The 223,549-nt window shown below is 67.1% G+C and carries 206 protein-coding genes and 6 pseudogenes; 81 read left to right on the forward strand and 131 right to left on the reverse strand.

Going from position 1 to position 223,549, the window contains the following annotated elements; translation table 11 throughout:
- Positions 1–639: 639 nt before the first annotated feature.
- The 4 genes and pseudogenes from AC5WS7_RS33570 to fdhD all read right to left on the reverse strand — a co-directional run bounded on the left by AC5WS7_RS33570 (position 640) and on the right by fdhD (position 3,833).
- Entirely contained in the window at positions 640–1,050 is a 411-nt protein-coding gene (locus tag AC5WS7_RS33570) for an SCP2 sterol-binding domain-containing protein (protein WP_495958648.1), read from the reverse strand.
- Positions 1,051–1,137: 87 nt separating this feature from the next.
- A complete protein-coding gene (locus AC5WS7_RS33575; RefSeq protein ID WP_495958649.1) occupies positions 1,138–1,332 on the reverse strand; it encodes a ferredoxin in 195 nt (64 codons plus the stop codon).
- Positions 1,333–1,420: 88 nt separating this feature from the next.
- Complete coding sequence (locus AC5WS7_RS33580) at positions 1,421–2,455, reverse strand: porin PorA family protein (RefSeq protein ID WP_495958650.1); 1,035 nt, start codon at positions 2,453–2,455, stop codon at positions 1,421–1,423.
- A 533-nt stretch (positions 2,456–2,988) separates the two neighbouring features.
- A pseudogene (gene fdhD / locus AC5WS7_RS33585) lies at positions 2,989–3,833 on the reverse strand (formate dehydrogenase accessory sulfurtransferase FdhD).
- 294 nt (positions 3,834–4,127) lie between these two features.
- Between fdhD and AC5WS7_RS33590 the strand changes: the two are divergent.
- Entirely contained in the window at positions 4,128–4,340 is a 213-nt protein-coding gene (locus tag AC5WS7_RS33590) for a hypothetical protein (protein WP_495958651.1), read from the forward strand.
- A 196-nt stretch (positions 4,341–4,536) separates the two neighbouring features.
- On the opposite strand, the gene AC5WS7_RS33595 is transcribed toward AC5WS7_RS33590, so the two are convergent.
- From AC5WS7_RS33595 to AC5WS7_RS33615, 5 genes are all read right to left on the reverse strand, one after another.
- A complete protein-coding gene (locus tag AC5WS7_RS33595) occupies positions 4,537–4,923 on the reverse strand; it encodes a roadblock/LC7 domain-containing protein (RefSeq protein ID WP_495958652.1) in 387 nt (128 codons plus the stop codon).
- Positions 4,923–7,031: a sensor histidine kinase gene (locus AC5WS7_RS33600; RefSeq protein WP_495958653.1), complete on the reverse strand. Its 2,109-nt coding sequence runs from the start codon at positions 7,029–7,031 to the stop codon at positions 4,923–4,925. Before AC5WS7_RS33600 ends, AC5WS7_RS33595 begins: the two co-directional genes overlap by 1 nt.
- A 747-nt stretch (positions 7,032–7,778) precedes the next feature.
- Positions 7,779–10,070 (reverse strand): FdhF/YdeP family oxidoreductase, encoded by a 2,292-nt coding sequence (locus AC5WS7_RS33605; RefSeq protein WP_495958654.1) that lies wholly within the window; start codon positions 10,068–10,070, stop codon positions 7,779–7,781.
- Between the two features lie 401 nt (positions 10,071–10,471).
- Positions 10,472–11,341 carry a dihydropteroate synthase gene (gene folP / locus AC5WS7_RS33610; protein WP_495958655.1) on the reverse strand — a complete coding sequence of 290 codons (870 nt, stop codon included), beginning with the start codon at positions 11,339–11,341 and terminating at the stop codon, positions 10,472–10,474.
- The gene (locus tag AC5WS7_RS33615; protein WP_495958656.1) at positions 11,338–12,201 is read right to left on the reverse strand and encodes a bifunctional methylenetetrahydrofolate dehydrogenase/methenyltetrahydrofolate cyclohydrolase; all 864 of its coding nucleotides are present in this window, start codon (positions 12,199–12,201) and stop codon (positions 11,338–11,340) included. The genes folP and AC5WS7_RS33615 overlap by 4 nt, the downstream gene beginning before the upstream one ends.
- 248 nt (positions 12,202–12,449) lie before the next feature.
- Between AC5WS7_RS33615 and AC5WS7_RS33620 the strand changes: the two genes are divergently transcribed.
- Together AC5WS7_RS33620 and AC5WS7_RS33625 are read left to right on the forward strand one after the other, a co-directional pair.
- Positions 12,450–13,949: a GAF domain-containing sensor histidine kinase gene (locus AC5WS7_RS33620; RefSeq protein ID WP_495958657.1), complete on the forward strand. Its 1,500-nt coding sequence runs from the start codon at positions 12,450–12,452 to the stop codon at positions 13,947–13,949.
- Positions 13,950–13,957: 8 nt separating this feature from the next.
- Positions 13,958–14,620, forward strand: a complete 663-nt coding sequence (locus AC5WS7_RS33625) for a response regulator (protein ID WP_495958658.1) — start codon at positions 13,958–13,960, stop codon at positions 14,618–14,620.
- Between the two features lie 34 nt (positions 14,621–14,654).
- Here the strand turns inward: AC5WS7_RS33625 and purU are convergent, their stop codons facing one another.
- From purU to AC5WS7_RS33645, 4 genes and pseudogenes are all read right to left on the reverse strand, one after another.
- On the reverse strand, positions 14,655–15,515 hold the full coding sequence (purU, locus tag AC5WS7_RS33630) for a formyltetrahydrofolate deformylase (protein ID WP_495958659.1): 861 nt from the start codon (positions 15,513–15,515) through the stop codon (positions 14,655–14,657).
- Between the two features lie 29 nt (positions 15,516–15,544).
- On the reverse strand, positions 15,545–16,807 hold the full coding sequence (locus AC5WS7_RS33635; RefSeq protein ID WP_495958660.1) for a hypothetical protein: 1,263 nt from the start codon (positions 16,805–16,807) through the stop codon (positions 15,545–15,547).
- Positions 16,808–17,155: 348 nt separating this feature from the next.
- Positions 17,156–18,027 (reverse strand): annotated as a pseudogene (locus AC5WS7_RS33640) (FAD-binding oxidoreductase).
- A 43-nt stretch (positions 18,028–18,070) separates the two neighbouring features.
- Positions 18,071–18,616, reverse strand: a pseudogene (locus AC5WS7_RS33645) (FAD-binding oxidoreductase); the annotation flags it as partial.
- A gap of 710 nt (positions 18,617–19,326) precedes the next feature.
- Here AC5WS7_RS33645 and AC5WS7_RS33650 point away from each other — a divergent pair.
- Positions 19,327–19,740, forward strand: coding sequence for a nuclear transport factor 2 family protein (locus AC5WS7_RS33650; RefSeq protein ID WP_495958661.1), 414 nt, complete (start codon positions 19,327–19,329; stop codon positions 19,738–19,740).
- Positions 19,741–19,803: 63 nt separating this feature from the next.
- On the opposite strand, the gene AC5WS7_RS33655 is transcribed toward AC5WS7_RS33650, so the two are convergent.
- Positions 19,804–20,922 carry a hypothetical protein gene (locus AC5WS7_RS33655; RefSeq protein WP_495958662.1) on the reverse strand — a complete coding sequence of 373 codons (1,119 nt, stop codon included), beginning with the start codon at positions 20,920–20,922 and terminating at the stop codon, positions 19,804–19,806.
- 97 nt (positions 20,923–21,019) lie between these two features.
- On the opposite strand from AC5WS7_RS33655, the gene AC5WS7_RS33660 reads away from it, so the two are divergent.
- The gene (locus tag AC5WS7_RS33660; protein ID WP_495958663.1) at positions 21,020–21,178 is read left to right on the forward strand and encodes a hypothetical protein; all 159 of its coding nucleotides are present in this window, start codon (positions 21,020–21,022) and stop codon (positions 21,176–21,178) included.
- A 176-nt stretch (positions 21,179–21,354) separates the two neighbouring features.
- Here AC5WS7_RS33660 and AC5WS7_RS33665 read toward each other — a convergent pair.
- From AC5WS7_RS33665 to AC5WS7_RS33675, 3 genes and pseudogenes are all read right to left on the reverse strand, one after another.
- Positions 21,355–21,459: pseudogene (locus AC5WS7_RS33665) on the reverse strand (IS5/IS1182 family transposase); the annotation flags it as partial.
- A 57-nt stretch (positions 21,460–21,516) separates the two neighbouring features.
- Positions 21,517–21,900 (reverse strand): hypothetical protein, encoded by a 384-nt coding sequence (locus tag AC5WS7_RS33670; RefSeq protein WP_495958664.1) that lies wholly within the window; start codon positions 21,898–21,900, stop codon positions 21,517–21,519.
- Positions 21,897–22,871, reverse strand: coding sequence for an oxidoreductase (locus AC5WS7_RS33675; protein ID WP_495958665.1), 975 nt, complete (start codon positions 22,869–22,871; stop codon positions 21,897–21,899). Before AC5WS7_RS33675 ends, AC5WS7_RS33670 begins: the two co-directional genes overlap by 4 nt.
- A gap of 89 nt (positions 22,872–22,960) precedes the next feature.
- Here AC5WS7_RS33675 and AC5WS7_RS33680 point away from each other — a divergent pair, with 89 nt between their 5' ends.
- The gene (locus AC5WS7_RS33680; RefSeq protein ID WP_495958666.1) at positions 22,961–23,557 is read left to right on the forward strand and encodes a TetR/AcrR family transcriptional regulator; all 597 of its coding nucleotides are present in this window, start codon (positions 22,961–22,963) and stop codon (positions 23,555–23,557) included.
- A gap of 96 nt (positions 23,558–23,653) precedes the next feature.
- Here AC5WS7_RS33680 and AC5WS7_RS33685 read toward each other — a convergent pair whose 3' ends face one another.
- The 3 genes from AC5WS7_RS33685 to AC5WS7_RS33695 all read right to left on the reverse strand — a co-directional run bounded on the left by AC5WS7_RS33685 (position 23,654) and on the right by AC5WS7_RS33695 (position 26,250).
- On the reverse strand, positions 23,654–23,821 hold the full coding sequence (locus AC5WS7_RS33685; protein ID WP_495958667.1) for a hypothetical protein: 168 nt from the start codon (positions 23,819–23,821) through the stop codon (positions 23,654–23,656).
- Positions 23,822–24,313: 492 nt separating this feature from the next.
- Positions 24,314–24,436, reverse strand: a complete 123-nt coding sequence (locus AC5WS7_RS33690; protein ID WP_495958668.1) for a hypothetical protein — start codon at positions 24,434–24,436, stop codon at positions 24,314–24,316.
- Between the two features lie 1,220 nt (positions 24,437–25,656).
- On the reverse strand, positions 25,657–26,250 hold the full coding sequence (locus AC5WS7_RS33695; protein ID WP_495958669.1) for a TetR/AcrR family transcriptional regulator: 594 nt from the start codon (positions 26,248–26,250) through the stop codon (positions 25,657–25,659).
- A gap of 106 nt (positions 26,251–26,356) precedes the next feature.
- Between AC5WS7_RS33695 and AC5WS7_RS33700 the strand changes: the two genes are divergently transcribed.
- Complete coding sequence (locus tag AC5WS7_RS33700; RefSeq protein ID WP_495958670.1) at positions 26,357–26,848, forward strand: nuclear transport factor 2 family protein; 492 nt, start codon at positions 26,357–26,359, stop codon at positions 26,846–26,848.
- 70 nt (positions 26,849–26,918) lie between these two features.
- Entirely contained in the window at positions 26,919–27,869 is a 951-nt protein-coding gene (locus AC5WS7_RS33705) for an NADP-dependent oxidoreductase (protein WP_495958671.1), read from the forward strand.
- 221 nt (positions 27,870–28,090) lie between these two features.
- On the opposite strand, the gene AC5WS7_RS33710 is transcribed toward AC5WS7_RS33705, so the two are convergent.
- Positions 28,091–28,798 carry a PDR/VanB family oxidoreductase gene (locus AC5WS7_RS33710; protein WP_495958847.1) on the reverse strand — a complete coding sequence of 236 codons (708 nt, stop codon included), beginning with the start codon at positions 28,796–28,798 and terminating at the stop codon, positions 28,091–28,093.
- Between the two features lie 51 nt (positions 28,799–28,849).
- On the opposite strand from AC5WS7_RS33710, the gene AC5WS7_RS33715 reads away from it, so the two are divergent.
- A complete protein-coding gene (locus AC5WS7_RS33715; protein WP_495958853.1) occupies positions 28,850–29,086 on the forward strand; it encodes a hypothetical protein in 237 nt (78 codons plus the stop codon).
- Here AC5WS7_RS33715 and AC5WS7_RS33720 read toward each other — a convergent pair.
- Genes AC5WS7_RS33720 through AC5WS7_RS33750 form a run of 7 tightly spaced genes read right to left on the reverse strand, consistent with a single transcriptional unit; the run spans position 29,038 to position 35,813 of the window.
- Positions 29,038–30,225, reverse strand: a complete 1,188-nt coding sequence (locus AC5WS7_RS33720) for a cytochrome P450 (protein WP_495958672.1) — start codon at positions 30,223–30,225, stop codon at positions 29,038–29,040. The genes AC5WS7_RS33715 and AC5WS7_RS33720 overlap by 49 nt on opposite strands.
- Before the next feature lie 53 nt (positions 30,226–30,278).
- A complete protein-coding gene (locus tag AC5WS7_RS33725) occupies positions 30,279–31,940 on the reverse strand; it encodes an AMP-binding protein (protein ID WP_495958673.1) in 1,662 nt (553 codons plus the stop codon).
- A gap of 29 nt (positions 31,941–31,969) precedes the next feature.
- Positions 31,970–33,082: an FAD-dependent monooxygenase gene (locus AC5WS7_RS33730; RefSeq protein WP_495958674.1), complete on the reverse strand. Its 1,113-nt coding sequence runs from the start codon at positions 33,080–33,082 to the stop codon at positions 31,970–31,972.
- A gap of 26 nt (positions 33,083–33,108) precedes the next feature.
- Positions 33,109–33,684, reverse strand: coding sequence for a flavodoxin family protein (locus tag AC5WS7_RS33735; RefSeq protein WP_495958675.1), 576 nt, complete (start codon positions 33,682–33,684; stop codon positions 33,109–33,111).
- A 4-nt stretch (positions 33,685–33,688) separates the two neighbouring features.
- Complete coding sequence (locus AC5WS7_RS33740) at positions 33,689–34,951, reverse strand: alpha/beta hydrolase (RefSeq protein WP_495958676.1); 1,263 nt, start codon at positions 34,949–34,951, stop codon at positions 33,689–33,691.
- On the reverse strand, positions 34,948–35,205 hold the full coding sequence (locus AC5WS7_RS33745; protein WP_495958677.1) for a hypothetical protein: 258 nt from the start codon (positions 35,203–35,205) through the stop codon (positions 34,948–34,950). The genes AC5WS7_RS33740 and AC5WS7_RS33745 overlap by 4 nt, the downstream gene beginning before the upstream one ends.
- Complete coding sequence (locus AC5WS7_RS33750) at positions 35,202–35,813, reverse strand: VOC family protein (RefSeq protein ID WP_495958678.1); 612 nt, start codon at positions 35,811–35,813, stop codon at positions 35,202–35,204. The genes AC5WS7_RS33745 and AC5WS7_RS33750 overlap by 4 nt, the downstream gene beginning before the upstream one ends.
- A gap of 173 nt (positions 35,814–35,986) precedes the next feature.
- Here AC5WS7_RS33750 and AC5WS7_RS33755 point away from each other — a divergent pair, with 173 nt between their 5' ends.
- The 3 genes and pseudogenes from AC5WS7_RS33755 to AC5WS7_RS33765 all read left to right on the forward strand — a co-directional run.
- A complete protein-coding gene (locus AC5WS7_RS33755; protein ID WP_495958679.1) occupies positions 35,987–36,862 on the forward strand; it encodes an alpha/beta hydrolase in 876 nt (291 codons plus the stop codon).
- Positions 36,863–37,010: 148 nt separating this feature from the next.
- Positions 37,011–37,715, forward strand: coding sequence for a TetR/AcrR family transcriptional regulator (locus AC5WS7_RS33760; protein WP_495958848.1), 705 nt, complete (start codon positions 37,011–37,013; stop codon positions 37,713–37,715).
- A 180-nt stretch (positions 37,716–37,895) separates the two neighbouring features.
- A pseudogene (locus AC5WS7_RS33765) lies at positions 37,896–38,117 on the forward strand (Tn3 family transposase); the annotation flags it as partial.
- Between the two features lie 160 nt (positions 38,118–38,277).
- Here AC5WS7_RS33765 and AC5WS7_RS33770 read toward each other — a convergent pair.
- Positions 38,278–39,024: an SDR family NAD(P)-dependent oxidoreductase gene (locus tag AC5WS7_RS33770; RefSeq protein ID WP_495958680.1), complete on the reverse strand. Its 747-nt coding sequence runs from the start codon at positions 39,022–39,024 to the stop codon at positions 38,278–38,280.
- 69 nt (positions 39,025–39,093) lie between these two features.
- On the opposite strand from AC5WS7_RS33770, the gene AC5WS7_RS33775 reads away from it, so the two are divergent.
- The 6 genes and pseudogenes from AC5WS7_RS33775 (at position 39,094) to AC5WS7_RS33800 (ending at position 43,744) form a co-directional block, all read left to right on the forward strand.
- Positions 39,094–40,032, forward strand: coding sequence for a LysR family transcriptional regulator (locus AC5WS7_RS33775; protein WP_495958681.1), 939 nt, complete (start codon positions 39,094–39,096; stop codon positions 40,030–40,032).
- 312 nt (positions 40,033–40,344) lie between these two features.
- Entirely contained in the window at positions 40,345–41,100 is a 756-nt protein-coding gene (locus AC5WS7_RS33780) for an SDR family oxidoreductase (protein WP_495958682.1), read from the forward strand.
- Complete coding sequence (locus tag AC5WS7_RS33785; RefSeq protein WP_495958683.1) at positions 41,072–41,911, forward strand: SDR family NAD(P)-dependent oxidoreductase; 840 nt, start codon at positions 41,072–41,074, stop codon at positions 41,909–41,911. The genes AC5WS7_RS33780 and AC5WS7_RS33785 overlap by 29 nt, the downstream gene beginning before the upstream one ends.
- A gap of 69 nt (positions 41,912–41,980) precedes the next feature.
- Positions 41,981–42,688 (forward strand): hypothetical protein, encoded by a 708-nt coding sequence (locus AC5WS7_RS33790; RefSeq protein ID WP_495958684.1) that lies wholly within the window; start codon positions 41,981–41,983, stop codon positions 42,686–42,688.
- A gap of 68 nt (positions 42,689–42,756) precedes the next feature.
- A pseudogene (locus AC5WS7_RS33795) lies at positions 42,757–43,105 on the forward strand (DUF899 family protein); the annotation flags it as partial.
- A complete protein-coding gene (locus AC5WS7_RS33800; protein WP_495958849.1) occupies positions 43,106–43,744 on the forward strand; it encodes an NAD(P)-dependent oxidoreductase in 639 nt (212 codons plus the stop codon).
- On the opposite strand, the gene AC5WS7_RS33805 is transcribed toward AC5WS7_RS33800, so the two are convergent.
- From AC5WS7_RS33805 to AC5WS7_RS33830, 6 genes are read right to left on the reverse strand one after another with little or no spacing between them, the layout of a single operon-like run.
- Positions 43,738–44,172 (reverse strand): hypothetical protein, encoded by a 435-nt coding sequence (locus tag AC5WS7_RS33805; RefSeq protein ID WP_495958685.1) that lies wholly within the window; start codon positions 44,170–44,172, stop codon positions 43,738–43,740. The two genes, AC5WS7_RS33800 and AC5WS7_RS33805, sit on opposite strands and share 7 nt — an antisense overlap.
- Positions 44,173–44,212: 40 nt before the next feature.
- Entirely contained in the window at positions 44,213–45,028 is an 816-nt protein-coding gene (locus AC5WS7_RS33810; RefSeq protein WP_495958686.1) for an SDR family oxidoreductase, read from the reverse strand.
- 41 nt (positions 45,029–45,069) lie between these two features.
- Positions 45,070–45,831, reverse strand: coding sequence for an SDR family NAD(P)-dependent oxidoreductase (locus AC5WS7_RS33815; RefSeq protein WP_495958687.1), 762 nt, complete (start codon positions 45,829–45,831; stop codon positions 45,070–45,072).
- Complete coding sequence (locus tag AC5WS7_RS33820) at positions 45,828–46,628, reverse strand: SDR family NAD(P)-dependent oxidoreductase (RefSeq protein WP_495958688.1); 801 nt, start codon at positions 46,626–46,628, stop codon at positions 45,828–45,830. Before AC5WS7_RS33820 ends, AC5WS7_RS33815 begins: the two co-directional genes overlap by 4 nt.
- 43 nt (positions 46,629–46,671) lie before the next feature.
- A complete protein-coding gene (locus AC5WS7_RS33825; RefSeq protein ID WP_495958689.1) occupies positions 46,672–46,896 on the reverse strand; it encodes a hypothetical protein in 225 nt (74 codons plus the stop codon).
- Positions 46,897–46,956: 60 nt separating this feature from the next.
- Entirely contained in the window at positions 46,957–48,357 is a 1,401-nt protein-coding gene (locus AC5WS7_RS33830) for a purine-cytosine permease family protein (RefSeq protein ID WP_495958690.1), read from the reverse strand.
- Between the two features lie 788 nt (positions 48,358–49,145).
- Here AC5WS7_RS33830 and AC5WS7_RS33835 point away from each other — a divergent pair.
- Positions 49,146–49,976 (forward strand): GntR family transcriptional regulator, encoded by an 831-nt coding sequence (locus AC5WS7_RS33835; RefSeq protein WP_495958691.1) that lies wholly within the window; start codon positions 49,146–49,148, stop codon positions 49,974–49,976.
- Between the two features lie 22 nt (positions 49,977–49,998).
- Here the strand turns inward: AC5WS7_RS33835 and AC5WS7_RS33840 are convergent, their stop codons facing one another.
- The 19 genes from AC5WS7_RS33840 to AC5WS7_RS33930 all read right to left on the reverse strand — a co-directional run bounded on the left by AC5WS7_RS33840 (position 49,999) and on the right by AC5WS7_RS33930 (position 67,400).
- Complete coding sequence (locus tag AC5WS7_RS33840; RefSeq protein WP_495958692.1) at positions 49,999–51,933, reverse strand: oxidoreductase; 1,935 nt, start codon at positions 51,931–51,933, stop codon at positions 49,999–50,001.
- Positions 51,934–51,997: 64 nt separating this feature from the next.
- On the reverse strand, positions 51,998–52,747 hold the full coding sequence (locus AC5WS7_RS33845; RefSeq protein ID WP_495958693.1) for a maleate cis-trans isomerase family protein: 750 nt from the start codon (positions 52,745–52,747) through the stop codon (positions 51,998–52,000).
- A 35-nt stretch (positions 52,748–52,782) separates the two neighbouring features.
- Entirely contained in the window at positions 52,783–53,037 is a 255-nt protein-coding gene (locus AC5WS7_RS33850; RefSeq protein ID WP_495958694.1) for a hypothetical protein, read from the reverse strand.
- On the reverse strand, positions 53,034–53,918 hold the full coding sequence (locus AC5WS7_RS33855; RefSeq protein WP_495958695.1) for a nitrilase-related carbon-nitrogen hydrolase: 885 nt from the start codon (positions 53,916–53,918) through the stop codon (positions 53,034–53,036). Before AC5WS7_RS33855 ends, AC5WS7_RS33850 begins: the two co-directional genes overlap by 4 nt.
- Complete coding sequence (locus tag AC5WS7_RS33860) at positions 53,915–55,057, reverse strand: DODA-type extradiol aromatic ring-opening family dioxygenase (RefSeq protein ID WP_495958696.1); 1,143 nt, start codon at positions 55,055–55,057, stop codon at positions 53,915–53,917. The genes AC5WS7_RS33855 and AC5WS7_RS33860 overlap by 4 nt, the downstream gene beginning before the upstream one ends.
- A gap of 5 nt (positions 55,058–55,062) precedes the next feature.
- Positions 55,063–56,079: a 2,5-dihydroxypyridine 5,6-dioxygenase NicX family protein gene (locus AC5WS7_RS33865; RefSeq protein ID WP_495958697.1), complete on the reverse strand. Its 1,017-nt coding sequence runs from the start codon at positions 56,077–56,079 to the stop codon at positions 55,063–55,065.
- A 62-nt stretch (positions 56,080–56,141) separates the two neighbouring features.
- The gene (locus tag AC5WS7_RS33870) at positions 56,142–56,915 is read right to left on the reverse strand and encodes an SDR family oxidoreductase (RefSeq protein ID WP_495958698.1); all 774 of its coding nucleotides are present in this window, start codon (positions 56,913–56,915) and stop codon (positions 56,142–56,144) included.
- Positions 56,916–56,975: 60 nt separating this feature from the next.
- Positions 56,976–57,167, reverse strand: coding sequence for a ferredoxin (locus AC5WS7_RS33875; protein WP_495958699.1), 192 nt, complete (start codon positions 57,165–57,167; stop codon positions 56,976–56,978).
- Between the two features lie 2 nt (positions 57,168–57,169).
- Entirely contained in the window at positions 57,170–58,423 is a 1,254-nt protein-coding gene (locus tag AC5WS7_RS33880; RefSeq protein ID WP_495958700.1) for an NADH-ubiquinone oxidoreductase-F iron-sulfur binding region domain-containing protein, read from the reverse strand.
- Positions 58,420–59,064: an isochorismatase family protein gene (locus tag AC5WS7_RS33885; RefSeq protein WP_495958701.1), complete on the reverse strand. Its 645-nt coding sequence runs from the start codon at positions 59,062–59,064 to the stop codon at positions 58,420–58,422. The genes AC5WS7_RS33880 and AC5WS7_RS33885 overlap by 4 nt, the downstream gene beginning before the upstream one ends.
- The gene (locus AC5WS7_RS33890) at positions 59,061–60,443 is read right to left on the reverse strand and encodes an aromatic ring-hydroxylating oxygenase subunit alpha (protein ID WP_495958702.1); all 1,383 of its coding nucleotides are present in this window, start codon (positions 60,441–60,443) and stop codon (positions 59,061–59,063) included. The genes AC5WS7_RS33885 and AC5WS7_RS33890 overlap by 4 nt, the downstream gene beginning before the upstream one ends.
- A gap of 54 nt (positions 60,444–60,497) precedes the next feature.
- On the reverse strand, positions 60,498–61,046 hold the full coding sequence (locus tag AC5WS7_RS33895; protein WP_495958703.1) for an aromatic-ring-hydroxylating dioxygenase subunit beta: 549 nt from the start codon (positions 61,044–61,046) through the stop codon (positions 60,498–60,500).
- Positions 61,047–61,122: 76 nt separating this feature from the next.
- A complete protein-coding gene (locus AC5WS7_RS33900) occupies positions 61,123–61,455 on the reverse strand; it encodes a helix-turn-helix domain-containing protein (protein WP_495958704.1) in 333 nt (110 codons plus the stop codon).
- Between the two features lie 13 nt (positions 61,456–61,468).
- Positions 61,469–61,642, reverse strand: a complete 174-nt coding sequence (locus tag AC5WS7_RS33905) for a hypothetical protein (protein ID WP_495958705.1) — start codon at positions 61,640–61,642, stop codon at positions 61,469–61,471.
- A 451-nt stretch (positions 61,643–62,093) separates the two neighbouring features.
- Positions 62,094–63,002 (reverse strand): ABC transporter permease, encoded by a 909-nt coding sequence (locus AC5WS7_RS33910; RefSeq protein ID WP_495958706.1) that lies wholly within the window; start codon positions 63,000–63,002, stop codon positions 62,094–62,096.
- A gap of 12 nt (positions 63,003–63,014) precedes the next feature.
- The gene (locus AC5WS7_RS33915) at positions 63,015–63,797 is read right to left on the reverse strand and encodes an ABC transporter ATP-binding protein (RefSeq protein WP_495958707.1); all 783 of its coding nucleotides are present in this window, start codon (positions 63,795–63,797) and stop codon (positions 63,015–63,017) included.
- Positions 63,794–64,867, reverse strand: a complete 1,074-nt coding sequence (locus tag AC5WS7_RS33920) for an ABC transporter substrate-binding protein (protein WP_495958708.1) — start codon at positions 64,865–64,867, stop codon at positions 63,794–63,796. Before AC5WS7_RS33920 ends, AC5WS7_RS33915 begins: the two co-directional genes overlap by 4 nt.
- 165 nt (positions 64,868–65,032) lie before the next feature.
- The gene (locus tag AC5WS7_RS33925; RefSeq protein WP_495958709.1) at positions 65,033–66,100 is read right to left on the reverse strand and encodes a phosphotriesterase family protein; all 1,068 of its coding nucleotides are present in this window, start codon (positions 66,098–66,100) and stop codon (positions 65,033–65,035) included.
- Positions 66,101–66,236: 136 nt separating this feature from the next.
- Complete coding sequence (locus AC5WS7_RS33930; protein WP_495958710.1) at positions 66,237–67,400, reverse strand: methylenetetrahydrofolate reductase C-terminal domain-containing protein; 1,164 nt, start codon at positions 67,398–67,400, stop codon at positions 66,237–66,239.
- Between the two features lie 37 nt (positions 67,401–67,437).
- Between AC5WS7_RS33930 and AC5WS7_RS33935 the strand changes: the two genes are divergently transcribed.
- From AC5WS7_RS33935 to AC5WS7_RS33955, 5 genes are all read left to right on the forward strand, one after another.
- Positions 67,438–68,244: a BMP family ABC transporter substrate-binding protein gene (locus AC5WS7_RS33935; protein ID WP_495958711.1), complete on the forward strand. Its 807-nt coding sequence runs from the start codon at positions 67,438–67,440 to the stop codon at positions 68,242–68,244.
- Between the two features lie 249 nt (positions 68,245–68,493).
- Positions 68,494–69,147, forward strand: a complete 654-nt coding sequence (locus AC5WS7_RS33940; RefSeq protein ID WP_495958712.1) for a GntR family transcriptional regulator — start codon at positions 68,494–68,496, stop codon at positions 69,145–69,147.
- A gap of 119 nt (positions 69,148–69,266) precedes the next feature.
- Entirely contained in the window at positions 69,267–69,722 is a 456-nt protein-coding gene (locus AC5WS7_RS33945; RefSeq protein ID WP_495958713.1) for a cupin domain-containing protein, read from the forward strand.
- Positions 69,719–70,468 carry a cysteine hydrolase family protein gene (locus AC5WS7_RS33950; RefSeq protein ID WP_495958714.1) on the forward strand — a complete coding sequence of 250 codons (750 nt, stop codon included), beginning with the start codon at positions 69,719–69,721 and terminating at the stop codon, positions 70,466–70,468. Before AC5WS7_RS33945 ends, AC5WS7_RS33950 begins: the two co-directional genes overlap by 4 nt.
- Positions 70,461–71,855, forward strand: a complete 1,395-nt coding sequence (locus AC5WS7_RS33955) for an amidohydrolase family protein (RefSeq protein WP_495958715.1) — start codon at positions 70,461–70,463, stop codon at positions 71,853–71,855. The genes AC5WS7_RS33950 and AC5WS7_RS33955 overlap by 8 nt, the downstream gene beginning before the upstream one ends.
- 38 nt (positions 71,856–71,893) lie before the next feature.
- On the opposite strand, the gene AC5WS7_RS33960 is transcribed toward AC5WS7_RS33955, so the two are convergent.
- Positions 71,894–72,736, reverse strand: coding sequence for an MBL fold metallo-hydrolase (locus AC5WS7_RS33960; RefSeq protein ID WP_495958716.1), 843 nt, complete (start codon positions 72,734–72,736; stop codon positions 71,894–71,896).
- 271 nt (positions 72,737–73,007) lie between these two features.
- Between AC5WS7_RS33960 and AC5WS7_RS33965 the strand changes: the two genes are divergently transcribed.
- Positions 73,008–74,591, forward strand: coding sequence for an AtzH-like domain-containing protein (locus tag AC5WS7_RS33965; RefSeq protein ID WP_495958717.1), 1,584 nt, complete (start codon positions 73,008–73,010; stop codon positions 74,589–74,591).
- A gap of 52 nt (positions 74,592–74,643) precedes the next feature.
- On the opposite strand, the gene AC5WS7_RS33970 is transcribed toward AC5WS7_RS33965, so the two are convergent.
- Together AC5WS7_RS33970 and AC5WS7_RS33975 are read right to left on the reverse strand one after the other, a co-directional pair.
- Positions 74,644–75,609, reverse strand: coding sequence for a PDR/VanB family oxidoreductase (locus AC5WS7_RS33970; RefSeq protein WP_495958718.1), 966 nt, complete (start codon positions 75,607–75,609; stop codon positions 74,644–74,646).
- Between the two features lie 32 nt (positions 75,610–75,641).
- Positions 75,642–76,289 (reverse strand): helix-turn-helix domain-containing protein, encoded by a 648-nt coding sequence (locus tag AC5WS7_RS33975; RefSeq protein WP_495958719.1) that lies wholly within the window; start codon positions 76,287–76,289, stop codon positions 75,642–75,644.
- Between the two features lie 213 nt (positions 76,290–76,502).
- Between AC5WS7_RS33975 and AC5WS7_RS33980 the strand changes: the two genes are divergently transcribed.
- From AC5WS7_RS33980 to AC5WS7_RS34005, 6 genes are read left to right on the forward strand one after another with little or no spacing between them, the layout of a single operon-like run.
- Positions 76,503–77,759, forward strand: a complete 1,257-nt coding sequence (locus AC5WS7_RS33980; protein ID WP_495958720.1) for an amidohydrolase family protein — start codon at positions 76,503–76,505, stop codon at positions 77,757–77,759.
- 26 nt (positions 77,760–77,785) lie between these two features.
- Entirely contained in the window at positions 77,786–78,544 is a 759-nt protein-coding gene (locus AC5WS7_RS33985) for an ABC transporter ATP-binding protein (protein ID WP_495958850.1), read from the forward strand.
- Complete coding sequence (locus AC5WS7_RS33990) at positions 78,541–79,539, forward strand: ABC transporter permease (RefSeq protein WP_495958721.1); 999 nt, start codon at positions 78,541–78,543, stop codon at positions 79,537–79,539. Before AC5WS7_RS33985 ends, AC5WS7_RS33990 begins: the two co-directional genes overlap by 4 nt.
- A gap of 31 nt (positions 79,540–79,570) precedes the next feature.
- Positions 79,571–80,746, forward strand: a complete 1,176-nt coding sequence (locus AC5WS7_RS33995) for an ABC transporter substrate-binding protein (RefSeq protein ID WP_495958722.1) — start codon at positions 79,571–79,573, stop codon at positions 80,744–80,746.
- Positions 80,743–82,059, forward strand: coding sequence for an FAD-binding oxidoreductase (locus AC5WS7_RS34000; protein WP_495958723.1), 1,317 nt, complete (start codon positions 80,743–80,745; stop codon positions 82,057–82,059). Before AC5WS7_RS33995 ends, AC5WS7_RS34000 begins: the two co-directional genes overlap by 4 nt.
- Positions 82,056–82,829 (forward strand): creatininase family protein, encoded by a 774-nt coding sequence (locus AC5WS7_RS34005; protein ID WP_495958724.1) that lies wholly within the window; start codon positions 82,056–82,058, stop codon positions 82,827–82,829. Before AC5WS7_RS34000 ends, AC5WS7_RS34005 begins: the two co-directional genes overlap by 4 nt.
- Positions 82,830–82,961: 132 nt before the next feature.
- Here the strand turns inward: AC5WS7_RS34005 and AC5WS7_RS34010 are convergent, their stop codons facing one another.
- Entirely contained in the window at positions 82,962–84,005 is a 1,044-nt protein-coding gene (locus AC5WS7_RS34010) for an NAD(P)-dependent alcohol dehydrogenase (protein ID WP_495958725.1), read from the reverse strand.
- Between the two features lie 96 nt (positions 84,006–84,101).
- On the opposite strand from AC5WS7_RS34010, the gene AC5WS7_RS34015 reads away from it, so the two are divergent.
- Entirely contained in the window at positions 84,102–84,689 is a 588-nt protein-coding gene (locus AC5WS7_RS34015) for a TetR/AcrR family transcriptional regulator (protein ID WP_495958726.1), read from the forward strand.
- 302 nt (positions 84,690–84,991) lie between these two features.
- On the opposite strand, the gene AC5WS7_RS34020 is transcribed toward AC5WS7_RS34015, so the two are convergent.
- From AC5WS7_RS34020 to AC5WS7_RS34050, 7 genes are all read right to left on the reverse strand, one after another.
- Positions 84,992–85,954 (reverse strand): DUF5996 family protein, encoded by a 963-nt coding sequence (locus AC5WS7_RS34020; protein ID WP_495958727.1) that lies wholly within the window; start codon positions 85,952–85,954, stop codon positions 84,992–84,994.
- 588 nt (positions 85,955–86,542) lie between these two features.
- Entirely contained in the window at positions 86,543–87,331 is a 789-nt protein-coding gene (locus AC5WS7_RS34025) for a histidine phosphatase family protein (protein WP_495958728.1), read from the reverse strand.
- A 5-nt stretch (positions 87,332–87,336) separates the two neighbouring features.
- Positions 87,337–88,266 carry a hypothetical protein gene (locus tag AC5WS7_RS34030; RefSeq protein ID WP_495958729.1) on the reverse strand — a complete coding sequence of 310 codons (930 nt, stop codon included), beginning with the start codon at positions 88,264–88,266 and terminating at the stop codon, positions 87,337–87,339.
- Between the two features lie 405 nt (positions 88,267–88,671).
- The gene (locus tag AC5WS7_RS34035) at positions 88,672–89,655 is read right to left on the reverse strand and encodes a nucleoside hydrolase (protein ID WP_495958730.1); all 984 of its coding nucleotides are present in this window, start codon (positions 89,653–89,655) and stop codon (positions 88,672–88,674) included.
- The gene (locus AC5WS7_RS34040; RefSeq protein ID WP_495958731.1) at positions 89,648–91,309 is read right to left on the reverse strand and encodes a hypothetical protein; all 1,662 of its coding nucleotides are present in this window, start codon (positions 91,307–91,309) and stop codon (positions 89,648–89,650) included. Before AC5WS7_RS34040 ends, AC5WS7_RS34035 begins: the two co-directional genes overlap by 8 nt.
- A 236-nt stretch (positions 91,310–91,545) precedes the next feature.
- A complete protein-coding gene (locus AC5WS7_RS34045) occupies positions 91,546–93,930 on the reverse strand; it encodes an ATP-binding protein (protein ID WP_495958732.1) in 2,385 nt (794 codons plus the stop codon).
- A 446-nt stretch (positions 93,931–94,376) separates the two neighbouring features.
- A complete protein-coding gene (locus AC5WS7_RS34050) occupies positions 94,377–96,173 on the reverse strand; it encodes a hypothetical protein (RefSeq protein WP_495958733.1) in 1,797 nt (598 codons plus the stop codon).
- Between the two features lie 1,046 nt (positions 96,174–97,219).
- Here AC5WS7_RS34050 and AC5WS7_RS34055 point away from each other — a divergent pair.
- Complete coding sequence (locus AC5WS7_RS34055; protein ID WP_495958734.1) at positions 97,220–98,641, forward strand: cellulase family glycosylhydrolase; 1,422 nt, start codon at positions 97,220–97,222, stop codon at positions 98,639–98,641.
- Between the two features lie 9 nt (positions 98,642–98,650).
- Here AC5WS7_RS34055 and AC5WS7_RS34060 read toward each other — a convergent pair whose 3' ends face one another.
- From AC5WS7_RS34060 to AC5WS7_RS34075, 4 genes are all read right to left on the reverse strand, one after another.
- Positions 98,651–99,856, reverse strand: a complete 1,206-nt coding sequence (locus tag AC5WS7_RS34060) for an alcohol dehydrogenase catalytic domain-containing protein (RefSeq protein ID WP_495958735.1) — start codon at positions 99,854–99,856, stop codon at positions 98,651–98,653.
- A gap of 205 nt (positions 99,857–100,061) precedes the next feature.
- Positions 100,062–101,297: a PP2C family protein-serine/threonine phosphatase gene (locus tag AC5WS7_RS34065; protein WP_495958736.1), complete on the reverse strand. Its 1,236-nt coding sequence runs from the start codon at positions 101,295–101,297 to the stop codon at positions 100,062–100,064.
- Positions 101,294–102,112 (reverse strand): alpha/beta fold hydrolase, encoded by an 819-nt coding sequence (locus tag AC5WS7_RS34070; protein WP_495958737.1) that lies wholly within the window; start codon positions 102,110–102,112, stop codon positions 101,294–101,296. Before AC5WS7_RS34070 ends, AC5WS7_RS34065 begins: the two co-directional genes overlap by 4 nt.
- 108 nt (positions 102,113–102,220) lie before the next feature.
- The gene (locus tag AC5WS7_RS34075) at positions 102,221–102,619 is read right to left on the reverse strand and encodes an STAS domain-containing protein (protein ID WP_495958738.1); all 399 of its coding nucleotides are present in this window, start codon (positions 102,617–102,619) and stop codon (positions 102,221–102,223) included.
- A gap of 282 nt (positions 102,620–102,901) precedes the next feature.
- On the opposite strand from AC5WS7_RS34075, the gene AC5WS7_RS34080 reads away from it, so the two are divergent.
- The 3 genes from AC5WS7_RS34080 to AC5WS7_RS34090 are packed head-to-tail and all read left to right on the forward strand — an operon-like array spanning position 102,902 to position 106,142.
- On the forward strand, positions 102,902–104,110 hold the full coding sequence (locus AC5WS7_RS34080; protein ID WP_495958739.1) for a PP2C family protein-serine/threonine phosphatase: 1,209 nt from the start codon (positions 102,902–102,904) through the stop codon (positions 104,108–104,110).
- Entirely contained in the window at positions 104,107–105,705 is a 1,599-nt protein-coding gene (locus AC5WS7_RS34085) for a sensor histidine kinase (protein ID WP_495958740.1), read from the forward strand. The genes AC5WS7_RS34080 and AC5WS7_RS34085 overlap by 4 nt, the downstream gene beginning before the upstream one ends.
- Complete coding sequence (locus AC5WS7_RS34090; protein WP_495958741.1) at positions 105,702–106,142, forward strand: response regulator; 441 nt, start codon at positions 105,702–105,704, stop codon at positions 106,140–106,142. The genes AC5WS7_RS34085 and AC5WS7_RS34090 overlap by 4 nt, the downstream gene beginning before the upstream one ends.
- A gap of 10 nt (positions 106,143–106,152) precedes the next feature.
- Here the strand turns inward: AC5WS7_RS34090 and AC5WS7_RS34095 are convergent, their stop codons facing one another.
- A complete protein-coding gene (locus AC5WS7_RS34095; RefSeq protein ID WP_495958742.1) occupies positions 106,153–106,512 on the reverse strand; it encodes an STAS domain-containing protein in 360 nt (119 codons plus the stop codon).
- 196 nt (positions 106,513–106,708) lie between these two features.
- Here AC5WS7_RS34095 and AC5WS7_RS34100 point away from each other — a divergent pair, with 196 nt between their 5' ends.
- The 3 genes from AC5WS7_RS34100 (at position 106,709) to AC5WS7_RS34110 (ending at position 108,701) form a co-directional block, all read left to right on the forward strand.
- Positions 106,709–107,137 (forward strand): ATP-binding protein, encoded by a 429-nt coding sequence (locus AC5WS7_RS34100; RefSeq protein ID WP_495958743.1) that lies wholly within the window; start codon positions 106,709–106,711, stop codon positions 107,135–107,137.
- Entirely contained in the window at positions 107,134–107,928 is a 795-nt protein-coding gene (locus AC5WS7_RS34105; protein WP_495958744.1) for an RNA polymerase sigma factor SigF, read from the forward strand. The genes AC5WS7_RS34100 and AC5WS7_RS34105 overlap by 4 nt, the downstream gene beginning before the upstream one ends.
- Positions 107,929–108,002: 74 nt before the next feature.
- Positions 108,003–108,701: a PAS and ANTAR domain-containing protein gene (locus AC5WS7_RS34110; RefSeq protein WP_495958745.1), complete on the forward strand. Its 699-nt coding sequence runs from the start codon at positions 108,003–108,005 to the stop codon at positions 108,699–108,701.
- A gap of 3 nt (positions 108,702–108,704) precedes the next feature.
- Here AC5WS7_RS34110 and AC5WS7_RS34115 read toward each other — a convergent pair whose 3' ends face one another.
- Together AC5WS7_RS34115 and AC5WS7_RS34120 are read right to left on the reverse strand one after the other, a co-directional pair.
- A complete protein-coding gene (locus AC5WS7_RS34115; protein ID WP_495958746.1) occupies positions 108,705–109,148 on the reverse strand; it encodes an ATP-binding protein in 444 nt (147 codons plus the stop codon).
- Positions 109,145–109,327: a hypothetical protein gene (locus AC5WS7_RS34120; RefSeq protein WP_495958747.1), complete on the reverse strand. Its 183-nt coding sequence runs from the start codon at positions 109,325–109,327 to the stop codon at positions 109,145–109,147. The genes AC5WS7_RS34115 and AC5WS7_RS34120 overlap by 4 nt, the downstream gene beginning before the upstream one ends.
- A 288-nt stretch (positions 109,328–109,615) precedes the next feature.
- Here AC5WS7_RS34120 and AC5WS7_RS34125 point away from each other — a divergent pair, with 288 nt between their 5' ends.
- Positions 109,616–109,843, forward strand: a complete 228-nt coding sequence (locus AC5WS7_RS34125; RefSeq protein WP_495958748.1) for a deoxyribodipyrimidine photolyase — start codon at positions 109,616–109,618, stop codon at positions 109,841–109,843.
- 320 nt (positions 109,844–110,163) lie between these two features.
- Positions 110,164–110,997: an enoyl-CoA hydratase/isomerase family protein gene (locus AC5WS7_RS34130; protein ID WP_495958749.1), complete on the forward strand. Its 834-nt coding sequence runs from the start codon at positions 110,164–110,166 to the stop codon at positions 110,995–110,997.
- Between the two features lie 21 nt (positions 110,998–111,018).
- Here the strand turns inward: AC5WS7_RS34130 and AC5WS7_RS34135 are convergent, their stop codons facing one another.
- Positions 111,019–111,633: a TetR/AcrR family transcriptional regulator gene (locus AC5WS7_RS34135; protein ID WP_495958750.1), complete on the reverse strand. Its 615-nt coding sequence runs from the start codon at positions 111,631–111,633 to the stop codon at positions 111,019–111,021.
- Positions 111,634–111,818: 185 nt separating this feature from the next.
- On the opposite strand from AC5WS7_RS34135, the gene AC5WS7_RS34140 reads away from it, so the two are divergent.
- From AC5WS7_RS34140 to AC5WS7_RS34190, 11 genes are all read left to right on the forward strand, one after another.
- Positions 111,819–112,088 carry a hypothetical protein gene (locus tag AC5WS7_RS34140; RefSeq protein ID WP_495958751.1) on the forward strand — a complete coding sequence of 90 codons (270 nt, stop codon included), beginning with the start codon at positions 111,819–111,821 and terminating at the stop codon, positions 112,086–112,088.
- 218 nt (positions 112,089–112,306) lie between these two features.
- Complete coding sequence (locus tag AC5WS7_RS34145) at positions 112,307–113,518, forward strand: CaiB/BaiF CoA transferase family protein (RefSeq protein ID WP_495958752.1); 1,212 nt, start codon at positions 112,307–112,309, stop codon at positions 113,516–113,518.
- Positions 113,515–113,943, forward strand: coding sequence for a Zn-ribbon domain-containing OB-fold protein (locus tag AC5WS7_RS34150; RefSeq protein WP_495958753.1), 429 nt, complete (start codon positions 113,515–113,517; stop codon positions 113,941–113,943). The genes AC5WS7_RS34145 and AC5WS7_RS34150 overlap by 4 nt, the downstream gene beginning before the upstream one ends.
- Positions 113,940–115,136 carry a thiolase family protein gene (locus tag AC5WS7_RS34155; RefSeq protein WP_495958754.1) on the forward strand — a complete coding sequence of 399 codons (1,197 nt, stop codon included), beginning with the start codon at positions 113,940–113,942 and terminating at the stop codon, positions 115,134–115,136. The genes AC5WS7_RS34150 and AC5WS7_RS34155 overlap by 4 nt, the downstream gene beginning before the upstream one ends.
- A 31-nt stretch (positions 115,137–115,167) precedes the next feature.
- Entirely contained in the window at positions 115,168–116,637 is a 1,470-nt protein-coding gene (locus AC5WS7_RS34160; RefSeq protein WP_495958755.1) for an aldehyde dehydrogenase family protein, read from the forward strand.
- Positions 116,638–116,663: 26 nt separating this feature from the next.
- Positions 116,664–117,869 (forward strand): amidohydrolase family protein, encoded by a 1,206-nt coding sequence (locus AC5WS7_RS34165; RefSeq protein ID WP_495958756.1) that lies wholly within the window; start codon positions 116,664–116,666, stop codon positions 117,867–117,869.
- A gap of 1 nt (position 117,870) precedes the next feature.
- Complete coding sequence (locus tag AC5WS7_RS34170; protein WP_495958757.1) at positions 117,871–118,098, forward strand: ferredoxin; 228 nt, start codon at positions 117,871–117,873, stop codon at positions 118,096–118,098.
- Positions 118,095–118,874, forward strand: a complete 780-nt coding sequence (locus AC5WS7_RS34175) for an SDR family NAD(P)-dependent oxidoreductase (RefSeq protein ID WP_495958758.1) — start codon at positions 118,095–118,097, stop codon at positions 118,872–118,874. The genes AC5WS7_RS34170 and AC5WS7_RS34175 overlap by 4 nt, the downstream gene beginning before the upstream one ends.
- A 4-nt stretch (positions 118,875–118,878) precedes the next feature.
- A complete protein-coding gene (locus AC5WS7_RS34180; protein WP_495958759.1) occupies positions 118,879–120,126 on the forward strand; it encodes a cytochrome P450 in 1,248 nt (415 codons plus the stop codon).
- A gap of 37 nt (positions 120,127–120,163) precedes the next feature.
- Positions 120,164–120,598, forward strand: a complete 435-nt coding sequence (locus AC5WS7_RS34185; protein WP_495958760.1) for a nitroreductase family deazaflavin-dependent oxidoreductase — start codon at positions 120,164–120,166, stop codon at positions 120,596–120,598.
- An 89-nt stretch (positions 120,599–120,687) separates the two neighbouring features.
- Positions 120,688–121,293 carry a TetR/AcrR family transcriptional regulator gene (locus AC5WS7_RS34190; RefSeq protein WP_495958761.1) on the forward strand — a complete coding sequence of 202 codons (606 nt, stop codon included), beginning with the start codon at positions 120,688–120,690 and terminating at the stop codon, positions 121,291–121,293.
- On the opposite strand, the gene AC5WS7_RS34195 is transcribed toward AC5WS7_RS34190, so the two are convergent.
- Positions 121,294–121,935 carry a hypothetical protein gene (locus AC5WS7_RS34195; protein ID WP_495958762.1) on the reverse strand — a complete coding sequence of 214 codons (642 nt, stop codon included), beginning with the start codon at positions 121,933–121,935 and terminating at the stop codon, positions 121,294–121,296.
- Between the two features lie 310 nt (positions 121,936–122,245).
- Here AC5WS7_RS34195 and AC5WS7_RS34200 point away from each other — a divergent pair, with 310 nt between their 5' ends.
- Positions 122,246–122,899 carry a TetR/AcrR family transcriptional regulator gene (locus AC5WS7_RS34200; protein WP_495958763.1) on the forward strand — a complete coding sequence of 218 codons (654 nt, stop codon included), beginning with the start codon at positions 122,246–122,248 and terminating at the stop codon, positions 122,897–122,899.
- Positions 122,900–122,935: 36 nt separating this feature from the next.
- On the opposite strand, the gene AC5WS7_RS34205 is transcribed toward AC5WS7_RS34200, so the two are convergent.
- Positions 122,936–123,682 carry a MerR family transcriptional regulator gene (locus AC5WS7_RS34205; protein WP_495958764.1) on the reverse strand — a complete coding sequence of 249 codons (747 nt, stop codon included), beginning with the start codon at positions 123,680–123,682 and terminating at the stop codon, positions 122,936–122,938.
- A 208-nt stretch (positions 123,683–123,890) separates the two neighbouring features.
- Here AC5WS7_RS34205 and AC5WS7_RS34210 point away from each other — a divergent pair, with 208 nt between their 5' ends.
- Both AC5WS7_RS34210 and AC5WS7_RS34215 read left to right on the forward strand, forming a co-directional pair.
- Positions 123,891–124,583 (forward strand): DUF3159 domain-containing protein, encoded by a 693-nt coding sequence (locus AC5WS7_RS34210; RefSeq protein WP_495958765.1) that lies wholly within the window; start codon positions 123,891–123,893, stop codon positions 124,581–124,583.
- 88 nt (positions 124,584–124,671) lie between these two features.
- The gene (locus AC5WS7_RS34215) at positions 124,672–125,862 is read left to right on the forward strand and encodes a cytochrome P450 (RefSeq protein ID WP_495958766.1); all 1,191 of its coding nucleotides are present in this window, start codon (positions 124,672–124,674) and stop codon (positions 125,860–125,862) included.
- 135 nt (positions 125,863–125,997) lie between these two features.
- On the opposite strand, the gene AC5WS7_RS34220 is transcribed toward AC5WS7_RS34215, so the two are convergent.
- Positions 125,998–127,125: an NDMA-dependent alcohol dehydrogenase gene (locus AC5WS7_RS34220; RefSeq protein ID WP_495958767.1), complete on the reverse strand. Its 1,128-nt coding sequence runs from the start codon at positions 127,123–127,125 to the stop codon at positions 125,998–126,000.
- Positions 127,126–127,382: 257 nt separating this feature from the next.
- A complete protein-coding gene (locus AC5WS7_RS34225) occupies positions 127,383–128,078 on the reverse strand; it encodes an LmeA family phospholipid-binding protein (RefSeq protein WP_495958768.1) in 696 nt (231 codons plus the stop codon).
- Between the two features lie 204 nt (positions 128,079–128,282).
- Between AC5WS7_RS34225 and AC5WS7_RS34230 the strand changes: the two genes are divergently transcribed.
- From AC5WS7_RS34230 to AC5WS7_RS34245, 4 genes are all read left to right on the forward strand, one after another.
- On the forward strand, positions 128,283–128,849 hold the full coding sequence (locus AC5WS7_RS34230; RefSeq protein ID WP_495958769.1) for a YbhB/YbcL family Raf kinase inhibitor-like protein: 567 nt from the start codon (positions 128,283–128,285) through the stop codon (positions 128,847–128,849).
- Between the two features lie 219 nt (positions 128,850–129,068).
- Positions 129,069–129,746, forward strand: coding sequence for a DUF1345 domain-containing protein (locus AC5WS7_RS34235; RefSeq protein ID WP_495958770.1), 678 nt, complete (start codon positions 129,069–129,071; stop codon positions 129,744–129,746).
- A gap of 225 nt (positions 129,747–129,971) precedes the next feature.
- Positions 129,972–130,988, forward strand: coding sequence for an ATP-binding protein (locus AC5WS7_RS34240; RefSeq protein ID WP_495958771.1), 1,017 nt, complete (start codon positions 129,972–129,974; stop codon positions 130,986–130,988).
- A 152-nt stretch (positions 130,989–131,140) separates the two neighbouring features.
- On the forward strand, positions 131,141–131,611 hold the full coding sequence (locus AC5WS7_RS34245; RefSeq protein ID WP_495958772.1) for a DUF8821 family protein: 471 nt from the start codon (positions 131,141–131,143) through the stop codon (positions 131,609–131,611).
- Here AC5WS7_RS34245 and AC5WS7_RS34250 read toward each other — a convergent pair.
- Positions 131,596–131,931 (reverse strand): cupin domain-containing protein, encoded by a 336-nt coding sequence (locus tag AC5WS7_RS34250; RefSeq protein ID WP_495958773.1) that lies wholly within the window; start codon positions 131,929–131,931, stop codon positions 131,596–131,598. The genes AC5WS7_RS34245 and AC5WS7_RS34250 overlap by 16 nt on opposite strands.
- Positions 131,932–132,168: 237 nt before the next feature.
- Here AC5WS7_RS34250 and AC5WS7_RS34255 point away from each other — a divergent pair, with 237 nt between their 5' ends.
- Positions 132,169–132,351: a hypothetical protein gene (locus tag AC5WS7_RS34255; RefSeq protein WP_495958774.1), complete on the forward strand. Its 183-nt coding sequence runs from the start codon at positions 132,169–132,171 to the stop codon at positions 132,349–132,351.
- A gap of 21 nt (positions 132,352–132,372) precedes the next feature.
- Here AC5WS7_RS34255 and AC5WS7_RS34260 read toward each other — a convergent pair whose 3' ends face one another.
- The 4 genes from AC5WS7_RS34260 to AC5WS7_RS34275 all read right to left on the reverse strand — a co-directional run bounded on the left by AC5WS7_RS34260 (position 132,373) and on the right by AC5WS7_RS34275 (position 136,231).
- The gene (locus tag AC5WS7_RS34260) at positions 132,373–132,708 is read right to left on the reverse strand and encodes a hypothetical protein (RefSeq protein ID WP_495958775.1); all 336 of its coding nucleotides are present in this window, start codon (positions 132,706–132,708) and stop codon (positions 132,373–132,375) included.
- 508 nt (positions 132,709–133,216) lie between these two features.
- Positions 133,217–133,846 carry a TetR/AcrR family transcriptional regulator gene (locus AC5WS7_RS34265; RefSeq protein WP_495958776.1) on the reverse strand — a complete coding sequence of 210 codons (630 nt, stop codon included), beginning with the start codon at positions 133,844–133,846 and terminating at the stop codon, positions 133,217–133,219.
- Between the two features lie 63 nt (positions 133,847–133,909).
- Positions 133,910–135,298, reverse strand: coding sequence for a lipase family protein (locus AC5WS7_RS34270; RefSeq protein ID WP_495958777.1), 1,389 nt, complete (start codon positions 135,296–135,298; stop codon positions 133,910–133,912).
- 216 nt (positions 135,299–135,514) lie between these two features.
- Positions 135,515–136,231, reverse strand: coding sequence for a GNAT family N-acetyltransferase (locus AC5WS7_RS34275; RefSeq protein ID WP_495958778.1), 717 nt, complete (start codon positions 136,229–136,231; stop codon positions 135,515–135,517).
- 133 nt (positions 136,232–136,364) lie between these two features.
- Between AC5WS7_RS34275 and AC5WS7_RS34280 the strand changes: the two genes are divergently transcribed.
- Positions 136,365–137,570 carry an LLM class flavin-dependent oxidoreductase gene (locus tag AC5WS7_RS34280; RefSeq protein WP_495958779.1) on the forward strand — a complete coding sequence of 402 codons (1,206 nt, stop codon included), beginning with the start codon at positions 136,365–136,367 and terminating at the stop codon, positions 137,568–137,570.
- Positions 137,571–137,586: 16 nt separating this feature from the next.
- Entirely contained in the window at positions 137,587–138,954 is a 1,368-nt protein-coding gene (locus AC5WS7_RS34285) for an NtaA/DmoA family FMN-dependent monooxygenase (protein ID WP_495958780.1), read from the forward strand.
- 135 nt (positions 138,955–139,089) lie between these two features.
- Here AC5WS7_RS34285 and AC5WS7_RS34290 read toward each other — a convergent pair whose 3' ends face one another.
- The 3 genes from AC5WS7_RS34290 to AC5WS7_RS34300 form a co-directional block, all read right to left on the reverse strand.
- On the reverse strand, positions 139,090–140,118 hold the full coding sequence (locus AC5WS7_RS34290; protein ID WP_495958781.1) for a hypothetical protein: 1,029 nt from the start codon (positions 140,116–140,118) through the stop codon (positions 139,090–139,092).
- A 517-nt stretch (positions 140,119–140,635) separates the two neighbouring features.
- Complete coding sequence (locus AC5WS7_RS34295) at positions 140,636–141,298, reverse strand: hypothetical protein (RefSeq protein WP_495958782.1); 663 nt, start codon at positions 141,296–141,298, stop codon at positions 140,636–140,638.
- A 68-nt stretch (positions 141,299–141,366) separates the two neighbouring features.
- Positions 141,367–142,539, reverse strand: coding sequence for an ROK family transcriptional regulator (locus AC5WS7_RS34300; RefSeq protein WP_495958783.1), 1,173 nt, complete (start codon positions 142,537–142,539; stop codon positions 141,367–141,369).
- Positions 142,540–142,696: 157 nt separating this feature from the next.
- Here AC5WS7_RS34300 and edd point away from each other — a divergent pair, with 157 nt between their 5' ends.
- From edd to AC5WS7_RS34320, 4 genes are all read left to right on the forward strand, one after another.
- Complete coding sequence (gene edd, locus AC5WS7_RS34305; protein WP_495958784.1) at positions 142,697–144,535, forward strand: phosphogluconate dehydratase; 1,839 nt, start codon at positions 142,697–142,699, stop codon at positions 144,533–144,535.
- A 14-nt stretch (positions 144,536–144,549) separates the two neighbouring features.
- On the forward strand, positions 144,550–145,635 hold the full coding sequence (glk, locus tag AC5WS7_RS34310; RefSeq protein WP_495958785.1) for a glucokinase: 1,086 nt from the start codon (positions 144,550–144,552) through the stop codon (positions 145,633–145,635).
- On the forward strand, positions 145,632–146,246 hold the full coding sequence (gene eda, locus AC5WS7_RS34315) for a bifunctional 4-hydroxy-2-oxoglutarate aldolase/2-dehydro-3-deoxy-phosphogluconate aldolase (protein WP_495958786.1): 615 nt from the start codon (positions 145,632–145,634) through the stop codon (positions 146,244–146,246). The genes glk and eda overlap by 4 nt, the downstream gene beginning before the upstream one ends.
- Before the next feature lie 313 nt (positions 146,247–146,559).
- Complete coding sequence (locus AC5WS7_RS34320) at positions 146,560–148,461, forward strand: ATP-binding protein (protein WP_495958787.1); 1,902 nt, start codon at positions 146,560–146,562, stop codon at positions 148,459–148,461.
- Here AC5WS7_RS34320 and AC5WS7_RS34325 read toward each other — a convergent pair.
- Together AC5WS7_RS34325 and AC5WS7_RS34330 are read right to left on the reverse strand one after the other, a co-directional pair.
- Entirely contained in the window at positions 148,458–149,417 is a 960-nt protein-coding gene (locus AC5WS7_RS34325) for an acyl-ACP desaturase (protein ID WP_495958788.1), read from the reverse strand. The two genes, AC5WS7_RS34320 and AC5WS7_RS34325, sit on opposite strands and share 4 nt — an antisense overlap.
- Positions 149,418–149,610: 193 nt before the next feature.
- Entirely contained in the window at positions 149,611–150,153 is a 543-nt protein-coding gene (locus AC5WS7_RS34330; protein WP_495958789.1) for a hypothetical protein, read from the reverse strand.
- A gap of 254 nt (positions 150,154–150,407) precedes the next feature.
- On the opposite strand from AC5WS7_RS34330, the gene AC5WS7_RS34335 reads away from it, so the two are divergent.
- Positions 150,408–153,299, forward strand: a complete 2,892-nt coding sequence (locus AC5WS7_RS34335) for an ATP-binding protein (protein WP_495958790.1) — start codon at positions 150,408–150,410, stop codon at positions 153,297–153,299.
- Here AC5WS7_RS34335 and AC5WS7_RS34340 read toward each other — a convergent pair.
- From AC5WS7_RS34340 to AC5WS7_RS34380, 9 genes are all read right to left on the reverse strand, one after another.
- Positions 153,263–153,628, reverse strand: a complete 366-nt coding sequence (locus AC5WS7_RS34340) for a WhiB family transcriptional regulator (protein WP_495958791.1) — start codon at positions 153,626–153,628, stop codon at positions 153,263–153,265. The genes AC5WS7_RS34335 and AC5WS7_RS34340 overlap by 37 nt on opposite strands.
- A 50-nt stretch (positions 153,629–153,678) precedes the next feature.
- Positions 153,679–154,206: a winged helix DNA-binding protein gene (locus tag AC5WS7_RS34345; protein ID WP_495958792.1), complete on the reverse strand. Its 528-nt coding sequence runs from the start codon at positions 154,204–154,206 to the stop codon at positions 153,679–153,681.
- A gap of 73 nt (positions 154,207–154,279) precedes the next feature.
- Complete coding sequence (locus AC5WS7_RS34350; protein ID WP_495958793.1) at positions 154,280–155,407, reverse strand: GAF domain-containing protein; 1,128 nt, start codon at positions 155,405–155,407, stop codon at positions 154,280–154,282.
- 300 nt (positions 155,408–155,707) lie between these two features.
- Positions 155,708–156,322, reverse strand: coding sequence for a hypothetical protein (locus AC5WS7_RS34355; RefSeq protein WP_495958794.1), 615 nt, complete (start codon positions 156,320–156,322; stop codon positions 155,708–155,710).
- Positions 156,323–156,538: 216 nt separating this feature from the next.
- Positions 156,539–157,270, reverse strand: a complete 732-nt coding sequence (locus tag AC5WS7_RS34360) for a MerR family transcriptional regulator (RefSeq protein ID WP_495958795.1) — start codon at positions 157,268–157,270, stop codon at positions 156,539–156,541.
- A gap of 66 nt (positions 157,271–157,336) precedes the next feature.
- A complete protein-coding gene (locus AC5WS7_RS34365; RefSeq protein ID WP_495958796.1) occupies positions 157,337–159,763 on the reverse strand; it encodes a serine/threonine-protein kinase in 2,427 nt (808 codons plus the stop codon).
- Between the two features lie 125 nt (positions 159,764–159,888).
- Positions 159,889–161,427 (reverse strand): amino acid permease, encoded by a 1,539-nt coding sequence (locus tag AC5WS7_RS34370; protein ID WP_495958797.1) that lies wholly within the window; start codon positions 161,425–161,427, stop codon positions 159,889–159,891.
- A 140-nt stretch (positions 161,428–161,567) separates the two neighbouring features.
- Entirely contained in the window at positions 161,568–163,013 is a 1,446-nt protein-coding gene (locus tag AC5WS7_RS34375) for an MFS transporter (protein WP_495958798.1), read from the reverse strand.
- Between the two features lie 139 nt (positions 163,014–163,152).
- Entirely contained in the window at positions 163,153–163,620 is a 468-nt protein-coding gene (locus AC5WS7_RS34380) for a hypothetical protein (protein ID WP_495958799.1), read from the reverse strand.
- A 260-nt stretch (positions 163,621–163,880) separates the two neighbouring features.
- Here AC5WS7_RS34380 and AC5WS7_RS34385 point away from each other — a divergent pair, with 260 nt between their 5' ends.
- Positions 163,881–164,546, forward strand: a complete 666-nt coding sequence (locus tag AC5WS7_RS34385) for a MerR family transcriptional regulator (protein WP_495958800.1) — start codon at positions 163,881–163,883, stop codon at positions 164,544–164,546.
- Positions 164,547–164,553: 7 nt separating this feature from the next.
- On the opposite strand, the gene AC5WS7_RS34390 is transcribed toward AC5WS7_RS34385, so the two are convergent.
- On the reverse strand, positions 164,554–166,266 hold the full coding sequence (locus tag AC5WS7_RS34390) for a helix-turn-helix transcriptional regulator (RefSeq protein ID WP_495958801.1): 1,713 nt from the start codon (positions 166,264–166,266) through the stop codon (positions 164,554–164,556).
- Between the two features lie 505 nt (positions 166,267–166,771).
- Between AC5WS7_RS34390 and AC5WS7_RS34395 the strand changes: the two genes are divergently transcribed.
- The 4 genes from AC5WS7_RS34395 to AC5WS7_RS34410 all read left to right on the forward strand — a co-directional run bounded on the left by AC5WS7_RS34395 (position 166,772) and on the right by AC5WS7_RS34410 (position 171,280).
- Positions 166,772–167,317, forward strand: a complete 546-nt coding sequence (locus tag AC5WS7_RS34395; RefSeq protein ID WP_495958802.1) for a TerD family protein — start codon at positions 166,772–166,774, stop codon at positions 167,315–167,317.
- A 242-nt stretch (positions 167,318–167,559) separates the two neighbouring features.
- A complete protein-coding gene (locus AC5WS7_RS34400; protein WP_495958803.1) occupies positions 167,560–168,078 on the forward strand; it encodes an aggregation-promoting factor C-terminal-like domain-containing protein in 519 nt (172 codons plus the stop codon).
- A gap of 74 nt (positions 168,079–168,152) precedes the next feature.
- Positions 168,153–169,766, forward strand: a complete 1,614-nt coding sequence (locus tag AC5WS7_RS34405; RefSeq protein WP_495958804.1) for a DUF885 domain-containing protein — start codon at positions 168,153–168,155, stop codon at positions 169,764–169,766.
- A gap of 251 nt (positions 169,767–170,017) precedes the next feature.
- Positions 170,018–171,280 carry a DUF475 domain-containing protein gene (locus AC5WS7_RS34410; protein ID WP_495958805.1) on the forward strand — a complete coding sequence of 421 codons (1,263 nt, stop codon included), beginning with the start codon at positions 170,018–170,020 and terminating at the stop codon, positions 171,278–171,280.
- Here AC5WS7_RS34410 and AC5WS7_RS34415 read toward each other — a convergent pair.
- Complete coding sequence (locus tag AC5WS7_RS34415; protein WP_495958806.1) at positions 171,261–171,773, reverse strand: mycothiol transferase; 513 nt, start codon at positions 171,771–171,773, stop codon at positions 171,261–171,263. The genes AC5WS7_RS34410 and AC5WS7_RS34415 overlap by 20 nt on opposite strands.
- 169 nt (positions 171,774–171,942) lie before the next feature.
- Here AC5WS7_RS34415 and AC5WS7_RS34420 point away from each other — a divergent pair, with 169 nt between their 5' ends.
- From AC5WS7_RS34420 to AC5WS7_RS34445, 6 genes are all read left to right on the forward strand, one after another.
- Positions 171,943–172,191 carry a ribbon-helix-helix protein, CopG family gene (locus AC5WS7_RS34420; RefSeq protein WP_495958807.1) on the forward strand — a complete coding sequence of 83 codons (249 nt, stop codon included), beginning with the start codon at positions 171,943–171,945 and terminating at the stop codon, positions 172,189–172,191.
- A gap of 5 nt (positions 172,192–172,196) precedes the next feature.
- Positions 172,197–172,697, forward strand: coding sequence for a type II toxin-antitoxin system VapC family toxin (locus tag AC5WS7_RS34425; protein WP_495958808.1), 501 nt, complete (start codon positions 172,197–172,199; stop codon positions 172,695–172,697).
- Between the two features lie 283 nt (positions 172,698–172,980).
- Positions 172,981–173,331 (forward strand): DoxX family protein, encoded by a 351-nt coding sequence (locus tag AC5WS7_RS34430; RefSeq protein WP_495958809.1) that lies wholly within the window; start codon positions 172,981–172,983, stop codon positions 173,329–173,331.
- A 70-nt stretch (positions 173,332–173,401) separates the two neighbouring features.
- Positions 173,402–174,040, forward strand: a complete 639-nt coding sequence (gene lipB, locus AC5WS7_RS34435) for a lipoyl(octanoyl) transferase LipB (RefSeq protein WP_495958810.1) — start codon at positions 173,402–173,404, stop codon at positions 174,038–174,040.
- 90 nt (positions 174,041–174,130) lie between these two features.
- The gene (locus AC5WS7_RS34440) at positions 174,131–174,493 is read left to right on the forward strand and encodes a DUF1707 domain-containing protein (protein WP_495958851.1); all 363 of its coding nucleotides are present in this window, start codon (positions 174,131–174,133) and stop codon (positions 174,491–174,493) included.
- A 20-nt stretch (positions 174,494–174,513) separates the two neighbouring features.
- On the forward strand, positions 174,514–175,560 hold the full coding sequence (locus AC5WS7_RS34445) for an SPFH domain-containing protein (RefSeq protein WP_495958811.1): 1,047 nt from the start codon (positions 174,514–174,516) through the stop codon (positions 175,558–175,560).
- 415 nt (positions 175,561–175,975) lie between these two features.
- On the opposite strand, the gene AC5WS7_RS34450 is transcribed toward AC5WS7_RS34445, so the two are convergent.
- The 18 genes from AC5WS7_RS34450 to AC5WS7_RS34535 all read right to left on the reverse strand — a co-directional run bounded on the left by AC5WS7_RS34450 (position 175,976) and on the right by AC5WS7_RS34535 (position 204,593).
- Entirely contained in the window at positions 175,976–180,841 is a 4,866-nt protein-coding gene (locus AC5WS7_RS34450) for an NAD-glutamate dehydrogenase (protein ID WP_495958812.1), read from the reverse strand.
- A gap of 131 nt (positions 180,842–180,972) precedes the next feature.
- The gene (locus AC5WS7_RS34455) at positions 180,973–181,719 is read right to left on the reverse strand and encodes a hypothetical protein (RefSeq protein WP_495958813.1); all 747 of its coding nucleotides are present in this window, start codon (positions 181,717–181,719) and stop codon (positions 180,973–180,975) included.
- Complete coding sequence (locus AC5WS7_RS34460) at positions 181,716–182,801, reverse strand: discoidin domain-containing protein (protein WP_495958814.1); 1,086 nt, start codon at positions 182,799–182,801, stop codon at positions 181,716–181,718. Before AC5WS7_RS34460 ends, AC5WS7_RS34455 begins: the two co-directional genes overlap by 4 nt.
- 69 nt (positions 182,802–182,870) lie before the next feature.
- The gene (locus AC5WS7_RS34465) at positions 182,871–183,110 is read right to left on the reverse strand and encodes a helix-turn-helix domain-containing protein (protein ID WP_495958815.1); all 240 of its coding nucleotides are present in this window, start codon (positions 183,108–183,110) and stop codon (positions 182,871–182,873) included.
- Between the two features lie 113 nt (positions 183,111–183,223).
- Positions 183,224–184,969, reverse strand: coding sequence for a type VII secretion protein EccE (gene eccE / locus AC5WS7_RS34470; RefSeq protein ID WP_495958816.1), 1,746 nt, complete (start codon positions 184,967–184,969; stop codon positions 183,224–183,226).
- The gene (gene mycP, locus AC5WS7_RS34475; RefSeq protein WP_495958817.1) at positions 184,966–186,318 is read right to left on the reverse strand and encodes a type VII secretion-associated serine protease mycosin; all 1,353 of its coding nucleotides are present in this window, start codon (positions 186,316–186,318) and stop codon (positions 184,966–184,968) included. Before mycP ends, eccE begins: the two co-directional genes overlap by 4 nt.
- A complete protein-coding gene (gene eccD / locus AC5WS7_RS34480) occupies positions 186,318–187,847 on the reverse strand; it encodes a type VII secretion integral membrane protein EccD (RefSeq protein ID WP_495958818.1) in 1,530 nt (509 codons plus the stop codon). The genes mycP and eccD overlap by 1 nt, the downstream gene beginning before the upstream one ends.
- Entirely contained in the window at positions 187,844–189,433 is a 1,590-nt protein-coding gene (locus tag AC5WS7_RS34485) for a MinD/ParA family ATP-binding protein (protein WP_495958819.1), read from the reverse strand. The genes eccD and AC5WS7_RS34485 overlap by 4 nt, the downstream gene beginning before the upstream one ends.
- A gap of 31 nt (positions 189,434–189,464) precedes the next feature.
- Positions 189,465–190,370 carry an ESX secretion-associated protein EspG gene (locus AC5WS7_RS34490; protein WP_495958820.1) on the reverse strand — a complete coding sequence of 302 codons (906 nt, stop codon included), beginning with the start codon at positions 190,368–190,370 and terminating at the stop codon, positions 189,465–189,467.
- A 5-nt stretch (positions 190,371–190,375) separates the two neighbouring features.
- Positions 190,376–190,666, reverse strand: a complete 291-nt coding sequence (locus AC5WS7_RS34495; protein WP_495958821.1) for a WXG100 family type VII secretion target — start codon at positions 190,664–190,666, stop codon at positions 190,376–190,378.
- A 45-nt stretch (positions 190,667–190,711) separates the two neighbouring features.
- Positions 190,712–191,092, reverse strand: coding sequence for a WXG100 family type VII secretion target (locus tag AC5WS7_RS34500; protein WP_495958822.1), 381 nt, complete (start codon positions 191,090–191,092; stop codon positions 190,712–190,714).
- 174 nt (positions 191,093–191,266) lie between these two features.
- Positions 191,267–192,676 (reverse strand): PPE family protein, encoded by a 1,410-nt coding sequence (locus AC5WS7_RS34505; RefSeq protein ID WP_495958823.1) that lies wholly within the window; start codon positions 192,674–192,676, stop codon positions 191,267–191,269.
- Between the two features lie 18 nt (positions 192,677–192,694).
- Positions 192,695–193,009 (reverse strand): hypothetical protein, encoded by a 315-nt coding sequence (locus AC5WS7_RS34510; RefSeq protein ID WP_495958824.1) that lies wholly within the window; start codon positions 193,007–193,009, stop codon positions 192,695–192,697.
- A gap of 111 nt (positions 193,010–193,120) precedes the next feature.
- On the reverse strand, positions 193,121–197,116 hold the full coding sequence (eccCa, locus tag AC5WS7_RS34515) for a type VII secretion protein EccCa (protein WP_495958825.1): 3,996 nt from the start codon (positions 197,114–197,116) through the stop codon (positions 193,121–193,123).
- Positions 197,113–198,672, reverse strand: coding sequence for a type VII secretion protein EccB (gene eccB / locus AC5WS7_RS34520; RefSeq protein ID WP_495958826.1), 1,560 nt, complete (start codon positions 198,670–198,672; stop codon positions 197,113–197,115). Before eccB ends, eccCa begins: the two co-directional genes overlap by 4 nt.
- Before the next feature lie 4 nt (positions 198,673–198,676).
- Positions 198,677–200,437: a type VII secretion AAA-ATPase EccA gene (gene eccA, locus AC5WS7_RS34525; protein ID WP_495958827.1), complete on the reverse strand. Its 1,761-nt coding sequence runs from the start codon at positions 200,435–200,437 to the stop codon at positions 198,677–198,679.
- A 1,349-nt stretch (positions 200,438–201,786) separates the two neighbouring features.
- The gene (locus AC5WS7_RS34530) at positions 201,787–203,604 is read right to left on the reverse strand and encodes a WXG100-like domain-containing protein (RefSeq protein ID WP_495958828.1); all 1,818 of its coding nucleotides are present in this window, start codon (positions 203,602–203,604) and stop codon (positions 201,787–201,789) included.
- Between the two features lie 47 nt (positions 203,605–203,651).
- Complete coding sequence (locus AC5WS7_RS34535; RefSeq protein ID WP_495958829.1) at positions 203,652–204,593, reverse strand: C40 family peptidase; 942 nt, start codon at positions 204,591–204,593, stop codon at positions 203,652–203,654.
- A 189-nt stretch (positions 204,594–204,782) separates the two neighbouring features.
- Between AC5WS7_RS34535 and AC5WS7_RS34540 the strand changes: the two genes are divergently transcribed.
- From AC5WS7_RS34540 to AC5WS7_RS34550, 3 genes are read left to right on the forward strand one after another with little or no spacing between them, the layout of a single operon-like run.
- Positions 204,783–205,904 carry a hypothetical protein gene (locus tag AC5WS7_RS34540; RefSeq protein WP_495958830.1) on the forward strand — a complete coding sequence of 374 codons (1,122 nt, stop codon included), beginning with the start codon at positions 204,783–204,785 and terminating at the stop codon, positions 205,902–205,904.
- A 28-nt stretch (positions 205,905–205,932) separates the two neighbouring features.
- Positions 205,933–206,625 (forward strand): hypothetical protein, encoded by a 693-nt coding sequence (locus AC5WS7_RS34545; protein ID WP_495958831.1) that lies wholly within the window; start codon positions 205,933–205,935, stop codon positions 206,623–206,625.
- Positions 206,626–206,667: 42 nt separating this feature from the next.
- Positions 206,668–207,552, forward strand: a complete 885-nt coding sequence (locus AC5WS7_RS34550) for a hypothetical protein (protein WP_495958832.1) — start codon at positions 206,668–206,670, stop codon at positions 207,550–207,552.
- Positions 207,553–207,561: 9 nt separating this feature from the next.
- Here AC5WS7_RS34550 and AC5WS7_RS34555 read toward each other — a convergent pair whose 3' ends face one another.
- From AC5WS7_RS34555 to AC5WS7_RS34625, 15 genes are all read right to left on the reverse strand, one after another.
- Positions 207,562–208,380, reverse strand: a complete 819-nt coding sequence (locus tag AC5WS7_RS34555; protein WP_495958833.1) for a glycosyltransferase family protein — start codon at positions 208,378–208,380, stop codon at positions 207,562–207,564.
- Positions 208,381–208,396: 16 nt separating this feature from the next.
- Positions 208,397–210,052 (reverse strand): glycosyltransferase family 2 protein, encoded by a 1,656-nt coding sequence (locus AC5WS7_RS34560; protein ID WP_495958834.1) that lies wholly within the window; start codon positions 210,050–210,052, stop codon positions 208,397–208,399.
- Between the two features lie 11 nt (positions 210,053–210,063).
- Positions 210,064–212,202: a hypothetical protein gene (locus AC5WS7_RS34565; protein ID WP_495958835.1), complete on the reverse strand. Its 2,139-nt coding sequence runs from the start codon at positions 212,200–212,202 to the stop codon at positions 210,064–210,066.
- 49 nt (positions 212,203–212,251) lie between these two features.
- The gene (locus AC5WS7_RS34570; protein WP_495958836.1) at positions 212,252–212,569 is read right to left on the reverse strand and encodes a hypothetical protein; all 318 of its coding nucleotides are present in this window, start codon (positions 212,567–212,569) and stop codon (positions 212,252–212,254) included.
- Between the two features lie 68 nt (positions 212,570–212,637).
- The gene (locus AC5WS7_RS34575; RefSeq protein WP_495958837.1) at positions 212,638–212,985 is read right to left on the reverse strand and encodes a hypothetical protein; all 348 of its coding nucleotides are present in this window, start codon (positions 212,983–212,985) and stop codon (positions 212,638–212,640) included.
- A gap of 1 nt (position 212,986) precedes the next feature.
- Positions 212,987–213,319 (reverse strand): hypothetical protein, encoded by a 333-nt coding sequence (locus tag AC5WS7_RS34580; protein ID WP_495958838.1) that lies wholly within the window; start codon positions 213,317–213,319, stop codon positions 212,987–212,989.
- Between the two features lie 13 nt (positions 213,320–213,332).
- On the reverse strand, positions 213,333–215,237 hold the full coding sequence (locus AC5WS7_RS34585) for a type VII secretion target (protein WP_495958839.1): 1,905 nt from the start codon (positions 215,235–215,237) through the stop codon (positions 213,333–213,335).
- A gap of 89 nt (positions 215,238–215,326) precedes the next feature.
- Complete coding sequence (locus AC5WS7_RS34590) at positions 215,327–217,777, reverse strand: hypothetical protein (protein ID WP_495958840.1); 2,451 nt, start codon at positions 217,775–217,777, stop codon at positions 215,327–215,329.
- 8 nt (positions 217,778–217,785) lie between these two features.
- Positions 217,786–218,094, reverse strand: coding sequence for a hypothetical protein (locus tag AC5WS7_RS34595; protein WP_495958841.1), 309 nt, complete (start codon positions 218,092–218,094; stop codon positions 217,786–217,788).
- A 43-nt stretch (positions 218,095–218,137) separates the two neighbouring features.
- Positions 218,138–218,473, reverse strand: a complete 336-nt coding sequence (locus tag AC5WS7_RS34600; protein WP_495958852.1) for a hypothetical protein — start codon at positions 218,471–218,473, stop codon at positions 218,138–218,140.
- 17 nt (positions 218,474–218,490) lie between these two features.
- Positions 218,491–219,216: a hypothetical protein gene (locus AC5WS7_RS34605; protein WP_495958842.1), complete on the reverse strand. Its 726-nt coding sequence runs from the start codon at positions 219,214–219,216 to the stop codon at positions 218,491–218,493.
- Positions 219,213–219,587 (reverse strand): hypothetical protein, encoded by a 375-nt coding sequence (locus AC5WS7_RS34610; protein WP_495958843.1) that lies wholly within the window; start codon positions 219,585–219,587, stop codon positions 219,213–219,215. Before AC5WS7_RS34610 ends, AC5WS7_RS34605 begins: the two co-directional genes overlap by 4 nt.
- Positions 219,584–221,047, reverse strand: coding sequence for a PPE domain-containing protein (locus AC5WS7_RS34615; protein ID WP_495958844.1), 1,464 nt, complete (start codon positions 221,045–221,047; stop codon positions 219,584–219,586). The genes AC5WS7_RS34610 and AC5WS7_RS34615 overlap by 4 nt, the downstream gene beginning before the upstream one ends.
- 30 nt (positions 221,048–221,077) lie before the next feature.
- Positions 221,078–222,808, reverse strand: a complete 1,731-nt coding sequence (locus AC5WS7_RS34620) for a hypothetical protein (RefSeq protein ID WP_495958845.1) — start codon at positions 222,806–222,808, stop codon at positions 221,078–221,080.
- A gap of 11 nt (positions 222,809–222,819) precedes the next feature.
- Positions 222,820–223,272, reverse strand: a complete 453-nt coding sequence (locus tag AC5WS7_RS34625) for a hypothetical protein (RefSeq protein ID WP_495958846.1) — start codon at positions 223,270–223,272, stop codon at positions 222,820–222,822.
- Positions 223,273–223,549: the final 277 nt, after the last annotated feature.

Below are 223,549 nucleotides of genomic sequence, written 5' to 3' on the forward strand. Positions count from 1 at the left end.
CCTGCGCCATATGCAAATCGTCCGGTGTAGCTGTCGCTACACCGGACGATTTGTTTGTGTGCGTCCGCGGACCCCATCGGGGAATGTCGACCCTGGTGTGCTGTCCCGATTCGGCCGCACAGGGTCCGAAGGTGGACGATTCACTGGCATTCATTCATCGACGGAGCCATTCGGGTCGACAAGCCCAGCCGAGCACAGGTCATAGTTGTCGGTGGAGGTCACTGCCTGGTCGAGCCGATACGCGTGGAGGTAGCGGTCAAGCAATGCGCGTTAGTATTCCACGTTTGAAATCCATTGCGTAACTTCAGGGTTCGTCGATGACGAAGACCGGCCAGCCGAAAATCCTGAACTTACGCCGACCGAGGCAGATCGGCGGGGGCTAGTGCGGGGAGCACGGGAGGCGACATCGACGCAGGCGCATGCATTGCTGTGCCAGATCACGCTGGCATATGTTCGCATGTCGTTGATGTCATTCTTTTGGACATGGAGAGATCGTTCGACATAACGGCACATGACGATCGACTATGCATCGCCCAGACACGTTCCGGCCCCGGCCGGTGCGGGCATCACGATGGGGCCGGTACAGATACCGGCCCCATCACTGATCAGGCGTCGTTCGAGTGGCCCCGCTCCCGGCGTCTAATCGATCAGGTCCTCGCGTCCGGCATCCTTGAGGTCCTGGATGTAGATCGGGAACAGGAATTTGGTGCTCGGGACCAGCTTGAGCACCTTCATGATCTGCCCCTCGGCCTTGACGGTGCCCTTAGTCAGAGCCATTGTCATGTTGAGCTTGCCCTGCCAGAACTTGTTCGCGTTCTCCGAACTCATCTTCAGCGTGGCGTTCGGTATGACGCCACCCTCCTCGACACTCGAGTAGACCTTGTTGTTGGGCATGTCGAGTACGACCTCACAGGCGGGATCGTGGCACGAAACGAGCAGAACGGCGCCAGTGGCGGTGAGCTTGGGGCCGAGCTTTTCATCCAGGTAGGCTTTTTCGAAGATGCCTCCGACGAATTTCCGCAGATCGGCGGGATCGGTAAATGCGGGCATTGTTCTCTGCTTTCTCTCTGATCGGTGTTACTTGCCAGGTCGGTTCTGCTGGAGCAGATCACGACGTCGGATGGGAAATGATCCGGCTCAGTCAGCGATTCGCAGAGCCGCGACAGGACACAACTTGACCGCCGTTTCTACCTTCGGCAGCAAGGCATCTGCGGGTGAGTCGTCCAGGATGATCACCTCGTCGCCGTCGTCGTTGAGGTCGAAAACTTCGGGTGCGGCGATGACACACTCGCCGTGCCCTTCGCACCGGTCGTAGTCGACGATTATGTCCATCCCCGGTTCCCTTCATTTGCACAGGCGGCTCGGGGAGACACCGAGCAACTGTCGCGGCCTGAGTGTGTAGATGGGTGCATATCCGCAGCTAGCGGACCGACAAATTTTCCCGCTGTGCCGGAGGCTGGGTGATTCCGCGCGGGCGCCTCCGCAAAATGCCTACGAGCAGCGCCAGCACGCCGAGGACCAGGAGCACAATCGGTGCGACCACGCTGATCAGGTTCAACTGCATCGCCTGGGACTCAGCCGAGGCTGCCGCGTCGCTGATCGACTGCTTGTTGAGAGCGGTGTCGATGGACAGGACGGGCATGACGGGAACCAACTGGCCGCCGACGGTAACATTCGCGACGATCTGCTGATTCAGTTTCGCATCGATCGGCGATCCCAAGGTCTGGTCGGCGGCAAGGTTGATGTGGGTGTCCGCCGTGTATGTGAAGGGAACAGGATCGGGGAGCTGCCCGAGAGCACCGCCAAGGCTGTGCTGCACATCTACCGGAAGCAGGGGTGCAAGCGATCCGACCAGTGACTTGGGCAGTGTCGGCGGCAAGGTCCCCGCGATTGCGGGATCGCGCAGAATACCCTTCGCTTCGACGGAGTAGTTGAGGACGTCACGTCCGGAGACAGCGCCCGAGTTACGGTAGGTCATCGGTACCGTTGTTCTGGTTGTGGAGTCGTAGTAGTGGTAGCTCGCCGACGGGTTCGGGTGCAGTGGAAGAGCAATGGTCATGCCACTGTGGGGTTCGATCCCCTCGGCGGCGTTACCATTCGCCGCATCCATCGTCTTGCGGTCGATGGCGTAGGTGTGGTTCGACGGCACGGAAAGCCCGGCCGCTTCGAGGGTGATGTTGTCATGAGCGATCGCGGTGTCACCGTCGGTGCTCGACACGTAGATGTGCCGACCGACCCGCACGGGAGCGTTGGAAACAATCACATGGTCGATGTCGCCGGCCTGCAGGGCTTTAGCGTTGAGCAGAGTTCCGGTCCCCTCGTACACGGGATTCACATCGAGGTCGCCGGGTAGTTTCGACAGCGTGGGCACCAGCACGAACCGCACAAGAGCGGCAAGAGCGATGAACAACACGCCAATGGCCAGCAAAATCTTCGAAGAGCGTCTGACAAGCATCGACCGGTCCTTCATGTGTATTTGATCGGTGGACGAGGGCGCGCCCCGATGCCTTCGGAACGGACCGCCCATTGGGCGGCATCGATTCGTTCAACAGCGGCGGGGAAGACAGTCCGTCGTTTCGTCGGGTTGACCCTCAACCGTGGTCACGCGGAACACTGCCGAGAAACCACCACTGCGGTCCAGGGCTGTTCGTCTATACCGGTAAATCGCCGCAAAGCCGCGCCAGGATGCCGTGATGCCGGACACAGTGACCCCGACTTTGTGTCTGACGACACACCCAGGACGCGACTGGTGGAGGTTGTCCGAACACCTCGGCGTCGAGCAGCACACGCCGACCAGCAACGTGTCAGTGATCCACAATGGTGCCACTACCCGGGTGCTGGCCACCAAGGGGCTACGCGGGAGGAAGGACCTGGCTGGGCGCGCGCCCACCGCGAGCGATCCAGCTCGGACGGGAAGGTCTCCGTCTCGGCGTTGCCATCCTGAGCCTGCGGTAGCGAACTCATCTCGTCCGCCGTTACCGGAGGCAGTCAGGACGGCGCCACGGCCGAATTCCCGGTGACACGGTTGGGATGGGTGTAGATGTTCATCGTGGTGCCCCGCAGGAACCCGATGAGGGTGAGCCCTGCTTCGCGGGCGAGGTCGATCGCCAGCGATGACGGCGCGGAGACAGCGCCGAGGATGGGAATACCCGCCATGACCGCTTTCTGCGCCAGTTCGAACGACACCCTGCCGCTGACGAGCAGGACGGTTTCGCGTATGGGCAGGCCGTCCCCTTCGACGGCCCAACCGATGAGTTTGTCGACGGCGTTGTGTCGTCCGACGTCCTCCCGTACCGCCAGCAACTGGCCGTCGGCAGTGAACAGTCCGGCCCCGTGCAGCCCGCCGGTCGTATCGAACACCTTCTGCGCCGCGCGCAGAGCGTGCGGCAGTCCCGCGATCGTCACCGAATCGACCCGGACCGTGTCAGTCTCCGGTGAGTACTGGGTGCGCTGCCGGATCGCGTCGAGGGACGCCTTCCCGCACACCCCGCATGACGAGGTGGTGTAGAAGTTGCGTTCGATGCCGGTGTCGGGCAGGTCTGCCCCGGGGCGAGGTCGACATCGAGGACGTTGTAGGTATTGCGCCCATCCTCGCCGACGCTCTGGCAATACCGGATCGACGCGATATCCGCCCGGTCTCTGACTATGCCCTCCGTGAGCAGAAATCCCTGCGCCAGCTCCACATCCGACCCCGGCGTGCGCATCGTCACCGCCAACGGCACCGAGTTCACCCGGATCTCGAGGGGTTCTTCAACCACTACTGTGTCGGCGCGAATAAGCCACTGTCCACCGTTGACGCGGCTGATCGGTCGCCGCGTCGTTACACGGCCCACTGTGAATTCCTCACCGATAACTGTCTAGCCTGCCCCAGTGTCATTTGTGCTGGACTGTGCTGTGTCCCACGGAGGTGGCAGGTGTTCGCGGTCGCGTTCGAACAATAACCGGGAACGCGCGCTGCAGCAGAGATGGCAACGTTTCTCCCTTCACCACGCGGTACCGGTCGTCCGGTTGAGAGACGGACTGTTGCAGCGAGGGGAACTGTTCGCACGTCTTCGTTCATCCCTATCCAGAAGCTGGCTGAACAGGATGGCCCGGTCTCCAGGCGAGAGATGGCTCGCGGACTCGCTGTGCAGAATTCGGGCGACATGCTGATCGAACCGGAGTTCCATCATACCGAAATCGACAAGGATTTCCTCGGCCGGCGGCCCACCGTACGGCCAACGATGCGCGATCTCGAGGATCCTCGAATCAAGGCTGTCCACGCCCTCTCCCCTCTGAAGTCATCGCGCAAACGCACGTCGGAACCGGCGTTCGAAATGCCGATATTGCCGGACGCGTGATTCTCCTGGCATCGTTACCGGAATTGTCGGACACGTAATGGTGGAGACGAAGACGAATTCGGTTTGCCGGGACGGAACGCGAGATCGCCTTCCGAGGCTCGCATGGAGAACTCCCGACACGGTTACCCGGCACCAGCGCCCAACGTAGCGACCACCCGAGCTTTTCGACGACTCGAAAACCGCTCACCGCAAGGCACTACCGTCGTGACAACGCTTGGACCTCGGATCCCACGCGTTCGACGAGCAGCGTCATCTCGTACACCACCTGCCCGATGTCGCAGTCCTCCGAGACCAGTGCCATGAGCTGAGAGCCGTCACCGACGCCCATGAGGAGAAAGTAGCCGCGGCCCATCTCCACCGTCGACCGCAGCACACGACCCCCGTCGAACAATCCTGCCGCTCCCGCGGCCAGCGCGGCCATGGCCGCCGCGGCCGCCGCGAGTTGACCAAGTCGTTCGGGCGGCATCGGTGTGCTGACGGCCATCGGTAACCCGTCCGTCGAGATGAGCGCCGCGTGATCGACATGGGGAATCTCACGGGTGAAGTTTGCGACCAACCAGTCCAGAGCGCCACCTGCGGACATCAGCTCTCCTTCATCTTGTCGCCGTAGATCCCGGCGGCCGGTTGCACGTGCGACAGCGCTGCCGCGACAGCACGCTGCTGACGCATGAGACGCTCACGTATCTCTTCCGGTGAACGACGGATCGGACCTTGGCCACCCCTGCCGTCGAAGCCACGGACAATCGAGGCGCGGGCGGTCGGGCGCCGCGGAAGTTCGTGGCGCTTCGGATTCCGAATCGATACGCGATCGGCCGGGTTGGGTTTCCACTTCGACGGGGCTGTGTGGTCGGCATCAGTCGCTGTCAGTGCATGACCAGGTATTGATACCGTTGCAGTAATCCCCGCGTTTCGCGAAGCTTCCAGGGTGGAGCGGAGATTCACCGTCATACCGTGCCGGTGAGCAAGTTTGCCCACGACGAACAGGCCCATCCTGCGTGCGGTGTCGGCATCCGCCCGAGGCGTGTGTGCAAGCCGTGAATTCGTCTCACGGAGATCTTCGGCTCCAACGCCGATGCCCTGATCGACTATCTCGACGGTCGCACCGCCGTCGGCGGTACGGCCGAAATCCAGCTCGACGTTGGTGTCGGGCGATGAGAACCGCAAGGCGTTGTCGAGCAGCTCGACGAGAATGTGCACCAGGTCGGCCGCCGCCGTACCGGTCAATGCGATCGGCAACGGTCCGACGATCCGGACTCGCGGGTACTCCTCCACCTGTGAAATCGCCGCCTGGACCGCGTCCTGCAACCGCATCGGCGGCATGTGGCGTACGCGCCGTACCTTGTCGTCGGCGAGAATCAGCAGGTTCTCTCCGTATCTCCGCATCCGGGTCGCCACATGGTCCAGCCGGAACAGGTTCTCCAGACGTTTGGGATCGCGCTCTTCGAATTCGAGCTCCTCGATCATCTGCACTTGAAGATCGAGCAGTGATCTGCTGCGGCGAGCCAGTGATTCGAAAATGTCGTTCATCTGCCGACGCAGCTGTGCCTGTTCACCCGCGAGCAGCACCGCTTGACTGTGGATGTCGTCCACGGCACCGGCCAGCTGTCCGATCTCCTCGCGGGCACCGGCGTCGAGCGGACGGGCGATCACGTCCGCGACGGGTGTACCGCTCTTGATCCGCTCGACCGCCTCGGGCAGGTCCTGGTGAGCGACGCGCACAGCCTCGTTCCGGAGACGGCGCAGCGACACGAGCACCGACTGCGCTACCGCAACCGCGAGTGCGACTGCCGCCAGCAGCATTCCACTGACCAAACCGCCCTCTCGCCACGCGGCCGCACGCAGAGCGCCGGCCTGTGTCGCAATCGCGTCTTCCAACCCTGCCGAGGCTGCCGCAACGGCTTGCCCATAGTCGCGGATACTGGCGAACAGCGAGTATTTGAGCTCGTCGAGAGCTCGGGTCGTGGTGTCGGGCTGAGTGATCCGTTGTTGCATCACGGTCCGATCGGTCACCCCTTTGCACAATGTTGCGACGGTGGGATCATTCGATGGGTACCGAGCGGAAACCTGATCCAGCATCGCCGATTCGGTATGCAGTTGGGCGAGCAATTCGGCGGCCTCGGCGCCGAGGGAACCGGCTGATCTCCCTGCGAGCACATCCGATGCACCGACGACCGTCAACCCCTCAGCGGAGATGATCTTCTGCGCTGCCCAGAGCGCCTCGAGCCGCGCCGTCTCTCCGGCCAGCACGGGATCAGCCGACGAATCGGCAATGGCGGTAACCACTGCTGACAGCGACGTGCGGATATGCGCGAGCTGGGTAGTGAGTTCCGCTGTGGTGGCGGTGGGACCGAATCTGGCCCTGGTGCTCAGTCCGCTGGCTTCAGCGAGCGCGCGAGTCAGGTTGGTCGCCGCATCCGAGCCGAGTGCTGCCACCGATTTCGTTCGCTCCAACGCTGCGATCGAGGAATCCAGTCGGTCGAGGAACTCCGGGGTGAGGGTCCGCTGTGCGAGTGTTCCCATGACGATTGCGGCGTCCCCATCGAGCTCCACCAGCATCGGCAACAGTCGTATCCGTTCCGATGTCACGGTGAATTCCGATGCGGCATTGAGCCTTTCCTGCATTCGTAGCCCACCGAGGCTGATCGCCACAGAGATCGGAACGACAAGAACGACACCGATCTTCCAGCGCAACGGCCACTGTCCGATGCCCCAGCGTCGCCGTGGCCGGCGCATCTCAGCACACATGGCAGCCGATCACGCGATCACGACGGACGTTCCCGCATCCGCAACCCGAGCGGCGATGATAAACGGGAGGGATACCACCAGGGGATGGACAGCCACCGAACCCAGCGTCGATTTCACTCCAATGTGACATGACAACCTGTTGCTTCTTTCATGACGGCCTCGCAATTCGGTTGCGCTCGAACGTAACCGCCGCCACAGAACTCGCCAGCCGCCGCCGGAATACCCGGATTCCGGACGTGAATCCGGGAAACCCATCCGAGAAGCTTGGAGACGACCTACCACCAAAGTCGGCTTCCAGCGCTGGCAGCGAAGCTGGCACACCCCAGCACCGACCATTTCGCACCACTGTTCATATAGTTGGGAGCGGCGAAGCACGATCCCGTCGCTGCGCACGACCATCAATGGCTATGGTTGTTGTGCACGATGCCCATCCAGATCAACTGAGGCACAATGCTTTCCGTCCGTATGTTCGATGGCGCATGACCTCAGCATTGATCGACGCCCCAGATCAGGGCACCGCCGATGTTCAAACGGTTGGGCTGCCGGGCCCGACGCCATCAGCCCTGTCCACCGTTGCTGCAATTGATCGGTCGGCGCGCCGCTACCCGGACCATTGTCAATGCCTCATCAATAAGGGTCCACAAGCAGCACCGATAGCACCATCCTCTCGTCTCGCGAGCCCTTCGGTGGACTTCAGTCCCGCTTCTCGAGGCGAATGGTGACTGCCTTCGACACTGGGGTGTTCGACTTCGCCGCCACGTGGTCGAGCGGGATCAGCGGGTTCGTCTCCGGGTAGTACGCGGCCACGTTCCCCTGCGGAGTCGGGTACGGCACCAACCGGAAGTCCGCGGCCCGCCGCTCCTGCAGACTCCCGTCCGGCAGGGTCCATTCGGAGACCAGATCCACCCGGTCGCCCTCGGCGAATCCCAGTGCGGCGATGTCGAGTTCGTTGACGAACAACACCCGCCGCCCACCCTTCACCCCGCGGTAGCGGTCATCGAGTCCGTAGATGGTGGTGTTGTACTGGTCGTGGGACCGCATGGTCTGCAAAATCAGTCTCCCCGCGGGGACCGGTACCCACGACAGCCGATTGACGACGAAGTTCGCCTTCCCGGTGGAGGTCACGAACCGGCGTTCGTCGCGTGGCGGATGCGGCAGTGCGAACCCGTCAGGCAGACGGACTTTGGTATTGAAGTCTTCGAACGCCGGGATCACCCGAGCAATGGAGTCGCGAATCCGGTCGTAGTCTGTCGAGAACTCCCGCCAGGGTACGGGGTGGTCGGCTCCGAACAGCTCCTCTGCAAGCCCGCACACGATGGCGACCTCGCTGCGCAGCTCCGCACCGGCCGGCGGCAGGCTGCCGCGCGAAAGATGCACCATGGACATCGAATCCTCAACCGACACTTGCTGCTTGCGGCCGTTCTGCACATCCCTGTCTGTCCGGCCGAGCGAAGGCAGGATCAGCGCGATGCGCCCGGTCACCAGATGGGACCGGTTCAGTTTCGTCGACACCTGCACCGTCAGCGCACAGTTGCGCAGCGCCGCCTCGGTGACCTCGGTGTCGGGGGTAGCGGCCACGAAGTTGCCGCCCATCGCCATGAACACTGAGGCTGCGCCATCGCGCATCGCCCGGATGGAGTCGACTGCATCAAGGCCGTGCTTGCGAGGCGAGGTGATCGAGAATTCGGCTTCGAGGGCATCGAGGAAGGCGTCGGGCATCTTCTCCCAGATGCCCATCGTTCGATCCCCCTGGACATTGGAGTGCCCACGCACCGGGCACACCCCGGCTCCCGGTTTGCCGATCATTCCGCGCATCAGCAGCAATGAGACCGCGTCCTGAATCGTTGCGACCCCGTGGGTCTGTTGCGTCAATCCCATCGCCCAGCAGATGATCGTGCCCTTCGACTCGATCAAGGCTGCTGCCGTTCGCTCGATCTGGCCCAGGGTGAGCCCGGTGGCCGCCACGATGGTGTCCAGATCCACGCTGCGGCGGATGTGGTCGGCCCATTGTGCGAAGCCGGCGCAATGTCCGTTCAGGAACTCGTGGTCCAGAACCGTGCCCGGGGCGGCGTCTTCGGCGTCGAGGACCAGTTTCGCCAGCCCTTGGAACAGTGCCTGATCGCCGCCGATCCGGATCTGCAGGAACTCGTCGGCGATCTGCACGCCGTCGCCGACGACGCCGTGCACCTTCTGTGGGTCCTTGAACCGCAGCAGACCAGCCTCGGGCAGCGGGTTGATCGCAATCACCTTCGCCCCGTTGGCCTTCGACTTCTCCAGGGTCGACAGCATCCGGGGGTGGTTGGTGCCAGGATTCTGGCCGGCGATCAGGATCAGGTCGGCGTTCTCGATATCGGGGACCGACACCGATCCCTTGCCGATGCCGATCGTCTCGACAAGGGCGCTGCCCGAGGATTCGTGGCACATGTTCGAGCAGTCCGGCATGTTGTTGGTTCCGAACGCCCGGATCATCAGCTGATACACGAACGCCGCCTCGTTCGAGGTGCGCCCGGAGGTGTAGAACACTGCCTCGTCCGGCGAGGCCAACGCCCGCAACTCACCCGCGATCAGCCCGAACGCCGCGTCCCAGCCGATCGGCTCATAATGCGTCGCCTCAGGCAGCCGCACCATCGGATGCGTCAGCCGACCCTGTTGTCCCAACCAATAGTCGGTCCGGCCCAGCAGATCCGATACCGGGTGCGCGGCGAAGAACTCCGGGCCGACGGTGCGAGTGGTCGCCTCTTCCGCGACCGCCTTCGCCCCGTTCTCACAGAACTCCGCGTGTTTGCGATGGCCGGGAGTTTCCGGCCACGCGCAACCCGGGCAGTCGAAACCCTTGCGCTGGTTCAGCTTCCAGAACGTCCGGGCCATGCGCACCGGTCCCATCTGCTCGACCCCGCGGCGTAACGACACCAACACCGCAGGAACACCTGCCGCATAGGACTTCTCGTGGGTAACGACGACATCGGTCTCGTCGATGTCGGGCATGTGGCGTGGCATGTCAGCGCTTTCGTTGAGGCAGCTACGTGATGGAGAGTCGGGAGCGCTACCGGACGGGAGCGTTCGGGCGTCTTTCGGTTCACTCCGCTCTGGCAACTGCTCGTGCAGCACGGCCCTGTCGCCAGCTGCGAGATGACACGAGGACATATTGTCGAGAACTTTGACCAGTTGCTGGTCCCGTTCTCCCTCTGCGGTCATCCGCGACCAGCGCCGAGTGCCGTTCGATCCACCGATGCTGCCGCATCCCATCATTCGCTGGCGTCGTTGCCGGAACTGTCGAACACAAAGCCCGCGGATGCCGCGGCGAAGGCGGTTAGTAGGGACAGAACGCAACGTCGCTCGCCTGGGGCGACACGGAGATGGTTCGGTATGAGCACAATCGTGCTCGACTATCTCAGTTTGTCGGCGACGCGAAGCGCGTCCATCGTGCCTGTCACATCGTGCACCCGAACGCCCCACGCGCCAGCTCGCGCCGCGTGCGCGGAGATTACCGCGGTGGCGGTGTCACGCTCGGTGATGTCCCTGTCTCCAGCGCCTTCTTTCAATAGTGCGCCGAGGAACCGTTTGCGTGATGCCCCGATCAGGACTGGGTATCCGAGTGAACACAGCCGTGGGAGATCGGTCAAAAGGGCCCAGTTGTCGTTGGTGCTCTTGCCGAATCCCAATCCAGGGTCAATGATGATCGATTCGCGTGATACGCCTGCGGCGAGCGCGCGAGTTGCCGCGGTGTCGAGATCGGAGAGAACTCGGGCCACGATGTCGTCCACCGATCGGGTGATATGCGTGGTCCGGTCATGCCAGTGGGTGATGATCAGCCGAACCCCGGTTTCGGCAGCTACGGCGTACATTCTCGGGTCGGCCCAACCGCCGGAGACGTCATTGATATAGGTGGCTCCGGCCTGTGTTGCCGCGACCGCCGTGTCCGCGCGCATCGTGTCGATGCTGACTACGACACCGTGTGCCGCCAGTTCCTCGATGACGGGGATGACGCGTGACCGCTCGACCGGCCCGGACACCCGGTGCGCGCCCGGGCGCGTTGATTCTCCCCCGACGTCGACGATATGTGCGCCCGCGTGGTGGAGCCGAAGACCATGGGCCAGCGCCGAGGAGGCGGCAAGAAATCGGCCGCCATCGGAAAAGGAATCCGGGGTCACATTGAGGATGCCGAGAACGGTCGTGCTTGCCTGTTCAGCAAGGCCGGTCCCGGTCGTTGCGAAGGTTTTCGGGTCGGCGGCTTGCGCAGGGATCGTGGAAGTCACGCGGTCGGGGCCTTCCGTTCGGCGGCTTCGACGACGTTGGCCAGCAGCATGGCGCGAGTCATCGGACCGACGCCTCCCGGCATAGGTGTCAGGTACCCCGCGACTCCCCAAGCATCGGGCGCGATGTCGCCGACGATGCCCTCTTCGGTTCGCGTGATTCCTACGTCGAGAACCGCGGCGCCCGGCTTGATGTCGGAGCCCGTGATGAGCCCGGGGCTACCGGCTGCCCCTACAACGATGTCGGCGCCGCGCAGGTGGGTGCGGATATCGCGTGTCCCTCGGTGGCAGAGGGTGACGGTGGCGTTCTCGGTTTGCCTGGTGAGGAGTAGTCCGAGGGGCCGCCCGACGGTGATGCCGCATCCGACGACGACAACGTCCGCCCCGTCGAGGGGAATGTTGTAGCGGCGCAGGAGTTCGACGATGCCGCGGGGTGTGCAGGGCACCGGCCCGCCAGCACCGAGAACCAGTCGCCCGAGGTTCACCGGGTGTAGGCCGTCGGCGTCTTTGTTCGGGTCGACGTGCTCGAGGAGCACGCTCCGGTCGATATGTGCCGGTAGTGGGAGTTGAACGATATATCCGGTGCACGCCGCTTCGCTGGTGAGATCGTCGAGGGCGGCCAGCGCATCCGCCGTACTCGCGCTCGCCGGAAGATTGATCTTGAACGAGGACAGACCGATCTCGGCGCAATCGCGGTGCTTGCCGGCAACGTACGCTTGGCTGGCCGGGTCCTCGCCGATCAGTACCGTTCCGAGTCCGGCCGGCACCGAGCGGGCCGCCAGCGCCGATACCCGGCCGGCCAGCTCACCGCGGATGTCCTTGGCTGCCGCTTTGCCGTCGAGCACCACCGTGGGCTCGGTCATAGTGGGCGAGAGTGCGCTCACCGAACATCCCCTTTCCGAGAGTGACGCAGACCCGCACAGGTAAACGTGACCTCCGGAATGCGCGCGCGTTCGCGCCGCTCTACGTCGCCATCGACGCTAGGCGCGACGGCCGTCGGCCGACAGCGGCGTCCGACGTGAAGTGACGACCGGTCCAGGGGGGTGTGAACAGGTCATTTGACGTACCAGCCGCTGCTGTACCTGCCCCGGGGCGTCCTACCATGGATCGAGTGAACGGCAGGTCGATCGTGGACGCGATGGCAATCGGGGTTGCGGTTGTCGATGACGACGGCCGGTTCTCCGCTGTGAACTCCGCCGGTGCTCTGATACTCGGCGCCGCTGCACCGGCTGAACTGCGAGGCATGCAGAGCCCGTTTGCGATCACACCCGAGTCCCCAGGATCAGATACCGACGCCGAGCACGTGGGGTACTGGGACGGCGGTCTCGAGGACTACGCCATGCTGTCCTATCAACTCGGCTCCCGCACAGCCGATGGAACGGTCGTCACATTTCGCGATGTCACCGATCAACGGCGTCGGCAACGCCGCGTTGCTGCCTTGGCACGCACGGCGGCGAACATGGCGGCACAACGCTCGGTCACCACCTCGGTGCTCGATGCGATGGCATGGGAAGTTCACCAGTCCGAGGGCGTCGCCGCCGCCCAGTTCATCACCGTGGCACCGGCGAGCAGACGACTGCAAGTTATGGGAGCGGCCGGCTTCGCCGAGGTACAGACCTTTTTCGACCTTCTCATCGCCTCACATCGTCGCGGCGCGAAGCTGGCCACATACGAAGTCACGGACAACGGACAACAGATCGTGTACCCACACCGACGAGCCGAAATGCTGGCCGACCCCGATTGGCAGCCGATCCACGCCTACATCTCTCAGCTCGAGTGGGACGACTTCGTCTGCACACCCTTGCTGACCCAGGGCAAGGCAGTCGGCGTGCTCAACGTGTACATGGAACCCACCTATCACCCCGGACGCACCGCGCTGGACTTCTTCACGGCGATGGCCGACCAAGCCTCTCTGGCAATCGACTACGCCACGTTGTTGGAACGCGACCGGATCACGGTGCGCCGGGAAGAGCGCAAGCGACTGGCCCGTGATCTCCATGATTCTGTTGTCCAACAGGTTTTTTCGATCGGAATGCAAGCCCGTGCATTGCAGAGAATGGGCATCGGAGCCCCCGAAGCGCTGACCACCGACATCAGCCGGATCGCCGCCGAGATCGGTGAACTGAGCCGAGCAGTTCAGCACGATCTACGTGGAGTCGTACTCGCTCTACAACCCTCGATATCCGCCGAGGTGGGTCTTTCCGCCGCCTTGCAGCTTCTCGTCGAGAAGATCGCACGGCGCACCGACATCCGCATCGACTTGTCGGTCGATCCGGAGCTCGACGAGGAAAGTGCGGATTTCGTCGAAGATGTCTATCAGGTCGTCAGCGAGTCGTTGCACAACGCCGCCAAGCACGCGGATCCATCGACGGTTCTCGTGCACATCGAGGTATCCGACGGTCCCCGCCTCGTCCGTATCGAAGTCGTCGACGACGGTGTTGGGACAACGAACATGTCATCGACGACGGGCGGATACGGGTTGACATCCATGCGTGAGCGGGTCACCCGGTGGTCCGGGCAACTCGATGTCACGTCGAACGGCCCGGCACCAGGCACACGCGTCAGTGCGACTCTCTTACCGCCCCCACATCCCGACCGAGCGACGAGGTAGAGACCCAGATGGACGACTCGACCACCACCATTCGTGTCCTCGTGATCGACGATCACGCCGTCGTCCGGCGCGGAATCGCCAGCTTCCTCGCCTCGACGGACGATATCGTCGTCGACGCAGAAGCCGGAGACGGCATCGAGGCGCTGGAGAAGCTGGCCGCCATGTCGGCATACGAACAACTACCCGATGTCGCGCTCCTCGACCTCGTCATGCCGCGAATGGACGGAGTGGAGACGGCGAAACAGATCGCTTCTCGATATCCGAGCGTCCGGGTCGTGATTTTGACCAGCTTCGGGGAGACCGAGCGCGTGCATACCGCTCTCGCCAACGGCGCCTCGGGATACTTGCTCAAAGACGCCGACCCGTCCGAGGTCGAGTCGGCGATCCGCGCCTCGACTCGTGACGAGGTGTTCCTCGATGCTGCGGTCACGCGCCGACTGACCCATCAGATGATCACCCCGGTGGCCGGCCTCCGGTCGCTGAGCACGCGCGAACGAGACGTTCTCGTCCTTGTCGGGCGGGGTTTTTCCAACCGGGCCATTGCCGAGGAGCTGTCGATCAGCGAACGTACAGCGCGGACGCACGTGTGCAACGTACTGGCGAAGATGCAACTGAACTCGCGCACCCAGGCCGCTCTGGTCGCAGTGCGCGAAGGGCTCGTCCAGCTCTGATCGTCCCATTACCCAGCCGATGCGGCACCCTCTCTCAGTCGGCGAAGACCACCGTCGTGTGACCGTTGGTCAGGACCCGTCCGGTCACGTGATGGTGAACTGCCGCGGCAAGGACGCGGCGTTCGATATCGCGGCCCTTCCGCACCAGCAGATCCGGGGTGTCGCGGTGGCTAACAGGTTCGACATCCTGGCTGATGATGGGTCCCTCGTCCAAGTCGCCGGTCACATAGTGGGCGGTTGCCCCGATCAGCTTGACTCCGCGTGCGTGCGCCTGGTGGTACGGCTTCGCGCCCTTGAAGCCGGGCAGGAACGAATGGTGGATGTTGATGCATTTTCCGCTCAGCTTCGCGGACAAGTTATCGGACAGGATCTGCATGTAGCGAGCGAGGACCACCAGATCGACCCGGTACTCCTGGACGAGGACGAGGACCTTGGCTTCCTGCTCCTCTTTGGTGTCCTTGGTGACAGGAAGATGATGGAACGGCACCTCGCCGAGGTCGATATTCCGGTACACCTCGCGCGGGTGGTTCGAGACGATTCCCACGACGTCCATGGGGAGCTCTCCGGTACGCCAGCGGTACAGCAGGTCCGCCAGACAGTGATCGAGCTTCGATGCCATGATGAGCACACGCATCCGCTCCTCGGTACCGGTGACCGTCCACGTTGCGTTGAACGAAGTCAGGACCGGCGATAATCCGGCGCTGATCTCCGATTTCTCCAGCTCGGCGCGCACCAGGTCGAATTGGATACGGGAGAAGAACCGGCCGGTGAGCGAGTCATCGAAATGTTGCGCGTCGGTGATCGTGCAGCCGAGTTGCAGCAGCGCCGTCGAGACGGCACTGACGATGCCGGGCTCATCATCACAGGAGAAGGTCAGCACATAAGAGTGGGTCATCATGACAGGCTTTCGATTCTTCGGGCGAATTATGCGGTGCGAAGGTCACTACGGCGGCGGTCCGGCTTGTAGGGGGCGGGCGCCACGGTCGCGCGGATTGCTTTCTGCGGCCCATCCGGGCGTCCCCAGTGCACGGTCAACCCGGTCCCGGGGTCGCTGTGCGCCACGTCGATCGTGCTGAGCGAGAGCATCTGCCGGTAGTAGTAGCTATATCCCCGGGAGGTCGCGACACCCACTACATCGTCGCCCGCGGTCACCTTGTCCGCCCACATGAACCCCCGCTGATCACGCGGCATTTCCATATACGGGTAGTTCTCCCCCGGCCGGAACAGCGAGGCGAACACGTCCTGAACGTCATCGGCGTCCCACACCAAAGTGCGAATCACACGGCCGGGGTTGGTCTTCTCCTGCTCCAATGCGGCGCGGCCGAGGAAGTCGTGGTCGAAATTGATGTTGCGGGCCCACCCCAGCTCGACCGGGCTGCGGTAGTACTCACTTATCGCACGCCCGTCGTAGCTACCGGCGATGTACGCGGGTTGCGCGAACGACGGCATCGACGAGGTGAAGACGTCGAGGTACTCAGCCATGTCCTCGTCGAAGATCGCCGGAATGTAATCGGTCGCGATGGTCGGGAAGCACGCCTCGAGGTGGTTGATCATCGCGACCCGGCCACCGAGCTTGCGGATCCCGAACTCCTGCCCGGCCTCGACGATGAGGTCATAGATTTCCTGCCCGTGCTCCTTCGGGCCCTGCAACTCGAAGCCGATCTCACCGGACATGCCCTGCCGCAGCGCCCAGATCTTGTAGCCACCGATCATGATCGGGTGCAGACGCATGAACCCGGTATCGCGCAGACCGGACTCGCCGCTGACCTTCTCGAGTACTTTCACCGAGTTCGGGCCGGACACCTGGTAAATGAACCAGTCCTCCTGCTGAACCTTCACGTCATAGGCGATGCGGCCCAGTTGGTAGCTCGCCCAGAAGCCGCCGCGGCCGTGCAGCACAAAGTCCTCGTCCCCGAATTTGGTCAGGACACCCTCGTGGATGACTTTCCCGTCCTTGTTCGTGTGGATCACGTGCTTGGACTGGCCATCGTCGAACTTCGCGAAGCTGTTGACAGAGATATCAGAGAACAGACGCAGGACGTCAGGGCCGGTGAACCGGTGTTGCCACAGAAAAGACCAGTCGCCGATATAGCAGGTTTGCTTCCACGACATACTCTCGTCGAGCCAGTCCGTGTATTCGGGTTGGCCGAACCGGCTCCACGCGTATACCTCTGGCGCAGTTCGCATCCCGTCGACAGTGAACGTCATTGTTTACCCTTTCGCCTGTAGGCGCACACGAAAGAAAGATCGAACGCCTGATCCGTCTACTCACGCTAGGGCGCATGTACCTTCGATCGACATACGCGGATGACTCCGATCGCGACGATTCGTGACCTGCAGCGATCAGGTCATTTGACGCATCACAGGGTCGGTCTCATGAGGTATCGCTCATGGGGCAGCCGAGAAACAGACTGCAGCCGCACGTGGCGCTTCGCGAACGTAGGATAAGCGCGGCGCCGGGGCGTCCGGCGGTGGCCGCCGAAGTTTCGGCGCGGTCAGTGGTCTCCTCGGACGGGGATCGTGTGATTTCGGCGATCAGGCCACGACGACGGGCGCTGGAATCGACTTGCCGGGGTTCATGATCGAGAGTGGATCGAAGGTCGATTTGATCGATGCCATCAGCTGCAGGACTCGCGGTTCCAGCTCGTGGCGCAGGAACGGAAGCTTCAACAGGCCCACACCGTGCTCGCCGGAGATGGTGCCGCCGAGTTCCAGGGCCGTGGCCATGATCGCTTCGAACGCGTCGCGGGCGCGTTGCTGGGCGGCGGGGTCGCTGGGTCGATGACGACGATCGGGTGCAGGTTGCCGTCGCCAGCGTGGCCGAAGGTTCCCACGGTGACGTGGTGCCGGGTGGCGATCTGCTGGATCCGGTCGAGCAAGGTCGGCAGTTGCGCGACCGTGACCGCGACATCTTCGAGCAGTGGGACTCCGAGGCGTTCGAGGGCTTCGAAGGCGATACGGCGGGCGTGCAGCAGTAGCGCCGCTTCCGACGGGTCGGTGCTGCTGAATATCTCGGTGGCGCCGGCGTCTTTGCATGCGGTGGTGAGGGCACCAACTGCCGTGGGCCGGAGTTCGTCGTCGGGAACCTGGATGATCAGCAGTGCTGCGGCATCGGTGTCCAGCTGCATCGGCTGCAGGCGCTCGACTGCACGAAGGGTGACGGTGTCCATGATTTCGACCATGGTGGGCGGGATGGGCCGGTCCAGACATGCCTGGACGGCCTGTCCTGCGGCCGGGAGGTCGCCGAAATAGGCGACGATCGTGGCGTTTTGCTGTGGTGCGGTCGTGAGCTGGACCGTGGCGTCGGTGATTACGCCGAGTGTGCCTTCCGAACCGGTCAGCAGCCTGGTGAGGGTCGTAGCCGACGACGCCTTTGCGCGTCGTGTGCCCGACCTCGATGAGATCACCGCCGGGCAAGACGACTCGCATCTGTTTCACCCAGTCACCGGTCACGCCGTATCGGATGGAGCACAGGCCGCCAGCGTTGGTGGTTATATTGCCGCCGATGGTGCAGAACGCGGAGCTGGCAGGGTCGGGTGGGTAGTACAGACCATGGTCTGCCGCGAGTTGCTTCACCTCGGCATTGAGCAGACCGGCTGGCACCTGCGCCGAGCGTTCGGCGCTGTCCAGCACAGGTTCGTCCCGCAACCGCTGGGTGGAGAGCACGATGCAGCCGTCCATGGCATTCGCGCCGCCGGTCAGACCGGAGCCCGCGACGCGTGGGACGACCGCGACGCGATGATGCGCCGCGATCTCGAGAACCCGGCGGACGTCGTCGACATGGGTCGGGGCCACGACCGCAGCGGAGACACCAGCGTCGACCCACGGTGCGCGGTCGGCGCTGTAGGCGGCCATCACATCCGGATCAGTGATCAGCAACGCTTCGTCGGTGAGTCGCCCGCGTAGTTCGCGGATGAGTGGTGTGTAGGACATCGGTTGCCTCCCGTCGGTGGCACTCACTGTCCGATGACGGGCGTAAACCGGACCGAAACTCATCGCTGTGCGGAAACAACAATGGACAGACGCCTCGGCATTTCGGTCCCATTTCGCGGGCCCGCCATATGGTGTCGGTCACAGCAAGCAGCAGTTCAAGGAGGAATCATGCCACAGCCAGAAGTCATCTATCACGACAGACGATATGAAAGACACTCAGCCGCAGCCGATTACGGCGGAAACACGCCACCGCGAACATTGAAACCAGCACAGCAATTCCCTATATTAGATGTCATCGAACACATGGTTCAGGCAAATCTGCCGCACTGAGGGATTCAAGTCCCCTCTCGCGCACAGATTCCCGGCAGATTCGCCGGGTTTGCGTGCCGTGTGTTCGAGCGCACTCGAACACATGAAGGTGACCCGGAAAATGCGCACTCACCCGCGACAACTTCTGACAGATCCGCCAAGATCGGCGACCGGCGGCCCCAAGTGGACCGGACACCGCACGGGAACGGGGCCGCCCGTGATTCCCCCGCTCATCCCCCGCAGGCACCACTGGAACAGCTGATCCGGGGTTCAGTTCCCGGTCCGCCCGAACCCATCCCCGTACCCGATGACGACATCCTGTACGGCATTTCGACACTCGGAGAGGCCGGCAGAGTCCTCGACCGGCATGTGATGGCGGCGCTCGACTGGACACCCGGGACGCAGCTGCAGATCCAGGCTCTGGATGACGTCCTACTCGTCGGACCGCCCCCGGATGGCCCGGTGTGTGTCACCCCCGGTGGCTACTTTCGCATCCCCTTCCGCCAGCGACGCCGAATCGGTCGGATCTGCGGGGCGCGGAGCGGAGACTGCAGGCCGCGCAGCGTACTGGCGATGTCCAGGCGCTGGATGAGTTGCTCGATGACCGGTTGATCTTCACCACGGGCGCGGACATCTCCACCAAAGCCGATGATCTCGAACTGCACCGCACCAAAGCTCAGGTAGTGAGCAAGCTCAACGAAGAAGCGCTGAGGGTACTGGTGGACGGGGCCACCGGGGTGACCTGGTTTCTCGGCGTAGTCGAGGGAAGCGTTCACGGGTCACCATTCGCGGCCAGGATGCGCCGTACCCGCACCTGGGTACACGAGTCCCGGGGTTGGCGGGTCGTCGCCGCGCACGCTTCTGTGGTCGACCAGTAGTCAGTCGGCGATCAAGCCGTCGGTGTCATTGGCGATCGCCTTGAATTCCTGCCGTGTAACCGATCAGAGGGACCGTACCTGGTTCAGCAGTAAGCGGTGCCATTCCGGAGAGGCGCCCGCCACCAGACCGTGGCCACGGACAGTGGTGTGCGGACCGATCGCGGACGCATCGACCGAACTGAGCTGGGCGACACGGAGTGTCGCGTAGCCCGGAGATTCGTCGTCCGGCACGGCGGGGTGTGGTGGGCCGATCACCTCGTCGTCGTCGGGATCTTCCCCCGATAAGCGAAGGTGAATCAGGTTGCCGTGTTCGGCGATTGCCCATCCGGACCCGATGTCATCGAGGAAATGCCAATGGGCGGAACCGAACCGGCGGCTGAGCGCGACGAGACACTCGCGCACGGATTCCACCGACGGGCCATCGGGCAGGTCGTAGCCGAACACCAGTGTCCAGCCGTCCAACTGCGGGGTGACAAAAACACAGCCGGTCTGGATCGAGTACCGCATCCCGTCATGCATGGTCGTCGGCATAGCCTCGACCATTCCCAACTCGTCGACGAGGGCGACCTGGTCACCGGTCGGCACCGCCAGCCAATACCCGGTCCAATCTCCGATCAGGTCCCCGGGGCGGCGGCGACGCCATATCGCCATCGGCCCGCCGGCCCACATCGACTCCGGCGTTTCCCGGGCGACGCGATCGTCGACATTGAGCGTGAGCAGCGCCCGGTGTTCGGGCCCCAGCGACGGCCACCCACCCAGCGCGGCGACGGCGCGGAGCGCCAATCCCCGCACCGGGCCTGGCTTCTGACCGAGTGCCCGCAATATCGCCATCGCGTCCGGTCCGAAGGCATCCAGCGTTGCTAACGCTTGATCCGACACCACCGACTCCGGATCACCGACCAACGGCAACACCGCATCCAGGAACCGGCTCGCCGTTGCTCCCGATCGCGCCAGTGCCCGCAACCCCCACCAGCGCACCAACGGTTCTCGATCACCCAGCAGCGGAAGATATTTCACGTCCTCGGCCCGCACTTCACCGAATGCTCGGTGCAGCGCATACACTTCCGTCTTCAACGCCCACGGCGGCACTACATGCCACCTGTTGTTCTCGTCCGCGCGATCAGCCGCCCACGCCGCCGGGACCGCCGCCGCCAACGTACTCAACTCTGCATCTGCGCTCATCAATCCCAAGTGAACCAGCAAAGCCGCCGCTTCCCGCCGCTGGAAGTCCGCACCCTGGTGCGGCTTTCGAGAACGGCGCATTGTGGGTCGCGAATCGGTGCAGCAGTTGATCACGCTGCTCTGGTGCGGCATTGGGATAGGGTTCCGTTCGGTCGGGTCCGGACCAGGTGCGCAGATTGCCGAAGGGATCTTCGACCGCGACGGGCAAATCGGTGAGCTGGGCGCGGGCGTCGGCGATCCCTTGCTCGCGCGCTGACCTGCGCGTCCAGGCGGGGGTGTGCAGGTCGAGCCTATGGGGACCGGGTGAATTCGTCGTCCACCCGGAATCCCGAAAACCTCGCTGCACCGATATCTCACACCCAGACCGGGCTATGACACCGACGCCCGGGATCAGTCTTGGCCGCCCGGTACAGCGCACGCTGCAAAGCGGACTGCCGAAATACCCACGGCCAGAGGGATTCCCGCCCGATCGGACAACGCGTGCAGCTTGGCGCCCGGCTTGCCGCGGTCGACCGGGCTCGGCCCGGTCATGTCTCCAACCGACAACACATCAGCCATGTTCAAACATCAGCCAACACAACCGATCTCGTTACATCACCCGAAACACTCCGCAAAGCGCGTATCGCCACGCTGTGCGTGTAGTGCCCACGCGTAGGCCGTGACCAGTCCGACGTGTATCGCCACGCCTTGTCGGGCTCCGGCAGGTAGTGTGCCGTCGGCGACGGCGGCGGTGTCGACTGCCCCCAGTACGGCGTTCAGAACGAGGTTGGCGAGCAGAATGCCGCGGCCGGGCGGGGCTGACCAGTTCGTGATGGCCAGGGCGGTGAGCGCGGTGCCGACAGTTTGTGTGGTGAACCTGTCGAACGCCGTCGGGTCGGGCCGCAGGCCGGCCATTGCCGAGCGGGGGGTCAGCAAAGCCAGGCCGCCGACCGCGCCCAGGTACAGGGCTGAAACTCGCAGCAGCAGGCGGATTTTCATCGGGTCGGTCCTTCTGGAATATGCTGACGACGCCGATCGGCGTCGCCTCCGGTGCCGTCCGGGAGACTCGGGCCTGGATATTCGACACCGGTGAGTCGCTCCGACTCCTGCCAGAGGGCGCGCCGGAGTGCGGTATCGGTGTCCGGTGGGGTGATGCGGATGGGGTACCCGCGCGCACGCAGGGGTGGTCGCCCGTCGGGCGCGTAGTAGTCGCCCCCACTGGCGTGCGGGTCGGTGGCCGCTCGGAGCACTACTCGTGCACCCGAGGCCGCGTCGGGCTGTCCGAGCAGCTTGGTGATCGCGAGTGTGGCCAGCCGGGTCGCGCCACGCACATGGCGCACCAACTCGGTCGGGGTGACACCGGGCTCGAGTGCCACCGCGATGGTTTCGGCGTCGGCGGCGGCCAACCGCTCGTTCAGCTCCAGTGTGAACAGCAGGTTGGCGAGCTTGGACTGTGCGTAGGCCGGGATCGGCCGGTATTTGCGCTGGCGGAAGTGCAGGTCCGCCAGGTCGATCACACCCTGCCGGTTGGCCGAGCTGCTGACGACCACAACCCGCGAACCGGGCACGTCCAGCATGCGATCCAGCAGCAGGCCGGTGAAGGCGAAGTGTCCCAAATGATTCGTGCCGAGCTGCAGTTCGAATCCGTCGGCGGTAACAGCCGCCGGGGTCATCATGACCCCGGCGTTGTCGATAAGCAGGTCCACCCACGCGAATTCGTCGCGTATCCGTTGTGCAGCGACGCGGACCGAATCCAGTGATGCGAGATCGACCTGGCGGGCGAGCACCGATCCGCCGATCGCTGAGGCCACTCGCTCGGCCTTGCGCTCATCGCGACAGGCCAACACTACCGTCGCGCCACGACCGGCCAAGACCTTCGCCGTCTCCAGGCCGATGCCTGTGTTCGCGCCCGTGATCACCACCGTCCGACCACGTTGGTCTCCGACATCTGCTGTGGTCCATCGAGTCATCGCACCCTCCTGAGGCATAATCGGGATTGGCGTCCCGGTTGAACTATCCGGGATGGCCGTCCCGGTTGTCAAGAGATCGAGAGAGTGCCGTGACCGAATCCACCGACCGTCCGCGCCGGGCCGACGCGCAGCGCAACCGCAGGCGCGTGCTCGACACCGCGGCGACCATCTTCGCCGCCGAAGGTCTGTCGGTGCCGGTGCACGAGATCGCCCGCCGCGCCGGCGTGGGCACCGGCACGGTCAGCCGTCACTTCCCCACCAAGGAGTCGCTGTACGCGGCAGTACTGCTGGACCGCATGCGCGAGCTCGTCGACTACGCCGACACACTCGCCGCCGAGAACGACCCCGGCACCGCCTTCATGGCCCTGTTCACCCGGCTCGTTCGAGAAGGTGTCACCCATCGCGGGCTGGCCGAGTCGCTGGCAGGCTCCGGATTCGACATCGAGGCGGCAGCCACCGCCGCAGACTGCAACGTCAGCGACCGGCTCCACCGCCTGCTATCGCAAGCCCAACAGGTCGGCGGCATCCGCCCCGACCTCACCTTCGCCGACGTCAAAGCCCTGATGGCCGGCTGCCTCTCCCACGACGGCCCGGACCCGGACCGAATCATCGACGTCATCCGCACCGGAATGCGAACCAACACCACGCACCAGCCGCCACCGCACTCCGCGCCGGACCACCAGTGATTGCATACTCAGACCCACCGCCGATGCAACGCAACAAAAGCGAAGCCACGATGTGAGACGGTCTTGGTTCGCCGCATACAGGTTGACTCAGGAAACTCATTCGTCGCCCTCCTCCCTGGTGTTGTCGGGGTAGTGGATGCGCTGTCCCTTCCCGTCGTAGGCGGGGCGGCCGTGCGCGTCGTACCAGGTGTCAGTGGCCGGGTCGCGGGTCCAGCCTTCGAATTCGGTTCCGACCAGGGAATCGATGAAGTATTTCTGTCCCATCCCAGGCCGGGCGGGGTGGTGCGCGGCGGTAGGGTCGCCTCAGCGATGGTGAACTCTTCGAATGCCGCATCGGTGGCGGCGAGTTCTTCGGGGGTCATGGTCAGGCCCATTCGTTCGGCCTCTTCGTCGCTGTAGAACGTGAATCGTCCTATTCTTTTCGGCATAGCCTCTCTCCGCTATTGCTCGATTAGCTGAATGATCGTGCGGGCCGGGTTTCGCGGGTCGGGGAATTTGTTTTTCACAAGGAATTTTCGTGGCCGAGGTGAACGCAACCTCATTAGGTACGCCGCCGTATTCGGGCCCGACTTTGTGACCGTTTTTCGCCAAGATCTGAAAGGTGGTGTTCGTGGTGTTCTCCGTGGCCCCGCCGTTGACCCCGTTCAGATCGCTGGTCGAATTCATGAACCCGTTCCCTGTCCAGGGTTTGCCCGCCTGAATACCTTTCAGTTCGTCGGGGGTCAGTTCGATGTCCCGCCGTACGGGACCGGAGAATCAGGGTGCCTTCGATATGGCCGAGTCGATGAGGTCGAGTTTCTGTTTCTGCTCGGCAGTGAGGGGTTTTCCTTCGCGCAGCGCTTCGACCAGGTCTTGCCCGGGCCTTTCTTCAGTGCCCACTCTTCCTCATGGGTCATGTATTTGCCGTCGGCGGTCAGCCAGTTTTGCGCGCCCTTTTGCAGCCGCTGCTCTATTTCCTCCGCTTTTTTGATCGGCGGGGTGGACCTGTCGTGCGAGCCGCCGGGGCCGGATTGCGGGTGCGGACACCGCGTCTGGAACTACCGATCGCCCCACGGAAGACCGCGCGGATCGACCGCGCGGCAGCAGGGATTACGTGCATGTGCTGATTCGTACGTAATCCTGGGGGGACCAGGATCACCGGACACCGCCGGTGAGCAGCGCGGGAGACCCGCACGGGGTGGTCCGATTCGATCGGACCACGGAATTGACCCCGGAACTGACTACGGAGTTGACCACCGATTCGCAGGCCGGTCTGGGCGGGAGACGTTCAGATCCACCGGTAAGCGATTTCGTAGATGGCCTGCAGAACCAGTCGGGCGCCGTGGTTGCGCGGAGAGGGCGATCAATGAGGGCAAGGGCCGCCGACTACCGGAACGCTGGTCCCTGGCAGTCAGCGACCCCACTACGTGAGACCACCGTGCTGGCCGGATTCCACCGGTTTACCCAGTGGCAGGATATGGCCGGCACGGCCCGTGCTGTCGGGGATGGGTCACATCATCATCGGCATGTTCGGGCACATCCGGTTCCAGCAGTGGCGGACCATATCCATGAGTTGATTCATCGTCATTGCTGCGCATCTCCTTCCTCGACCCGACCCGTTCACGCCATACCCCGAATGGACGCGATCATTACTGTCCAGTTGAGGTACACCCCAGCGCCAACCGAGTCTGTGTCTCGAAACCCTGGATTCGAGACGCAGTGGCGGGTACCGCACCGGACCCGCCGACCTGCACATCGCCGGTCTCGGAATCTGGTCTCGTTCGCGAACACCGGGGTGACGAAGCGGTGCTCACATCGCCGACGCCCCCGCCGCCTCCCGCCAAGCTGCTCAACGACCAGGGCGTCGCCGACCGTGGCGGCGAGGACCAGCATCTGGTGCAAGCCGGTCAGCTGGCGCGTATGGAGAACATCGTGGAAACGCCCGAGCACGTCCTGTCGCAGGTGCCTGTGGGGTGCCGTCCCCGTCGCGATGTGGGCGGCGTCGGCATGGGCGCTGCCATCAAGCACAGATCCGGTAGGTCGTGGACGTCGACGGGCAGTCAAAGGGCGTGGTGTCCGGGTTGCGTCAGGCGAATTGAGGGTGCAAAAGGGAATCGGCGTCAAGGCCGCGAGGCGGACAGCCGCTGGGCGGCCTCCACCACGAACGCTCGTCGCCTTGCCCGCTCATCGGGGTCGTCGGCCTCGGCGCCGGTCATCATGGCGGCGAGCTGCGGGACGCTGAACCACCAGGCGGCAAGGCCGATGATCATGAACATGAGGTGGCCGGCGTCGATCCGGCCGTCGATGACGCCGTCGCGCTGGGCCTGCGCCGTCGCGTCGACCTTGCGGCTGTAGTGGGAGACGCGGGCGGCGGCGTTGACCGGTGGCGCCCCGCGTAGACCTTCCCATTGCAGCAGTCGGGCCAGTTCGGGGTGCTGGACGTAGTAGTCGAAGGTGCGCCCGGCGAACTCACCGAGGTTGTCGAAGCGCAGACCGTCCGGGGCCACGACGCGGGAGAGTTCCTCGAGTGCCTCGGTGAGCACCTCGTCGAAGAACGCGTCCTTGTCGCCGAAGTAGGCGTAGAGCCGCTCCTTGTTGACGCCGGCTCGGGCCGCGATTCGAGTCACGGTGGTGCCGTCGGGCCCGTGTTCGGCGAACTCGGCCGTCGCCGCCGCCCGCAACCGGTGGCGCGTCTCCTCAACGGTCCGCTTCATCAGCCCAAGGTAGCACCGTCGCCAACGTTGCCGTTGGTCACCGACGGTGATAACCTTCGATTACCAACGCCAACGTTGGCGTTGGTAATCGAGATGGAGCGTTCTGATGAATCTCACCGAGACAACGGCGTACACGGACCGCGACGGCATCGTGGACGCGGTCACCCGGATCGTCGAGGGAATCGACTTCGGCAACGAGGATCTGCTGCGGTCGGCCTTCACCGAGGACGCCGTGTTCGACCTCGGCGGCATCGACCACAGCATCCACACATTCGAGCCGTACGTCGGCCGTGAGCGGGTCGTGCAGACCCTGATGCGGACCGTGGGCACGGCAATGGACACCTTCCACGCGCTGTCCAACATCCGGGTGTGGGTGGACGGCGACACCGCCGAGCTGACCTGCTACCTGATCGGACAGCACCACCGAACCGGCGAGGGGCCGTCGGTCGAATTCCAGGACCACTTGTTGCTGGGCAACCGGTTCGAGACCGACCTGGTCCGCGATCACGACCACGTGTGGCTGGTTCGCCACAACCGGGTCAGCTCACGCTGGTCGGTCGGGAACCCCGCGGCCGCCACGATCCCCACCGCCGAATGAGGCCCGTGCCCGGCGCCGACGCGCGGACACCAAGCAATACGACAATGCCCCCACGAGTGGAGATGTGGATATGCGTGCGATCGGCCTGACCGAGTTCGGCGGCCCCGAGGTGCTGGGAGTTATCGACCTGCCCGATCCCGCGCCCGGCCCCGGCCAGGTGCGCATCCGCGTGCACGCCGCTGCCGTCAACCCCACCGACACCATGCTGCGCGCCGGGCTGGCACGGGCCTGGTTCGAGGGCCGGCCCGGTCCGTACGTGCCGGGCATGGACGCCGCCGGCATAGTGGACGCGATCGGCCCGGACACCGACACCCCGCTCCGACCCGGGGATCCGGTCGCCGCGATAGTGCAAGCCTACGGCCCACGCGGCGGCGCCTGCGCCGAACTCATCGTGGCGCCGGCGGAATCGGTGGTCCCGATCCCGGCCGGCGCGGACTTCCCGGCCGCGTCCACCCTGCTGATGAACGCCCTGACCGCTCGGCTTGCACTGGACCTGCTGGCCGTGCCGACCGGCGGCACCGTCGCGGTGACCGGAGCGGCCGGAGCGTTCGGCGGGTACACGGTGCAGCTGGCCAAGAGCGAGGGCTTGCGCGTGTTCGCCGATGCGTCGGCCGGTGACCGGCAACTGGTGGCCGAATTGGGCGCGGACGAGGTCGTGGCTCGGGGTGACGACGTCGCCGATCGGTTCCGCGCACTCGCGCCGGACGGGGTGGACGCCGTCGTCGACGGTGCGGCGCAGCACGCGCTGATCGTCGCGGCGGTCCGCGACGGCGGCGGCCTGGCCGTCGTTCGCGGCTGGGACGGCCCGGTCGACCGCGGCATCCACCTGCACAAGGTCTTGGTCACCGAGGTGGCCACCGACCATGCCCGCCTGCTTCGGTTGCGGGACCAGGCAAGCGCGGGCGTGTTGACGTTGCGTGTGGCCGACGTGCTCCCCGCCGGCCAGGCCGCCCAGGCGCATCGACGGCTGGCCGAGGGCGGCGTGCGCGGCCGCCTCGTGCTCGATCTCACCACCTTCTGAGGATTGCCGGAACCGCAGCGCCGCGGCCTTCACTGGCGCTCAGGAGCTGGAGGACCTTCACCAACAGGGCGGACAGTGGACAGGTAACAAACCCACAACATGAGTCGACGTTGAAGCCGATCGCATGGATGTGGGGTCGGTCGCCGAACTCGTTGGCGCGCCACATGTCTTGCGGTGCGCCCTTGGCCTTCGGGCGACCACGGTCGAGCCCTCTGAACTGGTCAGAGATCGAGAAGCAGCTGGGGCGTATACGAGCGCGAGACGCACGGCAGCATCCGGTCACTCGCCGCTTGCTCTTCTTCGGTCAGCACGGAGTCACGATGGTCCGGGCGGCCGGCGAGGACAGCGGTCTCGCAGGTGCCGCAGGTGCCTTCCTCACATGAGGTGAGGATGTCGACACCTGCCTCGATCAGCACGTCCACGATGGAACGTCCGACAGGCACCACCAGATCGGCGCCCGTCGAGGCGATCCGTACGGTGAACGGCGTGTCCGCGCGCGGGGTCTGGACGTGTTTCGGCGAAAAACGCTCCGTTCGCAGTGGCATCCCGCGGCGTGCGCACGCCGCTTCGGCCGCGCGTATCAGCGGCTCCGGGCCGCAGCAATAGACATGCGCCTGTGGACCGGCCTCATCGAGCGCGGAGTCGAGGTCGATCAGTCCGCACTCGTCGAAGGGGAGCAACCGAACCCGGCCACCGCCGAACTCCCGCAACTCGTCGCCGTAGGACATGGAAGCGCGAGTCCGGCCGCCGTAATGTAGCGACCAGTGTGCGCTCCCGACGGCAACCCGACGGATCATCGGCAACAAGGGCGTGATCCCGATTCCACCGGCCAGGAACAGATAGCGCGGTGCCGATCGCAACGGAAAGTGGTTGCGGGGACTGCTGATACCGATCCGGTCGCCCTCCCGGAGTCGCTCGTGTAACCACACCGATCCGCCGCGACCGCCCGTATCACGCAGGACAGCGATCCGGTAGCAGGTGTGATCCTCGGGGTCACCGCACAGCGAGTACTGGCGAACGATCCCGGCTCCGGTGATGACGTCGATGTGGGCGCCGGGTTCCCACAATGGCAGTTCCTCCCCGCCGGGCGGTCGCAGCTCGAACTCGACGACGTCGAGGGCAATCGTCTTTCGTCCCGCTACCACGACCTGGAGTTCTGCGGAATCGTTCATGCCGCGTCGCCCTCCGGCGTGAAGGCCACGGGCAAGGCGAAATGAGTCATCAGAGAACCACCGACCAACCCACTCTCGACGGGGTCGCCGTCGAGGCGCAGGTCCGGCAGCCGGTCGAGCAGGCGCCCGAGTGCGATCCGCAGCTCCGCTCGCGCGAGGTGCTGTCCTTGACAGACATGCGCCCCCGCACCGAAGCTGACGTGCCGATTCCGGGTCCGGTGGCGATCGAACTGCTCCGGCGCGTCGAACTCTCGCGGATCCCGGTTGGCCGCGGCGAGATCCAGCAGAACTCGATCCCCCTGGGCAAGTTCGCGGTCACCGACCTGGACAGGGCAGCGCAGCGTGCGCGCGAACAGCTGCAATGGGGTGGTCAACCGCAGGCTTTCCTCGATCACGCGCGGCAGCCCGCGGCGATCGGCCAGGAGTTCGTCACGCAGTCCGGGCACGGTCAGCACGTGGCGGATGAGGCCCGCGAGGGCCGAACCTGTCGAGTGATGGCCGCCGACGATGTAGGCCAGCATCAGTCCGGTGGCGCCCGCGTCGTCGATCGACTTGCCTTGCACGACACCACTGGCCATCTCGGTGAGCATGTCGGCACGAGGGTTCTCGCGGCGGTCGGCCAGCCAACGCCGGGTGTGGGCGGAGAACTCGGCGAACCGCGCGGGAAACTCCTCCGACCCCATGGCCGCGAACAGCGCCGCCGCGATACCTCGGGCACGCACCGCTTCGGTTTGGTCGAGGCCGATCATCCGTCCGATCACGACAGCGGGTAGTGGCTCCGCGATCCGGTCCGCCAGGTCGGCCTTGCCGGCGGTCGCGAAGTCGTCGATCAGCAGGTCGACGACCTCGGTGATGACCGGTTCGAACGCCCGCACCGCGCGTGGGGTGAGCGGGCCGTCGAGGACCGTGCGCCACTCGGAGTGTCCGGGCTCGTCGAACTCCAGCGCGGGCACCGGAGGCAACAACCCGCTCGCTGGGATGTGCACGCCATCGGCCGAGGAGAACGCGTCCGCGTCGGTCAGCGCGGCACGGACGTTCTCGTAGCGTGTCAGGAAGTCGAACCCGCCGTACCGGTCGCTGTGCACCACCGGGCACGCTTCGCGCATCTGCGCGTGCGCCCGGCGGACATCGGTTGCCGACAGTGCCCGGTCGAGGTGGTCGAGGGCGGGAATTTCGTTTGTCATCATGGCTCCTTCGTCTGCTCTGACGTGCGCCGATTCTGGTGGGGACGGGCCATTCAGAACTCGGCCGTGAGCGTTTCGGCGATCTCTCGCAGACGGCGACGGTCGACCTTGCCGACCTGGCTGACCCGCGGCATCTCCGGCAACACGACGATCCGCTCGGGCCACTTGTATTTCGCGACCTCGAGCCGCTCGAAGTGGCCGCGAACCGCGGCGAGGTCGATCTCCAGCCCGTTTCGGGTCACGACGAAAGCGCAGGCTCGCTCGCCCAGCCGCTCGTCCGGCATCGCCACCAGGGCAGCCTCTGCGATCGCGTCGTGGGAGCAGAGGAGGAGTTCGACCTCCTCGGTGTTGATCTTCTCGCCGCCGCGGCTGATCATGTTTTTGATCCGGCCCTCGACGGTGTAGCACCGGACCCCGCCGATCGTCTGCTCGGCCATGAGGTCACCGGTCCGGTAGAACCCATCAGCGGTGAACGCCGCCCGATTGTGCTCGGCGGCATCGTAGTAACCGTGCAGGGTGTACGGGCCGCGAGCACACAGCTCACCCACCTCGCCGGGCGCCACCTCCACCTCGGTCCCGGGCTCGTACAGCCGGATCTCGTCTCCGGGCGAAATCGGCACCCCGACGCTCGCCACGCGGGCATCGAGCGGGAAATCCAACGGCGTTGTCAGACATAGTCCTTCGCTCATGCCGAAGATCTGCCCGCCCCAGATCCCTTGTGCTTCCAGCGACTCCATATGCCGGCGCGGCACTTTCTTGCCGCTGAACAGAACGCGCCGCAAAGCCGTAGCGGCGGCCAGGCCCGGGTCCAGCGCCAGGTCGAAGACGAAGGGCCCCAGCAGGGCGTCGGTCGCTTCGTTGCGGACCACGAGGTCGAGCGCGGCCGCGGCGTCGGGAGCTCCGAGCACGAGGGTTGCCCCTACGCTGTGCGGGCCCTGCAGGCCGATGATGACGCCCGCGTTGTGCACGATCGGCATCATGAATGCGATGCGGTCGCCAGGGGCCCATCCCATCGCACGGGCGAGGCTCGAACCGTAGTGCCAATAGGGGGCATGCAGGCACGGGATCACTTTGGGCACACCGGTGGTGCCACCGGAGAGCTGGAACACCGCGAGTGACTGCCTGCCGAGTCCGGCTTGGATTCGTTCGACGACCGCCCGGGCCTCGGCACTGTCGATGTCGGATCCCAGTTCGTCCATTTCCACGACGCGGGGGTCGTCGGCTGGTCCGTCGGACACCAGAACCGTGCGCTCGCGCCCCTCGGCCTGGGCCAGAGCGAAGCCTACGAGGTCGAAGCGGGGATCGCGGGCCGCGACGAGGTGCGCGACCGGGTTGGTCTGCCGTGCGATCTCGCCGATCTCGTGTCCGCGGTGCAGCGGCAGCGTGCACACCGGGATCAAACCTGCCTTGAGAAGGGCATACCACGCGATCACGGTGTTGGCGGTGTTGTGCACCTGCAGCAGGACCGCACCACCCGGCCGCAGCCCGAGGCGATGGAGCCCCGCGGCGCGTTGATCGGTGACCCGGTCCAGGTCCGCGAAGGACAAACGAATATCACCGCAGATCAGGGCATCTCGGTCGGCGTGGTCCTGCGCGACGACGTGCAGGTGCTCGGCGATGGTGAGCGATTCCCACAGGCCCTCACGGACGTAGCGGGCTTCCTCCTCGTCCGAGTAGCGGGCGATCTTTCCGGCGGTGCCGGGAGTCGGCGTCATTGCGTGTCTCTCTTCTTCCGGCGCGGTCGTCACCGCAGATCCCGCTCATAGCCGAGGACGACGTCGCGGTTCTCCCGCCGGAACTCGCGGTAGGAGACTCGTCCCGTGCGCATCAGGTATTCGAGCGCGAACTTCGTCGGATGTGTGATGGTGCGCGACGGAAGCCCCTCGTACCAGGCGATACTGCGCCTGGCGGCAGCTTGGAACGCGTCCGCGACGGGCCTGCGCTCCCCCTCGAACGCTGCCAGTCCGACCTCGATGTCCCACCCCGCGTCGGTCAGCGCCCGCGTCAGGTAGACCGCGTCACGCATCGCGAACCGGGTACCGGAGCCGATGGAGGGGTGAACGGTGTGCAGGGCATCCCCGATCAGTACGAGGTTGCGGTGGGTCCACCGAGCGCAGCTGACGAACTTCGTCTGGAACCAGGGAGAGTGGTTGCTCCGCAATGGCATACCGTCCAGCGAGTCGGCAAACAACCGTTCGCACAGTGCACGGGACTCGTCCTCGGTCATACCGGCGAACCCGAGCCGGTCGAATGTCTCCTGGCCGACCTCGACGGTGAAGTTGCTCATCTCGGCAGAAAAGCGGGAGGCATGCACCATGAGCAGCCCGTGCTCGCTGTTCTGGAGGATGATCGACGGCGCATAGGATTTCGGGGTGCCGTACCAGGCCAGCCAGTTGGTCCCGAGTTCCACATTCGGTAGGAAGTGCTCGGCGAAACGCTCCCGCGTGCGGCTGTTGACGCCGTCGGCACCGACCACCAGATCCCAGTCGGCCAGCTCATCTTCCGTCACCACCGCGTCGCTATCGTGCTCAATGCGCACCCCGGCCTCGAGCGCGAATTTCTCGAGCGTGGCGAGAAGCGACCAGCGAGCGTTGAGATGGCTGCGGCCGACGTGGACCGGCACATCGGCGCCATCGAGGCTGAGAACCATCCGATCGTGTTGGGTACCCGCGGTAAGCGCGTCGATCACGTCGGGCGCGGCGGGACGCAGCGTGTTCGCGGCGCTTTCACTGAACGCCACGCCCCAGCCGTACGTCACGCCTTCCGGGTTCTGCTCCCTGACGTGAACCGTGGCGGTCGGAACCGCTCGTTTCGCGATGATCGAGAAGAAAAGGCCCGCGGGCCCACCGCCGATCACCAGGATCTTCAGAGACTTTCCCGACATCACTGTCCACCTCCCTGCCACGACACGACGTGGCGGGCGACGCGCTCACCCAGCGCTGACGCGGTCCGCAAGTCGCTGTCCCGCATGCCTTCGATGCCCTGGTCCGAATTGGACTGCGCCATGGCACCGGCGTAGGCGCCGAGCCGGTTGAGCGCGGAATCCGATCCTGTGCTTCGTCCGTTACCGTCCAGCAGCCCCAGTCCGACCCAGACCATTCCGTGCTGCATGGCGAAGAGCCAGAGCTGTGTGAGTGTGTTGAGTTTGTCCCCGGAGTGGCCGCTGGAGTTGGTGAAGCCCGCGGCGAGCTTGCCCTTCCACCCCTGGCTCAGCCAGATCTTCGCGCTGGCTTCCATGAACGTCTTGAAGACAGCTGAGCCGCTGCCCATGTAGGTCGGGGTGCCGAAGATCAGCGCGTCGCAGTCGTCGAGTTGTCGGGGATCGGCGGCGACCTCCTCGGCGAAATACAGCGCGACGTCGATACCCGGGAGCGACGCCGCGCCTTCTCCCACTGCTCTGGCCTGTGCGGCGGTGTGGCCGTAGCCACTGTCATACACGACTCCGATGGAGGAGCCCATTTCCTTACCTCGTTCTCTGTGGTGGCGCGATGGCGAAACGATCGACCATCCAGCTTTCGATGTGGACGTTCGCGGCGGCGTACCCGGTCGGCTCCCCGTCCGCGAGAGGCTGTCCGAAGTGCTGGCCCCGCACGACATGTCGGGTCTTGTCCGCTGCGGCCAAGGTGTCGAACATCCGGACACTGGCAAGCGGGAGCACGGCTTGGTCGCCACTGAACTCGAGATAGAGCGTCGGCAGCCGCACTCCAGCCGCGCACCGCATGAAGTCCGCGTTGGTGTGGTTCGCCGACCACGTCGACAACCATGCGTCGGGAGTGGTGAGCCTGCCGAAGCCCACCAGGCCGTAATTGATCAGATCCGGGCGGCGACCGAACAGCGAACCGTAGTGCCTGTCGTTCGGATCGATCGACAGGTCGACGTAGCACGGATCGGCGTCGGTGCGGTATGTGGTGATGATCCTCGGCGCGAGGCTGGCCCGGCGGGCGGCCGGGTCCTTGGTGCGGGCGTACCTCGCCCGGGCCCGCGAGGTCTCGGCGGCCAGTTCCACAGCGCGGGCGTCGATCCGGGCGATCCGCTCGTGCTGAGCCGCCCGGTACGCGCGGAGGAACTCCGCGCTGTAGCGACTCGGTTCCGGCGGCTCGGCGAACCCGTTGCTCGGTGAATACATGTTCAGCGCCGGATCCACCGACAGCGGGTCCGACTCGTCGGTGACCGACGGATCGATGCAGTGCAGCAGGACCTGCCCCTGGCCCGGGTGCGGTGCGAGGAAGATCGCGCCGTCCGGAAGCGGCATCCGCGCGCCGGCCAGTCCGATCGTCCGGCCTGCCGGAGTCACGTCCAGCCGCAACTCCGGTTCCAAGGACGCTTGCTCGATGTAGAACGCCGACAGCGTCCCACCCCCGGAATGACCGAAGGTCAACACCGCCTCGAACCCGTTGTCCCGCAGGAACACATGCCCGGCGGCCGCGTCCAGCAGCGCCTGCTCATGGACCAGCGCGATGTCGTTGTTCGGCGAGCGGGTGCCCTGGGTCCAGACCGAGACGCCGACGCGCAGGAGGAGCGGGATCATCGGATGGTGCGCGACCGACTGGCGCGGGTGCATGATCGTCACCACCGTCGTGGCGCCGTCGAGCGCGTGCAGCACTCCTTCGACCTTGGCGCCGTCGAAGGTGGTGAGCTGATGTACGGACGTCGTGACGCCGGGCGGCATCTGTGCCGTATGGATGTCCCGGCCCGCCCCCAGCCGATCCACCGCAAGCGGGCTCATCCTTGTGCACCGATCGGCTCGACCACCAGCTCCGACTTGTCCCACTGGCATATCCGGCCGTCCTGGACAGCAGCGACCGCGCTGTACCAGAGGGCGTTGCGACACCCCGTGGCATTGCGCTCGATGCGGATCGAACCGGCCGCGGCGATCTCGAGATAGGGCCCGCGCCGGCGGACGGTCACTTCGGGCTCCTTGACCGCGACCTCGGCCAGCGGACGGAAATCGTCGATGTCGAGGACGAAAAGGCTTGTCATGCGAACGTCACCAGCTCCGGCTCGCCCTCGTACCGCTCGGCGATCAGCTTCGCCTTGCGCGCGAAGAACTTCTCCAAGCTGGGCTCGGGTTCGTCGGTCACCTGCATGAGGGCATCGACGCTCAGGTTGGCGTCGATGTCGTCCTCGGTGGTGATCACGCGCAGTGGACGGGTGATCTCCATCAAATAGCCGTTGGGATCGGTGACGTAGATCGACTCCACCGTCTCGTGTCGCACCTGCAGTTCGCACGGCCAGTCGCTCTCGTCCAGCCGGCGCCGGTACTCCAGGAGATCCGTCTCGTCGTCCACGTGGATCGCGAGGTGGCGGGCGCGGTGAAGCAATTCCGGAAGCTCGGCGTCGCGGTAGGGCTCGAGGCCGAAGTAGTAGAAGAAGGCCAGCCGGTCGCCGTTGCCGATGTCGAAGAAGAAGTGGATGAAATCCGGGTGGTCGCCGGGGCCCCACCCCAGCGCGCACGTTGCGTGGACGACCGGGAAGCCGAGGACATCCCGGTAAAAGGTGATGGTCGCGCGTGGCTCGAAGGTGGGGAAGGCCGCATGGTCGACGCCCCGCACCGTGTGCGCTAGCGGCCTGTGCTCGGGGGAGGTCATCCGCGTATTCCTCTCGAAGACGAACTGTGTGCGGAAAGCGTAGAACGGCTCTGTCGTTAGTGTCAATATTCTGACGTGTACGTCAGACACCCGTCACAAGTCGGCGTAAAGTACTGATGCGTCAGAATTGTGACGTTGAGTTATCGACAGGCATCACGAAGGAGACGTGGGACATGACGAGGACACGGTTGGACTTCTCTGCCGGTGGGCGCAGGATCTGCGGAATCGCGACAGACGCCGGCGCCGCGGGGGCGCCGCTGGTCATCGCCCTGCACGGCGGTGGCTACAACAGCGGATACTTCGATGTGCCCGGCCACTCGCTGCTCGACGTCGGCAGCGCGGCGGGGTTTCCCATATTCGCGCTCGACCGTCCCGGCTACGGCAGCAGCGATCCGCTTCCCGAAGGTCAGCGGACCTTCGAAGACAGCGCCGCGGCCCTCTGTGCCGCGATCGGTGCGCTGTGGGCCACCCACGGCGAGAACCGCCCTGGCGTGGTCTTGCTCGCACACTCCATCGGCGCGGCAATCGCGGTGCACATCGCCGCACATCGCCCGGAGTGGCCATTGCGCGGCATCTCGATACACGGGGTGAGCGATCGGTCTCCCGACTACATAGTCGATACCTGGCAGAAACTCCCGAGCGGACCGGTCGAGCTTCCGCCCGAGCAACTCCGCAACCTCTTGTACGGACCGGAGAGGACCGTCGACGTTGACGTCGTGGAGCTGGCGAAGGCTTCGGTGGAGCCCGTTTCTCGTGAGGAGATGCTCGAAATCGTCGGGAACTGGCCGGAGGACGTGACGAGACTGGCCGCGTCGGTCGTCGTCCCCGTGCAGTACACACTCGCCGAACACGACGGCCTGTGGACCGTCGACAAGGGCCGAGTGGCGAATTTCGCCGCGTACTTCACTTCCGCTCCCTGGGTGGACGCCGAGCTCCAGGCGGACGCCGGTCACAACCTGGACCATCATCGACTCTCCCGTGCGCTGCACCTTCGGCAATTGGCCTTCGCCTGGGAGTGCGCAACGCGCGCAACCGCGGTCGACGACTAGCATGATCCGACAACCGCAGAGGATGGCCGCGCGCCGCGACCTAGGACAGAGGGTGGAGATGGCAACCGCAGAGGGTTCCGAGGCGCCGAGACAGACCGGTGGGCGCCCAGAGACCCGACGAGGCACGGCACCCCGGCGCAAACTGCTCATGAGCGAGATCATCGATCAGGCCATGCGACTGTTCGCCGAACGCGGCTACGACGGAACCACTCTGCAGGACATCGCCGATGCGGTCGGGTTGAGCCGCCCCAACCTCTACAACTATGTGAAGAGCAAAGAAGAGTTGCTCGTCGCCATGGTCGAGGCGACGACGCAGAGCGCGGCGAATTCCTTGCGGGAGGTCCGACAGCGCACCGATCTCGACTCGGCCGAGAAGCTGCGCGCGCTCGTCCGCACCCTGGTCCTGAGTCGCGCCGAACAGCCGGCACAGTTCCGAACACTCGACCGCAGCGACCAGGCCTTGCCTCCGGAGATCGCGAAGAAACACCTCGACGGCCGGCGAACCGTTCTCCGCGAGGTCACGACTGTCATCGAAGAGGGAATCACCGGCGGCCGCTTCCGTCCAGTCGACGTTCGCATCACGGCACTGTCGATCATCGGCATGTGCAACTGGGTGGCCTGGTGGTTCCACCCGTCTCCGACGCACCCCGCCGAGCCGGTGGCCGAACAGATCGCGGACAACGCGGTCGCGATGGTGGCCCAAGAGCCCGGACGCACCCCAGATGCGCCGACCCCCCTCGACGCCGTGGCACTGATCCAGCAGGACCTCGACTTCCTGACCCGCCTCCTCAACGCAGAAGGCAGCTGGGCGACCCCACTCCGCGACGGCACGGCGCCGACACAGTCGAGATGAGATCCGACCATCCGCGGCTGTGCCCGGTCCGCAGATCAAGGATCGCGCACACCTTCCGCCCTCGGATCGACTGATTCTCATTACTTTTCGAGTGCAGGATGAAACAACGCGGCGTCCACCGCGCGCGCCAGACTCTCGATCGCACGCGACGCCTGCATGAGGACGAACCCGCCTTGCACGACGAACGCCGTGATCGCCTGGACCACAGAGTATTACGGGCTCGCTGTCGAGCAGATGCGCGTGCCGGGCGCCGGGGCGATGAGGACGTGCTGGCTCATATCAGTCCGGCGCACAGCGCCAACATCAACTTCTTCGGCGCGATCGAGGTCGACATCGAGGCCGAACTCGCAGCGCTGGGGCCGACCGGATAGGCCGCTGCGGGTACGCCACACCCTGTTCTGATCATGGTGACTACGCAGGTGCTTGTCGGGCGTTCTGCCGAGGGCCTCGATACGAACGCACGTTGCAGGTCGAAACCTTCTCGTTCGCGGCGGACCACCTGGTCACTTGTGAGTTCGGAGATGCTGTACGCGTTGCGTACCGCAACCGGTCCCGGCGGTGTTCACCACGGCACCGAGCCGGTGTCGTTGAAGTATCCGCCGGTGGGCCCGTTCTCCTCGAGAGTGGCCAGGCGCACGACGATGCGAGCGCCATCCGCGGCGGTGCGGGTCACACCGGGGAGACCTTTGGTGAAGTCGGTCGCACAGGGGCCGGGATCGGCCGCGTTGACCAGGATGGCTTCGGGAGCGAGGTGTTTGGCGTATTGGACGGTGATGTGGTTGAGAGCGGACTTCGACGGCGCGTAGCCGAGATTGGCGGACAGACCGGTGAAGTAGTCCTGCGGGTCGGTCATACGGGTCATCGAGCCGAGACCGGATGTGACGTTGACGATACGAGCGCGGGGAGAACGGCGCAGTAGGGGCAGCATCGCCTCGGTGACGGCGACGGTGCCGAAGACATTGGTGGCGAACACCGCACGAAGGGAGTCGAGATCGACCGATCCAGGCAGCTGACCCTGGCGGGCTCCGGAAATACCGGCGTTGTTCACCAGCATGTCCAAGCGGCCGTACTGCGCGTCGATCCACGCGGCCGCCGCGGCTGGATCATCGCCGCTGGTGACATCCAGTCCGACAGCTTGCGCGTCGATGCCATCGCCACACAACCGGGCGGCAGCGTGTTTGCCTTGATCGAGGTCGCGAGCGCCCACCAGGACGGTCATGCCGAGGCGACCCAATCCACCGGCGATCTCGTATCCGATTCCGCGATTGGCACCGGTGATCAGTGCGATCGATGCACGTTCTGTGTCCATGTCCCCAGCTCAGCACCGGATGGCCGTCGACACCAGGACCGAGTTGTTCTCGGTCGATACCCTGACGGAATGGATCTGCTCGAGACTCGGGACCTGGTCTATTTCGTGGCCGTCGCCGAGGAGCTGCATTTCGGGAGGGCCGCCCAGAAAGTGGGAATCGCCCAGCCGGCGCTGTCCCGCGCGGTCGCGCGGTTGGAACGGCGCCTCGGGGTGACCCTGCTGTACCGCACCAGCCGCAACGTCGAACTCACCGCCGCCGGAAAAGTGCTGTGGCGGGAGGCAACTCGCGCGCTCGACGCTGTGGCCGGGGCTGCATGCCGTACGCGGCGCGCCGGCGTAGACGCACGCTTGGTGCTGGCCATGAAGGCCGGAACCGATGCTGGGTTGATCGACCGGATCCTGTGCTGCTTCCGCTCCGATCCGGCCGCGGTGCCCGTCGAGATCGTTCACAGTGTCGACCAGCGGATCGTCATGCTGCGCGACGGTCGCGCCGACCTGGCGCTGTTGCACCGCCCGAACAACGATCTCACCGGGCTGCAGACCCTCGACCTGATCACCGAAACCCAGATCGCGGTCCTCGCGCCCGACCACCCGCTGGCATCGCGGGCTGCCCTGTCCATGTCCGACCTGATCGGCGAACCGATCGCCCGCTGGCCGGAAACAGCTCCCGGACCGGGAACCGACAACAGACCCTTGATCCGCGACACAGGGCAGTTCACCCACCTCGCCGCCACCCGCCGCGCAGTAGCGCTGCTTCCCGCATCCGCTGCGAGTCAGGTCCCACGCGGCCTGCCCTGCCTGCCCGTCTCGGACGCCGAACCGACCACGTCGGTCCTTGCGTGGCTACCGGAAACCGAGTCGCCGGCCCTGGACGCCTTTCTGCACCACGCCAGCGACATCGCATCCACAGCCGATCGCGACCAGACATCCCAGCGCGCCGTCGATGTCGCCACCACGGAGATCCGTCGCACGCCGCCGATCCGACCCACACGATCAACAACCGCCTGACCGAAATGGGCGTAAACGGTCGTTTCTGACCCAAAACTCGGCGCAGCCCATCACGTTCGCGGAACCGCACCGCCTCCGGGCATCGCTGATTCGCGTCCAGCCCTGGGCACTATGGGATGTCTCGCGAGACATCACAACACCGACGCCCGGCTGAACTCGGCGTTCGTGGCCGGATCGGGCACCGATGATTTTCGCGGTGTGCGCGCCTCTGTAGATGTAGGAGGTGATCGGCATGACCGCAACGGTCGTGATTCAGCATCAGGCACGCAGCCGATTTGAGAGGTTCGGACGGCTTTCCGCGGGTGGGTCGAGGTGAGTCCGGCGGAGCAGCCGCGTACGGCGGTGGTCACCGGTGCCAGCCGCGGCTTCGGAGCCGGGATCGCCGCTGCACTGATCGGCCAAGGGCATCGGGTTGTCGGTGTCGCGCGCACTGCCGACGCGCTGGCGCAGGTACACCGGAAACTGGGTTCGGCGTTCATCCCGGTGGCCGCGGACGCGACCGCCGCGGAGACGGCCACGTCGGTGATCGAGGAATACCGGCCCACATTGCTGGTGCTCAACGCGGGCGCGATTCCAGGTATCGGCCCGGTACACGAGCAGACATGGGAATCGTTCAGCCGTAACTGGCAGGTCGACACCCAACACGCATTCCACTGGATCGGTGCGGCCCTGCGGCACCCGTTGCCGCCGGGAAGCTTGGTCGTGGCGATATCCAGCGGCGCAGCGCTGGGCGGCTCGCCACTCAGTGGCGGATATTCGGGTGCGAAGGCAATGATCCGATTCCTCGCCGGATACGCCGCCGAAGAATCCCGCCGCGCCGGGCTCGGCATCGGCTTTGCCACCGTGCTGCCGCAACTGACGCCCGCCACCGCACTCGGTGCCGCCGGGGTGGCCGCCTACGCCGGCCGCCAGGGAATCGACACCGCCACCTTCGCGGCGGGATTCCAACCACTGCTCACCCCGGACCTCGTCGGATCCGAGGTCGCGCGGCTGTGCCAGACGCCAGGCAGCCACGACGAGCATCGGGTGTATCAGCTCAATGGCAATGGTCTTCACGCGCTGGCGTGAACTACAGGAAGAGAAGGTTATGTTGCTGGAAAACAAAAACATCGTCGTCTACGGCGCAGGCGGCGCGATCGGTAGCGCGGTGGCCCGCGCATTCGCCCACGAGGGTGCCAGAGCATTTCTGACCGGCCGTAATCGCGACAGCATCGAAGCGGTAGCGAAAGAAATCACGGCCGCCGGCGGCACGGCCGAGACCGCTGTGGTGGATGCACACGACGAGAAAGCGGTAACCGACCATCTGGCCGCGGTCGTCGCCGACGCGGGCAGCATCGACGTGTCGTTCAATGCGATCGGAATCTCCCCACAAGGGTTGCAGGGAATCCCGTTCACCGACCTGCCGGTCGAGAACTTCCTGCGCCCGATCACAACCTATACCCGGGCTCATTTCGTCACCGCGAAATCCGCGGCACGACACATGATCACCCAACGATCAGGGGTGATCATGATGAACACCCCCGAACCGGCCCGATTGCCGATGCCTCTGGTGGGTGGGATGAGCGTTGGCTGGGCGGCCATGGAAGGTCTCAACCGGGCGCTGTCAGCGGAATGGGCACAGCACGGGATCCGTACGATCTGCCTGCGCACCACCGGCATGGCGGAGACACCGACCATCCACACCGTGTTCGGGTTGCACGCGGATGCGATCGGTATGGCGAAGGATCAATTGCTCGAGATGGAGGGTGCGATGACCCACCGCAAGCGATTGACCGCACTGGATGAACTCGCGCAAGCGGCGGTGTTGCTGGCCTCCGACCGGGCCTCGGCGATGACCGGCACCGTCGCCAATCTGACCGGCGGACTCATCGTCGACTAACCCCATCCCGCCCGACCGCCACGACGCCGGCGGTCGGGCAGACCCCTATCGGAACCAGAGGAGCAATCAGTGAACGATCTACTCGCGACCGCGGTCGCCGCGCACGGCGGTCTGGACCGGTGGAACCAGATCAAGACGATCCGCGTTGACGCGGCCATCAGCGGCGCCTTCTGGCAGATGAAGGGAAAGGCAGACGCGATGAGTGATGTTCGCTTCGAGGTGGACACCACACGGCAGCAACTGACCATGGACTACCGCACTCAGGACCGACGTTCGCTGTTCGAGCCCGACCGGGTGGTGCTTCAGCGGCCCGACGGCACGGTGATCGGCACGCGCGAGGATCCGGAGCGGTCATTCGCCGGCCACGATTTCCAGAGCCCGTGGGACGACTTGCATCTGGCGTATTTCACCGGGGAAGCCCTGTGGACGTATATGAATACGCCGTTCTTGTTGACCAGGCCGGGGTTCGTGTGCGACGAGGTCGCCCCGATCGAGGTCGAGGGTGAAACGTGGCGGCGATTGAGCGTGACCTTTCCCGACGACATCAAGACCCACACCCGTCAGCAGGTGTTCTGCTTCGGCCCCGACGGGCTGCTGCGCCGCCACGATTTCACCATCGACATCGTCGACCCGGCCACCGAATCACAGCTTTACGCCACCGACTACCGCGAAATTGACGGCATCATCATCCCAGCCACCCGCCGGGCTCACACAATGATGGGCGACGACCAGATCGTCCTGGTCGCCATCGACATGGCCGATATCACCCTCTCGTGATCCGCCCTCTCCCAAGTTGAGGACATCACGATGAACAACGACACGCACCGACCCCGGTCGTCACACCGATGGAATGGGAGGCCGCGCGCGTGCGGCTGTTGGCGAAGGAGACAGATCTGACTCGCGCACGCGATGCTCTGGCCGCCGACCGCAGACGAATGCGGTGGCTGACGATCGACCAGGAATACCTCTTCGATGGGCCGAACGGAACCGTCCACCTGCTCGACCTGTTCGATGGGCGCCACGTTGAGTTCCCTCGACTTCACCGCACTCGGACGCCAGGAAGACTGGGAAGACTCTCCCGACGGCTCCCCTCGGTTGCCGCGATTCTCGTGGCTGAAGCGACACGACGAATACGGCACGGCCCGGACGACCGCCAGGCCGGCAGCAAATCATCCCCATTCTTCAAGGAGCACAATGACGACGATCGCAGTATTCGGCGCCACCGGTTATACCGGTGGCAACATCGCGACCGAGGCGTCGGCTCGCGGATATCGGGTCGTTGCCATCGCACGCAATACGGACCCGCTGGCGAGCCGCAGCGATCTGGATGTCCGTCCGGGTACGCTGTTCGACGAGAATTTCGTGCGGGATGTCGCAACCGGCGCCGATGTGCTGGTGGTTGCCTTGCAGGCCCATGGCACGGGATTGGCCGAGTACATTCCGGCATTGGGCCGGATCGTATCCGAGAATGGTGCGCGCCTCGGCCTCGTCGGCGGTGCGGGAAATCTGCGCGTCACGCAAGACGGGCCGCGCGTGCTCGATACCGCACTCTTCCCGGAGGAATTCCGGGAAGACGGCAATGCTCACGCTGCGGTGATGGCACAGTTGCGCGCGCTCCCGGAGGACGTGGACTGGTTCAGCCTGTCCCCGCCGGCCGTGTACAACGCGGGCAACCGCGGCGAGCGCACCGGCACCTTCAGAGTCGGAGACGATGTGCTGCTGGTCGACGCCGAGGGAACCTCGTACATCAGCGGTGAGGATTACGCCATCGCCTTCGTGGACGAGATCGAGAAGCCGACCCGGCACAGGACAGTATTCACCGTCGCCTATTGACACGAAAGAGGCCTTGTCCTCCCAGGCCGTCTATGCGGCCCGGAGGGAATCGATACGGCAGCGATGGTCATCTCGCCGTCGTATGCCTGGCGGATGGCTGTGCCGGGTTCGCCGCCGTGGCGGTGCAGGTGTGCGTGGCCGGCGTGGATGTGGATGGCGAGCTGGCGATCACCGCCGAGTGTGGACAGGTCCAGAGCGCGCCGGAATTGCCGGTGGGCGCGGTCGTCGCGGCCGGCGTCGTGGGCCATCCATCCGGCCATCTCGACGATTCCGGCCGCGGCGACGAAAACCTTGGGCGTGGGGTCGTCGCCGCTGAACAGTCGTGGGGCAAGGCGGGTGTTCCAGTAGTCCAGCACGGCGGAATGTATAGGCCGATCGGTCTCGCCGAGCAGGCCGGTATGGAACTCGATGAACGCCGTCGCGTTCATGGTGCCCCTCATGCACCATGAACCGCAACGCCCGGCGCCTTCACTGCCTGCATTTGGTTTCGAGCATGGTCGAACCAGCCGGAGAGCCGATCCCGCGAACTCCGAATCCGCTGTCCGCCCAGAGACACTCGCCGGTTACCACGCGCGCTTCCGCGGAGGCCAGGTACGCGAAACCGGCTGCGTAGTCATTCGGTTCCGGAATGAAACCGAGCGGGATCACGTTTTCGGCGCCGGGGAGAACCGCATCGATCGGCTGCTGCCCGAGCGCGGCGAGGCCTTCCATCCGGGTCCGCGCGACCCCGATCGCCACCCCGTTGACCCGGACCTCGGGTGCGAATTCCCAGGCGAGCCCCCGCACGATCCCGAGGTCGGCATGTTTGGTCGAGACGTACAGCGCCCCGTCGTCCACCGCCCGGTAGCTGGCCAGCGAGCAGGAGAACACCATATTCCCGTTGGTGCGCAACAACTCCGGGACGGCCGCGCGTGCCCCGAGCAGGTAGCCCTTGACGTTGATCGCGTAGATCTCGTCGATCGCCGCCTCCAGTCGGTCCGCCGGGATCTCGCTGAGCAGGAGATTGCCGGCGCCCACACCGGCGTTGCCGACGAAAATATCGAGCTTGCCGAAGCTTTCGACGGCCTCGGCGACCGCGCGTCGATTGTCCGCGAAGTTCTCGACCGACCCGATCGTCACGTGCACATCGGCGCCGAGGTCGGCGGCAAGAGCCTTCGCGCGGTCGACATCACGATCGAGCACTGCGACCCGCGCGCCTTCGGCAAGGAATTTTTCGACGACCGCCCGGCCTATACCGTTTGCGCCGCCGGTGACCAGTGCGACTTTGTCGTTCAGGATTGCCATTTCGTTCTTCCTTTCGAGCTGTTCTCCCGCGGACGATGTGGTCAGGCGTGAATCGCGCCGCCATTGATGTCGAGGACCGCCCCGGTGATGAATGCCCCCGCGTCGGACACGAGATAGGGGATGACGCCGGCGATCTCGGCGGGGCGGCCGAGCCTGCCGACCGGAATGCGGCCGGCCAGCGACTGCTCGGTCATCTGGTCGGACACGGCCAGGTAGTCCCGCAGATGTTCGGTGCCGATCGTGCCCGGGTTGACGACGTTGGCGGTCACCCCGGTGTGCGCTACCTCGGCGGCGAGCTGCCTGGTGAACCCGGCCAGCCCCGCTTTCGCCGCCGCGTACCCGATGGCGTTGCCGAGCTGCGGAGCGGATGCCACGATCGACCCGATGTTGACGATGCGTCCCCAGCCTCGCTTGATCATCGCCGGCAGCACGGCCTGGCACAGCAGGAACGGCACAGTCAGGTTGACGGCGAGCTGGTCGTTCCATTCGTCGAGCGTCGCGCTGAGGGTGTCCATCACCCGGGTGAATCCCCCGGCATTGTTGACCAAGATGTCCACTGTGGCCGCGGTCTCGAGCAGGTGCTCACGCCCGGATGCGGTGGTCAGGTCGGCCGCGCACCCGCGCACCCGTCCCGGCGCTGTGGTGTCGAGCGTCCGAACCAGGTCTGCGACGCCGGCTTCACCCCGCCCGCACACGACGACGGTGGCACCGTGATCCAACAGCTCTCGCACGATCGCCGCGCCGATGCCCCGTCGTGAACCCGTGACGATGGCGGTCCTGCCGGTGAGATCCGGCCTGCTCATGCGCGACTCACCCGGCCGCCCGGCTTGGCGATGCCGCGGATCGACAGTCCGCTGTCGGCGGTGACGAGCGTGCCTGTCATGGCGGCCGATTCGGTGCGCGACGCGAGCATCGTGAACACTCCGTCGTAGGCGGAGACGGGCGCGATTTCCTGGGTGGGCAGCGCCCGCTCGGTGCCGTCGAGGACCGAATCGGTCGCGACCTGGCCGAGCGAGGCGGTGGCACGCAGCCGGGTCGGGGCGACGCCGGGCGCCACCCCGTTCACGCGGACGTCCGGCGCGAACTCGTACGCGAGCTGGCGGATCAGCCCGTGCACGGCATGTTTCGAAGCGGTGTAGAGGGAGCCGCCCCCGGCCGCGTTCGTACTCGCGAATGATCCGGTCAGGATCACGCTGCCGCGCGTTTCGATGAGCGATTCGAGGCAGGCGCGGACACCGAGCATCGGAGCGAGCACGTTGACCCCGAACAGCTCGCCGAACGCTGCGGGCAGGTCTGCACCCCGGATGTCCTCGAGCGGCTGGGCGTTGTCGGTGATTCCGGCATTGCCGACGAAGACGTCGATCCTGCCGAATCGGTCCAACGCCGCCTGAGCCGCGCCGCGATTGCCTTCCCACGTAGCCACATCGGCGACGACCGGAACGACGGCCGTGCCCAGCTCGCCGGCGAGGTCCTCGACCCTGTCGGAGATGTCGACGGCGACGACCCGTGCGCCCTCGGCGACATACCGCGTGACCACCGAGCGGCCGATGCCGGCGCCGGCGCCGGTGAACACTACGACCTGGCCATCCAGTGCACCCATGAGTTCTCCTTCTATCCTCGTGTTTTCGTGATCGTTGCCCGGTTCACCGGCTGCCCGCACACACTCGGCCCGGTGTCTTCGCCGACCCGGTCTCGTGAACCCGAAGACCGGTCGTCCGACGGTCGGTGACCAGGTAGTGGTTCACGGTGCGCGCGCTGACGGTGCCGTCGGCATTCGACGTCGCCGTGCCCTGCGGAGACTCGAGAATGCGGTTGGAAATCTCCAGGGGTCCGATACGACCGGGCGCGAACAGCGCTTCGAAATTCACCAGTAATCCTGTTCTGTCGGAAATGGTTCCGTGGGCGCGACGGCCGAGGCCGCTGATGATTCAGTGGACGGCCGAGGGCACTTCGGCGCCGTCGACCCGCGCGACAGTTGCCGCGTCATCGGCCCGGCGGGTCAGCAGATAGGTCACCGTGTAGAGCACTGCCGAGAGAACAAGGACGATCAACTGTGCCGACTGCCTGGCGGCCGCCGGCACCGATGGCACTTCCAGCAGCAGGATGCCGACGATCGAGGGCACGATCCACGCGATCAGGCCCCAGCCGACGCGCGGCATGCTCTCGTCGACCACCGGGCCGAACCGCCGGTCTCGCCTACTGAGCGCGAAATGCGTCAGAACCACACCGACCCATCCGATGACGAGCACGCCCTGCCAGTTCAGCGCGGTTTGCAGATAACTGAAGACATCGGTGAGCATCATGAGAAACACGACGACGGCGACGGCGATCACCCAGACGAAGCGAGGCAGACGGACCGAGGTGACCGTGCTGAGGATCCGCTCGAAATTCGTGCTCGACTGGTAGTAGTTCAGGGTGTTCACCCTTGTCTGCGAGATGACGATGAACAGCAGGCCGATCCATCCCAGGCTGGCCAGAACAGCCTGCACCACACCGGTTTCCGAGGCCGGCTCGGTGGGCAGCACCAGCTGCACCAGATAGATGCCGGCGAAGCCGTTGAGGATGAACAGCAGCAGGTAAAACACCCATCCGAAGGTGACGACCTCATGGAACCTCTCGTCCTCGCGCCGGGCGAATCGCGCGAAGTCGATCGTCGTCGGCATGGTGATGTAGATGCCCATGTAGAGCACGAAGCAGAGCATCCAGCCGGGAAACGAACGACCTTCGGCGGGAACGACTCCGGAGAAGCTGAGCCAGTGCGAGCCGTGGCCGAACTTCACGCCCGCCGCGATCAGGATGGAGACGAGACCGACGAGGTAGAACGGCAGCAGGACACCGTTGAGCTTGGCCATCCATGACTGGACGCTGCCCAGCATGAGCGGCAGCATCACGACGACGATCACGGCATACCACAGCCGGATGTCACCGTGCTCGACGTAGCTCCGGAAGGCGACCGCCAGGGTGCTCGACTCGAATATCGCGTAGTAGAGCACGGTGGCCGCAACGAGCAGGGCGGTGAGCAAAGATCCCCACCGTCCGAACAGGGATTTCGTCAATAGCGTCGAATTGACGCCGTGGCGAATTCCCAGTCGTGTCATCATGATGTTCGCCAGCGCGAACACCACGGTTGACAGCGCAATAGCAATCATCGCGTCGCGGGTTCCGTACAAACTCGCCGCGAGGGCGCCGTAGAACAGCCATACCATCGCCGAGAGCAGGGACCAGTACGACATGGTGACCTGCCAGCGGCCCAGTCGAGCGTTGGAAGGCACCGGGTGCGCGCCGTATTCTTTATCGGCAACGGAATGCTGCGCGGGCAGGGCCGGCATAACGCCTCCAGAATTTTCTAAAGTCCGGGTACGCATAGTTATACCCAAACTGTGTTCACAACTGTATACAATAAATAGTAGCGATTGAGATTTCGATACGGAGAGCTTCGGGCTATCGGTATATTCCTACCGGGGGTTGCAGGTTTCGCGAATGCATCAGCACGGCGGCCAGCCGTTCTTCATTGCACCGCAGCCGCGGCGTGGCGGCGCATTCCTCCGATGCGCGGAGGTGTCTGGCCGCATGCCGGTCACTTCGCCGCCCTGGCACTGCGGGGCCGTCGAACAATTTCATCAGCGACGAGACCCGCTGCGACGCCGGTCGCCATTTCGGCACGTCGGCACGAACCCGACGGGTGCACCGTCCACCTCGGATCCGCCGCCGAATGTCAACGTGAACCTCGGGTCCCGCGTGCCGGGAGTTCGGCATCGAGACTGAACCGGTCATCGGCGCACACCGCGTGGTCAAGTCGTCGCCTCCAAAATGAATACACTTTTGTGTACAGTGCAGCATGCCTGGCCGATCGGGAATCCGCAATAGGGGATACGAGGCTGTGATGATCGCCTTGTCGGCCCCGGCCGGACGCCGATCCGTCCGGTCGATCCGCTCTGGTACCACGCGCGGTGCGCCCCGAGCCGAAGACGACGACCTGACCATCCAGTGCGCCCATCACTTACTCCTTCCGATGTCCGGTGCGGTGCGGCACCGCATCGAACTGTTTGTACACATAATTGGATACACTTATCCTCGGCGCGATGCCGTCCACGCCGGTGACCTTAGGATGATGTTGATGACTACCTCTGCTCGACAGCCCCGCGCCGGTACCACCGTCGATGCGCTGTACCAGACATTGCGGAAACGCATAATCACCGGTGCGTACGCACCGGGATGGCGGATGTCCCAGGAGCAGTTGGCCACCGAACTCGAGGTGAGTCGCACCCCCCTGCGCGAGGCACTGCAACGACTGGAGGCCGACGGCCTCGTCGTGGCACACGCCAACCGCGGTATGCACGTGGCCCCGCTGGTGAATTCCGAGACCGAGCAGAGCTATGCGCTGCGGGTTCTGCTCGAGCCTCCCACCGTGGGCGCGATCGTCGAACTGCTGAGCGACGACGATATCGGGCAGATGCGAAAGCATTTGGAGGACATGCGCACACACCGCGCGCACAGCCGCCGCTTCCAGGACGCACATCAGCTGTTCCATGATGTGGCGCTGGACCGTTACCCGTCGAATTTCGCGGACCTGACCCGATCGCTGCACACCATGATCTACCGCCATCAGAGCGTCTACCTTTCGCATGCCCGCACACCGGACGATTTCATCGACAGTGACCAGTTCTTTCTCGATGCCATCAGCAATCGCAACGCTGCCTCGGCTCGGCGGATAATGGAATTCCATCTGATCGACGCGGCACTGGGGCTGGTCCTCGATGCGGACCCCGATCACTGTTTCGATTCCCTGCTCGTGGCGATGCGCGGCCGCGACATCGTGATCGAACACGACGAGCGGGGCCGCGTCGAACGTCCCGCGCGGATCTACTGGATCGATTCCGATCCGGTGTTGCCGGATTTCGCCACCTCCAACCTGATCCTGATGGCGCCGCCGGATCGGTCCGCCTGATGATCGGCCCCGCGCGAACCACTCAGATGACGCGCGCGGTGAAGAACGCGGTGTGGATCGCGTCGTACACCCGGCCCGGACGCAACGCCGAGCCGATCACGTGCACATCAATTCCGGCACTGCGCAATTCGTCGGCGAGCTCGTTCGACGCCGGAACCCGTCCCAGTGCCGTGACCACCGTGTCGGCGGGCAGTAGTTCGTCGCCGTCGGCGCTGCGGATCGCGACGCCGTCGGCGCTCACTTCGCTCACCCGTGCCCCGGTGCGAATCCGCACTCCGGCTCGTTGCAGGAACTGCGGCAGTTTCAGCACGTCGTAGATCACCTCGTCCCCGGTGAGCAGCGAATCCTGTTGCTCCACAACGGTGACCTCGGTATCGCTCATCTCCGCGACCCGCAGCGCGGTCTCGCACCCCTGCAGCCCACCGCCGATCACCACCACGCGCCCGTGCAGCGGCGTCTGCGCGCGCACGTGCGCCGCATGCACGTGCGGCACCTCCGCGGCGATCGGAAAGTCCGGTTCGCGCAGCGGTGCTCCGGTGGCGACGACCACCGCGTCCACGCCGCCGGCGACGAGTTCCGCGGCTGTGGCACGGGCCGGTACCACCGCGATGTCGCGGCGGCGTACCTCGTGCACGAGATGAGTCACCAAGGCCGCGATATCCTGTTTGACCGTGGACCCCAGCGCATGGGTGAGCAAGCCGCCGAGCTCACCGGGTTCGAACAGCCGCACCTCGTGCCCGCGGTCGCTCAGCACCGCCGCACTGCGCAGGCCGGCGGGTCCTCCGCCCACGACCGCGACCGATTTCCTGGTGCCGGACACGGTGATCGGGAAACGGCCCTCCTCGGTGACCGACGGGTTCACGGTGCAACCGACGGAACGCCCCTTGTCGACGCCCCGATGCAGACAACCGTCGTTGCAGCGGATACAGGGCACGATCTCGAGCGTCCGGCCCGCCTGCGCCTTGCGCGTCCAGTCCGGATCGGCGAGCATCGCGCGACCCAGTGACACGAAATCGGCGGAGCCGGAGGCGATGACGTCGTTGGCAATCTCCGGGGAGACCAGCGAACCCGAACCGATCACCGGAATCGACAGCTCGGGCCGGAATTTCTCCCAGCCCCAGCGGTGCGGTGCGCGGGTATTGAACCAGGGACTGACCTCCCACTCCATCGTGGCGTGGTGACCACCGGAGGCGTGGATGACATCGACGCCGTGCGCTTCCAGCAACCGGCACAGCTCCACGGTCTCCTCGATCGGAATACCGTCGGGCTCGTAGTCGGTCACCGAGACGCGCACGCTCAGGGGAAAGTCCCGCGGTACCGCGGCGCGGATGGCGTCGACGATCCGGACCAGGATCCGGGACCGGTTCGCGAAACTGCCGCCGTAGTCGTCAGTACGTGAATTCGTATGCGGCGAAAGGAAATTGGTGATCAAATACCCGTGACCGGCATGCACCTCGACCAGATCGAAACGGGCCTTCCAGGCTCGCAGTGCGGCCTGCGCGAACGCGGTGACGATATCGTCGATCTCGGCGACGGTCACCGGCTGCGGGATCACCCCGGCCACGGCTTCGACGTAATCCCAGGAACTGTCGGTGGCCGATTTGATCGGTGCCGTGCCGAGGAATTTCTGGCGGCCGCCGTGAGCCAATTGCAGGCCGATCTTGGCGCCGGTGGCGTGCACCTCGTCGACGAGCCAGCCCCATCCCGCGATGTGCTCGTGCCGGCTCATTCCGGGCTGGTTGTGGATCGCCTTGCTGGCGTCGTCGTCGACGTAGGTGTATTCGGTCATGATCAGGCCGACACCACCCTCACCGAGACGGCGATAGTGGTCGACGGTGCGCCGGCTGATCGTGCCGTCCATATTGGCGGTCGCGCTGCTGTTCGGTGATTTCACCACGCGATTGCGAAGTTCGACCGGGCCGATGCGGCCGGGCCGGAAAAGAGCATCGAAGCTCATGGGAATCTCGATTCGTAAGGGGGCCGAGGGAATTCGAGAAATAGAAACTCGGGGAATTCGGGATCTACGGGGCGAGCAGCGCCCCCGCGCGCGGGACGACCGGATCGAGGTCGAGGCTGCGCAGCAAGCGCCACGTGGTCGCCGCGGCCGCCGAAAGCACCGGGATGTCGAACTGCCGTTGCACCTCGTCGAGGATCGGCAGCGACGGCATCTGCACACAGGCGCTGATCACCAACGCCTCCGCGTCGGAGGTGTCGACAGTGCGGGCGTGTTCGAGCAGATTGCGCGGATCCAGGCGCCCGACGGCCAGATTGTCGGCGACCTCGAGGCTCAGCGAATCCACCACCTCGAAGCCCTCGTGCTCGATATAGTCACACACGGTCGCGGTCAGTGGCTTCAGGTACGGCGTGACGACGGCGATCTTGCGCACGTTCAAATGTGCCAGCGCCTCGGTCAGCGCGCCCGCGGAGGAAAGCACCGGAATCGCTTCGCCGGCTTCTTCTTTCGCGATCTGCGCCAGTTTGGATTCGGAGACCGTGTGATAGCCGCGGCTCTGCGCCATGATCGCCACCAGGCAGGCGTAAGCCATCACGTCGACGCGGGCGTCGGCGAGTTCGGCGGCGCAGCGCAGCGAATCGCTGTCCATCTGGGTCAGCTGCTCCGGCGTCACGTGCTGCATGCGCATCCGTGAGGAATGGAAGGTGAACTGTTCCTCGGGTCGCACCTCGGCGCGCGCCCGCAGCATGGCCGGAATCTCCGTTTCCATGGTGGTGTTGGAGCTGGGCACGATCATGCCCACGCGTTTCGTCGTCATCGACTGGCTACCTTCGTCATCGAGTGGTGAAAGGGTCATTCGTCGGCCGCACCCAGTCCTTCGGCGATCAACCGGGTGAAGAACTGGGGTGCCTGCCCCGCGACGACCTCGAGGGCCATGGCGTCGAGCAGGATGTGCGCGCCCGTGCGCGGCACGTGGATCTCGAGGCGTTCCCCGTTGCGGGTCCACACCTTGCGGAATCGGACACCGGTGAATTCGTTTCCGACTCCGGACCATTCGCCGGCCCGGATCACCCCGGTCGGCAGATCGCCGGCATCCGGCTCACTCATCGCGCCACCTCCGCAGCGCGGCCCGACAGACGCAGTACGCGCGGATCGGCGTCGTACTCGCCCGCGCCGCGGCGACCGGCGAGAACGGGCAGGCCGGCGCGCGCCCGGGTGACGGCTTCGAGATCGAGTTCGACCACTCGCACCGCCTCCGGATCCTCTCCCAGATCCGCGAGGACATCGCCCCACGGCGACACCACGAGCGCATGCCCGTAGGTGGCGAACGCGTCCGCGAACTCGGGGTCCGGCGAATGCACGGTCGCCGGCGCGACCACATAGGCCAGATTCTCGATCGCCCGCGCGCGCAGCAGGGTGTGCCAGTGCGCGGCACCGGTCGACTGCACGAACGCCGCCGGCACCAGCAGCACCTGCGCACCGGCTACCGCCAGTGCGCGAGACAGTTCGGGGAAGCGCACGTCGTAGCAGATGGTCAGGCCGATGCGGATGCCGTCGAGATCCAGCAGAACCGGCCCGGCGCCGGGCCGCTCGACCGTCGATGCCTCGAAGGACCGGCCGCCGATCCGGGCATCGAACAGGTGCATCTTGTCGTAGCGTCCGACCAGTTCGCCGGCGGCGTCGATCACCAGCGCCGAGTTGTAGGTCGCCTCGGCGGTGCGGTTCTTCATCCCGCCCAGCACCACCGCCACCCCGTGGGTGGCGGCAGCCCGGCGCAACTGCCGGATCTCGGTGGCGTCCTCGTGCAGGGCTGCCTCGCGCATCTGCACGTTGGTTCCCAGCATCAGGCCGTTCTCCGGCAGCGTCACCAGTTGTGCCCCGGCGGCCGCGGCCCGTTCGATCAATCGGAGGGCGGTGGCCAGGTTGGCGGCGACATCGGTGGTCGCGTGCCACTGGGTCAGGCCCACCTTCAGCGTCCGCGCGGTCATGACGCCTGCCCCGCCGCGACTGCCGCCGTGGCCTGGCTCCGCGCGCGGGCGAGATCCATGTTCACCACGGTCCAGCCGCCACCGGAGGCCTCCATCGGCTCGTAGGTGTACACGGTGCCGTGCACGCCGGGTCCGATCAGCCCGAGCATGATCATCCAATTCTGGATCTCGTACTGGCCGTGCTCGAGCAGCGGGTAGGGCTCGAGCGAGCACAGGTCCAGACCGCGCCCGGTCTCCAGCAGCTTCAGGATGTAGGTGTCGAATTCGACGTCCACGCCGCCGAAGTGCCCGGGATCCAGCCAGTGCGACAGGCCGCCGGTGGCCAGGAACGCCACCTTCAGGCCCGAGCGCGTCACCACACCCCGCAGCGCCTCACCGAAGCGGCGCGCGTTGAACGGGGAGAAGCTGCGGTGCGGCTGGGTGATGATCGGGATCACCGGCAGATCCGGGCGCGGCAGCACCAGCCGCAGCGGCACGATCAGCCCGTGGTCGAGGTCGACGCGCTCGGCCTCCTCGACCTCGAGGTCGGCCGCGCGCACGGCGGCGGCCAATTCGCCTGCGAAATCAGGCATTCCGGTGAGGTTCAGATCCAGATCGCCGCGCTTGAAGAACTCCATCGAGCCGGTGTGACCCGAGCCGGTGCCGATCACGTTGTGGCCGGTCTCGAAGCTCTGGAAGTGGCAATCAGCCGTCACCAGCACGACGTCGGGATCGGCTGCGATCAGATCGCGACGCAGACGTTCGTAGCCGTCCAGCAACCGCGCCACCGCATCGTCGGGATCGATCTCGGGGCGCGCCAGCAGATCCGGCACGTGAGAGCAGCCACCGGCGAAGACCACACCGCCGGGTACGTCCGGATCGGCCCGTGGCAGCGTGTCGTCGACGATGAATCCGCCGCGGCTGGCTGCGTCACCCAGATCGTCGTTGAACCAGCGGCTCACCAGAATGGTCAGGCCGTCGTTGAGTCCGATGGCGCGCAACCGATCTCGGTTACCGGACAGAATGGTCTCGGCCCATTCCTGATCGACGCCCAGTAGTTCCGGCGCGCGCGAGGGCTGCGCCTTCACCTGCTCGAGCAGTTCGGGGTCGCGGGCCATCGCCAGGACGGCCCGTTCGATCGCGTTCTTGTCCACGGGCACTGTCCTCACTCCTGTTCGACGAGGGCGCCGTCGCGGACCACTGCCACACCGTCGATCTCGACGGTGCAGCCGCGCATCGGCACATCCAGATGGGCGGGCGTCTCGCGGTCGGCGAACCGGTTGGAACCGGTCGACCACATGAAATTGCCTGCGGTGGAACGCAATTCCTGACCGTAGAGCGAGCGGGGGTCGTAGACGTCGAACGCCGACCACCGCGCGTGCGGCAGCACACCCCAGCCCATGTGGCTGGTGGCCCACACCTCGTCGTCGCCCCAGGCCCGGAAGTAGTCGTCGAGAACGTGCGCGTCGGTGCCGGTACCGGAGATCCTCGTGATGTAGCCCTTCTCGACCTCGATGGTGACCGTGTCCTGGACGTAACGCTGCCAGGGGATCAGCGCGTCGCCGGGCTGCAACACGATGCGGCCCTCGGCGGTGCGGTCGTTCGGGAAGCAGGCGACGAAACCCGAAGGCCAGTGGTCCCAGCGGCCAGGCTCGTCGACATAACCCCACTGGTGGGTGATGGGCAGGTCGGTCCCGGAGATGTCGGCAGTCAGATCGGTGCCGGCGGCACTGGTCACATGCAGCGTCGATCCGGCACGCAGCTTCCGGCCACCCGCCTCGACGGTCCTGCGTAAGTTCTCGTCGCCCATCAGGCGTTCCAGCACGTCGTTCGGCTCGGCCACGAACAACATCCGCTTGCCGTTCCCGGTGATCCGGGTGCGCACATCGGAATGGATCAGCCCGCCGACGGTGACGTCGACGACGAAATCGCACTCCCCCGCCGCGGCCAGCAGCGGCGCGACCTCGCGGCCGTCGGGCCGGTAGGGCGGCAGCATCGGATTGGACAGGCTGGACGCGTGCAGCACCAGCACACCGGCGCCCAGCTGCCGTGCCGCGGCCACGGCGGATTCGACGTACTCGGTCTTCTGTCCGAGTTCGGCGATCACCGCCACGGTCTCGTCGGCGTTCACCTTGCACAGCCGGAACTGTTCGACGAAGTTCTCGGTCAGGGTTTTCGGCATGATTACTTCCTTCTCGGTGACGAAACGTGTTCTCCGGCCGGGTTTTTCACCTGGCCGACGACTCAGTGCGCGGCCCGCACGGCGCCGCCGTCGACCGACAGCGAGGTGCCGGTGATGAACGACGCGCGCGCCGACGCGAGGAATGCGACCGCGTCGGCGATCTCACTCGCCTCCGCCCACCGGCCGGCCGGGATATCGGCGACGACACGCGCGATCTCCTCTTCCACGGTGGTGCCGTTGCGATCGGACTTCATCTCGACGATCCCCTGCATCCGGTCGGTTCCGGTGGCGCCGGGCATGATCTGGTTCACTCGCACGCCCGCCGGAGCCAGTTCGCTCGCAAGGTTCTTGACGAACGCCGAGGCGGCCGACCGGTACGCCGCGGACAGCACCCCACCCGAGGCGGGCTGGCGCACCCAGGTCGAGGACAGCAGAATGATCGCGCCGGCTCCCTTGTCGCGCATGACCCGACCGGCCGCGGTGGCGAGTTGCACCACCGGACGCAGCAGGGTGTCGTGGGCCGCGGCCCAGTCGTCCCATTCGGCGTCCAGCGCCGGCACGATCCGCGGCCCGGGGGTGTTGAGCACCACGACGTCCACCGCACCGTGGGCGGCCACCACCGTGTCGACGAGGGCCGCGGTGGCCTGGGCATCACCCAGATCGTGGGCGAACGGCACGATGGACCCGCTGCCGACGGTTTCGGGTTCGCCGGTCGCGCTGCGCGCGGCCGCGATCACCGTCATCCCTTCGGCGGCCAGCCGTTCGGCCGTTGCCCGGCCGATGCCTCGGGAGGCGGCCGTCACCAGCGCCACACCGTTTTCCAGACCCAGATACACAATTTCTCCTTCAGCTGATCGATCGTCGTGCCGCCGCGGCACCCGGCCGGTGTGCCGGATTCAGATCTCGCGTATCGCGTGCTCGGCGCACAGCGAGATCACCCGCCGCACCAGGGGCTCGTCGGGTTCCGCGACGCTGCCGTCGCCGACGGCCGCGGCATATCCCCAGTCGTCGGAGCGAAAGACACTGGGACACATGTCGAAACACGTCCCATACCCGTCGCATTTGGTGTTGTCCACGATCACCCGCATACTCACCACTCCTTCCGTGTGTCGCGACGCGCGAGTTCTTCCACGCCGCTGCGAGCCAGCGCCGCCGCGCCGTCGATGAGGCCGCACACGCCACGGCCGGGCAGGTCCGAACCCCAGCGGGTCAGGTCCGTCATATGCCGGGCGGCATCCTCACCACGCAGGATCTGCCGGTACGCCCGTGCGATCGCCTTCGTGCCGGTGAAGCACGAACCGCATTGCAGGGCACTCTCGTTCTGGAACCAGACGGCGAGCTCGGCTGCCAGCGCGACCAGATCGTCCTCGGGCCCCAGGACCGTGATCGCGCCGCAGCCGAGACCGGTGCCCGCCGCACGCATCGCGTCGTAGCAGCAGGACAGCGCACCCACGTCGCCGAGCGAGATTCCGTTGAACCAGCCGCCGAGCAGCGCGCCCGTCATCGGCACCGCCCCGCCACCGGCGACGGCAACCAGATCCGAAATCGTTGTGCCCAAGGGCATTTCGTAGACACCGGGTGCCGTGACGCGGCCGGTGACAGTGAACAGTGCTGTACCACGCGACGCCGCGGTACCCGCACGGGCGAATTCGGCGGCACCGTAACGGCGAATCCACGCCGCGTGCGCGAAGGTCTCCACATTGCTCACCAGAGTCGGCAGACCGCGCACACCCACCTCGAACGGGCGAGGCGGCTTGCTGACCGGTTTCGCCGGGCGGCCGTTGATGGACGCCACGACCGCCGACTCCTCGCCCGCCACATATCCCGGGGGCGCCTCGTGTACCCGCAGCACCACCCCCGGCGGAACCAGCCCTGCCGCAACGACTTCGGCGACAGCGGCACGGACCGATACCAGCACCGCGGGCTCGGAGGCGTACACGACGGCCTCGCCGGATCCGGTGACGACCGCGGCCGTCAGCAGCCCGTCGAGCACCAGATACGGCCGGCGGGTGAGCAGCCACGCGTCCTTACTCGACGCGGGTTCACCCTCGTGGCCGTTGGCGACGACCACACTGTCCGGACTCGCCGCCACGGCCGACCATTTGCGGTAGGCGGGGAATCCGGCGCCGCCGCGACCGCGAAGACCCGAGCGGGCCAGCTCCGCCAGGAATTCCGCGGATTCGACCGCGGGGCCGAAGAATCCGAGTTCCCGCTCGTCGGCGAGCCCCCAGCCGGGAGATTCGACGCCGGGCACGACCAGCCTGCCCGGCAGATCCCCGGCCACGCGGGCCGGTGTGTCGAGGCTCGGCGCGAGGTGCAGCGCCGATCGGAGAGCAGTGGTCATAGCAGCCCCTTGACGATCGCGTGTGCGGTGGCGAGTGGGATCACGTCGCCGTATTTGGCGTCGATGTCCAGCAGTGCGGCCCGGTGCGGTGCCTCCTCGCGGTCGCCCACACACTCCCGGACGACGAAGGCGGGCAGGTCGGCCGCGCAGGCGTCGACCACGGTGGCGCGGACACAGCCGGAGGTCGTCGCACCGGTGACGAGCACCGTGTCGACGCCGGCAGCGGCCAACCATCGGGCCAGATCGGTACCGGAGAACGCGGAGGCCGCTTGTTTGACCACCAGCGGGTCATCCTCGCGCCGGCCGAGCCGGTGATCGATCCGCACGCTGCGCTCACCGTTTCGCAGTCCCCGCATCGCGGGCATCTTGCGCAACCAGGTTCCGGCGGTACTGTCGCCGTCCACCGGGAAGGCGATGGTCGTGAAGTAGACCGGCACGTCGTGCTCGTGCGCCGCGTCCACCAGTTCCCGGGTCGCGGTGACAACCGCGTCCATCTCGAAGCCCGGACCGTACTGCGCCTCGGTGAATCCGTACTGCAGATCGACCACGACCAGCGCGGGATGTGTTCCGGGAGTGAGTGTTCCGAGCAGGCCGCCCTCCCGGTACCGGGCCCGGACCTGCTCGTCGTCCGCGCCGCTCAAAACTCGTGCTCCGGCCACTGGCCCGGTTCGGCGCGCATCAGATCCGCGTAGTAGGCGTACATATTGCGCTGGACGCCCTCTTCGTAGCGGGTCCAGTAGACCTTTCCGGGCCCGGGCCAGTCCTGCACCGGATGAGCCATGCCGACGCCCGGCATGCCCATCTCGTAGTTCAATTCGAAGTCCAGCAACTCCGCCGCGACCGAACGGCCGGTGCGCCCGACAGTGATCCACGGCTCGGTGTCGTCCATCTCGAAGGCGCCGCCGAGGGAGAAGGTGCCGAGTCCGGCACGGTAGGCGCGGTCCTTCTGCTCGAGCGTCATGTTCTTGTAGCCGAGGAACCAGTTCCACATCTCGACCTGACCGGGCCCCTTCGGCTGCCAGCACCGCACGGTCAGCACACCGGTCGGCGCATGGGTGGCGCCGTCCTCGGTCATCGGCAGCGCCAGGATGGAGAAGTTGGGGAAGACGTTTCCGACGAATACCCGCGAGCGGCGAGCCACCTCGAGCTGGTGGGCGGAAATGTTGGCGGTGTCGAAATTCTCCGCGAGGCTGTCGGGGAATCCGAAGTATCTCGGACCGGGTTCATCGGGGTCCTCGGCCATCGAGAACGACAGCGAATGTCCGGGCGAGGCCTGGATGTGGTACCCCATCATGTTCTCGCTGAACGGCACCGGGAAGGCACCGATCGCATAGACCGACTTGTGCAGTGTGCCGAGGTGGTAATCGTCGCCGGAGAAATTATCGGCGCCGGATTTCCAGTTGGCGTCGAGGACGAAACGCTGTGGCTTGCCCAGCACTTCCACACCGTCTTTGTCGAGGCCGAACAACAGGTCCATGTACCACGCCATACCGCCCAGATACTCCCGCAACGGCGGCGCGCCTGGGTCGAGCGTCGCGAAGATCAGGCCGTGGAAGGATTCCACCTGCGCCGCTTTGGCCAGCCCGTTGTCCGCCTTGCTCATAGCACCGAAGGCGTTCTTCCACAGCGGCGCACCGACCAGGCTGCCGTCCGAGGAGTAGGTCCAGCCGTGGTACGGGCAGCGGAAGTGTGAGGTGTTGCCGGAGTCGGCCCGGCAGATCTGGACGCCGCGGTGTTTGCAGGCGTCGAACAGGACGTGGATGGCACCGTTCTCGTCTCGGGTCACGACGAACGAATCCTCCCCGATCCGGCGCACGACATAATCGCCGTTCGCCTCGATCTCGGATTCGTGCGCCATGTAAACCCAGGCCCGTCCGAATATCTTGCGCAGCTCCGCCTGATGCACCTCGGCATTTCCGAAAATACCTGCGGGGATCCGCCCCTCGGGCAGTCCCGATTCGATCCGATCCATCAAGGTCCGGACCCGCGGCGACAGTGAGGGTTCCCGTATCGCGGTCATAGTTGTGTAACTCCTGGGCTGAAATCGAGCGAACTATCTGGCGAACGAGGTCGCTCAGAAGAAAAGAGACAGATTGTGGGTGCCGATCACCGTCAAGTCCAGATAGACCACCCGGTGCAGCAATCTGAGCCGCCCGTCTTCGCGGCGAAGCACATCGCGGCGCTCACCCGAAAGCATCTGGGGAACGGTCTGGTCCTGGCGCGTGCGGTAGATGAGGGTATTACTGCGCCCGATGATCAGGTCGGCATCGCCGCTCTCGTGCTCGAGCACGCGAATGTTGGAAACGAAGTGCCGCACCCGTGACGGCGGATCCTCGGCCCACGCGTACGCGGTCTCACCACGGGCAACTCGCGATTCGAGCGACCCCAGGTTCTCGTTCAGGTGATAGGAGACGTCCGAGAAGCCGAAACCGCGTGCCCGCTCGACGGTTTCACGAATCGGCACCTGGTACAGGATGTCGCGGCTGACCAGGTCGGTCAGCCACTGCCGCTCGTTCAGGTCGTCGAGCAGTTCCGCCTCGTAGAAGTAGAAGTCGACGACCTCCGCATAGCGCGGGTCGTTGGATGCGAGCCGGCGTTGCGCCACCGTCTGCTGCTGGGTCATGCGATCCCCTCAAAGTGTATACACTTCTGGATGCAGATCAGTGTGACGGAAGATTCACCCCCGCGCAAGGGTTGAACTACAACTGGTTACTTGCGCGCAACATTCGCGCCGGAGCGCCAGCGACTCTGGCGACGTACGCGCAGGTCGGATTTGTATGCGTCGAGTGCGCTGACGCGGTATCCGGTGCGGTTGTTGACCTGACCAGTAGCTCGTCGGCCGATGCAGCGCGAGCGAAGCGGCGTGCGGTGCCGCGGGCCAGGCCGAACTCGCGGCAGATAGCGCGAATGCTGGCACCCTGGTCCAGCAGGGCGTGGACCTCGGTCCATCGCCGGCGGGTGCGCACCGCGGTGCGATCGTTGCGCTGCGCTGGTTGCACAGCCCTCTGGAAGTATTTGCGCGGCAACATCATTGATGTCGGGCCGCTACGCCGGTTCGGGTTCGGCAACGGCGGCGAGCAGGCTCGCGCGAGGACGGGCCACGGTGCGTTCGATCGCCTCGCCGAGGTTGTGCAGGATGGCACTCAGGTGCCCGCCTGGAGCCGGTCGACCAGCTCCGTGCGGCGGAATGCCGGGGACCAGGACGCGGTCGGTGATCACCGCGTCCAGGTGCCGTCGGGGTGGGATGCCACCGAACCGTGCAGTTACGGACGATTCGAAGTCACCTGTGGGGCGGTCTCGTAATCTGGTCTCGCTCGGGAGCGGTGCGGACTACAGATGGCGAGTCCCCGCTGAACGTCGTTGCCTTGGATAGCAATTCGTGTATGAATGCATGTAGAGCAGGCAGTCGGGGGCCCTGTGGTTCGGCCGAAGAGGAACCCCGAGACCAGCAGGAATGCACTCGACAAGATCTCTGGCGCAGGGGTGTGTGTGAACCTCGCGAAGATCAGCGCTACGGCCGATACACCCAGTCAGCGACCACGCGGGCATCGAAACCGAGGCGCTTGTGAAATGCGATGAGCCCCGATTGTTCGGTGAGGTGATGGCCTCGGGGACGACCGCGCCCTGTCGCCGCACGTGCGATGCACCCCGCGTCGATCCTCCTGATGCCTCAGTCGTCCTGCGGGGTCGCTGATTCGTGCCAGCGGTGCAGCAACAGCCACTCGATCAGCGTGACGAGGCCGAAAAGGACGAGGGCGATCACGCTCGCGACGATGACTGCGGCGAACAGCTGCGGAGTCTGCAGTTGGTTCGCGTACCGGGTGATCGCGTAGCCGAGGCCACCGGCGCCGCCTCCGATGCCCGCGGCGAACTCGCCGACGATGGCGCCGATCGCGCCCGAACTGGCGCCTATCTTCAGTCCGGTCATGATCTGCGGCACGGCGTGCGGGATCCGCAGGGAGAACAGCTGAGTGCGCGGCGGCGCCCCGGCCATCCGGTACAGCTGTACCAGGTTCCGGTCGGTCGAGCGCAGTCCCTGGAGCGTGTTCGCCGCGACGGGGAACACCGCCAGCATGGCCGCGATGATGATGTTCGTCGCATTGCCCGCGCCGAACCAGACCACGAAGATCGGCGCGACCGCGATGATCGGCACGGTCTGCAGGATCACCAGGTAGGGGTAGACACCGAGCTCCGCGACACGCCACCGCGCCATGACGAGTGCCACGGCGAAACCACTGACTGCGGCGAGCAGGAATCCGAGATATGCCTCCTTGATCGTGACGATCGCCGGCTCGACGAGGTCGCTCGCGCCGGTTCGCAGCGCATCGAGGACGTCGAGGGGCCCGGGCACGAGATAGGCCGGTTGTCCGGTCGCCTTGACCGCGAGCTGCCACAGGGCGATCGCCACGACCGCGAACACAACCGGGATCCCGATGCGGACCAGCTGTTTGGCCCGGCTGCGCCGCGGCGGCCGCACCAGCTCCCGGTCGTCGGCGACGTCAGGGTGTTCCGCCGCCGGTTCCATCACGGTCACGGCGGCGGCCGGATTCTCTTGTGCTACATGGACAGAGCGTGTCATCGAACCATTCCTCTAATGCGTACCGGCGAGCATGCCGGCGATCTCACGTTCCATCTCGGCCAGCGCGTCACGGTCACGCGGCGCCGCGGGGTCGGCCGTTGGGGGGCTCGGGGACGTCAGGACCTGCTCGACCCGGCCCGGATGGGCGGCCATCACGACCACACGGTGAGCGATGTTCACCGCTTCGGTGATGGAGTGGGTGATGAACAGGGCCGAGAAGTCCTGCAACCGCCACAGATCGAGCAGCACGTCGGACATGTGCGCGCGGGTGAACTCGTCCAGGGCCGCGAACGGCTCGTCGAAGTACATGATCTTCGGTGCGCTCGTGATCGCCCTCGCCAGCGAGACCCGCATCTTCATCCCGCCGGACAGCTGCCGGGGCAGCGCACTCGCGAAGTCCGTCAGTCCGACCGTCTCGATCGCCTGCCGCGCGGCCGAACGGCGTTGCTGCTTCGGCATTTTCTTCAGCTTCGCGACGAGCTCGACGTTGCTCCGGACGTTGCGCCACGCCAGCAACGTCGGATCCTGGAACACGTACGCCTGCTCGGTGGCGTGCCGGGTGAGCGTGCCGCGGCTGACCTCGGTGAGCCCGGCGGCCATGCGCAGCACGGTCGTCTTGCCGCACCCGGAGGGGCCCACGATGGACACGATCTCGCCGGTGCTCACCGTGAGGTCCAGGGGCGTGATCGCGTGGTAACCGTTGCGGAAGACCTTCTCCACCCCGCGGAACTCGAGCATCGGGGCCCGTTCGCGCGTCCCGGAGGTCGTCGTCGTCTCGGTGGCGCTGGTCGTCATCGGTACGTGATGGGGTCGTAGGAACCGCTCGGGGCGGCCGGTTGCTCGGCGGCGGGGGCCAGGTTGCCGGTCACGTCGAAGTCCGCGACGTCGTCGACCGAAATCGACTTCTTCACGACACCGAGCGTTCGCATCTGGTCGATCAACGCCTGCCAACGTTCCCGGTTCATCGCGCCGATCCGCCGCGCGCCGTCGCCCGCCAGGATGTACTTGCGCTGCGCGTCCCATTCGAACCACACCAGCGCGGCGTCCAAGGTTTTGTCGACGTCCTTGGTCAGGTGGGCGTTGACGTCCGTGGCGACCTCGACGTCACCGACGTAGTCACGCCAGCCCTGGTTGCTCGCGGACACGAACTTCTTCACGATGTCCGGCTGAGTCTTCAGGAAGTTGTCCGTGACGTAGGTGACCGTGTTGTACGGGTTGAAGCCGATGTCGGAGAACGGGAGGAACTTCACCGCCGCACCCTGCTCATGGGCGACGTACGGCTCGTTCGAGGCGATGCCCTGCTGGACGAGCTTGTCGTCGTGCAGGAAGTTGGCCAGGCTGCCGGTGTACTGCTGCTGGGCGAAGGTGATGCCGAGCGTCTTCTTCGCCCACTCCGGGCCCAGCACACCCGGCGAGTTGAGCCACGTCATGCCCGCGGTGTCTTTCAGGCTGCCGATGCCGGTGTCCGCGTGCACCATCATGCCGGTGGCGCTGTCCTGCATGATCGCGTTGACGGCCTTCAGGGGGATCCCTTGTTCGCGGGCAGCGACGATCTCGTTGGATCCGGAGCCGGTGATGCCGAACTGCACTTTGCCACTCGCGACCAACTGCGTTCCCGAGACCTGCGGGCCGCCCGGTTCGATCGTGACGTCCAGGCCCGCGGTCTTGTAGTAGCCGAGTTGCTGTGCGGCGTAGAACCCGCCGCTCTCGGCGGTGGGCAACCAGCCCAGGACCACCGTCACCTTGGTCAGCCCGTCCGCGCTCTTGGCAACGGTGCCTGCCGTGCTCGAACAGCCCGTCAGGACGAGAGCCGCGGCGGCCGCGACAACGGCGACGCCACGCAATCTGGTGAGTATCTTCGACAAGGTGATCTCCTCGGTGGGTGATGAACTCGACGCCTGACCCGACTGCTGCGGGTTGCGGAGGTAGGTGAACTTCGTTCGGGCTCAAGGTAAGACGACGGTGTAACGCGATCGTTCGGCGATAATTGCGCCGACGTTTCACACCGACCGGTTCGGTTACTTCCTGAGTCAGCTCACGATCGCGAGCGCTGGATTGACGATGGTCAGCTCGTCGAACTGCTGCTCGCCCACGCCGCGAGCCAGCAGACGGGGACGGATGTTGCTGGACAGGTGGCTCAGCCCCCAACCGCCGTAGTGGGTGAACTGCGGTTTCATCGCGATATCGTGGCTCATCAGGAGCTGCCCGCCGAAACCGGCGTCCAGCAGCGACAGCAGCAGGTCGATGCGATGATGGTCGAACGATCGCAAGGGATACTCGTCACCCCGGCGCGCGGAGCTGGCCCACTGTTCCATCCCCCAGGTGTCGAGCTCGACCCAGCAGCCGCGCCGGGCGACCTCGAAGGCGAATTCCGGCTCCGGGCGCTCGTCGCAGTGGCTGATGATCAGTTTGGCCGGATCCACGCCCAGGGCCAGTACCTCGTCGATCACCGGCAGCGTTGCGAGTGGATCGGGGTAGATCGTGCGATGGATGTTCAGCGCCAGTCCGGATTCGAGCTGAGCCAGTGCCGCGCCGCGGACCACCTTGCGCTCGTCCGAGGTGGCCGGATTGCCGGTGCCGATCTCGCCGATGACACCCGGACGCACGCCGGTCGCACCGGCACCGTCGCTGATCTCCTCGAGCAGCACATCCCGGATCACCTCGGCCGAACAGTGCCGCACATACGGCGAATGTGAGTGTTCGACGTACTCCCCGCACCCCATCACGACCGTGACGCCGGTCAGTTCGGACAGCGCGCGCAACGCCTGCGGATCTCTGCCATAGCCGGAGATGCCCAGATCGACGACCGTGGTTCCGCCCACGGCCGCGAAACCGGCCAGTTCCTCGCGTGCGACCTCGAAGTCGAGCTGCTGCATCGCCGATCGGTAGGAGAACGGCTCCAGCTGGACCGCCCCGTGCAGCTCCGCCCGGTAGGGCCGGGTGTACTTCGTGAGCTGCTCCACGTCGGACGGGTAGATCCACTGTGTGCCCGCGTTCGCGATCAGATGCTCGTGCGGCAGTGTCACGCCCAAGGCGGTGGCCGCCACCGGACCGGTCACGCTCATCACGGACTTCCCGTTGAGCGCGCTCCCATTCACGACTCCACCTCGCCGACACTCGGCTCCGTCGAACACGGGACACGCTGTGCCCGTGGTTCGTTCGGCTGCGCTGCACTCACGACTCCACCTCGCCGGAGTTCGTCGTGCGCGGGGCCGCGCTGTGTTGATCGTTCGCTCATGCGACCGCTCCGGTCTGCGCGGAGGCATCGACCGGGATGCCCGCGCGACGCCGCACCTCGGCGATCAGCTCGGCTTGCTCGGCGGACGCGGTGAGCGCGTTCTGTCTGCCGGTGACCGGGGCGAGCAGGCATCCCGCCACGCCGTCGGTCTCGTGCAGCTCCCGCACGGTCTCAGCGGCGATGTCCAGGCCGGTGTCCTGTGGATCCTTGGCGTGGCGCAACCGTTCGAGGATCTGTTCGGGAATCGAGAATCCGCGCAGCCCGGCGTTCACCGCCCGCGCGATCGGCTCGCTCGGCATGATCGCGACACCGCCGAGCAGCGCGAAGGGACGCTCGTCGCCGCGCAGGTCGTTGACCCCGGCGATGAACTCCCGCCAGCGGGGCAGGTCGAAAATATGTTGCGTGACAATGAAATCCGCGCCCACACGCACCTTGCGCAGGGCCTGCCGCGGGCGGTCGCCCAGGGGTGGGGCGAACGGGTGGGCCACGCTGCCGAGGTGCAGATCGGGTTTGACCTCCACCGCTCGGCCGTTGTCGAATCGGCCTTCGGTGCGCAGCCGGTCCGCGATCGCCAGCAGGCGCGGGCTGTCCAGATCGAACACCGCTGTCGCCGAGGGTGAGTCACCGACCAGAACATGGTTGCCGGTGACCAGCAACGCATCCCGGACGCCCAGACTGGCCGCGCCCAGCAGATCACCTTGTAGGGCAATCCGATTGCGGTCGCGGCAGCCGAAGGTGGGCATCACCTCGAGTCCGGCCGCCTTCAGGTGCGCCACCGCCGCAATGTTTCCCATATGCACGTTGGCGCCGGAGTGATCGGTGACCGACACGATGTCCGCGACGTCCGACACCACGCGGGCCGCTTCGACGAACGTGCTCGCATCGGCGCTGTCCGCGCCGTTCACCTCGGCGATCACGGCGAAGCGTCCCGAGTCCAAGCGCTGTTTGAACCGGCTGCCCGCACCGGCGGGGCCCGGCGCGGAAAGATCCGCCAGGAACGCGGTTTCGTCCGCCGCACGCCGCGCCGCCAGGCCGGGATCGAGGAATACACACGTGCTTTCCGGCGCGGTCTCGCAGCCGCCGTCTGCGAAAACCCCGCCGCAGGGACCGATTTTCATGGATTTGGGACAGTTATAGTGAACGGGCAGCGCGGTCTGCATGGTCGTCCTCGATTCGGATTGTGGAGAGTTCAGCGGAATGGCTGCGTCGTCAGTGCGGGTTGGAGTGGCGGTCCCGGCAGCGGACCGGGATGAAGGATGGATCGGCGGCGCGTGGCACGCGGTCGACCGCCTCACCGCGACCGGGCTGGACGTCGAGGCCGCGATCGGCGACATACCTCGCGGATGGCTCGGCCCTACCGCACCCGATGTCGTTGTGCTGCACGGCATCCAGTACTGCGACGGGGCACTCGAACTGCTCGGTGCGACGGAGAGCGCCGTCCGGTCGGTGATCCTGAGCGACGTCCCGCTGGAGTACACCGACGGGGCAGCGGAGCCGCCGCCCGGCCTCACTCTCGTGGACTGGCGCTGGTGGGTGGGCGCGGAGCACGCGGGCCGGGCCGCGGCAACGGAGACGGCGGGGCCGATCGGTTTCGTCGCGGGGCCCGCGGTGCCGACACAGCGGCGAACGGCGGCCGCTTTCGTCCGAGGCGTGTCCGAGGTGGACGAGCGGCGGCAGGTCGTCCTGATGCACCTGCCCGATTTCCGTGACGTCGACCGGGGCGCGGCCACCGGCGAGAACCTGGTCCGGCATTTCGAGTGCGGCCTGGTCGCGCATTCGGCCGACGAGGCGGGCGCCGCGGCAACGGCTGCTGCCCGAGCGCTCGGCGCGGCGACCTATGGATTCCTCACCCCGGTCGGCGACGACGCGGCGAGCATCCGAAGCGCGATCGCGCCGGTGGTTGAAAACCTGGTCCGCACGGCTGTAGCCGGAACGAAACTGCCCGCGGTTCATACGTGCAGTTGGGAGGCCGGTGAGATCTGGCTCGAACGCGCACCTTCGTGACGACGCCGGGAGTACGGGGAGAAGCACACCCCGAAGGTAAGACAGCGTTGTAAAGGTCTCGGGTCGCAGCGGTTTCATTCCTGTTGCGTCACAGGATGATTCGGCGAGCACCGGCACATCGGCCGGGTTACCCTGCTTTCTCACCACCAGAGGTACCGCGGCAACCGAACGGGAGCATCGATGGCAGACAGGGCAGGATCCGATTCGCTCCACGAGCAATTGCAGCGCATTTGCCGTGAAGCGGCGGAGATGGGGACGCCCCTGCCGCCGGAGATCGAACTGGCCCGGCGACTGGGCGTGTCCCGGCCCATGGTGCGCGAGGCGCTGGTGGGTCTGGAAGCGCACGGGCTGGTCGCCCGCCGGGCTCACCAGGGCACGTTCCCCAACGTGAGCGCCTTCTCCGTGGCGTTGCGGATCGACCAGTCCTACGAGCTGTCGAACCTGCTCGAGGACGCCGGTTTCGCGGTCGAGGTGGATGTGATCAGCGTCGAATGGTCCGCCCTGAACGATGTCGAGGCCGCGGATCTCGCGGTGCCGACCGGATCGGAATGCCTGCGAGTGGTCAAGCGCTGGCTCGGCGACGGCACGCCCCGGATCGCCGCCGAGGACGTGATCCCCGCGCGGCGGCGCGACGACGTCGTCTTCGACACCGAATATTCCGTCTTCCAGACCGTCGAGGCGCTGCGGGGCGAGTCGGTGGAGTGGGAGTCCGCGAAGATCGGGGCGGTGGTCCCCGAGGGCGCGTGGCGTGAGGTGCTGGCACTCGACGACGCCCGCCCGGCCCTATCGATCACGCTGGTGGGAGCGTCGCTGCACGGCACGCGCCTGTACCGCGCACACGAGTTGCATCTGATGGACGGCGTGGAGTACGGGATGGTCCGCCGGGCCGTGCGTCGCGGGTAGCGCACGGTCGTTTCGTTTCACGGGCATAAACGTCGCGTAATTGCGCCGTCATGGCGCTGTCTGACCATGGATCGCACGCGAGAAGTCGCGAACGCACCCTTGCCCATCGAGGAGTTCCCTTGGCCGAAGCACCTGTGGTGAAACACGTCGACGACCTCGTCGCACGCCTCATCGCACCCACCGACCTCGTCAAACTCGTGCCGTTGACCGGTCCTGCCGACGGCTCGCCCGCGAGCGTGTTCTTCGAGATCTGGGAGCCCGGCGGAGCGCAACCGAAGAACTCCCACCCGGAATCGGTCGAGATCTTCCTGATCCTCAACGGTGCGGCCGAGGCCACGAGCGACGAGCACACGGTGCGACTCACCCGGGGTGACGTCCTGGTGCTACCCAAGGGATCGACGCACACGATCCGGAACACCTCGCCGACCGAACGCCTCTACGCGGTCACGATCATGGCGACCGACAACGAGGGTTCCCTCCCGGACGGATTCGAGCACCTGGTGACCACGGGCACCCCGACGACGTTCGACGACCAGGACAAGCAGGCGATCTTCGCCGGTCTCCGGCAGTCATGATCCGCCGGTCCTGGCTTCGTTCCGCAACACACGTCGACCTGCATCCCCCGGCCCCCGCGCCGCGCATCCGCGGCCTTCCCGCCCGGCCGCAGCAACTCGGCCTCGACCTGCACCGAGCCGCCGTGGTGGTGATCGATATGCAGAACGACTTCTGCCATCCCGAAGGATGGCTCGGCTCCCTCGGCGTGGACGTTTCCGGTCCTCGCGCGGCCATCGAGCCCTGCCGGGCGTTGACCGAATCGGCCCGTGCCGCCGGCATTCCCGTCGTGTGGCTCAACTGGGGCAACCGGCCGGATCGGGCGAACCTGCCCGCGAACGTGGTCCACGTGTACGACCCGGACGGCTCCGGCGGCGGTATCGGCGACGCGGTCGGGCGCAGCGACGCGGTCCTCACGGCCGGGAGCTGGGGCGCCGCCGTCGTCGACGAGCTGACCGTCGCCGACGAGGACATCCAGGTGGCGAAGTACCGGATGAGCGGCTTCTTCGACACCGAACTCGACAGCGTGCTGCGCCTGCGCGGAGTCGACACACTGCTGTTCGCCGGTGTCAACGCCGACCAATGTGTGCTGTCAACGCTGTCCGACGCCGCCTGCCTCGGCTACAACACCGTGCTCGTCGAGGGCGCGGCCACCACCTCCTCACCCGCCTTCTGTCTCGAGGCCACCGTCTACAACGTGCGCCAGTGCTTCGGTTTCACCGCGGCATGGCAGGACGTCGTCGCCATGCTGGAAGAACCCGATGTCTGAGCACACCCCGCGGCGAACCTCGTCGCTGCTGATCGCACACGCCCGGCTGATCACCGGCGCCCCGCCGGAGTCCGGCCTCCCCTACTACCTGGACGACGGGTGGGTACGGATCGAGCACGGGATCGTGACCGAACTCGGCGAAGGCACTCCGGTCCACGGCGATCTTCCCCTGCTCGACGCCGCGGGCAAGTTCGTGGCGCCCGGTTTCGTCTCCTCGCACAGCCACCTGTGGACCTCGGGCCTGCGCGGGCTCGCCGCCGATGACCAGCTCTACGACTGGGCGAACGTCGTGATGAGCGCCGCCCGCGAAGCCACCCTCGACCAGATCTACTGGGCGACGCTGCACGGCGCTTTCGACTTCCTCAACGCGGGCGTCACCACGGCGTTCGACTTCACCGACCCGCGCGAACCGTGGGCGGACATGATCGATGGCCACCGCACCGAACCCGGCCCTGGCCTGCGGCCGCTCGAGCACATCCTGCGTCAGATCGACGCCAAGTACGACGCCGGAATCCGGTTCGTCAACGCCACCCGCCCGGACTCCGACATCGGCACCTTCGCCGAGATCCGCGAACGGTTCCGCGCAACGGTGGAGTACGTGCTGGGACTGGACCGTCGCTACGCGCTGGCCGCCGCCGTCATGGGCGGGGTCCAGTGGGCCGAGAACCGCGACGCCGCGCGGCACGAGGTCGCGCTGATGCGGGAGTTCGGCGTCATCAACCAGGCACATTTTCTGGAGACGTCGGTGGCGCTCGAGCGGCAGCGGGCGAAGTTCGACTGGTACGACAGCGCGGGCGCGCTGGGGCCGGATTTCATCTTCGGTCATTTCGTGCACGCGACACCGGAGTTCATCGCACGGACCGCGGCGACCGGCGCACGAATGAGCTGGCAGGCTGCCGCCAACGGACGACTGGGCTCGGGTGTGGCGGACATCCCGGCCTTGGCACGGGCGGGCATCGAGATCGGCATGGGACTGGACGACCAGGCTTGCTCGGACCTCGCCGATCCCTGGCAGAACATGCGCATCGGCGCGTACAGCGTGCGGGCGAGCACGCAGGATCCGGCCGCGATCTCGATGCGGCGCGTCCTGGAGATGCACACGCTGGGTTCGGCCCGGATCCTGGGCATCGACGACCGCGTCGGCAGTCTGGAACCCGGCAAGTTCGCCGATTTCGTGCTCGTCGACCCCACCGCTCCCGACGTCGGCCCCTTGTGGCGACCGGTCGACGCGTACGTGCTGTCCTGCGGGCTGCGCAATCTCGTCGGCGTCTACCTGGGAGGCACGATGATCAGTGACGGGCGCCGGGCACTGTCCCCACTGGCAGCCGAGGCGAGCAGGCGGCTGCGCCTCGACGGGCTGGCGCCCGCGACCCGAGCGGCCGTGTGAATCCGGACGCGACGGATTCGACTGTGCGCAGACACGATTCAGGTACTCGGCGGGGTGAGCAGGGTGACCGGTCCACAGTCGTGGCGGGTCACCGGATGGCCGAGGATGTCGCGTCCGGCGGTGACAGTCGTCGTTCCGTCGAGCAGAGCCGCCGCGGCGCGGGCCACTTCACCGGCAGCACGGCCGGGCAGTTCGCAGATGATGTTGTGCGCGGCCAGGATTCGAGTAACAGGCAGTTGCGCCAAACGCCGCGTCGAGGCGGCGAAACCGACCGGGTCCGCACCCGGACCGTGCAGCCAATGCGCCGCGGAGAGCACAGTGTCGCCGGAAAGCAATGTGCCCGAAGATCTTTCGAACAAGCACAGCGCGTCCGGGGCATGTCCGGGCGTGTGCAGCACCTCGACGCTTCGCCCACCCAGATCGATGATCTCGCCGTCGGCCAGAGTCCGGGTGACCGGCGTGGCCCCGACCGTCCACCCGGTCAGGTCCGGCAGCGGGCGCGGATGACCGACCCGAGCAAGGGTGAAGAAATACCGGGCGTCCAACTCGGCGAAACGACCGAATTCGGCGATGACATGGGTCATCGCCCCCGCGTAGGCACGCAGGAATTCCGGATCCGCCGCGTCGTGCGCACACCCGGATCCGCGCTCGGCCGCGGCGGGATGGGCACAGAAATCCCGCACTTCCAGATGCGCCGCCAGATCGGCATTGCCGCCCCGATGATCGATGTGGTGATGCGAGGACACCACCAGCACAGGCAGACTCGTCAGCTCCCGCACGATCACGGAGATGGGCGCGATCCCCAATCCCGAGTCGAACAGCAGCGCCGCGCGGGTTCCGATGACCAGATAGCAGGCCGCATGGCCGGGCTCGTTGATCATGTGGATATCCCGACCGACCTCTCGCACGTCGAACCAGGAGTGCGCGTCGACGCACGACGCCGGAACCGATGGCCTCATCACACCTCACCGATGTTGATCACAGTTACATTTGCCACCGTAGCGGCGAGGTATTTCCTCGACGTAAAGCTGCTGCGCCGAATGATCCGGATCACCAGAAGCCCAGCCCGGCAGTCGATCCCGGCACGAAGGTTCACGGCACTGTTACACGCGAAATGTTCATCACATCAACATTATCGGTACAGTCCGACCGGTGACCTTCGACGATCTGGACGACGACCTGCGATTGGCCTTCGCCGAATACGAACGGGCCCTGATGGCCAACGACGTTCCCGCCCTGGACGCCGCGTTCGCCGACGGCCCCCGCACCCTGCGCGGCGACTCCGGCGACGTGCTGGTCGGCCACGACGCGATCGCCGCGTTCCGGGCCGGTCGTGGCGGCGCACCGGCACGCACCCTGCTGCAGGTGCACACCCGCTCGCTCGGTCCCGACGCGCGGGTGATCGTGGCGCGGACCCGGCGCGCGGATGGGTTGCGCGGCATCCAGACTCAGGTCTGGGAGCGCAGCGGCGGACGCTGGGCGATCACGGTGGCCCATGTCTCCGCCGCACCGACTCCCGCGGCCACCCCTACCTCACCCGATGACCCGATCTGGCGTGTCGCGCCGGGACCCGAACCGCTCGCACGCGGCGGTGCCGGCCCGTTGACGAATATCCGTGTCGCGGTGAAGGATCTGTTCGCCGTCGCCGGACAGGCGATCGGCGCCGGAAATCCAGTGTGGCTGTCCGAGGCTCCGATCGAGTCCCGGCACGCGGCCGCGGTCGAGGCCCTGCTGGCGGCCGGGGCCGACGTCACGGGCATCGCGCACACCGACGAGCTCGCCTTCTCCCTGTCGGGCTCGAACGCGCACTACGGTGACACCCCCAATCCGGTTGCGCCGCAGTGCATCAGCGGAGGATCGAGCAGCGGTCCGGCCGCCGCGGTCGCGGCCGGGCTGGCCGACGTCGGCCTGGGCACCGATACCGCCGGGTCGATCCGCGTCCCCGCCTCGTACTGCGGGCTCTACGGCCTGCGCACCACGCACGGTGTCATCGACCGCACCGGTCTGGTGGGATTGGCGCCGAGCTTCGACAGCGTCGGACTGCTCACCCGCGATGCCGGTCTGCTGGCGCGTGCGGGTGCGGCTCTGCTCCCGCCGCAATCGGTCGAGCCGATCACCCGCGTGATCGTGGCCGCCGAGCTGATGAACCTGCTCGATCCGGCGGCACGAGAATCGTTCCGAGCCGCGGTACAGGCATTGACATTGCGCGCAGCGGCCTCCGGGACCGTGCTGCCACCGCCGGTCCTCGGCGCACTCACCTACCCGGACCCGGGCGGACTGGACGCCGTCTTCACCGCGTTTCGCACGGTGCAGACGGCACAGGCATGGGATACCCACGGCGAATTGCTGACCGCGCATCCGGACGCACTCTCCCCGGAGATCGCCGCCCGCTTCCACGCCGGACGTGATATGGACAGCGCCACAAGGCAATCGGCCCAGCGACTGCTGGACGCGATGCGCGCGCAGCTGCTGCGATCACTTCCCCCGGGCACGGTCTTGGCATTGCCGTCCACTTCCTCGGCGGCGCCGCGGCGCGGCACCGACCCCGCACTCCTGGAGTCGGTGCGGCAGGCGACATTACGTCTGACCTGCCTGGCCTCCCTCGCCGGACTGCCGGCGCTGAGCATCCCCGCAATGCGGGCGGACACCCTGCCGATCGGCCTGTGCCTGGTGGCCGCTCCCGGACAGGATCACAGCCTCCTGGCCTTCGCCTCGGCACAGACCGACCCTCGCTAGCTCGACGAACCGCCGCCGGAGCTGGACGCGCCGCAGATATCCCGCTCGGACATCACAGCTCGAGCACCAAACGTTCTCCCGCACATCGGGATACGCAGATCATCATGGACTCGTTCTCGGCGCGCTCCTGCGGGGTCAGCACCGAATCGCGGTGGTCCACCTCCCCGCTCACCACACCCGTCTCACAGGTGCCGCAGGTTCCCTCGCGGCACGAGGACAGTGCCACCACACCGGAGGCTTCGGCCACCTCCAGGATCGATCGGCCGGCGGGCACGCTCAGCGTCAGACCCGATACCGCCAGGGACACCTCGAAGGCGCGCGAGTCGGCGGCGCGGAGGTCCGCGGCGGTGAACCGTTCGGCGAACACGTCCACCGCCTCGAGCCCGGCGCAGGCGGCCTCGGCCGCGGCGATCAGACTCATCGGACCACACGTGTACACGGCCGTTCCCGGCGACGATCCGGCCAGGCCGGCGGCCAGGTCGAACCGCCCGTCGCGGGTGGAATGGTGGAGGGTCACCGAATTCCCGTAGCGCTCAGCCAATTCCCGGGCGTACGGCATGCTCGCACCGTCCCGGCCGGTGTACACCATCCGCCAGGGCCGACCACTCCGCGCGGCAGCGGCCACCAGCGGCAGCATCGGCGTGATCCCGATCCCGCCGGCGACGAAAACGTAGCCGAGCGCACGGACCAGCGGAAAGTGGTTGCGCGGCGGTCGAATCGAGATATGCGCTCCGACCCCGAGCATCTCGTGCGCCCGAACCGAACCGCCACGCCCGTGCGGTTCGCGGAGCACCGCGATCCGGTAGGTGGACAGGTCGGCGGGATCCGAGCACAGCGAGTACTGCCGGACCAGCGCATCGGACAGCAGCAGGTCGATATGGGCGCCGGGCTCCCAGGCGGGCAGGGCGCCGGAGCCGGGACGCGCGAACGTGAATTCCTCGATATCGCGCGCCACACAGCGCCGTTCGCGCACGACGACATCGATGAGGGCCGCATCGGCGGAGGTCGAGGTGATCATCGGGTGCTCCCGGAAGTCGGGGCCCCGCCGGACTATCCATCCCAGCCACGGGAATCCGCCTCGCGCCCGGCCGCTTTCACGACGATCAGCCTGGCCTGCGGGGCGTCCACCACACGCCACCGGTGTGGTGTGCCGCCAGTGTAGTAGAGGCTGTCCCCCTCCGCGAGCCGCGCGTCGCCGTGATCGCCCAGATCGACCACGATCGCCCCGCTCACGACGTACACCCACTCGTCCTCGTCGTGCACGAAGTACGGTCCGAAATCGGCGCTCACGTCCACGAATTCCTGCGGATAGAACGCGGCCCGACCGTGCACCAGCAGCCGGGTCGACCCCTCCTCCCGGCCCGATCGGGCGATGCCGCGCGGCAATTGCACGCCCTCGTGCGACCGGATCACCTGGGACTGCGCCGTATCCGCGGATTCACCGCGACCCGCGGTGTCGGCGGCCAGCATGAGCTCCACCTGCGTGGTGCCCAACGCCTCGGCGATCCGGGCCAGGGTCAGCATGCTGGGCCGGGCCAGGCCGCGTTCGAGCTGGCTCAGGAACGGGTGCGAGATCTGTGCCTGTTCCGCGAGCCTGACCAGGGTGAGGCCGGACTCGCGCCGCCGCCGGCGGATCTCGGCGCCGAGCAGCACCCGGGGATCCGCGCCATCCGGCCCGGATCCGTTCTGCGCCTTCATATCCCGCACCTTCCCTCGTCATCGTCCGCTGATTTCGCCGACTTTCGCCGGGCAAGGGACGAATTAACAAGACCGTAGCCAGGTGGTTCATCTACCCGAAACACCCCGGCTGAATAGTACTGAATGTTGATCACATCAACATTACCTGTTCCGCTACGCCTCGCCGACCAGCCACGGCGCGAGCCACCACCACCCGCTCAGCGAAGGATCTCCATGGATCATCATCTACCGCACCGCATTTCGCGGATCTGTGGTGCGAGGACCCCGGACGGCGAGGTGGTCGACGTCGAGCTGGGCCAGGACGGACCGCACGCAACAGTCACCGCGGTGCGGCCGAACACGTCCCCGCCTCCGCACGAGGATCCCGAGACCGTGGATCTGACCGGTTTCGTCCTGCTCACCGCGCCCGCCGAACCGCACGCCCATCTCGACAAGGCCCTGTCCTGGGATGTGCTCGCACCACCGGACGCGGACCTGGCCACCGCGATCGAGGTGTGGCGGCACGGCAGCCCGGAGCTGGACGAGGAGTCGTTTCATCGGCGTGCCACCGCCGCCGCCCTGGCCCTGCTGCGCAACGGCACCACAGCGATCCGCACCCACGCCGACATCCTCGGCGGCCCGGACCCGTTGCGCGGCATCCGCGCGGTGGACCGAGTGCGCCGGGAGCTGCGCGGCTTGGTCGACATCGAGATCGTCGCCCTGGCTCCGCCCGGTTCCGATGCCGCCGTGCTCGACGCGGCCCTGACGGCCGGGGCCGATCTGCTCGGCGGCGCACCGCATCTCGCACCGGACCCCACCGCGGAACTCACCCGGCTGCTCGACTTCGCCGAAGCCCGCTGTGTCGGAATAGATCTCCACGTGGACGAATTCCTGCGGGGCGACCACCACACGCTCGCGCACTACGCCCGGCGGGTAGCCGCCTGGCCCGCGGACCGCATCCGCACAGCGGGGCACTGCTGCCGCCTGGGCACCCTGTCGGCCGAGGAACTCGCACCCGTCCTGGCGTTGCTGGCCGAGGCCGGCATGGGGATCGTGAGCCTGCCCCTGACCAACCTGTACCTGCAGGGCCGGGACGAGCCGATCGCCACCCCACGTGGACTCACCGCGCTCACCGCGCTGCTCGGGGCAGCGATCCCGGTGGCCGCGGGCGCGGACAACGTGCGCGACCCGTTCAACCCGCTCGGCCGCAGCGACGCCCTGGAGACCGCCGCTCTGCTGATCGCGGCCGGACATGTTCCGCCACGCACGGCCGTGCACCTGGTGACCGACGGGGCGCGCGCGGTACTGGGTCTGCCCCAGGCGGGCGCGAAACCCGGTGCGCGCGCGGAGTTTCTGGCCGTGCGCGGCACCAGCCTGCTCGACGTCGTCGCCACCGCGCCGGCCGACCGGATCGTCATCCGCGACGGCGCGATCATCTCGATCGGCCGCACCGAGCACCGCACGGCCGATGTCGTCCCATTGGAGGTCTGATGTCTACCGAACTCACCCACCCCGTCATGCACGAGGCGCCACCGCGCCCCGGCACGCAGGTCCTGGGTTTCTCCTCGACCCGGCTCACCTATCCGAACGGCACACTCGCCCTGGACGGCGTCGATCTGACCGTGCGCGCGGGCGAATTCGTCAGCGTGGTCGGGCCATCGGGGTGCGGAAAGTCGAGCCTGCTGCGGATCGCCTCCGGATTGGAGTCCGCCACCGGGGGCTACGCCCAGGTGGGCGCGAACCGGATCGGCTACGTCTTCCAGGATCCGACGCTGCTGCCGTGGCGCACGGTCCGCGACAACGTCGCCCTGCTGGCCGAACTGGACCGCGTGCCCAAGGCCGAACGCTACCGGCGCGCCCGGGAGGCCATCGAACTGGTCGGGCTCACCGGCTTCGAGGATCAACTGCCGCGCATGCTGTCCGGCGGTATGCGGATGCGCGCGTCGCTGGCCCGCTCGCTCAGCGTCGATCCCGAATTGTTCCTGTTCGACGAGCCTTTCGGCGCGTTGGACGAGATCACCCGCGAGCGACTGGGCGACGAGATCACCGAACTGTTCGCCACCCGCCGATTCGCCGGACTGTTCATCACCCACTCGGTCGCCGAGGCCGTCTACCTGTCCACCCGCGTCGCGGTGATGTCACCGCGTCCGGGCCGGATCGTCGCCGAATTCGAGGTCCCGTTCGAGTTTCCGCGCCGACCGGAAATCCGCTACACCCACGCCTTCACCGACCTGGCGAGCCGAGTCTCGCAGTCACTGCGAGGAATTCACGCATGAACACCGGAACACACACCTCCCCCGCACCTTCGGACACGCCCACCGGCCCCGACGCCGCAGGAGCGGCGAATAATGACGAAATACGCTCTGCCGCTGATATTTCCGCAACGGTGACCCGATCAGCCGAAGCGACCGCACGCAGCGATGAAGATCCAACCGCCGCAACCATTTCCGCGCAGTCGGCAGCGGACTCCTCCGATGCCGCACGCACGGCCCCCCGTCGGCTGCGCACGGTGATCGCCCCGCTCGCGGTGCTGGCCCTGGTGATCGGCGTCTGGTACGCCATCAGCTACGCGCTGCTCACCCCCGCGCGACGGTTCCTGATGCCCCCGCCCCAACAGGTGATCACCGACGGGCTGCTGGGCCCGCAAGCCCAGGAGATGTGGCAGGCACTGGGCCGCACCGCTACCGTCGCCGGGGTCGGGCTGGTGATCGCCGTCGTGTTGGGCATCGTGTGGGCGGTGCTGATGGCGCAGGCGCGCTGGGCCGAGACGGCGCTGTTCCCGTACGCGGTGGTCATGCAGTGCATCCCGATTCTGGCGCTGGTGCCGCTGATCGGGTTCTGGTTCGGATTCGGTTTCATCTCCAGGGTTTTCGTATGCGTGCTGATCGCGCTGTTCCCGATCGTCTCCAACACTCTGTTCGGCCTGAAATCGGTCGACAAGGGGTTGCGGGAGGTGTTCGCACTGCGCACCAGCAGCCGGTGGACCGTGCTGCGCAAGCTCGAATTCCCGGCCGCCATGCCCGCGATCTTCGCCGGTCTGCGGATCTCGGCGGGCCTGTCGGTCGTCGGCGCGATCGTCGGCGACTTCTTCTTCAAGCAGGGCGATCCGGGCATCGGCATCCTGCTGGACAACTACCGGTCCCGGCTGCAGGCGCCGCAGCTGTTCGCGGCCATCCTGCTGGCCTCGGCCCTCGGTGTGGTCGTGTTCGTGCTGTTCGGCCGGCTCGGCCGCAGGATCGTCGGCGCCTGGTACGACGACGCCCGCCACTGACCCGTTCCCCTCTCCAGGAAGCGACACCCCCATGCGAAAGATCCCCCTGCCGCGTGCTGTCGGCGCAAGTGCCGCCGCGGTTCTGCTGAGCCTGACCGCGCTGACCGGATGCGGCCAGAGCAGCAGCGCCACAGCGGGTTCCGGCTACACCGGACCGATCGGCCCGGTGAACCTGAAACAGGTCTGCCCGGCCAAGATCGTCGTGCAGACGGACTGGAACCCCGAAGCCGAACACGGCTTCACCTACGAAATGCTCGGTCCCGAGCCGAAGATCGACGCCGCGGCCAAGCGGATCGTCGGTCCGTTGTTCGCGCACGGGCAGTACACCGGCGTCGACCTCGAGATCCGGGCCGGCGGTCCGGCGATCGGCTTCCAGTCGGTCACCTCGCAGATGTACCAGGACACCTCGATCATGTTCGGGTACACCGATACCGACCACTCGGTGCAGACCGCGGCCACCACGCCGACCACCGGGGTGTTCGCGCCGCTGCGCATCAACCCGCAGATGATCATGTGGGATCCGGCGACCTACCCCGGCGTGCACACCATCGCCGGCCTGAAGGCTGCCAAGGCCACCGTGCTGTACTACCAGGGCACCCCGTTCATGGACTATTTCCTCGGCGCGGGCATTCTCGACAAGAGCCAGGTGGACGGCAGCTACGACGGCACACCCGCGAATTTCGTTGCCGCCCAAGGCAAGAAGGCTCAGCAGGGCTTCGTCAGCGCCGAGCCGTACCTGTACCGGCAGAAGATCGACCAATGGCGCAAACCGGTCGCCTATCAGCTGATCAACGACGCGGGATACCCGATCTACGCATCCGAACTGGCAATCCGTTCGGGTGATCTCGGCGCCGACGCCGCCTGCCTGCAACGGCTGGTTCCGGTGATGCAGCAGGCCGACGTCGACTACTTCGCCAACCCGGCCAAGGTCAACGCCCTGATCGTGGAGGCGGCCGCCAAGTACGACACCGGCTGGGTCTACGACTCCGGCGAGGCCGACTACGCGACCACCACGATGCGCGAACTCGGCATCGTCGGCAACGAGAACGGCGCCGCCGGCGCCTTCGATCCCGCACGCGTGCAGCACATCATCGACATCACCCGGCCGGTCTATGCCGCGGAGAAGGTCAGCGTCCCAGCGAACCTGACGCCCGACCAGATCGCCACCAACCGGTTCATCGATCCGAAGATCGGATTCGGTTCATGACCGCCACACTCGCCGCCCGTCCCCGGTTCGGCCCCGGCGACCTCGACGCCCTGATCGACGAGCTGCTGGCACTGCTGGGCCCGCGCGGGGTCAGCACCCTCGATCGCGCGCTGGACCGAGCCGCCCGCGACGGCTCGACGATGAGCCCGATCCTGTCCGCGCAACCGCTCGGCCGCCCCGACGTCGTGTGCTATCCCAAAGCGGCGCAACAGGTTCCGGCTATAGTGCGAGCCGCGATACGGTACGGCGTCCCGATCACCGCCCGCGGCAAGGGCACCGGCAATTACGGCCAGGTCGTACCCCGCTACGGCGGTCTGGTGATGGATATGACCTCACTGTCTGCCATCGGCGAACTCACCGAGACGACCGTGACCGCCGAGGCGGGTGCCCGGATGATCAACCTCGAGCAGGCCGCCTGGGACGCCGGACGGCAGTTGTGGATGTATCCGTCGACCGCACAGTCCACCCTCGGCGGATTCCTGGCCGGCGGGTCCGCGGGCACCGGGACCATCGTGCACGGCCGCAACCACATGGGTTTCGTCGAATCGGTCGACGTGGTCTACGGCCACGAGGACGCCGAACTGGTCCATCTCACCGGACCCGACGCGCAACCGATGGTGCACACCTACGGCGTGGCCGGCATCATCGTCGCGGCCACCGTGCGCATCGAACCGTTGCAGGACTGGAAGTGCCTGTACGCCAGCTTCGACTCGCACTACGACGCCTTCCCGGCCGCGCTGCGGGCCGCGGCGATCGAGCCGAAACCGCGGCTGCTGTCGGCCGATTGCGCCACGGTCGTCGAGGCGCTGCCCGCGGATCCCGCGTTCGTGCCGGGCCGGGCGAACGTCCGCGGCATCATCGATTCCGCCGCACTGGACGAGACGATCAGCGTGCTGGTCGCCGCGGGCGGGCGCATCGAGGCAGTGCGCACCGGGCTCGCCCATACGATGCGGTTGAGCACCCTGTCCTACAACCACCCCACCTGGTGGCTGCAGAAGGCGGTGCCGGACACCTACTTTCACATGGAGTGCCAGGGCGAGGCGCTGGTCACCCGGCTACGCGAGGTGGAGGCGGTCTACCCGGGCGGCATGCTGCACCTCGAGACCGGACACGGGACGATGTTCGGGATGCTCAACGGCATCTACCGCGATCCCGAGCAGGTCTACGCCGGGGTGCCCGCCCTGGCCGAACTCGGCGTGTCGGTACATTCGCCACATCAGTCCTACGTCGACCTGGACGCGGACCGCGTGCGGGAATTGGCCCGCACGACCGACCCCAAAGGGCTGCTCAATCCAGGAAGGTGGCACGAATGACCACGTCCACACGGAATTTCTTCGACCTCACCACCGCCGAAGTTCCTGTTGCGCTGCACCGCGATTCGATCCTCGTGCTGCCGACCGGAGCGATCGAGCCGCACGGGCCGCATCTGCCGCTGCGCACCGATCTGCTGGTGGCCGAGGCGATCACCAGCGCCGCGGTCGAACGCGCCGCCGCCGCGGGGCACGACGTGTGGTTGCTTCCGGCGCTCGGATACACCAAGTCCGACGAGCACGCCAACCTGCCGGGGGCGATGTGGCTGGAGGCGGAAACCCTACTGCACACGGTGATCGACCTCGGTCGCAGCATCGCGGCGACGCCCGCGCGGCGGCTGCTGTTCGTGAACTGCCACGGCGGCAATTCGGCCCTGCTCGAGGTGGCCCTGCGGGAACTGCGTCGCCGTTTCGACCTGCAGACCTTCCTGCACGGCTCGCCCGCCGAGCCGGGACCGACCGAGGAGGGGTTCGGAATCCACGCGGGATGGGCCGAAACCTCGCTCATGCTGCACCTGCGACCCGACCTGGTCGACATGAGCAAAGCGAAACCCGCTGTGCCGCAGGCAATCTCCGGAATGAAGCAGGTCGGATTCGGTAAGCCGGTCCGATTCGGCTGGCTCGCCGACGATTTCGCCGAATCCGGCGTTATCGGTGACCCGACGGGCGCCACCGCAGAACTCGGTGCCCAGATGTTCGCCACCAAGGTCGACGCACTGGTGGACGCGATTCCCGAGATCGCCGTCTTCGATCCGGGACGGGTGGTCCGCTGAACGACCACCGGCGGACGGCCGTACACGTCTGCAACGCCGGCCTTTCCGCAGCGCTGTGCATTCGGCGAATGCGCAGCACCGCCACGGGACCCCGAATGCCGTGACCTTCGTGACATTTGAGCGACCAGCCACCTAGGCCAGATCGGACATGTCGAGCACGAAGCGATAACGGACGTCGTTGCGGGCGAGCCGATGGAGTGCGTCGTTCACGCGCTGCGAGGGGAGGACCTCGACGTCGGCGGTGATGTGGTGGTCGGCGCAGAATTCCAGCAGCCCGGCGGTCGCAGGCCTGCCGCCGCTGCCTGCGGAGGTGAGGTTCTTGCGCCCCACGAGCAAGTCGGTGGTTTGCACGGTGATCGGTCCGAGGTGACCGAGGTGGCTGAGTGTTCCGTCCATGGCGACGAGCCGCAGGAAGGGGCCGAGGTCGTGGGGGGCGGAGATGGTGTCGATAAGGACGTCGAATCGGTCCCGGGCGGCGGTCAGCTGTTCGGCCTCGGTGGAGACGATGAGTTCATGGGCCCCGAGGCGGTGCGCGTCGGCGGCCTTGTCCTGGGACCGGCTCAGCACCGAGGTTTCGGCACCGAGTGCGACGGCGAGTTTGATCGCCAGATGTCCCAGCCCGCCCAGGCCGGCCACCGCGACCCGGGTGCCCGGCCCCACACCGGCACTGCGCAACGGCTCCCACACCGTGATTCCGGCGCAGAGCAGCGGCGCTGCGGCGGCTGGATCCAGGCCGGCGGGCAGGGGGTAGGCGAACCGGTCGCGCACGACGTACTCGCGGGAGTAGGCACCCAGTGTGGTCGATCCGTCGTGCCGGTCGGTGCCACCGTAGGTCAGGGTCGGGAACTCGTAGCAGAAGTTCTCCTGACCTGCCCGGCACATGGCACACACACCACACGAATCGACGATGTTGCCGACCGCGACGGGGTCGCCGGCGCCGAATCGAGTGACGTCGCTACCGACCTCGGTCACCACGCCGGTGAACTCGTGCCCCGGCACCAACGGCACGTCCTTCCTGCCGCGATGCTCGTGCACGGCGTGCAGGTCGGAATGACAGACACCGCAATAATCCACTCGCACCGCGACATCATCGGGCCGCAGAGCTCGCCGCTGCAGAGGTCCACGCTGCAGTCTCATCGTGGTCGCATCAGCATGCCACCCCACCGTGCTTCTCATAACACCTCCTGGATAAACAGACTGTTCTGTCTATCGCGATGGTAGTGGCGGTCGGCACCGAAGTAAACAGACTGTTCTGTTGATAGGCTGGCGATCATGACCGACAGGCCCCGCACCGCCCGTGGTGAAGCGACCCGCGAGCGCATTCTCGAGGTGGCGACGAGCGAATTCGCCGAGCACGGGATCGCCGGGGCTCGCATCGAACGGATCGTGGCGCGGGCGCGTACGAACAAGGCACAGCTCTACGGTTATTTCGGCAACAAGCAGGGCTTGTTCGACGCCATCTTCTTCGGCTCGCTGGAGCGGATCACGAATGTCGTCCCCATCGACGCTACCGATCTCGCGGACTGGGCTGTGCGCCTCTACGACGAGTACCTCCGCCGGCCCGACCTGATCCGGTTGGCCACCTGGGCGCGCATGGAACGACGCCCTGCCGGTCACCTGGTGGACGACGCCGACCGTCTCGACGACCACAAACTGCGCGCCATCGCCGAGGCGCAGGCCGCAGGGATCGTGCGCCCCGGCGATCCGTTCGACATCATGGCCCTGGTCATCGCCATGTCGATGGCATGGTCGCCGGTCAGCAACGTGTATGCCGCAACAGCCCAGGAACCATCCGACGTACACGAGCGCCGCCGCACCTTGCTCCGTGAGAGCGTCGAGCACGCCGTGACGCTCGGCTGAAGCTGCCGGCCCCGCGCAACGCACCAGCGGTGCAGCACACTGGTGGGCCGCACGGTCTCGTTCCCGGTGGCTCCGGAGCGAGGTACTCCGCAGGCTCTCCGAACTCGCTCAGCGGTATCCAGTGCGCGTGTGTGGTGGAGCCGAGGGCGACGGTAAGAGTTGACAGCGGTCGGACCCACCGGCGTGTGGCCGCCGACTTCGGATACCAGGCTCTGCAACGGTTCTTTTCCGATGGAGCGCAGTGTGTCGAGCGACCGGTTCAGCATACCGGCGGCGCATTCGCGAATCCTGTTCCCGTGGGGTCAGCGCAGCGACCAGGGCGCCGCAGCTCGCTTCTGGGCCCACCGCTGCGGATCGCATTCGAGCGAGTCTCGGTCCCAATGGCCGAGTTCGGCTGCTGCCGCATATGTTTCGCGCAGGAACGCGGTCACCAGCGCGTTCGGATCGTCCGCGGCACGCACCCTTTCATAGGGCAGGACGAACTCACCCAGATCGGCGTCGTACGCTGCGCCGGGGACACGCAGCCGACGTTCGCGGTAGCCCTCGGGTTCGGGATAGGAGTACGCGTAGAACGCGCCTTCCGCACCGCCGCCGGGCCAGAATCCGCAGCTGCTGAGCTCGTGGCTGTAGCCCTCCACCATCACCCAATCGGCACAGTGCGGCGCACCGCCGCCGTGCTCGGGCGCACTCCGTCCCGAGAAACGGGTACACGCCAGATCCATTGCACCCCAATAGAAATGCACCGGACTGGATTTACCGCTGAAGCCGGAACGGAATTCGTTGAGCAGGCGGTTGGCATGCACGAGCTGTCTCCAGAACGTCTGCGCGGACTGTGGATCGTAGGAGATGTGCTGGGTGTCCTCGGCGAACGGAATCGACGGGTCGACTTCATTGGGGCGTCCCTGGATCCGGGTCTCGAGCCCCAGTTCGTCCAGGGCTTGCATGGTTTCGGTGTAGAACTGCGCCACCGATTTCGGCGTGAGCGCCACGCACCGGGTATCGCCGTTGTCGGCCCGGATCACCAATTGCTGTGCGCAGAAATCGAATTCGATATCGAAGAGCCGATCGGCATAGGGGATCGCCGAGGTCGTGAGCCCACGCGGACTCACATAGAGGGTGACCTGCCACCAGTGATTCAACAAAGGAGCATGCGCGAGCCGGATCTTGCCAACCACCTGTGTCCACATGTGCAAGGTTTCGCGGGTATCGGTCCATTCCGCCACCCGCAGCTGTGGCCACTCGCTGGTGGAATTCGTCTTCGGCATATCGGTAATTCCCTTCGTCCTCGGTTTCGATTCAGGTCCGGACTCAATGGAACGTCAAGGCCTCACCGGGCGGAGGTTCGTCGCGTCCGATCACGAAACGAGGCAGGTCGACGGCATTTGTCACGGCACCCCAATCCGAACAGCGGGTCGGAAACACGACAGAGCCTACGACACCGCAAACCGGGATTGTCACGCTTGCCCGATCCATCGGCAGCCACTCCCCCACCGCCAATCGACCTCCGCTACGGAGTCACCGCGGTCGGAGAAGCGGGCGCGTCACGGACCAGTATCTGTTCGCCGCATTGGGCTGGGCACCGGGAACTCGCTTGTCTTCACCATCACAGAGCGGCGGCTTCTCGTGGCCGCCCCGGGCGGGCGGCCCGGTCGCGATGCACGACGGCTTCGTCCACGTCCCGTTCCGGCTGCGCCGACGGGAGGCGGCCTGGTGATCGGAGACCGGTGATGTTGCCGGTCCACCCGTCCGCCGGATGTCTGAACCAGACGGCGCGGCAGCGGGATCGCCAGCAGTACCCGCAGGGGCACCGGGTCAACCGGACTGGCAACGGAGCCAGCACAGGCATCGTGCCGTCACCGAGTGTCGGCCACTACCGAAAGCGAGGCAGAGCCGTTGAATTCACAGTCCCATACGGCGGGCAGGTGCCGACTGTCATTGTGGCGGACGAGTGTCCATCGCCAGTGCCGCGGGTCTTCGGAACGTGACTCGTATCTCCACTCGGTGATCCCTGTGTAGCCGACTTCGGCAGTGGCGTGGTAGAGAGTTGGAACGATACATTGAAAGTGTTGTGCTGCAGCGAGAATCGTTTCCCGGTGGCAGACGAGTACCACAGTCTCGCCGTGATGCCGGTGCGTCAAGAGGTCGAGCAGTTGCCCGACTCGGCGAGCCGAAGTCGCCCAGGAATCAGCACCGGGTGCGATCGGGCCGTCCACCGACCATCGCTGTGTTTCTGCGGCGCCGGAAAGTATTTCGGCTCTGCGGCTACCTTCTGCAGCACCGAGCTGGTGATACGGGAACTCGGACCGGAGGGGTACACCGAATGCTTCCGCAATCGGCTCCGCAGTCTCTACGGCTCGCCGGACGCCGGTCGAGTAGACGACGCGCACATCCAACCGATCTCGTTGTACTGAAAGGTATTCCGCGACGGCGCTAGCTTGTTGACGGCCACGATCGGTGAGGCCGCGGCAGTCGCGCTCGCCGGCGAACACACCCTCGACATTGCTCCAGCTCTCTCCGTGGCGAACAAGTAGCAGCCGCAATCCGCGGGATGGTTTTGCCGAATGCGGGCATTGCGGGTCTGGGGTGCGCATGCTTGTAGCGGTCTCTTTCTCGAAATCATGTTGTAACGGTGGAAATTCCATGAAGTTCAGGCGGGCTGATCGAGCAGGAGACGCGTGGCGACGCGCCCCGCCGCACGGACCGACACTTCCGGAGCAGGATTCGCGAGGTCGTGGTAGTCGGCCACGATGGCCGGAGGAACTCTTCCCGATGAATAATCGAAATAGCGTCCAGCCGCTCCCCCGGTCGCGGCAATCGGCACCACTGGCCTGCCGAGCTGGTCGGCGAGCTGCGTCTCGTACTCGGTACCGTCGTCTCCACCGATGACGATCACCATGTCCGATCGCTCGAGAATGGTCACCCGAGCCTCGTTCAGGCTTCCCGGCAGGCATTCGGTCCTCCCGAGATACCGGGTGATGGGCTGGGGTCTGCGAGATTCGGTACGCCGGTACAAGGTATAGCGTTCAAGGGAAGCGGGACCGCCGAAATCAGCCTGTTCCGCGAAGGCGTATCCGGCGGTCATTACGACACTGGACGCCATAGAACAGACAGTGACCCGGATCGGAAGCTGATCCAGCACGATACCCAGCGCTCTCGCCGTGGCATCCATCGAGGAGTCGTGATGGTAGCCCGCGAGAAATATGGTGGGCAATGAACTGGACTGCGGTATCGGGGGTCGCGCGTGAAACTTCGGGTACTCGTACATGAGAACGCCAGCGATTTCGTCCACGACTCGGCCGCGATGTTGCCAATATTCATGCTTGGTGAAGATATCGCGCGCGGCGAACCACTTGACGCGCTGGTCGACGTTCATACCGTGCAGGGCCTTTTCCGTGGGCAGCGCGGCCTGCGCGATTCCCCGGTCTCTCGCCGAGCCGAATGCGTTGGTCTGCCGCACAACCGTGGCGACGATCCAGCGCGCCAAGTCGCCGCGAGCGATGGGATCCGCGGGCGGTGGTGCGCCGGTCAAGATATCCATGACCTTGTTCTCGGAGGTGATCAACGCTTCGATGGTCAACTTCATACCGCCGGTGCGGCACAGGTCGAGCAGAGCATTCCCCAGTGCCGAGTCGGGCTTTCGTTTTGACACGTGCACAATGATGCCCTCCGCGCTGGATCATCCGATACGGAAACCAACGATGGCCGAAAGATTGCTTCCCACTTGGACACTGGTGCACACGTAAGCTGGATTGCGCCATCCGGGTTTCCCGTCCGGCAAGTCGTTCGTTTCGAAACATCAAGTGCAGCAACGAAGGTGGTGACCCATGGGCAGGCACAGTCGACCTCCGCGGCCGATGGATGCGGTAGCGGTACTGCTGGGCGTGGTGGCGATGGTGGCGGCGGGTTCCTCCGTCATCCGAATGGTCCGTTGCCGCGGATGAAGCAGTATCGGAGCTCCGGCCACGTCAGGCCGGTGAACGGTTCAGGTAGCGAGTTGTGTTGTGAGCCAACGCCAGAACGCCGGATAGTCGGCGTCGATGGTGACCCACGTCGGATGGCCGGCCGGGTCCATGCTCATCCGGGCATCGCCGGCGACGGTGATGGTGGGGCGCGAGAGATCGACGAAGGGCAGGTCGAGCCCAACGGTAAGGGTGAGCGGGTCATGTTGTTTGCTGGCCGGGTGACGGAGCGCGAACCAGCGATCGAGATGAGTAGCGAGCAACGCCGCCCAGGCCGGGGCATCGGTCGCGGAGAGAGTCTTGTAAACCCCGGTACCGGCGTCGATTTCCATCTCTTCGGTAAAAGTGACATCGGACAGCACGAGGGTCAGCTCGGGCACGGTGGCGACCACGTAGCGCGCGGCATCGGGATCGAGGCGGAAATTGTGTTCGGCACGGGACGGATCACGGTAGTTGATGGCGCCGCCCATCTGAGTGACGACAAGTTGTTCGGCGAGGTCGGGCACCGTCCGCAGGACGTGTGCGAGGTTGGTGAGGGGACCGCATCCGATCCAGCGAACCGGCCCGTGCGTAGCCGCGCAGATCTCGGTCACGGCGCGCAGAATATCGCCGGATTGAGGTGCGATGGTCGACGGTGTCATGCCGTCGACAACCCAGTAGCGGGTATTCCCGAGGTCGGCGCCGGCGACGACCGGAACATCGAATCGTCCCAGGAGATTCAGCAGATGGCGGGCGAATTGCGCTCGCTGACCGCCGTTTTCGTCGGCTGTGATCACCAGCGCGAGTTCAGGTTGCCGCGCAGCGCAGGTGAGGGCGATCGCGTCGTCCGGATCGCCGCCGACATCGGTATCCAGGATGATCGGCGTGCCGTGCACACGAGGCGGTGGCGGCCCGGCGGCGCGTAGCTTGTCAGCGAGGGAGGAGAACTCCGGGTAGCGGTCGGCGAACTCCAGCATCGCCGCCGAGGCGGACTCGAGGGTCTCTTCGGTCTCGTCGTAATCACCCATCAGATGGTCCTTCCGGTGCGGCTGAGCCCGGTGACAGGGCCGTGCGTTCGTGATGCTCGACGTAACGTCTCTTGTCTGCGAGGGGGAGTTGTCGGTAGTCGCGCCATACTGCGATGGACGCGGCCTCGTCGAAGTCTCTGGTGGCGGTGCGTAATCGAGGGACCAGGTTCTTGTCTTCACGACGCACGAACGAATCCGCGAGCGCGTTGAATGCGGGGTCGCCGGTGTCGTCGCCGTCTACCCATGATCGCACTTTTCGGATGTAAGCGCGGGCTTCTTCGATCAAATCCTGTCGATAATCCAGGCCCGCGTCGGCAAGATCCGCAGCGGTGCGTGCCCGATTGGAAACAGCTCGCTGAGCGACGTCCATGATCGCCATTCGCACATTGGAATCGTTGTATTCCGGCCTGATCACCAACGGAACGATTTGATCTGCCGAAGAACGCTCGGCGGCATACACCGGGTTCCCGCGCTCGTCGTGCCCGACAGTCGAAGCCATCGGCCCGTGCATGAGATCTTCGAATACGACGCCCGGGGGTTTCTCCGCGAATATCCTTGCCGGATCATCGGGGTCGGCGGGATGGACAGAGTCGGACGATATATGCAGGAAATGTCCAGTCTTCGTGCCCTTGTTCGGATCGTGCTCGAATTCGATGTGATGCAAGAACTCACTACTGTAGTTCGCCTTGGGCCACGCTGCGGAAACCTGCTCCTGAATGGTACCTCTGGCACCGGAGTCGACGAATATGATATGAGCGCCAGGTGTCGTGATCGGAAGCCCACTGCTGAGCAGATGACGCTGTGTCCGGAGTGCAGCGCCGGGCACCTCTCCGGGATCGATCATGGTCCGGTCGCGCATTTCTTCGATTTCGGCGAATTTCTGCCCGGTCTCCTCTTCTTTGTTCTGCAGGACGTTTTCCATACATCGCCGGGAAAGATGGACCGGTCGGCAATGTGCCTCGTAGAACCTAGGGTCGAGTTCAGCGATGGCCATGCCCAGAGTCCGGCCGTCTCGGCAGGTGATGGCGACGACCGCGTCAGGCCATTTCTCGATCTTGCCGCGCACACTCTCGAGTATCCGGCGAGCGCCTTCGACGGCGAAGGGAGCCGCGGTCTCCGCAATGATGTTCATGGCCTTGCGAACTGCCATGATATGGTCGGGACTTTCGACTCCGTAGGTAGCGCAGACTTCGCCGACGTGCCGCTCTGCACGCGCGTCCGCCTCCGCGAGAATTCGTTCGCGAATGGATTCCGCCTCGGCGTCCGGGCGCGAGTCGCCGGGTGCGATGTGTCCGTCGCCCTGGGCTGCGGGACGATCGAGCCCGGTGGCGGCCGCGGTTGATCCCACCGCTTCGTCGGCCACCGCGCTATCGAGACGCGTACTCGGCGACGCACTCTCGACAGCCGTCCGCTCCTCCTCCCCGGGAGGGTCGATAGTGCGTAGCCGGCTTGTGTCGGCGGGGCCGCGCGGCCGGCCCGTGGTCTCCGGTTCCGGAGCATGCGCTTGCGGCCCATCACCGCCGTCGGCCGGGCGTGGCGGTTCGATGCTTGTGCCGGAGCTGCCGTCGACCGAGGTCGACGGCTTGGACGTTGCTTCGTCATCGGGCTGGAGTGTGGTCCGGTCATGCGGGTCGGGACGGGCTTCTACGCTCATCGCGTGTCCTGAACAATGGGAATGACAAACTGAGCCGCCCTCGGCGGGCGGGCTTTTCGATCAGGCCGGTTCATCTCGCGGCGTCGCCGACCGAGCACGGTAAGCCCGGGAAGACTTCAGGGCGCCCAACCCTGGAAAGCGATCCTCCCGCCGTGCGGGCCCAGGACGGCTTGTCCTGAGCCGAATATCTGTGCGCGGCGGAGCACGGCACGAACTCGGGAACAGAATCTCGACGCTCACCAACTCCCCCTCCCGGCTACCGCTGGACTGTCGGCTGATTCCAGAAAGACCAGCGGCCACCGCGTCAGGCCGTTCAGATACGAGGTGGCATGGCGGAGCCGTTGCTCGATCGCGACGGCCTGGCTGAGCTGGTCGATACAGGTCGAGAGCACCATCGGATCCGGCCCGGTCACGATGTGCGGATCGCACCAGGTGTCCGGGTGCGCGTCCAGGAGATCTCGTTGCTCCGCGAGCGTGGCCCCGGGCAGATGCAGTCCGCGCCGCAACCATGTGCCGGTGGCAGGATGCGGACGATCCTGGGGCAGGGTGGCGTCCTGTAATGCTTGTTCGACATCGGACCACCGGTATCGCCCTGCCTGCCAACGGGATTCGTCCTCATCGCAGGGGCCGGGCACACCGCGAAACGAAGCATCGGCGAGCACCCGGAGATGATGTGCGAGTTGCTCGGGCGGGAAGTATCCGGCCAGTCCGGCGTAGCGACCGTCGATCGCCGTACGGATTCGATGACCGATGGCTTCGGCGAGGATCGCCGGGGCCGCGCGATCACGCCACCCCGCGATCCATGCGGTATCCGGGCACGGGCTGGACCGCCCGACGAGATGTGCGAGCAGGATCAGCTCGATCCATAAAGTCAGCCGCGGGTCCTCGGCCAGGACATGCGCGCAGTGCAGATCTCGCAGCAACAGTGGCGTTTCGCGGGGAATCGGCGACAAAACCGGAGTTCGGGCCGCTCGACGGGCTTCCCGAGACTCGCCGAGTGGTACGTCGATGCGCACCGGCCGGTCCATCCCGTCGGTGAACACGACGGCCCTGCCGGGCGGGAGCGATACGACGTGACGGGACTGCGCGGGGGAAAGGTTCATCGTGGCGCCGATGAGGTCGCGATCCTCGGCAGCCGGCAACCTGTGCACCATCTTGAGCGCGGTGTTCTTGACGACGTCCGGTGCGATCTTGCTCGGGATCTGTTCCGCCACGATGATTCCTTCTCCGTAGGCGCGGATCTCGGCCAACAGTCCGGTGAAAAGTTCCACCGCGTGCGCGGAGGGGCTTCCTGGTACCGCACGCCGGAGCAGCCGATGCGCCTCCTCGATCACCGTTACGTGGGTCAGCCCTGGCTCCCGATCGCGCGCACGGCGGATGCGAAGGTGTTCGGCGATGCGGATGAGGACTGCGCCGATGAGGAATGCCTTGTCGGTATCGGTGCCGATGTCTTCGATTTCGATCACCGTGTCGGCGGCGAGAAGCGCGGCGGTGTCGAGCCGGTAGCGGCCGTCGAAAAACCGCCCGGGAGTGCCGAGCCGAAGCGCTCCCAAGCGCACATCGATGAATCCTCGGACGTTGTCGGTCACCTCGCGCCCATAGCCGATGGAATCGACGACTCGCATGGCGGACTTCTGTAAATCATCAAGCCTCGGGTAACGCGGTGACAGCCCCTGGCGGTGGGGCTTACCCAGAACCAGATCCCAGCCGAGGTCGGTATAGCAGCGTGTCAGCGCGTGGGACAGCACCTGCGGAAACGGCTCGGCTGCGTCGAAAGCGGCCAGGAACAGTGCGCGGACCAAGTCGATGTGGGTCTGGAGCGGAAACCCTGGTTCGGGCTCCAGGGGATTGATCCCGGCGGGGACCGCGTCCAGATCACCGGGCCGGATCACCGAAACCGGTGCGTCGATTCGCCCGGCCATAGTGGCGTATTCGGCTTTGGCCGGTTCGATCACCAGCCACGGTATTCGTGCGGCATGCAGTTGTTCGAGCATATGCCGCACGGTCTGCGACTTTCCCGAGCCTGTTGCGCCGGAGACGATTCCATGTCGATTCAGGGTTTCGCGAGATACGGTGAACGGATGCAGCGGCACGCCGGCATCGTCGAGAACCGAACCGAGAGCGATCTCGCCTTCCCGTTCGGGGGTCAGGTCGAACAAGGCCGTTTCCACCATCCGGATGCCGGGTAACTCCCGGCGCGGCGGCCGCGCCAGCACGGCCAACAGTTCGGTATCCGCGACGAACGGTGATCTACCACCTTCGTCGTCACCGGAGACCTTCGCTGCCCAGACCTCATCGACAGCGGCAGTCGTCGTATGCGGAGCAAGGACATGACCGAGATCTTCGAGATCCGCCGCACTGCACAGTAATCCAGCGGCCTGACGAGTGCGGGGGAGGTCGACGCCCCCGACGAGCACGTGCACGTGCCAGAGCCCGGCCGTTCGCGCCCGGGACAGCTCCCGGTATCGAAATTCCTTACGCTGCAGGGCAACTCGATCCAACTCGGATTCATGACGAGCACGCAGCCGCGGCAACTGCACCTCGAGCTCGGCCAACTTCTCGTCGACCTCGCGGACGGCAACCGGTGATGCGACGACCAGCCATACGAACCTGTCCGGCAAATGGCTGACATAGTCTTCGAATCCGCCATGACGTGTTCGGGCCGACGCTCCCGCCGGACGAAGCCACAGCGAGTCCGCCCGACCAGTACATCGAATCCACACCGGAAGTGATTCCCATTGCACTGCAAGGGATTCCGTGTTCACAGCACATGCTTCGGCACCGGGCGGAAACAAGACTCCGGCCCGTTGACGCCCGGACTCGTGTACCAATGGAGAACCAGGCCGACCGCCGACCAGTACTCGCATTCGGCGGTCGGCGCCGATTCTGTCCCACGCCACCGCAAGTGCGGCACCTGGGCCCGCAACAGAAAGATCGGCATGTGCGGCGGTCAGCGCCGCGAATATCGCCGTCTGTGTGGGCTGGTGTGCTGCCGCACCTGGTGTCTCGCCATCGGCGACCGGCAGCGGTTGCGGGACTGTCAGTAGTTGGTGGAAATGAAAGCCGCTCAACATGGCGCCACCGCCGTCCCGGTTCTCGGTTCCGCGGCCACCCGGTCCAACATCGCGATTCCGGGATTGCAGTCCCCCGCCACGATCCTGCGACCACCACCGCCCGTCTCCACCCACACGAATGCTGTAGCCGGCAGTGATTGAAATGTCGTCGGCTCCATGACGTACTCGTAGGCCCTGGTCCACCCGCGCGAATCGGAAGTGCTGTCGGCCTGCGACCAACTCCTGGTCTGTGACCATGTCATGGCCCGTGACTGCGAGTCGGAGGTGCCGCTGGAGGTCGGGGAGAAGTTATCGGTCACGGTGGAGGTCAGCGAGTCGCCCACCGTGTCGGAAACCCCATCGGTGAAGCTGCGGCCTATCTGCTCGGTCAGCTGGGATAGCACGAACGTGTGCCCGCGCCCCACGAAATCGGCCGCTGCCGCCGCTTCACCGGCATGTCCGAGCCGCATCAGCACTGTTGCAGTGCCCGCTCCCCCCAGCAGCTGCATCTGTTCGCCGCGCAGGTGCTCGCACATCACGATGAGCCGCATTCCCACTCGACCGGCATGACGAGCCAGCGACTCCAATTCGGTGGGCCCCAGATGGTCCGCACCGGCCACCACCACCGCATCTCCCATCCGGTGGTCCAGAGCGCGGATTTCGTGCAGGACCCGGAAGAACACGAAACGATCCAGCAGGTCCTTACGGCGGGCGTTCGCGTCGGCGGTGGCGATCACCCGCAAACCTGCCCGCGGCCACAGTGGTCCCGATAAGGAATACCCACACGGCAGACCACCCAGCAATCGCATCGTCGCGGAGAGAAATCGAAGCTCCTCCCCCACGGAGGGCCATTCCGATCCGATATTCTCCGTCGCCCGATTCAGTCCGCGGATCTCGTCCGTGGACAGGCACGATTGCCGGTCGATATCGAGAGTCCGGCGCATCATCGCCAATCCCGCTGCCACGCGCTCGAACGTGTGCGGTGAATCCAGACACTCCACCACTGCCTCGACAAGTTCCGCATCCACCGCCTGCCGCATACCGTCGCCCTGCCGCCCACGCGCTGTCGCCAGCACCTCGGCCACGAGCTCACCGGCCTCCGCAGGCGGCAATTCCTCCACGCCGACCACTCCGTCGGCGGGCACCCGATCCACCCGCACCTGGTATCCGACGACCTCCGCCAAACTTGCCAGATCCGACGCCACGCTCCGCTCGGAGAAATCCAGCACCAGCAGACTTGCCCCCGTGAACTGTAGCGAAAGTCCCAGTGTGACAAGCAGACTCGACCACCCGTCCGTCGTGCCGCCGAAAACGTTCACGTGGGCCCACTGGCCCATGGGCTGCAGCGGATACCACAGGACCGTCGATGCCACCCGGATCTGCTCGCGCCGATCATGTTCGGCCACAGCGGATCGCCACTGGGTCACCGCACGACCGAATCGCAGCTGTTCCTGTTCGAGACGCGACTTGTAATTCCGCCGAGCCGCGCCGTAGCGCATCCCCGACACCGTGCACCAGGCCAGGACGGGAACGATCAGGCCTGCGCCTACCATCAGCCAATAGGCCAAGCCCCACGAAGCAGCCCACGCGGCCATGACGACCGCAACCGCTAACGCGGTGCGCGCACGGCGATCCCGCGCACGGCTCTGCTGCAATGCCTCGGGCTCCGGCAAACCAACCCAGTGAGGAGCCTGTTCACGCAGTGGACTCGGCACCGCCGGCACCGGGACCACATACTCCCAACCCCACCGCTCCTGCGGAACCAGCAAACTAACCGCCAGATCACGGCGAGTCTTCGGCAAACGATCCATGGCTTCCCCCCGGGAAACTATGACGCGGTAAACCCCTGTACGTCACAACAGAAACAGAATAGGAGTCGGATGCACGGTCACCATTCGATTGTTACCAAACAGTATCCCGACGAGATCGCCTTCCTCGAACACGGGATCACTACCCACGAGCCAGCCATTGAAAGCAACCTTTCGAAATGAGATCGAGTTCTTGCTTTGCATTTGCAAGAACATCCGTCCTTATTACCCCGATTGAAATCGACTGGTCGGTACTTCATGGCTGCGGTAAAAATTCAGGCGATCGACACTTCGGGTTCAGGCATAACGATGAAATATCACCAACGAGACTTCGTTAGGTATTCGATCCGCAGGAATAGGCAATCACGGTCAGGCGCTACCTACCGGGGGTTCCACTTCCGCGAGCGTCAACGGTCCGGCGAGGGTCGGACCTCATCGGCGTATTGTGCGCGCACGGCCCGGTTTCCCGCCGCGCGAACCCGACCGCGTCGCCGATCGTGACGGACTCGTTGACAGAGCGCCCGAAACGTATTGCGAGACAGCGGATATGGCAACCGATTCGGCAGGACTTCGGATCCTGCGATAAACCGAACGAGTCTGCCTGCGATCGCCACCGTCGCCGTCCTCCCGCACGCCGAATACCGTTCGCGCAGGAATCGGTCGGCCGAGCGCTTCGGCTTGTTCGATCCAGGCATTACTGATATTTTCATCGGTTATGAGTATCTCACCAGTCTAGGCCCCTGAGGTCGACAACTCGCCGCCGCACGGCCGATGCAGGCGACGGTCTGTGTCCGTGGCGCTCTGAGCCCTGCTCACTCCGTGCCGCGTGGTGAGCATCGGCTCCGGCGCGGTGGGCGAACCCGACCGGGGGCCATCGGGCCCGGGACGTGGGCACGACACCGATCCGACCCATCCGACATTTCCATGCGTATTTGCTATATATGCTGGCAAATGGCGTTACATTACCGTGGATGCCGACTTGCGCGTGGTCGGTCCCCGCCCAATGCGTGCATCCGGCCGATGCGCGAACTCGGTGAAAGGTCCTCGGGATGACGATGATCGCCTGGATGACGCGGCGGCTCGCGGTGGTGGCGGTATTGCTGGCGGCGGCCGCTCCGCCCGCGCCGACGGCCACGGCGGCGCCGGCGAATCCGGAGCTGGGACATGTGGGGCGCTGGATCACCGATGCCGAGGGCAGGGTGATCACCGTGCACGGCGTGAATCTGGTGTACAAGTATCCGCCCTTCTATCCGGCGGCCGGGGGGTTCGGTGATCGCGACGCCGCATTTCTCGCGACGCACGGGATCAACGCGGTACGGCTGGGATTCGCGTGGAGCGCTGCGGAACCGCGACCCGGCGTCTACGACGATCGGTACATCGCGCAGATCGCGCAGACTCAGCAAATATTGGCCCGGCACAATATCTATTCTCTGGTGGATTCCCATCAGGATGCGTTCAACAAATCGGTCGGTGCGAGCTGGGACGGGTTTCCCGATTGGGCGACATTCTCCGACGGACTGCCGCCCGGGCCGATCCCGGGCCTGTTCGCTGCCTACACGCTGAGTCCGGCACAGAATCGGTCCTGGGCCAATTTCTGGGGTGATCATCCGGCACCGGACGGCGTCGGCGTGCAGGAACACTATGCCGCCATGTGGTCGCATATCGCGCGGCGATTCGCCGGCGAGCATTACGTGCTGGGCTACGACCTGATCAACGAGCCGTGGCCGGGCGTAACGCAGCCGGCGTGTCTGCTGGACGGTTGCCCCGAATTCGCGCGCGACGCACTCGGCGCCCTGCAAGGCAAAGCGATGACGGCCATCCGGGAGGTGGACCCTCGGCATCTGCTGTTCTACGAACCGTTCGTCACCACCGATTTCGGCTCGCCGGTCCGGATGCCTAACCCGACCGGAGATCCCCGGGCGGGTATGAGCTTTCACGATTACTGCCTCGGGCCGATCCGGACCTGTCCGCAGAACGGTTTCGACAGCACCCGCGCGGCCGGCACCGCGGGGCTGGTGACCGAATTCGGCGCGACGCGGGACGCGGCGATGTTGGCGCGGGTGACCGGCAGCCTGGATGACAACATGGCTTCCTGGATGCTGTGGTCCATTACCCAGAATCAGCTGCCGGGTCACAGTCAGCAACCACCGACCGGGCCGAATCTGATCGCGCCCGCGGAAGCGGTCGTGCGCCCGTATCCTCCGGCCATCGCGGGCACGCCGCAGGGATGGCACTACGACCCGGGCACCGGAACGTTCGACCTTCGATACAGCACCGCTCGCCCGGATTCGGGCCGTCCGTTCGCCGGTGACGTCCGCACCGAGGTGGCTCTGCCCAGCTTGGATTATCCCAATGGCTACCACGTCGACGTGCACGGCGCCGACGTGGTCTCCGCGCCGGGCGCGGAACTGTTGCGATTGCGGAGCGTTCCCGGGCAGTCCGAGGTCCAGCTGACCGTGACCCGCCGTTGAAGTGCCGGTCTACATCGGCACCAGGGTTTTGAGCCAGCCGTCCTCGCGGCGATCGAAGGTCTCATAGGCTTCGATGAAGGAGGCCGGCTCGGCGTGCTGGGTGATGAACCGGGTGGGGTCCAGATCGCCGCGGTCGACTCGGGTCAGCAGGCCCGGCACGTACCGGCGGTGGTTGCAATTGCCGCCCTGCACAGTGAGATTGCGATTGACCACCGCGCCGATCGGATACCTGTCGAACGTCGGCGGGTACACGCCGATGACGCCGATGGTGCCCGCCTTCGCCACCGATTGGGCGGCCCAGCGGCCGACCAGGCTCGGCGCGTCACCGACCAGCCACTGGCCCTGGTCCAGATTGCCTTCCGGTGCCACGTCCCGGCGCTCCCGGTCGAAAGTATCGACGTCGGCCGAATCCGGTACGGCCGGACCGGTTTTCGGGCGCTGGGCGTCCACTCCGACCGCGTCGATCACCCGGTCCGCGCCGATACCGCCGGTGAGATCACGGGCGGTGGCCACCGGATCCTCCGCGTTGAAATCGATCGGCTCGGCATTCTGCGCCCGTGCCCGCTCGAGCCGGTCGGCGATACCGTCGACGACCAGCACTCGCCCGGCGCCCTGCCGTTTCGCCGCGGCGATCGCGCACTGACCGACCACACCGGCGCCGAACACCAGAACGGTGTCACCCTCGGTGACCTGCGCGAGTCGTGCACCGAACCAGCCTGTCGGCAGCACGTCGGACACCATGATCGCCTGGTCGTCCACGACCCCTTCGGGCACCTTGACCAGGGTGTTCGCCGCGTACGGAATCCGGGCGTACTCCGCCTGCAATCCGTCGACCGGGCCGGTCCCCTCCGGCCCGCCGAAGAAACTCGTACCGGCCTGCGGTCCGTTCGGATTGGCCACATCGCACTGCGCGAAATACCCAATGCGGCAATACGCACAGTGACCGCAGGACATCGTGGAGCACACCACTACCCGGTCGCCGGGGGCGAAACCCCGCACCGCCGAACCGGTTTCCTCGACCACGCCGACCGCCTCGTGGCCCAGCACCGTACCGGGCAGCATCCCGGGCATCGTGCCGCGCACCAGATGCAGATCGGTGCCGCAAATCGCCGACGTCGTCACCCGGACGATCGCATCGGTCGGCTCCTGGATCTTCGGATCCGCGACCTCGTCCAATCGAATGTCGCCGACACCATGCCAGACCACTGCTTTCACGTCGCCTCCTCGATATGCACGCGGCACCAACCCGGCCGCCGAATCCCGGCCGCCGGCCCGCTACGCGTGCGCGATTTCGGTCTGCGCCGTGCTACCCCTCGAGGTCACCGGCAAACCAACGCTCGGCCGGGGCCGAGCGGAACGCGCGGTGCAGGACGTCGTCGCCGAGACGCTGTCGAGCGGTGCATCGCACGGCCGACGATGGTCAGGGAAGGTGCAGGGCCAGGATGGCGGTGTCGTCGGTGACGCCCGCACCGAGTGTGCCGAGCAATTGAACGACCGCGGCGACGGCGTCGGTGGCCGAGACTGGAGCCAGCTCGCGAGCGAATTCGAGGAGCGCGGTTTCGCCGTACAACCCGTGGCCGGTGCGGGCCTCGAGTAGCCCGTCGGTGTAGAGCAACAGGGTGTCGCCGGGCTTCAATTCGACACTGGTCGAGGTGATCCGGGCATCCGGAAGTACGCCGATCAATTGTCCGCCCGGGGTCGGGAGGTAGTCGGCGGTGCCGTCGCCGCGAAGCAGCAGCGACGCGGGATGGCCGCCCGAGGCCAGAGTGACGGTCGCGCGCGGCCCATCGGGGTGTTCGCGGTCCACCGTGAGCCGGCCGTAGACGACGGTGCAGAAGCGTGCGTAGTCCAGGTCACGCACCATCACGTCGTTGAGGCGGCGCAGGACCGAGACCGGGCCCGGGTCGTAGACCGCGGCGGCACGCAGGGTATATCTGGCCAGCGAGGTGGTGGTTGCCGCGGTGACACCCTTGCCGCAGACATCGCCGAGGAACAGCCCCCAGGCTCCGGGCGCGATGGGAAACAAGTCGTAGAAGTCTCCGCCGACCTCGTCGGCCGTGGCGGCGTGGTAGTGCGCGGCGACGTCCAAGCCGGGCACCGGTTCCAGGGCCGAGGGCATGAGAGTGCGCTGGAGGGTGGCATTGAGCCGGTGCAGGCGTTCGCGTTCGCTCTCGGCCTCGCGGCGCGCGCGCAGCAGTTCGGATTCGTACGCACGGCGCTCGCGGGCATCGAAGATGGTGGTACGGACCAGCAGTGGTTGCCCGTCGGCGCCGGTCTTGACCGTCGAGGTCACCAGTACCGGCAGCCGGGTACCGTCGGCGGCCTTCAATTCCAGGGCTATCCCGTTGACATGGCCCTGCATTCGCAGCAGCGGCGCGAAGTGGGTCTCGTGATACAGCCGGCCGCCGACGGTGAGCAGGTCGTTGAAATGCCGCCGGCCCACCAGGTACTCGCGTTCATAGCCGAGCCACCTCAACAACGTGGCGTTCACCTTCGCGATCCGCCCGTCCAGCAGCGTCGAGAGGTAGCCGCACGGCGCGTTCTCGTAGAGATCGTCGATATCGTCCTCGAGCAAGGCCATGAATTCCGCGCGGCGGCGCGGATCATCGGACTCGAACCCGAGATTCCGGGGATCGGGAACGTCCGTCCCGTTCATAGACTGCGCGCGAAATCGATGATTATATCCGCGGTTTCGCCGGGGGCGGCCAGTTGCGGGCAGTGCCCGCTCGCGGTCAGGGTCGTCAACCGGCTGCCGTCGATGCGCTGGTGAACGAACTCGCCCACTTCGGTCGGCGCTATCGCATCATCGGAGCATTGCGCCACCAGGGTCGGAACCGTCACCGCGGACAAGTCCTCGCGATTGTCCGACAGAAATGTCACTCGGGCGAAGGCCCTCGCGATATCGGGGCGGGTGCGGCAGAAACTCGTTTCCAGCTCTTCCGCCAATTCCGGCCGCTGCGGGTTGCCCATGATCACCGGCGCCATCGTGCCCGACCAGCCCAGATAGTTCGAGTCCAGCAATTCGAGCAGTTCCTCGATATCGCCGGCGCTGAAGCCGCCTCGGTATCCCGACTCCGGATCGTCGATGAAGCAGGGATTCGGCGCCAGCAAAACCAGCCCGGAGAACAGTGCGGGCTCGGCAGCCGCGGCCAGCACACCCATCATCGCGGCCACCGAATGCCCCACCAGGACAACAGGTTCCGGACTCACGGCCCGGCACACCTGCCGGAGATCATCGGCATATCCGGACATGGTCGAATACCGTTGCGTATTCCATTCCGACAGATCCGATCCACCCGAGCCGACATGATCGAATCGCACAACGGTGAAATGTGGTTCGAGCAACGGCGCCAGCAGCCGGAAGAGCCCCTGGTCACAACCGAACCCGTGAGCGAGCACCACGGTGCGCTCACCGGCCCGGCCCGACACGACCACCCGGTTCCGCGCCACCACATCACTCACACCTGCCATGGTCCCAGATCCTGGGCGAATAGCTCGCTTATACCGCCTGACCTCGGGTTTCCAGCGGTAGGACCCAGACCTGGGCCACGCGGCGGGCCGCCGCGGCGATGCCGTGGGTCAGCCGCGCGCCGGAGCCTGCGCCGTGTCCGCGAGGGCGCTGGGCAGATCGTCGTAGAGGTCGAACATCCGGTCCAGACCCGTCACCTCGATCACTCGGCGCGCGGCCGGTGAGGCCGTCACACGCAGCGGGCGCGGGGCGGCGAGCTGCGCTGCGACCTGCAGCACGCTCAAGCCCGCGGAACCGAGAAATCCGACCCGCGACAGGTCGATCACCACGGCGGTGTCCTGTCCGGCGCGCTCGATGACGGCCCGGAGGCTTTCGACCCGGGCCTGCAACTGCGGGGCGGTCAACGCGTCGACCTCGCCCCGCACGGACATCACCACCGCACCGTCATCGGTGCCGATTTCGATGTGCAGAACATCACCGTCACCGGAAGCCGATCGATCCACGGACATCACGCGCATCCTCACTCTCTAGCACTGCACAGCACACGACATTGCTCGGTCCCCCGCGGCAAGATTACCGACCGGAGGCGATTTCAAACGCTCGGGCAACCCCCGGTTTCGGTGGCGCGGGCGAATTCCGGTCGCTGGACGCCCGACCGAGAAGGGCCCGGTCATCGGGTTGCGCGGCATCGCGGCGGAATCGGATACGATTGCCGCTGCCTCGCGGTCCAGCAACCGGCCGATGGGTATTCGGCGTGCGCGTAACGCGCAGGATCCATGAGGGAGGCCGTGGTGTCGGTATGGACCGACGACTCCGCGGGAATATTCGCATGGCTGCAGGACATGGCGATTCTGCTGGTCGAAGACGACCCCGGCGACGCCCTGCTGGTGGAGGAACTGGTCGGCGAGGAGGCCGGGCCGCGGATGCACTGGGTGCGGACGCTGACCGAGGCCGACGCCTACCTGACGACGCATACACCCGACTGCGTCCTGCTGGACCTGCATCTTCCCGATGCCCAGGGGCTGCAGGCGCTGGCCCGCATCCATCGGCACACCGATGCCGCCGTCGTGGTGATGACCGGACTGGACGAGGAGCGCACGGGCCTGGCCGCGGTCGCCGCGGGCGCCCAGGATTACCTGGTCAAGGGACGGGTCGATCAGGAACTGTTCGGCCGCTCGATGCGATACGCCGTACAACGTAAGCAGGCCGAGCGCGCGACCGTCGCGCTGCAGGCCAGTCAGATGCGCGCCCGGGAGAACGCCCGCCTGGAACGCGGACTGCTGCCCACCCCGCTGCTGTCACCGCAGAGCGCGGTGCAGGTGATCGCGCGCTACCGGCCGGGCCGCGACCACGCGCTGCTGGGCGGCGACTTCTACGACGTCGTCCAGGACTCCGCGGGTCTGGTGCACGCGATCATCGGCGACGTGTCCGGCCACGACCCCGACGCCGCGGCCACCGGTGTGGCGCTGCGATTGGCTTGGCGCACATTGGTTCTCAGCGGCATCGTCGGCGAGCGGCAGCTGCAACTGCTGGAGGAGGTGCTGCTGGCCGAACGCGCCCAACGGCAGACCTTCGCCACCGCCACGTCGCTGGTCCTGGATCCCGGTTCCCGGACGGTGCGGATCCAGCGCGCCGGACATCCCGGCCTGCTGGTGCATTCGAACGGCGAACTGCACTGGCTCGAGGTGCCCGGCGGCCCCGCCCTGGGCTTCTTCCCCGAACACGCGCAGTGGCCGGTGCACGAGCTGGCGATGTCCCCGGACACCAGCCTGATGTTGTTTACCGACGGGCTCTTCGAAGGCTGCGTCGACGCGGCCAAGGGCCGGCTCGGCGAGGACGGGCTGCTCGAGCTGGCCCGGCAGGTGGCCGGCCCGATTCCCGAACGTTTCGTCGACGACCTCATCGCGCGGGTCGAGGGCCTGGCCGAGGCGGCCGGCGGCCTGGACGACGACCTGGCGATCCTGCACCTGCGCTGGCGGACGGAGAACCCGGACCGATGAGTACCTCACCCACGCGGCGCGGATCCGCGCTGATCCGCCGCCTGACCGTGATGAACTGGTTCCAGCTCGTCCTGGTCTGCATGATTCTGCTGGTCATCGGCGGGACACTGGTCGGCATCCAGGTCATCCACCAGACCAATCAGATCAGCGACCGGCTGCTGGACCGCACCACGCCCGCCATCGCCGAGGCGTATCGGCTGCAGAACGCGCTGATCAGTCAGGAAACCGGCCTGCGCGGCTACGCGCTCACCACTGATCCGCAGTTTCTCGAGCCCTACGACACCGGTCGGCGGCAGCAGAACGACTCGGCCGCCCGGCTGCGACAGCTGATCTCCGGCGAGCCGAAGTTGTCCGGCGATCTCGAGACCATCGATCGGCTGGCCGACCAGTGGCACAGTGTCTACGCCGAGCCACTGGCCACCGCGAGCACTCCCGACGCCGTGCGCGCCCTGGGGCAGACCAGCGCGGATCACGGTAAGAGCGTGTTCGATCAGCTGCGCAGCGCGTTCGGCGCGCAGAATCGGTCGCTCGCCGATACCCGGGCGCGCGACGTGGCCGCGCTGCGGCATGCGCAGAAGGTGCGCGACAACGCGCTGATCGCCATGATCGCCGCGTTCGTGGTGGCCGCCTTCCTGGTGCGGGAGCTGATGCGGCGGGGCGTGGCCCGTCCGCTGCGGTATCTGGCCACCGCCTCGACTCGGGTTGCCGACGGCGATTTCGATCACGTCATCGACGCGCACGGACCCGCCGACCTGGCTGCGGTCGCCACGGCGGTGGAACAGATGCGAAGACGCATCATCGAGGAACTGAGCGCCTCGCGAGAGGCCGGCGCGGTGCTGAACGCGCAGACGGTCGAGCTGCGCCGATCCAACGCCGAACTCGAGCAGTTCGCCTACGTAGCCTCGCACGATCTGCAGGAGCCGCTGCGCAAGGTCGCCTCGTTCTGTCAGCTGCTGGAGAAGCGCTACGGCGATCAGCTCGACGAGCGCGGCCTGCAATATCTGTACTACGCCGTGGACGGCGCCAAGCGGATGCAGACCCTGATCAACGATCTGCTCACCTTCTCCCGGGTCGGCCGCGTCGGCGGTGACAGCGCTCCGGTCGTGCTCGATCAGCCGCTGGACAAGGCGATCGGCAATCTCTCGACACTGATCGAGGAGACCGGCGCCCGGATCGAACGCCCCGATACCCTCCCCGAGGTCACCGGCGAGCCGGTTCTGCTCACGATGCTGTGGCAGAACCTGATCGGCAACGCGATCAAGTTCCGCCGCCCGGACACCGCGCCGGTGGTCCGGGTTACCTGCGAAGCCGACGATGAGTCCGGCGGCTGGCGCCTGACGGTGTCGGACAACGGAATCGGCATCGCCTCGGAATTCGCCGACAAGGTCTTCGTCATCTTCCAGCGGCTGCACGGCCGCGACGAATACAGCGGAACGGGCATCGGCCTGGCCATCTGCAAGAAGATCGTGGAATATCACGGCGGCCGGATCCGGATCGACACCGACTACACCGACGGCACCCGGTTCGTCTTCACCCTGCGCGGCACCGACACCGCACCCCTCGACATCCCCGAAACCGAAGGAGCCCACGCATGACTCGCGCCGGCCAGCCGATCGACATCCTGCTCGTCGAGGACGACCCCGCGGACGAGCTGATGACCCGGGAAGCGTTCGAGGACAACAAGATCGGCAATACCCTGCACGTCGCCCACGACGGTCAGGAGGCGCTGGACTTCCTCTACCGCGTGGGTGAGTACGCCGAGGCGCCGCGCCCGGATCTGATCCTGCTGGATCTGAACCTGCCCAAGTACGACGGCCGCGAGGTGCTGGGCAAGATCAAGTCCGACCCGGATCTGTCGCACATCCCGGTGGTCGTGCTCACCACCTCCGCGGCGGAGGAGGACATCCTGCGCAGCTACCGGCTGCACGCGAACGCGTACGTCACCAAGCCGGTCGACATCGACCAGTTCATCGCGGCCATCAAGCAGATCGACGAATTCTTCGTTCAGGTCGTGCGCTTGCCGAACCTGTGAGCCGGAGGGCTCAGGACACGCTCTGCCGCCCTGCGGCCAGGGCGGCGTCGAGCGTGTCGAACACCGCCAGCACCTTGTCCAGTCCGGTCACCTCGATGGGGCGGCGCACCGCGGTGGAGGCGACCACCCGCAACCGCTCCGGTTTGGCCGCGTCCGCGACGACGAGCAGGGCGCTGAGCCCGGCCGAACCCATGAAACCGACTCCGGACAGGTCCGCGACCGCCGCGGCGCCGTCCTGGCCGGCCTGTTCGAGGGCAGCCTGCAGCTGCGGCACCGAGACGATGTCGATCTCCCCGCGCACCGCGACCACCTTGGTGTTCGCCCGAGTGTGCACCTCGATATCGAGCGTGTGCGCCTCGTCCCCGCTCATCGCCACCGTTCACCTCCGTTGCACGGGCTCGGCCGGGAGGATCCGTCCTCCGGTCGCCGAACCATGTTCTCCGGGTAGAACCTACCGCACGCGGCGGGCCTGGACGTACCGCGACGACGGGAGTGGTCGGACGATCAGTACCCTCGCAGGGAATGAGAAGAGGTTCGGCCGCGGTACGGAATTCGGGAGTAGTGAAGTGAGTCTGGACGAGACGACATCCGCGTCGGCGGCGCGCACCCGCACCATCGGTATCCGAGTGAGTGCGGATTTCGAGGAATTGGCGATGCTGCGAGCCGTCGCCGAGACCATCGCGCTGCTGGCGGACTTCGGCATCGACGAGGTGACCGATATCCGGCTCGCGTTGGAAGAGGTCGCCACCACGCTGATCCGGGACGCGGTTCCCGGATCGGAGCTGGACTGTGAGATCGGCTACGACGACACATCGATGACCATCCGGGTCGCCTCGATCGCCGCGTCGGACCTCGGGCCCGATCAGAACGGCATGAGCTGGCACATCGTGTCGACGCTGACCGATTCGGTGAGCACCACGGTCGAGCCGATCGACGCGGCGACGGGCGGGTACCGCACCACCATCGAATTCCGTTGGACGAGCGGGGTGCGATGACCGGCTCCTCCGGTCCCGCGAGGGACACCGGTGAGGGTTACGAGAATCTCGAACCGCTGTTCGCCGAGATGGCCGGACTCGCCGAGGACGACCCGCGGCGACGCCGGCTACGCGAGCAGATCATCTCCCGCAGCCTGCCCATGGCCGAGCACGTCGCTCGCAAGTTCTCCGGGCGCGGGGAGAATTTCGAGGATCTGTTGCAGATCGCCCGCGTCGGACTGGTCGCCGCGGTGGACCGCTTCGATCCCGATTACGGCGCGACGTTCCTGGGCTTCGCGGTGCCGACCGTCATGGGTGAGGTGCGCCGGCACTTCCGCGATCATGCCTGGACGATCCGAGTTCCGCGGCGGCTCAAGGAGATTCAGCTCAAGCTGGGCCCGGCGATCGAGAAGCTGAGCCAGGAGCTGGGCCGGGTGCCCCGCGCCCGCGAGATCGCCGAGGAACTCGAGGTCGACCTGTCGGAGGTAACCCAGGCGCTGATCGCGCGCAACGCCTACCAGACCGCCTCGCTGGACGGCGCCGACCACGACGACGGCAACTCCAGCACGCCTGCGCTGCGCGACACCCTGGGCGCGGAGGAACCCCGCTACGAATTCGTCGAGGACTACCTGGCCGTCAAACCGCTGCTCGCGGCCCTGCCCGATCGGGAACGCGAGGTGCTGATCATGCGGTTCTACGGTTCGATGTCGCAGCAGCAGATCGCCGACCGGCTGGGATGTTCGCAGATGCAGGTGTCCCGGTTGCTCGCGAAGACACTGAAGACGCTGCGGCAGCAGGCACTGCCGGACTGAACGGCACGGGGCCGGGGGCGGCGGATTCGACCGTGCCCGCCACCGGTGCGACGACCTGGACGGATAATGTTGCGGTGATCGATAGTGAACATCTCGGGCCGCACCTCGTGACAGCGCTCGGCAGTGTGATGGGCAACGAGGCGTGTTCCGAAGCGGGGGAGTTCCGCTTCTGTCTCGCCCAGCAGCGGTGGGAATGGTCCGACGAGTTGGCGCGCATGTTCGGCTACGAGCCCGGCGCCGTCGAGCCGACCACCGAACTGCTTGTGGCACACCAGCATCCGGACGACCGGGCCGATCTCGAGGCCCTGCTGGAGAAGGTCGTGACCTGCGGCGAGCCGTTCTGCAGCCGGCACCGCATCATCGATACCAGCGGCGCGGTGCACGAGGTGATCGTCATCGGCGAATACGAGACCGATGACGCGGGCACGGTGATCGGCACGACGGGATACTTCGTCGATCTCACCGATGCGCTGGAGCAGGAACGCAACGAGGCCCTGAGTGAGGCGCTGCCCGAGGTGATCGCCTCGCGGGCGCCGATCGAGCAGGCCAAGGGCGTGCTGGTCCTGGTCTACGACCTGAGTCCGGAACAGGCTTTCGCGGTGCTGAAATGGCGCTCGCAGCAGACCAACACCAAACTGCGCGATCTGGCCGCACGGTTGGTCCAGGAGGCCCGGGGCATGAACCCGAACGCTGCCGGTCTGCGAACGAGATTCGACCACGTGCTGCTCACGGTGCACGAGCGCATCGAGGAGCTGCAGGCGGCCGCCGAATAGGAGTCAGGCGTCGAAACGGTCGGAGCGCTCGCGACCGCCCTGGTCCGGGATGCGCACTCGCATCTCCACGACCGTGCCGGTGTCCCCGGTGCGTATCTCGACATCCGGGACGATGGCGCGGATGATCGCCATCCCCCGCCCGCGCCTTTGATCCGGCTCCGCGTCCTGCGGCTTCCATCGGCCGTGGTCGGCGACGACGATGTGCAGCCGGTCCCCCTCGACGCGGCCGGTCACCGAGACCGGGCCGCCGTCGCCGCGGTGACCGTGTTCGACCGCGTTGGTGCATGCCTCGTCCACGGCCAGCAGCAGGTCGGCGATCCGGCTCTCGTCGATCGCACACTTCGCGAGCCACGATCGCACCGCGCCGCGGACCCTGCCGAGCTGGTCCGGCACGGCCGCGAACCGCAATTCCAGCGGCTGCGTTCGAGGCAGGTTGGTTACTGTCATACGGCGAGGTCGGCCGTCGGCAGCGGAGGTGTGCGGACCGGCTCTGTCACCGGGTCCTGGCCCCGGAACACCGTCATTATCCTGCGTCGGTAACTCCACGCCACCGCACCGTAGGCAAGAATGACCGTCGCCGCCAGGCTTCCCGACACGACCGCGATCAGCGACACCAACGACGCCACGTCACTTCCTCCTGTTGCGGCTGCGACTGTTCTCGCGCCGCGTCTTCGAACGGACCTCATGGCAATATCCCGTTCGGTAGAGGTCAAACACTACCGGGAAGAGCCCGAGACACTCGTCACAGGCGCGGCCCGGCCGCCCGCGGGCGCCGGGAAGGCCCCGCGCGTGCGGCCTCGAATTCGGCTGCGACCGTTCGGGTCTCGGCCGTTTGCAGCCGGAATTCGAGGGTATCCGCATTTCTGCCGCCCAGCGGTGACAACGACCGCGCGGCACGAATGAGAGGAATGGCGATGACAACGCTACTGCTGGCTGTGCAAACCCACCCCGAAGCCGCGGGTTTCATTCTGCGCGGAATCAAGGGCATATTCGTGGCCATCGGCAGCATCCTGGCTGCGATAATCTGCGGCATAATCGCCGGATTCAAGGGACGCAACCCGCTGGGCTGGGGAATTCTCGGCCTGTTCTTCAGCATTTTGACCCTGATCGTGGTCATCGTCATCCCCAGTAAGAAATCCTGACCGTTCGCCGGACCGGCCTCGCCCACACTCGGTGGGCGTGTCCGTCCCCGACCCGTGCCGTGGCCCGGCGTGGCGTGCGCATGCCGGTCGCCGTGGCCGATGCAGCAGTCGCTGCCGCGCCCGGGCGGACTGTTCGGCTTCCGAAGCGACCCAGGATGCGCTGGAGAATACTATTCTCTATATTCGGAAGTGTAATTGCCGACGCGGGAGCGGGTTGAAGTGACCAGCTGACGGGCCAGGACTCGGCACACGCGGTGCGCGGCCGGAGGAGATGACGAGGCGCTCGCAGCGCTGCGGCGTGCCACCACGAAGGAGATACGATGACGGAACCTTCTGCCGCACAAGAGGTCCCGCGACCGCCGCAGGGCGATTGGCTGGGCACGCGGTATCTGCGGTTCACGCGGGAAGGTCCGTTCGGTGTCTGCACGCTGGATCGTCCCGAGGCGCGCAACGCGCTGACCCCGGCGATGTACTTCGGCATCAAGTACGCGGTGAATCACGTCGGTTCCGATCCGGATCTGGCCGGGCTGCTGATCACCGGCACGGGCGACGTCTTCGCCCCCGGCGGCGATATGGGTGGCGGCGGCAGCGACAACTGGATGAGTTTCGGTTCGGCGCTGGGCATGGACGCGCTGCCGTTCGAAACCTTGCGCCAGTCCGCGAAACCGGTGGTGGCGGCGGTGAACGGACTGTGCCAGGGCGGCGGGCTGCAGATCGCGCTGTGTGCCGACATGGCCGTGGTCAGCGACCGCGCGACCTTCCGGGTGCCCGAGCTCTACCGCGGCATCGCCGATACGTATTACAGCCAGATGCTGGCCCGGCTGATCGGGCCGGTGCGCACCCGCGACCTGATGTTCACCGGCCGGACCCTCACCGCGCACGAGGCGCTGGACTGGGGCATGGTCGCCCGCGTCGTCCCGCACGCGGAACTCCCCGAGGCTGCCCGCGAGGTCCTCGCGCGGTGTTGCCGCACCGCGCCGGACGCGCGGGCGGCGATCAAATCCAGCCTCGACAACTACCTGGGCCTCTACGACCGGATCGGCATGCAGGCGAGTCTGCGCAAACCCGAAGCGGCCGAAGGTTTCCGGGCCTTCAAGGAACGCCGCTCACCGGACTGGGTGCACCCCGCGCTGCGATTGGACGGGCGGCTGTGACCCGCAGCCGGGCGGCTGCGCTCAGCGCGGGTCCGCGGGAGTGAGTTCGCGGGCGAGCGCCCGGCTGTAATCCCGGAACACCCGATCCAGCGAGATCGAGGGATCCAGCAACCAGGTGGTTTCCATCCCGCTGAGAAATGCGACCACCTCGACGGCCTTCACCGCCGGATCCACATCCGCACGGAACCGGCCGCTGCGCTGACCTCGCCGAATACCTTCGGCGATCACCTCGACACTCGCCCGATGCCGGTCGAGCAGACGACCGCGCAGCGGGGCGTCGGGATCGAGGTTCTCCGCCAGCAGCACGGTGTACATGCCGATCAGATGCGGCGCGCGGCGAAAACGCTCGACCACGTTCTCGATCTCCGCGATCACGTCACCACCCAGGTCGGCGTGCCGCTCGTCGTCCGCGTCGCGGGCATCGAGCACCGCCCGCAGCAGTTGATCCTTCGATTCGAAGTGGTGCAGCAGCCCCGCTCGGGTGACCCCGGCCTTCTCGGCGATCTGCGCGAGCGTGGTGTTGCGCCAGCCGTAGCGGGTGAGCAGGCGCTGTGCGACCACCAGGATTCGCGAACGCCGCTGCTCTCCCTTGGCCAGCAACGTCTGATAAGGCCGGGAAGGCGCGTGACCGGGCACGGGACTCCTTAGCTCGGCGAACTTACCGACTCAACAGTAGGTCTACCGCGCAAGCGCCACAAGGTGTACGCACTATCGCACTCGAGAATGCAGACATACATTGAAGAGAACGCTATTCTCACATAAAGGAGCGAAGCATCGCCGCCATACCGACAAACTGCACCAGCACCCACCCGGGAGCCTTCATGACCACCGCCGTAACCCCTTCGTCGCCACAGTGCGGCAACCAGGGCCAGCACCCGCCCGGAACGCCGATCCGCTCGACGGTCACCGAGATCCTCGACTACTTCGGCAAGTGCCCGCGCTGCGGATACTTCGCCGGGGCAGCACATATCGCGCACACCTACGCGGATGGCAGCACCGACTCGGAAACCGTCGCCACCTGCGGACAGCCGTGCGGCTGGCAGGGCCCGGCGGCCGGCACCCGCATGACCCACGCACACAGACGCCGATAGCTCCGGCGAGCGGCGAGAACTCGCCCGAGCCGGAACGATCCGCACGCACGACAGCGATCGAAGCGGACCGCATCCCGGCGACACCGAGCCCACGGGACACGTCGAGCCCGTGGGCTCTTTTCTACCTGCGTCTTTAGAGTTTCGCTTCCGCAAATCGAGAGTCTTGTTCTACTCTCAGTTAGAACATGATTCTGATAGTTGCTCGGTGGAGGTGGTTCGTGGACTCCGACGCGTTCACAGGGATTCGGGTCGTCGAACTCGCACAGTGGGTGTTCGTGCCGGTGGCGGGGGCGCTGCTGGCCGACTGGGGCGCGGACGTCGTGCGCATCGAGCGGCCCACCGGGGATCCGTATCGGCAACTGGCCACCCAGCGCATCGGATCGGACAGCGACGGCGTGAATCTTTCCGTGGCGCTGGCGAATCGGGGCAAACGATCGATGTCGATCGATCTGGGCACCGAGCGCGGGCGCGAACTGCTGCACGAATTGCTGGCCACCGCCGACGTATTCCTCACCAACTTCCGGCCGGGCGCGCTGGCGCGGCTCGGACTCGACGCCGAACGGCTCACCGCCAGGTATCCCCGGCTGGTGTACGCCCGCGGCCACGGGTTCGGGGTGCGCGGTCCGGGTGCGGACAAACCGGGTTACGACTCCTCGGCGTTCTGGGCGCAAGGCGGTGTGGCCCATGTGCTGACCCCGCCCGAGCGGGATCACCCGATCAGTCAGCGCGGCGCGATGGGCGACCGAAACGGCGCTGTGGCACTGGGATTCGGCATCTCCGCGGCACTGCTGCGCCGCGAACGCACCGGCCGCGGCGGCATCGTGGACGTCTCGCTGCTGGCCGGTGCGATGTGGATGCTGTCCTCCGATGTGCTCGCCGCGTTGTCCGGCGCCCGGCCACGGGCGGTCTCCGGCCGGGGCGGGGCGGTGAACCCGCTGGTCGGCAGCTATCGCACCAAGGACGGCCGGCACATCCAGTTGGTCTTCCTGGAATCCGATCGCTACTGGGCCGACTTCTGCCGGCTGATCGGCCGCGAGGATCTCATCGACAATCCGCGCTTCGTCGATCTGGCCGCTCGCGGCGCCAATCGCGCGGACTGCGTGGCCGAACTCGAGGCCGAATTCGCCGGACGGACCTTCCAGGAGTGGAAGGATCTGCTCGCGGGCCTGGACGCGCCGTGGGCCCCGGTGCAGGCCGTGGAGGAGTTGCTCGACGACCCGCAGGTCCGGGCAAATCAGTACCTGGGCCGGGTGGAGCTCGAGGACGGGCAGTCCTACTCCCTGCCCACCGGACCGGTGCAATTCGACGAACAGCCGCCGCGGCTGCGCCGCGCACCCGAGCACGGCGAGCACACCGAACAGTGCCTGCTCGACCTCGGCTATTCCTGGGACCGAATCACCGAACTCAAGGACGCCAGGGTGATCCCGTGACGCGCCCGACGCCGGTCCCGGACGAATCCTCCGCCGCGTACTGGGCCGCGACCGCCCGGCACGAACTGGCCGTCCCGCGCTGCGCGCGATGCGACGCGTATTCCCTTCCGCCCGAGGCCGTCTGTCGCCACTGCGGCTCGACGACGCCGGACTTCCGCTTCGTGCGGGTGAGCGGAGACGGCACGGTCCGGTCCTGGACCACGGTGCATCGGGCGACGCTGACGGGCTTCGCCGAGGAGGTGCCGTACCTGCTCGTCGACGTCGAACTCGCCGAACAACCCGGTCTGCGGATGATCGGGCGGCTACTCGACGGACCGAACACCGTTGTGCGACAGGGCGATTCGGTGCACGTGGCCTTCGAGGACATCGCCGCGGACGTCGCGGTACCCGCATTCGTCCTGACCGCCCGAACGGCACCCCGATGACCGGCCGGTTCCGCGCGGGCGGCACGGTGGCCGTGGCCGGGTTCGCGCACAGCGCGGTGCGGCGGCATTTCGACCGGCCGCTGGGCGCGGTCACCATCGATACCGCGCGGGCGGCGATCGCCGATGCCGGTCTGCGAGTGCCGGACATCGACGGATTCGTCGCTGCCGCACTGTTTCCCACCGCCGGAGCGCACACGGTCCAGGACGGGGTGAGTACCGTGACCGCCGGATGGCTGGCCCAGCACATCGGCTCGGACCCACGCTACGTCGCGGGATTCCAGGGCATCGGCCAGATGTCCGGCTCGGTTGCCACGGCGGTCAACGCGATCGCCGCCGGCGCCGCGGATTACGTTGTGCTGCACCGTGCCCTGCACAATCCGAGCGGCGGCTACCACGACAACCCGGTGACCGCGATCGCCGGTCCGCAGCAGTGGACCGCGCCGCAGGGCTACAGCGGCCCGCTGTCGATGATCGGGTTGCCCTACAGCGAATATCTCCAGCGCTACCGAGCCGATCCCGCGGCCATGGCGAACGTCGTCGTGGAGGCGCGCCGGAACGGGGCCGAGCTGCCCTGGTCGTACTGGTACCAGCGGCCCATCACCGTCGAGGACTACCTCGCCGCGCCGATGATCAGCGCGCCGGTACGCCGCCTGGACTGCGATATCCCGGTCGACGGCGTGGCCGCGTTCGTGCTGACCTCGGCCGAACGCGCCCGCGATCTGCCGCATCCCCCGGTGTACATCGCGGGATATGCCGGAAGCGGGCCGACACCGCATCGGCTGCCGACGCATTGGCCGTTGGACGACATCATGGCCGGAGGGGCTGCCACCGCGCGAAGCCTCTGGGAGGCAACCGGACTCGGCCCCGGTGACGTGGATCTGCCGCAGCTGTACGACGGATTCTCTCCGTTCGTCTACTTCTGGCTGGAATCGCTCGGCCTGTGCCCGGTCGGCGAGGCGCACCGGTTCGTCCAGGACGGCGGCATCGACACCGGTACGGGCCTGCCGGTGCTGTCCGGCGGCGGCGCTCTCGGCACGGGACGCATGCACGGTATTCCGCAGATGCTCGAGTGCTATCTGCAACTGTCCGGGCGCGCCGGTCCCCGCCAGCGCGCCCGCGCGACGGTGGGCCTGGCCTGCCAGTCCTCGCCCCACTACGGCGGTGCCGTGCTCTACACCAGCGAGCCGTTTTGACCTTGTGCGGCGACGACGAAGGAGATGTGACATGGCGATGATCCTCGCCGAGCGGCGGTCCTATGTGGCCGGTCGATGGGTGACGGGTGGGTCTCCCTTCGCCGTGGAGAATCCGGCCGATGAGTCCGTGGTCACCGAATTACCGGCCACGCCTGTCGCCGAGTTCGAACGCGCCGTGATCGAGGCCCGGCGGTCATTCGACAGCGGCGTCTGGGTCCGGGCCACACCGGCCGATCGCGCCCGCGCCCTGCACGCCTTCCTCGACCGGCTCGAACAGGACCGCGACGCGCTCGTGGCCACCATGATCGCCGAGGCCGGCCAGCCGCTCGCATTCGCCGAACGGTCCCAGTTCCTCGCCGGAATTTCGCTGGCGCGCAACATCATCGAGCTGTACCTGACGATGCCCGAGGAACGGGCCAACCCGGTTCCGGTAGACGAGCTGACCCGCGGCCGGGTGGCACTGAGCATCCGCCGGTACGAACCGGTGGGCGTGGTCACCGCGATCACGCCCTACAACGCGGCGTTCATCATGGCCTTGCAGAAGATCGTCCCCGCGCTGCTCACCGGCAATTCGGTGATCCTGCGGCCGAGTCCGCTCACCCCGATCTCCTCGCTGGTCTTCGGCGCCGCCGCCGAGGCGGCCGGACTACCGCCCGGCGTTCTGAGCGTCGTAGTCGAATCCGGCTCCGCGGGAGCGGAATTGCTCACCGGTCACCCCGCGGTGGACATGGTCTCGTTCACCGGCTCGACCGCCGTCGGTGCGGCGATCGCCACGCAGGCCGCACCGACGATCAAGCGGGTGGCGTTGGAGCTCGGCGGTAAATCAGCCCAGATCTACCTGCCCGACGCGGTGGCCCGAGCCGGGGCCGGGGCGGCCGCGGTGGTGGGCGGGACGGCGGGCCAGGCGTGCGTCGCGGCCACCCGGATGCTGGTACCGCGCGAGGTCAAAGATGAAGTGGTAGAGACTGTTTCGAAGGTGTACGCCGGTCTGCGAGTCGGCCCGCCGACCGATCCGGCGACCACCCTCGGCCCGGTGATCAGCGCGGTCCAGCGAGAACGCTGTGAGCGCGTGATCGCTCGTGCGGTCGAGGCGGGCGCGACGCTCGCTCAGGGCGGCGGGCGCCCCGCGGAATTCGACCGTGGTTACTACGTGCAGCCAACCGTGCTCGACGTGCCCGACAACGCCAATCCCGCCGCGCAGGAGGAGATCTTCGGCCCGGTGCTGTCGGTGATCGGCTACCGGGACATCGATGACGCGGTAGCGATCGCCAACGACAGCCGCTACGGATTGTCCGGCCAGGTGTACGGGGCCGACCCCGCCGCCGCGACGGCCGTTGCCCGGCGCCTGCGCACCGGCGCGGTCAACGTCAACACCGCCGTGTTCAGCGCGTACGCACCGAGTGGCGGTTACAAGCACAGCGGCCTGGGCCGCGAGCGGGGCCCGGACGGCATCCGGGCCTTCCAGGAAGTCAAACATCTGGCCATCGGCGAATTCCGGTGACCACCACTGGATCCGAAGGAGGACCCATGTCCGATCTGTGCCTCGACTGGTTGATCTCGGTCGACGACCACATTCTCGAGCCCGGCAACCTGTGGGTGGACCGGGTTCCGCGCGCGGACCGCGAGCGCGCACCACATCTGGAGGTCGGTGACGACGGCATCGACTTCTGGACCTTCGACGGCAAGCGTTTCCCCAGCTCGGGCCTGAGCGCGGTGGCCGGGAAGTCGAAGGAGGAGTTCAGCCCGAAACCGTTGCCCTACAGCGAGATGCGCGCGGGCTGCTATGACCCGAAGGCACGCGTCGAGGATATGGACCGCGCGGGAATCCTTGCCTCCCTGTGCTTCCCGACGGTCACCCGGTTCTGCGGCCAACTCTTCTCCGAGGGCAGCGATCGCGAATTCGGCCTGGTCTGCCTGAAGGCGTACAACGACTGGATGATCGAGGAATGGTGCGGCGCCGCGCCCGGCCGCTACATTCCGCTCGTGCTGATCCCGCTGTGGGATCCGAAACTCGCCGCCGCCGAACTCGAACGCTGCGCCGCCAAGGGCGCGACCACCTTCGCCTTCTCGGAAAACCCTGCCCCACTGGGACTTCCGACGATCCACGACCCGAATGGCTACTGGGATCCGGTGATGGCCGCCGCCAACGATCTGGAGATGGTCGTGTCGATGCATGTCGGGTCCTCGTCGACCGTGCCGCAGATCTCCCCGGACGCGCCGTTCCTGGCCAATCTCGCCTGGGGCGCGACCCGCACCTCGGGAGCCATGCTGTCCTGGCTGTTCAGCGGTATGTTCCAGCGCTACCCGAAACTCAAGATCGCCCTGTCCGAGGGCGAGATCGGCTGGATGCCGTACTTCCTCGAGCGCGCCGAACAGGTGCTGGACAAGCAGCGGCACTGGGTGAAGAAGGGCGTGCGATTCGGTGAGCACGCGGCCAGTCACCACGTCGACCTGGACACCCTCGACATCCGCAGCACGTTCCGGGAGCACATCTTCGGCTGCTTCATCGAGGACGTCCACGGCATCGCCAGCATCGATGTCATCGGCGAGGACAACATCATGTGCGAGACCGACTATCCGCACTCTGACTCCACCTGGCCGGACTGCATCCAGAGCGTGCGGCGGGTCATCGAGCACCTGCCCGAGCAGACGCAGTACAAGATCCTGCGCGGCAACGCCGAACGGCTGTACCGCTTCACCCCGGCCGAACCTCCGGTTCTCGCCGGAGTCTGAGGTGGCGAACTGGACGGTCCGGGTCGACCGGACCGCCTGCATCGGATGTGGGGTCTGCCTGGACTACGCACCGCGCAGCTTCGACCGGAACGAGGGCGGCCAGGCCGTGCTGCGCGAACCGCCGGGCGACGAGTTGGACCGGGTCCGGCAGGCGGTGGACGCATGCCCCACCGGCGCACTGCAATTGACGATCGGCGGCACGCCGAGTGACGAGAGTGGATTCGAATGATGCTCGAAGGTAAGGGCGCGGTCGTCACCGGCGCCGGGTCCGGCGTGGGCGCCGCCTCGGCGGTACGGTTCGCCGCCGAGGGCGCCCGCGTGCTGTGCGCGGACATCCGGCTCGAATCGGCAGAGGAGACCGCGCACACGATCCGGAAGTCCGGTGGCACAGCCGTTCCCATCGCCTGTGACGTCGCCCGCGAGGACGAGGTCGAGGCGTTGATCGGCGCGGCGGTCGAGCACTTCGGCCACCTGGACGTGATGTACAACAACGTGGGCGTGCCGACACCGCGGCTGGGCGCGAAGCTGGAGGACCACTCGGCGCGGGATTTCCAGCGGCTGTTCGCGATCAATGTCGGCGGGGTGTTCTTCGGCTCCAAACACGCTGTCGCACAGTTCAAGCGGCAGGGGGACGGCGGAGTCGTGCTCAATACCGGATCGGTCGCGGGAATGGTGGCCTGGGGCGGTGCGGTGTACGCCGCGACCAAGGGCGCGGTACATCAGTTGACCAAGGCCGTGGCGATCGAGGGCGCGCCGTTCGGCATCCGCGCCAATGCGATCTGTCCAGCGGGTATGCCGTTCACCAGGTTCATGGCGGCCGGGGGCCTGGGCGAGGATCCCGAGTCGGTCACCCGCGCGGCCGAGAGCACCGCGGCCAACCATCCGCTGGGCCGCCCGATCACCGCCGAGGACTGCGCCGAGGCCGCGGTATTCCTGGCATCCGAACGCGCCGCGAACATCACCGGCATCCTCCTGCCGGTCGACGGCGGATACGTGGCGAGGTGAGAACATGTCTGCCGCAACACGATTGGACCGAAACCGGGTCCGCGAGCTGTTCGATCTGCGTGGTTCCCACCTCGTGCAGACCGGCGGCGACTACGAGGACGACCCCTATCCGGTCTGGCATCGGCTCCGCGCACAGGCGCCGGTCCAACCGGGCACGCTGCACGAGCTGACCGGTTATCCGGGCCACGCGGTATTCCACGGACTGCCCGAACCGGATCGGGAACATTTCTCCGCATTCGGTTTCGCCGCTTGCGATTCGGCGTACCGCAACCCGGAGGTGTTCGTGTCCGCGCCCCATCCGGTGGATCCCAATCAGGGCCCGGTCGGCGCGACGAACAGCATGCTCGCGATGAGCGGCGCCCAGCACCGCAGGTATCGGGCGCTGGTACAGCCGTCGTTCACGCCGTCGAACGCCGGCTGGTGGATCGACAACTGGATCGAACGCACCGTCCACGAACTCATCGATGGCTTCATCTACGAGGGCCGCGCGGAACTCAACGTGGACTTCTGCGCGGCCATCCCGGTACTGACCATCACCGGCAGCTTCGGCGTTCCGGTCGATCAGGCCTTGGAGATCCGCGCGGCGCTGCAACAGCCGGACCGGGTCGTGGATCTGATCCGCCCGCTCGTGGCCGCGCGCCGCGAATCCCCGCGCGACGATCTGCTCAGCGTCCTGGTCCAGGCCGAACTTCCCGGCGAGGACGGCGCGGCCGAGCGGCTCACCGATGCCGAAATCCACTCGTTCGCAGTGCTTTTACTGACCGCCGGATCCGGCACCACCTGGAAACAACTGGGCATCACCCTGACCGCGCTGCTGCAGCGCCCCGAGCTGCTCGAGGCGGTCAGAGCCGATCGGAGGCTGCTGCGCCCGGCCATCGACGAGGCGCTGCGCTGGCAGCCGACCGACCCGATGTTCTCCCGATATGTCATGCGCGACATCGACTTTCACGGAGTTCACCTGCCCGAGGGCGCGGTGCTGCACTTGGGCGTGGCCGCAGCCAATCGCGATCCCGCGCGCTGGCCGGACCCGGACGTCTACGACATCACCCGAAAACCGCGGCCCTCCTTCGCCTTCGGCAGCGGTGCGCACGCCTGCCTGGGGATGCACGTGGCCAAGGCGGAGATGGCGACCGGGATCGGCGCGCTGCTGGACCGGCTGCCGAACCTGCGTCTGGACCCCGACGCCCCGCCGCCGCGCGTGATCGGCCTGTACGAGCGCGGCGCGACCGAAATTCCCGTGCTATTCGGCTGACCACGCGCTCGAGCCGACCATACGATCTGGAGGTACGATGCCCGATTCCGCTTACCAACCGCCCGACATCACCTTGCGGGGGGACGAACATGTGGCCCGGTACCAGGAGACCGACGGTACTGTCGGCTATACCTGGAACGGCGTTCCGATCCTGCTGCTGACCACGACCGGACGCAAGAGCGGCGCCCGCCGCACCTCGGCGCTCATCTACGGCCGGGACGGCGCGGACTACCTCGTGGTCGCCTCCATGGGTGGCGCACCGCGTCACCCATCCTGGTATCTCAACCTGCAGGCGCATCCCGATGCCGAGATTCAGGTCAAGGCCGAGCACCTGTCCGTCCGCGCGCGGACCGCCACCGGCGACGAACGCCGTCGGCTGTGGGGGCTCGTCACGGCATACTGGCCGAACTACGACGTCTATCAGGAACGCACCCGGCGGGTGATACCGGTCGTCACGCTCAGCCCCGTTTGAAAGGCAGGTCCGCAGTGGTTCCATCGGATTCTTCGGTCACGCACGAAACACCGGCATGGGCCGATCGCGCCGCGGCGCGATCACGGTCGGTGCAACGCTCGCGCATCCGCAGTATCGAGCAGGCGCAGACGATCGTCGCCGCGGCCCGCCGCCTGCTCGAGACCGAAGGATCCGGTTTCACCACCCAGCAGTTGTCCAAGGAGGCGGGCATCGCCCTGCAAACCTTCTACCGGCATTTCGCGAGCAAGGATCAACTGCTGCTGGCCGTCTTCGAGGACTTCCTGATCGAGGCATCGGGCCGGCTCGCCGAGGCGGCTCGGGAACTGCCGGATCCGTTGTCCCGCTTGCGTTTCTACATCTCCTCCGCGGTGCGTTCGCTGGACGGCAGCCAGGGCGCCGCACCGCGCTTCATCACCGCCGAACACTGGCGGCTCTACCAGCTGTTCCCCACCGAGATGGCCGGGGCCAACCAGTCTTTCGCGGACCTCGTCGAGCAGGAACTGCGCGATGCCACGCAGGAGAATCTGCTGCACAGCGCCGATCCGGCCGCCGACGCGTGGCTTGCCACCAAACTCGTCATGTCGGTGTACCACCACTACGCGTTCGCACCCGCACCGGTGGACACCGGTGAGATCGGCGAACGCCTGTGGTCCTTCTGCCTGGCCGCCTTCGGCGGCCGGCGTGCCGGGAAGTGACTACCGGTCGTATCCGCGGCGGCCCCGCGTGATGTCGATGACCACCGCGTCAGCGGCGCCGTCAGGGGCGAACTCCGGGCCGAGCGAACCGATCGAGTCGTCCCGCGGCCACGAGCCCAGATGCACCAGATCGGCCACGAAGCCCCCGAATGGCCCACGGCGATGGAATGTTTCGGTACCCGGCACCGGCGCGGCGGGTTCCCCGGCCAACGTCAACGCACTGGCCTTGAACGCCCGCGCGGCCGCGGACAACCGATGCTCCACCCCACGCACCCGCCCCTCGCACCGGCCCCAGAACAAGATCTCCTCCGCATGCGTTTCCAGATTCGCGGTCACCCCCGCACGCACCCGCGCATCGGACTCGAAAACCGTTGCCGCGACCACGAGTTCATGCGGCCAGATCTGCACCGCGTCCGGCGGGGAACCCAACGCGTCCTCCAGATTCACCACGATCGCACCCAGGATCCGCAACGGCGCCGGATCGCCCAGATCCGGCACCACGACGGTGACCTCCCAGCCCGCCATCACCCGATCGAACACCCAGCCCCCCACCGAATGCACCGCATCCAGCACACTCGGGGCGATGATCGCCACCCGGTACCGCAACCGATGCCTGCACGCATGAGCCCGCGCATCGGCCACCGTGCGAATCGCACACACACCACGATCGAGGGTATCGAGGGATCGAACGACCATAGGAATCCCATCCGCTGCCAAACCTACTAACTCTCCAGTAGGTCGGTCACCACGATAGAACCACCGCCCCCAGTGTGACAAGGCTCTCCATCAAGATCCTTTCGCCGGAGCCGCCCGGAAGCCGCATTCTCATTGGGAGCGAATACAAGGAAACCAGCAGGAGACCAGGGTCACTGCAAAGAGCGGTCGGACGACATCACATTCTCCGGTACAGTGCAACAATGTTCTGCACACGCGACAACCTACAGGTTCATCCGTGACAAGCCCCGCCGAAGAACCGGGCTGGAAGCAACGGGCGGTCGAGCGGTCGCTGCGCACCGCCAAGATGCGAGCCGAGCAGCGGGTGCAGCGCTTCCTCGACGCCGCGCAGGCGCTGATCACCGAGAAGGGCACCACCGACTTCACCGTCCAGGAGGTCGTGGACCGGTCCCGGCAGTCCCTGCGCAGCTTCTATTTGCAGTTCGACAGCAAACATGAACTGCTGCTGGCCCTGTTCGAGGACTCCCTGGTCCGCACCGCCGACCAACTGCGCGTCGCGGCCACCAATGCCTCGGATCCTGTGGAACGCCTGCGTATCGTGATCGAGCTGCTGTTCGAATTGTGCCGCCCCGACCCGACCGCGCGCCGGCCGCTGTTCACCGACTTCGCGCCGCAACTGCTGATCACCCACCCGGCCCAGGTGAAACTCGCGCACGCTCCAGTGCTCACGCTGTTCACCGAGTTGCTGGACGAGGCCGCGGCGGCGGGCCAACTGCGCAAGGACGTCATCCCCCGGCGCATGGCCGCGATGGTCATGCAGACCGTCATGTTCAGCGCGCAGTCGGCCGAGGATCCGGAGAACGAGACCCAGTACCCGGTCACCGGCGCGGAGGTCTGGGACTTCTGCGCGCGCGGTTTCGCCAAGAAGTGAATCCCGGCGGCGCCCGATTCCCGTCATAGCATACTGCTATTGATGGCCGGATTCCCGCGGTGCGCCGAGCCGGGCATGAACGCGGGCCAGGACGTCGAGCTGGGCCGGGTTGTAGACATCGACGAGGGCCTCGGCCATGGTCCGCTCGGCGAATCGGGCTCCGCGCGGCGCGTCCGCGGACAACTCGTCGACATCGGGATGCTCGGCCTGTAGCGCGCTGACGACGGGCAGCAGTCGCTGCGCCAGATCGGCGCGGGTGGGTTCGTCGGCGTCGGCGGGCAGCGTGCCGAACTCCTGGTTCAAGACGTCGCGCGCGGCATCGCTCCGCAGGATGCCGGCGTAGGCCCGGATCCCCTGCGGCCCCAGGACCCTGGCCATGACGACCATGAACGAGCGGTCGGCTTCGGATATCTCGGCACCCTCGGCCGCCGAGGCGAGTTCCGGCGGCATATCGGTCGGTGTGGAGCGGCTCAGGATGAGGCCGAGTTCCACGCGGACCCGTTGCAGGCGTTCGATCGTCGCGGCGAGTTCGGCATCGAGGGTGCGCAGGGCCTGCTCCGGATGACCGTCGGCATCGCCCATCTCCGCGATCTGCGACAGCGAGAAGCCAAGGTCCACAAGGCGTTTGATGCGCAACAGCCGGACCAGATGCGCGACGCCGTACTGCTTGTAGCCGTTGCTGCGACGTTCGGGCTCATCGAGCAGGCCGACCTCGTGATAGTGCCGGACGGCCCGCAGACTGGTACCGGCGAGTGCGGCGATCTCGCGTGTGCTCCAAGCCATTTGGCGTTCAACCTCGTTTCGACGACGACTCGGATCGACGCGATCACGCCGACTCCCCCAGTAGAAACCATGACGTCGCGGCACAGTGAAGCGTTGCGGGCCCGAGGTCCGGGAATGGTGACGTGGATCATCAGCCGCAAACTTGAGTATGCCGCAGCGGCACAGCTTTTCCTGGAGCAGTCGTCGAAACATCCTCTGGGAGAACGCAATGACCACGACCGATCGCAAGAACACCGACAACGGCGCCGGCCGGCCCCCGGCCGAACCCGGCCGCTCCGCCGATCCGAACAAGGCACTGCTCGAGGGGCTGGGCGGGGTGTCGGGCATGGTGTACACGGCGCTGCCGGTGCTCGCCTTCGTCACGGCCAACGCGTTCTGCGCCCTGCCGATCTCGATCGGCGTCGCGGTCGCGATGGGCCTGGTACTGACCGTCCGGCGGATCGGGCGCGGTGAACGCTTCTCCTCCGCGATCGGCGGACTGACCGGCGTGCTGATCGCCGGCGGTATCACCGCCTGGACCGGGTCGGCGAGCGATTTCTTCGTGATCGGGATCTGGGGTGCGCTGAGCTGTGGCGTCGTAACGCTGATCTCGCTGCTGGCGCGCCGCCCGCTGACCGGGATCGTGTGGAATGCCGTCCACGGCGGCGGACATCCGTGGCGGCAGGACCGCCCCACGCTGCTCGCACACGATCTCGCCACCTTCGCGGCCACGGCCGTGTTCGCAGCCCGGTTCGCGGTGATGCAGTGGCTGTATCTCAACGACGCCACAGGCGGATTGGCGGTGGCGAAGCTAGCGATGGGCACCCCGCTGACGGTGCTGACCGCCCTGGTGATCATCTGGGCGTTCCGCCGCTCCAGCAAGCGCCTGACCGAGTCCGCTCGCAAGAATTGCACTCTCTAATTCGAATATCGGCCTTCTTTTGAGTGGTAACTTTGTTACCCGACAGGGAGAGCGATGGCGGGCTCCCTGGAAGGTGGAGGTGCGTCGCATGAGTCCTGCAGAGCCGGTCTACTGGGATCCCTGGGACCGCGACATCGCCGGTGATCCGTATCCGGTGTATCGGCGGCTGCGCGCCGAGGCGCCGCTCTACTACGACGAGCGGCACGACTTCTACGCCCTGAGCAGGCATGACGATATCGATCGCGCGCTGCTGGACTGGAAGACGTTCTCCTCCTCGCGCGGGCCGATTCTGGAGATCATCAAGGCCGGCGTGGAGATCCCGCCGGGGACGTTGCTGATGGAGGATCCGCCCGCACACGACATCCATCGTTCGCTGCTGGTGCGCGTGTTCACCCCGCGACGGGTGCTGTCGCTGGAACCGCGGATCCGCCAGATGTGCATCCGCTCGCTGCGGCGCCTGGCCGGCCTGGACCACTTCGACCTCATGACCGCTTTCGCGAACGAGGTGCCGATGCGGGTGATCGGCATGCTGCTCGGCATTCCGGAAGCCGATCAGCAGTCGGTCCGCGATCGCGCGGACGCCGACCTGCGCACCGAGCCCGGACAGCAGATGCAGGTCGAGCGGGCCATTCCGAATACCGACCACTTCGCGGAGTACATCGACTGGCGCGCCGACCATCCCTCCGACGACCTGATGACGGAGTTGCTGCACGCCGAATTCGACGATGTCGAAGGAGTGCGACGAACCCTCACCCGTCAGGAGATCCTGACCTACATCTCGGTCGTGGCCGGTGCGGGCAACGAGACCACGGCCAGGTTGATCGGCTGGCTCGGTTCGCTGCTGGCCCGCTATCCGCAGCAGCGCGCCGAACTCGTCGCAGATCCCCGCCTGATCCCGAACGCGATCGAGGAGACGCTGCGCTTCGAACCCACCGGCCACGCGATCGCCCGGTACGTCACCACCGACGTCGAACTGCGCGGCGTCACCGTCCCCGCGGGCAGCGCCATGATGTTGCTCGTCGCCTCGGCCAACCGCGACGAGGAGCGCTGGTCCGATCCCGACCGCTTCGACATCCACCGCAAAATGAGCAATCTGCGCACCTTCGGTTTCGGCACGCACTACTGCCTCGGCGCCGCCCTGGCCCGGCTGGAAGCCAAGATCGCGCTGGAAGAACTCCTGCGGCACTTCCCGACCTGGGACGTGGACCGGGACAGCCTCGCCCTGTCCCCGACCTCGACGGTCCGCGGCTGGGAAACCCTGCCCATCACCGTCCCCTGAATCCGGAGATCCGAGCCGGCGAACGCACCGCTTCGATCGCGACGATGCGGCAGCAGCCTTGGCGCACAAGGGCTCACGAACCACCACCGGGGTTCCGCGGACGTGCCACGACGTGAGCGGAACACCCCGGGCGGGTCAGCGGTCGGCGTCGGTGTAGCGGATGACGCCGCGAATGTTCTTGCCGTCCAACATGTCCTGATAGCCGTCGTTGATCTGGTCGAGCCGGTACCGGCGGGTGACCATATCGTCCAGGTTCAGCTTGCCCGCGGAGTACATCGACAGCAGCTGCGGGATGTCGTAATGCGGGTTGCCGCCGCCGAAGATGGTGCCCTGCAACCGTTTCTGCAGCAGCGACAGCATGGCCAGGTTCAGCGTCGCCTCGCTCTCCACGAGAGACCCCATCGCGGTGACCACGCAGGTGCCCGCCTTGGCGGTGATGCCGAGCCAGGTGTCGATATCGCGGCCGTGCGCCTCCCCGACGGTGACCACGACCTTCTTGGCCATACCGCCCGCGGTGATCTCCGCGCACGCGGCGGTCGCCTCCTCGATGGTGGCGTACGCGTGCGTCGCGCCGAACTTCAACGCCTGCTCGCGTTTCCACTCGACCGGATCGACGGCGAAGATGTACCGCGCACCGCAGTGCACCGCCCCTTGCAGCGCCGCGATGCCCAGACCGCCGATGCCGATGACCGCGACGTCCTCCCCCGGGCGGATGTCCGCGGCGCGGGTGGCCGACCCGTATCCGGTGGTGACACCACAGCCGACCAGACACGCGACCTCGAACGGGATCGAGGGATCGATCTTCACCACCGAACTCTGATGCACCACCGCGTACGGGGCGAAGGTCCCCAGCAGCGTCATCGGGAACACGTTCTGCCCGCGCGCGGTGACCCGGTGCGAGCCATCGGTGACCGAGGTGCCCGCCAACAGCAACGCGCCCAGATCGCACAGGTTGCGCAGACCGGCCTGGCACGACGGGCACTTACCGCAGGACGGGATGAACGACAGCACCACGTGATCGCCGACCGCCAGACCCTCCACACCCGGCCCGACCTCTTCGATCACGCCCGCACCCTCGTGCCCGCCCAGCACCGGGAAACCCGCCATCGGAATACCGCCGGTGACCAGGTGATGATCGGAGTGGCACATACCCGCCGCCTCCATCCGCACCTTGACCTCATGGCCGCGCGGCTCACCTATCTCGATCTCCTCGATCGACCAGGGCTGGTTGAAATCCCAGATGAGGGCGCCTTGTGTCTTCATCGTCACACTGCTTTCACGATCGGGATCGCCGCAGGGCTGGTCGCGCGACGATCGGGACGAACTCGCCATCGAGGTCCAGGACTCGCGCAGACCGCGCGATCCTGTGCCCGCGTCCCGCCTGGCCCGCCATGGAGACCTCTGCATGATACAGCTGTTTAGACAGCCGTCCAGCAGTTTCGGCGGACCAGTCCCGGTGACCGGGCAGCGAACCCGTTTTCCCTGGTCACGCGGGGTGTCGACCGCGGCCGCGGAACGACTCAGGAAGCGTCGGACAGATGCACGGAGTGCGCGACGGCGGTGACGTGCAGGCCGTCGGCGGCGGGCTGGATGGCCGTGAGTTTCGCGCCCAGCGGCAGCTTCTGCAGTGGAACGACGAACGTGAGCGTGCGGCGCAGCAGGGACAGCGACAGGCTCGGACCGCCCACCGCGGCCTGCACGGAGACCGGGGTGACGGATATGCCGTTCTCGGTCGGCGAGACGGTGACCACGACGGTCCCCGGAACCTGGATGCCCTCGACCGTGAACGTCCCGCTGACGTGCATCCCGTCCGTTCCGTAGGAGATCGACTTCACCCCCGACGGGGCGAAACGCTGCACCGTGTCGTAGGGCACCCGGGCGGTCGCCGACGCCGAGTCCGCCACGTAGTTGGCGGTATTGCCATGCAGCACATCGCTCAGCGGCGCGGCGACGTCGGTCAGTGTCACGTCGAGATCGTGCACCGAGATCTTCTCCCCGGACCACTCCCCGGCGTGGATCTCGATGTCGTGGTACTTGCCGGCGACGGCCTGGGTCAGGAACGGAAAGCCGCCGATGCGAACGCTCGGCCGCTGCGCCATACCGTATTCGGTGGCGATCTTGGTCCCGATCTCGTTCTGCGCCAGCACCGCCGCCACTCGATCGCCGACGACCAGCGCGATCACCACCACGACGAGGAAGATCAGAAATCCGCGCACGCACTCACCCCTTCGAACATCCCCCCATCATGCTGGTGATCGCGTCCGGGCGCAGCGCGAACCAGGACGATCGCGGTCGGTGGCCGACCCGCGCGGCCCATGTCACCCTCCGCTCGCATCCGTCGAACGCCGCCGAACGCGGTGCCGCCGACCGGCAGCACGAGCCGGTGATAACAATGGACCCGACACGACAGGAGATCGAATATGCCCGCGAACCCACTCGGCGTCGCTCTGCGCAATCGGCGCGCCGGTCACCACACCCTCGTCTGGGCTCGCCCCGAGCTCCAGGCGCCGGAGAACTTCACCCTGACCAGTCCCGCTTTCGAGCACGAGACGCCCATTCCGGCCGGGTATCGCGGCCGGGTGTTCGGCGCGAACATCTCCCCCGCCCTGGCCTGGACCGAACCGCCGTCCGGCACCGTCGAGCTCGCGCTGATCGTGCAGGACCCCGATGTCCCGCTGGGGAAACCGGCCACGCACGCCCTGGCGATCGGCATCGATCCCACGTTGCCGGGCCTGCCGGACAACGCGCTCGCCTCGCCCAGTCCGGTACCCGGAATCCGGCACGGCAAGGGCGGTCTCGGCCGGCGCGGCTGGATGGGCCCGATGCCGATTCGCTCGCACGGCCCGCATTCCTACGTCTTCCAGCTGTTCGCCCTCGACCGAACCCCGGACCTGCCAACCGGATTCACCCTCGACCAGACGATCGCCGCGCTCACCGGCCACGTCATCGGCCGCGCACGCCTGGACGGCACGTACGAAATCCGTTGAGCCCGTGGCTCGGTGGGGCCGGCCCGAGCGAGCCGAGCGGATTACCGATCACGGGCAGCGAATCCGCGCTGCCGGTGCACCCGCGACGCTGAAACTTCATACTTCTCCGGGATATCGACCGGAAAAACCTGTTGCGCCGCAATCGCGGCGATGTCGGTTCCCCGATCGCCGATCACCTGTCGTCAGTGTGCGGTACATCCAGGAGGAATACTGGGCCCGGTGAGTGAGGAAATCGACTCGGTTCCGGCGTGGGCTCGGCGCAGCGCGGGTGAATCGCGGGTGGCCGCGACCGTCGCGGTGCTCGTGGTCGTCGCCTTGCAGTGGTGGCTGCCCGACCGGCTGACTGTGCGGCCGACAGCTTTGGTTCCTGGGCTGGCCCTGCTGCTGGTGGCGGTGTTGGTCGTGGCCAATCCAGTGCGGATCGACCGGGAGACGCAGTGGTTGCGATCGGCGAGTCTGACGTTGTCGGGCCTGCTGGGAGTGGCGACCGCGTGGTCGGTCGATCGGCTGGTCGTGGGCCTGATCAACGGTTCGCTCAGCAACGACCCCGGTGTGCTGCTGTCCTCCGGCGCGGGAGTCTGGTTGACCAATGTGCTGGTCTTCGCACTCTGGTATTGGGAATTCGATCGCGGCGGCCCGGCTGCCCGCGCCCACGGCCGCAAGAAACGTCCGGACCTGCTGTTCCCGCAGATGCAACTCGGCAAGCTCGCCGACCGAAATTGGGAACCTCAATTCGCCGACTATCTCTACCTGGCCTTCACCAACGCCACTGCCTTCAGCCCCACCGACGTCATGCCCCTGTCCCGCTGGACCAAGATGATGATGGCCACGCAGGCCGCCATCTCCTTCGTCACCGGAATCCTCGTCATCGCCCGCGCGGTCAACGTCCTGAAGTGACTCGACCCGGGTCGTCGGCAGCCTATCAAGCAAGATATCGGCAGGCTATCAACTAGACTGTCGGCAGATTATCAACATATCTGTCGGCAGATTATCAACACCGACGCTAGGGTGGCGGGATGCGAGAAGGAATCGATTAGGCGCCGCGAAACGCTATCTCGACGACCCACGCACACGCGCGCCGCTACCACGGACCCGGTAGCATTTCTGGATGTTCCGGGAACGATGCTGATCGACGAGGTCCAACGCGTCCCGGACTTATGGCTCGCGATCAAGAACACTGTAGACCGCGACCCACGCTCCGGACGATTCCTGCTCACCGGCTCAGCCCGCCTGCAGGGGCTGCGCAGCTTTCCCGATGCACTACCGGGCCGATCGGAGACCGTGGAACTGTTCCCACTCTCGCAGGGCGAAATCGAAGGCATGCCTGATGGTTTCGTCGATGCCGCGTTCAATCACGGACATCGGATCCGCGTCCCGGACTCATTTCTTCGACGACGTGACTACCTTGCCCTCGCCGCTCGCGGCGGCTATCCCGAAGCAATCCGGCGCACAGCCCCTCGACGCCGTGCCCAGTTCTTCAAGTCCTACCTCGACGACATCATGAGCCGGGATATTCACCAGGTCGCCGACATTCAGCGAAGTTCCGATATGCGTCGACTCATCGCGGCCTTGGCGGCGCAATCCGGCGGACTTCTGAACTACAACCGATTGGCCACGGACCTCGGTATAGCGCTCACAACTGTTCGCAACTACGTCGCACTACTCGAGGTCGTCTATCTGATACGGCTCGTGCCCGCCTGGTCCACCAACGCCACGGCACGGGCGATATCGACTCCGAAACTGATTTTCACCGATTCGGGCCTTGCCGCACACCTGCTCACCGGTGTCACCAATGACGCCGTCACGGGCGGCCTCATCGAAACATTCGTCATGGGCGAACTCAAACGCCAGCTCACCTGGAGCCGGACGATGGCCCAATTGCACCACTACCGCGATCGCGACGGATACGAAGTGGACGCCATTCTCGAGGACAATGCGGGTCGCGTCATCGGCATCGAGGTCAAAGCGGCAGAGACCGTTCGAACCGATGATTTTCGTGCGCTGCGCAATCTCGAGAGGCGGTTGGGCGAGCGCTTCCACGCCGGATACGTTCTCTATTGCGGCAACGAGCAACTCCCCTTCGGGGGAAAGTTGTCGTGCGCGCCCATCAGTGGTTTATGGACGACAGCACCGGAGTGAGCCGAGCTCGCGCACTGTCGCCGACGTTCTTGTCGCAACATTGTGGAGTTGAACGCGAAAAGTCGCGGTTTGCAGGCTCTTCGGGCTTCGATGACTCCCATGAACCGGTACGTTCAGGGAATCGACCGGACACAGATGCTGAGGAGTTCGTGATGACCTATGCAGTGGACTTCGACGACGTTTCGACCGTGGGCTTGGAGTCGTCGCCGGTCGCGCCCGCGCTGGCGGGGCTGCGGGCGAACGAGGCCCGGTACTTCAAGAACAAGTACGACCACGTTTTCACGGTGGAGCCCGCGAAACAGGCCCGGTCGGCGGTCGATTGGGTGAGCCGGATTCTCGAGGACGAACGCGGGATCGTGATCGACTCCCCTGCGCTCGAGGCGACGGCCTTCCAGGTGGAGAACCTGCGCATCGCCTACGTCTTCTACGAGAGCGGCCTGTCGATCAACGTGATGTACTCGCTCGACGATCAGGGCAAGCGGGCGGTCGGATTCAAACTCTCCGACGGGATGGAAGTTCCCACCGAACTCGCCTCGTTCAAGTTCGCGAGGCAGAAGTCGAAGCTGGCGGGAACCATCCGCGGCTCCTACTTCGTCATCAAGGGCGCCTACCCCTGGGGATAGAACAGGAACAACGTGCAACCGGTGGCGCTGTTCGGGATGTGCCAGCTACCCGCCGGGGCGTGCAGGAACGTCCCGGCGGGGTAGTCGCGGGCCCCGTCGTTGAAAACGCCCGCGACCACGTACACCTCCTCCGGGCCGGGCTCGTGGACGTCGCGCCGCGGCCACGTACTGCCCGGGTCCATCTCCAGGACGTGGGCGTGCGCGCCGGACTCCCCCTGCCACAGCGAACGCAGCCGGATCCCCGGAAACAGTTCGCGGACAGGGGATTCGGCAACGGCAGCGGAGGTGTAGCCCGGCTGGGTCAGGATCTCGGGGTGCATGAGACACTGTAACCTGGATAATAACGGTCGACATCATCCATCCGAAAGCATCATCCGGTCCCGGCCGATTTCCGCGGGCAGCCCGGGGAATCCGCCGATGAGCCACTCTCGGCCGACGCTCGGGCGGGGATGTCCCCGTGCACGAGACGATGTCCGCCTACGATGGGCCTACATCAGGAACGGATCGTGATCGGCACGGCAATTCGGGGACGCGGTCTCGTTGGACGGGAGGATCGCGTGTCGGAGACCAGGATTCAGCGCGGAGACAGCGCACTGATCGACGCGTTCACCCAGGATGCGATACGTCGGCTGGCGCGCAACGCCGACGGATTGTCCGATTCGTCGCTGGTGATCCTGACCAACTTCGCCACCGCCCTGCGCCGCGCCGAGAAGCTGTTCCCGGAGACCGCCGATCTGTGAAGGCGCACAGCCGATCCGGTTTCACCGCCGCCGGCCGGTCATCCGCCCCCACACTCCGGCGCGCTGCTGCGGCGGCGCCGTGACCTCGGCCCGGTCGTCATCCTCATCGCCTCGGCCGTCGCCGCAATCCGCCGCCGGGTTCTCGGCTTCCACAGCGAGCGTGGGCATCTCGCGCTCGGGCTGCGGCGGAACCGCCGACCACGCGACCGGTTCAGCTGCGGCAGGCGCGACCACGGGTAATTGCGTGGTCGGCCGATCGTCGAATTCGGCGCGCAGCCGGGCGAAGAACGCATCGAGCGAACCGTACCGATCGGTGACCTCGCCCACGAGACGCAACATCTCGGACTGTGAACCCATCATCGTTCTCCCCTCGTAGATTTCGGCCGCCCCGCACTCGCGGATAGGGAGGCTTCCAGCGTGAGTCGCCCACTTGTCACGGGAAGCCTCCCCACCCACAGAGCGCCGCGTACTCGCATCACTCCGACGGCTCCACCCCGGGAGCAGTCCGTGTACTGCGGCCGCGACCCACTCTAGAGCCCGCTCAGCTACTTCCCGGACATCGACGCCGACTTATTTCGCGTGTCGCAGCTAACTTGGGACAATTCGGTCCGATTCGAAGCTCAGGATTGTGAAAATCCGGATGTGAGTTATCATTTCAGAATTCAGACAACATCTAGCGATCACAGCCGGCGCTTTAGGCTACTCATCGGCAATCCCACGGCGCGGCGTCCTGTTCCGACCGGCCACCCGGAATCGCCACGCGGTGGCCATCATTCCCGATCTCGCCCCGGGACGTGGCAGTCCCGGATACCGATTCGGCAATGATGGCCCGATCGACGGCGATCCGCTCGCGGCATCGCACGGGTCAGTCCGTTACGATCAACGACAAGGCAACGGGCACAAGGAGATCCACCAGTTCGTCGACGGGCGGGCGGGGGTCGGTCATCAACCATTCGTGTGCCAGGCCGTTCACCGCGCCGATCAGAGCGCTCGCACCGAGTTCCCCGGGACCGCGAAGACGGGCGGTGGGGCCGACCATGGGGGCTACGGACAGCTCGAGCAGACGGGCCCAGGAGCGGCGGCGGGTGCGGCGGTGCTGTTCCATTCGATCGCTGACGCCCACGACCTGGATGTACGCGAGGTTGGCTCGGTGCGGGTCGGAGTTCATCGACTCCAGGTAGGCGCCGAGTACGGCCGCGACCGCCGCGCGGGTGTCGGCGGCGGGGTCCAGGGTGGTCAGCGCCTTGGTCACGGCGGTGGCCGCCTCGTCCTGGACTCGGTCGTAGGCGGCGACGAGCAGGTCCTCGCGGGTGCCGAACTCCTCGTAGAACTGGCGTTTGGACAAAGCCGCGGCGGCGCAGACATCGGCCAGGGAACAGTTCGCATAGCCGCGCTCGGCGAAGATCCGGGTCGCGGCGACGATGAAGCGCAACCGGCGTTCGGCCTTGCGTTCGGCGACTGCGCGGCCGCCGTACTGTCTCTGCGCGATCGTCACGTCCACCACTGTATCGAGCCGGGGCCGGCGAGTTCGGCCGCGGCGGATCACGCGGTGCTCAACTCACTTCACCCCGATCGGCTTGCCGAAGAAGGACGCGAAGGTCTCGCCGAAGGTCCGGGCCAGCAGCTGTTGTCCGGCCGGGTCCAGGGCGAGCCAGCCGACGTCGTTGGTGCGGCAACCAGGTTGCGCCGCAACGCCGTCGAGTCGATCGCGCATCCACAGCAGGGCGGGGCCCGCGCCGGAGATCTCGGTCGCGACGTGTTCGGCGAAATGTTCCCGGGTGTACAGGACACGGGCCCGCGGCTGGGCACAGTAGGCGCCGACCAGCGTGTTGACCTGGCCGACCGGGATGACCTCGTCGGGGTTGCCCTGCCAGATGTACATCGGCATATCGGGGACCGTGCTGCCCATCCGGGTCCGGTTCAGGGTGTCCACCACCGCGGGCTGCCGCATCGGATCACCCGGAACACGCAGCATCCCTTTGAGATTCAGGAACGGGAAGTCCGAGACGTATTGCACGCACAGATTGCTCTGTACCGCCATGATCGCCCGGCCGACCGGGTCCATATTCTTGTCCAGGAAGGTCGCGAAATCCGGATATTCACGCGAAAGCCCTTGTACCGCAGCGAGTACCAGACCCGCGGTGGCCTGACCGTTGGCCACGTCCAGGGTGACGCCCAGATCGGCGGGCACGCCGCCCTCGGCCGCGCCGACGATATTCAGCTCCGGGGCGTAGGCCCGGTGCAGTTCGGCGGCGTGACCGGTCGCGATCGCGCCGCCGGAGTAGCCGTACAGTCCGATCCGGGCGTCGCGGGTCAGCCGCATCGGTCCGAAAGCGCGCGTCGCGCGAATTCCGTCGAGCGTGATCCGCCCGGCCAGCGGTCCGGCGGCGTACGCCTGATTCGGGCCCTGGTGATCGGGAACGACCACGGCCCAGCCCTGTTGCAGCGCACCCTGCGCGATGACGAACTCGGCCGGGGCGACGATCTGTCCGACGAACGGGCTGATCGACCACTGCCGCACCGCATACGACGGTGCACAGTACTGCGCGAGTGAGTCCTTGGCGATCTGCACGGACAGTAGCTTGTCGGGTGTGGATCCTCGTGGTTTCAATACCGTAGCGACGGCGGCGATCGGCCGATCCCGGCTGTCGTCCGAGCGATACGAGACCTGCCAGGCGTCCACGTTGACCGGGATGACGCCGAAGTTGGCCACGTTCACCTGCCGGGCCGCGATGATCTGCCCGGGCGCCGCGGCCGCCACCACTGCGGCCGCGGGATGATAGAAGCCCGGATCCAGTTCGGGCGGAACCGGAATGGGCGCCGCCGGACGCACCGGCGCGGCGTCGGCCTGCGGCCCGGCGGCCGCCGGCCCCGTTCCGCACGTCGTGCCCACCAGCAGCGCCGCCGCCGAGATCAGCATCAGATGCCGCCACTTCGATCCGATCAAGGCACGTCCTCTCCCTCGCGACCCGTTCGCCGCACCCGCTTTCATCGCCTGGACCGAACTTTATGTGGAACCATTCGGTCTCAGAAGTAATCGGAGATTAACCCAGGGTGACCGGAAACACAATCACGGCTCGGCGAGAAGACGTGGCGGAACCCTGCAGTGCGGAGCGAAAGCCCCGGCGCAGGACGGAGCGAGGCCGGCGGCGGCGGACCGGAGTCAGCGCGCCGCGGGTGCCTGGACGATCGTCAGTACCGAGCGTTGGCGCAGGGTGAAACCGAGAGTGCGGTAGAGGTCGATCGCCGTCGTGTTGTGCGCGACGGCGTGCAGGAACGGCAGTTCGCCGCGGGCGCGGATCCCGGCCCCGACCGCGCGGATCAGGCGGGTCGCGATGCCGCGACCGCGGAATTCGGCGTCGGTGCACACCGCGCTGATCTCGGTCCAGCCGGGCGGACGCATGCGCTCTCCGGCCATGGCCACCAGCCTGCCATCGATACGCAGGCCGAGGTAGGTACCCATTTCGATGGTCCGTCGCAGGAACGGGCCCGGCTGGGTCCGGGCGATCAGTTCGAGCATCTCGGGCACATCCGCCGCGGTCAGCACCTCGAGTTCGGGATCGGGCGCGACAGCCAACGCGGTGCCGTCCATCTGCACCGAACCGATCTCGTCCAGCACCGTCCACCCGGCCGGGGGAACGTGGCCGTGACCGCGCAGCCCGGTCGACCCGCCCGGCCCCAGCACCGTCGCGAGATCGGCCCAGTCCCGCTCATCCAGGACCGGCGGATGGCCGACGAACCGGGCGACCTGCGGGTCGTAGCGCCCGATCCGGCCCACCCAGCCGGCGAAGCGACGGTGGGCACCGAGCAGCGAGGCGCGCACCGGATCGTCGAGGGGGTGCAGCGAGGTCTGCGATCCCACGGTGGTATCGATCGTCACGCGACGTTCAATTCGCCTCGCCCCCAATATATTTCCCTCGGCTCGAGCTGATTTCAACCGTTGACGGCCGATCCGGCGGACAGCATCGTGACCAGGGTCGCCTATTCGCCGCACGGACAGGAACACCGAGACGATGGCACCGAATCCATTGCATCTGGGCGTCGCGCTGGACGGGGCGGGCTGGCATCCCGCCGCGTGGCGCGAGCCCGGATCCCGGCCCGCCGAACTGTTCACCCCCGGCTACTGGGTCGATCTGGTCACCACCGCGCAGCGGGGTCTGCTCGATTTCGTGAGCATCGAGGACTCCCTCGCCGCGCCCGGCGGCCGCGATATCCCGGCCGACGCGGTCGACACGGTGCGCGCCCGGATCGACGCGCATCTGATCGCCGCGCGAGTCGCGCCGGTCACCCGGAACATCGGACTGATCCCGGTGGTGACGACCACGCACACCGAACCGTTCCATGTCTCCAAAGCCCTCGCCACCTTGGACTACACCTCCGGCGGCCGGGCCGGCTGGCAGGTGCGGGTCTCCGGAACCGCCGCCGAGGCAGCGCATTTCGGACGCCGCACGGTGCGCGAACCCACGCCCGCCGAACTCGCCGAGGCGGTCGCCGCCGGATCGCCGCCGGGCGCGGTGCACGAACTGTTCGACGAGGCCGCCGACGCGGTCGAGGTGGTCCGTCGACTGTGGGACAGCTGGGAGGACGACGCGGAGATCCGCGATGTGGCCACCCGCCGGTTCATCGATCGAGACAAACTGCACTACATCGACTTCCGCGGCCGGTACTTCGAGGTTCGCGGCCCCTCCATCACCCCGCGCCCGCCGCAGGGCCAGCCCGTGGTGACCGCCCTGGCGCACGCTCCGCTGATCTACCAATTCGCGGCTCGCGCAGCGGATCTGGTCTTCGTCACCCCCGGCCGCGCGAGCGGGCCGGAGCCGATCCTCGAGCAGGTGGCCACCGCACAGGCCGGACGCATCGGTGAGGCGCTGCGCGTCTATGCCGACCTCACCGTATTTCTCGATACCGGCGCCGAGAGCGGCGCTGCTCGGCTGGCCCGCCTGAACGAGACCGCCGGATCCGAATTCTCTTCCGACGCTGCGGTTTTCAGCGGAAGCGCCGAGGAACTCGCCGATCTGCTCGCCGACTGGCACGAGCGGGGACTGGATGGATTCCGCCTGCGTCCCGGCGTAGCGGTGGATGATCTGGCCGCCATCACCGAACGGCTCGTCCCGAACCTGCAGCGCCGCAACCTGTTCCGCACCGCATATCCGGGCGGCTCGCTGCGCGGGCTGCTCGGACTGCCCACCACCGTCCCCAACCGCTACGCGAACGCCTGAACCCAGCGAGGCCGATATGAGTTCTCCCCGTAAGCAGGTCATCCTGGGCGCCTACCTCGGTGGCGTCAACCACCACACCGCCTGGTGGGATCCGAAGGCGGGCAGCCAGATCGAATTCAGCAGTTTCGAGCACACCGCCCGCACCGCCGAACGTGGGCGATTCGACTTCTTCTTCCTCGCCGAGGGGCTGATCCTGCGCGAGCGCGCGGGCCGGATCTTCGACCAGGACATCATCGGCCGGCCGGACACCTTCACCGTGCTGGCCTCCCTCGCCGCGGTCACCGAGCACCTCGGGCTCGCCGGGACGATCAACACCACCTTCAACGAACCCTATGAGCTGGCAAGGCAATTCGCGAGCCTGGACCACCTGTCCGGAGGCCGGGCCGCGTGGAATGTGGTGACCTCGTTCGACGCCTTCACCGGCCAGAACTTCCGGCGCGGCGGTTTCCTGGATCCGGCCGATCGCTATATCCGCGCCGAGGAGACGCTGAATGCGGTACGCGCCCTGTGGGATTCGTGGCACGCAGACGACATCGTCGCCGACCGCGCCGCGGGGCGCTTCCTGGCCAGGCCCGAGGCCGGTGAATTCGCCTTCCACGGTCAGCAATTCGACATCTCCGGCCGATTCACCGTGCCGCGCAGCCCGCAGGGCAGGCCGGTGGTCCTGCAGGCCGGTGTCTCGCCGCAGGGCCGGGCCTTCGCCGCGGCCAATGCCGACGCCATCTTCTCCCCCTACGGCAAACTGCCCGAGGCCGCGGAGTTCTACCGGGACATCAAATCTCGCGCGGTCGCGGCGGGACGAGCAGCCGAGGACATCAAGATCCTGCCCTCGGCGAGCTTCGTGCTGGGCAACACCCAGGCCGAGGCGATCGAGAAGTACCACGCCGTGCGCAACGAGCAGGTGACCGGCCAGACCGCGCTGATCCTGCTGGAACAGATCTGGAATCGCGACCTCTCCGGGTACGACCCCGAGGGGCCGGTGCCGAGCATCGACCCCGATCCCGATGCGCCGCCGATCATTCAGGGCCGCGCCTTCGTGCACCAGGACCGTTTCGCCACGGCCGAGCGCCTGCGTCAGGTCGCCGAGGCGAAGAAGCTCACCCTGCGCGAGGTCGTGATCGACCAGTTCGAACGCGGCCCGCTGGTCGGCACTCCCGCCCGGATAGCCGAGCAGATAACCGAATTCGTCGCCGGCGACGGTTCGGACGGCTTCATCCTCGGCTCTCACCTCGTACCCTGGGGCCTGGACGAGTTCGTCGATCGGGTCGTCCCGCTGCTCCAGGACCGTGGCGTACTCCGCACCGAATACACCGGAACGACGTTGCGAGACAATCTGGGCCTGCCGGACGTCCGATCCGCGACCTCGGTCCCGACCGGGAGCTGACCGCTCAGCGCGAGCTGCCGCAGCCCCCGGACGGATGCCGCTCGGCCCGAATACGGATCGCGCACACCGCCCGAGAGGCGAGCACGCCGCCCGAGCGGATCGCTGGGCGGCGTGCGCTGGTGTCGCGGTGTTCGGTCAGTGCCGGCCCGGAGCGGGGGCCGGGTGTCCCGCGGCGCGCTGTGCCTGCAGTTCGTTGTACTTCTGCACGGCCATGCCGATCCCGACGGGCAAACCTGCTGCCGCACTGCCCGCCATACCACCTGCCGCGGCGCCCATCGCGGCGCCTGCGAGACAACCGCCGATCACGCCGGGAACGGTGAGAATCGCGGCGGACATGACCGTGGCCATACTGCCGAGGGTCACCGCGCCGACCGGACAGCCGATCGCGGCGCCCGCGAAACTGCCTGCGGTGCCGCCTATTCCGGCGGCCAGGCCGGTGTAGGGCCCGGCCTCGCGCCAGGCGGTGTTCACGTCGCCGAGCAGGTCTCCCGGCGCGGGAGCAGCCGCTGCCGGCGCGGTGATCTGCCGATCGGCAGGCGCGTCACTCGCATCGGCGGCATGAGCCGAGCCCGCCCCTATCGCGACTGCGACGGCGGTCAGCGCGGTGAGTGTCGCACCCTGAGCAATGAATTTCATCGGTGAAACTCGATTTCGTTTTCGTAGGGACTGCTGGGCGGCGGACGGTGCGAGTGGCACGGAGACGAAACCCGCGTCGTGCAGCCGGTTGTACTGCTGGGTCCCGGTGCCGACCAGGGCCCGAACCCCGGTGACCGCGCCGCCGACCAGGGTGCCGAGGCCGCCCAGCGTCGCACCGCCGAGAATGCAGCCGCCGACCACACCGATCGGGGTGAGGACCCCGGCGGTGGTGAGTACGGTCAGCGTTCCGCCGGTGATCGCGCCGACCGGGCAGCCGATCGCGACGCCGAGGCCGCCGCCGACGAGTTTGCCGTCGTTGCTCGCGTCCGAGAACGCACCGACAGTCGCACCCACGGCCTGATCGATGGCCGCGCTGCGATCGTGTTCGCTCGGCCCGGCGGCGGCGAAAGCTGCTGGTGCGCTGCTGTTCCCGCCCCCGGCCGGCGCGGCTGCGGCGATCCCGGCGGTCGCGGCCGTGACGGCGACCGCCATCGTGGCGAATGCCGCCACTCGACAGATGTTGTTCATACTTCCTCGTCTCCGAATCTCCCTGGTTCCGGATCGCCGGTCGCGTCCGGGCAATCCCGCGTGTCCCACCTCTCGGACAACCGCGCCACCATCCTTTCTTTACGCAATGTGTCAGCGGTTACATGAGCGATTGCAGAGCTTACGATATGTAAAGCGACTTGTCACTAGGTATATCAGGGCTGGTCACGGCGGGATTCCGAACCAGGTAAGCGCACCGCCGCCGCACGCCATTGCTATAGCCGACTTGCATGAAACCCGCCCGGGATGCACGCGGAGGTGACCGGCAATCAGGCGAGGCCGATGCAGCCCGCGGTCCGCGGCCTCCGATCGCGTCGATCGCGCGATCGAATTGCCGACAGCGAAGGAATTGCCGGAAGGCCAGGGCGGCAAGGATATTCGGCCGACATCATCGAAAGCGCCGCACGGCAACCAGACCGGTCGGGAAACTCACGAAACCCTTTACGCGCCTGCCTGTTTCGGCACCGAGCGACGTGTTACCGGATGAACCGCGCCGGACTCACGGGCCGACGGCACAGCCCGAACGCATGGCCGGGATGTACGGGCGCAGGCTCAGGGCGATATCCGCACAGGCGGCAAGGGCCATGTCACGCTCGACTCGATCGAGCCGACGAGGTGCGGCCAGGCGGGTGCCCAGGATGGGAACCGGTAGCCGCACGCCGGTGCGGTCCCACCACAGATAGGTATCGCCCATGGGATCGGCCAGGCGATGCGAGGCCCAGCCGCCGACGGTGCGAATGACATCGAGGCGGCCGAATTCGCCGCCCGAGCGGTCCAGCAGGACGAGCCGGAACAGTTCCGGCGTGCACGACTCGTCCGGATCAGGGATGACGTGGAACAGCGTGCCGCCGGTAGCCGCGACGGCGGTGACGCTGCCGCCACGCAGGATCGTGCCGAGGGCCGCGCCGTCGCCCCGCCGCAGCGCGATGCTCATCTCGTCCAGCGGTTCGGCACGCACCTCCGATCCGTCGGCATAGCGGATCCGGAACTCGATATTCTTGTGCCCCAACATAATTGCCGATCGCCCACGGCGCGACTCGGCCCGCGCGGCAACCGCCACCGGGATACCGGGCCCGCCCCGGAATGCGATCGTCGCCGTCTCCGGCGTCTCGCACGCCACCCGCCCCTCGATCATCGTCGAACCGTTCCGCAGGGCTGGCATGAGTTCGATCGTAGAACTGTGACGAAGATCTCATGGGATATCGGGCAAGTGCGTCCCGAATACCGAAATCAGGCGTCCAGCATGGCGTTGACAGCGCTGGGCGACAGCACCTGATCCAAGATCATCGCGGCGCAGGCGGCAACTCCCGTCGGCGCGTCGGGGGCGCCCGGTTCCACGCGCAGCGCGCGGGTGGCCAATGCCGAGGAGCGCTGATAGATCAGCTCGCGCATACCGGCCGCCAGCGGTTCGTACGCGTGGGACAGATCCCCGCGCACGATGATGAGCGCCGGATTGAGCAGATTCACCGCGGCGGCCAGGACCTCGCCGATCCGGCGGCCGGCCTCTCGTACCACCCGCAGCGCATCCGGATCACCGGCGCGCACCAGCTCCACCAATTCGGGCAGCCCCGGCACCGTTTTCCCTTGCCCGGCAAGCTGTTCCAGTTGCGCCCAGCCGCCGGCCACGGTTTCCAGACAGTGCATATCGCCGCAGCGGCAGGGCCGATCCGGCGCTCCGGCGACCTTGATGTGCCCGATCTCCCCGGCCCCGCCCCAGGCCCCGCGCAGCAACCGGCCACCGGCGATGATGCCCACGCCGATCCCCGTGGACGCCTTGAGCAGCAACAGATCACAGACGTCGGGGTGGCGGGCGTGCTCGGCCAGCGCCAGCGCGTTGACATCACTGTCCACCCGGACCGGTACGCCGAAACGCGCGGTGAAGTATTCCGCGACGGCCACCTCACCGAGTGCGGGCCCGGTGCCGACGCTGTGCCCGGTGGCCACGTCGACCGCGCTCGGCACACTCACCCCCACACCGTGCACCGCCCGCCGCGGCCGGTCGATCCGCTCGAGTAGCGCCTCCATCCGCTCGGCCGCGCTGACCAGCAGGGATTCGGTGACGCCGGTTGCCGGAACGGCGAATTCGGATTCGGCGAGCACTCGCCCGGCCAGATCGCAGACCGCGACCTGGGCTCGGCTGGCGCCGGTCGACGCGGCCAGTACCAGACCGGACTCCGGGTTGAACATCAGCCGGGTGGGCGGGCGGCCGCCGGTGGAGCCGCCGTCGGCGCGCTCGACGACCAGGCCGCGTTCGAGCAGTTGTTCCACGCGCAGGGTCACCGCCGTGCGGGACAGGCCGGTCAGCCGGCGGATGTCCGCGCGGGTGACCACATCGTTGTCGCGGATCAGGCCAAGCACATCGCCCGCCGAGACGCCGGGCGTCGCCATCGGTCGACCGGTCACCGCACCTCCTCACCGAATTCGTAGGGCACCACAGTATCCGTCCAGCTCGAGCGCACACACAGGTTTGTTTTGCTTTTATAAAACCAAAGTTTGCTTGCAAATGATCCTAAGTAGCTCTAGCGTGCTGTGTGGCCGATCACATACGAAGGAGTCCGCGATGCCGCTCCACCTCGACTCGCCCGTCCACCCCGTCCTGGCCGCCGTCACCGCCCGCATCACCGAACGCAGCGCGACTACGCGGCATGCCTACCTGACTCGCATCCGGGCCGCCGCAGGCCGCGGTCCGGCCCGAATGTCGTTGGCGTGCAGCAATATCGCGCACGGCGTGGCGGCCTGTGCACCGGCGGACAAACTCGCGCTGCACGGTGCGACGCAGCCCAATATCGCCATCGTGACCGCCTACAACGACATGCTCTCCGCGCATCAGCCGTACCGGGACTATCCGGACGTGTTGCGCGAGGCCATAATCGGCGCCCGCGGGGTCGCACAGGTGGCCGGTGGCGTTCCGGCGATGTGCGACGGCATCACCCAGGGCCGCGCGGGAATGGAGTTGTCGCTGTTCAGCCGAGACGTCATCGCGATGTCCACCGCGATCGCGCTGTCCCACGACATGTTCGACGGAGCGCTGCTGCTGGGCGTCTGCGACAAGATCGTGCCTGGACTGGTGATCGGGGCGCTGTCCTTCGGACATCTGCCGATGCTGTTCGTGCCCGCCGGGCCGATGCCCTCGGGCCTGCCCAACGCCGACAAGAGCCGGATCCGCCAGCGCTACGCGGAGGGCACGGCCACCCGGGCCGATCTGCTCGCCGCCGAATCGGCCAGTTATCACGGCCCCGGCACCTGCACCTTCTACGGCACGGCGAACTCCAATCAGCTGCTGATGGAGGTGATGGGTCTGCATCTGCCGGGTGCGAGCTTCGTCGCGCCGAATACGCCGCTGCGCCGGGCGCTGACCGTCGCGGCCGGACGGCGCATCGTGGAGCTGACCGCATTGCGCGGCGGAGCGGCCCCGATCGGCGAGGTGATCGACGAGCACGCCATCGTCAACGGCATCGTCGCGCTGCTGGCCACGGGCGGGTCCACCAACCACACGATGCACTTGGTGGCGATGGCCGCCGCGGCCGGAATCGATTTGCGCTGGGACGATTTCGCGGATCTGTCGGCCGTGGTGCCCACGCTGACCCGCATCTACCCCAACGGCGAGGCCGACGTCAACGCCTTCCAGCGGGCGGGCGGCATGCCGCTGCTGATCGGTGAGTTGCTCGGCGCCGGACTGCTGCACGACGACGTCACCACGGTCGCCGGACACGGCCTCGGCACGCACTATCGCGAGGTGCCGATCCTCGAGGCGGACGGCGAACTCGCCTGGCACCGCGGGCCTTGCGACAGCGGCGACAAATCCGTGCTGCGCTCGGCGGCGGACCCGTTCGCACCCGACGGAGGTCTGCGCATGCTCCACGGATCGCTCGGCCGCGCGGTGATCAAGGTTTCGGCCGTCGCGCCCGAGCATCGCGTCGTCCGCGCTCCCGCAAGGGTTTTCGCCGAGCAGGAGGAGTTCCTCAGGGCGTTCCGGGACGGGCTGCTGGACCGGGACATGGTCGCGGTCGTGCGTTTCCAGGGCCCGCGCGCCAACGGCATGCCCGAATTGCACAAGCTCACACCGGCTCTGGGGGTGTTGCAGGATCGCGGATACGCGGTGGCCCTGGTCACCGACGGCCGGATGTCGGGCGCGTCGGGCAAGGTGCCCACGGCGATGCACCTGACGCCGGAGGCAGCGGCGGGCGGACCGATCGCTCGCGTCGCGGACGGCGATGTCATCGAATTGGACGCCGAGACAGGTGCATTGGACATCCGGGTGGATCCGGCCGAACTCGCGGCCAGGGCGCCCGCACCGGCCCCGGCGCCGCCGGTCGGCACCGGACGCGAGCTGTTCGACTGTTTCCGCACCGCGGTCGGCCCGGCCGATCGAGGCGCGAGCGTATTCGGGGCGGCATGAGGATCGCCGCACCCGTGACCCGTCAGCCGAACGTGCGGGACAACATGCCCGCCACGGCCGATCCGCCACTGTCGCGGCACACACCCCGAGCCGAGAACGCGATGACGACTCGCGCGCCCGGCGCCTGCGAACCGTGGCTGGTCGCCGATATCGGTGGTACTCATGCCCGGTTCGGGTTGGTTGCCGAATCCGGGGGCGAGCCATCCGAGGTGCGCATCCTGCGCTGCGCGGACTATCCGGACCTCGTTGCGGCGGTGGAGAATTACCTCGACCGTATCCCGGCGGTCGGCCGTCCGGCGATGGCCTGTGCCGCGGTCGCGGGGCCGGTGCGCGGCGACCGGTTCCGGCTCACCAACGCGCACTGGGACTTCTCGATCTCCGAGAGCCGGATGCGGCTGGGCTTGGGGCGGCTCGAGCTGATCAACGATTTCACCGCGCTGGCGCTGGCCGTACCGGAGCTACCGGATTCGGCCTTCGTGCGGATCGGCGGCGGCGTGCGGTGGCCCGGGGAGCCGATGGCCGTGATCGGACCGGGGACCGGCCTGGGCGTGAGCGGGCTGATGCGGGTGCGGGAGCGCTGGGTCGCGATTCCCGGCGAGGGCGGACACGCGGGGTTGCCGGCGGAGACCGAGCAGGAGGCGCAGGTCGCCCGCGTGCTGCGCGAACAGCATCCGGTCGTGGACGCCGAGACCGTGCTGTCCGGGCCCGGCCTCGGGCGGCTGTACCGGGCGCTGTGTGTCGTGCACGGGGTCGCACCCGCGCTGGCGCAGCCCGAGCAGGTGTGCACCGCGGGTCGGCGTGGCACCGACGCCGTTGCCCGCGAAGCGCTTTCGATGTTCTGTGGCGTGCTCGGCGCATTCGCCGGGAACGTCGCGCTGACGCTCGGTGCGCGCGGCGGAGTGCTGCTCGGCGGCGGCATCCTGCCCGGCATCGTGGACTTCCTCGCCGACAGCGACTTCCGCGCTCGATTCACCGGAAACCGTTCGATCACAGGCTATCTCGACCCCGTGGCCACCGAACTCATCGTGGCACCCACACCCGCGCTGCGCGGCGCCGCCGTGGCGCTCGAGCAGCACCGACTCATCCCGGAGCCCGCATGAACATCCTCGATATCGCACCGGTCGTCCCCGTGGTCGTGCTGGACGACCCGGAACGCGCCGTTCCCCTGGCCCGCGCGCTGCTGGACGGCGGCGTCGGCATCATCGAGATCACCCTGCGCACCAATGCCGCGCTGCCCGCCATCGAGGCCATCACCGCCGAGGTTCCCGAGATGGTCGTCGGTGCGGGCACCCTGGTCACCCCGCTGCAGGTCGAGGCCGCGGTGGCCGCCGGGGCGCGCTTCCTGGTGAGCCCCGGAACCACCCCGAATCTGCTGGACGCCCTCGCCGACACCGGCCTGCCGTTTCTGCCCGGCGTCGCGACCATCTCGGAGGTCCTCGCCGTGCTGGAACGCGGCATCACCGAGATGAAATTCTTCCCCGCCGAATCATCCGGCGGTACAACGGCTCTGCGCGCCTTCGCCGGTCCCCTCCCACACGCCCGCTTCTGCCCGACCGGCGGCATCACCCCCAGCACCGCCCGCGACTACCTCGCCCTGCCCAACGTCGGCTGCGTCGGCGGCTCCTGGCTCACCCCCGCCGCCGCCCTCGCCGCCGCCGACTGGCCCGGTATCCGGGAGGCGGCCGCGGCGACCACGACCCTGCGGGAGTGAGCGCGGGTCGGCATGAAGCCGGTTGCTCGCCGACCCGACCCCGCCAATGTGCACCGGAGCCCCGGCCACATATCCGCTCCCGGCCACATCAACCAACTCTGCGCTGTGCGGTTCGAGGCCGAGGCGACCGGCTCACCGGGGACCACGCTGCCCCGCGCCGGCTCGACGTCATGCATGTGACGCTCTGCCGTTCCGACTCGGGACCTGGGAAGGTGCTCGCGGGGCGGCCCGCGCGCCGGGCCGCGCGGCCGCCGTGTGCGACGTCGTCGACCACCGGGCGAGCACTCCACGGGCTGATGGGACAATCCGTGCGGTGATCACCGCCGCATCCTCCGACCGACCGGCCGGTCCGCGCCCCTGGTCCCTGCGGGCGCGGCTGCTGGCCGGGCAATTGCTGCTGTTGGTGACAGTGGTGATCGGTATCGGGGTGGCGACCGAACTCGCGCTGCAACAGTTCCTGGTGGACCAGTTGGACGGCCAGCTGGCAGGCGCGCAGAATCGCGCCCAGATGGCCGTCGCGGGGCCGCCGCCCTTCCTCGGGCCGCCCCCGTCCGACGCCGGTGCGAATCCACCGCCGCCGGGCGCGGACTCGACGGCGCCACCGTCCGGGCCGGCATCGCGGGGCACGCCGCCCGGGCCGCCGGGCCCTCGCCCGCTCCGGCCCCCCGGCGTCACGCAATCGGGCTCGGGCACGCAACCGTTCTCCGGGGCGCACGGACCGTCCGCCGCTCAACCCGCCCACACTGCGCCGAATCCGCTTGGCACGCAACCTTCCCCGCCGACCGGATCATCCGTCGACGCACGGCGATCCCCGCTTGCGCAGGCGCCGCCCGCCACGCAGCCGACGACGACAGCGCATCGACCGTCGACCGCCGCCACGACAGGTCCGTCGGCGACGAACACCCGGGCGCCGCAGGCCGCACCGACGTCGACGCCCACGCCGGGCAGCGGCCCCGGTCCCGATTTCCTGTCCCGGCCGGGAGTGCCACCCGATGAGATCGGGGCGATCATCGACGGGCACACGATCACCGCGGTCGGCAAGCTCGGTTCGGACGGCAATCGGACCGCGCTGAGCGATACCGCCGAACGCCGGCTCGCCGCGGTCTCCGCCAACGGCAGCCCGCGGACCATGCACCTGGACGGCCTGGGCAGGTATCGAGTGGTGGCCGAGCCCGGTCCCGACGACGGCCGGATCGTTCTGACGGGGCTGTCCATGGCGCCGGTCGACGCGACGTTGCTGCGGGTGCTGGTGGTGCTGCTGATCGTGGCCGCGATCGTGCTGCTGATCGCGATCACGGTGGGCATCACGCTGATTCGCCGCGCGCTGGCGCCGCTGGACCGGGTCGCGGCGACCGCGTACCGGGTCGCGGATCTGCCGCTGGATCGCGGCGAAGTCGAACTGCCCGTTCGGGTTCCGGCCCAGGACGCCGATCCGCGAACCGAGGTCGGCCGGCTCGGCGCGGCGGTGAATCGCATGCTGGACAACATCACCGGCGCGCTGTCGGCCCGCTACGCCAGCGAGACTCGCGTGCGCCAGTTCGTCGCCGACGCGAGTCACGAGCTGCGCACCCCGCTGGCCGCCATCCGCGGTTACACCGAACTGGCCCGGCGCGACAGCGATGCGGTGCCCGCCGCGGTCGCCGACGCGATGGGCCGGGTGGACGCCGCGGCCAACCGGATGTCCGGTCTGGTCGAGGATCTGCTGCTGCTGGCGCGACTGGATTCGGGCCGCCCGCTCGAGCACGAACCGGTCGACCTCACCCAGATCACCGTCGACGCGGTCAACGACGCCCATATCGCCGGGGCCGACCACCAGTGGGACCTGGACCTGCCCGACGAACCGGTCGAGATCATCGGCGATGCCGCGCGCCTGCATCAGGTGCTGGCGAACCTGCTGACCAACGCCCGCGTGCACACCGGGCCCGGCACCGTGGTGACCACCTCGCTGGAATCCGGCGACACCGGCGGTGTGCGGTGGCGGGTGCGCGACACCGGACCGGGCATCCCGCCGGAGCTGGTGCCGGAGATCTTCGAGCGCTTCGCCCGCGGCGATTCCTCGCGCTCGCGGCACACCGGCAGTACCGGTCTGGGCCTGGCCATCGCCAGCGCCGTCGTGCGGGCGCACGGCGGCGACATCACGGTGACCAGCGAGCCCGGCGACACGGTGTTCACGGTGCGCCTGCCGAGTCCGGACAGATCACCGCAGGATGGTTAGACGGCGGTCCGCACCCGGGTCGGCCGTGCTGCCTCGCGGGCCAGCAGCCGGTCACGCTGCTCCTCGAACTTGCCGGCGTCGCGGTCCAATTTCTCCAGGAAAGCGGCGAGCTCGTCCCGGGCGCGCTCACCGCGCGGGCCGAAGTCGTTGCGGCCGAACACATCCCAGATCTTCAGCACCGGCCGCACGACCTCCTCGAGGTGCTGGCGCAGATCGTAGATGCCATGTTTGGCCATGATCACACCGTTGCGACGGAAGTTCGGCATGCCGTATCCGGGCATCACGAAATTGGTCACGATCCGGGTGATCGCCTCGATCTGCTGGTCCGGCACCAGATCCAGCCCGGCCGCGCACAGGTTGCGGTAGAAGATCATGTGCAGGTTCTCGTCCGTGGCGATGCGCTGCAGCATCCGGTCGGCGATCGGATCGTCGCAGGCCCGACCGGTGTTGCGGTGCGAGACGCGGGTCGCCAGCTCCTGGAACGTCACATAGGCGACGTTCTCCAGGAATCCGCCCCAATCGTCCGGGGACTGCGCGCCGTTGGTCATGTGGATCATCCGATCCCGTTCCAGCGCAACCGGATCCACCGCCCGGGTGACCACCAGGTAGTCCCGGATGACGATCCCGTGCCGGTTCTCCTCCGCGGTCCAGCGGCCCACCCAGGTGCCCCACGCGCCGTCCATCGAGAAGTTCTCGGCGATCTCGCGGTGGTACGAGGGCAGATTGTCCTCGGTGAGCAGATTGGTGATCATCGCGGCCCTGGCGACCTCGCCCAGTGACGACTGGGACGGATCCCAGTCGTCACCGCCCATCGCCGCGAAGTTGCGCCCGGCGTCCCACGGCACGTAGTCGTGCGGATGCCACTCCTTGGCGATCGACAGATGCCGGTTGAGGTTCTGCTCGGCGACGGGCTCGAGTTCGGTGAGAATTTCCAGCTGCGTCAGATCCCGGGCCATATGCGGAGCCTTTCCCTCGTCATGTCGTGATGTGGTGCACCTGTCGAAGTCGCCGGCGAAATACGCCGGCGACCGATTCAGTAGACGATGATGCGCTATCAGTGCACTGTGCCCAACCTGTGGCCGAGCTGTGAAGACTCGAGAAATGGCGGCTCCGGCACGCCCCTGAGCGGCGGCGCGAGCGCGCCGCGGATCAGGTCAGCACGCCGTCCTGGCACAGGCTGGACGACCGCCAGCTCGCCGACGGCGGCCGGACACCGGAGTCGAAGGTCCACCAGGAGATCGGCCCGACCGATCGCCAGTACACGAACATGCCGTTGTTGTCGGTGACCGCGGTGTAGATGTCGGCACTGCCCTCGATCAGCTGATTGCCGACGCAGTAGTCGTTGTAGGAGGTTCCGGGCTGCCAGGCGCCGGGGCTGAAGCTACCGGCCGGATTGCCGGTCGCGCCCGGATTGGACACGGTGCTGTGATGTCCCGACGCACCGTCCTTGTTCCAGTGCGCCACGCCGAAGGCATCCATATGACAGCTGAAGGCGTAGCCTCCCGCGTACACCACCTGCCCCTGCCGGTAGCTGTTGCCCGCCCACAGGCACGGCATACCGGTGGCGTCCGCGTGCGCCGCCGGGACGCTGCCCGCGCCGAGTCCGGTCGCGGTGATCGCGGCCAGGGCACACAGGCCCGCCCGGATGGCTACCCGGAACCGCTGGGACACAGGTCCGTTGATTCTGCTCATTACCGCTTCCTTCATGTGCGGGTCGCTGCTGCCCGGAGGTCGAACTCCGGGACTCGTCACGAGAGATAATGTACCGTTAGTCAACGGCACATTGTTTGCGGAATTCTCATGAGCGGGAAGAGCTCGGAGGCCGCAGCGGCACGCCGACTCGGGCAAATGCGACACTCCGTACGCGAAAAGCGAACAGTGACCGAATGTTCGGCGCGCGGATCGTCGGTGAGTAATATCGAGCGCTGGCACGAGCTGGAGTTGGTATGTCGGACGTTTCCCATGGCGGCAACGAGGTTGACACGCACGATCGTCGCCTGGTCGGCCGCGAGCGCGAGCTGATCGTCGTTGCCGAGCGGCTCGCCCAGACGGTCATCGGACGCGGCGGCGTCCTGATCATCGACGGTGAACCCGGGGTGGGCAAGACCTCGGTACTCGACCAGATCCTCGGGTCGGCGGGCCAGGTGCACATGCGGGTACTGACCTGCGCCGCCAGCGAATTGGAGATGCGCACGCCGTTCGCCGCCACCCGGACCTGGTCGGCCGCCGACTGGTTCGCCGACGAGGTCCCGGCGGAGCTGATCGACCGCTCGCGCGCGCTGCTGCGCGGGGAGAACACCGCCGCGGGCGATGCGATCGGCTGGGAGAACTCGGTGATCGACGCCTTCGCCGAGATCGTCGAACGGCTCTGCGCCACAGGCCCGGTCGCGGTCGTCGTGGACGACGCGCACTGGGCGGATCCGGCCACTCTGCGCACGCTCGAACGTCTCGCCGAACTGATCGACGAGCTGCCGCTGCTGATCGTGCTCGCGGTGCGCCCGCTACCGCGCGAGGGTCCGGTGACCGAGATGATCGAGCGGGTCACCGCGGCGGGCGCGGCCCACGTGCGACTCGAACCGCTGGACGAACCGGACGGCGCGGAACTCGCCGCGCGCGTACTCGGCGCGCCGGTCGGCCCCGGGCTGGCCCGCGCACTCACCTGGGCGGCCGGCAATCCCTTGTTCATCACCGAATTGGTGGCCGGACTGCGGCAGGCCGGGCAGCTCACGACCGCCGCCGACGGAACGGTGGACCTCGCCGCGGGCGCGCCCGGCGCGGGGACCGATCCGCACCTGCCGAACTCGCTGACCGAGGCCATCCTGCGCCGCCTGGACTATCTGCCGACGAACGCGCAACGGGTGCTCTCGCTCGCGGCCGCCCTGGGCTCGGGCGTCGAGGCGGGCGAACTGACCAGCGTGCTGGGGGCCGAGGCCGCGGAGATCGACGAGATCGTGGCCGTGGCAACCGAGGTCGGGGTGCTGATCGCCGGGCGCACCGGGCTCGTCTTCCGGCACGATCTGATCCGCCGGGTGTTCGCCGACCAGGTGCCCGGGGCCACCCGCGCCAGTCTGCAATGGCATGCCGCGCAGACGCTGATCGCCGCGGACGGGCCGATCGAACGCATTGCGGCATATCTGATTTCGGCCGGGGTGAAACTGGATGGACCGAGTATCGACTGGCTGCTCGCCTCGGCCAACCGGCTGATGATCTGCGCGCCCGAGAGCGCGGTTCGACTGCTGAACACGACCATCGCCTCCGATCCGCAGGCGCCCGCCACGAATCGGTTGCGACTGCTGCTGGTGCGCGCCCTGCTGTGGAGCGGACGGGCGGCCGAGGCCGAGCGCGCGGCGCGCGAGGCCCTGGAGCGACTGCCCGAGCCCGGGGAACGCCGGCGGGGGGACTTCCTGTGGCTGCTCTCGCAGGCTTGTCTCGCACAGGGCAAAGTCGCTGCCGCGCACGAGGTTTCGACCACAGCGGTACGCGAGGGCGCGACGCCGATCCGCGAGGCGCGGCACCAGGGCGTACTGGCCGTGGTCTCGCATCTGCTGGATCGGCTCGACGACGCGGAGCGGGCAGCCGACCGCGCCCGGACCCTGGGCTTCGAACTCGCCGACCCGGTCGCGATCGGCATGGCCCAGTTCGCGCTCGGGCTGGTCCGGTACTACCAGGGCCGGCTCGAGGAATGTCTCGAACTGGGCGACAATCTGATCCGGCAGTACGAGGCCCTGAGCCAGGGCCGCAGCACATTCGGGCACTTCAATCCGTACCTGGTCAGCGGCCAGTGCCTGATGGAACTCGACCAGCCCGAACGGGCCGAGGAAATCCTCACCACCACAGTCGATTACGAGGAGCGCAGCGGCGGCGCGATGCAGACCGCGAATCTGCTGGCGCTGGGCAAACTGCATTTCACCAGCGGCCGCTGGGACGACGCGGCGGTCACGCTGCAGCGGTGTCACAACACCGCCGACGTGTTCGGCTATGCACGGGTCGCGCCGAGCCTGCTCGCCCTGATCGACGTCTACCGCGGAACCTTCACCGGCACACCGGATTCCATACCGCCGCTGATCGACGACATCGCCGGACGCACCGGTTTGCACGTGCGCGCGTGGGCGCGGGCGGTGGCCCTCGAACGCGACCGGCGCCCCGGAGAGGCGCTGGATCTGCTGCTGGCCACCTGCGCGCAGGTCGAGTCGCCGTGGACCGAGATCACGCTCTATCACATCTATCCGGAGATGGCCCGGCTGGCGGCGATCACCGAACGCCCGGCGGACCTGCGGGCGATCGCGGACGCCGCGCAGCGGTCCGACGAGCGGGTCACGACCAAATCCCGGCATGCGACCGCGCTGCTGTGTACCGGTCTGGCGCAACAGGATCCGGCCCTGCTCACCGAATCGGCCGAACTGTTCGGCGCGGCCGGACGGCCGTTCTACACCGCGCACGCCTACGAGAACCTGGCCGCAGTGTACGCGCAGGCAGGCCGCACGGACGCCGCGCGCTCGGCGTCGGATTCGGCGGTCGAACTGTACTCCGGCATGGACGCCCGGTGGGCCGTCGCGCGCGCGGACGCACGGCTGCGCGGCCTGGGTTTGCGGCACGGCCGTCGCGGTCCGCGCAACCGGCCGAAGTCCGGTTGGGCCGCACTGACTCCCACCGAACGCCGGGTCGCCGATTTCGTCACCGAGGGCTTGTCGAATTCGCAGATCGCCGCGCAGATGCTGCTGTCCCGGCGAACGGTGCAGACACATGTGTCGAGCATTCTGGCCAAACTCGATTTCACCTCACGCGTGCAGATCGCCATCGGTCACGCCAATGGAACTCTGCCCCGGGAAGCTCGATGAGCACCGCGGTGCATCGGCCATTCGGCGCGTAAGCGCGACGCCCGGGCGGTCTCCAGCAGGGTCCGCCGCTCCTCCTCGGTCATTCCTCCCCACACCCCGAACGGCTCCCCGACCGCGAGTGCGTACTCCCGGCATCGCTCCAGCACCGGACAGCCGCGGCAGATCCGCTTGGCCAGGTACGCGCGTTCGGCGCGCGCCCGCCCGCGCTCACCGTCCGGGTGGAAGAAAACCTCCGAATCCACTCCGCGACAATGCCCGTCGAGCTGCCATTCCCACGCTTCGGAGGTCGAGGGATAGTAGCGCCCGATATCGGGGAATGCGGCGAGCATGGCCCGAATGTACCGAAATCCCGGGAAAGGCCGATTCCGATATCTTCCCGTTATCGGGAAATGCCCTCGCGGGCAGCCGGATTCGCGTATCCCGGGGAACGTGACGGGATCCGGTCAGGCGAGCGGCGGCCGGACACCTGCGGCTCGGGCGTGCGGTCTCCGAGAATTTCGTCGGCAAGTACGCTCAGCCCCAACATGATCCGGTTCATCTGTGCATCGGTGAGATCCGGGAAGACCGCGCGCACCCCATCCTCGACGGGCACCGAGGTGTCGGGAACCTGTTTGCCCGCGACGCTGCCGGTGTGGACCGCGACCAGGGTGCGGCGGCCGTCGCGGGGATCCTGGGATACCTCGAAGACACCGCTTTCCCGCAGGCGTACAACGGTTTTCGAGACGAAGCTCTGCGCAAGGCCGGTTCGCTCCGCGATATCGCCGATGGCCGAGTCCGGATGGGCGGTGACGTCCTGCACGATCGCCACCATCCCGGCCGACAACTGTTGCTCACCGGAGCAGACGGTCGCACTCGACGCGATCTCGCGCAGCACGCGAACCAGCCGATGCAGTTCGGCGACATTCATAGTGACCGATGATACATCTGCGCGATGACCATGCTCACCTGCTATGACAATCCATCACCGGACAGCGGTCGCGTCAGGAGATGCGTTGCCGGGCGGAACCGGCCTCCTCGGTCATCGTCGTGCGGCATCGCGACCGCTCCACGACCATCCGAGCCGGTTTGACCGGTACTGCCTCCTCGGGCAGCGCGGCGCGCACGAATTCGGCGATGGCCAGATGCCGCGCCGAGTACCCCGGATACGGATACAGCGCCAGCGACGCGGGAGTGTAACCGCCGCAATGGTTCAGCACTCGCAGCGTGACCGTCGCGGCCGAACCGGATCGCAGCCGTTCGGCCACGGCGGCCAGCTGTGCGCGATCGTCCGGATGGAACACCTCGACCGGCGACGCCAGATTGTCCCAGCGCACCCAGGGCGCGGGATCGGTCAGCCAGTGCGAGATGCTGGCGTGGTCCACCTGCAATACGCCCAGATGGGTTCCGGCGCGACGGTGCGCCTCGCGCAGCGCGACGCGCTCCAGCGTGGTCACCTGCGCACCGGGATCGACCGGTCCGGCATCTTCGATCAGTAGCCACGCGCCGTTGGTGCGCCGGTCGTCGCGAGCCCGCATGGAGACCAGCCAGCGGGCCGAAATGCCCACCGTCACATCGAATTGCAGGCTCGCGCCCGGATTCGGGTCGTAGAGCAGATCCAGAACCTCGGCATGCCGGTCGAAGCCGGTCCAACGATGGAACAGCTCCGCGATCGACATCGTCGGCGCGTAGTCCGCCGGCGACATCCCGCTCAGTTCGGTCACCCCGGCGGGCAGCCGGATCGTCTGCGAGGCCAGATCCCAGATCCCGCCCACCGCGGGAGTCGCAATCGGCACCCGCACGCCGACCGGCCCGATCCACAACCGCACCGCGTGTACATCGCCGCCGGGCCCGAGCACCGGACGGGCGAGCATCCGGTGCGGGCCGGCATCGGTGGGCACCCGCAGGTCCACCTCGACCGCATCACGGGCCGCGGTCGTGAGCGCCTCGCAGGCATTGCTGGTGGACAGACCGTGGGCGGAGGGCATCTTGGCCATCAACCGCTGCACCACGCGCTGCCAGCCGGCGAACTGCCGAGCCTGTCCGCCGACCGACGCCGCCGACATGCCTTCGGGCGCCAACATCTCCACCGTAAGCCACGGGTTGCTGCGCGGCATTTCAAACGACCCCATATGAAGAATGCAACCCCGCGGCGATCGCCGAAACATCCGCCAAGATACGTAGACGAATAAAATTTCCGCGCGGAAGGTTCCGCCACCACGAACACGGCCGAACAGGCAAGACACCAGTTTCGGGGGCCGCTCCGCGCCCGAGCGATACGAGTGTCACGTCGCATCGGTCACGCACGGCGTGGTGGCGGCGGGGTACCGCAACCAACTGTTGAAATCGAAACTATGTTGCCGACACCGTATCGTCAATCCTCGTCGGCACAAGCACAGCCGATTCCCAGGCTCGGGAAGCGTTTCCCGTCGTCAGCCGCACTGCGGCCGGGTGGCGTCGCAGCCGCCGTGGCTGTTGTTGGGCGCCACGCTCTTCTGCGGATCGGCCTGCACGGGCGGAGCCATGATGTTCCACAGCATCGCGCCGTCCCGCAGCCACTGGTTGAAGGAATCGCCCGGTCCCGGAATCGGCAGTGACCGTTCCAGTTCCGCGGCCGGAGCCGGCGTCGAGGAATCGGGGTTCGAGCGGTGCGGCACAGTGATGTTCGGGATCGAATTCGACAGGGCCGAGCGCGAGGGACCGCTCGAGCTCGGAGCCGACTGCGCCGGCGCGGGCCGCGAGAGGGAGGAATCCGACGGCGCGGAGTAGGAGGGCGACGAGTGCGAGGGCGAGGAGTACGAGGGGCCCGAGTATGCGCTGGGCGTCCCGCCGTTGTGCGACCCCGGCGAACTCACACCCGCGTGCGAGGTACCGGCCGGACTCGAGTGGCCGCCACCGCTGCTGCTGTGCCCGCCGCCGCCGGAGCCGGGAGCCGCGCCCGCCAGACCCGCCGAGCCGATCGACACCGCGACCGCCACCGCGACGCAGGTCAGAAACCGGGAACCGAAGGGATTCCGCTGAACACCGTTGAGCTTCGAGACATTCATCTTCGTACCGTCCATCGACGTCTTATAAGAAGGGCTGCCCGGCGACGTCGATCTCGCGAGCAGTGCTTATCACTCATTTAATGTACCGCTGAACAACGGCACATTAAACTGGTGCTCTTACCACCGCTGGGAATCTCGGGACTGTGTGAGATAGCAGCTCACACCCGTGTGCTCACCTCGCGCGGCACGATCCGCGAGGTGAGCACGCCGCCGGACTCAGCCTTGCGCGAGCACTTCGGCCAGTTCGGTATCGCTGTCGAGATATTTGGCGATGGACCGCTCGACCAGCTCGGTGGCGGTCTGCACGGCGACCGACCGCGTCGCGGTGAGCTGCCCGGTCAAGTGCGCCAGGTCCTCCGCGCCGTGCTCGGAGTCCTGATACTGCGTCCACGCGGTGCGCTGGAACAGCTCCACCACCCGGCGCGCGATGCGGTCGCAGTCGGTGCGCATCTTCTCCAGATCGGCGAGCACCTCTTCGGCGGGCAGTCCGACGCCGGTCAACTGCTCGACCACGCGCACCAGCTTCGCGTCGACCACCCGATAGGTCGCGGCGTCCACCGGCTCGTACAGGCCCAGCCCGACCACGCGAGCCAGGCCGTGCGGGACGTTGCTGTACCGCTCCGCGAGTTCGGTGGCGGGGATCGTGTCGTCGGACGACGGTTCGGTCTCCGGCGCCGCGTCGGGCTCGATCACGCCCAGGATGTCACCGAGGTCATCGCCGCGATCCCAGGCCTCGAGCAGCTCGCGGATGCCGTTGAGTTTGATCCCGCGGTCCAGCAACCGGCTGATGGTGGCCACCCGATTCAGATGTTCGGGCCCGTAGAACCCCGTTCTGCCACGAACCTCCGGTGAGGGCAGCACGCCGCGTTCGTGATACACGCGAAGGCTGCGCACCGTCGTACCCGCTGCCCGCGCGAGCTCATCGATGGTGTACTCCACACTCGCCATACATAAAGGAAACCACACCGAAATACCCACGGGTATCTTCGCGGGTGGGTACGCCGCCGAGGACGGTCACCACCAGCTGCGCGGACGGACCTGGTTGGCCAGGTCGATGAGCCGGTACCGGTGCCAGCGGTCGGGCGCGATCTGGGCCAGTGCGCGCAGGCTCGATTCCAGGCCCTGCCGCAGGCCGGTGGGGGTGACCGGGAATCCCAGGATGCGTTGCAGTTTCGCGGGCTGGGCGCCGGCGCGCAGCCACTCCACCGCCGCACCCACCACGATCACCTTCAACTGCAGCGTTCGCGGATCGTCCGGCAGGGCCGACAACCGCGCGGCCGCGGTGTCGAGGTCACGTTCGGTGATCTCGGCGGTCGGGCGCGAGACCAGCAGCAGCGAACCGGTCATCTGCGCGATGGCGTGATGCCGGGACGCGGCGGGCACCTCGTCCAGCACCGCGACGGCCTCGAGCAGATCGCCGTCCGCGGCCAGCCGCCTGGCCAAACCGAACGCGGCGCTGACCACGCCGTGATTGGTGCGCCACACCGTGCGGTAGTGCTCCATCGCCGCATCGTGCAGCCGGTCGGGATCACCCGGCTCGTCCAGATGCTGCAACATCAGCTCCGCGGCCGCCGCCAGCGCGAGCGGCGGGGCTATCTCACCGGGCACCATCGAGTGCACGGTGTCGAAATGCCGGTAGCCCAGTTCGAAATCGCCGTCCAGCAGTGCGGCGACGCCCAGATGCCATTCGATGCGCCAGTCGTCGCCGTGCCGGGGAGCCAGCTCGGCCAGCAGTGCGCGGGCCTGCACCACGTCACCCAGCTCGAGATGGGCCTGCGCCGCGGCCAGCGCACCCTCCAGTTCGAAGGTTTCCGGTTCGGCCACGACCCCGGCCGCGATCCGGGCGCTGGTACGGCGCAACGCATCCAGAACCTGGTGCGGGTCACCGCGCAGCAGCGGCAGCAGCAGTTCCGCGCTGGGATCCTCGGTATCGATCAGCGGGGCCGGCAGCGCGGCAACCACGTCGGCCACCTCCACCTCCGGCATGCGTTGCGTGCCGTCGATCACGCGGTCGGTCTGTCCGATGAGCGTATCGATGCCGAAATCGCCGAGGATGGAAGCGAATTCGACCGAGGCCTGGGGGTGCTCGCGGCCGCTGTCCACCGCCAGCACCATCCGCAGCACGCCGACCAGCTGACAGTACATCGCATAGGCCGATGGAAAACGCCGGCGCGGATCGGGATCGGTTGCCCGGCAGAGCAATCGGTGCAGCCCGGGGTAGCGGCGCAGCAGCGGTTCCTGCTCCGGCGACGGGATGACCGGGGCCAGGTTGCCGTCCCGTTCGACCGGCAGGTCCAGCATCAGCGCCGCCAGGGTGCGGCCGACCGAGTACAGGTCCGCGGCCACGGTGGGCCCGGTCTCGGTGATCTCCGGCGCCTGGTAACCCGGTGTGCCGTAGATACTTCCGTAGGAGTCGAGCGCGGCGACCGCACCGAGGTCGATGAGTTTGACCTCGTCCTCGCTGACCATGATGTTGTCGGGTTTGAGGTCGTTGTACGCCAGGCCGAACGAATGCAGATAGTCCAGCGCGGGCAGTACCTCCATCAGGTACGCGATCGCCTCGGCCACCGGAATACGCTCCGGCGCGAGCTCGTCGAGCATCTTCTTGAGCGACCGGCCGCCGACGTACTCCATCACGATGTATCCGGCCGCCACATCGCGACCGGCGGAGGCGTGCTTGACGAAGTTGTGGATCTTCACGATCCCCGGATAGGCCATCTCCGACAGGAACTGCCGTTCGGCCAGGGCCACCACGTGCGCCTCGAAATCGAGCGGGTTCTGCAGCCCCTTGAGCACCACCCAGCGGTCGCTGACGTTGCGATCCACGGCCAGATACACCCAGCCCAGGCCACCGTGCGCCAGACAGCCCTGGACCTCGTACTGTCCGGCGACCAATTCGCCCGGCACCAGTGTGGGCCGGAAGTTGAACGGGGAGCCACAGGCCGCGCAGGTGCCGCTGATCGCACCGGGGCCGTCCGCGGTCCGGCGGCCCACGGGCGCATCACATTTCCAGCAGAATCGCTTGACCTCGTGCACTTCGGGATCGGTCAGCACCGCGGCGCGCGGATCCAGTGGAGTCACCTTGGGCATTTCCACCAGCCCGCCGCCCAATTTGCGCACACTGGGCCGGGACCGTGCGCTGCGGCCCGATCCCCGGCCGGTGTCGGCCTCGAGGCCGGCTTCGACCGCGGCCGAATCGGATTCGGCCAGCAACTCGAGTTCGAAATCCTCCTCGTCGCGCCGGCGCGCCACCGGGCGGGCACGCTGTGCCGAGAAGCGTTCCGACAGAATCGGATTAGGTATCCGGCCCTCGGGCGGGACCGGGCTCCGAGTGGCCCACGGGTGAGTCGTCGACCGCCGCGGCAGCTCGCTTCCGCGCATGCGCCGATTGGCCCACGGGTGCGGCAGCGGTTGGTCGGGCGCCTCGGAGTGCTCGGGCATGGGAACCTTTCGTACCCATTGGTGAGTCGGGCTCTCATTCTGGTCCGCCATCGATATCGTCGTGGAGGAGTTGTTCCCTCCGGTGGGAATATGCTTGCCGGGTGTTGGCCCGGATCCCGCGCCGCTCAGGTCCGGTCGGTCTCGACCACCACGTCCACGGTCAGCTCCGGCGAATTCGGTTCGGGCTCAGTCGGTTCGGGCAGGTGCGGCGACTGCGCGCTCACCGCACGCCACGTCGCGGCGACATCGGCGGCGCGTTTGCGGGCCAGCAGCCACCCGGCCGTCAGCACCGGCAGCATGACCAGCACGACCGCGATCACCGCACCGCGCTGTACGACGTCATCGCTCACCGCCATCAGCACGACCACGCTGAACAGGAACGCCAGCGTCAGCACGCCGGTCCACGGCGCGCCCGGCAGCCGGAACGCCGGCCGCCGCGCCAGGCCCTTGCGGCTCCAGCGCCACAGGCGCAGCTGGCAGGCCACGATCACCGACCACGCGGTGATGGTGCCCAGCGCCGACATGTTCAGCACGATCTCGAATGCCTTGTCCGGCACCACGGCATTGAGGCCCACGCCGATCAGCGCGATCGCGCCGGTGGCAAGAATGCCGACGTAGGGCACGCCCGAACCGGACATGCGCGCCCCCAGGGCCGGTGCGCTGCCGTTCACCGACATCGAACGCAGAATGCGCCCGGTGGAATACAGTCCGGCGTTCAGGCTGGAGAAACCCGCGGTCAATACGACCAGATTCATGATGGTGCCCGCGCCGTGCACGCCGAGTCCGGCGAAGAAGGTCACGAACGGACTCTCACCGCCGACGAAATCGCTGTAGGGCAGCAACAGACCCAGCAACACCAGGGAGCCGACGTAGAACAGCGCGATCCGCGCGATCACCGTATTGATCGCGCGGGGCATGACCTGTTCGGGATGTTTCGTCTCACCGGCCGCGGTGCCGACCAATTCGACTGCGGCATAGGCGAATACCACGCCGGTTGTGACCGTGACCAGCGGCAGCAGACCCACCGGGAACAACCCGCCGTTCTCGGCCAGCAGGCCGAATCCGGTCTGCCGGCCTCGGATGGTGAAGTGTCCGCCGAGAATGACCGAGCCGACGATCAGGAAGGCGACCAGGGCCAGGACCTTGATCAGCGCGACCCAGAACTCCAGTTCACCGAACCAGCGCACCGAGACCAGATTGAACGCGATCACGATCACCAACGCCACCAACGCGATCGCCCACTGCGGGATGACCTGGGTCGCACCCCAGTAGTGCACATAGGTGGCGATGGCGGTGATGTCGACGATGCCGGTCATGCACCAGTGGAAGAAGTACATCCAGCCGACGCCGAAAGCCAGCTTCTCCCCGTAGAACTCGCGCGCGTAGGACACGAACGACCCCGAGGACGGCCGGTGCGCGACGAGTTCACCCAGGGCCCGTAGGACGAAGAAGACGAATACGCCGCACACCGCGTACACCAGGAACAGCCCGGGTCCGGCGTGTTCGAGCCGATCCGCCGATCCCAGGAACAACCCGGTGCCGATGGCGCCGCCGATGGCGATCATCTGTAGCTGCCTGGGGCGTAGCGATTTGCGATAGCCGACGTCCTCATAATGCAGACCTGCGGACGGAGCGGTCGACCTGGGCGGGTGGACGGCTGTCATGACACGGCCTTTCAGGTGACGTAAATCATATCGCCGTCCAATGTACCGCCAAACATCGGCACGTTAATCCCATCGCTGGGAAACCGGAGGGCCGGGCCGGGCAGCTATGGTGCTCGCCCGGCCCCCGGCCACGGTGCGCCTCAGACCCGCGCTCGGCCGGAATCCCCGAGCTCGTCCGCGTTCGCCTTGGAGAGCGGTTCGGCGATGTTCTCCAGCGACTTGCCTTCGGCGTCCACACCGAAGAACCAGGCGACCAGGCCGCCCACGATCATCGCCGCGGCGCCGATGAGATAGCCGATCGCCAGCGGCAGCCGGTCCATACTCGGGTTGTCCGCCCCGCCCACCAGGAGGCTGAACAGATACGGAGCCAGCACGCCGCCCGCACCCTGGGAGATGGCGAAGAAGAACGAGATCGCCTGGCCGCGCAGCTCCAGCGGGAAGATCTCGCTCACCGTGAGATAGGCCGAGGACGCACCGGCGGAGGCGAAGAAGAAGATGACGCACCAGAACGCGGTCTGCGTAGCGGCATTGAGGATGCCGGCGTGGAATGCCCAGGCGGACAGGGCAAGTAGCGCACCGGAGAGCACGTACGTCCCGCAGATCATCTTGCGTCGCCCGATGCTGTCGAACAGCGGACCCAGCACGATCGGGCCGATCAGATTGCCGATCGCGAACGGGAAGAAGTAGTACCCGGTGTGATCGTCGGGCACGTGATAGAAGTGGGTCAGGACCTGCGCCTCGGTGAAGAAGATGGCGTTGTAGAGGAATGCCTGGGTCACCATCATCGTGAAGCCGAGGAACGACCGGGACGGGTAGCGCCCGAAGAAGATTCGCGCCATCTGCAGATAGGACACCCGGTCGCGCTCGACGATCTCGAGTGCCTGGCTCTCGTCCACCGGCGGCAGGTCCACTCCCCTGCTGCGGACGTGTTCCTCGATCTCGGACACGGTGCGTTCGGCTTCCGCGGCCCGGCCGTGCGTCAACAGCCAGCGCGGGCTCTCCGGGATCTGGCGGCGCAGGAAGATGATGATGAAACCGAGCACCGGCCCGATGAAGAAGCCGATGCGCCAACCCCATTCGACCGGCACGTAGCGCTCGTTGTACAGCAGCAGACTGGCTGCGGCGCCCAGAGCCGCACCGCCCCAATAGGTTCCGTTGATCGCGATATCCACCCGGCCGCGGTACCGCGAGGGCATGATCTCGTCGATCGCGGAGTTGATCGCGGTGTACTCGCCGCCGATTCCGGTGCCCGCGATGAACCGGAAGATGAACAGCGACCACGCATCCCACGAGAAGCCGGCCAGCCCGCTGCCGATCAGATAGATCGCCAGCGTCAGGATGAACAGCTTCTTGCGGCCGAGTTTGTCGGTGATCCGGCCGAAGAACAGCGCGCCGACCACCTGCCCGGCCAGATACCACGACCCCATCGCACCGACCTCACCGTGCGTCAGGTGCAGGGTCTGCTGGTTCTGCAGCAGCGAACCCATACTGGAGACGATCTGGATCTCCAGGCCGTCCAGAATCCAGGACACCCCGAGACCGACGACGATGAGCCAGTGGAATCTGGCCCACGGCAACCGGTCCATTCGCGCGGGGACCAGACTTCGAATGATAGTGCTGGGTGTCGACACTGTGCTGCCACCTCGATGTGAACGGACGGATTCGGCTGCCGCGAGCGGCTTTCCGGTGGTCCGGTGGCCGACTGCGCAGTGCCAATGTATTAGGTCAGCCGCAGGCGGTACCGGCGGATCGCAAACCTCGGCCGAGCACGAGATGGCGCCGGGGCACGACCGATGCGCGTTCCGCGCTCCGCGGCCGTTCGCTGTGCCGGATGATGCGCAGCGGCGGCTTGTGATCGACGGCCGCGATCCGATGCCGGTCCAGGTTGTCCAGCACCCGGCCGGCGGCGTCGTAGGCCACGCCCGCCCAGATCATCGAGCGCGGTCCCATTCCCCGGTCTATCAGTGCGCGAGCCGATTCCGCGCATTGGTTCAGCAGCGGGCACTCCTGGCAGATCCGCACGGCGGCACGCCACGAATCGGGCGTGCCGACGTCCAGGTCCCAGTCGTTGGGGCCCTCCGCACAGGACGGTCGCCGCGCCGTCGCGGGCGGAAAAGCGGAGGATGAAGACGCCGAGTCACGCGTCGGCGTACGCGATCCCGCGGTGCGCGCGGGGATTTCGAAAGTGGTCACAGCCGTCTCCGAGGGTGCCGAGGGCACGCCACGGGTCGGGCGTGTCCATGGGAGGGACGTCATCGGGGCCGATCAACGGTCCCCGGAAGCGGCGAACAACGCCGTACTCGAACGCTAACGCACTATCGGGCGAAGAGCAATAGATTGTGCCGTCAAATAACGGTACATTGACGGATGGTCTTCAGAGACATACCGTTGACCATGGAACCGCTGTATCGCGGTACATAGAGAGATGAGTTGGGCTTCCAGGGGGTCTGGCTGTGCAGGCGGAGTACACGATCGATGAGCTGGCACGGGTGGCGGACACCACCGTACGCAGCGTGCGGGTGTATCACGAGCGTGGACTGTTGCCCTCCCCCGAGCTTCGCGGTCGCATCGGCTACTACGGGTCCGCCCACCTGCACCGGCTGCAGACGATCAGCCGCCTGCTGAGCCGCGGAATGAAACTCAACGGTATCCGGGAACTGCTCGAGGCGTGGGATCGCGGTGACGGACTCGCCGAGGTGCTCGGCGTGCCCGAACAATCACCGGACCGGGCCACCGTGGCGGTCACTCGGCCGCAGCCGGTCGCGAACCCGCTCATCGATGCCGCGCCGGCGGCGGACGATACGCAGACGCGTGCGATCCATCGCGCCCCTGCCCCGAATCCCGCGGATCCGGCGACCCGGCTCATCGACGCCGGATTGAGCTCCGCCGAGGCGCTGGCGCTGATCGAACGATTACGCGCGGACTGCGATCGGATCGCCGAACAGCATGTGGGAGAGCTCTTCCATCGCCGCGGCGGGCAGACGCGCGAACGTTCCGGACGCAGCGGGAACGAGCGCGGCGGAATCGAATCCGCCACCGAAGCCGTCCGCCTCGCGGTGACGCGCACACTGGGCGAACTGCTGGATCACGCCTTCGCCCGGCGCCCGAGCATGCCGTGAACGCGGCTCATCGACGCTGCGCGTAGGCCACCGCGACCTGGACCCGGGAGCGCAGCCCGAGTTTGGACAGAATGTTCGACACATGTGTCTGCACGGTTCGCCGCGACAAGAACATCTTCTCGGCGATCTCGGCATTGGAGCATCCCTGTGCCACCTGCACCGCGACCTTGTCCTCGGTCGCGGTCAACGCTTCCCATCCGGTCTTGGGCCGCCGGCGCGAGCCCCGCGCTCCGCGACGCACGCCCAGTTCGCGCAGCCGGGCCTGTGCCCGGGCGGTCTCCGGACCCGCGCCGAGACCCTCGTAACACCGCACCGCCGCCTCGAGCGCGGCACAGGCCTCCGCCGTGCGCCCGCTGCGGACCAGCATCTCGGCCAGATTCTCCCCGGCCAGCGCGGCGAATCGGGGCCGCTGCGATCGCGCGAATTCGGCCACGGCCGCGGCGACCCGGTCCACATCACCGTCGGCGAGGCCGCGGAACAGCAGCACGGTGGTCGGGTCGCCGGGCGTGGACAGGCTCTCCACCAGTGACTCCGCGGCCGCGGCGGCCACCGTGCCCTCGATGAGCTCGGCCACCCTGTCCACCGCGGCCGCCGGCGGAACCGGGCGACCGGACGATTCACCCGCCGTCGCGGCCGGTGCGGCGATCCGCTCCAGATGCAGCCCGGCCACCTCGACGTGCCGGCGCAGGGTCGTCCGGATCGACGGGGACACCCGCTCGGCCAGGACCCGGCGCACCAGATCGTGCCGGAAGACCAGTTCGTCCCCGTCGTGCACCAGCACGCGCGCCTCGACCGCGGTGCGGATCTCGTTCCACACCTCGATCAGCGAAATGTCAAGGATCTCAGCGAGTTTCACCGGATCGATGCGCGGGGCCAGCGCGGCGGCCACCTCGAGCGTGTGCCGTGCCGATGCGGGCAGGAAGTCCAGCCGACGCGCGATCCTGGCCGACAGCGCGTCCGGGAGTCCGGCGCCGGGCTCGGCCGCGGGACGTGCGTTCAGCAGATCGGTGAGGTACATCGGATTTCCGGCGGCACCCGCGATCAGGGCGTTCAGGTGCGGTTCGGGTGGCGCGCCGAGCGAGTTCGCCGCCAGCCGGGCGACGTCGGCATCGGCCAACGGGCCCAAGGGCATTCGCCGCGCACCAACCGCGTCGAACTCCGACAGCAGGCGCGGCAGGCCGGGCCCCAGCGGGTAGGGGCGCATGGCCACCACGACCAGCAGCGGCATGGTGTCCACCGCGACGCTCAGCCAGCGCAGCACCGACAGGCTCGCCGAGTCGGCCCAATGGATGTCGTCCACCAGTATCGCCACCGGTCCGTCGGCGCACCATCGGCCCAGCAGTTCGGAAATGGCGGCGGTGACGGCGAACTCGGAGACCGGGCGGCCTTCACCGGCGTCCTCGAACCGGGCACCCAGCCGGTACCCGGCCGCGCTGCCGTCGCGATCGCCCAGCGCCACACACGAACCGATGGCAGCGCCGGGGATCGGCTGTTCCGCCTCGGTCGCCGCGCCGAACAGAACCCGGATCCGCTCCGCGGCGGCCATGCCGACGACGTGATGCAGCAGTGCGGACTTACCGATGCCGGGTTCGCCCTCGATGAGCACGAAGGCGCCGCGGTCACCGGCCGCGACCCGGTCGATCAGCGCGGCGATCCGCTCGATCTCCGCGCAGCGCCCGACGAGGTGGACGGCCTGCTCCAGGGGTTCGATCGCTGTCATCCGGCGTACATCACTCCCACGTACCTACTTCGAGTGCGCCGCAAGCCCTGCCGAGCCGCCGGTTCACCCGCGAATTACATCACAATAGATTTATGTCGCGCGATGCACCACCGAAATTGCCACAGCAGAAACATGAGCCCAACAAGGGACGACGAGCGCCCGAACCTATCATGCTCTCGCACCTGGGAATTGCGCTACGCAATGCGCCAGGCGAGTATCGTCGCACTACCGATGCGACCAGCGGGTAACCGTTTCCGGCCGATCCTGATCGCCCGCAGCGCAGCGGTTTCCGGCGCGTCGTTCCGCCGCCGGATCGATCCGCCGCACGGCGCCGCCGGCCGATCCGCGTCCGCGGGTTCCATCACCTCCGGCGCGGCCATTTGCATCTCTGGAGATGTTTTTCGGGTCCGCAGCCCCGCCGTGTGGCCGTCCCGGCGAGCGACACCTACAGTGGGACAACATCAATCGGGTCGAATGCGGGAAGTTCCCGCGAGAGGGGCGGGTCGTGCCGATTCCGTTGCGCGCCGCGGACGGCGCACCGCAGGACAATATCGCGATGGGCCTGGGCTGGGATGCGGCGAAGTGGCGGCTGTTCGGCTCACGCCCGGCCGATATCGACCTGAACGCGGCGGCACTGCTGTTCAGCGGCGATCAACTGGTGGAGGCGGTCTATCACGAGCGGCTCATCTCCAGCGACGGCGCGGTGCGTCTGCACGGCGACAACCTCACCGGCGACGGGCGCGGCGACGACGAGATCATCACCCTGGACCTGGACCGGCTGCCGACCCGGATCAGCGGTGTCGCGCTGCTCGTAACCTGTTACAGCGGACAGACTTTCGACAAGATCCGCAACGGCTTCTGCCGTCTCCTGGACCGCCGGTCCGGCACCCAGATCACTTGGCAGACGATGCTGCGCGGGCCGTACACCGGCATGATCATGGGCATCCTGCTGCGCACGAACGAGGGCTGGCAGTACACCGAGATCGCCGAGGGCATCACCGCGGAACATCCACGCGAGGCCATGCCGCAACTCGCTCGTTACCTGTCCTGATCGGCACCACCACCGCTCGTCGCGGCCGGTACACGCGCCGCGCACCGGACACGCCGCATCTTCACAAACGATCTTGTAACAGTGTGGATACAGTGCGGCGACCTTGTCGCACCCACTTCGAACTCGTGCTTTGCTGAGCGTGCTCCTTTCGCAACCCGCACGTGCCAGCACAGCCGGTCGATGTGGAAGGCTCCGAAATGTCGAAACAGCGTTGTTCTCGACTCGGCAGAACCGTTGCCGTATTGCTCTGCGCCGCAATCGTTTCGATCGGCGTCGCGACACTCTGGCAAGCGCCGCTCGCCCGCGCGGACTGCCACACCCTCTGTGATGACGCCGCGAGTCCGGCCTCGGGTTCGGCGTCGGCCGGATCCTCGGCGGCAGGGTCCTCGGCAGGCGGTTCGTCGGCGGCCGGATCATCGGCCATCGGGCCGAATCTGGCGGGTATGGGCCTGAGCCTGGTGATGCCGGTGATGGGTTTCGCGCCGCGCACACTGGCCCGGATCATCGTGCCGCCCACCCAATTTCCGTCCTTCGACAGCGTCATCACCAACGAGAGTTCGTGGAACGTCTTCGCGATCAACCCGAAGTCGGGCGCATACGGCCTCGGGCAGGCGCTGCCCCCGGAGAAGATGGCCCCGTTCGGCGCGGACTGGGCGTTCAACCCCGCGACCCAGATCCGCTGGGCCTACACCTACATGTGCGAGCGGTACGGCGGCCCGGACGGCGCGTGGGCGTTCTGGCAGGCCCATCACTGGTATTGAACGGCCGGCGCGCACACCGGCTCGCATCGCCGCGCACGCCGTAGCGCGCGGCCGCCGCCGGGTAGCGTGGCCGCATGACCGAGAGCTTCGTGGCGCGGGCCGGGCGGATCATCGATGCGATACTCCAGGCCGATCCGGTGACCGCCCTGTACGTCGGCGACCACCGGGTCGATGATCGGCTGCCCGATCTGTCGCCGGAGGCGGTGCGCGCGCAGATCGCGCTGCTGCGCGAGGCCTCGCATGTCCTGGCCGAAGTGGACGCCGATGATCTCGGCGCATCCGACCGGGTGGACCACGCCCTGTTGCAACAGGAAGTGGACCGGCGGATCTTCACTCTCGGGGAATTGCGCGAGCACGAGTGGAATCCGTTGGTGCACAACCCCGGACCGCTGCTGCACGGCCTGCTGGCACGGCCGTTCGCGCCGCCGGAGCATCGCCTGGAACTGCTCACCGCCCGGCTCACCGCACTGCCCGATGCGCTGGCGACCGCCCGCGCCGTGCTGCGGGACTGCCCGAGAATTCACGTCGAGACCGCGATCGCGCAGTTCACGGGTGTCTCCGCGCTGATCCGGGAACAGGCCCCCGCCTTGGCCGCGCAGGTGCCCGGTGCCCGGATCGCCGCGGCCGCCGAAGCGGCCACGGCCGCACTCACCGAATTCACCGGCTGGCTCACCGACCGGCTCGACCGGTCCGAGCGCGACCCGCGCCTGGGGCGGCGGCTCTGGGAGGCCACGCTCTGGCACACCCTGGACACCGAGCTCAGCGCCGCGCAGGTGATCGATCGCGCCCACCGGCACCTGGACCACCTGATGGACGAGATCCGGAGCACCGCAGGTGAACTCCTCGGAGTCGGCGATCCCACCGACGAGACCGTGCGCGCCGCGCTACAGCATCTGGCCGTCGATCACCCCACCGACGAGACCGTCCTGGCCACCGCGACCGCGGCTCTGGAGGAGGCCGAAACCTTCACCGCCGCAGAAGATCTGGTGACCCTGATCGACGATCCACTGATCGTGCAGGAGATGCCGGAGTTCGCCCGCGGGGTCGCCGTGGCCTACTGTGATTCCCCCGGTGCGCTCGAAATCGAAGGCGCGCCCACCTTTTTCGCGATCTCGCCGACACCGCGGGACTGGACCGCCGAGCGGGTCGCCTCGTTCTATCGCGAATACAACGACCACATGCTGCGCAATCTCACCGTGCACGAGGCGATGCCGGGCCACTATCTGCAATTGGCCCACGCGCGCCGGTTCCGCGGGTCCACCGCCGCGCGCGGACTGTGCGCCAGCGGCACTTTCATCGAGGGCTGGGCCGTCTACGCCGAACAGCTGATGTCCGAGCGAGGATTCGGCGGCCTGCCGGTCCGGTTGCAGCAGCTCAAATCCCATCTGCGGATGACCATCAACGCGATCCTGGATCAGGGCGTGCACTGCGCGGACATGTCCGAGGCCGAGGCGATGGAGCTGATGCGGCGGCGCGGATTCCAGGAGGAGGGCGAGGCGGCGGGCAAATGGCGTCGCGCTCAGCTGAGTTCGGCCCAGCTGTCCACCTACTTCGTCGGCTACACCGAGGTCGCCTCGATCGCGGCTGCGCGTCCGGCGGGCACCAGCGTGCGGGAGTGGCACGATGCCATGCTCGCGCACGGATCACCCGCGCCACGCCATCTGGCGGAGCTGATCACGCCCGGCTGACCGCTCGCGGGCGTGAGTTATCTCTCCCGCCGCCCGATCCGGACATACCGGACGAAGGCCGACGCCCCGCCAGCAGGCATTTCGCACCCGTTGCACCTGCGAAGACCGGTTTCGGAGCGCGCACCGATTGTCGTACCCGCGCAAGAACTGTCACAATCGTGTTCAGGGTAACGATCGCCGCACAGGTGCGCGTCATCCATCGAATGAGCACGCCGCGGGCTCAGGCCAGGGCTGACGAAAGGCGCGTCGTCATGTTTTTGCGAGTGTTCGCTCCATCGTTCATCGTCGCGATCGCAGCGCTCGTTACAGCGCTGATCTACGGCGGTCCGCAGGCTCTCGTGGCCGCGGCGGTGCTCGGCGTACTCGAAGTATCGCTGTCCTTCGACAACGCCGTGGTGAATGCCGGTGTGCTGCAACGCATGAGCGTGTTCTGGCAACGGATGTTCCTGACCGTCGGCGTGGTGATCGCGGTCTTCGGGATGCGGTTGCTGTTCCCGCTCATCGTGGTCGCGATCGGGGCCCATCTCGATCCGATCCAGGCGTTGCATCTGGCGCTGAATCCGCCGCCGGGCGGTGCGCACTACTTCCCCGACGGGACGCCCAGCTATGAAACCCTGTTGAACGAGGCCAATCCCAAGATCGCCGCCTTCGGCGGGATGTTCCTGCTGCTGCTTTTCCTCAACTTCGTCTGCGCGGAGCGCGAGACCACCTGGCTGAGCTGGATCGAACGTCCGCTGGCCCGGCTGGGCCGGTTCGCCATGTTCCCCGTGGTGACCTCGCTCGTCGTGCTGGTGCTGATCGCGGGCGTGGTCACCCCCGACGGCCAGGCCACCGTGGTGATGGTCGCCGGTGTGCTGGGCATCGTGACGTATCTGCTCGTCGACGGCCTCGGCGCGCAGTTCGACACCGAACACGCCGGGCCTTCGCGCGCCGTGGTCGCGACCGGCCGGGCGGCCTTCTTCGGCTTCCTGTACCTGGAGGTGCTGGACGCCTCGTTCTCCTTCGACGGTGTGATCGGGGCGTTCGCGATCACCGCGGATCCGATCATCATCGCGCTCGGACTGGGGCTGATCGGCGCGATGTTCGTCCGGTCGATCACCGTCTACCTGGTGCGCAAGGGCACCCTGGCGGATTACGTCTACCTCGAACACGGCGCGCACTGGGCCATCGGCGCGCTCGCGGTGATCCTGCTGTGGTCCACCGGACACGCCATCGACGAGGTCACCACGGGCCTGATCGGCGTGGCGATCATCTTCCTCGCGGTCCTGTGCAGCTGGATGTACACCCGCAGGCATCGCGGCCAGACCACACATGCGCAGGCAGCCGAACGCGAGCCCGAGGAGGACGACCCAGCCGCCTCCCCGGAACCCCCGGCCGCGGACCAGAACTACGAGGGCGGCGACGCGGCACTGCGCCTATACGGACCCGAACTGCTGCAGAAGGTGCCGAACCCGCCTTCCGCCAACGGGTTCGGCCGTTCCCGCGAGGCGCTGCCTAACTCGTCCGCGCAATGACCCCGCGCAGGTAGGCGGCCTGCCCGGCGTGCTGCAGATCGTCGGAGATCACGCTGACCAGCCGCACGCTCAGGGTGACCGGCGGATCCCACCGGGTGTCCACCACCCGGGACAGATCCGCATCGGTCAACCCGCGCACATAACGCAACGTCTGCTCGTGGACCGCGTCGTAGTAGCCGGTGAGCAATTCGGCCGGTGCCTGTATTTCCGCGACATCGTCGGCGGAATGGCCGTATCCCGTGTCAGCCGGGTCGATCGGCAGCGCGAACCGCTCGAACCACCCGCGCCCGGTCCACACCTGCTCCTGCCCGGCCACATCGGCGATGTGATCGTCCTGTACCCGGGTCAGATGCCAGACGAGCCAGGCGATCGAGTTGGCGCCCGGGTCGACCCGGAAGTTCAACGCCGCCGCCTCGAGCCCGTCCACCGCCTCGTGCACAACCTCCCGCACCCGCTCGTACCCGTCGATCAGGACCTCGGCACTGGTCGTCATCTCTCGAACTCCTTCCCCACTCGAGGAAACTCGCACGGACCGACCGTACGCCGTACGCGATGGTTATGAACGAGCGCTACTGATCCCTGGCCGATCGGCCGGAGTTCGCCGCAGCCGTGAATGACCACGCACAGGGCCGCGCAAGTTATGGCGCGGGTACCATAACCTTATGGCTTTGAAGAAGACGACGGTCATGGTCGATGAGGCTGACCTCGAATTGGTGAAGAGGGCCGCAGCGCGCGAAGGGCGGCCGGAGTCCGAGTACTTTCGTGAAGCTTTTCATCTGGCCGCGATCCGAACGCGCCGATGGGATGAGGCGTGGGATATCCCCGTTCTCGACTACGGGCACGCGGTGACAGCGGATGAGATCGACAACGCTGTGCGAGATGCGATCACCAACACCGAAGCCGATGCTTGATGATCGTGATCGGCGACACCTCAGGTCTGGTTGCCGCTTTCAACTCGGCGAATCCCGAGCATCTCGACGCGCGCTCCGCGCTTCAGCAGGCGGCTCTGACCATCGTCTCTCCGCTCGTCCTGTTGGAGATCGAGCACATCACCACCCGTAATCTCAACCGCCAAGCTGCTTATGCGGTCAATGATTGGTTGTTGGCGCAGGAGCGCACCGGTCGCATCGAGGTGCCCTCGGTCTCGGCGGACCTCTTGCGGGTCGCGCGGAAGGTGCAGAACCGGTACATGGATTTGCACCTGGATCTCACCGACGCCACCAATGTCTCATTGGCCGAGCGATATGAAACCGCAGAGGTTTTGACGCTCGATCGACGCGATTTCCGCGCGGTTACCCCGCTCACTGGTCATGCCGCGTTCCGCCTGCTGCCCGACGATCTCCAACCGACGGACAACCACCGCGTCCTCAGGTCGGCAGGGGGAGAGAAGGTTCCGACCGACCGGGGCGCTCGGTAGCCAGCGGCGTCGAAGGCGTGTTCAGGGAGAGCAGAGCGTCCAGCCGGGTGCGGTCAGTGCGGTCCGACCCGAACTGTGCCACGCCGGACGGTGGTGTGCGCGACAAGCTCACTGACTCTCCCGCATCCAGCATGCCCGGCTCAGGGACCGAGCGGGGCGTACCAGCCGTACTCGCCGGCGTGCATGGATTTTGAATCGTGTGCTCGCGTGTCCTGTCACACTCGCGATCACCACTTCGTCTATCCGGCATACACGGTGCGGATCCCGTGGAAGGAGACGAATCATGACAATCGCTTATTACATCGTCGCTGTCGTCACAGCCCTGTGGGTCGGGTTCTCCAGCTACTCGCTGTTCGCTCGGAAGGCGTTCGTGGTCGACTCGCTGGTGGCCTACGGGGTGCCGCGGACGTGGTGGAACTGGCTGGCGGCGGCGAAGGGGGCGGGTGCGGTGGGGTTGGTCGTCGGGATCTTCGTTCCCGCGATCGGCGTCGCCGCGGCGATCGGGTTGATCCTGTACTTTCTGGGCGCGGTCGCGACGACCTTGCGGGCGCGCTCGTACCGGACCACCCCGTATCCGGTCCTGTACCTGATCCCCGTCGCGGCCGCTCTCGTCCTGCAACTCGCCGCCGCGTGACGACGCGTCCCGGGGATCACCTCCGGGGGTCAGCGGCCCCGAGGCAGGACAGCCGGGCAGAATGTACGACATGAAGTCCAGGCCGTTGACGCTCATCCAGGACGATCTCGTCGAGTACGACAAGGCCATGGAACGGATGGCGGAGATGGTCGAACAACGGCAGCGCGACGAGCGGCCGGACACCCTGTGGCTGTTGAGTCATCCGCAGGTGTACACCATCGGCCGGCGCACTCCGCACGAGCATCTGCCCGATCCCGCCCACCACATTCCGGTGGTGGAGACGACGCGCGGCGGGCAGCTGACCTACCACGGCCCCGGCCAGCTCGTCGGATACCTGATCGTGAAGCTGGGTGCGGGCGAGGGCGTGGTGGATTACATCCGCGAGGTCGAGTTTCGGCTCATCGAGGCCCTCGATCGACTCGGCATCCGGGCCGAACGCCGCGACACCCCGCCCGGCTCGGAACTGCTGACCGGGGTGTGGACCAGTGCGACGGGGCGCAAGATCGTCTCGATCGGCATGCGCCAGAGCCGCGGGGTCACCAGCCACGGCTTCGCTCTGAACGTCGACGGTGACCTGGAACCCTGGCAGTGGGCGGTGGCCTGCGGTCTGCCCGAGGTCGACATGACCTCGGTGCACCGCGAATCCGGCGCCGGGACGATGGACCGGGTACGCCCGGTCGTCGCCGAGGTGTTCGAGGCCCAACTCTGAGCTTCGTCACGGCGAAGACTTCCCGCTGGTGGTGATTCGCGCCCGCGGCCGGTGCCTGTACGCGGACTTATCCTGCTCAGTGTGGATGACATGCCGTACGCCCGCCTCAGCACCACTGAACGCGAGCGCGCACTGCATGAACTCGCCCATCATCTGAGCGTCGGGCGGCTGAGCCCGGCCGAATTCGAGGAACTCACCACGCGCGCCACGGCGGCCACCAGCACGGCCGAGTTGGCCGGTCTGCTCGCCGACCTGCCGGGACAGGCGCCCAGGCCCTCGACCGAACCGCCCGCCCGCCCGCTGACTCCGATCGCCGTGCTGTCCGCGCTCGTCGTTCTGATCGCGGTCGGCATGAGCGTGCTGGCCGGAAACTGGTTGTGGCTGTTGCTGATTCCGGCCGTTCCGGCCGTAATCCTCGGTGCGCGAGGCATCATCGCGCGCCGGACGGCCTGATTCGCTGAGGAAGTACTGATATGGCGTGGTTCGACAGGGAGTTCATCGCCGTTCCCGAGGCCCGCAAGAACCAGCTGGTCTACAAGTGGCCGGACGTCAGCATCCGCCGCTACTCCCGGGCCGTGGTCAACGCCGACGAGATGGCGTTGTTCGTCAAGTCCGGGCAGGTGGTCGCCACCATGGGGCCCGGACGGCACCGGGTCGACGCCGACGAACTGCCGGTGCTGGGCGCGCTGGTCGACTCGGTGACCGGCGGCAACTTCTATCGCGCCGAACTGTATTTCGTCTCCACCCGAGAGTTTCCGGGGGTCAAATTCGGTGGCCGACTGGCCGATATCGTCGACCCGGCCAGTGAGCAGGTGGTGACGTTGCGCGCTTTCGGCGAATTCGCGCTGTCGGTGCGCGAACCCGGGCAGCTGATCACCTCATTGGCCGGAACGACCGATCTCGCCGATCCCGCCGCAGTGCGGAACTGGTGCTCCGAACTGCTCCTGAAATCCATGAAAGTGACCATCACACAAGGGATTTCCGGGGGCGAATGGCCGATTCTGGGACTGCCCGCGCATCTGCATGCCATCGAGTCGGCGGTATTGCACCAGACCAACACCACGCTCTACGAATACGGTCTGCGCATACCGCGGATGGGCAACTTCGACGTCACCCTCGCTCCCGAAGATGCCGAGCGGCTCAAACGGCTCGCCAAGGATATGACCTACATCCGCCTCACCGGTGACTTCCAGCGTTACGCGGCAGGCGAATTGGCGCTGGACGCGGGCCACGGACTCGCCCACGGCGCGGGCGGTGGCGCGGGCTTCCTGGGAGCGGCCCTGGGACTCAACGCGATTCAGCAGCACACCGCCGCTCCCCCGGCTCCCGCGCTGGCGCAGCCCGCGGCCATGCCCATCTGCCCGGCCTGCAACACCCCCAACCCGGCTGGCGGGCGATTCTGCGCGAACTGTGGCGAAAACCTGAAATCGCCTGAGCCACACCACTGCACGGCCTGTGGACACGAACTGGCGCCGTCGGCCAAATTCTGCAGCTCCTGCGGCGTGGCCACCGGACGCTGACCCCCAGCCTGCAGCCGAAAACACCGCTGCGCCGCGGATCGTGCGGCCTGACAGGCCGGACCATGCGGAAAATCCAACCGGTCGACTCGAACGACCCGCGCCCGCTGCCCGGCAATCGGTTCCGTCGCACACACGACCGCACCGCGTATCCCGCTCGTCGCGAGCAAGCCGGGCCCTATCGACCGAAGGGTGCAGCGCAACAGCGGATCACGCAGCGCGACCCTGACCTGCGCGGCAGAACCGACCGCGCCGGGTAGCGTGCGCGGCCGGGGCAATCCGGCCCGGCAACCGAAAACCGCAGCGCTGCAAGCCGAATCAGGCTGGGCGACCGCGGGACGGTCCGACCGGCCGAACCATGCGGCACGACCGATCGGACCGCGCCCGGATGGTGCGCGGCCCGATCGTACGGCCGGTATCAGTCCGGGATGGCTGTACCCGCCTCGCCGGTGCCGACCAGGCCGCGGAATTGGCGTGCGGCGACGGACAGGGTCGCGAGATCCTTGCTGTCGCTGGCGAAGATGTCCGTCAGCGCCGACCGGGCGCGGGCCAGACGGGGGCGGTTGGTGGACTCCCAGTAGGCGATCTTCTCCGTCGCGCTCTCGGCGGGTTCGGTGATGGTGAGGACGTCGATCGTGAGCGAGCGCAGTGAGCCGTACAGATCGTCGCGGACCGCGAGCCGGGCCAGGGTGCGCCAGCGGTCGCCGCGGTCCAGGCCGGCGACCTCGGTGAGCAGGCGCTGGACCTCGAATCGGTCGTCCAGGGCGTAGTAAAGGGCCACGACCTCCTGCGGATCGCGCTGGGTGATATCGGCGATATCGAGCACATCCAGCAGCGAGAACCGGTGGATGAGCAGATACACCTCCTCGGCCAGATCGCGCGGAGCGCCGCGATCGATCGGCCCGCGCGAGCGGCGCAGCAGATCGGCCGCGAGCGGGCCGGGCTGCCAGGCGGGCACCGCGAGGGTGCGCACCCCTTCCCGGTATCGCGCGATATCCGCGCCGATGGCGATCGGCTGCGGGCGGTGGGCCAGCAGCCAGCGGCACGCGCGATCGAGGGTGCGCTCGGTCTCCAACTCCAGTTCGTCGCGGACCGCGGCGGGCATCGGCGTGGTGCGGATGCGCCCCCAGAGCGTGTGCAGATCGAAGATCTCCACCGCCGTGGTGAAGGCGCGCACGGCATCCGCGGCGTCGGCACCCGCCTCCTCGGCCAGCCGGAAGGCGAAGGAGATGCCGCCGTAGTCGATCATCTCGTTGACCACCGTCGTGGCGACGATCTCCCGGCGCAGCGGATGTCTGCGGATCGCGGCCGCGAATCGTTCGCTCAGCGCTTCGGGGAAGTATCCCGGCAGGCGGGCGGCGAAGGCCGCACTGTCCGGCAGATCACCGGCCAGCAGCTCCTGTTTGATCGAAAGCTTCACGTGCGCGAGCAGATTCGCGATCTCCGGCGAGGTCAGCCCTTCGCCGCGGGCGGCGCGCTCGCTGAGTTCGGCGTCCGACGGCAGCGCCTCGAGCGCGCGGTCCAGTTCGTGCCGGGCCTCGAGATCGGCGATCAGCCTGCGGTGCACCTCCAGCATCGAGCGTGCGTCGCTGCGGGACAGACCCATGCAGAAGTTCTGCGAGATGTTGTCCCGCAGCACGAGTTCGGCGACCTCGTCGGTCATCGAGGCCAGCAGCGGATTGCGATCGGCCGCCGGCAGGTCGCCACTGGTGACCAGGCCGTCCAGCAGCACCTTGATGTTGACCTCGTGGTCCGAGCAATCCACGCCCGCGGAATTGTCCAGCGCGTCGGTATTGCACTTACCGCCGTTGCGGCAGAACTCGATCCGCCCGAGCGAGGTGAGCCCGAGGTTGCCACCCTCGCCGACCACTCTGGCCCGCAAGCGATTCGCGTCGACGCGGACCGGATCGTTGGTCTTGTCACCGGCATCGGCGTCGGACTCGGTGGATGCTTTGACGTAGGTGCCGATTCCACCGTTCCACAGCAGATCCACCGGCGCGAGCAGGATCGCCCGGATCATCTCCGCGGGCGAGAGCGAGTTCACCTCCGGGGAGAGCCCGAGTGCCGCGCGCACCTGCGGGGTGACCGGGATCGCCTTGGCGGTGCGGTCGTAGACGCCGCCGCCCGCACTGATCAACGACCTGTCGTAATCCGCCCACGACGACCGCGGCAACGCGAACATCCGCTCCCGCTCCCCGAACGACACCGCCGCATCCGGATCCGGATCCAAGAAAATATGCCGATGATCGAACGCGGCCACCAGACGAATATGCCGCGAGAGCAACATCCCGTTACCGAACACATCACCCGACATATCCCCCAACCCGACGACGGTGAAATCCGTTGTCTGCGTGTCGATGTCAAGCTCGGCGAAATGCCGCTTCACACTCTCCCAGGCACCCTTGGCGGTGATGCCCATCGCCTTGTGGTCGTAGCCGGTGGATCCGCCGGAAGCGAACGCGTCGCCGAGCCAGAACCCATACGACCGCGCCACCTCGTTCGCGATATCGGAGAACGTCGCGGTCCCCTTGTCCGCGGCCACCACCAAATACGTGTCATCACCATCACGACGCACCACACGCTCGGGCGGAACCACCGCACCCGAGGCATGATCCACGTTGTCGGTCACATCCAGCAGACCCGAGATGAACGTCCGATAGCAGGCGATGCCTTCGGCCTGGGTGGCCTGCCGATCCGCGGCCGGATCGCCGGTCGGGGCGGGCGGCTGCTTGACCACGAAACCACCCTTGGCGCCCACCGGCACGATCACCGCGTTCTTCACCGCCTGCGCCTTCACCAAACCCAAGATCTCGGTCCGGAAATCCTCCAACCGATCCGACCACCGCAACCCACCACGCGCCACCGGACCGAACCGCAGATGCACACCCTCCACCCGCGGCGAATACACGAAAATCTCGAACTGCGGCCTCGGCTCGGGCAATTCGGCGATCTGTCGCGGATCCAATTTGAACGACAGCTGCGGCCGCGGCCGGCCGTCCGCGTCCAGGCGGAAGTAGTTGGTGCGCAATGTCGCCGTGATCAGGCCGAGGATCGCTCGCAGAATGCGGTCGGTGTCCAGGCTGACGACGGCATCGATGGCATCGCGCAGATGTGCCGACACCGTTTCCGCGCTCGCCGAGCTCGTCTCCGGCACGCCGTCGGGATCGAAACGGGCGTAGAACAATTCGGTGAACCAACCGGCCGCGGCGGGATGACTCAGCAGCACCCGGGTGATGTTCGCGAAGGTGTAGGCGAATCCGGCCTGCTGCAGATATTTCGCGTAGGCCCGCAGCACGGCGATCCGGCGCCAGTCCAGGCCGGCGCGCAGGACGAGTTCGTTGAGCCGGTCGACCTCCGCACGACCGAGCCACATGGCCGCGACGGCGTCGCAGAAACGCTGGCGCACAGTGCCTTCGGAAGATTCCTCGGAATGCTCCGGGCGAGTGAGGTCCAGCTCGAGATCCGGATCGGTGGCCGTGCGCAACAGCGTGGCCGGAGCCCGGAGCCCGAAGTCGTAGATCCACCGGCCCGTGTGGCCGGGCAGTTCGATCCGGTACGGGCGTTCGTCCAGAACCTCCATGCCGAGACTGTGCAGCAGTGGCAGGACCCGGCTCAGCGACACCTCCGAACCCGCGACGTACAGCGTGAAACGCCAGTCTCCCGAAGGGGATTCGGGATCGCGATACAGATTCGACGCGACCGAACCGTCCGCGAGCGAGGTCAGCATCGACAGATCCCGCAGCGCCCGGACCGGTTCGTATTCCTGCTGGTAACTGGGCGGGAAGGCATCCGCGCAGCGCTGCGCCACGGCCGCGTCCAGCTCCGGCGCACTCGCCGCCGCGGCGACCAAGCGGTCGGCCCAGGTCCGGGTGGCCGCGACCAGCAGCTCCTGGATCCGGTCGCGGTTGGTCTCGGACAGATCGACCGCCGGGGCGGGGTGGTCCCGCTGCACCGTGAAATATATTGCGGCAACGTCCGATTCGGTGACACGCGCGGAGTAGGCGAGGTGCTCGCCGCCGAACTCGGCCGCCAGCACGTCCTGCATGCGCAGCCGAACCTCGGTGGAGTACCGGTCGCGCGGCAGATACACCAGGCAGTGCACGGCACTGCTGCGGTCATCGCGACGCAGGAACAACCGGACCTGACGCCGCAGCCCGACATTCATGACGGCCGAGACGGTTTCGAACAACCGGCGGGCGTCGGTGGCGAACAGCTCGACGCGCGGGAAGGTCTGCAGCATCTCGAGCATCGCCCGGCCGGAGAAGGAGCTCAAATCCAGGCCGGCCCACTCGATGACCTGGTGCACCCGCCGCGAGATCACCGGGATGTCGAGGATGTCCTCGTGCGTTCCGGTGACGGTGAAAGTTCCGGCGAATACATGGGTACCCGCAACGCTCGAACCGGGTTCCGCACCCGAATCGGCCACGCTGACGAAACACAGATCAGCGGCGCCGGGCAACGCCGAGGCGACCGAACCGGCGGTCAGCTGCAGCGCCGGGCCCGCTGCGCACACGCCGGGAACTGCGGCCCCGTCTCGCAACACACCGAGTCCGGTGCCGGCGAGCTGGACCGATTCGGCATCGGACCCGGTCGGCGCGGGGTAGTAGCCGTACCCGAGGACGCTGAAGTGCCCGTCGGCGAGCCAGCGCAGCAGCCGGGTGTACTCACCGGGGACCGCATCCCCGACCGAGTTCGCCGCTCGGTCGAGCCGATCGGCCACCGTGGTCATGCGCTCCAGCATCGCCGAGGAGTCGTCGTTCACCCGGCGCAGTTCGCCGAGTTGCGCAAGCAGTACCCGTTCGAGGCCGTCCACCGACCGGTCGTCCGTCGCCGGACTCAACTGCACGTGGATCCAGGACTCGGCGGTGGTTCGGCCGCGCACCTCCGGCCGTCCTTCCGCCTCGCGCGGCCACACTCCCTGCAACCGGCCCGCGCTGTCGCGAGCGACGTCGAATACCGGGTGCACGACCTCGGCGATGACGACACCCAGGCGCCGCAGCGCCGAGGTGACCGTATCGACCAGCATCGGCATATCGTCGTTGACGATCTGGATCGCCGGACCGAGCTCAGTACCGTCCGCGGACCGATAGAGGCGGGCCAGCGCGATACCGGGCCGGCGCAGCGCGGCGAGTTCGAGGTGGTGCCGGAAGATCCGTTCGGCCCGGTCGGTGATCGCCGGCGCGGCGGCGCCCGGCTGGATCCACCGGAAGTACACCGCCTCGAGATCGGTCGGGTCGTCCCGGAACCGGCTCACACGGACCGTCCGCTGGGTGGTTGCCGTCATCACTCCGCGCCTCCTGGAGATGGAACGTGCCGCCGTAGGTATATACCACTATTTAACGGCACATTATTTATTGTGCCATCATGTCGGCGGCGAGCTGTTCCCACCCGTTGGAAGGCAGCATCCGGATGTCGTCAGAGAATCAGGCCGGCGCGCACCAGGAAGCTCCGCGCCGCGGCCCGATCGGTGAAACCGCCTGTCTCGATACGCAATCCGGTGCGGGTATCGGCATACCACGCGGCGTACGACGGCCCGATCGCCACGAAGACGTTCCCGTCCGCCAAGACCGCCGGACCGGCGGCACGCCACTCCGCGATAGTCTGCGCGATCTGGCCAGGCTGCTGGATCCGCACCGAGAACCGCAACGGCGCACCGCCGGTGATACTGCCCATCAACAGCGGATTGCTCGACTGAACCACGCAGTCGTCACCCGGCTGCGGACCGCCGGACTGCTGACAGTTCGCGGCCGACCGCAGCAGGGCGGGCAACGCGTCGACCGCATCGAGCTGGCCCAGCGCCGGCACGCTGTTCGCGCACGAGCGAATGATCAACGCGCCCAACACGACCAGCAGCACGATGCCGACCAGGGCCACGCGCCAGGACGTCCGGGACAGCCACTGCTGCACCAGCGCCATGAGTTCGGCGACGAAGCCCTTCTCCGCCGCGGCGACCGCGGGCCCGGCCGCGGCCACCATGTGCTCGGCATCCACCGCCATTCGCGCGGTGCCGGCCATCGCCTTCGCGGTATCGCCCACGATCGAATGCGGGCCGGGCGCCGGCGCGGCCGGGGCGGGCAAGGGCGCACCGCAGTGCCCGCAACGGGGATCCGCGCCGGTGTTGTGGTGGGCGCAGTACTCGCAGATCAGACTCGGCGTGCTCAATGTCCCGTGATCACAATCGATGAGATGGCGACGGTGTTGGTCGACGCGTCGCCCTTGGAGGCCAGCACGGTCAGGATGATCTTCGAGGCGCTCACCGGCGGATCGATCTTGGTGACCACCAGGCTGCGCTGATCCATGGTCTGCTGGGTGTAGGTCGTGGTGTTGCTGTCGTTGAACTGGTACGAGACCCGGCTGACCGTGCGGTATTTACTCCACTGGTCCGCACCGTCCGCGCCCGCCGAATCCCAGCCGGGGACGATGCCGATCGAATCGACCTGATACGACTTGCCCAGGTCGATGGTCAGCACCTGCCCGTCGACCTTGTACGCCCGCACGCACGACCACGCCTTTCCCGGTTGTCCGGAGAACGCGTCAATGCCCTGGGTGCTACCCGAAGGACAATGCGCCACAGCCGATTTCACCTGAATGGTGGCGGAGGTTCCGGCGGCGTCGGTCTTGGCCGGAGAGGCCGGCCCGGCGGCGACCGGGGTGGCCACCACGACCGGATTCGGTGAGGACTTCTGCCCTCCCGTGGTCACCAGGATCAACACCAGCACGATCGCGAGCACGCCCACCACCGCCAGCGCCACCCGGGGGCGGCGCAGCAGCTCGACCACCTTCGTCGCCGACGCCGCGGCTCCGGTAGCCGGAGGGGCGGCCGAGGCCGAGGCCGATTCGGGTTCCGGACCCGGCTGCGACGTCGCCGCGGACGGCGCGGAAGTGTTCCGCAACCGGCCCGCGGCCATCTCGTTGAATTCGGAGGAGAACTCCATACCCGGCGACTCGTCGGGCGACTCGCCGTTGAGCAGGGCCATGATCCGGTCGCTGGCCTTCGGCGTGCCGTTGGCGCGACGCCGGTCGCCGGTCGGCATGGAATCCGGCTCGATCAGCGATTCCCCGGGCACCAGGTCCGGCGCGCTGATCACACCCGCCCTGGTCGCGGGCTCCTCGGCGATCGGTTCGGCGATCGGCTCGGCAGCCGTGGCCTGCGCCGACTGCCCGAACGACGGATGCGCGAGCAAGGCGTCGAGCACCGCGCCGCGATGGCGGACGAAGACGTCTCCCGGATCCTCGGCGGACATATCCGGGATCGTATCCAGATTTCCGGAATTACCGTTCCGGCAGTGTTCCCGGCACCGGGAATACCGGGATCAGCGCTCACCCTCCGCGGTGACGAAATATTCCGGCGGCACATCGAATACCCGCGCGAGCGCGATGATCAGATCGAGCCGGGGAATTGCTTCACCGTGGATGAGGCGATAAAGCCCCGACTGCGATACGGGCACATCCGGATATGCCAATTCCAGATGCTGTGCCAGCGAGTACAGCGTGAGCGACCGGGTCGATCCGTCCTCGGTCGAGACCACGGATTCGGCGATCAGATCGGACAATCGCCGCGAGAATATCGCGGCCGCCGACTGTCGCGGAGTGAGCGCCTCCCGGCTTTCCGATTCCTGAAACACGCCGCCATCCGACTGCGATTCCGTTACCACACCGGCCAACATCAGCGTCTCACCTCTGTTTCCATCGAACGACTTTCGAATATTGCGCTTGTTTCCCCTGATTCATTGCCCGCCGGGGCGAACGCTGGGTGATCGGCGACCGGATCAGGGTAATCGAGATATCGCATCTCCCCTCGTGGTTCGATCAACTCCACCCGCACCGTGCGCATCGGAATGCTCACATCCAGGGCCGTCGCGCCGACCTGATCGATGGCCAGGTCCGCCGTCGACCGACGCGGCTCGTCACGCTCACCGATCGTCACTGTGGTGTGCGCGGACGAGGCGCGCAGCGGAACCCGGTCGAATACCGCGACCGTGGCCGCGGGACCGGTCGCGGCGTCCGGCTCGGCCGCACCGGCCGGATCGTCGGGCACCAGCCGCAGCGAGGTGGGATCGCCCACCTCCGAAACCAGCTGCGACCAGCGTTGCGGGCGGGAGGAATGCACTTCGACGTCCGCGCCCACCACCATCGCCCGCAGGACCAGCTGCTGTGCGATCGGCAGATCGGCTCGCACGTCGACGGTCCGGCGCTGCGGGTTGTAGCGCGACGGGTCGAACAGCGGCAGTGCCAGGGTGTGCCGCGGCTGCCCGCTGATCGCGCCGAGGATCTGCCCGTTCGGGCCGATGGCCACGGTCAGGCCGGACAACGCCTCGTCCTGCGCGACGTCGACACCGGATTCGGTGGCCGCGATATCGCGCGTCGAGGTTCCGGTCGGCAGCGATGCCAGCAGCGCCGCCGACTGCCGCCCGCCCAGCGGAAGCAGGTAGTCCACCGGAGCGGACGGCACCGCCGAGCCGACGTACCGGACCAGGCCGCGCGCGCCGACCGCGCCGCCGGCCAGGCTCACCACGACGGTGGTCCGGCCCCGGTTCCAGGACCAGCAGTCGTCCAGCCCGACGCCGCCGAGCCGGGTCCAATCGATCAGGAAGCTGGTGACGCTGCGTCCGGGGACCGAGGATTCCAGATGACTCCACTTCTCCCGCAGATCGGACAACTCCACTCCGGCGTGCAGCAGCCGGTTCGCCTCCCACAGCGCGTCCGCGGGGAGCGGGTGCGCGTTGACGCCGTGTTCCCGCAACCGCATCGCGATCCGGTGCACCGCACTGGCCAGCGCCCTCGGCGCGGCGACCGCGCACGGTCCCCGGCGCGCGAGCGCCGCCAGATTCCGTTCCTGATCCAAGCGCACCACCAGCCACGACATCCGATTGCCGACCACCGGATGTGAGCCGATCAACTGGTCGTACAGCATGCTGTAACTGCCGCCCGGACGCACCCGCTGGCCGGTGGTGACGATATCGATGTCCACGGTGATGCCGTACTGATCGCGCATCGGCAGCAGCGCGTCGACCGGGATGGTGTCCTCGGTGTAGATCGTCTGCTCGGCGATGACCGTGGGCAGATCCAGGTTCGGCGCGAGCTGGATCATCGCGACCAGCGTCGTGCCCTGCTCGTGCACACCGCACACCCCGGCGGCCACCTGGACGTCCAGGAGGTCGAGCGGGCGCACGCGTTCCGCGGCGCGCATCTGATATCCGAGCCGGTAGGCGGACCAGTCCAGCAGCCAGCGCACGGCCGTGCGCTGCGCGATCCGGACCGTCACCGAGGCCAGCAGCACGACCACGACGGTCGCGCCGACCCAGATCGGGGCCTGGGCAAACAGTCCCACCAGCGCCGGCCCGCCCGCGATGACCAGCACCGCGAACGGTCCCCGCTCGACACCCCCGACCCCGATTCGCGGTGCACTCACCGGCGCCTCCGCAGCATCGCGTCCACACCGGTCGCGCCCACGCCCAGCACCACCACCGCGAACATGACGCAGGTGGCCACGATGGCCGGCCGGTGATCGACCGGCCGCGGCCGCGGCACCGTCAGCGCCGACGTCCGGTACAGCTGTGTGGGCGGTTTCGGAGCCGTCGCGTAGCCGAGGGCCGCCGCGGGATCGATCAGCCCGGCCCCGACCGAATCGTCCACCCCCCGGGCAGGCTCGTGCGCGCTGGCCGCCAGGCGCGCGCTGATCTGGGCCGGGGATTCATTCGGGAACTTCGACCGCAGCAGGGCCGCCGCACCGGCGACGTATGCCGCGGCGAACGAAGACCCGCCCACCGCCTCGAGTTTGCCGGGCGAGCCGATCCCGTTAACCAGACTGCTGCTGCCCGGACCGATCGATTCGATCCCGGTGCCGGGCCCGGCGACCGAAATCCACGGGCCCAGCAGCGAACTCGACATCTGCGCGCCGCCCGCGGTTGTGAAACCCACGGTCAGCACGTCCGGGCTGAACCAGCCCGGCGTCGAGATCGTCTTCACATAGGTCCAATCCATCAGGTCGCGCGGATTGCCCGGCGTGATACCCGGGTTCTGCTCGCAGTTCAGCGAGCCGGTGGTGCCCGCGCCGGCCACGATCAGCGCGCCGCGCACATGCACCGCATAACCGATTGCCGCGGACAGCATCGACTGATCCACTCCGGCGTCGGCGGCGATGCAGATGGGCAGCGACACCACGATGACGCCCGCACCCAGATTCGCCGCGTGCGTTATCGCCCGGGCCAGATTCCGGACCTGGCGGTTGGTCTCCTGATTCGGGTCGAACGAGGCGACCTGCTGCGGGGTGAACGCGGCCGAGTAGTACCGGATGGACAGAATCCGCGCCGCCGGAGCGACGCCCAGGAACTTGTCGCCGGGATCGGCCGCGGCCGCGATGATCCCCGCGACCAGCGTGCCGTGCGCATCGCAATCGGACAGCCCGTCGCCGCCCGCCTGGACGTAGTCGCCGCCGCCGACCAGATCGGGCAGCCGGGCGTCCGGCGCGACGCCGGTATCGACGACCGCGACGGTGACCCCGGCGCCGCGGCTGAGCGCACGGGCTTTCGGCAGGTCCAGGGCCATCTCCGGGGGCGGCGCCTGCGAGACGTCGCTGTGCGGGAGCAGACCCGCGCTCAGACAGCCCTTGTCCTGTTTCATCGGCGTCTCCGGTCCAGGCTGCCCGTCCGGCGGCGCCGCGCCGATCACCACCACCGGCGGTGCGATCGCCGCGGCGGGGGCCAGCGTGCCCGGCAGCAGCACGGCCAGTGCGGCGACCAAGAGGCCCGCACGCCTCATCAGATCCTCCGCGCGGCGGTGTAGACGCCCATGATCCAGAAGGTGAGCACGGGCACGACCAGGATCAGCGCGTACTCCACCAGGTCGATGACGCGTCGGGCGACCGGAGACAGCCGTCGCCCGGGCAGCTGCGCCGCGGCGACACAGCCGGCGACTGTCGCCGCGGCGACGACCAGCGCCACCGCCAGCCGAGCCGGAGCCGACGCATAGGTGTCCACCAGCACGAATCCCGTACCGGCCACGGTCACCCCCGCCGCGATGACGAGCGAGACCGCCTGCACCCGATCCGGATGCCAGCGCGAGCGCATCACGAGCATGCCGGTGACGGCGGCGGCCAGCACGATCTCGCGCACGCCGCCCGGACTCGCCGCGGCCGAGACCACCGTGGCGACCGAGAGCAGTCCGGCACCCGCGACGACCAGGCCGCGCAACGTCGTCACCGCGAGCCGTGCGCGGGCCTCGATACCCATCTGAGCGGGCTGATTCTCGTCCGGGTCGGCCGGATCGTGCTCGGAGGTCTCCGCGCGGGCGGTCTCGGCGTCGAAGATATCGGTCAGCGTGGCCGGAGAGACCTCGTTACCGGGGTCCGGCAGATCGGGGGGCCGGATGCGGGCGGCCACCACCGCCAGCCGCGGCGCACCGGCCAGCAGCAGCACGCCGACGAACGCCGCACCCGCGGCTACCTGACGCACCGAGATGTCCAGATAGGCCGCCGGCAGAATGCTCGCGGTCACCGCGACGCCCAGGATCAGCACCGCGGTCAAACTCGCCGCGCCGACTCGTGTCAGCCGCAGCATCACCGCGGCCCCGGCGACCACGACCACCGCACCGGCCGCCAGATTCGCCGCGGCGAACGGTCCGGGCCGTCCGAAGGCCGGCGGCACCAGCATCGCCCCGCCCGCGAACAGCAGCGGCAGGGCGGACATCGCCAATCCGAAACCGATCCGCGGCGCCGACGCGCGACGTCGTACCGCCACCGCACCGCACCAGCACAGCAGCCCCAGCACGAGCGCCGGCACACCGCACCATCCGATCGAGCCGGTGCGCATCCACGACCAGGACAGCATCGCCGCCACGGCCACCGCGCCGACGCCCAGGGCGATCAGGCCGACGACCGCAGCGATATCGGGATCGAATTCGGCGAATTCGCGATCGTTGATCAGTGCCAGCGCATCGGTGATGTCCTCCACGACTGGGGTGAACACCTCGGCCGAATCGACCGGCGCGAGCATCAGGACCGTACCGTCGACCACATCATGATCGGCCAGGCTGCGCCAGCGCGGGATCGGGTGGTCACCGGGCCGGGCCAGACTCCACTGCCCGCTGGGCGGGGTGAAGTCGACCTCTTCGTCGTCGATCGCGGTGGCCAGCACGCCCAGCAGATCGTCGATGAAGGTTTCGATGGTGAACTTCGTCGGGACGACGACGTCGACCTGATAGGTGGCCACCATCACCGCGATCCGGGCGCGGGCCACCTCGGCCGGCGCCGCCGCGGCCGGTGCGGGGGCCGGGGCGACCGCCGAACTCATCGCCATCCTCCGTGATCTCGCGAAGCACCGCCGACCTGGCCCGGGAAGTCATCCGCAAGCGCAGCCGCCAGATCCTCGAACGACAGTGCGGTCTCCTTCTCGAGCAGGCGCAGATCGATCTCGCCGCCCTCGGCCAGATGCTCGTCGTAGGGCATGACGAAGGTGGGCCGTTGCGCGGTCGCGAACAGTTTCTCGATATTTGCCACATCCACCGTGGGTTTGGCCGGCTGGTGATGCACGATCGATACGACGGAACTGGCGATCAGGTGTTGCAGCCCGTGTGAGGCCAGCCAGTTCAAGGTGGCCACCGCGCCTTTGACCCCGCCGACGGTAGCCGGGGTCACCACCACGACCGCGTCGCTGGTCTGTAGCACGCTCCCCGTCACCGAGTCCAGCACCCCGGTTCCGCAGTCGACCAGGACGAGGTTGTAGTGCCGCCGCAGTACATCGATGGCCGCGGCGTATTCCCGGCCGGACAGAGCCTCGGTGGCCTCCGTGTTCCACGGGGAGGCGAGCACCGACAGGTCCGCGGAGTTGATAGAGGTGAACGAGTGCACCGCGGCGAAGGATTCGAGATTCGAGGTGCGGACCATATCCCGCAGGGTCAAGCCGTAGGCGTGCCGGCTGGTGCGGGCGGGCAGTTCGCCGAAGTCGGGGTTGGCGTCGACAGCGATCACGCGATCGGGACGCAGGCTCGCGAAGGTTGAACCGAGCGTCGCGGTGACGGTGGTGCGGCCGACGCCGCCCTTCACACTGAGCACCGCGATCTGATACGGCGAGGTCAGCTGGCGGCGGATCCGGCCGCGGCGGTCCTCGGTGCGCTGTTCTGCCGGTGAGAGCCCGAGATTGAAGCCGACCTTGTTCAGCGCACCGCGCATCCCGCTGGACGAGCGCAGTTGTGCCCGTCTGCTGGCCGCGATCTCGGCGAGCAGATCCAGGGAGGTCAGGCTTGGCCGCGGCACCTCCGCGAGCGCGGAGTCGTAGTGCGCCCGATCGGCCGGCGACCGTTCGATCCGGTCCGGGACGCGACTCGCCGACGCGGACTGCACTGCCCCGGCCTGGGACTGTGCGGGCGCGGCGGACTGGGACTGCGCGGACTGGGTTTGCGCGGACGAGGCGGCCGGACGCGCGGCAACCGAACGATCCGATACCGCCTGAGGCCGGGGCACTGCGGCGGGCTGCTGATAGGAGACCGGCGGGCCGTACGAGACGCCGCTGTCGACGCCGCCATTGTCCGCGACGCCGCCGCTCGACGCGGCTGTCCCGCTTCCCGCAGGCCCCGCCGAGACGGTCCCCCCGGACGAGGCCCCGGCGGGTCCGTCGGCGTGGGGACGCGTCGCCGCACTCGGTTCGGCGGCCGGGGCCGACGGGGGCCAGGACACCGTGCCCGGCGTCCCGACGGACGGTGCGGCCGCCTGCGACGGCGGCGCGGGGGTGTACGCGGGGTCCGAGCGACCGTCCGACGGCGATGCCTCGGCGACGGCGACTTCGCCGGTCCCGGGCTGCGGCGCGAAATAGGCGTCGTACCCGCCGCGGGCACGCACTGATCCGGCCGTGTGCCCGTTGTTGTCCGGTGCTCGGTCCATTGCCCTCATCCTTTCGAAAACTCGCCCGGGATCACCCGGTCCGGCTGGTGGTGAACCAGCTCCTGCCGGGCAGCAGTTCGGCCAGGGCCGCGATGCCCGCGCGCAACGCCGCATCGTCGCCCGGGGCGTAGGTGGAGCAGATCCGGCCCTCGAGGGTGAGCCGGGGAGTTACCACGATCCGCCCCGACAGGGTGTCCAGCACGCTGAGGCAGACCTCGGGCAACCGGCGTTCGCCGTCGTGATGCTCGATCATCAGCACTTCGGCCCGCCGGACCACCTCGCTCAGCACCCGGCTCAGCACTCCGGCGGTGTGCGGCGCGGCGCCCAGTTCGGCGAACGCCCGTCGCCGCTCGTCGGATTCGTCCGGCAGTTCGTCGACCTGGTCGCGCGTCGCGGTCACCGGTTCGAACTGCAGGGCCCGGCCGGGGCCCAGGGCCGCGGACAGTACCGCGGCCACGGTGTCCAGCTGTTCTCCCTCCAGGAATACCGACTGAATCACGATGTGGTCGTCGTTGCGGACCGCCAGGACGTGTGAATCGCCCGCACGCACCAGCGACAGCCGCAGCATCGCACGTGGTTCGCCGTCCAGACCGGTATCGATGATCCGGACGACGAGTTCCACATCGGGCCGGTACAGGCACTGCAACCAATGCCCCACCACGGGATGCACCGCCCCGTCCACGAGCACGCCGACCTCGGTGAGTTCCGCGGCGACGGCCGCACGCACCCGATCGCGGTCAGCGATCCGGTAGATGTTCGGCAGCAGGGCCAACACCGGCGGGTAGTGATCGATGCCGACCAGATCCTTGAGCAACAACGCGGCGTCCACGTTGAGCTCGATCGAGACCGGGTCCGGCTCGTCGCCGGTGCGGCCCGAGTCGTCCCCGGCGACTCCGTTGTGAATCGCCCGGGACGTCGGCGCGGACGGGGTACGCATCGACGCTAGAAGCCCTGCGCCGCGGCGTGGTCGGTGCCCTGGATGTGGTGCCGCGCGGTCATGACCGCGGTGTTCAACCGGTCCAGGCTGGATTTGTAGATGCTGAGATTCTTGTTCAGCTGAGTCGCGGTCGTGTGGTACGTGGTACCGGCCTGACCCTGGAAGATATGACTCACCTGATTGACCAGATTGGACAGGTCGGCGAAGTTCGACTCCATCTGCCCGGAAATGGCCTTGATGCGGTCCGTGGTGGAATCCACCAGACCATAGTTGACGGAAATATGTCCTGCCGGCATTTTTCTACACTTTCTGCGTGAGGTTGGATGGTTCGGTGCCGTCGATCAGAAGTTCAGATCGGCCTTGGGGGCATCCACCACCGGTCCCGTGACCTCGCCGAGCGCCGTGTGGTCGCCCGCGCTGAAGTCCTCGTGAGCACCGGCGACCAGGCCCTTCTGCTCCTCGTCACTGGAGCTGAATTTCACGTGCGCGGCGTTCATGGCGTCGATGACGGCCTGCAGCGACTGCGCGAGGTTGTTGCCCTTGGTGATCGTGTCGTCCAGCGTGCTGTTGATGGCGTCACCGGTCTGGCCCTGATATGCGGTGATGAGATCGGAATGGCATCCGGTCAGACCGTTGAGGTGCGCCTTGAGCTCACCGTGCCGGTAGGCGGTCTGGTTGGCGGCCTGCTGAATGCCGGGGACGTCGGCGAGAGTGTTCGCCATTTCTGAATCCTTTCGGGAGGTTCGAATCGTCACGGAACGGAAATGCCGTCCGGTGCGAATTATCGGAAATCCGTCATCCGGTTCTCCGACAGCTGACTATTCGCAGGCGTCAATATCGCGGCGCCCGCGGCGAACCTCCTTCCGCAATTGATCTGTCATTCATCTCGGCGGTGACTACACGATGTTCTTCGCCAGCACCGCGGCCGATTCGCCGTCGGCGTGGCCGAGTACTCCAAGAGTCGCCGATTCGGTAGCGTCGCCCTCGGGCGACAACTCGTCCTCGGATTCGATGACGCCGACGACCGGCGGCCGTTCCAGCACCGGAACGTCCAGCATCTCGCCCGGGACGAAGACCTTCTCCGACTTGTTCTTCTCATCCTTGCGACGCCGGCGGCGCATCTGCTCCTTCGGCGCCGAGACGCCGCGGCGCGGCGCCGGACGTCCGGCTGTCGCGCCCTCCGGCTCCGCGGCACTCGCCCCAAAGGTGCGCGCCGCGCTCATCCGCCAGTTGGCCGGCATCTTGAATCCGGTGGCGGCACCGGACATGGTGCCGATTCCGCCGCGCATCATCGAGAACGCCACCACGCTGCCGGCACCGCCGTTGAGCCCGGACAGCGTCGTCGAGTACGGGGACGTGCCGAAGAAGCCGTGCTGCTGTAGGTAATCGCCGCCGGACCCGTCCGGATTCAGCGAATCGTCCATCGATCCGGCGGCCTGGTTCACATCCGAGATCGCCTGGTCGGCGCCGGTGCCCTGGGTCGGGTCCGGCGCGGTGTTGCCGCCGTCGCCGCCACCGCCGTTGCCGCCGCCGCTGTTCCCGCCGCCGCCGTTGCCGCCGCCGCTGTTCCCGCCGCCGCCGTTGCCGCCGCCGGGCACATGCGATCCGCCCGACGCGCTGGACGACCACCCGGTGCTCAGCGGTGGGCCGACGAACGGATCCGGCCCGCTGCCCACGCCCGTGGTGATGGTCGGGGGCGGCAGCGGCGGCGGCAGCGTCGACAGGGTCGCCACCACCGCGCCGTGATAGGCGTACATGGTGGCCGCCGCCTCGATCCACATGCCGTAATAGACCATCTCGTTGAGCATGATGGCCGGGGTGTTGCCGCCGTGGGCGTTCGTGGCCACCAGGACCGCGGTGGCCACCCGGTTACCGATGATCACCGGCAGCGGCGGCATCATGCCGTAGGCGCCGGTGTACGCGGCCGCCACAGCATGCGCGTGACCGGCCGTCTGCTCGGCGAGGGCGGCCTGGCCCCGCAGCCAGTTGGCGTGGTTACGGAACGCGGCCTGCGCCTTGTCCGAAGCCTCGCCGCGCCAGGACACCGACATCGCGGTCGTCGAGCCGTCGGACGCCGCGGCCGCGCCGTTGAGCGCACCGGCCAGCCCGTGGTACGCACCCGCCGCCGTAGTCATCGGCACCGGACCGGGCCCGAGCGTCAGCCGGGCCGAATTCACCTCGGGGGGGAGTGCCCCGAAATCCCATGATTCGACGAAATCGACGAGCGCGGACAATCCTCCGGCGAAGGCCTCCAGTAGGTCGACCCCCTCCCCGAGCGGGACCAGACCGGACAAGGGCGATGACATCACCGCACCCCGATCGGCTCAGCAGCCGCCGGGTCGCTCGACGGCGACCCCGGCTGCACCGCTGGCATCGGTCATCCCGTACTCGAGGCTCGTCGGCACCAGGACCTCACCACCCTGGGTCAGCTTCGCCACGCCCTGCTGGGTCGGGGTGAAGAACAGGTTCTGGTACAGCGCCATCACTGTGGAGGCCAGCCGGCTCACCGGATCGGTCGCCGCCGGGATGGGCAGCGCACCGGCCGCCACGGTTCCCATGAAGCTGTCCAATGTCGTGCTGGTCGCCACCTTCTGCGCGCTGAAGACAGGGAAATCCTCGAGAAATGCTTCAACAGTCATGGACCCTCTCCTGACCACTGCTTCGGGCTGGCTCGTAAATAAGCCATCCAGCAAGAACGCTAAGCCATTCCCAACCTTGGGAATCACCCTAATCGGGGCGTCACCTGCGGATCAGTCCCGCGGCGGCGTCCAGGCCGCCTGGACCAGATCGCGGCGCGAGTGCAGCGGCTCGACGAAGATTCCGCGACCGACGGGCTGTTTGGTCGGCTTGACGTCACCCACCAGAATGCCGTCCAATTTCGAACCGTCCATGATGAAACCCGAGGAATTCAGATTCTTCATCTGGCCCAGCACGTTGTCGTAGAGCGCCATGTCGGCCTGTGCGATATTGCGCGCGACGATAACGTGCAACCCGGTGTCGCGGCCGTCCACGATGATGTCCTTGAGCGGTTCGAGCGGATTCATCGCCGAACGCTGGGCGACCATGTGGTAGTCGTCGACGATCACGAATATCTCCGGTCCGCTCCACCAGGAGCGGTCCTTGAGCTGCTGCGAAGTCACGTCGTCGGGCGCGCGGCGCTCGCGCATCTTGCGGGCGAAAGCGGGCAGGTTCTCGGCCAGGTCGCGCTCGCTGGTCAGATAGCCGACAAGTTGCTCGTCGGGAATAGCGCCCATGTGGATGCGGCGGTAGTCGATCAGCAGCACCCGAGCCTGATCCTTGGTGAACCGGGTGCGGATGGATTCCAGCAGCGCGGCCAGCACCGTCGACTTACCGCAGCCGGGCGACCCGAGCACGATCAAGTGCGTCGAGACACCGAAGTCGACGCTGGCCGGACTGAGATCGGATTCGCGAATTCCGAAGGGCAGCACCAGTTGCTGCGCGAGGGTAGTCGGCGGCGGGAGCACCGCGCGCAGTTCGTCCAGCCCGATGCGGGCGGGCAGCAGCTTCACCTCCGGGGCCCGGCGGCCACCGTAGGTCTGCGCGAGTTGTCCGGCTGCGGTGGCCAGTCCGGCCGCGACGGTCTCCGACTCACCGATCCCGTCCGTGCGCGGCAGCGCGGTGAGCATATGCAGGGCATCGTTCGAGATGCAGCGTCCGGGGCGGTCGGGCGGTATCGAGGCGACCACGGCTCGGTGCGCGGAGAACGCGGTATCGGTGAGATCGCCCAGGCGGAATTCCAGCCGGGTCTGCAACTGGTCCTTGATCGTGGGGCGGATGCCCGCCCACCGGGAGCTCGAAATCACCAGGTGCACGCCGTAATTCAGCCCCTGCACGGCGATGGACTCCATCACCGACAGATATTCGTCGAAGTAGATGCTGTTCACCGCGAACCCGATGTCCCAGCCGTCCACGACGAAGAACACGTCGCCGTGTTCGTCGCCGTGCGCGATCAGATCGGCCGATTCGGCCGGTGAGCCACGGCGACGGCGGAATTCGCGCATCGAGTCGATCCCGAGTTCGGTGAACATCGTCTGCCGGTGCGCGAGCAGATTGGTGATCAGGGCGAAGGTGCGGCGAATCCGGTCCGCGTCGCGGGCGCCGGCGACCGAGCCCACGTGCGGGATGTTCCGTAAACCGGACAGGCCACCGGAGAAGTCCAGGCAGTAGAACTGCACCTGTTCGGGAGTGTGGGTCAATGCGGCGGACAGGATGAACGTCTGCAACGCGGTCGACTTGCCCGACTGCGGCCCGCCCACCACCGCGACGTGCCCACCCGCACCGGACAGATCGATCGACCAGACGTCCTGCCGCTGCTGGCGCGGTTTGTCCACGATGGCCACCGGCAGCTGCAACTGCCCGGGCTGCACCGCCGAGACCAGCCCTTCGAGGGTGGGCGGCACTGCCAGCGGAGGCAGCCACATCTTGTGCGCGGGGCGACCGTGCCCGGCCAGCTGGCTCAGCACCGTCTCCATGACGGTGACCGGCTCACCCTCGGGCGTTTCCGGCGTGGCGACCGTGGGCGCTTCGACGATGGACGCGGGCCGGGAGTCGGCGATATGCGCCGCGGTGAACTGCTGCGGCGGACGGTATCCCCCGCCCGCGCGACGCGCACGGTGTGCCGAGGCCGCGGAGGTCTGCGCGGGCGCGACGTACGGCCCGCCGACGTAGGCGGCCTGGAAGCGTTGCAGATCGCCCGCACCCACCCGCAGATATCCCGAACCGGGTTTCTTGGGCAGGTGGTAGGCGTCGGCTGTGCCTATCGCGTCTCGCGAGTCGCTGGTCTGGTTGGTGCGCAACGCGATTCGATAGGACAGATGCGCCTCGAGCTCACCCATGCGGTTGGCCGGCACCTTCTGCGAGGCCAGCAGCAGGTGGATGCGCAGCGACCGGCCCAGCCGACCGATCGCGACGAACAGTTTCGCGAAATTCGCGTGCTGCTCCAGCAATTCGGCGAATTCGTCCAGCACGATGAGCAGCGTGGGCAGCGGTGGCAGCCGCGCGCCCTGCTCCCGGGCCCGCTCGTAGTCCGCGACGCTGGCGAAATTGCCCGCGTCACGCAGGATGCGCTGCCGCCGGGCCATCTCGCCGTTGATGACGTCCTCCATGCGGGTGACCAGGTCGGCCTCCTCCTCCATATTGGTCACCACGGCCGTGACATGGGACAGCCGGTCGAAACCGAGGAAGGTCGCACCACCCTTGAAGTCGACCAGCAGCAGATTCAGCACATCGGAGGAATGCTGCGCGACGGCCGAAAGTACCAGTGTCCGAAGGAATTCCGACTTGCCGGAGCCGGTGGCCCCGATGCACATGCCGTGCGGGCCCATCCCTTCCTCGGCCGACTCCTTGATGTCCAGGTGGACCACGCCGCCGGTGGGGTCGTGCCCGAACGGGATGTTCAGCCGGGAGCGGTCGGCGTCGCGCCGCCGCACCCACTGCCGCTCGACCCGGATGGCGCCCGGATCGGTGATGCCGACCATCTCCTCCCAGGACGTGCCGCTGCTGGTCTGTTCGGCCACCACGGCCTCGACCACCGAGGACAGCCGGAACGACGAAATACTGCGGGCGAGCGCGGTCATCGCCGGAACCGACATGGCGTCGGCCCGCCCGACCCGCCGGGTGCCGCGCGAATTCACTTCGTACAGGGTGCGATCCGGGTGCACGGTGAATTTCAGCGCGCGCGGCAGGCTGGGCTCGGCCGAGCCCAACCGCACCCAGGTGCAGCCGTCGATGCCGGAGATGTCGCGCTCGTTCGCCGCTCCGCCCAGATCCACGATCAGCAGGAACTGTTTGCGGTCCAGACTCGGTTCGCTGCTGGCGCTGAACGGACCGCGGTTGAGCCCGACCAGCACCTTGGCTCGCAGCTCGGCGACGCTGCGGTACACCATCCGGCTCGACCCGATCGCATCGGTGTCGCTGTAATGCTGGGTGTGCGGTAACCACTTGAGCCAGGACCACTTCGGCGAATCCGGATCGCTCACCACCGCGGCGACGCCGACCTGATCCGGTCCGTGCAGCACGACCACCTCGGCCAGCGCGGCACGCACCAGGCTCGCGGTCGCCTCCGGATCGCCGTCGAAACCGACCAGCGGCGCGGAGAGCAGGTTGATCGCGACCGGCATACCGCCGACGGTCGAATACGCCTTGGCGAACCGGGTCAGCTCCACCACGCCCACCGGATCCAGATCCGAGGTGGGCGCGGCCTCGGGTACGATCACCCGGACCTGATTGGCGATCCGCCCCTGCCCCACCCGCACGCGCAGGAAGTGCGGACTCGACACCTGCACCTCCCACATGCGCTTGCTGCCGATCAGCCGGGAGAGTTCGACCGGGCCGGGATGGGTGTAGCGCAGAAACGCGTACAGATCGGTTTCCGCCGCGTGCACCGAGCGGCGGTTGTCGGCGAGACTGCGCAGATAGTCCTTGCGCTCCTCGTTGAGACTGCCCGCGCCGCCCAGATTGCCGCCCAGCATGCCGAACACCGAGACCAGCATCATCATCGGGAACATCATCGAGGTCGGTGACATCCCGCCGCCGCTGCGGAACATCATGACCATCATCCCGGCCATACCGGCCATCATCACCACCGGCATGATCAGCCGGATTCGCGAGGCGGGCACGGGTTTGGGCAGTTCGGTCGGCGGTTGCAGCCGCAGTTCGGTCACCGCGGGCGCCTTGGGACCGCGCACGATCCGGGCCGGGCGGACGAATCGACGGGTACTGGTCACGACGTGCCACCATTCATCCCGATCGCGGCCTTGTCCGGCGCGACCCCATCGTGCTCGATGCGCGCATCCTGCTGGGACAACGTCGGTCCCGCCGCGAACAGCGACACGATGTTCCATGGCGCGATGATCGGGTCGTGCAGGGCGAGCGCGGTCAGGGTCGGGTCGGTGCCGCCCACGTTCTCGTTATCGGTCTGCACGCCGTAGCGGATGCCGCTGGAGGAGATCCAGAACAGCGACTCGCGACGCGGGGAGGCCGGATCGGCGCCGGTCACCTGGACGAAACGTCCGGTATCCAGCGGCATGTACGCCAGGTCGGCGGTGGCGCCGCGCGAGGTGGGCGCGGTCACCAGGGGCGTGGCCGAACTCTGCTCATCGGTGCGCAGCGGGAGGCGCCGGCCCACCACGAGTTTCGTCACCGCGTTCGCATCGCTGCCGGTGCGCGACCAGTCGTAGCAGGTCACGCTGAACTGCGTGGTGTCGACCAGCTGAACCGGGGTCGCCGGGAAGCCCTGGGTCCCGGGCATCGAGCCCGCGCGCAGATTCGCCGCGATGACATCGGGCCCGACCGTGGTGGTCGTCACCGCGCCGTGCGAATCGGCGTTGCGCAGCATCGCGGCCAGCACCTGCGTGATCCGGACGACGCCCGCGTCGGTGACCACGTAGTACGAGACCGTGCGATCCGGCGCGGTCATCGTCAGCACCGAGCCGATCGGCACGGTGAGACCGCCGGTCAGGATCGTGGTGGCGCCCGCCCGCGCGAGCTTGGGCACCTGCAGTGCGGGCACCTCCGGAATCGCCTGGATCAGGCCGTGTGACGCCGGAAGCACCTGCGCCGCGGCATCGATGCCGAGTGCGAGGGTGACCGCGGAGTCGCCGAGGTCGATCTCGGAGCGCACGATCCCCTGGTCCGGGCTGTGGTAGATCAGCCAAGTGGTGTCGCCGTTGCGCAGCAGCCGCGCCTGGCCGTCGGCCAGCGGGCGGGTGGCGTCGCCATCGATGGTCAGCGGCGTGCCGATCACGGTGGTGCGGACATCGGAGGCCGCCAAGGTGGGCAGTCCGGTCTGCTGATCGACCGGTGCGGCGGGGCCTGTCTGCGCCGCGTCGCACACCGTCCAGGTGGAATCGTGTTGATTGCCCTCGTCGATCGTCGCCGGCGCGCCGACGATGCCGACGATCGGCCCGCGCGGATATTTGGCCAGCTCGTCCGGTGCGACCTGCACCGGCGCATCCGATTCGCCGACGATCAGCCGGGCCGAGGTCAGGTTCAGCGCCGGATACAACCGGCCCTTCAGGTTGACGTAGATCGCGCCGGAATCCTTGTCCGCCACGATCTTCGAGCTGCCGACCACCTTCGCCGGTTTGAAGTACGACAGCACCGCCGAGCCCGCGATCGCCACACACGCCAGCGCGATGCCGATCGCCAGCGCCGTGGACCGCCCGCGCTGCGGATCGTCGAGCATCGACGCGTCCCGTCGCACCAAGGCGTGTTCGATGCGGCGGAACAGGAACCGCCATCCCGAGACCTGATACTTGGTCACCACCCGGAAGCGCGGCATCGGATCAGCCCGTCGCGGTAGGCGCCAAACCCGCCAGGGCTGCGGCGATGTCGAAGGCGTCGATGGTCATCAGCTCCTCGTTGGTCATCGCCGCGATATCGGCGTTGTCGCGGGTGAAGCGGTAGTCCCGTTCGGCCTCGGCGGCCTCGACCACATTGCGGATGAACCGGCCGTTACCGGCCAGATCGATCAGCCTGCGGCCGTTGCGCGTCTCGTGTGCCAGCGATTCGCAGCGTTCCTGCAGGATCTCCCTGGCCTGTTCGGACAGCAGCGAATCCTTGCGGCGCGCAAGGTGATCCGCGATCTGCACCAGTTCGTCGGCGCCGTAGCTGGAGAAGCGGATCCGCTTGGTGAATCGGGACGCCAGACCCTCGTTGGAGGCCAGGAAGCGGTCGATCTGATCCTCGTAGCCGGCGATGATGACGACCAGTTTGTCCCGGTCGTTCTCCATCCGCGCCAGCAGGGTGTCGACCGCCTCGGAGCCGAACGCGTCACCGCCGGCGAGGCCCTCCTGGATCAGCGTGTACGCCTCGTCGATGAATAGCACGCCGCCGAGGGCCGAATCAATCAGCGCATTGGTCTTGGGTGCGGTGTGCCCCAGGTGGGTGCCGACCATATCGTTGCGCGAGACCTCCACGACCTCGGGGTTCTCTACCACCCCCAGCCCCGCGAAGATCTTGGCGATGACCCGCGCGACGGTGGTCTTGCCGGTGCCCGGCGGACCCGAGAAGATGAGATGCTGGGATCGCGAGTCGACCGCGAGGCCGCGGCGGGCGCGCACCTGATCCATCAACACGCCGGATTTGAGCCGGTCGACCTGCTCCTTCACAGAGTCCATGCCGATCTGCTGTGCGAGCAGTTCCGAGGCCTCCGACAGCAGCGCCTCGCGTTCCTTGCGCGCCACGCTGGCCGCGGCCTCGGCCGGGTCGTCGCCGGTGGTGGGGTCCCATTTGTCGCTGCGCGAGGCCAGCAGCGTGGCGTTGGTGACCTCGAGGCGATAGGTCTTGTCCCGCACCGCGCTCTGCCATTCCTCGCGGCTGCTCCACAGCGCCGACCCCTGCAGACCCTTGAGCAGCTGATCGGCCTTCTCGTGTTCGCCGGTGTGCCGCAACACCATTCCGAGCAGGAAGTGCGCGTCGGCCCAGATGTACGACAGGCTGCCCGAGGAGCTGTCGTCGACGATGCGCTGCGCCCGCGGCAGGGCCTCCCCGAAACGGCCCAGATGTGCGAGTGATCGCGCGGTCATCAGTTCGGCCGCGATATCGAGCAGCCCGTCCTCGAGGATCGGTTTGGCGGACCGGGCGTCGAGGACGTCGGTCCACCGTTTGGTGCGGAAGTACAGGGACATGCGGACGAAATCGGCCACGTCGTCGCGCGGCACCTCGTCGAGGATGGCCTCGGCCTCCTGCCACTCCTCGTCCGCGGCGTACGAGCACGCCTGGGCGATGGAGATCTGGTCGCGGTCGGCCATGGCGACCCGAAGGCCGTACATCCCGACCTCGACCTGACACCACAGCGACCGGTCGACCAGGCCGGCGCGCTGCTGATCGCGGTACAGGTTGTGCACCGAGCGGTACGCGCCATAGATCACCTCGGAGGTGACCTCACCGGCCATGGCCCGGCCCAACCAGGCATCGCACATATCCGGATCCAGGTCGGTGGCCGCCCGGAACGCCGCCGACGCATGTGTTTCGTTTCGCACGCCTCCGGCGACCAACCCCAAAGATTGAACACCCGTGTAGAACGCGTCCTCGGCCGCTGACACCTGGACATCCCTTTCGCCGCTCTCGCCTGCACGAACGATAAAGACTTCGGTCCCCGAGGCGACGAGCCGACTATTCTCACAGCTGGGAAGAGTGGGCGCCACGATCTCCCGGTCGGCGCTGCGCCGCGATCGGACCGCGGCGGACCGGGCACTCACCTGCATCGACAACTCTTTTTCAAGAATTTGTCGGCGCACTGTTGAACGCGCCGCTATTTAGCGGTACATTAATTGCGGGTCGACAGTCCCTCATCCTGAAGGCCCACAACCGAGGCGGCGGCTGCGAGGCCGCGATCCGGTCATCATGCCGCCGCGCAGGTGAATTCCCAACCCGTGGGGTCGCCAGTTCCCTCATCCTGGCGACCCCACCATGGGAGCGACCGGTGGTCCGGGCAGCCACCGGGAGCGACACAGCCCTTACCGGCCGAGGGGCCGCGGCCCCCCTCTCCCCGCGCCCCCTCGGCACCGGTGTGTTCTTCCAAATCCAGTCCAGCGCTGCAAAATCCGCCACACACCAACCGGCCTCGTTCCCACCTGGTTCCTACATAGACCCAATACACAGACCCCGCGGTCATCGAGCCTCACCTCCGCGCCCGGCTCCCCAGGCTCCGCGCGCACACTGTCCCGCACCCACCCGGCCCCGGCACAGCCCCAGTCGGCCCGCGCTCAACGACCTGTACTTACGGTCGCCCCCTTCGGGCCGCGTTCTGCCCTACCGCACTCACCAGACAGCCGCACGAACCGGGCACAGTCACGATGTCGCGCAAGGGTTCCGGCGCAAAGCGGGTGTTGTCACCCCAACGACCCGCGCCCCGCGGCCCTTGCTCACCGGCCCGGCGCTGACCGGCCTGCACTCGCGGGCCTCGCATCCGCATACAGCACCTTTGCGTGCCCTGCAGCGCGCAGCCACCTTGTCGCGCAACAGTTCCAGCGTGCAGCGCCATTCTCCGACCGTCGCGTCCACACCCCGACCCTGCTCGCCGAACCCGCCCTCACACAGCTCCGGTGTCCATCGGCCTGCACTCACCCGGCCTCACGTTCCGCACACCACGCTCTGCCAACCCAGCGGTCGCAGCGGGATGCAGTCACGTTGACACGCAACGGTTTCCAGAGTGAAGCACCGTTCTCACACAGCCGCATCCCGCACCTCGCCCCTGCTCACCCGGGCGTGCATTCGCATCCCACGCTCCGCGAACCTGTGCCACCGAAGGGAACAATCATGTTGTCGCCCAATAATTTTGGTGTACGCGCAGTTCCGGCGTCGCAGTGATCCGCGCAGCCGAGATTATCGGCTCCGCAGGTATGACATTGCGATGTTCGATGGTTCGGGGTCCGAGGGGTTGTGTCGAGGCTCAGGGGTGTGTGCCGGGGATAACGTCGGACTGGGGGGCGACGACGGTCGGGGGCTTGTCGCGGGACGGTTGCGAGGGTGCGGGGGGATCCAGGTTCGGAGACCGGTTGGCGACGTTCGGGTCGGCGTCGGCCGCCGGGGTGGGCGAGGTGGTCCGCTGCTGCGGGGGGCGGGGCGCCGCCTCCGCCTCCGGGGCGAACACTTTCGGCGGCTCGGCGGTGTCGCCGGTGCCGGTCCACGGCGTCTTCGAACGCTTGTCTCCGGTGGGCGGCGGGGTGATGCGAGTGGTCTTGCGGGGAGCCTTCTTCCACGGTGTGCCGCGTCCGGTGGAAGTCTTGCGCACGCGGCTCCACGGAGCGCCCGAACCCGCTTCACCCGGACGCCGGGATCGCCTGCGGGTCGGCTTCTGCTGCGCCGCTGGAAGTTCGGGTGCACCTGGGCTGTCACCCGCATCGGGGCCGGGATCGGGAGCGGCGGCGGCCGGTGCCGCGGCATCGAGGATCGAACCGGAATCCGTTGGGCCCGTCGCGGTATCGGCGGCATCCTGGGTATCGAAGCGTGCCGCGTGGTCGCCTGCCGGAGCGCCGCCGGTTCCGGTCACACCTGGCAGGGGCGTGCTCGCGTCGGGAACCCTCGGGCTCACACCGGTACGCGCCGGGTCCGGCGTCGCATGCTCAGCCCCGGGTCTACTCGGCGTCTCGCTCGCACTCGGATGCGACGCCGTGGCCTGCGGCCGGGCGCCCGGCGTCTCGGTCTGATCGCCCAGCGCGGGCGGACGGTCGGTCCTGGCCTGCGGCGTGGCAGTGGCCGCCTGCGGCTGGTTCGCCGCACCGGCATTCGGTTCGTGCAGCGCGTGCGCGGCCTCGTGGTGCGACGCCGGGGCCCGGCCCGGCGCATCGTGCGAACCGGGCGTCAGCGCACGACCGGGCCCGGCAGCGGATGCGTGGGCGGGGGCCGACGGGAGTCCGGTGCGACGCGCGGTGTCCCACGGTCCGATATGCGCACGCGGCGAGGGTTGTACCGGAACGTCACTCGGGCGGACCGGCGTATCGGCCTCCGGCGGGCCGGGCGGCGTCTGCGCGACCGTCGGCGCGGTCACCACGTCCCCGGGCGGCGGCGTCCCGCCAACGGTCTTGAAGTCCAGCGACGCAACCTGATTCGCGAAATCACGAGCGTGCTGCAAAATATCGTCGGCATGCTGATCCAGCACGTCTGCGTAGTGCGTGACCGCCTCGGGATCGATGTACAGCGGCGCGTTCGGGTCCAAGCCCAGCAGATCGGCGGTCGCATCGTAGAGCACACCGTGGATCAGCCGGTCGATCACATGCTCGAGCGGGGCAATCGCCTTACCCATCACCTCGGAGATCAGATAGCCCAGCAGCATCTGCTCCATTGCCTCGCACAATTTCCGCGCCGCCGCGGTGATCAGCTGCTCGACGACCGCCGCCGCCCCGCCGGTGGCGAACGTCGCGGCCAGCGCAGCGGTATAGCTCGCCGCCAGCGCCGCCAATTCGGCCAGGGTCGCGACCTTGACCGCCTTGATCACGTCGGCAGCGATATCCAGCGCCCCGCCGACCACTTTGCAGGCCGCATCGAGCTCGGCCATATGCGATTTGCTCAGCTGCGCCCACGAGCGGACCAGCGCCTCATAGGAATACCCGGAATAGACCGAGCCCATATCCTTGATCGTCCCGCTCGCGGACTCGTGGGTGTTGGTCAGATTCGTCGCGAACGCCCGCACATGCCCGGCCAGGGCGTGTACATGATCCTCGTTGATGTCCGGATACGGGACACCGATGAGATTCAGGAACAGTGCCACATCGTGCGGAATTTCGATCGCCAGCGCAGCTCACCCCTGGGCGCGAATCACAACACGCGAACGACCACGGCCCGGCTGGGCATCCGCGACCACTGGACCGTCGAGCCGGAATGCGGTGCCTCGATGACCATCCCGTTGCCCGCGGCGAGTTGCACGTGCTCCGGCCCGCGGGAGCTGAACGAACTCGCGGGGAACACCAGATCCCCGGGCCGCACGTCGTGCGCGGGGATGCGGACTCCACTGTAGATCTGCTCATAGGTGGTGCGCGGCAACACAACCCGGCCGTGCGTCGCCTGCGCGATGGCGTACTGGGTGAGCCCCGAGCAGTCGAACCCGCCCCCGCTGGGACCGGTCGCGCCGCCGCCGCCCCACATGTACGGGGTGCCGACCCAACTGTTGGCCGCGCCGACCGCCCGCCCACCCGCAGTCGCATCCGACGGAATCCGGAACCGGGTGACCCGTCCCGCCCGTGCGGACGGCCGCGAACGCCGGCGGCGGGCGGGCGAGGCGGTCCGGCGGGCGATCGGCTGCGCCACCACCGGCGGACTGATCTTCGCCGCCTGTCGTCGCGCCGCGGCGACGTCGGCGTCGACCTGGCGCGTTGCGCTGGTGATCGTGTCCTGCGCGGCGTCCAGCAGGGCCGGACCGCTGAACCGGGTGCTGCCGACCGCCGCGATCGCCCGCACCCGGGCCTGGAAATCGGCGATCTGGCTGGTGATCTGCTTGCGGCCGGTGACGGTACCGTCACCGGCCGTGCCGACCGCCCTGGCGACCAGACCGTCCTTGTCAGCATGCGATTCGGCGATCGTGGCCTGCATCGCCCGGAAATTCGAATAGCCGTCCGCGGCCGTCCCGCGATGATCACCGGTGAGCGCGGACACCGGTTGCGCGGCGGGCGTCACGGTGACCGCCGCCGGATGGCCCGCACCGTAGAGGTCCAGCAGCGATTGCAGCACCGTTCCCATATCGTCGGTCAGTATCGGTGCCATGCGCCCTCGCCATCGCTCATCGCCGATTGCCTCTCAGGTCGCGCTTAGCCGATACCGGCACGGGAATTGCTCTGCCGGTACAGAAGTCGTCCTCGACTATGCGTCACGGGCCCGGCGCACCGAAAGAGGTGCCATTCCCAATCGTGGGAAGACGCGACAATGGGAGCAGTTTCCCCGGGAGGCAGATCTATGACGGCGAGCACGGCCGATTCCGGCCTGGACGGTTTCAGCGCGTTGCCGTCCGCCGCGAGTTCGCTGTTCGATTCCGGTTCCGGCAATCCGTTCTCGACCGTGACCGGCGACAAATCCACCGGCGTCGGCGCACATTATTGGCAGGTCCGTCTGGACTGCCCGCCGGGGGCGTCGGCCGCATTGCGGAGTTTCGTCGGCCTGGCGCAGACCGCTATTCAGACCGCGGTGGACCTGCTGGGCCGCGGCACTCCGATCACCCCGCCCGATGTCAGCGATCTCATGCGGCCGGTCGTCTATCAGGATCTCGGTCAGAGCGAATCCACCGTGGGATACCACCACGCCCTGTCGCAGATCCAGCAGCGCCAGACCGCCCTGCTCACCCTGGACAACGAGGTGACGCAGACATCCGTCGTGGTGGCCGCGAGCCAGGACCAGACGTTGGCGGCCATCGAACAGCTGGTCGGCGATCTGAACGACACCCTCGACTCGGTCGGCAGCGCCAAACTCAAAGCGGCCCAGGAACAGTCGCTGATGTGGCAGATCGCGAACGTCGTCGAGGAGATCTACAAGGCCGTGGACTCGGTCTCCCAGCAGAATCAGCAGATCGCGGGCACCGCCGCCGGCAGCGGCTCGAGCAGCGGTGCGAGTACGTCGAACTCCGGCTCGGGCGGCGGCGATATGTCCGGTTTGATGCAGCTGGCGATGATCCCCATGACTCTTGCCTCATCTCTCGCGCCGACGATCATGCAGATTGTGCAGAAGCAGATGAATTCACACCACGACGGCAGCGCCGACCCGAACAACGGCGGCTCGAACAACGGCGACCCGAACAAACCTGGCCAGACTGTCGCGGCCGGCCCCGCCGCCGCCCCGAATTCCGCCGCGGCCACGCCCGGCACCGCGAACGTCGCCGCCCCGGCCTCTGCGAACGTCGCCGCCCCGGCCTCCGCGAACGGCGCCACCCCGGCCCCCGGCACCGCCACCCCCGCCGCGAACCGCAGGCAGCGACGCACCCGCGTAAGCGTGAACGGGCCCGGCAACGGCGACGCTCCCAATCAGCCGGGGAACAACGAGGAGACAGCGGACGACACAACCGCCGAGACCGCCACGGGAACCTAGTACGCCAACCCTCTGATTTGGAGACAATGTGCCGACGGATCGTTCGAAATGCGTCGTTCTGGTTCCGGTGAGCTATCACATCGAACCCGAATGCGCGCAGGGACTGATAGAACTCGAGCGCATGGGATATCCCGTGTGGCGCGTCTACGGATGTTCGGCGATCGACCAGGCCCGGAGTCAACTCGCCACCGATGCACTGGCCCAGGGCTACGAGGAACTGATGTGGATCGATGCCGATATCCGCTTCCCGGTCGGAGCGGTGGACACCCTCCGCGCACACGACCTTCCTATGGTGTGCGGGATCTATCCGAAGAAAGGCAGCCGCGAACTCGTCTGCAATCTGACCAGTGACACCCGCACACTGACCTTCGGAGCGGGCGGCGGCCTGCTGGAGATCCGATATGCGGCGACCGGATTCCTGCTCACCAAGCGCAGTGTGTACGAGAAGATGGCAGTGCAGGAGAACCTTCCGGTGTGCAACGAGAAGTTCGGCAAGCCGGTAGTGCCCTATTTCCTGCCCATGATCGTGCCGGACGGCGACGCACAATGGTATCTGGGTGAGGATTTCGCATTCTCCGAACGTGCCCACCGATCCGGAATCACCATCCACGCGGATACCCGGATCAGATTGGGGCACACCGGCCGGTACGACTACAGCTGGGAAGATGCCGGCAGCGACCGGGATCGTTACAGCACTTATGAATTCAGCATTCAGCACTGAACCGTCCGGCGGGACGACCGGCTGTCGGCAGATCACGGGCCAGTGATGTCGTCGAGATCGCTGCCGAGGGATATCGTCATCGGGGCCGTCGACGGGGAACGGTGGCCGCAGCTCGCGGTATGGGCGCACAGCTTGATCGAGTGCGGATTTCAGGGGGCTCGGGTCGTCGTGCTGTACGAGGGTCACGAGGAGAACGACGACGTCGCGCATCGTTTACGGTCGCTGGGATTCCATGTCGTCGCATTCCCGCGGCACAGTGGCGCATTCGTCGACCGCTTCCAAGGCATATCCGAAATGCTCGGAATGGCCGCGCGATTCCTGCGGTACGCGATAGTGACCGATATCCGCGACACCTACTTCCAGTCCGATCCCGTCCCGTGGCTTCAGGCCGATCTGACCGCGCCCATTCTCGCGGTCAGCGAGGCCGTGCGATATCGCGACGAACCGCGGAGCCGGGAAAATCTGATCCGGAGTTTTCCCACACAGGCCGAGCGCATTCTGCCGAAAACCGTCTGTGATGCCGGCGTCCTGGCCGGCGAGGCCGCGACGATCGCGGATCTGTGCGCGGCGATTCCTCTGGTCGCCGGATCGTCCTCGCACACCGAGGCGGCCGATCAGAGCGCATACAACCTGATACTGGATATGGAGCCGTACCGGTCCGCGGTGCAGATCGCGTACTCCGAGGACGGCTTCGCCTGTCCGGCAGGAACATTGGCCGTTCCCGGCCGCCCAGCGGACCTGCGGGCGGCGTTGCTGGAACCCGAACCCGTGCTCGACGGCGACCGCGTCACGACGGCCGCCGGCAAGCTCTACCCGATCGTGCGTCACTGCGGTCGAGTCCCCGAATGGCATCGTGCCCTGGTGGGCGCACTCGCCGAGCGCATGAACGCGGCTGCCGGGCACGGCGCCCCGGCACGGACGCGCTGAGACCGGGGCTCAGATATCGCGCAGGGTTCCGGCCGTCGGCCGGGCCCGCATGATCGCTCGCCCGGCCCGGGCTCGCACCGCCCGCTCCGCCGGATTCTCCAGATAATGCATGCAGGTTTCCACGATTCTGCCGTAATCCGCGAAGGCGACCGACCGTTCGAATCCCTCGGTGTCCACTGCCGCCGCGGTCTCCGAGACCACGAAGCGGCCGTTCATCAGCAGATACGAGACACGAACCACTTCGAACGCCTGCCCGGAGAAGGAGTGCAGATTCAGGACTATCTTGGCGCGGGCGTAGAGGAGATCTCGTTCGGGTCCGTACACACCGAAATATGTCTGCGCATTCACCCCGAGAATCTGCAGGGCGGCCAGCGGCATCATTCTTCGATGGTTGCAGCCGCCGATGAACAGTACATCGATATCCTCGTCGGGCAACGCGGGAATTCGCTCCAGCTCGGGCACGTGCCCCACCGGCACGTGCCGCACCCTGGGCACCCCGAGCCGCCGCAGGACCTCGACATTGACCAGGCTATAGTCCCACACCTGATGAAAATGGAACATCTCCAGCAGCCCCTGGTCCACCGTGATGGCCTCGGGGTGAATGGGCTCCATGTTGTACAGAATCGCATCGGCGGAGATGGCCGCACGCTGCCGCGGCCCCGCACCGAAAAGTATATGGGTACGGCCCGGGATATCGAGCTCGTGCGTCATGACACAGTCGTGGCCCAGTGTCCGCAGGGCGATGCACACGCTCTCGGCGACTTCCGAGAACGCCCGCCAATGCGGATTACCGGGCGTCGCCACCATGGTGACCGCGAATTTCGTCATCGACCGGTTCGCGCACTCACTCCGGCGTACCCGGGTACGACGGAAAGAATTTCGGGATCATGAATTCGGGCATCAGGTACTGCGGAAATATCCGGACACTGCTCCCCCGGTGCACGATGTGCAGTACCAGCCCTTCGTCGTCGGGCACCGCCAACGTCTTGAAACCCGCCTCCTGCAGTCGCAGCGCGAAATCCAGATCGCAGCACTTCCCGTTGACCGGATCGTCGAGGATCTCGACATCGGGGAACACGGACTTGCGCCATACGAACGAGAACCCGTAGCCCCACAGGAATCCGTTCACGAACTCGCGATCCCAGCCCGGCGTCGGAATCGGCTCGATGGGTTCGCCGGGCGACAGCACGTAATGCGTCTTCGATATCACATCGGTGGACCAGTAACCGAACGCATGCTGGCCGGGATCGTAACAGAACCATCCGCTCAGGGTGATGAAATCCGCATCACCGAGAAGTTCGACCATTCGTTCCACGTACTGCGGCGCATAGTAGTCGTCGTCGTCGAACTCGATGATTATCTCGCCGCGTGCCAGTTGCGTCAGCAGATTGAGCTTGGCACCCAACGTCAGCCGTTCGGCCGGAATATGATGATACCGAATTCCCAGTTCGGAATATTTCGGATCATCGAGGAAGTCGGCGCGCTCGGGACTGTCGTCGAGGATGACCATCTCGAGTCCGCCATCGAAGGTCTGCGCGCAATAGTGCTCGATCAGTTGCCGCAGGAACTGCGGGCGGCCGTACGTCGGGCAGGCGATGGTCACCCGCGGTGCCGGACCTGCTCCGGGAGCCGGATCGATCTCCGGCAGGACCTCCTCCAGCCGCGACGTGGTGTCCCGTCGCACGGGTACCGCACATGCCTTGTCCCACAACGCGGTATGCCAGTCCGGAATGGTGTCGTACTGATGCACGATCGGATAGAGGCGTCCGCTCGCGGTCTTCACACCCTCGGCGTCGAAAACCGGCTGGGGCTCCTGCAGAATCGGCCGCAGGACCTGGCTGCCGATCGTCTTCGACTGACAGGCGAAACCGTCCTCGGAAGCGGCGAGCTGGACGGCCGAGCGATACGGCTCCATATCCAGCAGCAGATTGTACGCACTCTGGTCGGCCGGGTCCGCCGCCGACGACTTCGCGACCAGAGATATAGCGAGACAGATATCGGCCACCATGTCGGCCTCGCCCGCCAGCACACCGACGTTGTACACCGTCTTCGGCGATAGCCGATCGACGTGCCGCGGAAAGGATTCCGCCAGGTTCGTTCGATTCCACTCCTCGTCGGCGTATCGAATGCCTTCGCTCGAGGCGACGAACCGCTTCTCGAGATTCGCCTCCAACCAGATCGTGGGGTCGGATTGGAAGCACACGTCCCGGACATCGGTCACGATGGCGTATCGCAGATCCGAAAGCAATTCGCGCAGCACATACGAAATATCTTCGAATCGGAGGTTGTATACGCTGCCGCGCAACGGCATCCGGACCACGCGTATATCGAGGCTCCGCAAATATTGAACCGCTCCCTCGGTCCGCTCTCCCCCGCCGTAGACGATGACGACCCCGACCCCTCGGAAACCGGACTTCACCAGGCTACGCGCCCAGACCGCCACATTCTCCCAGCCATAGCCGTGCACGGCACCGATGACGATATCGACCTTCTCGGACAATGGCCTGCCGCCTATGCCCGAGGTGGTGTCGGCGAGCTGGGATCCTGCGTGGACGACACCGGCGGTGGAGCGGCGGCGGCCACGACGGCACTCGCGGATGCGTTCAACGTGGCCGGGTCACCCGCCGGATCGGCGGGTGAATCCGCGCCCGCGGGATGGAAGAAGCCCTGGAACGCGCCGTGGTTCCCCTGCGGATTACCGGTGTCCAGCGGGACCAATTGGTGGTTATCGATGTAGTAGACGTCGTTGCCGGACTTGACCACGATGGAATCCGATCCATCGGCCCATTTGACGACATCGCCGGTGGCCAGCTTCTGCAGATCGGAAACAGTCGTCCAGCGGTGATCGGCCGTCGACGCCCCGGAGGTGCCCGCGTAGGCGGCGTCGGCGGTCGCGGCGCTGCCGTGCAATTCACGCTGCAGCGCCTCGGCGACCGTCGCGGACACATGCTGGGTGGGCAGGCCATTGGGCATCGGGAAATCCACCGTCGATCCGGTCGATACCGGGGGCGGGGTTCCGGCCGCGGCATTCGGGGCCGAAACCGCGGGCGGGGTGGACGGGGCGGCGGCATTGCTGTAGTCGGCGTATTGCGCGTCGTCGGCGTATTGCCCGCCGTCGGGCGAATAGCCCGAATCCGAATTCCGGCCGCCGTTGCCGTTCTGGGCCGTGCCGGTGGTGGCATTCTGCGGCTTCATCGAGTTCACCAGGCTGGACAATTCCATCGCCTGCATGATTCCCGCGCTGGGATCCGAATTCCCCGTTGTGGTCGCGGCCGCCGGTGTCGCGGTGGTGGTACCCGACCCGGTACCGGTCGCATCGGTGAGCTGTCCATTCCCGGACGTGCCGTAGCTGAAGCTGGTTCCGGTCGTATCCAGTCCCGACCCGTCCAGGCTGGAACTGCCGGTGAGGTCACCGAACATATTGCTGAAGTCGATGGCCGACGACCCTGTGTCGGTGGTGGCAGCGGCTCCGGTGAGGTTCGGATTTCCGGTGTAGTAATCGTTTCCACCAGTCGTCACCGATTGCCGGCCGGCTTCATAGCCCTGCTGCCAGGTGCTGGTGGGGGTTGAGCCAGGGGTACTGCCCGGGGTTGAGCCAGGGGTACTGCCCGGGGTCGAGCCAGGGGTACTGCCCGGGGTCGAGCCAGGGGTACTGCCCGTGGTCGAGGCGGGCGGCTTGCCCGCGAGCTGTTTGCTGTAATCGGCATAGTCGGAGACCTGAGCGACGACAGCCGTGACCGCACTGCCGACTTGCGGATAAAGCGATGCCTCGACCGACGGCGATATCATGGCCGTGGGATTCGAGATCGCATTCAACTTATCGTTGATATCGGCGATCGTCTTGTCGATATTGACGAACGTACTGCCGCGGGAAAGCGCCAATTTCTGCAGCTTTCCGGCCATATCCCCGTCTTGGCCGGCCGCATCGTTGGTGTGGTTCTTGATATAGGTCAGCGCACTCTGATAGGCATCCTGCGTAACACCGGCGGCGTTGGAGTTGTACGAGGCGACCACATCGTATGCGGCGCTCAACGCGGACTGATCGGTGTACGCCCAATTCGGCAACGCGGGCTCATTGCTGGACCCCAAAGTGTTCACCAGGGTCGTGATGTGGCTGTTCGCCCCGTTGATCATGGTGATGAACGGGGAGGATGCATTCTGCGGCGTGACCAGCGTCTCAGTGCCGATCCCGGAATATCCGGTCGACCACACGACATGATCAGGGGTGTGCTTCGTCGGGTCCGTACTGTCGTACGCGACCAGGCTGCCGTCGTCCTCCAGGACGAACTGGACGGCGTCGTTCTTGGACTTTCCCTGTTGCCCGGGAACGGTGTCGCCATTGGCGTCCGGCCACACCTGATGGCCATTCGAATCCAGCAGGACCAGACGGTTGGTGCCGTTGTCGTTGTTCTTCTTGAATTCGAGTTTTACACCGGGACCGTCGGCTTGACTGTCATCATCGCCGACCATGTTGTTGTCGTAAGCGTCGTGCTGGACGCTTTTCCCGGTCCAGACGACCTTGCCGCCCGGCCCGATTTCGACCAGGTTCCCACCCTGGATCTTCAATTGATATTGCCCGTTACGGGAAGAATACCAATCGGTCGCACCGGCGGTAGCGCCCACGTTGATGGTATTGCCCTGATCGGACATCAGCACACCCTCGCTCGGTCAGGCAAGGTCATCGCATCCCGCCACTCGATTAAACTTCTGTTTCGTTGGCCCGCGTAGCGGACGCACCTGCGGCGTCGGTGTGCTCGAAGTCGTCCGCACCCCCGTTGTTCGCCCGGCCCAGCTTCTCATGGAAATCCGCGATGCCCTCCCAGGTCACCTGGCGCTCGTGTGAATATTCGGTGATGCGCACACCGAAGGCGTGTGCGGCCAAACCGTAATTATGTTCGTAGGAATCGAGAAATTCCTGGTCCGGCTTGCCCTTCTCACGATAGAACGGAGCGACACCGTGGTGCACGTTGCCCGCGGCGCGCATATCCTGCGGATCGGCATCGAAATTCTTGGTCATGGCACAGCACCCTCTTCCTCGACATCGCCATTATCGAGCCTTCCCACCCCTGGCGATATTCGAACCGGTCAGCGATGGTCACCGAATTCGGCGTTCTCCATCGCCAGGTACCGCGCGGAGGTGGGCAGGTCCAGCGCGTCGAGAACGTGCGGCAGCACGCCGTTGCGAGCCATCTCCAGCCGACGGCCCACCTGCGACTTTTGATAGGCGAGCCGGGCTACCCGCACGATCTCCGCGGCCAGCCAGGCGTCGGTGTTGTCCCGCACCGCATCGCCGATGTACAAGCCGACGATCGCGCCGCCGAGATTGCACGCCACGCCGACGGAATGGTCCGGATTGAAAACCTCGCAGATGTCCCGCGAACGAGCCGGGAATTCCTCGGCCGCATCGCTTTCGGGTGCGAACAGATCGGTCACACTAGTCCCCGGAAACTGGGTCGGCACCTCGAGCCGTCAACTGCGCCATGGCCTCGTCGACCACGATCCGATGCCGCCGTTCGGCATCCGCCGTGCTCTCCAGGATCGCTGCCATGATCTCCGCCGCGAGTTCATCGTCGTCGAATTGATCGATCGTGCCGGGAGCGATGTACAGATCGGTCAGCCGTCCGAATATGTCCACCTCGGGGATGACCAGGCCGTGCGGCGAAGGCCGCCGGGAACGCACCTGGTAAACCCGGTCCGACATATCCAGGACAGCGCTCGAGAACTCACGAGCCGCGTCCAGCGCTGCCTGCACCACGGGATGAGTCATACTGCATCTCCCCTCATCGTCCTCCCACCGCACCCGGCGGAGGGTCGCTCGGCGCGACGGTGGCCCCGGTCGGCGGTGCCACCGCACCCGGCGGCGGACCGGCGACCGCGCCCGACGGCGGCCCCACCGCGACGCTCGGCGCGGCGACCCGCGCGGCGTCGGGACGCACGGCCTGGTCGGCCTGTTCTGCCGCGGCGACCGGGACCGGCGCGGGGACGAACCGCGGATGCCGCAGGATCTGCTCGTGGGCGTACACCGCGTCGCGCAGCTGCTGACGTCCCGGATCGGCGTCGGCGAGGAGCATGACCAGTTCGTTGCAGCGGCGTTCGAAGACCAGAGTGCGCAGAACCGCGACCTCCTCGTCGACGCGCAGTTCACCGGGTTCTACCCGGCCCACGTCCACGCGACGCGGCATCAGCGCCGCGGCCAGCAGATCGTCGGCGTCGCGTAGCTGCTGCCACAGCCCCTCGGGGATCTGCTGCCCGGCCTGGATCGCGTCGAGGATGCGGCGGCGAACCCCGCGCGCCGCACTGGCCTCGCCGCGTGCGACGCCGGTCAGACCCACCTGCAGATCGGCCTCCATCGCCAATTCCACACAGCGGTCCCGGATCTGCGAATCCGGCACGGACGCAATGCTTTCCAGACCAGCCACCGATCCGGCCACGGCGAGCCGGTCGGCACTGTCCGGAGTCGGCACGCGCAGATCGGGTTCCTCGGCCGGGCCGACGAATCCGGCCATGGCGACCTCACCGAACCGCGCCTGCAGTCCCGCATCGATCGCCCCCGAGGACACCAGCGCCGTCATCGACGCACCGGCCTTGGGTCCCCACGCCACCCCGAATTCCACGAGCACCCGCGCTGGGTCCGAGACGCCCTCCCAAGGCGATCCGGCGCCGTCGTCGGCCGAGAGCACCTCGTCCCACAGCCATGGCGTGGACACCTGACGCGGCAGATACATTCCGGCCGGGAGCCAGCCGCGGCCCTCGTTGGAGGTGATGAACACCCCGACGCCGGCCGGGCCGCGCAGCACCGCCACAGCCCACTGCAAGCCCGGCACCGGCGAGTCCACCGCTGCCAGCACCGCGCCGAGCAAGGTCTTGGCCAGGACCAGATCGCCGTCCACCCGATCACCGACCACATAGGACGGTTCGGCCTCCTTGTCCTTGGCCGCGGCCACCGCCTCGTCGAATGCGACTGGCATGGGCACCGGCGGCAGGTCACCGCGCGCGGTCGCGCCGGAGGGCGGCTGCTCGCTGGTGGGTCGATCGTCGGGCCCCGACGGCCCCTGCACCGATGTCGTCGGACCGCCGCCGCCACCGAGCCCCGGAAACCCGGTTGCGCTGCCGGCGTCGCGGGGCAACTGCATGCCCGAAACCGGCAGCGGCGTCGAATCAGGTTGTGCCGCAATGGGCTCGAAGCCATCCGGCCCGGCGCCGGAGTCCGGACCAGAGGGCCCGCCACCCGGACCGCCACCGGGCCCGCCAGCGGGCCCGCCACCCGGACCACCGCCGGGCCCGCCACCGGGGCCCCCGCCTGGTCCGCCACCGGGCCCGCCAGCGGTCGTCGACGGTCCGTTCGTATCGGGCGGGAACTGCTGCGATCCCGGGCCGTCTGGCGCGGAGTGCACTTTCTGCGCACCCTCCTGATCGGCCCGCTCGTAGGCGTCGGCGGCCTCCCGCAACGCATTCGCGGTGTATTCGTGCTCATCGGCCAGCGCATTGCCCGCGCGCTCGCGGGCCGCGTAGTACCGCAGCAACGCCTGGTGCACCGGATGAGCGATCTTCCCGTAGGAGTTGGGAAATTCGTCGAGCCAATCAGACGGCTGCTCGGACCATCGACGGGTGTCACCGGCGATCTGATCGTGTTGATCGGCCAATTCGCGGAAAACCCCGGGATCGATATTCATGCTGTCCGGCATGCCGTATCAAGTCCTTTCCACCCGCCGATTCGACCATTGTCCCGCCTTCCCAGTCCTGGGATGCCGCGTCAGCTGCCGGTCCTCGTGCCTCACCGCGTCGGCGGCGCGCTGATGGTGGGCCGTCGCACGGCCGCGGCGCGGGCCGCCGCGGCGGCCAGGCGCGCGAAATGCGGGTGATCGACCAGCTGCCCGTGCGCGTAGACCGCATCGCGAAGCACCTGCCGGGTCGGCTCCGCGGCCAGCAACAGCACCAGTTCGTCGGCCCGCCGTTCGAAGACCAGCGCCCGCAGCGCGGAAGCGGCTCGGGCATCGCTGGTTTCGGCGCGCAGCTGCCCCAGCGCGACCCGGGAGACGTCGGCGCGCAACGCCGGCATCGAGGCCGCGATCAGGTCGTCGGCGTCGCGCAACTCCTCCCACCACTCCGGCGGCACCGGGCGCAGCTGCCGCACTGTCGCCAGGATCCGCTCACGCAAGACGGGCGCGCCCAGTGAGCGCGAGGCATCCGAACCAATCTGCGCCACACGGGTATTCGCGTCCACCGCGAGGTCGACACAGCGTTCGCCGATCTGTTCCGGATCGATCGCCTCGACCCGCTCCTGCAGTTTGCGCGCGCCGACCAGTCCCAGCCGATCCACCAGACCCGTTGCCGCGGCGGCGAAATTCATCGTCGGCTCCGCAGGCACAGAACCCACGGTGGGCAGGTCGCCGAGCTGACGCAGCATCTCGGCATCGATCGGCCCGGACGAGGCCAACGCGGACATCCGCGCGCCGGACTGCGCACCCCAGGCCAGGGCGAACTCCACCAGGATGCGCGCCGGATCGGCCAGACCCTCCCATGCCGCACCATCGGAGACCGACCAGACCCACGGCGTGGACATCTCGCGGGGCAGGAACGTCCCGGCCGGGATCCAGCCCCGGCCCTCGTCGGAGGTGACGAAGGCGCTGACTCCGCCGGCGTGCCGCATGATCGACACCGCCCACGCGGGTCCCATCCGCTGCGGATCGGCCGCGGCCAGAATGCTGCTCAGCAGTGATCGGGCCAGCACTAGATCCGCGTCGAGCCGCTCACCGAGCAGGAAGGCCGGGACCGATGCGGCCACCAGTGCCGCGCCGACCGCATCCCGGATCAGCTCGTCGCTGCCCTCGGACCGGGCCGGGCCCTCCGTGTGCTCCGCCGGCTCGCCGGTGGCCGCGGTCGCGCCCTGCCCGTCGGGCCGCTGCCGGGCGGGCGGTTTCCCCTGCGCGGCCGGAGCGGAGACGTTCGGCGCGACACCTTTCGGCGGCGCCGAGGATCTGGTATCCGCCTGCGCCGCAGCGGAATCCGGGGCCGCATTGGGGCGGAAGCGATCGGCCGCGGGCGGCATCGCGGTGCCGGCAGGCGGTGCCGTCGGCGGGCCGCCGACCGCGGCGGGCGGTTCGACCATCGGCACGATGACGCCGGGCACCACGGCACCGGCGGCCGGTTGGTCACTCACTGGCCGGTCGGTGGGTGCGCCGGACGCCGGGAGGTCCGGTACCGCACTCTGCGCCGCGTCGGGATGCGTCGCTCCACTGGATGTTTCCGCTTCGGACGGTGAATATTCCTGGTGCCCTGAGGAATCCGGCGAAGTGAGCGATGAGCCTTCGTCACCGCCACCACCGCTGTCGTCACCGCCTCCCGCATCCGTACCGTCCGGCGACCCCGCGGAGGTTCCGCCGGACGATGCGGGCGCCGCGGCAGGCCCCCCGACGAACGGTCCCGCCGCGACCGGCGGCATTCCCCCCGGCGACGCGTCCGCCGGTGGCGCCGTAGCCGGATCGGATTGCGGTGCAGGATGATCCGGGCCACCGATCGGCACCTGCTCCGTCACACCGGGCAGGTTGTACGGCCCCCAGACCGGCACCTGCGGGCGCAGCGGATTCTGGATGCCGAACACCTCGGGCCGGTGATTCCGCGGCCCGTAATGCCACTCGGGGCCGGGATGCTGCAACGGACGCTCGGAATGCCCTGTGGGATAGGGGCTTCCGTTTCCCCACGGCCCGGGCCCGCCCAGCGCGTCGGAGATGCCGGACAGTTCCGGCAGCCCCTGCGGGCCGAGTTCGCCCAGCGACCTTGCCACCAGATCGTCGACGGCTCGGCGGGCCTGCTCGATGATGCCCGCGACCCGCTGCTGCTCCCGCTTGTCGTCGCTGTGCGCACCGGGCGGGATCTGCCCGATCCGGCGATCGGCCTCCCCGACGATATCGAGAATGCCGTGCCGGGTCCGGTGCACCAGATCGCCCATCCGGCCGTAGGTGTCCGCGGCGGCGACCAATGCGTCCACGAAAGCCTGCGGGGTGCCCTGCTGGGCGAGCATATCGTCCTTGATCGGCTGCAGACCCTCACTGGCGCGGACCCTTTCCTCGAAAACGTGCCGGGCTCGCTCCGCCTCCTGCGGATCGATCGCCGCCGCGCCGTCGCGGGTGATGGACTCGAGCCGGCGCCAGTCACGCGGCGGTATCGCCGGCCAGTTGTCGCCGACGATCTCATTCCAGTGCGGGCTGTCGTGCTCGGAGTACATCCGGCCGGTCAGATCGGTTCGGTCCCGGAGATCTGCGCCGCGCCCGACGCATCCGAACCCGCGATCGCGATCGTATTGTCCCGCGCCCGCCGGTACGTCGCCACCGCGATCCCGGAATGCCGGTTGCCCGCATCATCCAGATGCTCGGCGATCCAGTTGTTCACCGAGCAACACTGCTGATCCAGCGGGGATCCCTGATTCGCGGGCAGGACGAGATCGTGCACGATGCCGCCGACTCGATCGGTCACCGCGGTGATGGCCCCGGCGAAGCGGCCCGATGCCGCGATGACCTCGTGCGGCTCATCCATGTTCAGCATGTCGTGTCCTGTTCCGATGGTGTGGGGTGAACGGGAGATAGGTTCAGGCGGAACCGAATTCGGCGTCCTCGATGGCCCGGTAGCTGGCCTCGGACGGCAGGTCCAGCGCGTCGATGGTGTAGGGGCGAGCACCGTTGTGCTCCATCTCCGCGCGCAGGCCGACCCGCGACTTCAGATGGGCGAGCCGGGCCAGCCGGACGATCTCGGCGCTGAGCCAGGCGTCACCGCTGTCCTGGGCGTCCTCGGTGAGGTGCAGGCCGATCACCTCGCCGTCCCGGTCACAGGCGACGCCGACTGTGTGGTCGGGGTTGAACACCTCATAAACGGTTGTCCGCCAAGAGATTCCGGAATCCTGTCCGGTCCCCTCGAGATCCTGCATATCGGTCACGGCTACTCCTATCGGGTGTCTGCGCCGGTCGCGTACGCGGGATCGGCGGGTGTGGCGGACGGCCCGGCGGTGTCCTCCGCCGGTGCGGACAGCCGCCCGGACAATTCGGTCCAGACGCGATCGCTCACGGTTATCACCTGACGCAGCGGCCAGCGCCGCGCGCCCAGATACATCTCCCCGCTGCCGTCCGGAGCGAGTTCGAGATGATCGGTGCCCTCCACCGGAGAGTTGAAGGTGATCACCGTGACCGGTGGGCGCCGGTCGTCGACCTTGATGATCATTCGGCCGCCGGGAATGAAACTGTGCCGCAACCGCGGCGAATCGGCGATCGTCACCTCGACGCTGTTGGTGGTCAGAGTGATCTGCGGATTGAGCATCAGCTGCAACACCCACGACCGGGCCGGGGACTCCGGCCGGTCGGCGTCGATCGACATGTCCCGGCTCGCCCCGAGATCCACGATCAGCACAGCGTCGGAGGTGGTGACGCCCACGATCACCAGACGTTTCGCGGACCCGGTCGGGGAGGGCAGATCGTCGGCGGCGAGCGTCACAACGTCCGCGCCGAGTCCCGCGCCAGTGGCCGGGAAGACCGTGACGGTCCCGGTCGCGACGTCGACGGTGTACGCGCACACCGGATTCGGGATGCGGTCGGCCACGCCGGCCAACCGCATCAGGCCCTCCTCGTGCAGCCACCGGACGGTATCGGCGACGGTGACCTCGGACGGCTCGGTCACGACTGTCCCTGTGCAGCCGATATCGGCTCGGCATCGGTCGGCTCGCCCGCCTGCGCCGCCTCACCCAGCACCGGCCACGGCTCGTCGTCCATCACCGACCGGTACCTGCGGGCCGCGTCCAGGGTGCTCTCCCGGATCGCGGCCATGATCTCGGCATTGAGCTCCTCGCAGGTGAACCGGTCGCATGTCCCGGGCGCGAAGTAGAGGCCGGTGAGCCGTCCGACCGCGTCGACCTCGGGAATCACCGCACCCGACGGCGACGGCCGCCGCGCCCGGATGCCGTCGATCCGCTCGCGTAGATCCGCGATCCGGTGCCGCAATTCGCGCGCGGCGTCGAGCGCCGCCTGGACATCGGGATGAATCTCGCTCATGAGGAACCTCCGGCTGGGGTCGAATTCGGGTTGGCGGGCGTCGGCGGCGTAACGCTCGGCGCGATCGTCGGTTTCTCACCGATGACCAGTTCGGTGTGCGGGGTGTCGTCGACATACATCAGCCGGTCGGGATGCCAGGCCACGACCCGATTGCGTTCGTTGTTCGAACCGGCGCCCGCTCCGCCCGTACCGGACATCGGCATGTACGGCATGTACGGACTTCCGTTCGCACCACCGGTTTTGGCCGCGGCCGCGGCGGTGGCGGCCTGCAGCGACTCGGCCACCGGCGCGGTGGCCAGACCGGAAACCGCGGCGGCCGCGGCGGCGGTCGCCAGCGGCAGCGGACCCGCGATCGAGACGTTGTCCGCACTGGACACGTCGGCGGCCGAGGGCACGCTCGCCCCCGGGGCCGAGCCGTCCCCGCCGTAGCCGCTGAAACCGCCCATATTGCCCAGGGCGTCGTTCAAGCTCCCGAGATCGTCCGCCGCGCCGCCGTCCTGATTCGCCGAGTTCATCGAGTTCAGGCCGTTCTGCCCGGACATCATGCTGGACAGCAGGGGCAGCATCGAACTGAGCGCGCTCGAATCGCTCGAACCGCCGGAATTGCCTGTGCCGCTGGTGGTTTGGGTGCCGTTGCCGGAGTTGACCTTCGCCGAGTAGCCGGCGATAGTCGCGGCCGAACGGGCGTTCTGCTCCTGGAATTTGGCGAGCGCGTCGTCGACGCCCAACTGGTTCTTGGAACGGATCGCGGCCAGCAGTTCCTTGCGCGCGGCGATGATCTCCTCGGGGGTGGGATGGTGCGCCTTCGCCGTGGTGAAGGCGTCGCCGTAGTTGTCCGCACCCTCGGCCAGCTGGGACAGCAACGTGCTCAGTTCGTCCAGCCCGCTGCGGTGCCGATCCAGTTCGGCCGCCGCGTCCGTGCCGACGGGCGTCCAGTCTTGCATCGTGCGAGCTGCCTGATCCAGCCCGGTCATCGCGGGCAGGTGCGAACCGGCCAGGTATTCGCGCACGTTCGAGGCGAAGTTCGCCGCGGGTCCCGGTCCGAGCCCGGCGCGCAACTGCTGGGCGAACAGCAGCGGATCGACCGCGGGCGCGTCCGGCAGCGAGAACACCGGCGGCTGCCGAGGTCCGGGCGGCTGCGGCAGATCGACCGGATTGCTCAGCACCCCGCCGCCGCTGCCGCCGATGGTGCGGGCGTCCTCGTCGTCGGTGTGCGTGTAATCTGCCGCCGAAGCGCCGATCTTGTATGCGGTGTTGTGGATTTCGTGCAGCAGCCCGGCCGTGCGGTTGAACAGATCCGCAGCCTGGCCGTTGAGTTGGGGGACGTGTTCGGCCGAGATCTGCTCCGCACCCGCGGGCAGCACCCAGGACTGCGGAAGTGACTCGTGGGTCGCCCGCGCCAGCGCGGCAAGCTGCGATGCGGCCGCGGCGAGTTCGCCCGGGTCGACGTTCAATGCCATGACTGCCTCCTCTCACCTCGTGCCGACGCCTCAGGACGCCGGAGCCGCGACCGCCGGAGTCGCGGTGGACGGGTCGTCGGCCGGCATCGGCATTCCGGCCGAGGTGTCCGGATCGGACTGGTTCGAACCGGCGTCGACGTTCTTGGGGTGAGCGAATCCGGCGAAGTTCCCGAACCCGCCGGCCTTGCCCGAGATGTTCTCATCGAACGGCACCAGCTTCCCGTCGACGATGACCTCCAGACTTCCCGAGCCGCCGGCGTCCGCGCCGGGACCCGAAGCGCCGCCCGCCCCCGAGGCTCCGCCCGCACTCGGGTCGGCGCCCGCGGCCGAGTCGCCCGCACCCCACACCACCAGAATCGCGGTCTTGTTGCCCTCCCAGGTGGCCACGTCGCCGGTCTTCAGCTGAGACGGGTCGACACGGGTGCCGATCTGCTTGTTGTCCGTCCACTTGCCCGAGGTCTTCGCGTACGCCGCCTGTGCGTCGGTTCCGGCGCTGTTGGAGAACGCGGCGTCGAGGGCCTGGGCGACCGCCGGGGACACCTTCTGGGTGCGTCCGTCGGGGAAGGTGTAGGTGACCAGGCCGTCGGCGCCGGGCGTGCGGGGGGCGGGCGCACCGGGCTGCTCGGGGCCGGTCGCTCCCCGCGGCGCGGTCGAGGGCTGCGAGGGCTGCGTCGACTGGGCCGCGGGCGGCGTGCTCGACGGTGGGGTCGTGGACGGCGACACCGCCGCTGGGTAGTCGCGGTAGCGGTCGGGCCGGATGCGGTCCCCGTTGCCCTGATCTCCCAGGTTGTCGGACATGCCGCGCTGCTGCATCTGCATCATCATCATGGGCAGCATGGCGCTCATCAGGCTGCCCATATCCGACCCCACGGAACCGGTGCCGGCCGCCGCCGGGACGGCCGAACCAAGACCGGAATCCCCGCCGGTGCCGGTGCCGACGCCGGTACCGGTGCCCAGGCCGCCGAGCGATCCGGTGCCGTTCCCGAGCGAGGACCCGCCCAGCGACGAGTCACCGCTGGTGCCCGCGCCCAGATCCACCGGCGACCAGCCGCTGCCGCTGGTATCGCCAGTACTGGTGCTGGACGGATTGAGCGCAGAGGGGTCGTAGGACGGACCGGTCGCGCCACCGTTCAATTGCTGCTGCAATGCCGCGTTCTGGGCTTGCAACTGCTTGACCTGCGCTTCGAGCTCCTGGATCTGTTTGGTCTGGGCATCGAGGCTGCTCGCGGTGGAGTTGTTGTCCCCCGTGGCCTTGTCCACCGCGGTCTTGGCCGCACTCAGCGCCTTGTCGAGGTAGCTCATGATGTAGTCGTCCTCGGTCATTCCCGACGGCGGTACCGTCGGGGCCGAGTTGGTGATGCCGTCGATTGCGGTATTGAGCGCCGTCTGCCCGGCCGTCGAGGTGGCCGCCGTCTTCTGCGCCAGCGGGGCCAGGGTCTTGTCCGATGCGGCGAGATCGGTGAACGCCTGATTCATCTTCAGCGCCACGACCGCGTAATTGGAAAAACTGCCCACCTGATTCTGGGCGCTGTCGAACGATGGGGGAAGTTGCGGAACGTCACCGTTCTGAGGTGGATTGGAAGTATTGCCCGTGCCGAAGCTGGTGAAAGTCTTCTGGAAGAAGTTCGGCATCGACAGATACAAATTCGCGGTGGTGACCGAGAATTCATAGTCCTTCGGATAGTTCGGATCGGTCTTGGTCGGATCCGAGGGATTGGACGGGTCCCAGAACGGCATGAGCATGTTGTGCATATCCACCATGAGGCACCCGCTCAGGCAGACACTGATGACGAGGACGACGAGGGCGTGATGATTCGCACCGGAAGCTGACTCGGAGGCGCGGGCGCCGGATTGGAGTCGCCGAACATATGGTTCACATACGCGGACAGGGCACCCGCGCCCAATCCCTGCAGTGCCGTATCACCGATGAGGTAGCCGCCGACCTTGGAGGCCGCGTTGATGCCGAATTTGTCCAGCAGCGTGCCCGCGCCGCGCCCCAGCAGACTGCCCGGCAGCGCGCCGAGCGCCGCGTCGCCGAGACCGGTCTCGAGTCCCTTCTCGAAACTGCCGGTACTGCCCCATGCGATGGCGCCGCCGACCAGGCCGCTCAGCGCGGCGCCCATCACCACCGGGCCGACCACGGGAACGACTTCACCCACGACGTTGCCGATCAGGCCGGCTGCGCCGACCGCGACGTCTTTCCAGTTCAGGCCCAGGAAACTCATCTGATCACCTACTCGGTGCCGCAGGAGAGCGGATGGCTGAATTCGTCATGCATCACCACCGGCGGCATCGCAACCTTCCCGTCGAGTAGGTCCCGTCCCGGGCCCGGCCGCGATCACGACCCGCCCCGGCGAACTCCTCTTACGATCGAGCTCATTGTCAAGCTCATTGTCGAGGATTCCCACCGGTGGGAACCGCCGTACCGGAGCGGGCGGTCAGGATGGTCTTCGGGGAACGTAGACGCGTGCGGCACGCGATCGCGCGACGGTGATGGGCGGA

This window comes from Nocardia sp. PLKS1-43 (assembly GCF_059510335.1).

What these genes read in the sequence shown, in the direction of transcription:
- AC5WS7_RS33570 (WP_495958648.1), bottom strand. Translation starts at nt 1,050, where the DNA reads ATGCCCGCATTTACCGATCCCGCCGATCTGCGGAAATTCGTCGGAGGC.
- AC5WS7_RS33575 (WP_495958649.1), bottom strand. Translation starts at nt 1,332, where the DNA reads ATGGACATAATCGTCGACTACGACCGGTGCGAAGGGCACGGCGAGTGT.
- AC5WS7_RS33580 (WP_495958650.1), bottom strand. Translation starts at nt 2,455, where the DNA reads ATGCTTGTCAGACGCTCTTCGAAGATTTTGCTGGCCATTGGCGTGTTG.
- AC5WS7_RS33595 (WP_495958652.1), bottom strand. Translation starts at nt 4,923, where the DNA reads ATGTCCGCAGGTGGCGCTCTGGACTGGTTGGTCGCAAACTTCACCCGT.
- AC5WS7_RS33605 (WP_495958654.1), bottom strand. Translation starts at nt 10,070, where the DNA reads ATGCCCGACATCGACGAGACCGATGTCGTCGTTACCCACGAGAAGTCC.
- AC5WS7_RS33615 (WP_495958656.1), bottom strand. Translation starts at nt 12,201, where the DNA reads ATGACCGAGCCCACGGTGGTGCTCGACGGCAAAGCGGCAGCCAAGGAC.
- AC5WS7_RS33625 (WP_495958658.1), top strand. Translation starts at nt 13,958, where the DNA reads ATGGACGACTCGACCACCACCATTCGTGTCCTCGTGATCGACGATCAC.
- purU (WP_495958659.1), bottom strand. Translation starts at nt 15,515, where the DNA reads ATGACCCACTCTTATGTGCTGACCTTCTCCTGTGATGATGAGCCCGGC.
- AC5WS7_RS33635 (WP_495958660.1), bottom strand. Translation starts at nt 16,807, where the DNA reads ATGCGAACTGCGCCAGAGGTATACGCGTGGAGCCGGTTCGGCCAACCC.
- AC5WS7_RS33655 (WP_495958662.1), bottom strand. Translation starts at nt 20,922, where the DNA reads ATGAGCGCAGATGCAGAGTTGAGTACGTTGGCGGCGGCGGTCCCGGCG.
- AC5WS7_RS33670 (WP_495958664.1), bottom strand. Translation starts at nt 21,900, where the DNA reads ATGAAAATCCGCCTGCTGCTGCGAGTTTCAGCCCTGTACCTGGGCGCG.
- AC5WS7_RS33675 (WP_495958665.1), bottom strand. Translation starts at nt 22,871, where the DNA reads ATGACTCGATGGACCACAGCAGATGTCGGAGACCAACGTGGTCGGACG.
- AC5WS7_RS33685 (WP_495958667.1), bottom strand. Translation starts at nt 23,821, where the DNA reads ATGGGACAGAAATACTTCATCGATTCCCTGGTCGGAACCGAATTCGAA.
- AC5WS7_RS33695 (WP_495958669.1), bottom strand. Translation starts at nt 26,250, where the DNA reads ATGAAGCGGACCGTTGAGGAGACGCGCCACCGGTTGCGGGCGGCGGCG.
- AC5WS7_RS33700 (WP_495958670.1), top strand. Translation starts at nt 26,357, where the DNA reads ATGAATCTCACCGAGACAACGGCGTACACGGACCGCGACGGCATCGTG.
- AC5WS7_RS33705 (WP_495958671.1), top strand. Translation starts at nt 26,919, where the DNA reads ATGCGTGCGATCGGCCTGACCGAGTTCGGCGGCCCCGAGGTGCTGGGA.
- AC5WS7_RS33720 (WP_495958672.1), bottom strand. Translation starts at nt 30,225, where the DNA reads ATGACAAACGAAATTCCCGCCCTCGACCACCTCGACCGGGCACTGTCG.
- AC5WS7_RS33725 (WP_495958673.1), bottom strand. Translation starts at nt 31,940, where the DNA reads ATGACGCCGACTCCCGGCACCGCCGGAAAGATCGCCCGCTACTCGGAC.
- AC5WS7_RS33735 (WP_495958675.1), bottom strand. Translation starts at nt 33,684, where the DNA reads ATGGGCTCCTCCATCGGAGTCGTGTATGACAGTGGCTACGGCCACACC.
- AC5WS7_RS33740 (WP_495958676.1), bottom strand. Translation starts at nt 34,951, where the DNA reads ATGAGCCCGCTTGCGGTGGATCGGCTGGGGGCGGGCCGGGACATCCAT.
- AC5WS7_RS33745 (WP_495958677.1), bottom strand. Translation starts at nt 35,205, where the DNA reads ATGACAAGCCTTTTCGTCCTCGACATCGACGATTTCCGTCCGCTGGCC.
- AC5WS7_RS33750 (WP_495958678.1), bottom strand. Translation starts at nt 35,813, where the DNA reads ATGACCTCCCCCGAGCACAGGCCGCTAGCGCACACGGTGCGGGGCGTC.
- AC5WS7_RS33755 (WP_495958679.1), top strand. Translation starts at nt 35,987, where the DNA reads ATGACGAGGACACGGTTGGACTTCTCTGCCGGTGGGCGCAGGATCTGC.
- AC5WS7_RS33760 (WP_495958848.1), top strand. Translation starts at nt 37,011, where the DNA reads ATGAGCGAGATCATCGATCAGGCCATGCGACTGTTCGCCGAACGCGGC.
- AC5WS7_RS33770 (WP_495958680.1), bottom strand. Translation starts at nt 39,024, where the DNA reads ATGGACACAGAACGTGCATCGATCGCACTGATCACCGGTGCCAATCGC.
- AC5WS7_RS33775 (WP_495958681.1), top strand. Translation starts at nt 39,094, where the DNA reads ATGGATCTGCTCGAGACTCGGGACCTGGTCTATTTCGTGGCCGTCGCC.
- AC5WS7_RS33785 (WP_495958683.1), top strand. Translation starts at nt 41,072, where the DNA reads ATGGCAATGGTCTTCACGCGCTGGCGTGAACTACAGGAAGAGAAGGTT.
- AC5WS7_RS33800 (WP_495958849.1), top strand. Translation starts at nt 43,106, where the DNA reads ATGACGACGATCGCAGTATTCGGCGCCACCGGTTATACCGGTGGCAAC.
- AC5WS7_RS33805 (WP_495958685.1), bottom strand. Translation starts at nt 44,172, where the DNA reads ATGAACGCGACGGCGTTCATCGAGTTCCATACCGGCCTGCTCGGCGAG.
- AC5WS7_RS33810 (WP_495958686.1), bottom strand. Translation starts at nt 45,028, where the DNA reads ATGGCAATCCTGAACGACAAAGTCGCACTGGTCACCGGCGGCGCAAAC.
- AC5WS7_RS33815 (WP_495958687.1), bottom strand. Translation starts at nt 45,831, where the DNA reads ATGAGCAGGCCGGATCTCACCGGCAGGACCGCCATCGTCACGGGTTCA.
- AC5WS7_RS33820 (WP_495958688.1), bottom strand. Translation starts at nt 46,628, where the DNA reads ATGGGTGCACTGGATGGCCAGGTCGTAGTGTTCACCGGCGCCGGCGCC.
- AC5WS7_RS33830 (WP_495958690.1), bottom strand. Translation starts at nt 48,357, where the DNA reads ATGCCGGCCCTGCCCGCGCAGCATTCCGTTGCCGATAAAGAATACGGC.
- AC5WS7_RS33835 (WP_495958691.1), top strand. Translation starts at nt 49,146, where the DNA reads ATGACTACCTCTGCTCGACAGCCCCGCGCCGGTACCACCGTCGATGCG.
- AC5WS7_RS33840 (WP_495958692.1), bottom strand. Translation starts at nt 51,933, where the DNA reads ATGAGCTTCGATGCTCTTTTCCGGCCCGGCCGCATCGGCCCGGTCGAA.
- AC5WS7_RS33845 (WP_495958693.1), bottom strand. Translation starts at nt 52,747, where the DNA reads ATGACGACGAAACGCGTGGGCATGATCGTGCCCAGCTCCAACACCACC.
- AC5WS7_RS33850 (WP_495958694.1), bottom strand. Translation starts at nt 53,037, where the DNA reads ATGAGTGAGCCGGATGCCGGCGATCTGCCGACCGGGGTGATCCGGGCC.
- AC5WS7_RS33855 (WP_495958695.1), bottom strand. Translation starts at nt 53,918, where the DNA reads ATGACCGCGCGGACGCTGAAGGTGGGCCTGACCCAGTGGCACGCGACC.
- AC5WS7_RS33865 (WP_495958697.1), bottom strand. Translation starts at nt 56,079, where the DNA reads ATGCCGAAAACCCTGACCGAGAACTTCGTCGAACAGTTCCGGCTGTGC.
- AC5WS7_RS33875 (WP_495958699.1), bottom strand. Translation starts at nt 57,167, where the DNA reads ATGCGGGTGATCGTGGACAACACCAAATGCGACGGGTATGGGACGTGT.
- AC5WS7_RS33880 (WP_495958700.1), bottom strand. Translation starts at nt 58,423, where the DNA reads ATGACCACTGCTCTCCGATCGGCGCTGCACCTCGCGCCGAGCCTCGAC.
- AC5WS7_RS33890 (WP_495958702.1), bottom strand. Translation starts at nt 60,443, where the DNA reads ATGACCGCGATACGGGAACCCTCACTGTCGCCGCGGGTCCGGACCTTG.
- AC5WS7_RS33895 (WP_495958703.1), bottom strand. Translation starts at nt 61,046, where the DNA reads ATGACCCAGCAGCAGACGGTGGCGCAACGCCGGCTCGCATCCAACGAC.
- AC5WS7_RS33900 (WP_495958704.1), bottom strand. Translation starts at nt 61,455, where the DNA reads ATGATGTTGCCGCGCAAATACTTCCAGAGGGCTGTGCAACCAGCGCAG.
- AC5WS7_RS33910 (WP_495958706.1), bottom strand. Translation starts at nt 63,002, where the DNA reads ATGACACGCTCTGTCCATGTAGCACAAGAGAATCCGGCCGCCGCCGTG.
- AC5WS7_RS33915 (WP_495958707.1), bottom strand. Translation starts at nt 63,797, where the DNA reads ATGACGACCAGCGCCACCGAGACGACGACGACCTCCGGGACGCGCGAA.
- AC5WS7_RS33930 (WP_495958710.1), bottom strand. Translation starts at nt 67,400, where the DNA reads ATGCAGACCGCGCTGCCCGTTCACTATAACTGTCCCAAATCCATGAAA.
- AC5WS7_RS33935 (WP_495958711.1), top strand. Translation starts at nt 67,438, where the DNA reads ATGGCTGCGTCGTCAGTGCGGGTTGGAGTGGCGGTCCCGGCAGCGGAC.
- AC5WS7_RS33940 (WP_495958712.1), top strand. Translation starts at nt 68,494, where the DNA reads ATGGGGACGCCCCTGCCGCCGGAGATCGAACTGGCCCGGCGACTGGGC.
- AC5WS7_RS33950 (WP_495958714.1), top strand. Translation starts at nt 69,719, where the DNA reads ATGATCCGCCGGTCCTGGCTTCGTTCCGCAACACACGTCGACCTGCAT.
- AC5WS7_RS33955 (WP_495958715.1), top strand. Translation starts at nt 70,461, where the DNA reads ATGTCTGAGCACACCCCGCGGCGAACCTCGTCGCTGCTGATCGCACAC.
- AC5WS7_RS33960 (WP_495958716.1), bottom strand. Translation starts at nt 72,736, where the DNA reads ATGATCAACGAGCCCGGCCATGCGGCCTGCTATCTGGTCATCGGAACC.
- AC5WS7_RS33970 (WP_495958718.1), bottom strand. Translation starts at nt 75,609, where the DNA reads ATGATCACCTCGACCTCCGCCGATGCGGCCCTCATCGATGTCGTCGTG.
- AC5WS7_RS33975 (WP_495958719.1), bottom strand. Translation starts at nt 76,289, where the DNA reads ATGAAGGCGCAGAACGGATCCGGGCCGGATGGCGCGGATCCCCGGGTG.
- AC5WS7_RS33980 (WP_495958720.1), top strand. Translation starts at nt 76,503, where the DNA reads ATGGATCATCATCTACCGCACCGCATTTCGCGGATCTGTGGTGCGAGG.
- AC5WS7_RS33985 (WP_495958850.1), top strand. Translation starts at nt 77,786, where the DNA reads ATGCACGAGGCGCCACCGCGCCCCGGCACGCAGGTCCTGGGTTTCTCC.
- AC5WS7_RS33990 (WP_495958721.1), top strand. Translation starts at nt 78,541, where the DNA reads ATGAACACCGGAACACACACCTCCCCCGCACCTTCGGACACGCCCACC.
- AC5WS7_RS33995 (WP_495958722.1), top strand. Translation starts at nt 79,571, where the DNA reads ATGCGAAAGATCCCCCTGCCGCGTGCTGTCGGCGCAAGTGCCGCCGCG.
- AC5WS7_RS34000 (WP_495958723.1), top strand. Translation starts at nt 80,743, where the DNA reads ATGACCGCCACACTCGCCGCCCGTCCCCGGTTCGGCCCCGGCGACCTC.
- AC5WS7_RS34005 (WP_495958724.1), top strand. Translation starts at nt 82,056, where the DNA reads ATGACCACGTCCACACGGAATTTCTTCGACCTCACCACCGCCGAAGTT.
- AC5WS7_RS34010 (WP_495958725.1), bottom strand. Translation starts at nt 84,005, where the DNA reads ATGAGAAGCACGGTGGGGTGGCATGCTGATGCGACCACGATGAGACTG.
- AC5WS7_RS34015 (WP_495958726.1), top strand. Translation starts at nt 84,102, where the DNA reads ATGACCGACAGGCCCCGCACCGCCCGTGGTGAAGCGACCCGCGAGCGC.
- AC5WS7_RS34020 (WP_495958727.1), bottom strand. Translation starts at nt 85,954, where the DNA reads ATGCCGAAGACGAATTCCACCAGCGAGTGGCCACAGCTGCGGGTGGCG.
- AC5WS7_RS34025 (WP_495958728.1), bottom strand. Translation starts at nt 87,331, where the DNA reads ATGGAATTTCCACCGTTACAACATGATTTCGAGAAAGAGACCGCTACA.
- AC5WS7_RS34035 (WP_495958730.1), bottom strand. Translation starts at nt 89,655, where the DNA reads ATGGGTGATTACGACGAGACCGAAGAGACCCTCGAGTCCGCCTCGGCG.
- AC5WS7_RS34040 (WP_495958731.1), bottom strand. Translation starts at nt 91,309, where the DNA reads ATGAGCGTAGAAGCCCGTCCCGACCCGCATGACCGGACCACACTCCAG.
- AC5WS7_RS34050 (WP_495958733.1), bottom strand. Translation starts at nt 96,173, where the DNA reads ATGGATCGTTTGCCGAAGACTCGCCGTGATCTGGCGGTTAGTTTGCTG.
- AC5WS7_RS34055 (WP_495958734.1), top strand. Translation starts at nt 97,220, where the DNA reads ATGACGATGATCGCCTGGATGACGCGGCGGCTCGCGGTGGTGGCGGTA.
- AC5WS7_RS34065 (WP_495958736.1), bottom strand. Translation starts at nt 101,297, where the DNA reads ATGAACGGGACGGACGTTCCCGATCCCCGGAATCTCGGGTTCGAGTCC.
- AC5WS7_RS34070 (WP_495958737.1), bottom strand. Translation starts at nt 102,112, where the DNA reads ATGGCAGGTGTGAGTGATGTGGTGGCGCGGAACCGGGTGGTCGTGTCG.
- AC5WS7_RS34075 (WP_495958738.1), bottom strand. Translation starts at nt 102,619, where the DNA reads ATGTCCGTGGATCGATCGGCTTCCGGTGACGGTGATGTTCTGCACATC.
- AC5WS7_RS34085 (WP_495958740.1), top strand. Translation starts at nt 104,107, where the DNA reads ATGAGTACCTCACCCACGCGGCGCGGATCCGCGCTGATCCGCCGCCTG.
- AC5WS7_RS34090 (WP_495958741.1), top strand. Translation starts at nt 105,702, where the DNA reads ATGACTCGCGCCGGCCAGCCGATCGACATCCTGCTCGTCGAGGACGAC.
- AC5WS7_RS34095 (WP_495958742.1), bottom strand. Translation starts at nt 106,512, where the DNA reads ATGAGCGGGGACGAGGCGCACACGCTCGATATCGAGGTGCACACTCGG.
- AC5WS7_RS34105 (WP_495958744.1), top strand. Translation starts at nt 107,134, where the DNA reads ATGACCGGCTCCTCCGGTCCCGCGAGGGACACCGGTGAGGGTTACGAG.
- AC5WS7_RS34115 (WP_495958746.1), bottom strand. Translation starts at nt 109,148, where the DNA reads ATGACAGTAACCAACCTGCCTCGAACGCAGCCGCTGGAATTGCGGTTC.
- AC5WS7_RS34125 (WP_495958748.1), top strand. Translation starts at nt 109,616, where the DNA reads ATGACAACGCTACTGCTGGCTGTGCAAACCCACCCCGAAGCCGCGGGT.
- AC5WS7_RS34130 (WP_495958749.1), top strand. Translation starts at nt 110,164, where the DNA reads ATGACGGAACCTTCTGCCGCACAAGAGGTCCCGCGACCGCCGCAGGGC.
- AC5WS7_RS34140 (WP_495958751.1), top strand. Translation starts at nt 111,819, where the DNA reads ATGACCACCGCCGTAACCCCTTCGTCGCCACAGTGCGGCAACCAGGGC.
- AC5WS7_RS34155 (WP_495958754.1), top strand. Translation starts at nt 113,940, where the DNA reads ATGACCGGCCGGTTCCGCGCGGGCGGCACGGTGGCCGTGGCCGGGTTC.
- AC5WS7_RS34160 (WP_495958755.1), top strand. Translation starts at nt 115,168, where the DNA reads ATGGCGATGATCCTCGCCGAGCGGCGGTCCTATGTGGCCGGTCGATGG.
- AC5WS7_RS34165 (WP_495958756.1), top strand. Translation starts at nt 116,664, where the DNA reads ATGTCCGATCTGTGCCTCGACTGGTTGATCTCGGTCGACGACCACATT.
- AC5WS7_RS34175 (WP_495958758.1), top strand. Translation starts at nt 118,095, where the DNA reads ATGATGCTCGAAGGTAAGGGCGCGGTCGTCACCGGCGCCGGGTCCGGC.
- AC5WS7_RS34180 (WP_495958759.1), top strand. Translation starts at nt 118,879, where the DNA reads ATGTCTGCCGCAACACGATTGGACCGAAACCGGGTCCGCGAGCTGTTC.
- AC5WS7_RS34185 (WP_495958760.1), top strand. Translation starts at nt 120,164, where the DNA reads ATGCCCGATTCCGCTTACCAACCGCCCGACATCACCTTGCGGGGGGAC.
- AC5WS7_RS34205 (WP_495958764.1), bottom strand. Translation starts at nt 123,682, where the DNA reads ATGGCTTGGAGCACACGCGAGATCGCCGCACTCGCCGGTACCAGTCTG.
- AC5WS7_RS34210 (WP_495958765.1), top strand. Translation starts at nt 123,891, where the DNA reads ATGACCACGACCGATCGCAAGAACACCGACAACGGCGCCGGCCGGCCC.
- AC5WS7_RS34215 (WP_495958766.1), top strand. Translation starts at nt 124,672, where the DNA reads ATGAGTCCTGCAGAGCCGGTCTACTGGGATCCCTGGGACCGCGACATC.
- AC5WS7_RS34220 (WP_495958767.1), bottom strand. Translation starts at nt 127,125, where the DNA reads ATGAAGACACAAGGCGCCCTCATCTGGGATTTCAACCAGCCCTGGTCG.
- AC5WS7_RS34230 (WP_495958769.1), top strand. Translation starts at nt 128,283, where the DNA reads ATGCCCGCGAACCCACTCGGCGTCGCTCTGCGCAATCGGCGCGCCGGT.
- AC5WS7_RS34240 (WP_495958771.1), top strand. Translation starts at nt 129,972, where the DNA reads ATGCTGATCGACGAGGTCCAACGCGTCCCGGACTTATGGCTCGCGATC.
- AC5WS7_RS34245 (WP_495958772.1), top strand. Translation starts at nt 131,141, where the DNA reads ATGACCTATGCAGTGGACTTCGACGACGTTTCGACCGTGGGCTTGGAG.
- AC5WS7_RS34250 (WP_495958773.1), bottom strand. Translation starts at nt 131,931, where the DNA reads ATGCACCCCGAGATCCTGACCCAGCCGGGCTACACCTCCGCTGCCGTT.
- AC5WS7_RS34260 (WP_495958775.1), bottom strand. Translation starts at nt 132,708, where the DNA reads ATGGGTTCACAGTCCGAGATGTTGCGTCTCGTGGGCGAGGTCACCGAT.
- AC5WS7_RS34280 (WP_495958779.1), top strand. Translation starts at nt 136,365, where the DNA reads ATGGCACCGAATCCATTGCATCTGGGCGTCGCGCTGGACGGGGCGGGC.
- AC5WS7_RS34285 (WP_495958780.1), top strand. Translation starts at nt 137,587, where the DNA reads ATGAGTTCTCCCCGTAAGCAGGTCATCCTGGGCGCCTACCTCGGTGGC.
- AC5WS7_RS34290 (WP_495958781.1), bottom strand. Translation starts at nt 140,118, where the DNA reads ATGAACAACATCTGTCGAGTGGCGGCATTCGCCACGATGGCGGTCGCC.
- AC5WS7_RS34295 (WP_495958782.1), bottom strand. Translation starts at nt 141,298, where the DNA reads ATGCCAGCCCTGCGGAACGGTTCGACGATGATCGAGGGGCGGGTGGCG.
- edd (WP_495958784.1), top strand. Translation starts at nt 142,697, where the DNA reads ATGCCGCTCCACCTCGACTCGCCCGTCCACCCCGTCCTGGCCGCCGTC.
- eda (WP_495958786.1), top strand. Translation starts at nt 145,632, where the DNA reads ATGAACATCCTCGATATCGCACCGGTCGTCCCCGTGGTCGTGCTGGAC.
- AC5WS7_RS34325 (WP_495958788.1), bottom strand. Translation starts at nt 149,417, where the DNA reads ATGGCCCGGGATCTGACGCAGCTGGAAATTCTCACCGAACTCGAGCCC.
- AC5WS7_RS34330 (WP_495958789.1), bottom strand. Translation starts at nt 150,153, where the DNA reads ATGAGCAGAATCAACGGACCTGTGTCCCAGCGGTTCCGGGTAGCCATC.
- AC5WS7_RS34335 (WP_495958790.1), top strand. Translation starts at nt 150,408, where the DNA reads ATGTCGGACGTTTCCCATGGCGGCAACGAGGTTGACACGCACGATCGT.
- AC5WS7_RS34340 (WP_495958791.1), bottom strand. Translation starts at nt 153,628, where the DNA reads ATGCTCGCCGCATTCCCCGATATCGGGCGCTACTATCCCTCGACCTCC.
- AC5WS7_RS34345 (WP_495958792.1), bottom strand. Translation starts at nt 154,206, where the DNA reads ATGAATGTCGCCGAACTGCATCGGCTGGTTCGCGTGCTGCGCGAGATC.
- AC5WS7_RS34350 (WP_495958793.1), bottom strand. Translation starts at nt 155,407, where the DNA reads ATGGGGTCGTTTGAAATGCCGCGCAGCAACCCGTGGCTTACGGTGGAG.
- AC5WS7_RS34355 (WP_495958794.1), bottom strand. Translation starts at nt 156,322, where the DNA reads ATGAATGTCTCGAAGCTCAACGGTGTTCAGCGGAATCCCTTCGGTTCC.
- AC5WS7_RS34360 (WP_495958795.1), bottom strand. Translation starts at nt 157,270, where the DNA reads ATGGCGAGTGTGGAGTACACCATCGATGAGCTCGCGCGGGCAGCGGGT.
- AC5WS7_RS34365 (WP_495958796.1), bottom strand. Translation starts at nt 159,763, where the DNA reads ATGCCCGAGCACTCCGAGGCGCCCGACCAACCGCTGCCGCACCCGTGG.
- AC5WS7_RS34370 (WP_495958797.1), bottom strand. Translation starts at nt 161,427, where the DNA reads ATGACAGCCGTCCACCCGCCCAGGTCGACCGCTCCGTCCGCAGGTCTG.
- AC5WS7_RS34375 (WP_495958798.1), bottom strand. Translation starts at nt 163,013, where the DNA reads ATGGACCGGTTGCCGTGGGCCAGATTCCACTGGCTCATCGTCGTCGGT.
- AC5WS7_RS34390 (WP_495958801.1), bottom strand. Translation starts at nt 166,266, where the DNA reads ATGACAGCGATCGAACCCCTGGAGCAGGCCGTCCACCTCGTCGGGCGC.
- AC5WS7_RS34405 (WP_495958804.1), top strand. Translation starts at nt 168,153, where the DNA reads ATGACCGAGAGCTTCGTGGCGCGGGCCGGGCGGATCATCGATGCGATA.
- AC5WS7_RS34410 (WP_495958805.1), top strand. Translation starts at nt 170,018, where the DNA reads ATGTTTTTGCGAGTGTTCGCTCCATCGTTCATCGTCGCGATCGCAGCG.
- AC5WS7_RS34415 (WP_495958806.1), bottom strand. Translation starts at nt 171,773, where the DNA reads ATGACGACCAGTGCCGAGGTCCTGATCGACGGGTACGAGCGGGTGCGG.
- AC5WS7_RS34420 (WP_495958807.1), top strand. Translation starts at nt 171,943, where the DNA reads ATGGCTTTGAAGAAGACGACGGTCATGGTCGATGAGGCTGACCTCGAA.
- AC5WS7_RS34430 (WP_495958809.1), top strand. Translation starts at nt 172,981, where the DNA reads ATGACAATCGCTTATTACATCGTCGCTGTCGTCACAGCCCTGTGGGTC.
- lipB (WP_495958810.1), top strand. Translation starts at nt 173,402, where the DNA reads ATGAAGTCCAGGCCGTTGACGCTCATCCAGGACGATCTCGTCGAGTAC.
- AC5WS7_RS34440 (WP_495958851.1), top strand. Translation starts at nt 174,131, where the DNA reads ATGCCGTACGCCCGCCTCAGCACCACTGAACGCGAGCGCGCACTGCAT.
- AC5WS7_RS34445 (WP_495958811.1), top strand. Translation starts at nt 174,514, where the DNA reads ATGGCGTGGTTCGACAGGGAGTTCATCGCCGTTCCCGAGGCCCGCAAG.
- AC5WS7_RS34450 (WP_495958812.1), bottom strand. Translation starts at nt 180,841, where the DNA reads ATGACGGCAACCACCCAGCGGACGGTCCGTGTGAGCCGGTTCCGGGAC.
- AC5WS7_RS34460 (WP_495958814.1), bottom strand. Translation starts at nt 182,801, where the DNA reads ATGTCCGCCGAGGATCCGGGAGACGTCTTCGTCCGCCATCGCGGCGCG.
- mycP (WP_495958817.1), bottom strand. Translation starts at nt 186,318, where the DNA reads ATGAGGCGTGCGGGCCTCTTGGTCGCCGCACTGGCCGTGCTGCTGCCG.
- eccD (WP_495958818.1), bottom strand. Translation starts at nt 187,847, where the DNA reads ATGAGTTCGGCGGTCGCCCCGGCCCCCGCACCGGCCGCGGCGGCGCCG.
- AC5WS7_RS34485 (WP_495958819.1), bottom strand. Translation starts at nt 189,433, where the DNA reads ATGGACCGAGCACCGGACAACAACGGGCACACGGCCGGATCAGTGCGT.
- AC5WS7_RS34490 (WP_495958820.1), bottom strand. Translation starts at nt 190,370, where the DNA reads ATGCGTACCCCGTCCGCGCCGACGTCCCGGGCGATTCACAACGGAGTC.
- AC5WS7_RS34495 (WP_495958821.1), bottom strand. Translation starts at nt 190,666, where the DNA reads ATGCCGGCAGGACATATTTCCGTCAACTATGGTCTGGTGGATTCCACC.
- AC5WS7_RS34500 (WP_495958822.1), bottom strand. Translation starts at nt 191,092, where the DNA reads ATGGCGAACACTCTCGCCGACGTCCCCGGCATTCAGCAGGCCGCCAAC.
- AC5WS7_RS34505 (WP_495958823.1), bottom strand. Translation starts at nt 192,676, where the DNA reads ATGTCATCGCCCTTGTCCGGTCTGGTCCCGCTCGGGGAGGGGGTCGAC.
- AC5WS7_RS34510 (WP_495958824.1), bottom strand. Translation starts at nt 193,009, where the DNA reads ATGACTGTTGAAGCATTTCTCGAGGATTTCCCTGTCTTCAGCGCGCAG.
- eccB (WP_495958826.1), bottom strand. Translation starts at nt 198,672, where the DNA reads ATGCCGCGCTTCCGGGTGGTGACCAAGTATCAGGTCTCGGGATGGCGG.
- AC5WS7_RS34535 (WP_495958829.1), bottom strand. Translation starts at nt 204,593, where the DNA reads ATGGCACCGATACTGACCGACGATATGGGAACGGTGCTGCAATCGCTG.
- AC5WS7_RS34540 (WP_495958830.1), top strand. Translation starts at nt 204,783, where the DNA reads ATGACGGCGAGCACGGCCGATTCCGGCCTGGACGGTTTCAGCGCGTTG.
- AC5WS7_RS34555 (WP_495958833.1), bottom strand. Translation starts at nt 208,380, where the DNA reads ATGACGAAATTCGCGGTCACCATGGTGGCGACGCCCGGTAATCCGCAT.
- AC5WS7_RS34565 (WP_495958835.1), bottom strand. Translation starts at nt 212,202, where the DNA reads ATGTCCGATCAGGGCAATACCATCAACGTGGGCGCTACCGCCGGTGCG.
- AC5WS7_RS34570 (WP_495958836.1), bottom strand. Translation starts at nt 212,569, where the DNA reads ATGACCAAGAATTTCGATGCCGATCCGCAGGATATGCGCGCCGCGGGC.
- AC5WS7_RS34580 (WP_495958838.1), bottom strand. Translation starts at nt 213,319, where the DNA reads ATGACTCATCCCGTGGTGCAGGCAGCGCTGGACGCGGCTCGTGAGTTC.
- AC5WS7_RS34585 (WP_495958839.1), bottom strand. Translation starts at nt 215,237, where the DNA reads ATGCCGGACAGCATGAATATCGATCCCGGGGTTTTCCGCGAATTGGCC.
- AC5WS7_RS34590 (WP_495958840.1), bottom strand. Translation starts at nt 217,777, where the DNA reads ATGTACTCCGAGCACGACAGCCCGCACTGGAATGAGATCGTCGGCGAC.
- AC5WS7_RS34595 (WP_495958841.1), bottom strand. Translation starts at nt 218,094, where the DNA reads ATGCTGAACATGGATGAGCCGCACGAGGTCATCGCGGCATCGGGCCGC.
- AC5WS7_RS34600 (WP_495958852.1), bottom strand. Translation starts at nt 218,473, where the DNA reads ATGCAGGATCTCGAGGGGACCGGACAGGATTCCGGAATCTCTTGGCGG.
- AC5WS7_RS34610 (WP_495958843.1), bottom strand. Translation starts at nt 219,587, where the DNA reads ATGAGCGAGATTCATCCCGATGTCCAGGCGGCGCTCGACGCCGCGCGC.
- AC5WS7_RS34615 (WP_495958844.1), bottom strand. Translation starts at nt 221,047, where the DNA reads ATGGCATTGAACGTCGACCCGGGCGAACTCGCCGCGGCCGCATCGCAG.
- AC5WS7_RS34620 (WP_495958845.1), bottom strand. Translation starts at nt 222,808, where the DNA reads ATGGTGGATATGCACAACATGCTCATGCCGTTCTGGGACCCGTCCAAT.
- AC5WS7_RS34625 (WP_495958846.1), bottom strand. Translation starts at nt 223,272, where the DNA reads ATGAGTTTCCTGGGCCTGAACTGGAAAGACGTCGCGGTCGGCGCAGCC.